The sequence below is a fragment of the Pseudomonas laurylsulfatiphila genome, from assembly GCF_002934665.1.
GTDB classification, from domain to species: domain Bacteria; phylum Pseudomonadota; class Gammaproteobacteria; order Pseudomonadales; family Pseudomonadaceae; genus Aquipseudomonas; species Aquipseudomonas laurylsulfatiphila.
Genome location: NZ_NIRS01000005.1, coordinates 566,543 through 774,916, shown reverse-complemented (window position 1 = coordinate 774,916; position 208,374 = coordinate 566,543). Strand labels below are relative to the sequence as shown.

Annotated in this window: 193 protein-coding genes and 2 pseudogenes (1 of these 195 running past the window's edge); 109 read left to right on the top strand and 86 right to left on the bottom strand. The window is 58.6% G+C overall.

Annotation, left to right across the window (positions count from 1 at the left end):
- Positions 1-357: 357 nt before the first annotated feature.
- Positions 358-1,578, bottom strand: coding sequence for a CaiB/BaiF CoA transferase family protein (locus CD175_RS22175; RefSeq protein ID WP_104450439.1), 1,221 nt, complete (start codon positions 1,576-1,578; stop codon positions 358-360).
- A gap of 13 nt (positions 1,579-1,591) precedes the next feature.
- Positions 1,592-2,773, bottom strand: a complete 1,182-nt coding sequence (locus CD175_RS22170) for an acyl-CoA dehydrogenase (protein ID WP_007969743.1) — start codon at positions 2,771-2,773, stop codon at positions 1,592-1,594.
- A gap of 157 nt (positions 2,774-2,930) precedes the next feature.
- On the opposite strand from CD175_RS22170, the gene CD175_RS22165 reads away from it, so the two are divergent.
- From CD175_RS22165 to CD175_RS22115, 11 genes are all read left to right on the top strand, one after another.
- Positions 2,931-3,830, top strand: coding sequence for a LysR family transcriptional regulator (locus tag CD175_RS22165; RefSeq protein WP_104450438.1), 900 nt, complete (start codon positions 2,931-2,933; stop codon positions 3,828-3,830).
- A 435-nt stretch (positions 3,831-4,265) separates the two neighbouring features.
- Positions 4,266-5,387 (top strand): Re/Si-specific NAD(P)(+) transhydrogenase subunit alpha, encoded by a 1,122-nt coding sequence (locus CD175_RS22160; RefSeq protein ID WP_007969746.1) that lies wholly within the window; start codon positions 4,266-4,268, stop codon positions 5,385-5,387.
- An 11-nt stretch (positions 5,388-5,398) separates the two neighbouring features.
- Positions 5,399-5,749 carry an NAD(P) transhydrogenase subunit alpha part 2 gene (locus CD175_RS22155; protein ID WP_053152987.1) on the top strand — a complete coding sequence of 117 codons (351 nt, stop codon included), beginning with the start codon at positions 5,399-5,401 and terminating at the stop codon, positions 5,747-5,749.
- Positions 5,746-7,179, top strand: a complete 1,434-nt coding sequence (locus CD175_RS22150) for an NAD(P)(+) transhydrogenase (Re/Si-specific) subunit beta (protein ID WP_007969748.1) — start codon at positions 5,746-5,748, stop codon at positions 7,177-7,179. The genes CD175_RS22155 and CD175_RS22150 overlap by 4 nt, the downstream gene beginning before the upstream one ends.
- A gap of 213 nt (positions 7,180-7,392) precedes the next feature.
- The gene (locus CD175_RS22145; protein ID WP_095967831.1) at positions 7,393-8,886 is read left to right on the top strand and encodes a succinyl-CoA:acetate CoA-transferase ScpC; all 1,494 of its coding nucleotides are present in this window, start codon (positions 7,393-7,395) and stop codon (positions 8,884-8,886) included.
- A 319-nt stretch (positions 8,887-9,205) separates the two neighbouring features.
- Positions 9,206-9,421: a DUF1127 domain-containing protein gene (locus tag CD175_RS22140; protein ID WP_007969750.1), complete on the top strand. Its 216-nt coding sequence runs from the start codon at positions 9,206-9,208 to the stop codon at positions 9,419-9,421.
- Between the two features lie 258 nt (positions 9,422-9,679).
- Positions 9,680-9,889 carry a DUF1127 domain-containing protein gene (locus tag CD175_RS22135; RefSeq protein ID WP_104450457.1) on the top strand — a complete coding sequence of 70 codons (210 nt, stop codon included), beginning with the start codon at positions 9,680-9,682 and terminating at the stop codon, positions 9,887-9,889.
- 145 nt (positions 9,890-10,034) lie between these two features.
- Positions 10,035-10,355: a DUF2388 domain-containing protein gene (locus CD175_RS22130; protein ID WP_015092936.1), complete on the top strand. Its 321-nt coding sequence runs from the start codon at positions 10,035-10,037 to the stop codon at positions 10,353-10,355.
- Between the two features lie 107 nt (positions 10,356-10,462).
- Positions 10,463-10,780: a DUF2388 domain-containing protein gene (locus CD175_RS22125; RefSeq protein ID WP_104450437.1), complete on the top strand. Its 318-nt coding sequence runs from the start codon at positions 10,463-10,465 to the stop codon at positions 10,778-10,780.
- Between the two features lie 28 nt (positions 10,781-10,808).
- Positions 10,809-11,129 (top strand): DUF2388 domain-containing protein, encoded by a 321-nt coding sequence (locus CD175_RS22120; RefSeq protein WP_008045884.1) that lies wholly within the window; start codon positions 10,809-10,811, stop codon positions 11,127-11,129.
- Positions 11,126-13,087: a DUF7844 domain-containing protein gene (locus CD175_RS22115; RefSeq protein WP_104450436.1), complete on the top strand. Its 1,962-nt coding sequence runs from the start codon at positions 11,126-11,128 to the stop codon at positions 13,085-13,087. The genes CD175_RS22120 and CD175_RS22115 overlap by 4 nt, the downstream gene beginning before the upstream one ends.
- 131 nt (positions 13,088-13,218) lie before the next feature.
- Here the strand turns inward: CD175_RS22115 and trpA are convergent, their stop codons facing one another.
- Complete coding sequence (trpA, locus tag CD175_RS22110) at positions 13,219-14,031, bottom strand: tryptophan synthase subunit alpha (protein WP_104450435.1); 813 nt, start codon at positions 14,029-14,031, stop codon at positions 13,219-13,221.
- Positions 14,031-15,251: a tryptophan synthase subunit beta gene (gene trpB / locus CD175_RS22105; protein ID WP_008002146.1), complete on the bottom strand. Its 1,221-nt coding sequence runs from the start codon at positions 15,249-15,251 to the stop codon at positions 14,031-14,033. The genes trpA and trpB overlap by 1 nt, the downstream gene beginning before the upstream one ends.
- Positions 15,252-15,375: 124 nt before the next feature.
- Here trpB and CD175_RS22100 point away from each other — a divergent pair, with 124 nt between their 5' ends.
- Positions 15,376-16,269, top strand: coding sequence for a LysR family transcriptional regulator (locus tag CD175_RS22100; protein WP_104450434.1), 894 nt, complete (start codon positions 15,376-15,378; stop codon positions 16,267-16,269).
- Here CD175_RS22100 and CD175_RS22095 read toward each other — a convergent pair.
- Positions 16,266-16,589, bottom strand: a complete 324-nt coding sequence (locus tag CD175_RS22095) for an ElaB/YgaM/YqjD family protein (RefSeq protein ID WP_104450433.1) — start codon at positions 16,587-16,589, stop codon at positions 16,266-16,268. The two genes, CD175_RS22100 and CD175_RS22095, sit on opposite strands and share 4 nt — an antisense overlap.
- Positions 16,590-16,746: 157 nt before the next feature.
- Between CD175_RS22095 and CD175_RS22090 the strand changes: the two genes are divergently transcribed.
- Positions 16,747-16,962 (top strand): dodecin, encoded by a 216-nt coding sequence (locus CD175_RS22090; RefSeq protein WP_015092929.1) that lies wholly within the window; start codon positions 16,747-16,749, stop codon positions 16,960-16,962.
- A 121-nt stretch (positions 16,963-17,083) separates the two neighbouring features.
- On the top strand, positions 17,084-17,308 hold the full coding sequence (locus tag CD175_RS22085; protein WP_104450432.1) for a DUF1161 domain-containing protein: 225 nt from the start codon (positions 17,084-17,086) through the stop codon (positions 17,306-17,308).
- A 67-nt stretch (positions 17,309-17,375) separates the two neighbouring features.
- Here the strand turns inward: CD175_RS22085 and CD175_RS22080 are convergent, their stop codons facing one another.
- A complete protein-coding gene (locus tag CD175_RS22080) occupies positions 17,376-18,377 on the bottom strand; it encodes an LLM class flavin-dependent oxidoreductase (protein ID WP_008002158.1) in 1,002 nt (333 codons plus the stop codon).
- A gap of 239 nt (positions 18,378-18,616) precedes the next feature.
- Between CD175_RS22080 and CD175_RS22075 the strand changes: the two genes are divergently transcribed.
- A complete protein-coding gene (locus tag CD175_RS22075; RefSeq protein ID WP_007969768.1) occupies positions 18,617-19,048 on the top strand; it encodes an OsmC family protein in 432 nt (143 codons plus the stop codon).
- Positions 19,049-19,228: 180 nt separating this feature from the next.
- On the top strand, positions 19,229-19,462 hold the full coding sequence (locus tag CD175_RS22070) for a DUF1161 domain-containing protein (protein ID WP_104450431.1): 234 nt from the start codon (positions 19,229-19,231) through the stop codon (positions 19,460-19,462).
- Between the two features lie 4 nt (positions 19,463-19,466).
- Here CD175_RS22070 and CD175_RS22065 read toward each other — a convergent pair whose 3' ends face one another.
- Both CD175_RS22065 and CD175_RS22060 read right to left on the bottom strand, forming a co-directional pair.
- Positions 19,467-19,886, bottom strand: a complete 420-nt coding sequence (locus CD175_RS22065) for a PA0061/PA0062 family lipoprotein (protein ID WP_104450430.1) — start codon at positions 19,884-19,886, stop codon at positions 19,467-19,469.
- A gap of 40 nt (positions 19,887-19,926) precedes the next feature.
- A complete protein-coding gene (locus tag CD175_RS22060; protein WP_007969774.1) occupies positions 19,927-20,349 on the bottom strand; it encodes a PA0061/PA0062 family lipoprotein in 423 nt (140 codons plus the stop codon).
- A 59-nt stretch (positions 20,350-20,408) separates the two neighbouring features.
- Here CD175_RS22060 and CD175_RS22055 point away from each other — a divergent pair, with 59 nt between their 5' ends.
- Positions 20,409-21,506 carry an aminopeptidase gene (locus CD175_RS22055; RefSeq protein ID WP_104450429.1) on the top strand — a complete coding sequence of 366 codons (1,098 nt, stop codon included), beginning with the start codon at positions 20,409-20,411 and terminating at the stop codon, positions 21,504-21,506.
- Here CD175_RS22055 and CD175_RS22050 read toward each other — a convergent pair.
- The 4 genes from CD175_RS22050 to CD175_RS22035 all read right to left on the bottom strand — a co-directional run bounded on the left by CD175_RS22050 (position 21,488) and on the right by CD175_RS22035 (position 25,595).
- Positions 21,488-22,717 (bottom strand): nucleoside recognition domain-containing protein, encoded by a 1,230-nt coding sequence (locus CD175_RS22050; RefSeq protein ID WP_104450428.1) that lies wholly within the window; start codon positions 22,715-22,717, stop codon positions 21,488-21,490. The genes CD175_RS22055 and CD175_RS22050 overlap by 19 nt on opposite strands.
- A 192-nt stretch (positions 22,718-22,909) precedes the next feature.
- Positions 22,910-24,241 carry a glutamate/aspartate:proton symporter GltP gene (gene gltP, locus CD175_RS22045; RefSeq protein ID WP_104450427.1) on the bottom strand — a complete coding sequence of 444 codons (1,332 nt, stop codon included), beginning with the start codon at positions 24,239-24,241 and terminating at the stop codon, positions 22,910-22,912.
- Positions 24,242-25,070: 829 nt separating this feature from the next.
- Positions 25,071-25,235, bottom strand: coding sequence for a DUF1328 domain-containing protein (locus tag CD175_RS22040; protein WP_003177151.1), 165 nt, complete (start codon positions 25,233-25,235; stop codon positions 25,071-25,073).
- Between the two features lie 72 nt (positions 25,236-25,307).
- Entirely contained in the window at positions 25,308-25,595 is a 288-nt protein-coding gene (locus tag CD175_RS22035) for a hypothetical protein (RefSeq protein WP_104450426.1), read from the bottom strand.
- Positions 25,596-26,033: 438 nt separating this feature from the next.
- On the opposite strand from CD175_RS22035, the gene algB reads away from it, so the two are divergent.
- Together algB and CD175_RS22025 are read left to right on the top strand one after the other, a co-directional pair.
- Positions 26,034-27,380: a sigma-54-dependent response regulator transcription factor AlgB gene (algB, locus tag CD175_RS22030; RefSeq protein ID WP_104450425.1), complete on the top strand. Its 1,347-nt coding sequence runs from the start codon at positions 26,034-26,036 to the stop codon at positions 27,378-27,380.
- Between the two features lie 10 nt (positions 27,381-27,390).
- Positions 27,391-29,181 carry an ATP-binding protein gene (locus CD175_RS22025; RefSeq protein ID WP_104450424.1) on the top strand — a complete coding sequence of 597 codons (1,791 nt, stop codon included), beginning with the start codon at positions 27,391-27,393 and terminating at the stop codon, positions 29,179-29,181.
- 7 nt (positions 29,182-29,188) lie between these two features.
- Here CD175_RS22025 and CD175_RS22020 read toward each other — a convergent pair whose 3' ends face one another.
- The 7 genes from CD175_RS22020 to CD175_RS21985 form a co-directional block, all read right to left on the bottom strand.
- Entirely contained in the window at positions 29,189-30,805 is a 1,617-nt protein-coding gene (locus CD175_RS22020; RefSeq protein WP_104450423.1) for an EAL domain-containing protein, read from the bottom strand.
- Between the two features lie 76 nt (positions 30,806-30,881).
- On the bottom strand, positions 30,882-31,661 hold the full coding sequence (locus tag CD175_RS22015; RefSeq protein ID WP_104450422.1) for an N-acetylmuramoyl-L-alanine amidase: 780 nt from the start codon (positions 31,659-31,661) through the stop codon (positions 30,882-30,884).
- 103 nt (positions 31,662-31,764) lie between these two features.
- Positions 31,765-33,771 carry a GGDEF domain-containing protein gene (locus tag CD175_RS22010; RefSeq protein ID WP_104450421.1) on the bottom strand — a complete coding sequence of 669 codons (2,007 nt, stop codon included), beginning with the start codon at positions 33,769-33,771 and terminating at the stop codon, positions 31,765-31,767.
- A complete protein-coding gene (locus CD175_RS22005) occupies positions 33,768-34,646 on the bottom strand; it encodes an endonuclease/exonuclease/phosphatase family protein (RefSeq protein ID WP_007969788.1) in 879 nt (292 codons plus the stop codon). Before CD175_RS22005 ends, CD175_RS22010 begins: the two co-directional genes overlap by 4 nt.
- Before the next feature lie 14 nt (positions 34,647-34,660).
- Entirely contained in the window at positions 34,661-35,302 is a 642-nt protein-coding gene (locus CD175_RS22000; protein ID WP_007969790.1) for a thiol:disulfide interchange protein DsbA/DsbL, read from the bottom strand.
- Positions 35,303-35,501: 199 nt separating this feature from the next.
- Positions 35,502-36,131: a c-type cytochrome gene (locus CD175_RS21990; RefSeq protein ID WP_104450420.1), complete on the bottom strand. Its 630-nt coding sequence runs from the start codon at positions 36,129-36,131 to the stop codon at positions 35,502-35,504.
- Positions 36,132-36,176: 45 nt separating this feature from the next.
- The gene (locus tag CD175_RS21985) at positions 36,177-36,467 is read right to left on the bottom strand and encodes a c-type cytochrome (protein ID WP_104450419.1); all 291 of its coding nucleotides are present in this window, start codon (positions 36,465-36,467) and stop codon (positions 36,177-36,179) included.
- A 191-nt stretch (positions 36,468-36,658) separates the two neighbouring features.
- Between CD175_RS21985 and yihA the strand changes: the two genes are divergently transcribed.
- Complete coding sequence (gene yihA, locus CD175_RS21980; RefSeq protein WP_102674491.1) at positions 36,659-37,303, top strand: ribosome biogenesis GTP-binding protein YihA/YsxC; 645 nt, start codon at positions 36,659-36,661, stop codon at positions 37,301-37,303.
- Positions 37,304-37,750: 447 nt separating this feature from the next.
- Here the strand turns inward: yihA and polA are convergent, their stop codons facing one another.
- Complete coding sequence (gene polA, locus CD175_RS21975; RefSeq protein ID WP_104450418.1) at positions 37,751-40,555, bottom strand: DNA polymerase I; 2,805 nt, start codon at positions 40,553-40,555, stop codon at positions 37,751-37,753.
- 74 nt (positions 40,556-40,629) lie between these two features.
- Between polA and CD175_RS21970 the strand changes: the two genes are divergently transcribed.
- Positions 40,630-40,917 (top strand): DUF2782 domain-containing protein, encoded by a 288-nt coding sequence (locus CD175_RS21970; RefSeq protein ID WP_104450417.1) that lies wholly within the window; start codon positions 40,630-40,632, stop codon positions 40,915-40,917.
- Positions 40,918-40,977: 60 nt separating this feature from the next.
- Complete coding sequence (locus CD175_RS21965; protein WP_015092907.1) at positions 40,978-41,928, top strand: homoserine kinase; 951 nt, start codon at positions 40,978-40,980, stop codon at positions 41,926-41,928.
- Positions 41,929-42,016: 88 nt separating this feature from the next.
- On the opposite strand, the gene CD175_RS21960 is transcribed toward CD175_RS21965, so the two are convergent.
- The gene (locus CD175_RS21960; RefSeq protein WP_205886348.1) at positions 42,017-42,937 is read right to left on the bottom strand and encodes a zinc ABC transporter substrate-binding protein; all 921 of its coding nucleotides are present in this window, start codon (positions 42,935-42,937) and stop codon (positions 42,017-42,019) included.
- A 66-nt stretch (positions 42,938-43,003) separates the two neighbouring features.
- Between CD175_RS21960 and zur the strand changes: the two genes are divergently transcribed.
- From zur to CD175_RS21940, 4 genes are read left to right on the top strand one after another with little or no spacing between them, the layout of a single operon-like run.
- Positions 43,004-43,486, top strand: coding sequence for a zinc uptake transcriptional repressor Zur (zur, locus tag CD175_RS21955; protein ID WP_104450415.1), 483 nt, complete (start codon positions 43,004-43,006; stop codon positions 43,484-43,486).
- Positions 43,486-44,271: a zinc ABC transporter ATP-binding protein ZnuC gene (gene znuC / locus CD175_RS21950; protein WP_095967855.1), complete on the top strand. Its 786-nt coding sequence runs from the start codon at positions 43,486-43,488 to the stop codon at positions 44,269-44,271. Before zur ends, znuC begins: the two co-directional genes overlap by 1 nt.
- Positions 44,264-45,052, top strand: coding sequence for a zinc ABC transporter permease subunit ZnuB (gene znuB, locus CD175_RS21945; RefSeq protein ID WP_104450414.1), 789 nt, complete (start codon positions 44,264-44,266; stop codon positions 45,050-45,052). Before znuC ends, znuB begins: the two co-directional genes overlap by 8 nt.
- A 37-nt stretch (positions 45,053-45,089) precedes the next feature.
- Complete coding sequence (locus CD175_RS21940; protein ID WP_104450413.1) at positions 45,090-45,806, top strand: PA5502 family lipoprotein; 717 nt, start codon at positions 45,090-45,092, stop codon at positions 45,804-45,806.
- Positions 45,807-45,910: 104 nt separating this feature from the next.
- Here CD175_RS21940 and katE read toward each other — a convergent pair whose 3' ends face one another.
- Entirely contained in the window at positions 45,911-48,049 is a 2,139-nt protein-coding gene (gene katE, locus CD175_RS21935; RefSeq protein WP_104450412.1) for a catalase HPII, read from the bottom strand.
- Between the two features lie 210 nt (positions 48,050-48,259).
- Here katE and CD175_RS21930 point away from each other — a divergent pair, with 210 nt between their 5' ends.
- Genes CD175_RS21930 through CD175_RS21920 form a run of 3 tightly spaced genes read left to right on the top strand, consistent with a single transcriptional unit; the run spans position 48,260 to position 50,775 of the window.
- Entirely contained in the window at positions 48,260-49,267 is a 1,008-nt protein-coding gene (locus CD175_RS21930) for a methionine ABC transporter ATP-binding protein (RefSeq protein WP_007969809.1), read from the top strand.
- Positions 49,267-49,941 carry a methionine ABC transporter permease gene (locus tag CD175_RS21925; protein ID WP_104450411.1) on the top strand — a complete coding sequence of 225 codons (675 nt, stop codon included), beginning with the start codon at positions 49,267-49,269 and terminating at the stop codon, positions 49,939-49,941. Before CD175_RS21930 ends, CD175_RS21925 begins: the two co-directional genes overlap by 1 nt.
- Before the next feature lie 60 nt (positions 49,942-50,001).
- Positions 50,002-50,775: a MetQ/NlpA family ABC transporter substrate-binding protein gene (locus CD175_RS21920; RefSeq protein WP_015092900.1), complete on the top strand. Its 774-nt coding sequence runs from the start codon at positions 50,002-50,004 to the stop codon at positions 50,773-50,775.
- Between the two features lie 174 nt (positions 50,776-50,949).
- Here the strand turns inward: CD175_RS21920 and CD175_RS21910 are convergent, their stop codons facing one another.
- Genes CD175_RS21910 through CD175_RS21890 form a run of 5 tightly spaced genes read right to left on the bottom strand, consistent with a single transcriptional unit; the run spans position 50,950 to position 54,852 of the window.
- A complete protein-coding gene (locus CD175_RS21910) occupies positions 50,950-51,585 on the bottom strand; it encodes an SCO family protein (RefSeq protein ID WP_104450410.1) in 636 nt (211 codons plus the stop codon).
- Positions 51,582-52,481: a heme o synthase gene (gene cyoE, locus CD175_RS21905; protein WP_104450409.1), complete on the bottom strand. Its 900-nt coding sequence runs from the start codon at positions 52,479-52,481 to the stop codon at positions 51,582-51,584. The genes CD175_RS21910 and cyoE overlap by 4 nt, the downstream gene beginning before the upstream one ends.
- Entirely contained in the window at positions 52,469-53,542 is a 1,074-nt protein-coding gene (locus tag CD175_RS21900) for a COX15/CtaA family protein (RefSeq protein WP_104450408.1), read from the bottom strand. The genes cyoE and CD175_RS21900 overlap by 13 nt, the downstream gene beginning before the upstream one ends.
- Positions 53,543-53,552: 10 nt before the next feature.
- Positions 53,553-54,146 (bottom strand): PA_0111/PP_0108 family redox-active disulfide protein, encoded by a 594-nt coding sequence (locus CD175_RS21895; RefSeq protein WP_007969815.1) that lies wholly within the window; start codon positions 54,144-54,146, stop codon positions 53,553-53,555.
- Positions 54,112-54,852, bottom strand: coding sequence for an SURF1 family protein (locus CD175_RS21890; protein WP_104450407.1), 741 nt, complete (start codon positions 54,850-54,852; stop codon positions 54,112-54,114). The genes CD175_RS21895 and CD175_RS21890 overlap by 35 nt, the downstream gene beginning before the upstream one ends.
- A gap of 70 nt (positions 54,853-54,922) precedes the next feature.
- On the opposite strand from CD175_RS21890, the gene CD175_RS21885 reads away from it, so the two are divergent.
- On the top strand, positions 54,923-55,126 hold the full coding sequence (locus CD175_RS21885; protein WP_007969817.1) for a twin transmembrane helix small protein: 204 nt from the start codon (positions 54,923-54,925) through the stop codon (positions 55,124-55,126).
- Between the two features lie 26 nt (positions 55,127-55,152).
- Here CD175_RS21885 and CD175_RS21880 read toward each other — a convergent pair whose 3' ends face one another.
- From CD175_RS21880 to coxB, 4 genes are all read right to left on the bottom strand, one after another.
- Complete coding sequence (locus CD175_RS21880) at positions 55,153-56,040, bottom strand: cytochrome c oxidase subunit 3 (RefSeq protein WP_104450406.1); 888 nt, start codon at positions 56,038-56,040, stop codon at positions 55,153-55,155.
- A gap of 25 nt (positions 56,041-56,065) precedes the next feature.
- Positions 56,066-56,617, bottom strand: coding sequence for a cytochrome c oxidase assembly protein (locus tag CD175_RS21875; RefSeq protein ID WP_104450405.1), 552 nt, complete (start codon positions 56,615-56,617; stop codon positions 56,066-56,068).
- A gap of 138 nt (positions 56,618-56,755) precedes the next feature.
- On the bottom strand, positions 56,756-58,348 hold the full coding sequence (gene ctaD / locus CD175_RS21870) for a cytochrome c oxidase subunit I (protein ID WP_104450404.1): 1,593 nt from the start codon (positions 58,346-58,348) through the stop codon (positions 56,756-56,758).
- Between the two features lie 82 nt (positions 58,349-58,430).
- The gene (gene coxB / locus CD175_RS21865) at positions 58,431-59,558 is read right to left on the bottom strand and encodes a cytochrome c oxidase subunit II (RefSeq protein ID WP_007969821.1); all 1,128 of its coding nucleotides are present in this window, start codon (positions 59,556-59,558) and stop codon (positions 58,431-58,433) included.
- A 369-nt stretch (positions 59,559-59,927) separates the two neighbouring features.
- Here coxB and CD175_RS21860 point away from each other — a divergent pair, with 369 nt between their 5' ends.
- On the top strand, positions 59,928-60,578 hold the full coding sequence (locus CD175_RS21860) for a hypothetical protein (RefSeq protein WP_007969822.1): 651 nt from the start codon (positions 59,928-59,930) through the stop codon (positions 60,576-60,578).
- A 109-nt stretch (positions 60,579-60,687) separates the two neighbouring features.
- On the opposite strand, the gene CD175_RS21855 is transcribed toward CD175_RS21860, so the two are convergent.
- The 3 genes from CD175_RS21855 to CD175_RS21845 form a co-directional block, all read right to left on the bottom strand.
- Positions 60,688-62,214: a SulP family inorganic anion transporter gene (locus CD175_RS21855; RefSeq protein ID WP_104450403.1), complete on the bottom strand. Its 1,527-nt coding sequence runs from the start codon at positions 62,212-62,214 to the stop codon at positions 60,688-60,690.
- 90 nt (positions 62,215-62,304) lie between these two features.
- Positions 62,305-63,036, bottom strand: a complete 732-nt coding sequence (locus CD175_RS21850; protein ID WP_007969824.1) for a carbonic anhydrase — start codon at positions 63,034-63,036, stop codon at positions 62,305-62,307.
- A gap of 244 nt (positions 63,037-63,280) precedes the next feature.
- Positions 63,281-64,339: a PA0069 family radical SAM protein gene (locus CD175_RS21845; protein WP_104450402.1), complete on the bottom strand. Its 1,059-nt coding sequence runs from the start codon at positions 64,337-64,339 to the stop codon at positions 63,281-63,283.
- A 208-nt stretch (positions 64,340-64,547) separates the two neighbouring features.
- Here CD175_RS21845 and CD175_RS21840 point away from each other — a divergent pair, with 208 nt between their 5' ends.
- Positions 64,548-64,853 (top strand): hypothetical protein, encoded by a 306-nt coding sequence (locus tag CD175_RS21840; protein ID WP_104450401.1) that lies wholly within the window; start codon positions 64,548-64,550, stop codon positions 64,851-64,853.
- A 240-nt stretch (positions 64,854-65,093) separates the two neighbouring features.
- Entirely contained in the window at positions 65,094-65,738 is a 645-nt protein-coding gene (locus CD175_RS21835; protein ID WP_104450400.1) for a dual specificity protein phosphatase family protein, read from the top strand.
- A 41-nt stretch (positions 65,739-65,779) separates the two neighbouring features.
- Here the strand turns inward: CD175_RS21835 and CD175_RS21830 are convergent, their stop codons facing one another.
- Both CD175_RS21830 and prlC read right to left on the bottom strand, forming a co-directional pair.
- Positions 65,780-66,067, bottom strand: coding sequence for a YheV family putative zinc ribbon protein (locus CD175_RS21830; protein WP_104450399.1), 288 nt, complete (start codon positions 66,065-66,067; stop codon positions 65,780-65,782).
- Positions 66,064-68,115 carry an oligopeptidase A gene (gene prlC / locus CD175_RS21825; RefSeq protein WP_104450398.1) on the bottom strand — a complete coding sequence of 684 codons (2,052 nt, stop codon included), beginning with the start codon at positions 68,113-68,115 and terminating at the stop codon, positions 66,064-66,066. The genes CD175_RS21830 and prlC overlap by 4 nt, the downstream gene beginning before the upstream one ends.
- An 88-nt stretch (positions 68,116-68,203) precedes the next feature.
- Between prlC and CD175_RS21820 the strand changes: the two genes are divergently transcribed.
- Together CD175_RS21820 and CD175_RS21815 are read left to right on the top strand one after the other, a co-directional pair.
- Complete coding sequence (locus tag CD175_RS21820) at positions 68,204-68,749, top strand: gamma carbonic anhydrase family protein (protein ID WP_104450397.1); 546 nt, start codon at positions 68,204-68,206, stop codon at positions 68,747-68,749.
- 26 nt (positions 68,750-68,775) lie between these two features.
- The gene (locus tag CD175_RS21815) at positions 68,776-69,426 is read left to right on the top strand and encodes an HAD family hydrolase (RefSeq protein WP_104450396.1); all 651 of its coding nucleotides are present in this window, start codon (positions 68,776-68,778) and stop codon (positions 69,424-69,426) included.
- Between the two features lie 121 nt (positions 69,427-69,547).
- Here the strand turns inward: CD175_RS21815 and CD175_RS21810 are convergent, their stop codons facing one another.
- The 9 genes from CD175_RS21810 to CD175_RS21765 all read right to left on the bottom strand — a co-directional run bounded on the left by CD175_RS21810 (position 69,548) and on the right by CD175_RS21765 (position 79,933).
- Complete coding sequence (locus CD175_RS21810; RefSeq protein ID WP_104450395.1) at positions 69,548-70,174, bottom strand: ABC-type transport auxiliary lipoprotein family protein; 627 nt, start codon at positions 70,172-70,174, stop codon at positions 69,548-69,550.
- Complete coding sequence (locus CD175_RS21805; protein ID WP_104450394.1) at positions 70,171-71,109, bottom strand: MlaD family protein; 939 nt, start codon at positions 71,107-71,109, stop codon at positions 70,171-70,173. Before CD175_RS21805 ends, CD175_RS21810 begins: the two co-directional genes overlap by 4 nt.
- Before the next feature lies 1 nt (position 71,110).
- Positions 71,111-71,914, bottom strand: coding sequence for an ABC transporter ATP-binding protein (locus CD175_RS21800; RefSeq protein ID WP_104450393.1), 804 nt, complete (start codon positions 71,912-71,914; stop codon positions 71,111-71,113).
- On the bottom strand, positions 71,911-73,059 hold the full coding sequence (locus CD175_RS21795) for an ABC transporter permease (protein WP_104450392.1): 1,149 nt from the start codon (positions 73,057-73,059) through the stop codon (positions 71,911-71,913). The genes CD175_RS21800 and CD175_RS21795 overlap by 4 nt, the downstream gene beginning before the upstream one ends.
- Before the next feature lie 54 nt (positions 73,060-73,113).
- Positions 73,114-74,142 carry a DUF5924 family protein gene (locus CD175_RS21790; RefSeq protein WP_104450391.1) on the bottom strand — a complete coding sequence of 343 codons (1,029 nt, stop codon included), beginning with the start codon at positions 74,140-74,142 and terminating at the stop codon, positions 73,114-73,116.
- A 231-nt stretch (positions 74,143-74,373) separates the two neighbouring features.
- A complete protein-coding gene (locus tag CD175_RS21780) occupies positions 74,374-75,750 on the bottom strand; it encodes a M16 family metallopeptidase (protein WP_104450389.1) in 1,377 nt (458 codons plus the stop codon).
- A gap of 56 nt (positions 75,751-75,806) precedes the next feature.
- Positions 75,807-77,465 carry a Na/Pi cotransporter family protein gene (locus CD175_RS21775; protein ID WP_104450388.1) on the bottom strand — a complete coding sequence of 553 codons (1,659 nt, stop codon included), beginning with the start codon at positions 77,463-77,465 and terminating at the stop codon, positions 75,807-75,809.
- Between the two features lie 307 nt (positions 77,466-77,772).
- Positions 77,773-78,540, bottom strand: a complete 768-nt coding sequence (locus CD175_RS21770) for a TerC family protein (RefSeq protein ID WP_007969844.1) — start codon at positions 78,538-78,540, stop codon at positions 77,773-77,775.
- Between the two features lie 85 nt (positions 78,541-78,625).
- A complete protein-coding gene (locus CD175_RS21765; protein ID WP_104450387.1) occupies positions 78,626-79,933 on the bottom strand; it encodes a CitMHS family transporter in 1,308 nt (435 codons plus the stop codon).
- A gap of 320 nt (positions 79,934-80,253) precedes the next feature.
- Between CD175_RS21765 and CD175_RS21760 the strand changes: the two genes are divergently transcribed.
- Positions 80,254-80,655, top strand: a complete 402-nt coding sequence (locus CD175_RS21760; RefSeq protein WP_104450386.1) for a GFA family protein — start codon at positions 80,254-80,256, stop codon at positions 80,653-80,655.
- On the opposite strand, the gene CD175_RS21755 is transcribed toward CD175_RS21760, so the two are convergent.
- The gene (locus tag CD175_RS21755) at positions 80,656-80,982 is read right to left on the bottom strand and encodes a DOPA 4,5-dioxygenase family protein (protein WP_102702135.1); all 327 of its coding nucleotides are present in this window, start codon (positions 80,980-80,982) and stop codon (positions 80,656-80,658) included.
- A gap of 83 nt (positions 80,983-81,065) precedes the next feature.
- Here CD175_RS21755 and CD175_RS21750 point away from each other — a divergent pair, with 83 nt between their 5' ends.
- On the top strand, positions 81,066-81,731 hold the full coding sequence (locus tag CD175_RS21750) for an NAD(P)-dependent oxidoreductase (RefSeq protein ID WP_104450385.1): 666 nt from the start codon (positions 81,066-81,068) through the stop codon (positions 81,729-81,731).
- Between the two features lie 48 nt (positions 81,732-81,779).
- Here CD175_RS21750 and CD175_RS21745 read toward each other — a convergent pair whose 3' ends face one another.
- Positions 81,780-82,730, bottom strand: coding sequence for a choline sulfate utilization transcriptional regulator (locus CD175_RS21745; RefSeq protein ID WP_104450384.1), 951 nt, complete (start codon positions 82,728-82,730; stop codon positions 81,780-81,782).
- Positions 82,731-82,844: 114 nt separating this feature from the next.
- Between CD175_RS21745 and betC the strand changes: the two genes are divergently transcribed.
- The 3 genes from betC to CD175_RS21730 all read left to right on the top strand — a co-directional run bounded on the left by betC (position 82,845) and on the right by CD175_RS21730 (position 87,019).
- Positions 82,845-84,359 carry a choline-sulfatase gene (gene betC, locus CD175_RS21740; protein ID WP_104450383.1) on the top strand — a complete coding sequence of 505 codons (1,515 nt, stop codon included), beginning with the start codon at positions 82,845-82,847 and terminating at the stop codon, positions 84,357-84,359.
- Positions 84,360-84,375: 16 nt separating this feature from the next.
- On the top strand, positions 84,376-85,296 hold the full coding sequence (choX, locus tag CD175_RS21735) for a choline ABC transporter substrate-binding protein (RefSeq protein WP_104450382.1): 921 nt from the start codon (positions 84,376-84,378) through the stop codon (positions 85,294-85,296).
- A gap of 154 nt (positions 85,297-85,450) precedes the next feature.
- Positions 85,451-87,019, top strand: a complete 1,569-nt coding sequence (locus CD175_RS21730) for a SulP family inorganic anion transporter (RefSeq protein ID WP_104450381.1) — start codon at positions 85,451-85,453, stop codon at positions 87,017-87,019.
- A gap of 90 nt (positions 87,020-87,109) precedes the next feature.
- Here CD175_RS21730 and aroE read toward each other — a convergent pair whose 3' ends face one another.
- Both aroE and hemF read right to left on the bottom strand, forming a co-directional pair.
- The gene (gene aroE / locus CD175_RS21725; protein ID WP_104450380.1) at positions 87,110-87,931 is read right to left on the bottom strand and encodes a shikimate dehydrogenase; all 822 of its coding nucleotides are present in this window, start codon (positions 87,929-87,931) and stop codon (positions 87,110-87,112) included.
- A 13-nt stretch (positions 87,932-87,944) separates the two neighbouring features.
- The gene (gene hemF, locus CD175_RS21720; RefSeq protein WP_104450455.1) at positions 87,945-88,859 is read right to left on the bottom strand and encodes an oxygen-dependent coproporphyrinogen oxidase; all 915 of its coding nucleotides are present in this window, start codon (positions 88,857-88,859) and stop codon (positions 87,945-87,947) included.
- A 163-nt stretch (positions 88,860-89,022) separates the two neighbouring features.
- Here hemF and CD175_RS21715 point away from each other — a divergent pair, with 163 nt between their 5' ends.
- Entirely contained in the window at positions 89,023-90,000 is a 978-nt protein-coding gene (locus tag CD175_RS21715; RefSeq protein ID WP_104450379.1) for an NADPH:quinone reductase, read from the top strand.
- A gap of 98 nt (positions 90,001-90,098) precedes the next feature.
- On the opposite strand, the gene tsaC is transcribed toward CD175_RS21715, so the two are convergent.
- From tsaC to CD175_RS21700, 3 genes are all read right to left on the bottom strand, one after another.
- Entirely contained in the window at positions 90,099-90,656 is a 558-nt protein-coding gene (gene tsaC / locus CD175_RS21710) for an L-threonylcarbamoyladenylate synthase type 1 TsaC (protein ID WP_104450378.1), read from the bottom strand.
- Positions 90,657-90,710: 54 nt separating this feature from the next.
- Complete coding sequence (gene dprA, locus CD175_RS21705) at positions 90,711-91,817, bottom strand: DNA-processing protein DprA (RefSeq protein ID WP_104450377.1); 1,107 nt, start codon at positions 91,815-91,817, stop codon at positions 90,711-90,713.
- A gap of 81 nt (positions 91,818-91,898) precedes the next feature.
- A complete protein-coding gene (locus tag CD175_RS21700) occupies positions 91,899-92,723 on the bottom strand; it encodes a peptidoglycan-binding protein (RefSeq protein ID WP_104450376.1) in 825 nt (274 codons plus the stop codon).
- Between the two features lie 187 nt (positions 92,724-92,910).
- On the opposite strand from CD175_RS21700, the gene def reads away from it, so the two are divergent.
- The 5 genes from def to CD175_RS21675 all read left to right on the top strand — a co-directional run bounded on the left by def (position 92,911) and on the right by CD175_RS21675 (position 97,636).
- The gene (gene def / locus CD175_RS21695) at positions 92,911-93,417 is read left to right on the top strand and encodes a peptide deformylase (protein WP_007969867.1); all 507 of its coding nucleotides are present in this window, start codon (positions 92,911-92,913) and stop codon (positions 93,415-93,417) included.
- 57 nt (positions 93,418-93,474) lie between these two features.
- A complete protein-coding gene (gene fmt / locus CD175_RS21690) occupies positions 93,475-94,434 on the top strand; it encodes a methionyl-tRNA formyltransferase (RefSeq protein WP_104450375.1) in 960 nt (319 codons plus the stop codon).
- On the top strand, positions 94,431-95,741 hold the full coding sequence (gene rsmB / locus CD175_RS21685) for a 16S rRNA (cytosine(967)-C(5))-methyltransferase RsmB (RefSeq protein WP_015092858.1): 1,311 nt from the start codon (positions 94,431-94,433) through the stop codon (positions 95,739-95,741). Before fmt ends, rsmB begins: the two co-directional genes overlap by 4 nt.
- Before the next feature lie 22 nt (positions 95,742-95,763).
- Positions 95,764-97,140 carry a Trk system potassium transporter TrkA gene (gene trkA / locus CD175_RS21680; protein ID WP_104450374.1) on the top strand — a complete coding sequence of 459 codons (1,377 nt, stop codon included), beginning with the start codon at positions 95,764-95,766 and terminating at the stop codon, positions 97,138-97,140.
- Between the two features lie 178 nt (positions 97,141-97,318).
- Complete coding sequence (locus CD175_RS21675) at positions 97,319-97,636, top strand: tetratricopeptide repeat protein (RefSeq protein WP_104450373.1); 318 nt, start codon at positions 97,319-97,321, stop codon at positions 97,634-97,636.
- Here CD175_RS21675 and CD175_RS21670 read toward each other — a convergent pair.
- The 3 genes from CD175_RS21670 to tag form a co-directional block, all read right to left on the bottom strand.
- Positions 97,627-97,866 (bottom strand): PilZ domain-containing protein, encoded by a 240-nt coding sequence (locus tag CD175_RS21670; RefSeq protein ID WP_015092855.1) that lies wholly within the window; start codon positions 97,864-97,866, stop codon positions 97,627-97,629. The two genes, CD175_RS21675 and CD175_RS21670, sit on opposite strands and share 10 nt — an antisense overlap.
- Before the next feature lie 72 nt (positions 97,867-97,938).
- Positions 97,939-98,826: a lysophospholipid acyltransferase gene (locus CD175_RS21665; RefSeq protein WP_008018389.1), complete on the bottom strand. Its 888-nt coding sequence runs from the start codon at positions 98,824-98,826 to the stop codon at positions 97,939-97,941.
- Between the two features lie 40 nt (positions 98,827-98,866).
- A complete protein-coding gene (tag, locus tag CD175_RS21660; RefSeq protein ID WP_104450372.1) occupies positions 98,867-99,424 on the bottom strand; it encodes a DNA-3-methyladenine glycosylase I in 558 nt (185 codons plus the stop codon).
- Between the two features lie 81 nt (positions 99,425-99,505).
- On the opposite strand from tag, the gene glyQ reads away from it, so the two are divergent.
- From glyQ to CD175_RS21640, 4 genes are all read left to right on the top strand, one after another.
- Entirely contained in the window at positions 99,506-100,459 is a 954-nt protein-coding gene (gene glyQ, locus CD175_RS21655) for a glycine--tRNA ligase subunit alpha (protein WP_003187265.1), read from the top strand.
- The gene (gene glyS / locus CD175_RS21650; RefSeq protein WP_104450371.1) at positions 100,456-102,510 is read left to right on the top strand and encodes a glycine--tRNA ligase subunit beta; all 2,055 of its coding nucleotides are present in this window, start codon (positions 100,456-100,458) and stop codon (positions 102,508-102,510) included. Before glyQ ends, glyS begins: the two co-directional genes overlap by 4 nt.
- Positions 102,511-102,516: 6 nt before the next feature.
- Positions 102,517-103,050 carry a D-glycero-beta-D-manno-heptose 1,7-bisphosphate 7-phosphatase gene (gene gmhB, locus CD175_RS21645; RefSeq protein ID WP_007985079.1) on the top strand — a complete coding sequence of 178 codons (534 nt, stop codon included), beginning with the start codon at positions 102,517-102,519 and terminating at the stop codon, positions 103,048-103,050.
- A gap of 82 nt (positions 103,051-103,132) precedes the next feature.
- On the top strand, positions 103,133-103,912 hold the full coding sequence (locus CD175_RS21640) for a lysophospholipid acyltransferase family protein (RefSeq protein WP_104450370.1): 780 nt from the start codon (positions 103,133-103,135) through the stop codon (positions 103,910-103,912).
- Between the two features lie 370 nt (positions 103,913-104,282).
- Here CD175_RS21640 and gyrB read toward each other — a convergent pair whose 3' ends face one another.
- Genes gyrB through dnaA form a run of 4 tightly spaced genes read right to left on the bottom strand, consistent with a single transcriptional unit; the run spans position 104,283 to position 110,496 of the window.
- The gene (gyrB, locus tag CD175_RS21635) at positions 104,283-106,700 is read right to left on the bottom strand and encodes a DNA topoisomerase (ATP-hydrolyzing) subunit B (protein ID WP_007969881.1); all 2,418 of its coding nucleotides are present in this window, start codon (positions 106,698-106,700) and stop codon (positions 104,283-104,285) included.
- Between the two features lie 5 nt (positions 106,701-106,705).
- Positions 106,706-107,809: a DNA replication/repair protein RecF gene (recF, locus tag CD175_RS21630; RefSeq protein ID WP_007969883.1), complete on the bottom strand. Its 1,104-nt coding sequence runs from the start codon at positions 107,807-107,809 to the stop codon at positions 106,706-106,708.
- A gap of 20 nt (positions 107,810-107,829) precedes the next feature.
- On the bottom strand, positions 107,830-108,933 hold the full coding sequence (gene dnaN, locus CD175_RS21625) for a DNA polymerase III subunit beta (RefSeq protein ID WP_007969885.1): 1,104 nt from the start codon (positions 108,931-108,933) through the stop codon (positions 107,830-107,832).
- A gap of 39 nt (positions 108,934-108,972) precedes the next feature.
- A complete protein-coding gene (gene dnaA / locus CD175_RS21620) occupies positions 108,973-110,496 on the bottom strand; it encodes a chromosomal replication initiator protein DnaA (protein WP_104450369.1) in 1,524 nt (507 codons plus the stop codon).
- A gap of 566 nt (positions 110,497-111,062) precedes the next feature.
- Between dnaA and rpmH the strand changes: the two genes are divergently transcribed.
- The 28 genes from rpmH to CD175_RS21475 all read left to right on the top strand — a co-directional run bounded on the left by rpmH (position 111,063) and on the right by CD175_RS21475 (position 139,538).
- Positions 111,063-111,197, top strand: coding sequence for a 50S ribosomal protein L34 (gene rpmH / locus CD175_RS21615; RefSeq protein ID WP_003213577.1), 135 nt, complete (start codon positions 111,063-111,065; stop codon positions 111,195-111,197).
- Positions 111,198-111,213: 16 nt separating this feature from the next.
- Complete coding sequence (gene rnpA, locus CD175_RS21610; RefSeq protein WP_015097448.1) at positions 111,214-111,615, top strand: ribonuclease P protein component; 402 nt, start codon at positions 111,214-111,216, stop codon at positions 111,613-111,615.
- The gene (gene yidD, locus CD175_RS21605) at positions 111,608-111,853 is read left to right on the top strand and encodes a membrane protein insertion efficiency factor YidD (protein WP_010207715.1); all 246 of its coding nucleotides are present in this window, start codon (positions 111,608-111,610) and stop codon (positions 111,851-111,853) included. Before rnpA ends, yidD begins: the two co-directional genes overlap by 8 nt.
- A gap of 2 nt (positions 111,854-111,855) precedes the next feature.
- A complete protein-coding gene (gene yidC / locus CD175_RS21600) occupies positions 111,856-113,535 on the top strand; it encodes a membrane protein insertase YidC (RefSeq protein ID WP_104450367.1) in 1,680 nt (559 codons plus the stop codon).
- Positions 113,536-113,614: 79 nt separating this feature from the next.
- Complete coding sequence (mnmE, locus tag CD175_RS21595) at positions 113,615-114,985, top strand: tRNA uridine-5-carboxymethylaminomethyl(34) synthesis GTPase MnmE (RefSeq protein WP_104450366.1); 1,371 nt, start codon at positions 113,615-113,617, stop codon at positions 114,983-114,985.
- Positions 114,986-115,535: 550 nt separating this feature from the next.
- Positions 115,536-117,434, top strand: coding sequence for a tRNA uridine-5-carboxymethylaminomethyl(34) synthesis enzyme MnmG (gene mnmG, locus CD175_RS21585; protein ID WP_104450364.1), 1,899 nt, complete (start codon positions 115,536-115,538; stop codon positions 117,432-117,434).
- Positions 117,431-118,075, top strand: coding sequence for a 16S rRNA (guanine(527)-N(7))-methyltransferase RsmG (gene rsmG / locus CD175_RS21580; protein ID WP_007969895.1), 645 nt, complete (start codon positions 117,431-117,433; stop codon positions 118,073-118,075). The genes mnmG and rsmG overlap by 4 nt, the downstream gene beginning before the upstream one ends.
- An 18-nt stretch (positions 118,076-118,093) precedes the next feature.
- Positions 118,094-118,891 (top strand): ParA family protein, encoded by a 798-nt coding sequence (locus CD175_RS21575; RefSeq protein WP_008002319.1) that lies wholly within the window; start codon positions 118,094-118,096, stop codon positions 118,889-118,891.
- A 9-nt stretch (positions 118,892-118,900) separates the two neighbouring features.
- Positions 118,901-119,773 carry a ParB/RepB/Spo0J family partition protein gene (locus CD175_RS21570; protein WP_007969899.1) on the top strand — a complete coding sequence of 291 codons (873 nt, stop codon included), beginning with the start codon at positions 118,901-118,903 and terminating at the stop codon, positions 119,771-119,773.
- 148 nt (positions 119,774-119,921) lie between these two features.
- The gene (locus tag CD175_RS21565; protein WP_007969901.1) at positions 119,922-120,329 is read left to right on the top strand and encodes a F0F1 ATP synthase subunit I; all 408 of its coding nucleotides are present in this window, start codon (positions 119,922-119,924) and stop codon (positions 120,327-120,329) included.
- 16 nt (positions 120,330-120,345) lie between these two features.
- Positions 120,346-121,215: a F0F1 ATP synthase subunit A gene (gene atpB, locus CD175_RS21560; protein WP_104450363.1), complete on the top strand. Its 870-nt coding sequence runs from the start codon at positions 120,346-120,348 to the stop codon at positions 121,213-121,215.
- A gap of 134 nt (positions 121,216-121,349) precedes the next feature.
- Positions 121,350-121,607 (top strand): F0F1 ATP synthase subunit C, encoded by a 258-nt coding sequence (gene atpE, locus CD175_RS21555; protein WP_003097235.1) that lies wholly within the window; start codon positions 121,350-121,352, stop codon positions 121,605-121,607.
- A 58-nt stretch (positions 121,608-121,665) separates the two neighbouring features.
- Entirely contained in the window at positions 121,666-122,136 is a 471-nt protein-coding gene (locus CD175_RS21550) for a F0F1 ATP synthase subunit B (RefSeq protein WP_008064601.1), read from the top strand.
- Positions 122,137-122,148: 12 nt separating this feature from the next.
- A complete protein-coding gene (locus CD175_RS21545; RefSeq protein ID WP_008045680.1) occupies positions 122,149-122,685 on the top strand; it encodes a F0F1 ATP synthase subunit delta in 537 nt (178 codons plus the stop codon).
- A 21-nt stretch (positions 122,686-122,706) separates the two neighbouring features.
- Complete coding sequence (gene atpA / locus CD175_RS21540; protein WP_008045678.1) at positions 122,707-124,251, top strand: F0F1 ATP synthase subunit alpha; 1,545 nt, start codon at positions 122,707-122,709, stop codon at positions 124,249-124,251.
- A gap of 50 nt (positions 124,252-124,301) precedes the next feature.
- Positions 124,302-125,162: a F0F1 ATP synthase subunit gamma gene (gene atpG, locus CD175_RS21535; RefSeq protein ID WP_008045673.1), complete on the top strand. Its 861-nt coding sequence runs from the start codon at positions 124,302-124,304 to the stop codon at positions 125,160-125,162.
- A 27-nt stretch (positions 125,163-125,189) separates the two neighbouring features.
- The gene (atpD, locus tag CD175_RS21530) at positions 125,190-126,569 is read left to right on the top strand and encodes a F0F1 ATP synthase subunit beta (protein WP_008045671.1); all 1,380 of its coding nucleotides are present in this window, start codon (positions 125,190-125,192) and stop codon (positions 126,567-126,569) included.
- Positions 126,570-126,614: 45 nt separating this feature from the next.
- A complete protein-coding gene (locus CD175_RS21525) occupies positions 126,615-127,040 on the top strand; it encodes a F0F1 ATP synthase subunit epsilon (RefSeq protein WP_007969909.1) in 426 nt (141 codons plus the stop codon).
- Between the two features lie 113 nt (positions 127,041-127,153).
- Positions 127,154-128,521, top strand: coding sequence for a bifunctional UDP-N-acetylglucosamine diphosphorylase/glucosamine-1-phosphate N-acetyltransferase GlmU (gene glmU, locus CD175_RS21520; RefSeq protein ID WP_104450362.1), 1,368 nt, complete (start codon positions 127,154-127,156; stop codon positions 128,519-128,521).
- Between the two features lie 217 nt (positions 128,522-128,738).
- Positions 128,739-129,515, top strand: coding sequence for a DeoR family transcriptional regulator (locus CD175_RS21515; protein ID WP_104450361.1), 777 nt, complete (start codon positions 128,739-128,741; stop codon positions 129,513-129,515).
- A 1-nt stretch (position 129,516) separates the two neighbouring features.
- Positions 129,517-131,349: a glutamine--fructose-6-phosphate transaminase (isomerizing) gene (gene glmS, locus CD175_RS21510; RefSeq protein ID WP_104450360.1), complete on the top strand. Its 1,833-nt coding sequence runs from the start codon at positions 129,517-129,519 to the stop codon at positions 131,347-131,349.
- A gap of 176 nt (positions 131,350-131,525) precedes the next feature.
- The gene (locus CD175_RS21505; protein ID WP_103396059.1) at positions 131,526-132,422 is read left to right on the top strand and encodes a TnsA endonuclease N-terminal domain-containing protein; all 897 of its coding nucleotides are present in this window, start codon (positions 131,526-131,528) and stop codon (positions 132,420-132,422) included.
- Entirely contained in the window at positions 132,415-134,592 is a 2,178-nt protein-coding gene (locus CD175_RS21500) for a TnsB C-terminal domain-containing protein (RefSeq protein WP_103396058.1), read from the top strand. Before CD175_RS21505 ends, CD175_RS21500 begins: the two co-directional genes overlap by 8 nt.
- A complete protein-coding gene (locus CD175_RS21495; protein ID WP_104450359.1) occupies positions 134,585-136,027 on the top strand; it encodes an ATP-binding protein in 1,443 nt (480 codons plus the stop codon). The genes CD175_RS21500 and CD175_RS21495 overlap by 8 nt, the downstream gene beginning before the upstream one ends.
- A 32-nt stretch (positions 136,028-136,059) precedes the next feature.
- Entirely contained in the window at positions 136,060-137,583 is a 1,524-nt protein-coding gene (locus tag CD175_RS21490; RefSeq protein WP_103396056.1) for a TniQ family protein, read from the top strand.
- Between the two features lie 325 nt (positions 137,584-137,908).
- Complete coding sequence (locus CD175_RS32155) at positions 137,909-138,166, top strand: BPSL0761 family protein (RefSeq protein ID WP_103396055.1); 258 nt, start codon at positions 137,909-137,911, stop codon at positions 138,164-138,166.
- Positions 138,167-138,456: 290 nt separating this feature from the next.
- Positions 138,457-138,897, top strand: coding sequence for a disulfide bond formation protein B (locus CD175_RS21480; protein WP_104450358.1), 441 nt, complete (start codon positions 138,457-138,459; stop codon positions 138,895-138,897).
- Positions 138,894-139,538 carry a DsbA family protein gene (locus tag CD175_RS21475; RefSeq protein WP_104450357.1) on the top strand — a complete coding sequence of 215 codons (645 nt, stop codon included), beginning with the start codon at positions 138,894-138,896 and terminating at the stop codon, positions 139,536-139,538. Before CD175_RS21480 ends, CD175_RS21475 begins: the two co-directional genes overlap by 4 nt.
- A gap of 127 nt (positions 139,539-139,665) precedes the next feature.
- Here the strand turns inward: CD175_RS21475 and CD175_RS21470 are convergent, their stop codons facing one another.
- The 3 genes from CD175_RS21470 to CD175_RS21460 form a co-directional block, all read right to left on the bottom strand.
- On the bottom strand, positions 139,666-140,712 hold the full coding sequence (locus CD175_RS21470) for an SCO family protein (RefSeq protein ID WP_104450356.1): 1,047 nt from the start codon (positions 140,710-140,712) through the stop codon (positions 139,666-139,668).
- Positions 140,713-140,785: 73 nt separating this feature from the next.
- Positions 140,786-144,163 carry an Ig-like domain-containing protein gene (locus CD175_RS21465; protein WP_104450355.1) on the bottom strand — a complete coding sequence of 1,126 codons (3,378 nt, stop codon included), beginning with the start codon at positions 144,161-144,163 and terminating at the stop codon, positions 140,786-140,788.
- Positions 144,164-144,668: 505 nt separating this feature from the next.
- Positions 144,669-145,580 (bottom strand): cation diffusion facilitator family transporter, encoded by a 912-nt coding sequence (locus tag CD175_RS21460; RefSeq protein ID WP_104450354.1) that lies wholly within the window; start codon positions 145,578-145,580, stop codon positions 144,669-144,671.
- Positions 145,581-145,621: 41 nt separating this feature from the next.
- On the opposite strand from CD175_RS21460, the gene CD175_RS31140 reads away from it, so the two are divergent.
- Genes CD175_RS31140 through CD175_RS21440 form a run of 4 tightly spaced genes read left to right on the top strand, consistent with a single transcriptional unit; the run spans position 145,622 to position 149,201 of the window.
- The gene (locus CD175_RS31140; protein WP_146094598.1) at positions 145,622-145,816 is read left to right on the top strand and encodes a hypothetical protein; all 195 of its coding nucleotides are present in this window, start codon (positions 145,622-145,624) and stop codon (positions 145,814-145,816) included.
- Positions 145,817-145,829: 13 nt separating this feature from the next.
- On the top strand, positions 145,830-148,271 hold the full coding sequence (locus tag CD175_RS21450) for a heavy metal translocating P-type ATPase (protein ID WP_476748386.1): 2,442 nt from the start codon (positions 145,830-145,832) through the stop codon (positions 148,269-148,271).
- Between the two features lie 49 nt (positions 148,272-148,320).
- Positions 148,321-148,719, top strand: a complete 399-nt coding sequence (locus CD175_RS31995; RefSeq protein ID WP_104450352.1) for a TFIIB-type zinc ribbon-containing protein — start codon at positions 148,321-148,323, stop codon at positions 148,717-148,719.
- Between the two features lie 11 nt (positions 148,720-148,730).
- On the top strand, positions 148,731-149,201 hold the full coding sequence (locus tag CD175_RS21440) for a DUF3703 domain-containing protein (RefSeq protein WP_338066226.1): 471 nt from the start codon (positions 148,731-148,733) through the stop codon (positions 149,199-149,201).
- 225 nt (positions 149,202-149,426) lie between these two features.
- On the opposite strand, the gene CD175_RS21435 is transcribed toward CD175_RS21440, so the two are convergent.
- Both CD175_RS21435 and CD175_RS21430 read right to left on the bottom strand, forming a co-directional pair.
- Positions 149,427-150,821 carry a heavy metal sensor histidine kinase gene (locus CD175_RS21435; RefSeq protein WP_104450351.1) on the bottom strand — a complete coding sequence of 465 codons (1,395 nt, stop codon included), beginning with the start codon at positions 150,819-150,821 and terminating at the stop codon, positions 149,427-149,429.
- Complete coding sequence (locus CD175_RS21430; RefSeq protein WP_103396046.1) at positions 150,818-151,492, bottom strand: heavy metal response regulator transcription factor; 675 nt, start codon at positions 151,490-151,492, stop codon at positions 150,818-150,820. The genes CD175_RS21435 and CD175_RS21430 overlap by 4 nt, the downstream gene beginning before the upstream one ends.
- 476 nt (positions 151,493-151,968) lie before the next feature.
- Here CD175_RS21430 and CD175_RS21425 point away from each other — a divergent pair, with 476 nt between their 5' ends.
- From CD175_RS21425 to CD175_RS21400, 5 genes are all read left to right on the top strand, one after another.
- Positions 151,969-153,243, top strand: coding sequence for a TolC family protein (locus tag CD175_RS21425; protein WP_104450350.1), 1,275 nt, complete (start codon positions 151,969-151,971; stop codon positions 153,241-153,243).
- A 49-nt stretch (positions 153,244-153,292) separates the two neighbouring features.
- The gene (locus tag CD175_RS21420) at positions 153,293-154,501 is read left to right on the top strand and encodes an efflux RND transporter periplasmic adaptor subunit (protein ID WP_103396044.1); all 1,209 of its coding nucleotides are present in this window, start codon (positions 153,293-153,295) and stop codon (positions 154,499-154,501) included.
- 52 nt (positions 154,502-154,553) lie between these two features.
- Positions 154,554-157,706: an efflux RND transporter permease subunit gene (locus CD175_RS21415; protein WP_103396043.1), complete on the top strand. Its 3,153-nt coding sequence runs from the start codon at positions 154,554-154,556 to the stop codon at positions 157,704-157,706.
- A 220-nt stretch (positions 157,707-157,926) separates the two neighbouring features.
- Positions 157,927-158,127 carry a co-regulatory protein PtrA N-terminal domain-containing protein gene (locus CD175_RS21405; RefSeq protein ID WP_103396042.1) on the top strand — a complete coding sequence of 67 codons (201 nt, stop codon included), beginning with the start codon at positions 157,927-157,929 and terminating at the stop codon, positions 158,125-158,127.
- A 79-nt stretch (positions 158,128-158,206) separates the two neighbouring features.
- Complete coding sequence (locus CD175_RS21400; protein ID WP_103396041.1) at positions 158,207-158,539, top strand: DUF2790 domain-containing protein; 333 nt, start codon at positions 158,207-158,209, stop codon at positions 158,537-158,539.
- Between the two features lie 205 nt (positions 158,540-158,744).
- Here CD175_RS21400 and CD175_RS21395 read toward each other — a convergent pair whose 3' ends face one another.
- Positions 158,745-160,070 (bottom strand): OprD family porin, encoded by a 1,326-nt coding sequence (locus CD175_RS21395; RefSeq protein ID WP_103396040.1) that lies wholly within the window; start codon positions 160,068-160,070, stop codon positions 158,745-158,747.
- Positions 160,071-160,250: 180 nt separating this feature from the next.
- On the opposite strand from CD175_RS21395, the pseudogene CD175_RS21390 reads away from it, so the two are divergent.
- A pseudogene (locus CD175_RS21390) lies at positions 160,251-160,676 on the top strand (SOS response-associated peptidase family protein); the annotation flags it as partial.
- A gap of 99 nt (positions 160,677-160,775) precedes the next feature.
- Here the strand turns inward: CD175_RS21390 and CD175_RS21385 are convergent.
- The 5 genes from CD175_RS21385 to CD175_RS21360 all read right to left on the bottom strand — a co-directional run bounded on the left by CD175_RS21385 (position 160,776) and on the right by CD175_RS21360 (position 163,704).
- A complete protein-coding gene (locus CD175_RS21385) occupies positions 160,776-161,180 on the bottom strand; it encodes a DUF6957 family protein (protein ID WP_103396039.1) in 405 nt (134 codons plus the stop codon).
- A 175-nt stretch (positions 161,181-161,355) separates the two neighbouring features.
- Positions 161,356-161,664, bottom strand: coding sequence for a hypothetical protein (locus CD175_RS21380; RefSeq protein ID WP_103396038.1), 309 nt, complete (start codon positions 161,662-161,664; stop codon positions 161,356-161,358).
- Between the two features lie 535 nt (positions 161,665-162,199).
- On the bottom strand, positions 162,200-162,640 hold the full coding sequence (locus tag CD175_RS21370) for an MbcA/ParS/Xre antitoxin family protein (protein ID WP_240629016.1): 441 nt from the start codon (positions 162,638-162,640) through the stop codon (positions 162,200-162,202).
- A 288-nt stretch (positions 162,641-162,928) separates the two neighbouring features.
- Positions 162,929-163,378, bottom strand: coding sequence for an antitoxin Xre/MbcA/ParS toxin-binding domain-containing protein (locus CD175_RS21365; RefSeq protein ID WP_103396036.1), 450 nt, complete (start codon positions 163,376-163,378; stop codon positions 162,929-162,931).
- 146 nt (positions 163,379-163,524) lie between these two features.
- Positions 163,525-163,704 (bottom strand): type II toxin-antitoxin system prevent-host-death family antitoxin, encoded by a 180-nt coding sequence (locus CD175_RS21360; RefSeq protein WP_103396035.1) that lies wholly within the window; start codon positions 163,702-163,704, stop codon positions 163,525-163,527.
- A gap of 588 nt (positions 163,705-164,292) precedes the next feature.
- Between CD175_RS21360 and CD175_RS21355 the strand changes: the two genes are divergently transcribed.
- Positions 164,293-164,769 (top strand): Xre family toxin-antitoxin system antitoxin, encoded by a 477-nt coding sequence (locus CD175_RS21355; protein ID WP_103396034.1) that lies wholly within the window; start codon positions 164,293-164,295, stop codon positions 164,767-164,769.
- Between the two features lie 785 nt (positions 164,770-165,554).
- Here the strand turns inward: CD175_RS21355 and tnpC are convergent.
- From tnpC to tnpA, 3 genes are all read right to left on the bottom strand, one after another.
- Positions 165,555-167,081 carry an IS66 family transposase gene (tnpC, locus tag CD175_RS21350; protein ID WP_102599745.1) on the bottom strand — a complete coding sequence of 509 codons (1,527 nt, stop codon included), beginning with the start codon at positions 167,079-167,081 and terminating at the stop codon, positions 165,555-165,557.
- An 81-nt stretch (positions 167,082-167,162) separates the two neighbouring features.
- The gene (gene tnpB / locus CD175_RS31795) at positions 167,163-167,498 is read right to left on the bottom strand and encodes an IS66 family insertion sequence element accessory protein TnpB (RefSeq protein WP_034149241.1); all 336 of its coding nucleotides are present in this window, start codon (positions 167,496-167,498) and stop codon (positions 167,163-167,165) included.
- Complete coding sequence (gene tnpA, locus CD175_RS21340; RefSeq protein WP_240628883.1) at positions 167,498-167,854, bottom strand: IS66-like element accessory protein TnpA; 357 nt, start codon at positions 167,852-167,854, stop codon at positions 167,498-167,500. Before tnpA ends, tnpB begins: the two co-directional genes overlap by 1 nt.
- 231 nt (positions 167,855-168,085) lie before the next feature.
- Here tnpA and CD175_RS31135 point away from each other — a divergent pair, with 231 nt between their 5' ends.
- The 8 genes and pseudogenes from CD175_RS31135 to CD175_RS21300 all read left to right on the top strand — a co-directional run bounded on the left by CD175_RS31135 (position 168,086) and on the right by CD175_RS21300 (position 178,337).
- Entirely contained in the window at positions 168,086-169,207 is a 1,122-nt protein-coding gene (locus CD175_RS31135; RefSeq protein WP_108724266.1) for a TniQ family protein, read from the top strand.
- A 456-nt stretch (positions 169,208-169,663) separates the two neighbouring features.
- Positions 169,664-169,882: pseudogene (locus CD175_RS21330) on the top strand (organoarsenical effux MFS transporter ArsJ); the annotation flags it as partial.
- Between the two features lie 72 nt (positions 169,883-169,954).
- The gene (gapS1, locus tag CD175_RS21325; RefSeq protein ID WP_103396033.1) at positions 169,955-171,496 is read left to right on the top strand and encodes a GapS1 family protein; all 1,542 of its coding nucleotides are present in this window, start codon (positions 169,955-169,957) and stop codon (positions 171,494-171,496) included.
- Positions 171,497-171,650: 154 nt separating this feature from the next.
- Positions 171,651-171,992 carry a hypothetical protein gene (locus CD175_RS21320; protein ID WP_103396032.1) on the top strand — a complete coding sequence of 114 codons (342 nt, stop codon included), beginning with the start codon at positions 171,651-171,653 and terminating at the stop codon, positions 171,990-171,992.
- A 99-nt stretch (positions 171,993-172,091) separates the two neighbouring features.
- Positions 172,092-173,348, top strand: a complete 1,257-nt coding sequence (locus CD175_RS21315; protein ID WP_103396031.1) for a TolC family protein — start codon at positions 172,092-172,094, stop codon at positions 173,346-173,348.
- A complete protein-coding gene (locus CD175_RS21310) occupies positions 173,345-174,829 on the top strand; it encodes an efflux RND transporter periplasmic adaptor subunit (protein ID WP_103396030.1) in 1,485 nt (494 codons plus the stop codon). Before CD175_RS21315 ends, CD175_RS21310 begins: the two co-directional genes overlap by 4 nt.
- Positions 174,826-177,984: an efflux RND transporter permease subunit gene (locus CD175_RS21305; protein ID WP_104450349.1), complete on the top strand. Its 3,159-nt coding sequence runs from the start codon at positions 174,826-174,828 to the stop codon at positions 177,982-177,984. Before CD175_RS21310 ends, CD175_RS21305 begins: the two co-directional genes overlap by 4 nt.
- Positions 177,981-178,337, top strand: a complete 357-nt coding sequence (locus tag CD175_RS21300) for a copper-binding protein (RefSeq protein ID WP_103396028.1) — start codon at positions 177,981-177,983, stop codon at positions 178,335-178,337. The genes CD175_RS21305 and CD175_RS21300 overlap by 4 nt, the downstream gene beginning before the upstream one ends.
- 288 nt (positions 178,338-178,625) lie before the next feature.
- On the opposite strand, the gene CD175_RS21295 is transcribed toward CD175_RS21300, so the two are convergent.
- Genes CD175_RS21295 through CD175_RS21280 form a run of 4 tightly spaced genes read right to left on the bottom strand, consistent with a single transcriptional unit; the run spans position 178,626 to position 183,435 of the window.
- On the bottom strand, positions 178,626-179,651 hold the full coding sequence (locus tag CD175_RS21295; protein WP_104450348.1) for a DUF2955 domain-containing protein: 1,026 nt from the start codon (positions 179,649-179,651) through the stop codon (positions 178,626-178,628).
- A complete protein-coding gene (locus tag CD175_RS21290) occupies positions 179,641-180,759 on the bottom strand; it encodes an HlyD family secretion protein (protein ID WP_104450347.1) in 1,119 nt (372 codons plus the stop codon). Before CD175_RS21290 ends, CD175_RS21295 begins: the two co-directional genes overlap by 11 nt.
- On the bottom strand, positions 180,752-182,263 hold the full coding sequence (locus CD175_RS21285) for an efflux transporter outer membrane subunit (RefSeq protein WP_104450346.1): 1,512 nt from the start codon (positions 182,261-182,263) through the stop codon (positions 180,752-180,754). The genes CD175_RS21290 and CD175_RS21285 overlap by 8 nt, the downstream gene beginning before the upstream one ends.
- 14 nt (positions 182,264-182,277) lie before the next feature.
- Positions 182,278-183,435, bottom strand: coding sequence for an AI-2E family transporter (locus CD175_RS21280; protein WP_104450345.1), 1,158 nt, complete (start codon positions 183,433-183,435; stop codon positions 182,278-182,280).
- Between the two features lie 571 nt (positions 183,436-184,006).
- On the opposite strand from CD175_RS21280, the gene CD175_RS21275 reads away from it, so the two are divergent.
- The 5 genes from CD175_RS21275 (at position 184,007) to CD175_RS21255 (ending at position 191,164) form a co-directional block, all read left to right on the top strand.
- Positions 184,007-184,909 (top strand): LysR family transcriptional regulator, encoded by a 903-nt coding sequence (locus tag CD175_RS21275; RefSeq protein WP_104450344.1) that lies wholly within the window; start codon positions 184,007-184,009, stop codon positions 184,907-184,909.
- A 126-nt stretch (positions 184,910-185,035) separates the two neighbouring features.
- A complete protein-coding gene (locus CD175_RS21270; protein ID WP_104450343.1) occupies positions 185,036-185,662 on the top strand; it encodes a glutathione S-transferase family protein in 627 nt (208 codons plus the stop codon).
- Positions 185,663-185,725: 63 nt separating this feature from the next.
- Positions 185,726-187,756, top strand: a complete 2,031-nt coding sequence (locus CD175_RS21265; RefSeq protein WP_104450342.1) for a 2Fe-2S iron-sulfur cluster-binding protein — start codon at positions 185,726-185,728, stop codon at positions 187,754-187,756.
- 110 nt (positions 187,757-187,866) lie between these two features.
- The gene (locus tag CD175_RS21260; RefSeq protein WP_104450341.1) at positions 187,867-189,063 is read left to right on the top strand and encodes a DUF3142 domain-containing protein; all 1,197 of its coding nucleotides are present in this window, start codon (positions 187,867-187,869) and stop codon (positions 189,061-189,063) included.
- The gene (locus CD175_RS21255; RefSeq protein ID WP_104450340.1) at positions 189,050-191,164 is read left to right on the top strand and encodes a hypothetical protein; all 2,115 of its coding nucleotides are present in this window, start codon (positions 189,050-189,052) and stop codon (positions 191,162-191,164) included. The genes CD175_RS21260 and CD175_RS21255 overlap by 14 nt, the downstream gene beginning before the upstream one ends.
- Positions 191,165-191,167: 3 nt before the next feature.
- On the opposite strand, the gene CD175_RS21250 is transcribed toward CD175_RS21255, so the two are convergent.
- On the bottom strand, positions 191,168-191,797 hold the full coding sequence (locus tag CD175_RS21250; protein WP_104450452.1) for a LysE family translocator: 630 nt from the start codon (positions 191,795-191,797) through the stop codon (positions 191,168-191,170).
- A 145-nt stretch (positions 191,798-191,942) separates the two neighbouring features.
- Here CD175_RS21250 and CD175_RS21245 point away from each other — a divergent pair, with 145 nt between their 5' ends.
- Positions 191,943-192,416 carry an Lrp/AsnC family transcriptional regulator gene (locus CD175_RS21245; RefSeq protein WP_007969928.1) on the top strand — a complete coding sequence of 158 codons (474 nt, stop codon included), beginning with the start codon at positions 191,943-191,945 and terminating at the stop codon, positions 192,414-192,416.
- A gap of 112 nt (positions 192,417-192,528) precedes the next feature.
- On the opposite strand, the gene lpdA is transcribed toward CD175_RS21245, so the two are convergent.
- A complete protein-coding gene (gene lpdA / locus CD175_RS21240; RefSeq protein WP_104450339.1) occupies positions 192,529-193,929 on the bottom strand; it encodes a dihydrolipoyl dehydrogenase in 1,401 nt (466 codons plus the stop codon).
- A 214-nt stretch (positions 193,930-194,143) separates the two neighbouring features.
- Between lpdA and hflK (CD175_RS21235) the strand changes: the two genes are divergently transcribed.
- The 5 genes from hflK (CD175_RS21235) to cfaB all read left to right on the top strand — a co-directional run bounded on the left by hflK (CD175_RS21235) (position 194,144) and on the right by cfaB (position 201,507).
- On the top strand, positions 194,144-196,102 hold the full coding sequence (gene hflK / locus CD175_RS21235; protein ID WP_104450338.1) for a protease modulator HflK: 1,959 nt from the start codon (positions 194,144-194,146) through the stop codon (positions 196,100-196,102).
- Positions 196,099-197,142 carry a protease modulator HflC gene (gene hflC, locus CD175_RS21230; RefSeq protein WP_104450337.1) on the top strand — a complete coding sequence of 348 codons (1,044 nt, stop codon included), beginning with the start codon at positions 196,099-196,101 and terminating at the stop codon, positions 197,140-197,142. Before hflK (CD175_RS21235) ends, hflC begins: the two co-directional genes overlap by 4 nt.
- Positions 197,139-198,197 carry a protease modulator HflK gene (hflK, locus tag CD175_RS21225; protein WP_104450336.1) on the top strand — a complete coding sequence of 353 codons (1,059 nt, stop codon included), beginning with the start codon at positions 197,139-197,141 and terminating at the stop codon, positions 198,195-198,197. Before hflC ends, hflK (CD175_RS21225) begins: the two co-directional genes overlap by 4 nt.
- Positions 198,194-200,104, top strand: coding sequence for a cation-translocating P-type ATPase (locus tag CD175_RS21220; protein WP_104450335.1), 1,911 nt, complete (start codon positions 198,194-198,196; stop codon positions 200,102-200,104). Before hflK (CD175_RS21225) ends, CD175_RS21220 begins: the two co-directional genes overlap by 4 nt.
- A gap of 218 nt (positions 200,105-200,322) precedes the next feature.
- Positions 200,323-201,507: a C17 cyclopropane fatty acid synthase CfaB gene (cfaB, locus tag CD175_RS21215; protein WP_104450334.1), complete on the top strand. Its 1,185-nt coding sequence runs from the start codon at positions 200,323-200,325 to the stop codon at positions 201,505-201,507.
- Here cfaB and cls read toward each other — a convergent pair.
- Positions 201,504-202,943: a cardiolipin synthase gene (gene cls / locus CD175_RS21210; protein WP_104450333.1), complete on the bottom strand. Its 1,440-nt coding sequence runs from the start codon at positions 202,941-202,943 to the stop codon at positions 201,504-201,506. The genes cfaB and cls overlap by 4 nt on opposite strands.
- A 132-nt stretch (positions 202,944-203,075) precedes the next feature.
- Between cls and CD175_RS21205 the strand changes: the two genes are divergently transcribed.
- Complete coding sequence (locus tag CD175_RS21205) at positions 203,076-203,597, top strand: DUF3617 domain-containing protein (RefSeq protein WP_104450332.1); 522 nt, start codon at positions 203,076-203,078, stop codon at positions 203,595-203,597.
- 125 nt (positions 203,598-203,722) lie between these two features.
- Here the strand turns inward: CD175_RS21205 and CD175_RS21200 are convergent, their stop codons facing one another.
- The 6 genes from CD175_RS21200 to folE2 form a co-directional block, all read right to left on the bottom strand.
- Positions 203,723-204,601 carry a His/Gly/Thr/Pro-type tRNA ligase C-terminal domain-containing protein gene (locus CD175_RS21200; protein ID WP_104450331.1) on the bottom strand — a complete coding sequence of 293 codons (879 nt, stop codon included), beginning with the start codon at positions 204,599-204,601 and terminating at the stop codon, positions 203,723-203,725.
- 149 nt (positions 204,602-204,750) lie between these two features.
- Positions 204,751-205,311 (bottom strand): gamma carbonic anhydrase family protein, encoded by a 561-nt coding sequence (locus tag CD175_RS21195; RefSeq protein ID WP_104450330.1) that lies wholly within the window; start codon positions 205,309-205,311, stop codon positions 204,751-204,753.
- Positions 205,308-206,183 carry a metal ABC transporter substrate-binding protein gene (locus tag CD175_RS21190; protein ID WP_104450329.1) on the bottom strand — a complete coding sequence of 292 codons (876 nt, stop codon included), beginning with the start codon at positions 206,181-206,183 and terminating at the stop codon, positions 205,308-205,310. Before CD175_RS21190 ends, CD175_RS21195 begins: the two co-directional genes overlap by 4 nt.
- Positions 206,184-206,194: 11 nt before the next feature.
- Positions 206,195-207,061 (bottom strand): metal ABC transporter permease, encoded by an 867-nt coding sequence (locus CD175_RS21185; RefSeq protein ID WP_104450328.1) that lies wholly within the window; start codon positions 207,059-207,061, stop codon positions 206,195-206,197.
- Complete coding sequence (locus CD175_RS21180; protein WP_104450327.1) at positions 207,061-207,729, bottom strand: metal ABC transporter ATP-binding protein; 669 nt, start codon at positions 207,727-207,729, stop codon at positions 207,061-207,063. Before CD175_RS21180 ends, CD175_RS21185 begins: the two co-directional genes overlap by 1 nt.
- A protein-coding gene (gene folE2 / locus CD175_RS21175; RefSeq protein ID WP_104450326.1) for a GTP cyclohydrolase FolE2 crosses the window boundary here: on the bottom strand, positions 207,726-208,374 show its 3' portion. 248 nt of this gene lie beyond the right edge of the window; 649 of the gene's 897 nt are visible here — the last part of the coding sequence; its start codon lies off the right edge, out of view; the stop codon is at positions 207,726-207,728. The genes CD175_RS21180 and folE2 overlap by 4 nt, the downstream gene beginning before the upstream one ends.

Genomic DNA, 208,374 nt, shown 5'->3' with positions numbered 1-208,374 from the left:
ATTTTTTTAAGAAGTTTTCAAGGAATCCTTAACAACTTCAACCACTTGCGCTTTCGATCTCTCGTCAGCGGGAGGCGAATTCTACAGCGTTACTCGCTGCTGTCAACACCTCTTTTTCAACTTCCTTGGTGCTTCGATGACCTGAAGCAACCTGCTGCCGAAAACTGCGTAACTCTTTGTTTACCAAGGAGTTTTCCGTTTCGACTGCGCCGGAAGTGGGGCGAATTATAGACATCTGAAATCTGCCGTCAAGCACTGATTTTGCTTTTCTATCAATAACTTGCAGAAAGCGCTAAAACGCCTGATTTGAGGCCTATATAGAGAAGCAAAAACGCTTCCCTATATAGAAGAGAGACATCAGAGCACGCCAGACGCCTTGAGCGCAGACACCGAGCCTGCATCCAGCCCCAGGACCCGATGCAATACCTCCAGCGTATGCTCACCCAGCAAAGGTGGCGCAAACCGGTACTCCACCGGGGTTTCGGACAGACGAATAGGGCTCGCCACCTGAGGCACCATTCCCGCCAGCGCATGCGGCAGCTCGATGGCCAAGCCGCGTGCCTTGACCTGAGGATCGGCAAACATCTGCGCCAGGTCATTGATAGGCCCGCATGGCACGCCCGCCTGCTCCAGCTGCGCCACCCATTCAGCGGTGGTCTTGAACACCGTTGCCTGGCGGATGAGCGGAATCAGCACCGCGCGGTTCGCCACCCGCACTTTGTTGGTGGCAAAACGCGGATCGTCCGCCCACTGCGGCTGTCCGGCCACTTCCGCGAACTTGCGGAACTGCCCGTCGTTCCCGACGGTAAGGATGAAATCGCCATCCGCCGTAGGAAAGTCCTGATAGGGCACAATGTTCGGATGAGCATTACCCAAGCGTTTAGGCGCATTGCCTGTCGTCAGGTAGTTCATGGCCTGGTTGGCCAGACAGGCCACCTGCACGTCCAGCAGCGCCATGTCGACATGCTGACCACCGCCGTCGTGATCCCGATGCGCCAGCGCAGCCAGGATCGCGACAGTCGAATACAGCCCGGTCAGGATGTCCGTCAGCGCCACGCCAACCTTCACCGGCCCCGCACCTTCTTCGCCTTCAGGTCGCCCCGTGAGGCTCATGAGACCGCCCAGCCCCTGGATCATGAAGTCATAACCCGCACGCTTGGCGTAAGGGCCAGTCTGGCCAAATCCGGTGATCGAGCAATAGATCAGGTCCGGATTGATCGCCTTCAGCGATTCATAGTCCAGGCCATAGGCTGCCAGACCACCAACCTTGAAGTTTTCGATCAGGATGTCCGACTTCGCCGCCAGTTCACGCACCAGCTTCTGCCCTTCAGGGCGAGTGAAGTCGATCGTGACCGATTGCTTGTTGCGATTGGCCGACAGGTAATAGGCGGCCTCGCTGGTGTTTTCCCCATAGGCGTCTTTAAGGAACGGTGGCCCCCAGGCGCGCGTGTCATCACCGTTACCGGGGCGCTCGACCTTGATCACTTCAGCGCCGAGGTCGGCCAGGATCTGTCCGGACCAAGGCCCGGCCAGCACCCGCGATAAATCCAGTACCCGTAGATGCGATAGCGCGCCCATGGACGTCCTCCTGTTAATAGAACGCCTGGATGCCGGTTTGCGCACGACCGAGGATCAGCGCATGGACGTCGTGCGTACCTTCATAGGTATTCACCACTTCCAGGTTCACCAGGTGGCGAGCAACGCCGAACTCATCGGAGATGCCATTGCCACCCAACATATCGCGAGCCATGCGCGCGATGTCCAGGGACTTGCCACAGGAGTTGCGCTTCATCATCGAAGTGATTTCGACTGCAGCAGTGCCTTCATCCTTCATACGACCCAGACGCAGGCAACCTTGCAGCGCCATGGTGATTTCGGTCTGCATGTCGGCCAGTTTCTTCTGGATCAACTGAGTGGCTGCCAATGGACGGCCGAACTGTTGACGATCCAGGGTGTACTGGCGAGCGGTGTGCCAGCAGAACTCGGCTGCACCCAGTGCGCCCCAGGAGATGCCGTACCGTGCCGAGTTGAGGCAGGTGAAAGGACCTTTCAGGCCACGGACATCCGGGAAGATGTTCTCTTCCGGCACAAACACGTTGTCCATTACGATTTCACCGGTGATCGATGCCCGCAGGCCAACCTTGCCGTGAATCGCCGGAGCGCTCAGGCCTTTCCAGCCTTTCTCCAGAACGAAGCCGCGGATGTCGCCGGCATCGTCCTTGCCCCAGACCACGAACACGTCGGCAATCGGGCTGTTGGTGATCCACATCTTGCTGCCGGTGAGGCTGTAGCCACCTTCCACTTTGCGCGCACGAGTGATCATCGCGCCCGGGTCGGAACCGTGGTTAGGCTCGGTCAGGCCGAAGCAGCCGATCCACTCGCCCGAGGCCAGTTTCGGCAGGTACTTCTGCTTCTGCGCTTCGGTACCGAACTCATTGATCGGCACCATCACCAGCGAGGACTGAACGCTCATCATCGAGCGATAACCGGAGTCGATACGCTCGACTTCACGGGCGATCAGGCCGTAGCTGACGTAGTTCAGGCCGCTGCCACCGTATTGCTCGGGGATGGTTGCACCCAACAGACCCACTTCGCCCATTTCGCGGAAGATCGCTGGGTCGGTCTTCTCATGGCGGAAAGCTTCAAGAATGCGCGGCGCAAGGCTCTGCTGAGCGAACTGCGCAGCCGTGTCGCGAATCATGCGTTCTTCTTCAGTGAGCTGTTGATCCAGCAGCAGGGGATCGATCCAGTTGAAGCTAGCTTTACCGCCCATGAGTGTGTCCTCTCGAATCGGGTCAAATAACGTGGACTGATCCTAGGCCTGGATCGGCGCTACGGCAAACGAGGATTTCGCATACTGTTGTGCTAATTTCTCACTCCGAAACGTCGCAAAAGAGCCTTTATGCGATGCATTAGTGAGGTTGACGTACATGCGCAGGAAGATACCCAGCACCACCGCCCTGATCAGCTTCGAGGCCGCGGCACGCCATGAAAGCTTCACCAAGGCCGCCCAGGAACTTTCGCTGACCCAGGGGGCGATTTGCCGACAAATCGCCAGCCTTGAAGAGTTCCTTAGCGTAGAACTGTTCCGACGTTCGCGGCGTGGAGTGAAGCTGACGGAGGCCGGGCTTTCCTACAGCCGTCGGGTCGCCACTCAACTGGATGCGGTTGAGCGCGACACCTTGTCCGTGATGGGCCAGCAGGGCACCAACGTAATCGAATTGGCCGTGGTTCCGACCTTCGGCACCCAATGGCTGCTGCCACGACTCAAGGACTTCCAGCAGAAGCACCCGGAAGTCACCGTCAACCTGACCAACCGCACACGTCCATTCCTGTTCGCCGACACTGATTTCGATGCCGCGATCTACTTCGGCGACGCAGATTGGTCGGGTACAGAATCCCACAGGCTGATGGGTGAAAATCCGATGCCCGTTTGCAGCCCCAACCTGCTCGCAAACAAGACCAGCCTTACGCCCGGCGAAATTGCCGATTTGCCCCTGCTGCAACAAACCACCCGTCCTTATGCCTGGCGCCAGTGGTTCGATTCCCAACACCTGAATGTCCCGCGAGACATGACAGGCCCCCGCTACGAGCTATTCTCCATGCTCGCCCAGGCGGCCATGCATGACATGGGCATTGCCCTGATTCCGCCGTTTCTGATTCAAAGGGAGTTGAAAGAGAAACGCCTGGTAATCGCCAACCCGCAAGCACTGTCCAGCATCAAGGCTTATTACCTGATGATTCCTGAGCGAAAGGTCGAATCCGCGTCTTTAAGGGCATTTCGTGACTGGCTGGTAAACCAGGCGCACAGCTACAGCCTAGAGGAGTAAAGGCTTTCCGATGTTACCTGACCCCGTAGTCAGCAAAAACAAAGCCCTACAGATATACGTATTTGTCGCATGGCAGCAAACTGTATCGAGAAGTCGTACAAACGTCCCACAAGCGCCTGATCATGCGGCTTTGCGCCACTATTTCGAGGCGATGCCGCATCATTCATACGGCCGATGTGTAAATTCTTCAGTTTCAGCCAAAATCCTTGTAAAGCACGGTCTGCAAGGGATCGAGCCGGTTGGTTGCGACATTCGGTCACGGGGTGACTTGTAGTTAATTTTCCGTCACCCGTCATAATCCCTTGAAGGGCACAAAGTTCGCCTGCAAAATGCCGCGCCCCGCCCTGATTTGGCGGGACCGTGCTGATCGGCCGCCCCAGCCGCACCATCCGTAGTGCATGGGTTTACTCAATAAGATCACGCAGGAGATTTGACGTGCACATTGGTGTTCCTCTCGAAACCCAGACCGGTGAAACACGGGTTGCTGCAACCCCGGAAACCATCAAGAAGCTGATCAGCCAGGGTCATAAGGTCACTGTACAAAGCGGCGCCGGCGTTAATGCCAGCGTTGTCGACAGTGCCTATGAAGCGGCAGGCGCAACCATTGGCAGCGCCAATGATGCGTTTGGAGCAGAGCTGATTTTGAAGGTGGTCGCCCCCAGCGACAGCGAGCTGGCGCTGATTAAAAGCGGCACCGTTGTGGTGGGTATGCTCAATCCGTTCAACAACGAAACCATCGCCAAGATGGCCGAGTGCGGCATTACCGCCTTCGCCCTGGAGGCTGCGCCACGTACCTCCCGCGCCCAAAGCCTGGATGTGCTGTCGTCGCAGGCCAACATTGCCGGTTACAAGGCTGTCTTGCTGGCCGCTCACCATTACCCTCGTTTCATGCCGATGTTGATGACGGCTGCGGGCACCGTGAAAGCGGCGCGCGTGCTGATCCTTGGTGCCGGTGTGGCCGGGTTGCAGGCCATTGCTACGGCAAAACGCCTGGGTGCGGTGATCGAAGCCTCCGACGTGCGTCCTGCGGTGAAAGAGCAGATCGAATCCCTCGGCGCGAAGTTCGTCGACGTGCCTTACGAGACCGACGAAGAGCGTGAATGCGCCGTTGGTGTCGGTGGTTACGCCCGGCCGATGCCGGCCAGCTGGATGCAGCGCCAGGCCGCAGCCGTGCACGAGCGCGCCAAACAAGCTGACATCGTCATCACCACAGCACTGATTCCCGGCCGCAAGGCACCGACGCTGCTCAGCGCAGAAACCGTGGCACAGATGAAACCGGGCTCGGTGGTCATCGACCTCGCGGCCGCCCAGGGCGGTAACTGCCCGCTGACCGTGGCCGATCAGGTGGTCGTCGAAAACGGCGTGACCATCGTTGGCCCGACCAACCTGGCGGGCGCAGTGGCGGCCGATGCTTCGGCGCTGTACGCACGCAACCTGCTGGACTTCATGAAACTGTTGTTCGATAAAGAAGGACAACTGGTGATCAACCTTGAAGACGATATCGTCGCCGCGTGCCTGATGTGCCGCGACGGCCAGATCGTGCGCAAGAACGGCTGAGGATAAAAACAATGGAAGACATGCTGATCTCTCACGGTATCTACAACCTGATCATCTTCGTGCTGGCCATCTATGTCGGCTACCACGTGGTCTGGAACGTTACACCTGCACTGCACACGCCACTGATGGCTGTCACCAACGCCATCTCGGCCATCGTGATCGTCGGCGCCATGCTCGCCGCCGCCCTCACTGTGACCCCGCTGGGCAAGACCATGGGCACCCTGGCCGTGGCCCTGGCCGCGGTCAACGTGTTTGGTGGCTTTCTGGTGACCCGCCGCATGCTGGAAATGTTCAAGAAGAAAGCGGCCAAAGCTCCGGCTGCCAAGGCCGAAGCAGTCAAGGCTGAGGTGCAGCAAGCATGAGCATGAACCTGGTTACGTCCCTGTATTTGATCGCCTCGGTCTGCTTTATCCAGGCGCTCAAGGGCCTCTCGCACCCCACCACGTCGCGCCGCGGCAACCTGTTCGGCATGCTCGGCATGGGCCTGGCAATCCTCACCACGGTCGGCCTGATTTACAAATTAGGCGCCGAACTGGCCCATGACGGTATCGTCTACGTGATCGTCGGCCTGCTGATCGGCGGCACTGCCGGTTCGATCATGGCCAAACGCGTTGAAATGACCAAGATGCCCGAACTGGTCGCCTTCATGCACAGCATGATCGGCCTGGCCGCGGTGTTCATCGCCATTGCGGCGGTCGTCGAACCGCAGTCGCTGGGTATCGTTGCGCAGTTGGGTGACGCGATCCCGGCCGGTAACCGCCTGGAGCTGTTCCTCGGTGCCGCCATTGGTGCGATCACCTTCTCCGGTTCGGTAATCGCCTTTGGCAAGCTGTCGGGCAAGTACAAGTTCCGCCTGTTCCAGGGCGCACCAGTACAGTTCACCGGTCAACACAAACTGAACCTGCTGCTCGGCGTAGCCACCCTTGGCCTGGGCATCACCTTCATGTTGACCGGCGACCTCAGCGCCTTCGCCTTGATGCTGGCCCTGGCCTTCATCATGGGCGTGCTGATCATCATCCCGATCGGCGGCGCGGACATGCCAGTGGTCGTGTCGATGCTCAACAGTTACTCCGGCTGGGCAGCGGCAGGTATCGGCTTCTCGCTGAACAACTCGATGCTGATCATCGCGGGTTCGCTGGTAGGCTCGTCCGGTGCGATCCTCTCGTACATCATGTGCAAGGCGATGAACCGCTCCTTCTTTAATGTACTGCTCGGCGGTTTCGGCAATACAGCCGACGCAGGTCCGGCAGGCGCCAAGGAAGCCCGTCCGGTGAAATCCGGTTCGGCTGACGACGCGACTTTCCTGCTGACCAACGCCGACACCGTGATCATCGTTCCGGGCTATGGCCTAGCGGTAGCACGGGCGCAGCACGCGTTGAAGGAACTGACCGAGAAGCTGACCCATCGCGGCGTGACCGTGAAGTACGCGATCCACCCGGTTGCCGGTCGTATGCCGGGCCACATGAACGTGCTTCTGGCGGAGGCCGAAGTGCCTTACGACCAGGTGTTCGAGATGGAAGACATCAACTCCGAGTTCGGTCAGGCCGACGTGGTGCTGGTGTTGGGCGCCAACGACGTGGTCAACCCGGCCGCGAAGAACGATCCGAAATCGCCGATTGCCGGCATGCCGATCCTCGAAGCGTTCAAGGCCAAGACCATTATCGTCAACAAGCGTTCGATGGCCAGCGGCTATGCCGGCCTGGACAACGAACTGTTCTACCTGGACAAAACCATGATGGTGTTCGGTGACGCCAAAAAGGTTATCGAAGACATGGTAAAAGCCGTCGACTAATCCTCTGCGGTACACAGAACGCCCCGACTCGTCGGGGCGTTTTTGTTTGCGCAAATCGTCGGACAAACTATTCTTTTATTACCGATCCGGTAACGGTGTTTTGCTTGAAAGGCCCGGAATAGACGCCTCGATTGCGACCTTGGTAGCGGGACAGAAGTCGACGCAATTCACTAGACTGCACGTCCTGCTACCTGTTGCCCGAGATAACAATCCATGTATCGTGACCGTATTCGCCTGCCTTCGTTGTTGGACAAAGTGATGAGCGCTGCCGACGCTGCCGCTCTGATTGAGGACGGCATGACCGTCGGCATGAGTGGCTTCACTCGCGCCGGTGAGGCAAAGGCCGTCCCCCAGGCGCTGGCCGAGCGCGCCAAGGTCACGCCGCTGAAGATCAGCCTGATGACTGGCGCAAGCCTGGGCAACGACCTCGACAAACAGCTGACCGAAGCTGGCGTGCTGTCGCGACGCATGCCGTTTCAGGTCGACAGCACCCTGCGCAAGGCGATCAACGCCGGTGAAGTCATGTTCATCGACCAGCACTTGTCGGAAACCGTGGAGCAATTGCGCAACCAGCAATTGAAGCTGCCGGACATCGCGGTGATTGAAGCCGTTGCGATCACCGAGCAAGGGCATATCGTGCCAACCACTTCGGTAGGCAACTCGGCCAGCTTCGCGATTTTCGCCAAGCACGTGATCGTCGAGATCAACATGGCGCACAATCCGAACCTCGAAGGCCTGCACGACATCTATATCCCGACCTATCGCCCGACCCGCACTCCGATTCCATTGGTCAGAGTCGACGACCGCATTGGTAGCACCGCCATCCCGATTCCAGCGGAAAAAATCGTCGCCATCGTGGTCACCAATCAGGCTGACTCACCCTCAACGGTGCTGGCGCCAGACGCTGAGACCCAAGCCATTGCCGACCACCTGATCGACTTCTTCAAACAGGAAGTGGCCGCCGGACGCATGACCAACAAGCTCGGTCCGCTACAAGCCGGTATCGGCACCATCGCCAACTCGGTGATGTGTGGCCTGATCGACTCGCCGTTCGAAGACCTGACGATGTATTCCGAGGTGCTGCAAGACTCGACTTTCGACCTGATCGACGCCGGTAAGCTGAGCTTTGCTTCGGGCAGCTCTATCACCCTGTCGAGCCGGCGCAATGCCGATGTGTTCGGCAACCTGGAGCGTTATAAGGACAAGCTGGTCCTGCGCCCGCAGGAAATCTCCAACCACCCGGAAGTTGTACGCCGCCTCGGCATCATCGGCATCAACACGGCGCTGGAGTTCGACATCTACGGCAACGTCAACTCCACCCACGTCTGCGGCACCCGGATGATGAACGGCATCGGTGGCTCGGGCGACTTCGCGCGCAACGCACACCTGTCCGTGTTCGTGACCAAGTCGATCGCCAAAGGCGGCGCAATCTCCAGCGTGGTGCCGATGGTCAGCCACGTTGACCATACCGAACATGATGTCGACATCCTCGTGACCGAAGTGGGCCTGGCAGACTTGCGAGGCCTGGCGCCCCGGGAGCGTGCCCGGGTCATCATCGACAAGTGCGTACACCCGGATTACCGCCAGGCGCTGAATGATTACTTCACTGCGGCGTGCGCTATCGGTGGGCACACCCCGCACATCCTGCGTGACGCACTCAGTTGGCACATAAACCTGGAAGAAACCGGGCACATGCTGAAGAAGTAATTGCTACAGATAACAGCTGGCGCAAACACAGTTTCGCCAGCTTGCCCTTGCCACCCTCGCAATATGAAAAAACTGTACTGCTGTACTGGTCATTTCCTACGGAAAATTACTACCTCATCGGGGTAAAACAGCATTTTTGCACTCAAACAGTGCAGACAGGTACAGTTGCCTCAATTTCGACCAGTACACCCCCTATAAACAGTTAACTGAGCTCTCACAATACAGATGAACTGTATCTACAGAGACTAGGCAAACAAGAGGATCATGGGCACCAGTTAAACCACTACCTAATCCCGCCACAAGCGGAAGGATGACCACCATGGAACGTACACTCAGTTCCGATCTGTTCTTCGAAGACACTGCTGCAAAAACTCAGGCTTCCCTGCCTCTGCGCGTTATCGCCAACCTGATGTTGTGGCAGCGCCGCATTACCAGCCGCCATCAACTGGCTCGCCTGGATTCGCGTCTGCTGGCTGACGCCGGGATTAGCGAAGCACAACGCTACGAAGAGCTGAGCAAGCCGTTCTGGCGCTAAGTTAGCGTCGCTGGCTCTGACCTTAAGGTCCACCGCCAGCAACTCGAATTGAAAAAACAAAACCCGTCGTGGGCAACCACGACGGGTTTTGTCGTTTTGGCCTGGCAAACCTGGTCTTACAGAAGAGAAACCTGATAACCAGTACAGTTTGCAAAAAACTCAAACTGCATGAGTACAATATCGCCACTGTGTGTCTGTAGTAGATATTCGGCGGGTGTCAGCATGGAGCTCTCCACTTATCAGGACAGGGACCGTGCCATGACGAACGTAGAGGATTTTTCCATTCCCTCGGTTCAATCGAGACCTTGTCAGCAGAGGCTCCGAGGGCTGCTGAAGTGGCTCTGCGCTGGCCTGGAAAGAGCGAGAACGCGACGTTTGCTGGCTCAACTCGATGATCGCCAGCTAGCGGATCTGGGTATCAGTCACGCCGACCGCAGCAATGAATTGGATAAACCGTTTTGGCGCTGACTTCCTGCGTGCAGGGTCAGGACTGTTCGAACCGACACAGACAGGCCTAATATCACTTCAGAACGTGGCGAACGCCGAGTGCCTAGCGTCTGACTTTGCAGACACTGCGCCATATTTCAAATGGTCTACCAAAAGGAGTTACCCCATGTCCCGTCTTCGCCTGCTTAGCGCCGCGGCCCTGTTTGCCGTGGCTGCCGGTGCCCAAGCCTCCAGCTTCATCGTGACCACGGATGCAGTGGTCAACGCACTCAAGGCCACGTCCGATGCGACTACCAACATCGTTTCGTCGTCGTTCAAGGATGACAAGATCGTCCTCGCCGCTCGTGACGACGCCGCCAGCTTCGTCGCCAGCGAAGGCTCCATCCGCGGTGTGAAGCTGGAAAGCGCCCTCGATCACATTCGCCATAAGGCGCCGCAACTGAGTGCAACAGACGCACAACTGGCTCAGGCAATCCTGACCATCTAAACGGCGGTACTGACATGGGGCACGCCCGGCGTGCCCCAATGTTTCGACACTGGCTCTAGACCGGCCCTTGCGCTAGCCTTGGGACTCACTTTCAACTGTCGAGTCTCATGCGTTTTCCTTCCCGCTTCCTGATCACTCCGGTCTTTCTCACCCTGGGTTACTGCGCATCAGCCTACGCTTATGACGCCTTCAACCTGTCCACCCAGGGCACCGTCGCCAGTGGTTACGCCACAAGCCTCGTGACCTCCGCCCCCTTCGACCATAAACTACTGCTCGCCGCCCACGATGATGCCGCGGCATTCATTGCCAGTGACGGCCAACTGAGAGGCGCACGACTGGAGTCGGCCCTGCGGTATCTGCGCCAGACCCAGGCAAAACTTCATGCCAGCGACCTTGAACTGGCGCAAGCAATTCTCGTCCAATAGTTATCCCTGCTTTTCTGGAGTTCGTTCCATGCGTAACCCGCTGATTGCTGCCATTCTCGGCCTGCTGCTGTTGGCCGACGTGGCCCAGGCACATACTCTGGTTGCCACCAGTAACATCCTGATCCGAGCTACCCAGCGCACCCTCGATTTCACCTCCGACACCACCACATCCATTCGCGATTCGAAAATCGTGCGCGAAGCCCAGGACGACGCCGCCAGTTTCGTCGCCAGCAATGGCGACATTCGTGGCGCTCACCTGGAGTCCGCTTTCAACTTGCTGCGCACCCGCGTGCCCGAAGCGCGCGACGCCAGCGATCAGGATCTCGCCGAAGCCATCCTCGCACTGTGAGGTGTCCACGCGCCTGGCTGCTGACCGGGGCCCTGTTGCTGCTCGGCAACACGGCTCACGCAGGCCTTCAGTTAGAACTCAAGACCGAAGGTCTGACGTCCGCGCAACAACAAGCCAGCCAGGCGTTGCTTGATGAAGCCATGCAGGCGCTGCCGCCACGCTTCATCGAGCAGTTGGACCGGCGTATCGTCGTCGGCTGGACCGATGACATGCCGCGCAATGCCTACGGCCAGGCATCGCTGGTGTCCGAGCTCGATCTGAACCGCAACCTGCTCGCCGGCCTCACCGATGGCAGCGCCGCGAGCAAAAAAACCCATCGCCCCCATGGCACCGTGCGCCGGGAAATGCTGGCCACTGTGTTGCACGAGCTGACTCACATCTACGACCGTTCGCGCCTGTGGCCGGATGACGAGCGCAAGCTGATTCAGCGCTGCACCCGGCGCAACAACAGCTCAGGGCTGGTCGGCATACCCGACCAATGTCGGGGCCAGTCCGATCGGCGCTTTACCCTCAGCGACGATCCGCGCCTGCTCGACCTGGCCGGCTGGCAGCAATACGTAGGCCGTCGGGGTGAACGCGAACAGCACAATCGCCAGATTGCCCGCAGTCCGGATATCTACGAGACCAGCAGTCCCAAGGAGTTCGTCGCGGTCAACATGGAGTATTTCCTCCTCGACCCGAGCTACGCCTGCCGCCGTCCCGCACTGTATCGCTACTACAAAGAGCATTTCGGCTGGGCGCCCACCGCCAGTGACACCTGCAGCAAAACCGTCGCGTTCCTCAATGCCGGTAACGACTTCGCCAGGACACCGCTGGGGCAGGTCGATCCGGAGCGGGTCTATGCCGTTGACTATCTGTTGGCCGAGGCCAACCAGAACCTGTTCAGTCGCTGGGGCCACAGCATGCTGCGTTTGGTGATCTGCGCGCCGGGCCGCCCCCGAGGCCCGGATTGCCGACTGGACCTGGACCAGCACCTGGTGCTGTCGTATCGCGCCTTCGTCGGTGACGTGCAGTTGTCGAGCTGGGATGGCCTGGTCGGCAAATACCCGTCGCGGCTGTTTATCCTGCCGCTGTCCCAGGTCATCGACGAATATACCAAGACCGAACTGCGCAGCCTGGCCTCCGTGCCCCTGAACCTGTCGCGCACAGAGATTGAAGACGTGGTGGAACGTGCCGCCGAGATGCACTGGAGCTACGACGGTAACTATTTCTTCCTGTCGAACAACTGCGCGGTGGAAGAACTGAAATTGCTGCGTGGCGGCACCAACAACCCGAAATTGGTAGGGCTCGACAACATCATGCCCAACGGTTTGCTGGAAGTGCTCAAAGGTCGAGGGCTGGCGGACACCAGTGTGCTGGACGATCCGCGGGAAGCCTTGCGCCTGGGTTATCGTTTCGATTCCTTCCGCGAACGCTATCAGGCGATGTTCGAAATCCTGAAAAAGCACTTGCCGGTCAAACAGGAAACCGTCGAAGAGTGGCTGGACTTGAAAGCCGCGGAACGTCGGCAATGGTTCGAGCAGGCAGACCTGCGCACCAGCGCGGCGCTGCTCCTGCTGGAACAGGCCAGTTTCCGTCAGCAGTTGCTGCTGGCTCAGGATGAAGTGAAGCAGCGCTATCTAGGCGCCCGGGAATTGCAGAATGGCGGCATGGACAAGGCCAACGAGACGCTCAAGGACATTCTCGCCAACAGCGGCTTCCTCAGCCGTCCGGCGGAACTGCTGGGCACCAACGGTTATGGCTTGCCACAGCCGAGCGAGTGGGAGCATCTGGAATCGGAAAGCAGCCAGCGCCAGAAGCAGCTTCTGGCGCTGTCCGGAGACTTGGACAAGGAAGTGAGAGCGTTGCTCGAACCGGGGCGTGCCGCCGAAATGGCCGCCAACGAAGCCAACGTAAAGCAGATTGGCGAGCATTTGCGCAAACTGCACAAGGCAGCAGGCGGCATAGAGTTGCCTTGACCCGCAATCTTGTAGGGGCGAGCTTGCTCCCACAAGGTTTACAGCGTTTAGCCACACACAGCAAAAAGGGCTTCAGAACGCAGTCCTGAAGCCCTTTTTGCTGTTCAGTCTCTGAATCAGGAAGGTTGCCTTCAGCTGACGCGGGCCTTACGCACGCCGTCCGCCAGTGCCGAGCACAGACTCAATACGCCGTCGACGGCCTGCTCCGCAGTTGCCGCATTGGCGATCTGGTCGATCAACGCCGAGCCCACCACCACGCCATCAGCCAGGCGTGCAATGGACGCTGCCTGTTCCGGAGTCCGGATACCGAAACCGATACTGATCGGCAGGTCGGTATGGCGGCGCAGACGGGCGACCGCTTCCTCGACGTGTTCCAGCGTGGCGGCACCGGCGCCGGTCACACCGGCCACCGACACGTAGTAGACGAAACCGGAGCTGCCGTTGAGAACAGTCGGCAGGCGCACATCGTCGGTGGTCGGCGTGGTCAGGCGAATGAAGTCCAGGCCCGCAGCCTGCGCCGGGTCGCACAGCTCGCCATTATGCTCCGGCGGCAGGTCGACCACGATCAGGCCATCAACGCCGGCCTCTTTGGCCTCAGCAATGAAGCGCGGCACACCGTACATGTGGATCGGGTTGAAGTACCCCATCAGCACCAGCGGCGTTTCGTTGTTGTCCTGGCGGAACTCGCGAACCATTTGCAGGGTTTTCGCCAGATTCTGCTTGGCACCCAACGCACGGATGTTGGCGAGTTGGATGGCCGGCCCGTCAGCCATCGGGTCGGTGAAGGGCATGCCCAACTCGATCACGTCGGCACCAGCCGCCGGCAAGCCCTTGAGGATGGCCAGGGAGGTGTCATAGCCCGGGTCGCCAGCGGTCACGAAAGTCACCAGGGCGGCGCGGTTCTGTTCCTTGAGTTCGGCAAAACGCGTTTGCAGGCGGCTCATCAGTGTTTCTCCTGCTTAGATTGTTCCATGTGGTGCATCACGGTCTGCATGTCTTTGTCGCCACGGCCGGACAGGTTGACCACCATCAGGTGATCCTTTGGCAGGGTCGGTGCGCGCTTGAATACTTCAGCCAGGGCATGGGCGCTTTCCAGGGCCGGGATGATCCCTTCCAGGCGGCAGCACTGGTGGAACGCGGCGAGGGCTTCGTCGTCGGTCACCGAGGTGTACTGAACGCGGCCGATGTCGTGCAACCAGGCGTGTTCCGGACCGATACCTGGGTAGTCGAGGCCGGCGGAGATCGAGTGGGCATCGATGATCTGGCCATCGTCATCCTGCAGCAGGAAAGTGCGGTTGCCGTGCAGCACGCCTGGAACGCCGCCATTCAGGCTGGCCGCATGCTTGCCGGTCTCAATGCCGTAACCGGCCGCTTCAACGCCGATGATCTCGACACTCTTGTCGTCGAGGAACGGGTGGAACAGGCCCATGGCGTTGGAGCCACCGCCAATGCACGCCACCAGGCTGTCCGGCAGGCGACCTTCCTGGGCTTGCAGCTGCTCGCGGGTTTCCTTGCCGATCACGGCCTGGAAGTCGCGGACCATCGCCGGGTAAGGGTGCGGACCGGCCACGGTGCCGATCAGGTAGAAGGTGCTGTCGACATTGGTCACCCAGTCACGCAGGGCTTCGTTCATTGCATCCTTCAGCGTGCCGGTGCCGGCGACCACCGGGATAACCTCGGCGCCCAGCAGCTTCATGCGGAACACGTTGGCCTGCTGGCGTTCGATGTCAGTGGTGCCCATGTAGATCACGCAATCCAGGCCGAAACGCGCAGCCACGGTGGCCGTCGCCACGCCGTGCATGCCGGCGCCGGTCTCGGCGATGATGCGTTTCTTGCCCATGCGCCGCGCCAGCAGGATCTGGCCGATGCAGTTGTTGATCTTGTGCGCGCCGGTGTGGTTCAGCTCTTCGCGCTTGAGGTAAATCTTCGCGCCGCCACAGAACTCGGTCAGACGCTCGGCGAAGTACAACGGGCTTGGACGTCCGACGTAGTCGCGCTGGAAGTAGGCCAGTTCTTCCTTGAATGCAGGATCTTCCTTGGCCAACTCATATTCACGGGCCAGGTCGAGGATCAACGGCATCAGGGTTTCGGCAACGTAGCGGCCACCGAACGCGCCAAACAGGCCGTTGGCATCAGGGCCGTTGCGCAGATTAGTCTGGGTCATTTGGCGCTCCAGTTGAATGCGTGAAGTGATGCATAAAGAGATAGTGGGCTTCACTCTACCCCTGACGTCCCGGCCTGAAAACCGATAAGATCGCCACAACCTGTCAGGAAAACTCACAGATCCCATGAGCCATGACCTTCCTCCGCTGAATGCGCTTCGCGCCTTCGAAGCCACTGCCCGCTTGAACAGCGTCAGTCAGGCGGCCGAGCAACTGCATGTCACCCATGGGGCGGTCAGCCGGCAGCTCAAGGTGCTTGAAGAACACCTCGGCGTCAGCCTGTTCATCAAGGAAGGTCGCGGCCTGAAACTCACAGATGCCGGCTTACGCCTGCGTGACGCCAGCAGCGAAGCCTTCGAGCACCTGCGCAGCGTCTGCACGGAACTCACACAAAGCATGGCCGACGCCCCATTCGTGCTCGGTTGCTCGGGAAGCCTGCTGGCGCGCTGGTTTATCCCGCGACTGGGGAGACTCAATGCCGACCTGCCGGACCTGCGCCTGCACCTGTCGGCCGGAGAAGGCGATCTCGATCCGCGAAGACCGGGACTGGATGCCTTGCTGGTCTTTGCCGAGCCACCCTGGCCGGCGGACATGCAGGTTTTCGAGCTGGCCAGCGAACGTATCGGCCCGGTCATGAGTCCCCGGTTCGCTGGCTATGAGCGGCTCAAGCAAGCGCCGGAAAGCGCACTGCTGAACGAACCCTTGCTGCACACCACCTCACGCCCGCAAGCCTGGCCAAACTGGGCGCAACAATGCGGCCTCGACGTCAGGGCGTTGAAGTACGGCCAGGGATTTGAACATTTGTATTATTTGCTGGAAGCCGCCGTCGCGGGCCTGGGCGTGGCGATTGCCCCCGAACCCTTGGTGACGGAGGACTTGAAGGCCGGCCGCCTGGTTGCGCCATGGGGCTTCAGTGAAACCCCGGCACAACTGGCGTTGTGGTTACCCAAGCGCGCCGCGGACGGGCGCGCCCGGCAACTGGCGCAGTGGCTGAAAAACGAGCTGCACCGGGCGGATTAATCACGCTTGCACAACAGATAAGCGGCCAGCAGGCCCAATGCACCCACGGCGACACCGGCTGTAGTCCAAGGGTGCTCCTGGGCGTAGTCCCGGGTGGCAATCCCGGTTTCGCGGGTTTTGACCTTGACCTCTTCATAGGCGTCGGCCAGCAGGTGCCGCGAGTGCTTCAAGGCATTCTCGGCGTTGCTTTTCAGGGTCTTGAGGGTCTTACGCGACTCGTCCGAGGCGTCGTCCTTCAGGTTTTCCAAAGACTTGAGCAGACTCTCGATCTCGGCTTCCATGCTTTGCAATGAGGCTTTGCGTAACGAGGTGTTGGCCATGGTGGCTCTCCTGCATTGGTGATGAGTGGCGTGTGTTGGTTGGGACTTCAGGGGTTCGAGAAAGTGCAGAAAATCTGAACTTCACTCTCAGAACGGCCAACAGAAGAAATAGGAAAAATCACTGCTAGGCTGTAATTCACACGCCAAGGAGAACGCCATGTCTGACCATCACACCTACAAGAAAGTCGAGCTGGTCGGCTCGTCCACCAGCAGTATCGAAGATGCGATCAACAACGCACTGACCGAAGCCAGCAAAAGCATCAAGTACATGGAATGGTTTGAAGTCACCGAGACCCGTGGGCACATCAGGGACGGCAAGGCTGCGCACTTTCAGGTGACCCTGAAAGTCGGATTCCGGATTGCCAGCAGCTGACTTTGGGCTAGTCTTCTGAACTTGCACGCCGGCCGAATGCCATAGGGAATGGCAAAGCGCTGCATGAGTGCGTCCGGCTGACGGCTGGTTACCCCTATGATCCGACCAGGGAATGCAACCGATGAAGAAGTTTATGTTGGCGGTAGGTTTGTTGAGCCTTGCGGGGACCGCATTGGCGGATGGTGGCAAGCCATGCGAAGAGCTGAAAGCCGAAATCGCAGCGAAACTTGATGCCAAGGGCGTTTCCGGTTATTCGCTGGAGATTGTCGATAAAGGTAGCGCTGCCGGCGGAAAAGTTGTTGGTAAATGCGAAAAGGGCGCCAAAGTGATCGTCTACAAAAAGTAGGCCAATCCTCGCCTGAAAGAAAAAGCCGACGCCCTGGCGCCGGCTTTTTCATGCCTGTCGTTTGAGATCAGCCGCGCATGACCTGCGCCAGCAGCTCGTAGGAATGCACGCGATCCGAATGCTCATACAGGTCACAGGTGAAAATCAGCTCGTCAGCCTGGGTCTGTTCGATCAAGACCTCGAGTTTGGCGCGGATTTTCTGTGGGCTGCCAATCATGGCCAACCCAAGAAAATCGTGCACGGCCTCTTTCTCATGGGGCAGCCACAGGCCGTCCATGGTCTTCACCGGCGGACGCTGTACCAGGCTTTGGCCGCGCATCAGGGCGAGAATCCGCTGGAACACCGAAGTCGCCAGGTAATCGGCCTGCTCGTCCGTATCGGCCGCCACCAAGGGCACGCCGAGCATTACGTAAGGTTTGTCCAAAACGGCTGAGGGCTTGAAGTGATTGCGGTAGACCCGAATCGCTTCATGCATGTAGCGCGGCGCGAAATGCGAAGCGAAGGCATAAGGCAAACCGCGTTCACCGGCCAGTTGTGCACTGAACAGGCTCGATCCCAACAACCAGACCGGCACATTGGTCCCGGTTCCCGGCATGGCGATGATCCGTTGATCCGGGGTACGTGGCCCGAGGTAGCGCACCAGTTCCGCCACATCTTCCGGGAAGTCGTCGGCGCTGCCGGAGCGCTCGCGGCGCAACGCACGCGCGGTCATCTGGTCGGAACCGGGCGCGCGCCCCAGGCCCAGATCAATCCGGCCCGGATAAAGGCTTTCCAGAGTGCCGAACTGCTCGGCAATCACCAAGGGTGCGTGGTTGGGCAACATCACCCCGCCTGAGCCGACTCGAATGGTCGACGTGCCACCGGCCAGATAACCGAGCAGTACCGAGGTCGCGGAACTGGCGATGCCGTCCATGTTGTGGTGCTCTGCCACCCAGAAGCGGTTGTAACCGAACTTCTCGACATGCTGCGCCAGGTCCAGCGAGTTGCGCAGCGACTGGGCCGCGCTGCCGTTCTCGCGCACCGGCACCAGATCGAGGGTCGAGAACTTGATATCGGACAGTCGTTTCATAAACCTGCTTCTCCAATTGAGGGCGCAGGTTTGTTCTTGCGAACGCAAACCTGCCGAATCCAAAAGCGTGTTCATGCAATGTGGGCATATACCCGAGTTTCAATAGCCAGGTAAAAAATCCCGCGAAAAAAGCAGATTGATCGGACGAAGTGAACTTTGCCCCTTCGTCTATCCTCACAACCCTGGCAACCGAAAACCCCGCAGGCGCGACCTTTCGCGCCGACCTTTAGGAGACTGGCATGGCTATCGTCAAGAAAGCATCGGCCCATTGGGAAGGTGATCTGAAAACCGGCATTGGCTCGATTTCCACAGAAACCGGCGTGCTCCGGGAAGCCCCCTACGGCTTCAAGGCGCGCTTCGAAGGCGGCCGGGGAACCAACCCGGAAGAGTTGATCGGCGCTGCCCACGCCGGCTGTTTCTCCATGGCGTTCTCCATGATTCTCGGTGACGCCGGCCTGAAGGCCGATAGCATCGATACCCAGGCAGAAGTCACTCTGGATCAAGTGGACGGCGGCTTTGCGATCACCGCAGTGAAATTGATTCTGAAGGCGAAAATCCCGGGGGCAAGCCAAGCGCAGTTCGAAGAACTCAGCAACAAGGCCAAAGAGGGCTGCCCGGTGTCCAAAGTGCTGAATGCCAAGATCAGCCTGGAGGCAACATTGGTCAGCTAGATCTTCATTGAAACGAAAAGATCGCAGCCTTGCGCAACCTGCCGGGATCATTCGGCAAGAGGTGCCCAAGACTGCGATCTTTTTTGCGTCGTGACAGATTTGCCCGCTAATAATATGGTCGAATAAATGACAGCAGCGAAAACCTGTGAATAGGCGTGCTGCCTCAAAGGAGCTTCAACCATGAAACGTTTTGCCCTGGCGGTTATCTGTTGCGCACTGGCCACGTCGGCCCTCGCAGCACCGAAACCCTGCGAAGAGCTCAAGGCCGAGATCGAAGCCAAGATCCAGGCCAGTGGCGTCACTTCCTACACGCTTGAAATCGTCACCAACGACGAAGTGCACGACCAGAACATGGTCGTGGGCTCGTGCGAAAACGGCACCAAAAAAATCATCTACCAGAAGAACGACCGCTGACATCTCACATCAGGCAGTAGGCTTCGACGTCTTCAGCGACGATCTCGCGCTTGGCGTTGTACAGCCGGGCGCCGGGGGTAAGTGCAATGGAGCGGCCTTCGAGCACATAACGCTGACCGGCTTCGAAATGATCGTAACGGATGGTCAGATAGCACAGTCGTTCAGAGGGACCGCTCATCATGCCCAATCCGCCGCCGGGGACTTCAAAGTCGAAGCGCACGATCAGTTCGTGGCTGCCGGGCATCACTTCAAAATAACGCCCATCGCTCAATCGTTGTTTGTCCAGGCGTTCGGCCATCAATAACTTGTCGTTAGGGAAGGGCGTCGAAAAATCAACCCAGGCCATTTTTGGATCAGGTGTCGGCATCGGGCTTTGACAGCCCGCGACGACACCGACGGCGAGTAACAGCATCAACCTGCGCATGATGGATGTCCCAGGGGATATGCATCCAGCATAACGCCGATCAGGTTCGTTGACAGCCCGCAGGGGTGCCCTGGCCGATCACTTTTCGCTGCTGATCATAGAGCTTGGCCCACGGCCGAAAACCGATGTTCCCCGCTTGCAGTTGATAACGTTCGCCGGCGTTGAAATCCTTGAATTTCACGTTCAACTGACAATCGCGCCACAACGGCTCGGCGTCGGGGCCGATGTTGGTGGGCTGCACCGGAAACTGGTAGCGGACTGTCAATTCATGGCTACCGGGCTGAACCTCGAAGTACCGCTTGTCGTCGGTGGCCTTGTCATCGACCTCCAGTGCCTGCAACGCCGTATCTTCTTGTTTCGAGTCCAGGTCGATCCAGGCTTGCGCAGGATCATGGCGGGGTATTCCGAATCCGGCACAGCCGGCCAGCAACAGCAGACTTCCTGTCAGTATCATCGTGCGCATAGCGGAGCTCCAGTCAGGCGGGATAGTCTTGCGGGAAGACTCTCCAAGGAAGAATTATTGTGTTCAGGCCGCTTCCTAGCCTTGGGTTACTTGATCGCGTTTTTCGCGTTTTGTTTCCGGGCGTGTTGTTTTTGTTGCTCAACGGTTGCACCAGCATCAGCTATTACAGCCAACTGGCCAGCGGCCAACTGCAGTTGCTGCGGGCCAGGGAGCCGGTTTCCAGTGTGATTGCCGACCCGGCGCGCGACCAAAAACTGCGTATACACCTGGAGCAATCACAAAAGGCCCGAACGTTCGCCAGCCAGCAATTGCACTTGCCGGATAACCAAAGTTACCGCTTGTACGCGGACATTGGCCGTCCCTTCGTCGTCTGGAATGTCTTCGTCACGCCGGAATTTTCCCTCAAGCCTGTAAACCACTGCTTTCCCATCGCCGGCTGCGTGGCCTACCGCGGGTACTACAGTCAGAGCGCAGCGCGCGGCGAAGCAGCCTTGCAACGCTTGCAGGGCATGGATGTGTCGATTGGCGGCGTCGAGGCCTATTCGACACTCGGCTGGTTCAACGACCCGATCATCAGTTCGATGATGGGCTGGGGAGATGAGCGACTGGCCACGCTGATTTTTCACGAGCTGGCCCATCAGCGCGTCTATGTGAAGGACGACACTGAGTTCAACGAATCCTTTGCCACCTTCGTCGAGCAGGAAGGTACTCGCCAATGGCGTGCCTATCGCCACCTGCCACCGGACAACAATGCTCAGGCGCGTCAGCGCGACCAGTTCACGGAGTTGGTGCTGGAAACCCGCGCCCGGCTGGAAAAGCTCTACGCCTTGCCGTTGCCAACCGAACAGATGCGCCAGCGCAAGGCGGTCGAGTTCGAGCGCTTGCGCAGCGAATACCGGCAACTGCGCGACAGTCAGTGGGCGGGAGACAAACGCTACGACGCCTGGGTCCATGCCCCCATGAACAATGCCCGGCTATTGCCGTTTGGCCTGTACGACCAGTGGGTACCGGCATTTGATGCGCTGTTCCATCAGGTGGATGGCGATTGGCCCAGGTTCTATGCCGCCGTGGAAAAGCTCGGTGGCTTGCCGACGGAAGAGCGCAAGGCCGCGCTCAAGGCGCTGGCTGACGGCGCCGATCAACCAAAGAACCAGTAGCAAACGCCGATTGCACCCAGCACCCCGGCAAGCTCCGCCAGCAATGCGCAGCCAACCGCATGGCGTGCGCGCTGGATGCCCACGGCACCGAAGTACACCGCCAGCACATAGAACGTCGTTTCGGTACTGCCCTGGATTGTCGCCGCGACCAGCGCCGGGAAGCTGTCCACGCCCGAGGTCTTCATGGTTTCAATCAGCATCGCCCGGGCGGCGCTACCCGAGAAGGGTTTGACCATCGCCGTCGGCAGCGCATCGACGAAACGCGTGTCCCAACCGGCCCACGCCACCAGATGACGAATCCCGTCCAGGCCGAAGTCCAGCGCCCCGGAGGCCCGCAGGACACCTACCGCGCAGAGCATCGCCACCAGATAAGGCAGCAGGTTCTTGGCGACGTCGAAACCCTCCTTGGCACCTTCAACGAAGGCCTCGTACACCTTCACTTTGCGCAGCGCGCCGATCAGCAGGAACAGCATGATCAGGCCAAACAGCGTCAGGTTGCCGAGGATCGATGACAAGCCGGCCAGCGCGGTCGCCGAAAGGGTCGCCAGCAACGCCATGAAACCACCGAGGGCGAGGGCGCCGGGGATCAGGTAGGCCAGCACCACCGGGTCCCAGATGCGCAGGCGCTGCATGAACGCCACCGCCAGGAAGCCGACAATGGTCGAGCAACTGGTCGCCAGCAGGATCGGCAGGAACACCAGCGTCGGGTCAGGCGCGCCTTGCTGGGCGCGATACATGAAGATCGTCACCGGCAGCAGCGTCAGCGAAGAGGCGTTGAGCACCAGGAACAGGATCTGTGCGTTGCTGGCGACGGTAGCGCTGGGGTTGAGTTCTTGCAGCGCTTTCATGGCCTTGAGGCCGATAGGCGTGGCGGCGTTGTCCAGACCGAGGCCGTTGGCGGCGAAGTTCAGGGTGATCAGGCCGATGGCCGGATGACCCGGCGGGACTTCAGGCATCAGGCGCAAAAACAATGGTCCCAAGGCCCTGGCCAACCATTCGACGATGCCGGCCTTCTCGGCAATGCGCAGAAAACCCAGCCAGAGGGTGAGGGTGCCGAACAGCAGCACCATGACCTCGACCGACAGCTTGGCCATGGCAAAAATGCTCTCCACCATCGCCGCGAATATCCCGGCGTTGCCACCAATCAGCCACTGCGCCAGCGCCGAAACGGCTGCCACGATGAAGAAGCCAAGCCACAGGCCATTGAGCATCAGTCAAATCCCCCAAAAGATCCGCGAATGATAGCGGGGTGGCCAGAAACGACAAACCCCGGATTTATCCGGGGTTCATTGAAATTCCACACATCTGTAGGAGCCGGCTTGCTGGCGATTGCCACACCGCGGTGCACCTGTCGCTCCGCGTTATCGTTCATCGCCGGCGAGCCGGCTCCTACAGGGGGTGTATCAGTTTTTGGAAACTTCACCCGCCGGCAGCTTTTCCTTGCTACGCCAGTGCGGCAGAGAGTTCCAGTAACGCTGGCCCTTGGCGTCGTCGTACATGCCTTCCCAACGAGCGATTACAAGAACAGCCAGGGCGTTGCCGATCACGTTCAGTGCGGTACGGGCCATGTCCATGACGCGGTCGACACCGGCGATGAACGCCAGGCCTTCCAGAGGAATACCGACGCTGCCGAGGGTGGCCAGCAGGACCACAAAGGACACGCCCGGTACGCCGGCGATGCCTTTGGAGGTGACCATCAACGTCAGGACCAGCAGCAGTTGCTGGCTGATCGACAGGTCGATGCCGTACAGCTGGGCAATGAAGATCGCCGCAATGCTTTGGTACAGGGTCGAACCGTCGAGGTTGAACGAATAGCCGGTCGGTACCACAAAGCTGCAAATGGCTTTCGGCGCGCCGTAGGCTTCCATCTTCTCGATCACGCGGGGCAGCACGGTTTCGGAGCTGGCGGTGGAATAAGCCAGTACCAGCTCATCCTTGAAGATGCGCATCAGCTTGATCACCGAGAAGCCGAACAGGCGAGCGATCAGGCCCAGGATCACGAACGCGAAGAAGGCGATGGCGACGTAAACCAGGATCACCAGTTTGGCCAGCGGTATCAACGACGCGAAGCCGAAGTTGGCCACGGTCACTGCGATCAGCGCGAACACGCCGATCGGGGCGTAGTTCATGATCATGTGAGTGACCTTGAACATGCTTTCCGACACGCCCTGGAACATCTTCACCAGCGGCTCGCGCAGGTCCGCCTGCAGGCTCGACAGCCCGAGACCGAACAATACGGAGAAGAAGATGATCGGCAGCATTTCGCCGCGAACCATGGCCGCGAAGATGTTCGACGGAATCAGGTTGAGGATGGTTTCGATGAACGCGTGCTCATGCTGGACCTCGGCCGCCGTCGCCTGGTACTTGGAAATGTCCACAGTACCCAGGGTGCTCATGTCGATGCCGGCACCCGGATGGAACAGGTTGGCCAGCAGCAGACCGACCACGATGGCGATGGTCGTGACGATTTCGAAGTAGATGATGGTCTTGAAGCCGATGCGTCCCAGCTTCTTGGCGTCACCGACGCCGGCAATGCCGACGATCAAAGAGGAGATGACGATCGGGATCACGATCATCTTGATCAGACGGATAAAGATATCGCCTGCTGGTTGCAGGACGTTGCTGATCCACCAGGCTTTTTCGGCACTGAAATGGTTGAGCAGCGCACCGATTGCTATCCCCAATACCAGACCGATGAGGATCTGCCAGGCGAGGCTAAGCTTTGCCTTCTTCATATCTTTACCCTTACTTGCGTTTGACTCAGGGAGATGCGCGAACTGGAACGCTCGTGGCGAAAAAGTCTAGTGCATCTACCCCCCGTATAAGGTGCCCCGGAGCGCGTGTTTGCGGCTCTCTGGCAGGCGAAAAAAGGCGCAACTATTCCGATGCAAGGAAGCGCCGTCTAATGCCGTAAACGCCTACCCTATGCCGAATCGGCATGAGGTTTTTCCGCTGAACGCGACGTCGCAATCGGTTCGATTGCGACATTTCGGCAGGCATAAGCGCCGTGAGCCGGTCATCACAGAGCAGATTGAATGTTTTTTGAGCAGTGGCCGAGCGTTGTTTTTTCAGCAAAATCCCGCAGGACAAAGCGAAAAATCGCGGCCAAAAAAAAGGGATTTTTCTCGATATACGGTCGCCTGTGAAACACCGGGAAAAGTAATTTCCGACGTAACAGGGACAAGGACGCGATAACAGTGATGAAATCGAGACGAGCGCTCTATTTCAATGTGTTGCGTGATCCAGCCCTTCGCAAGCTCGTCGAGCCATGGTGGTCCGGCGAACTTGCGCAGCAGCTTTTCCTGACCCGGTCCTTACGCAAGTACTCCCTGTACCCGTAGGTCACTCCGCCCCTGAAACAGGCAGAACGTCCCGACCCCTTGGTCATGCGCCAGCCTTCCTCAGGTGACGCAGATAGAAAGAGGCGCTGTGACCTCCTTCGTGTACAAATTCCGGACCCAGCATCAGAGTCTCAGGCATGCCGGGGAAACCTCAGCCCGCATGCCATGGCACTACCGCCCTGATAGCAGGGCGGCTGCCAGCGTCTTGAACAAACCGTTCATGTCAGCCTCGACCGCGACGGCCAAAGAAGAAGGAAGCAATGAACATCACCAGGAACACGACAAACAGAATCTTGGCGATACCCGTGGCGGTGCCCGCGATACCACCGAAGCCCAGAACTGCGGCGATGATGGCAATGATCAGGAATGTGATTGCCCAGCTCAACATGGTGATTCTCCTTACGCTTCTATTTAGAGGTGTTGCGTTTCCCGGCACATCGCTGCGGCGGAAATTGTTTACCTAGAACACCCAGCGCTCCTGATGACGTATCTCACCCGCAGGCCCGGCCTGGTCGACGTCCATCATGCGCATCGGGGTGCTATCGGCCTGAAGGCTGCCAACAGCACTGAAGTGGGTTTGGGTCGGATGCTGAATCGACAGTTGTGGCGCTTGCGGCTGCTGACTCTGCTCCCAGCGCAGAAACTGTTGGCCGCCGATAAGGGTGAGCAACAGCGCCAGAACAGCAAACAGTCCTTGCTGAATATGCACAGGCGAGAGGTGCAGGTGGGCGGCACGTTGACGGTTCATCCTGGAGCTCCTACCACTCGGGTCGGTATTCGATAGCGGGCGTTTGTTTTTGAATGCCCTGGTCAACCAGACAATTGCAGCCCGCATGCCAGCATTGAATCGAATTAATTACCTTTAATATCAATATCTTACGATCATCAAGAAAATCACATCGTACGCATCCTGCACGATGCCACTTGTGCAGTCGTGCGTATTGCACGATTCGTTTGAAGGAAGGTGTAAATTTTTTGAATTGAGAGGAGGACGCAGATGTCAGAAATACACGCTGGCCGCTGTCGGAAACCGGGCATCTATTAAAAGACCCGCTACATCAGCCGGCGAACCGATACATCTGATGAAAGCTACCCTGCCATGACAGGAATGGCTCAGAATCAATCATGCAACTTGCCCGATTTCTCCGGGACTAAATCAAGATCATTCATTAAGGAGCGTAGGAAAATGGAATCAGCCACTGAGCACCAAGGCCGCATTCTGCTGGTGGATGATGAGTCCGCCATCCTGCGTACTTTCCGTTACTGCCTCGAAGACGAAGGCTACAGCGTTGCCACCGCCACCAGCGCCGCGCAGGCAGAAGCCCTGTTGCAGCGGCAGGTCTTCGACCTGTGCTTCCTCGATTTGCGTCTGGGCGAAGACAACGGCCTGGATGTGCTGGCTCAGATGCGTATCCAGGCGCCCTGGATGCGAGTGGTGATCGTCACTGCGCACTCAGCCGTCGACACGGCGGTGGATGCGATTCAGGCCGGTGCCGCCGACTATCTGGTCAAGCCGTGCAGCCCCGATCAATTGCGCTTGGCAACCGCCAAGCAACTGGAAGTGCGGCAGCTGTCGGCGCGGCTGGAAGCCCTGGAAGGTGAGGTGCGCAAGCCCAAGGATGGTCTGGACTCCCACAGCCCGGCCATGAAAGTGGTACTCGAGACCGCGCGCCAGGTGGCCACGACCGATGCCAATATCCTGATTCTCGGTGAATCCGGCACCGGCAAGGGCGAGCTGTCCCAAGCCATTCACGGCTGGAGCAAACGCGCGAAGAAATCCTGCGTCACGATCAACTGCCCGTCGCTGACCGCCGAGCTTATGGAAAGCGAACTCTTCGGCCACAGTCGCGGCGCCTTCACCGGTGCCAGCGAAAGCACCCTGGGCCGAGTCAATCAGGCGGACGGCGGGACGCTGTTTCTCGACGAAATCGGCGACTTTCCGCTGACATTGCAGCCGAAATTGCTGCGTTTCATTCAGGACAAAGAATATGAGCGCGTCGGTGACCCGGTGACCCGCCGTGCCGATGTGCGCATCCTTGCAGCCACCAACCTCAACCTCGAGGACATGGTCCGCGATGGTCGTTTCCGTGAAGACCTGCTCTATCGCCTGAATGTCATTACCCTGCACCTGCCGCCACTACGCGAACGCCGTGAAGATATTCTCAACCTGGCCGATCGTTTCCTGGCGCGTTTCGTCAAGGAGTATGCCCGTCCCGCGCGCACGTTGAGCGACGAGGCCCGGGAAGCGCTGCTGGGCTATCGCTGGCCGGGCAACATCCGTGAGCTGCGCAACGTGATCGAGCGCGCGAGCATCATCTGTCCGCAGGAGCGGGTCGAGATCAGTCATCTGGGCATGGCCGAAACCCCGGTCAACAACGCACCGCGCATCGGCGCAGCGCTGAGCCTGGATGAGCTGGAAAAGGCCCACATCGGCGCGGTCCTCGCCACCGCCGACACGCTGGACCAAGCGGCAAAAACCCTGGGCATCGATGCTTCGACGCTGTACCGCAAACGCAAGCAGTACAACTTGTGAGCAATAGGCGATGAAACTGGCGATGAAATTGCGGACCCGGCTTTTCCTGAGCATCTCCGCACTGATCACCGTCGCCTTGCTCGGGCTCCTGCTCGGGCTGGTCAGCGTGATGCAGATGGCCGGCAGCCAGGAAGCACTGACCCGCAGTAACTTCATCACCCTGGACCTGGGACTCAAGCTGCGCCAGACCCTGGGTGACCAACTGATCATTATGCTCAGCGAGAAGCCTGACTCCGCCGCTTTCGCCGCCTCGAAGCAGCGTTACTTCGAATTGCTGGAGGAAGGCATCGCCCAGGAACCCGAGCAGAACGCAAGCGAGTACGGCTTCAGAAAAGCCAAGGCTGACTACGAGCGCTTTATCGAAGCTTATGAGGCGTCCCCGGACCCTTCGACTGTGCTCAGCAGCCATGACAACCTGACGGAAAAATTCAACTCACTGCGCAATGGTCTGATCGCCGAGCACAAGCGCGCTCTGGATAACATCAACGATACCGAGCGCCAGGCCCGGGAGCGGGCACTGCTGATCGCCGGGCTGCTCGCCCTGGTGGGGCTGGCGGTGCTGATCATCGGCTTCGTGACCGCGCAGGCCATTGCCCGGCGTTTCGGGGCGCCTATCGAAGCCTTGGCCAAGGCAGCGGACAATATCGGCCAGGGCAATTTCGATGTCACCCTGCCGATCTCCTCGGCAGTGGAGCTCAACCAGTTGACCCGGCGTTTCGGGATCATGGCCCAGGCGCTGCGTGAACATCAGGCCACCAATGTCGATGAGTTGCTGGCCGGCCAGCAGCGTTTGCAGGCCGTGCTCGACAGCATCGACGACGGGCTGCTGATGATCGACCGTCAGGGCCATCTGGAACACCTTAACCCTGTGGCCCAGCGTCAGCTGGGCTGGGAGTCCGATCGCCTGGGACAGGGATTGGGCACGGCGCTGGAGCGCCCTGAACTCGATGAGCAGCTGCAACTGGTGCTGCGCGGCGGCACTCTGGAGCGGGCGCCGGAGGACTTGAGTGTCGAAGTCGACGGCGAGTCGCGACTGCTGACCTATAGCCTGACCCCGGTCAGCCACACCCAGGGCCATATTCTCGGGGCCGTGATGGTGTTGCATGACGTCACGGAGCAGCGAGCCTTCGAACGGGTACGCAGCGAATTTGTATTGCGCGCCTCCCATGAATTGCGCACACCGGTCACCGGCATGCACATGGCCTTCGGATTGTTCCGCGAGCGCGCGCACTTTGCCCCGGACTCCCGGGAAGCCGACCTGCTCGATACCGTGAATGAAGAGATGCAGCGGCTGATGCAGCTGATCAATGACCTGCTGAATTTCTCGCGTTACCAGAACGGTTTGCAGAAACTCACCTTGGCGCCGTGTTCCATCGAGGCGCTGCTGGAACAGGCTGAGTCACGCTTTGCCGCATCGGCCGCCGAGAAGGACATCAGTCTGCTGGTGGAAGTGCAGGGGCCTTTGCCGCGTTTGCAGGCCGATCAGCCACAACTGGAGCGGGTGCTCGATAATTTGCTCGACAACGCCTTGCGTCACACCGGTTCCGGCGGGCGGATACGCCTGCACGCCCGGCGCCACGGCGATCGGGTCATCGTCAGTGTCGAGGACAATGGCGAAGGCATCGCCTACGGTCAGCAAGGGCGGATCTTCGAGCCGTTCGTGCAGGTCGGACGCAAGAAAGGCGGCGCCGGTCTTGGCCTGGCATTGTGCAAGGAAATCGTGCAATTGCATGGCGGGCGGATGGGCGTCTATTCACGGCCGGGGCAGGGTACTCAGTTCTACATGGCGCTGACGGTTTAGATCGCAGTCACGCCTCGTCATCCAGGCGCCGGCCGCCCGCCCGACGTCGCCCCCGGGTTATCAATTCAATGAACTGAACCGCGCTCAGCGCGTGGGCGAACAGCCAGCCCTGGCCGAACTTCACGCCTTCACTGCTCAGGAACTCGGCCTGGGCCTCATGTTCGATGCCCTCGGCAATCACCTTCAAATGCAGCGATTGGGCCATGTGAATGATGTGCGGGGCCACACCGCTGCTGGCGGCATCATGGCCCAACGCATCAATGAACGCCTTGTCGATTTTCAGGCAGTCCACCGGCAGGGTTTGCAAATAGGCGAGGCTGCAGTAGCCGGTGCCAAAATCATCGATCAACACCTGGTGCCCGACATCCCGCAGCGATTGCAGGTTTTCCCGGGCCACCACCACATCGACCAGCCCACGCTCGGTAACCTCGAAGGCGATTTGCCGCGCAGCGACGCGGTGCAGGGTCAGCAGCCTCGCCATCACCTGGCCGATGCGCGGAACCATCACATCACACGCCGCGAGATTGACCGAGATGTACAGTTGCGGGTTGGCACGCAGCAACTGGCCGAGTTGCTCGAGCAAGCGTTGCAAGACGAAATCCGTCATCTGGCGAATCTGCCCGGTGTCCTCCGCCATCGGAATGAACAGGTCGGGACTGGTCAGGGTACCGTCCGGTCTGCGCCAGCGCAGCAGCGCTTCAGCCCCGACACAGTTGCGGCTATCGAGGTCGAAGATCGGTTGATACAGCACCTGCAACTCGCCCCGTCGGATCGCTCCGGCCAGTTCGGCATCCAGCGACTGCCGCTGTTGCACCAGCAGGAACACCAGGAACCCGACGCATATGCCCAGTGCAATACTGGCCGGCAGCAGCCACCACCAGACCGACGGGATATGCATGCCCGTACGCAGGCTGATCAACACCAGTTGATACTCCGGGTTGTCGGTGGGCATGCGGTATATCAGGCGTGTCTGGGTGATCTGCAGCGCATCACGGTTTTTCGGGGGCCAGGCCTCAACCGGCGGCCAGATCTGGGAAGACCCCAATACCGGAATCGCGCGCGTACCATGGTCCAGGACGACCAGCAGGCTGCTGCCCGGCGACAGGTCGACCATATCGGTCAAATGCCCCCGAGAGGTCGCGACCCGGAAATTCCCGCGCCCCAGCATCAGGGCGGCGCGGTTTTCATCGGGTTCGGTGGTGGTGTTGAGCCAATAGCTGTAGGTCGGGCCTTTGATGTCTGGCGATCGAATCAGCGACAGCCCTTCCTGGCGAGGGCGATTGGAGCAGATTCGCGAGGAGTCCATGTAGGCGGCTTCGTAGACGAAGCGATAATTGAACGTAACCTGTTGCAAGGTCGCGATCATTTCAGCATCGCAACCGCGCAACGGTTGCGCTTCAAGGTCGTCCAGGCTTTCACGCAGTTGCCCGAAGAGCTGTTCCAGGCGGGCGAGAAAGCGCTCACCCTGAGCATTCATTTCTTCGCTTTCGTTTTGCTCGACCTGATGAATGGCGACGAACAGGCTGCCGGCCATCAATAACGTTGCGCTCAAGACAGCCGACATCAGCCCCAGGAACCAGGGGCGATGGAACCAACTACGGAAGGTCTCTCGAGCAGCAGTCATTGCGTAATATCCGATGGATTACCAATGAGTTATAGCTGCTGATTGGGAAAAAGCCCTGACCGCCGGGCGGGCGCCATTATTTTGTCTGGTTCAACACCAAAAGCAGCGCGGCGGTTTGCGCATCCGGAGTGCCATCGAAGCGTGCCGGGCGGAAGTGCATCTGGAAGGCCGCTATCACATGTCGTGTCGCAACATCTAGCTCGCCGGTTTGTGGCGAGGCATAACCCAGGCGGGCCAATTGCGCCTGAAACCAGCCGATGCTCGGCAACTGATCGGCGAACAGCATTTGCTGGCGCGCGACCGCCTGTTCGTTCGGCCAGATACCCAGGCCTTCGGCAGCCAGACGCTTCCAGGGGAACAGCGGCCCCGGGTCCAGTTTGCGCAACGGCGCAATATCGCTATGGCCGATGATGTCGCGAGGCTTGATGCCCTGACGCTTGCTGATGTCCTTGAGCAATACGATCAAGGACTGAACCTGATCTTCGCTGTAGGGGTACCACACGCGTCCGGCTGGAGTGTCCTTGAACCCCGGGTTGACGATTTCGATACCGATGGAACTGGAATTCAGCCAGGTCCGGCCATCCCATTCGCTCTCCCCGGCGTGCCAGGCGCGAACGTTTTCATCCATCAGCTTGTAGATTGTGGCGCCCTTGTCGTCACCGATCAGGTAATGACTGCTGACTTCGCCGTGGGTCAGCAGTTGCAGCGAACGCTCCAGCGAGGCGTTGGTGTAATGCACCACCACGAACTGCACACGGCTGTCGTAATTGGCTGAAGGGTGACTGGTGTCAAAACGGGGACCGCTGGCGCAGCCGGCCAGCACAACAAGTGACACGATCAGAGCAAGATATTTCATGGCGAAAGGCAGTACACACAAGACAATAATGCAACAGTGTAACGTAATGCCTTGGGGGCTGACGGCAATCGCCACGAATTAAACAAAATGGAACAAATAATGCTCAGCCCGGCTCCACGCGGTTGCGTCCGGCATTCTTTGCACGGTACAACGCCTGATCGGCTCTTTTAAGCACTTGATCGCTGTGCTCACCCGGCCTGAACGCCGACATTCCGACAGACACGGTAATGGTCACCGGCTCTCCCTTGAAGTGGAACGGACAGGCCTCGATGGAGGCACGCAGACTTTCCAGCAACTTCAGACCCGCCGCCGGCACCGTGGATGGCATTAACAGCACAAACTCTTCTCCGCCGAACCGGGCAATGAAGTCCGTTCCGCGAAGACGCTTGCGCAACACGTTGGCAATGATCTTCAGCACCTTGTCACCGGCCAGGTGCCCGTAGTTATCGTTGATGCGCTTGAAATGATCGAGGTCGAGCATGGCCAGCAACAGCGTATTGCCATGTTGCTGCCATTGTTTGACTTCATGATCCAGGCGCTCGCTCCAGGCCGCGCGGTTGGGCAGGCCGGTCAACGGGTCGACCAACGCCTTCTGCCGTTGCTCCTCAAGATGCTCACGGTAACCCTGGGCCTCCCGCTCCATATGGGCAACGCGCTCGGCCAGGCTGTGCAGGCGCGCAGCGACCTCTTGCTCGCGCTCATCGCGTTGTTTCTGGTGCTGGTCCATGGTGCCCAGCAAGCCTTCGAGATGGTTTTCCAGAACGTGCTTGAGATCTTCGAGGTCCGCGGCTTCCTGCATGCTGCTTTGCAAGCCATCAACCTGTTCGCGGATCTGCGTGTCCATCTGCCGCGCAGCCGAACGGTTGTCGGCGTGTCCTGCGGTGGCGGCCTGCAGGTTGCTCTGGAACGATTCGAGGCGCTCGTTCAGTCGTTGCAGGTAGGCTTCGAACTCATGCTGGCCGCTGTCGGTAATGGCCAGCATCAACGTGGCGAAGTCGTCGAGAATCGGTAGTAATTCGTACCAATTCAGACCGTTTTTCAGACGATCGCGCATGGATTCGGCTTGCGGGCGATGACGCTCGGGCAATGTCAGGTCTTCGAGCAGCCCCAGCAGCGTGTCTTCGATGTGGCTCGCCACCGAGCTGTAGGAGGGCTCAGGGGAATCCGGGAGTGCGTAGAAAGTGTCGTGCCCGGATAGAGGCTGATCTGCGGCGACCACCTCCGCTGTCGGATTCGCAAGCAAGGCCAGGCTATCCGGCGATGCTGGCGCGGTCAGCTCGTCGGGGTTCACTTGCGACTCAAGAGGTGTTTCCGGGGTCGGCTTCTCGGCTGACTCGGTTTCTGCCGCGCCTGCCATGGCGGGTTGAGGCTGCGCGACGGCAGGTTCCAGGGCCACTACTGCCGGAGCAGGGGAAGCCTCGACAGGCTCGGTCGGCGCGGATTCCTCTGCAACTCGCTCAGCCGTGGCTACTTCGCAGATTGCCGTCTCAATCGCGACCGGGGCCGACTCGATAATCGCCGCAGGGCTCTCGGCTGCGGGGGCCGCCGGCGCAGGAGAAGCAGTCGATCCCACCGCCTCTTCCGCTTCACGACCGCCGAACAACCGCTGGAGCAAGCCCGGCCGACCAGGCTCCGTCGGGGTCTCCAGCTGGCTCAGGGCCTTGCCTTGCAAGCCACTCAGCTCGCTGAGCAACAAGGGTATCTCGCGCGCCTGACTGACCCGCGCATCCAGTTGCTTGGCGAAACTCTTGAGTGGCCGGCTCACTTCTCGTGGCAGCGGCAATGTTTGCAGTTGAGTGACCAGTGCGGTCAGGGCGGCACTGGTCTGGTTGATCCGGGTTTCCCGACGCTGTTCGGAGTCGAGCACGGCTTTTTCCAGGCGTGGAATCAGCGCGGCCAGGCCGGCGTCCATGTCGTCGGTACGCACGACCTCGCGCATTTCCTTCATGCATTGGTCAACCGCGCGGTCAGTACCTTCCGCCGCCAGGGTGCTGCGCACCAGCCCGCGCCGCAGCAAATCGAGCCGCGCGTCCCAACGACGTTCGAGCTTTTCCTGTTGTTCGATGCTTTTGAGGTATTTCTCTTTCCAGCGCTGTGTTTCGTCGCTCATTCATGGGTTCCGCGAGGGGCAGGACTCAACGCGGGCAATGCATCGGCCGTGAGCGAACCCGGCAGACGAATCTCTACCGCGACCGGCAGGTGATCGGAAATGGGCTGTGCCAGCACCTCGACCTTTTCCAGGGTCAGGCTCGGGCTCAGCAGGATATGGTCCAGACAGCGCTGTGGACGCCAGCTGGGGAACGTTGCTTCCATTTGCGGCGCGAGCAGGCCGAGATCGCGCAACGCGGAATTTTGCAGCAGGTCACTGGCATGGGTGTTCATGTCGCCCATCAGTACCTGGTGTTTGTAGTCGCCAATCAGATCGCGGATGTAGGCCAGTTGCAGGCTGCGCGCCCGGGCGCCCAGCGCCAGGTGCATCATGACGACCACCAGTGCTTCCGGGCCTTCGCCGAAGCGTACCAGGATGGCTCCGCGCCCCTTCGGGCCCGGCAGCGGATGATCTTCGATGGCCCACGGGCGCAATCGGCTGAGCACGCCATTGCTGTGCTGGGCCAGGCGTCCGAGATTGCGATTGAGTTGTTGATACCAGTAGGGGAAGGCGCCGAGCTGGGCCAGATGCTCAACCTGATTGACGTAGCCTGAACGCAGGCTGCCACCATCGGCCTCCTGCAAGGCGACCAGATCGAAGTCGCCCAGCAGATTGCCGATCTTCTGCAGATTGTCGGCACGCCCGGTGTGCGGCAGCAGATGCTGCCAGCCCCGGGTCAGGTAATGCCGATAGCGCTCGGTGCTGATGCCGACCTGGATATTGAAACTGAGCAAGCGCAGACGACTGTCTGCGGGCAGGCCCGTGGACTCCAGATGATGCTCGTTGACCCGCGGATCATGCAGGCCAACGATGCGTTCAGTACCCCATCGGCGCATGGCAGTGACTGCCCTTAGTTGGCGGCAGCCTTGTTAGCCGCTCGCTCTTTGTCGATCAGTTTGTCGGCCAGTTGCAGGGCCTGTTCGGCACCGCCGGCGGAGCCTACGTCAAAGCGGTACTTGCCGTTGACGATCATGGTTGGAACGCCGGAGATTTCATACTTCTTGGCCAGTTCACGAGCCTTGACGATCTGGCCCTTGATAGCGAAAGAGTCGAAAGTCGCGAGGAACTTGTCCTTGTCCACGCCTTGGGTAGCGAGGAAGTCGGCCATGTCATTCTTGTCGGTCAGTTTCTTGTGCTCTTTCTGAATCGCGTTGAACACCGCAGCGTGAACGTTGTGCTCGACACCCATGGCTTCAAGGGTCAGGAACATCTGGCCGTGAGCATCCCACGGGCCACCGAACATGGCTGGAATGCGCACGAAGTTCACGTCCGAAGGCAGCTTCTCGGCCCAGGGATTGATCACGGGTTCGAAGGCATAGCAATGCGGGCAGCCGTACCAGAACAGCTCTACCACTTCGATCTTGCCAGGCACGGCGACCGGAACCGGATTGCTCAGTTCGACATAAGGTGCGGCGGGGGCTTCAGCGGCCTGGGCAGTCATGCCGAACAGGCTGGCAGCGGCAAAAACGGCGCTGATGATCAGATTACGCATGCTTCACTCCTGGACAAATTTTTCGCCTCGCGCGACGTGTTTTCAGACAGGTCCTGGCGGGCTTGAGTTCTGTAGTGTAACGGCAGCGGCCACAAAAAAGGGCGGCCAAGGCCACCCTTTTTATACTCGTTGCAACGGATTAATCGAGCGTTAACGTTGAAGGCGATATGTACCGCGCTCAACGCCCGATCCGCCGGCCTTAGTGCAGGCCCTGGATGTAGCTGGACACCGCGGCGATGTCTTCGTCGCTCAGCTTCTTGGCAATGGTCTGCATGGTCTTGGCATCGCCATCGTTGGTGCGGCCGCCGTCTTCCTTGCGGAAATCGGTCAGTTGCTTGGCGATGTATTGAGCGTGCTGGCCGCCCAGGTGCGGGAAGCCGGCGGCTGCGTTGCCGGCGCCGTTCGGAGAGTGACAACCGGTGCAGGCTGGCATGCCCTTGGCCAGGTCACCGCCACGGAACAGGGCTTCACCGCGAGCGACGACTTTAGGATCGGCGGCACCGACGCTGCCTTTCTGGCTGGCGAAGTAGGCGGCGATGTCCGCCAGGTCCTGATCGCTCAGGTTGGTCAGCAGGCCGGTCATTTCCAGAACGGTGCGCTTGCCCGACTTGATGTCGTGCAATTGCTTGGTCAGGTAGCGTTCACCCTGACCCGCCAGTTTTGGAAAGTTTGGCGCCATGCTGTTGCCATCCGGGCCGTGGCAGGCGCCACAGACGGCGGCTTTGGCCTGGCCAGCTTTAGCATCACCCGGTTGTACTGCCTCACCTGCAGCATGGGCTATGCCGGAGATGCCCACGGTCAACAGCAGACTCACGATCAATTTCTTCATCAGCTAATCCAACTACGGCTAAGGGTTAAGAGTTATGGACCGGGCTTACTCGCTCATCCAATGGATGATGGCTTGGTAATCCTCGGCACTGCAGTCCATGCACAAACCACGCGGCGGCATCGCCTTGAAACCCTGGGTCACGTGTTGCACCAGCGTCTCCATACCTTTCGCCAACCTCGGCGTCCAAGCATCCTGATCGCCTTTTTTCGGCGCCATGGGTAATTGGCCGGAATGACAGGCACCACAAACACGGTTGTACACAGCTTCCGGATCCTGTGTAGCCTGAGCGCTGTAAAGCGGCATCAAGACACCGGCAGCTAGCAGCCATTTCGTCATAAAACGACCTTTTCAGGGTTGAGAGCGTGCTGCGTTCTAGTGCGCAATCAAGGTCTGTCGCTCTCGTGAACTTCATCCTACGCTGGGACAAAGCGCACACAAAATCTGCGGCATTATATACTGGCGTCACTGAAACGGAAGCGACACTGCTTGCCGCACCCATTCCTGGCGCCGCCCACATCGGAAATCCCATGCAACTCAAGAATCCCATCCTCGGTCTGTGCCAACAGTCCACCTTCATGCTCAGCGCCGCCAAAGTCGACCAATGTCCGGATGACGAGGGCTTCGAAGTCGCCTTCGCCGGGCGTTCCAACGCCGGCAAATCGAGTGCCTTGAACACCCTGACCCACGCCAGCCTGGCGCGCACCTCGAAAACTCCGGGGCGCACGCAACTGTTGAATTTCTTCAAGCTAGACGATGAACGCCGTCTGGTCGACCTGCCGGGCTACGGTTATGCAAAAGTACCGATCCCGCTCAAGCAACACTGGCAGCGTCACCTGGAAGCGTACCTGGGTGGCCGCGAGAGTTTGAAAGGCCTGATCCTGATGATGGACATCCGCCATCCGATGACCGATTTCGACCTGCTGATGCTCGATTGGGCCGTGGCTGCCGGCATGCCGATGCACATTCTGCTGACCAAAGCGGACAAGCTGACCTATGGCGCGGCCAAGAACACGCTGCTCAAGGTTCAGGCGGAAATCCGCAAGGGCTGGGGCGATCTGGTGACGATTCAGCTGTTCTCGGCCCCGAAACGCATGGGCCTGGAAGAAGCCTATACCGTACTGGCAGGCTGGATGGAGCTGGCGGACAAGGGTGTCGAGGTAGAAGCCCAATAAAAATCGAAAACTGTTTGTGGTGCGCTTAGGCAAGGTAAAAGCGCGGCTCGAAACGGTCGGGGTCGCGCTCGACTTTAGGAGCCTAAATGAGCATTTCGAGCCGCGCTTTTAACGCAGCATGAGCGTGCCACAGGCAGTTTTCAGGCAAAAAAAACCCCGGACTTCATATGGGGAGGGAGAAGTTCCGGGGTTCAAGCTCTAGACCGCTAGGGCGGGGTCCAGATATCTGCCAACACTTAACACAACATAGGAGCATCGAAGGGCTTCACCAGCCATTCAGTACCTCTGAGTGGTGCTCCGCAAGATTAGTTCAGATTTTTTTCAAATAGCTTTGAAATAACGCCGATAACCTTCCGGACTAAGCTGTTTGCGCTCTTCTGCCGCGGCACTATGCCGCGGCAGAACACGACATTTTTTGTAGGAGCGAGCGAGCTCCTACAGGAAGGCTCAGTGAGCCTCATCCCAGTTATTTCCAACACCCACTTCGACCAGCAACGGCACATCCAGTTTCGCGGCTTCGCTCATGTGTACGCGAATTTCATCGCGAACCTGGTCGACCAGGTCTTCACGCACCTCCAGCACCAGTTCATCGTGCACCTGCAAAATGACTTTGGCGTCGAGGCCGGACGCGGTCAGCCAGTTATCCACAGCGACCATGGCTTTCTTGATGATGTCCGCAGCGGTGCCTTGCATCGGGGCGTTGATTGCCGTGCGCTCAGCGGCGGCGCGTTCTTGCGGTTTGTTGGAGTTGATGTCCGGCAGGTACAGGCGACGACCGAAGAACGTCTCGACATAACCTTGCTCGGCGGCCTGGGCCCGCGTGCGGTCCATGTACTGGCGTACGCCGGGGTATCGGGCGAAGTAGGTATCGATGTAGGCCTTGGCGGTCTTGGTGTCGACGCCAATGTCCTTGCCGAGCTTCTGCGCCCCCATGCCGTAGATCAGTCCGAAGTTGATCGCCTTGGCGCTGCGGCGCTGGTCGGAGGTCACGTCGGCCAGTTCGACCTTGAACACTTCGGCGGCAGTCGCGGTGTGCACGTCCAGATTGTGGCGGAAGGCGTTCATCAGCCCTTCATCCCGTGACAGGTGCGCCATGATTCGCAACTCGATCTGCGAATAGTCCGCCGCCAGCAGCTTGTAGCCGGCCGGAGCCACGAAGGCCTGGCGGATACGACGCCCTTCGGCGGTGCGCACCGGAATGTTCTGCAGATTCGGATCGCTCGAGGACAGGCGCCCGGTGGAGGCGACAGCCTGGTGGTACGACGTATGGATCCGCCCGGTGCGCGGGTTGATCTGTTCCGGCAAACGATCGGTGTAGGTGCTTTTCAGCTTGCTCATGGAGCGATATTCCATGAGCACTTTCGGCAATCGGTAGTCGTCTTCCGCCAGCTTGGCCAGCACCTCTTCGGCCGTGGACGGCTGGCCCTTGGCAGTCTTTTTCAGCACCGGCAGGCCGAGTTTTTCGTAGAGGATCACGCCGAGTTGCTTGGGCGAACCGAGGTTGAATTCCTCGCCGGCAATCTCGAAGGCTTCGCGCTCAAGTGCGACCATCTTGTCGCCCAGTTCGATGCTTTGCACGCCCAGCAAGGCGGCGTCGACGAATGCGCCCTGGCGCTCGATGCGCGCCAATACCGGCACCAACGGAATTTCGATGTCGGTCAGCACACTGGCCAGGCTTGGAATGGCCGAGAGCTTTTCGAACAGGGTCTGGTGCAGACGCAAGGTGATGTCCGCATCTTCGGCGGCATAAGGCCCGGCCTGCTCAAGGGCGATCTGATCGAACGTCAGCTGCTTCACGCCTTTGCCGGCGATGTCCTGGAAACTCACCGTGGTGTGGTCCAGATACTTCTGCGCCAGGCTGTCCATGTCATGGCGCGTGGCTGTGGAGTTGAGCACGTAGGACTCGAGCATGGTGTCGAAGGCGATGCCACGCACGGTGATGCCGTTGTCCTGTACGCCGCCGATGGCGCAGTTGGCCAGGATGTTCATGTCGAACTTGGCGTGCTGGCCGACCTTGAGCTTGTTCGGGTCTTCCAGAATCGGCTTGAGCGCGCGCAGGACAGTGTCGCGGTCCAGCTGCTGCGGCACACCGATGTAGGAATGGGTCAACGGGATGTAGGCCGCTTCGTTAGCCTGAACCGCGAACGACAGCCCCACCAGTTGCGCCTGCTGCGCGTCGATGCCGGTGGTTTCGGTGTCGAAGGCAAACAGCTTGGCGTTGTTCAGCTTTTCCAGCCAGACATCGAAACGCGCCTGATCAAGGATGGTTTCATAGGCGGCTTCAGCAGCGGCGGCCGTTGCTTCGGCCTCTGGTTCGCTGAACAGATCGGCGGCCGGTGCAGGCTCGGCGGCAGCGCTCAGTTCCAGGCGTTTGGCGTCGCGATCAAGGTCGTTCAGCCAGCTCTTGAACTCCAGCAGGCTGTACAACTCGTAGAGTTTCGCCGGATCTTCCGCACCCATTTGCAAGTCGTCGAGGCCAATGTCCAGCGGCACATCGACCTTGATGGTCGCCAACTGATAGGACAGGAAGGCCATTTCCTTGTGCTCTTCGAGCTTGGCCGGCAGGGTCTTGGCACCGCGAATCGGCAGGGTCGGCACGATGTCGAGCTGCGCATAGAGCTCGGTCAGGCCGCCGTTCACACCGACCAGCAGGCCGGAAGCGGTCTTCGGACCGATGCCCGGAACGCCCGGAATGTTGTCGGAAGAATCGCCCATGAGCGCCAGATAATCGATGATCTGCTCGGGAGCGACGCCGAATTTCTCCTTCACGCCCTCCACGTCCATGCTGCTACCGGTCATGGTGTTGACCAAGGTAATGTGACCATCGACCAGTTGCGCCATATCCTTGTCGCCCGTGGAGATGATCACCGGACGATCCGCCGCCGCGCTGCTGCGGGCCAGGGTGCCGATCACGTCATCGGCCTCCACGCCTTCGACGCACAGTAGCGGGAAGCCCAGGGCGATCACGCTCTGGTGCAGCGGCTCGATCTGCACGCGCATGTCGTCAGGCATACTCGGACGGTTGGCCTTGTATTCGGCGTACATGTCATCGCGAAAAGTCCCACCCTTGGCGTCGAACACCACGGCGAACGGACTGTTCGGATATTGCTTGCGCAGGCTCTTGAGCATGTTCAACACGCCCTTGACCGCGCCGGTCGGCAGGCCTTTGGACGTGGTCAGCGGCGGCAGCGCGTGAAAGGCGCGGTACAAGTAAGAAGAACCGTCCACCAGGACGAGGGGGGCTTGGCTCATGAGCAGGATCAACCTTTTCGGCGGGTCCGGCGCTAGAATAGCGGGACCGTTGACGACAAAGGGACAAGGTTATCATGCGCACACTAAATCGCCTGTTGCTGGCTGGCTTGTTTGCAATCGCCCCATTGGCCGTCATGGCGGCGGACGATGCGCCGACACCGGAGCCAGATGTCACGATCCGCACGGAAGGGGACAAGCTCATCCAGGAATACCGCCAAAACGGTTTTCTGTATGCGATCAAAGTCACGCCCAAAGGCGGCAAGCCGTATTTCCTGGTACGCGCCGACGGATCAGAAGGTAACTTCATCCGCTCTGATTACCCGGATATGCTGATTCCGGCGTGGGAAATTTTTAAGTGGTAAGTCGTCCTTAACTTTAATCGGCGCTGGCTCAACAGCGGCGCCCGTACTGGCAGTTTAAACATGTCTGTGTTCACCCCCCTGGCTCGGCCCGAGCTGGAAGCTTTTCTCGCCCCTTATGGCCTCGGCCGCCTGCTTGATTTCCAGGGGATTGCCGCCGGTAGCGAAAACACCAATTTCTTTATCAGCCTGGAGCAGGGCGAATTTGTCCTGACCCTGGTCGAGCGCGGTCCGGTTCAGGAAATGCCGTTCTTCATCGAGCTGCTCGACGTGCTGCACGGCGCCGACCTGCCAGTGCCTTATGCCCTGCGCACCACCGACGGCGTGGCCTTGCGCGAACTGGCGGGCAAACCTGCTTTGCTGCAACCACGCCTGGCCGGCAAGCACATCAAGCAAGCCAATGCGCAACATTGCGCACAGGTCGGTGAGTTGCTCGGCCATCTGCACCTGGCGACCCAGGCCAACATGATCAAGCGCAAAACCGATCGCGGCCTGGACTGGATGCTGGAAGAGGGCACGCAGTTCCTGTCGCACCTCGGTGCCGAACAGAAAGACCTGCTGCAACGGGCGCTGGAAGAAATCACCCGACAGAAAGAAAAAATCCTCGCTCTGCCGCGGGCGAACATTCACGCCGACCTGTTCCGCGACAACGCGATGTTCGAAGGCACGCACCTGACCGGACTGATCGACTTCTACAACGCCTGCTCCGGGCCGATGCTCTACGACGTGGCGATTGCCTTGAACGACTGGTGCTCGGACGACGAGGGCGTGATCGATGGACCGCGGGCACGGGCCTTGCTGGGCGCTTATGCGGCCTTGCGACCTTTCACCGCTGCCGAAGCCGAGTTGTGGCCGACCATGCTGCGGGTGGCTTGTGTACGGTTCTGGTTGTCACGCTTGATCGCGGCAGAGTCGTTCGCCGGGCAGGACGTGTTGATTCACGATCCGATGGAGTTCCAGCTACGCCTGGCGCAGCGGCAGACGGTCAATACGCCGTTGCCTTTCGCCCTTTAATGTGAATCACATTTGTAGGAGCCGGCTTGCCGGCGATGGCGCACTTCAGGACGCTATCGCCGGCAAGCCGGCTCCTACGGGTACGGGGCTACAACGACTCCAGACACCCCGCCAGATCATTCCCCAACTTCTCCAGCACCTGCTCATAGCCCTGGGCCGTCGCCGGCGTGTACCCGCCCAACGCATCCAGTTCCGCCAGCTTCACCGGCAAACCCGCCACCAGGGTTTCCGCCAGGCGCGGACGCAGCGGTGGTTCGCTGAACACGCAGGTCTTCCCGACTTCCTGCAAGCGCGCGCGCATCGCCGCGACATGCTGGGCACCGGGTTGCACTTCCGCCGCGACGCTGAACACACCCACGTGCTTGAGGCCGTAGGCGTCTTCGAAGTAATCGAACGCTTCGTGGAACACGAAGTAAGGCTTGCCCTGAACATCGGCCAGGCGTTTCTTCAGGCGCGCATCCAACGCATCGAGACGCTCGTCGAAGGCTTTCAGGTTGCTCTGATAGCGCACGGCATTGTCAGGATCGGCGGCACTCAGGTCAGCCGCCATTTTCGTGGCGATGACCCGGGCGTTGACTGGCGACAGCCACAAATGTGCATCCAGGCTGCCTGGGCGATGATCGTGGTCGTGATCGTCGGCTTCTTCGGCGTGGGAGTGGCTATCTTCGGCAAAACGGCGAAGCTCCATGCCTGGCAAATCCTGCACGGCGACGCTGGGCAGCGTACGACCATTGAGCACGCGAGGCAGGAAACCTTCCATGTCCGGGCCGATCCAGTACAGCAGATCCACCGATTGCACCTTGCGAACGTCGGAAGGGCGCAGCGCATAGTTGTGCGGCGAGGCACCCGGTGGCAGCAAGACCTCAGGAATCGCCACGCCGTCCTGCACCGCTGCGGCGATCAACTGCAGGGGCTTGATGCTGGTAAGGACCTTGACCTCGGCCTGCGCCGGACCGATCAGCAGAAAACTTGCGAAAAATGCGACAAAGATAGAAAAAAGACGGGACACGATGACCACTCGAAGAGGCGAGAACGGGTAACATAATAACGTCTCTCACAAAACTCGTCGCCGCTCATGCTAAAAACACCGATTGCCAGCCGCCCCCACGACCACTCGCATTGCGTTCACAGCGCTTTGTCCGAGGCCGATGCCCTGTGCACTCGTCAAGGCCTGCGCCTGACCGCATTGCGCCGACGGGTGCTGGAACTGGTGTGGCAAAGCCACAAGCCGCTGGGTGCCTACGACATTCTCGCGGTCCTCAGCGAGCAGGACGGTCGCCGCGCCGCGCCGCCGACGGTGTACCGCGCGCTGGATTTCCTGCTGGAAAACGGCCTGGTCCATCGGATTTCCTCGCTCAACGCCTTCATCGGCTGCAATCATCCGGAACATGCACACCAGGGTCAGTTCCTGATCTGCCGGGTGTGCCATGCCGCCATCGAGCTCGAGCAAAAGTCCATCAGCGACGCGATCATCGCCAGCGCCAGGGATGTCGGGTTTATCGTCGAAGGCCAGACCGTCGAAGTGGTCGGTCTGTGCTCGGGTTGCCAGGGGGCTTGATGAGCAACGCGCTGATCCGTCTAGAGCAGGTTGCCGTCACGTTCGCCGGGCAACCGGTGCTGGACAACATTGAGCTGAGTGTCGAGCCGGGGCAGATCGTGACCCTGATCGGCCCCAACGGCGCCGGCAAGACCACACTGGTACGTGCCGTGCTCGGTCTGTTGAAACCGGACAGCGGCAACGTCTGGCGCAAGCCGAAACTGCGGGTCGGCTACATGCCGCAGAAACTCCATGTTGACCCGACCCTGCCGCTGTCGGTATTGCGCTTCCTGCGCCTGGTGCCGGGCGTAGACCGTGCAATGGCCTTGGCGGCACTCAAGGAAGTCGGCGCCGAACAGGTCATCGACAGCCCGGTGCAAAGCGTTTCCGGTGGCGAAATGCAACGCGTGCTGCTGGCCCGGGCCTTGTTGCGCGAACCGGAACTGCTGGTACTCGACGAACCGGTACAGGGTGTCGACGTGGCCGGCCAGGCTGAGCTGTACAGCCTGATCACCCGCCTGCGCGACCGTCACGGTTGCGGTGTGCTGATGGTCTCCCACGATTTGCATCTGGTGATGAGCACCACGGATCAGGTGGTTTGCCTCAATCGTCACGTCTGCTGTTCAGGCCATCCCGAGCAGGTCAGCGGCGATCCGGCGTTCGTAGAGCTGTTCGGAAAAAACGCACAAAGCCTGGCGATTTATCACCACCATCACGACCACGCCCACGACTTGCATGGTTCGGTGGTCAAGGCGCCCGCATCGGGCCAACCCCATGTTCACGGAGATGGCTGCAAGCATGGCTGATTTTCTGCTCTACGCCCTGCTTGCAGGCCTGGCCCTGGCCGTTGTCGCAGGCCCGTTGGGGTCTTTCGTGGTCTGGCGGCGCATGGCTTATTTTGGCGACACCCTGTCCCACGCGGCATTGCTCGGCGTGGCCCTGGGCTTCCTGCTGGATGTCAGCCCGACGGTTGCCGTGACCGTTGGCTGCCTGCTGCTGGCGGTGTTACTGGTGACCTTGCAACAACGCCAGCCCTTGGCATCCGATACGCTTTTGGGAATTCTCGCACCCAGCACGCTCTCTCTGGGCCTGGTGGTACTAAGCTTCATGCACGAAGTGCGGATCGACCTGATGGCCTATCTGTTCGGTGACCTGCTGGCAATCAGTCCAACCGATCTGGCCTGGATTCTTGGCGGCAGTGCGGCCGTGCTGGCCTTGTTGCTTGCATTGTGGCGGCCATTGCTGGCGATCACGGTGCATGAAGAACTGGCCAGGGTCGAAGGCCTTCCGGTGGCCGGATTGCGCCTGGCGCTGATGCTGCTGATCGCCGTGGTGATTGCCGTGGCGATGAAAATCGTCGGCGTGTTACTGATCACTTCGTTGCTGATCATCCCGGCGGCGGCGGCACAACGTCACGCCCGCTCGCCGGAGCAGATGGCACTGGGTGCGAGCCTGCTGGGCATACTCGCCGTGTGTGGCGGGCTGGCGTTGTCCTGGTTCAAGGACACCCCGGCCGGCCCGTCGATTGTGGTGGCAGCCGCAGCGCTGTTTCTGCTGAGTTTTGTTCTGCCCCGTCGAGGGGTGTAGACTTGCTCGTTTTTTGCGCAAATAGAGAGTCGCAGGAATGAAGTCGTTCGCCTCCCGTTATCTGCTCCTTGTCGCATTTTCTTTGCTGCTGGGCGCTTGCCAAAGCACGCCACCGGCGGCCACCGAGGCCGCCAATGCGCGGGCCACGGCCATCGTACAGCTGGAACAAAACATCGCCAGCGATGAACTGGCCACCGCCGAAGACCAATTGGCGGCCTTGCAGACCGAATCACCCAACGATGCTTCCCTTGAGCAGTACCAGCGGCAACTGGCCGAAGCCTACCTGCGCCGCAGCCAGATCGTGCTGCAAAAGGGTGATGTGGATGCCGCTGCGACCGCCCTGAGCCGTGCCCGCGCGTTGATGCCCAAGGCTCCGGCACTGACCGGCGGAGTCAACGGCTCGATTGCCCAGGCGCGCAAGGCCGAGCTGGAAAAAGCCGAAGCGGCCCTGAAAGCTGCCGAAGCCAAGCCAAAAGCCAAGGTCATCGATCTGACGGCTGAAAGCACCACGGTCTCGCTGAATATCAACGATATGGGCAAACTGCGTCGCCAACTGGATGCCATCGCCGCCGATGTGGTGAATTTTCAGTGCGACGTTAGCATTCAGGCTCCACGCACCAACGATTACCCTTGGCTGGCGACATTGCTGACAAAACGGGTGAAAAAGCTCGATCCCGAGTTTGACCTGAAGCTGGAGCGGCAGATTTTGCACAGTGTTCCGGCGCAGATGGTTCTGAGTCCGCGTAAACCTTAAAAAGCTTCGCGAGCAGGCTCGCTCCCACAATGGTTCTGCGTCTTTATACAGATCCAATGTGGGAGCGAGCCTGCTCGCGATGATCTATCTAGCTCCGAAGATCATCAGGCCGGAATCGCCTTGGCCTTCACCTCCCTCTCCCAAACCCGATGCTGCCCGATCGCGGTCAGAAACGGCTTGATCAGATTGCCATCCGCCCCCACGATCAATCCCGCATCAGCCTCCAGCTTCAATACATCCAGCAATTGCTTCGCTTCACCTTGCAAGGCGATAGCCTTGAGATGTTTGTATGCCTCCAGCAGGTAATGCAACGCCACGCCGTCCGTACTCAGCGCCTTGATCGACGCGGCTCCGCCCGGCACGAACACCGCGTCGAATGCCACCGACGGCGAGCCCTCCATCGAAGCATCGACCGCCAGGGTTTTGCCATCGGCGGTTTTCACGGGTGCAGAGGTCGGCCCCAGTAACTTCGCGTGAGCCCCCTCCGCTGCAAGCGCTTTCTTCATCGCATCAATCGCAGCGCTATCAACGCCATTGGCCGCCAGAATCGCGACTTTTCGCGTCTTGATGTTCTCCGGCAACAGATTGGCCTGGCTCAATGCCGGAGAGTGATCCGGTGCGGTTTTGCGCACCTCGACGGTTCCTCGAGCCGGCGCAGGCAATCCAAGGTTCTGCGCCACGCGCTTGGCCAGCTCCAGATCGATGTTGGCGAGAATTTCGTTCACTTCCCGGGCGCGGATCGCCTCACGCTCAACCTTGCCCAACTCAAAGCTGTAGGCCGAGATGATGTGCTCCCGCTCATGCTCACTCATGCTGTGGAAAAACAAGCGAGCCTGGGAGAAGTGGTCAGCGAACGACTCGCTGCGCTGGCGAATCTTGTTGGCGTCGATGCGCTCCGGATAACTCTCGAATCCTCCATCCTGCGCCGAAACAGGTGTTTCCTTTGGCCAGCCGCCATCGATGGAGTTCGGCTCATAAGACGCACGCCCCTTGTCGATGATGGTGCGGTGCTGGGCATCCCGCTGGCCGTTGTGGAAAGGCGACACCGGGCGGTTGACCGGGATCTCGTGAAAGTTCGGCCCGCCGAGTCGGCTGATTTGCGTGTCGGTGTAGGAAAACAATCGACCTTGCAGCAGGGGGTCGTTGGAGAAATCGATCCCGGGGACGATATGCCCAGGGCAGAAGGCAACCTGCTCGGTTTCGGCGAAGAAGTTGTCCGGGTTGCGGTTCAGCACCATCTTTCCCAACGGCGTGATGGGTACGAGTTCTTCGGGGATCAGCTTGGTCGGGTCGAGAATGTCGAAATCAAAGGCGTGTTCATTTTCCTCTTCGATGACCTGCACCCCCAACTCCCATTCCGGATAGTCGCCGATCTCAATCGACTCCCACAGATCACGCCGATGGTAGTCGGCGTCCTTTCCCGCAAGCTTTTGCGCTTCATCCCACACCAGGGAGCAAGTGCCGGCCGTAGGGCGCCAGTGGAATTTGACGAAGCGCGACTTGCCCTCGGCATTGATCAGGCGAAAGGTGTGCACGCCGAAGCCCTGCATGCTGCGCAGGCTTTTCGGGATCGCCCGGTCGGACATTGCCCACATCACCATGTGCGCCGACTCCGGCACCAGCGAAACAAAGTCCCAGAAAGTGTCGTGGGCCGAGCCGCCGGTAGGGATCTCGTTATGCGGCTCGGGTTTGACCGCGTGCACGAAGTCGGGAAACTTGATCGCATCCTGTATGAAGAACACCGGCATGTTATTGCCCACCAGGTCGAAGTTGCCTTCGTCGGTGAAGAACTTCACGGCGAAACCCCGCACATCACGCACGGTGTCGCCTGACCCTCGTGGCCCCTGTACCGTGGAAAAGCGCACGAACACCGGAGTTTTCTTCGCGGGGTCCTGCAGGAAACCGGCCTTGGTCAGCACCGAGTGGTTTTCATAGCTCTGGAAATGACCATGGGCGCCGGTGCCGCGAGCGTGGACGATGCGTTCGGGAATGCGCTCGTGATCAAAATGCGTGATCTTTTCACGCATGATGAAGTCTTCCAGCAGCGACGGTCCGCGGGCCCCGGCCTTCAGGGTGTTCTGGTTGTCCGCCACCTTCACGCCCTGGTTGGTGCGCAAGGCCTGCTCAGTGGCATCGGAGCGAAATGTTTCCAGGCTGTCGAGCTTGGCGTTGGTGTTGTGGCGGTCCGGGGTATCGGTCCCGGCCAGGACGCTCTTGGTGGCGGCAGGCTTCTTGGTACTCATCAGGCGTGAACTCCTCAGGCATATTCCAGTGGCCTAAGTAGTGACTGACGAGCTTATTCAGCCGTTCCTTTTTTCTGACCTTTGATCGCGTTATTGCTAAATGACAGGACAAATGCGAAATAAATGCTAAGAACCTCTATACGGACAGGCTAAAATGCGCGCCCGGCTAACCGCTGACCCTTTTCCAACGCGCCCCACAAGGTTCGCTACGTGATCGAGTTTCAAAACGTCCATAAAACCTACCGCGTCGCCGGTAAGGAAATCCCCGCGCTGCATCCGACCAGTCTGACGATTGAGAACGGGCAGGTTTTCGGCTTGATCGGTCATTCCGGTGCAGGAAAAAGTACCCTGCTGCGTCTGATCAATCGCCTGGAAAACGCCAGTGGCGGCAAGATCACCGTCGACGGTGAAGAAGTCACCGCGCTCGACGCCAACGGCCTGCGCCGCTTCCGTCAGCAGGTCGGGATGATTTTCCAGCACTTCAACCTGCTGGCCTCCAAAACCGTCGCCGACAACGTCGCACTACCACTGACCCTGGCCGGAGAACTGTCGCGCAGCGAGATCGATTCGCGCGTGGCCGAGTTGCTGGCGCGGGTCGGTTTGTCCGACCACGCGAAAAAGTACCCGGCGCAATTGTCCGGCGGGCAAAAGCAGCGTGTCGGCATTGCCCGCGCCCTGGCGACCAAGCCAAAAATCCTGCTGTGCGATGAAGCCACCAGCGCCCTCGACCCGCAAACCACCGCATCGGTCCTGCAATTGCTGGCCGAGATCAATCGCGAGCTGAAACTGACCATCGTGTTGATCACCCACGAAATGGACGTGATCCGCCGGGTCTGCGACCAGGTGGCAGTGATGGACGCCGGCGTGATCGTCGAGCAAGGCTCGGTGGCCGAGGTGTTCCTGCATCCGAAGCACCCGACCACCAAACGTTTTGTGCAGGAAGACGAGCAGATCGACGAAAGCGAACAGCGTGACGACTTCGCTCACGTACCGGGTCGCATCGTGCGCCTGACCTTCCAGGGCGAAGCGACCTACGCGCCGTTGCTGGGCACCGTCGCCCGGGAAACCGGTGTGGACTACAGCATCCTGGCCGGTCGTATCGACCGCATCAAAGACATCCCTTACGGGCAACTGACCCTGGCCGTGACCGGCGGCGACATGGAAGCGGCGTTCGCTCGTTTCACCGCAGCCGACGTCCACATGGAGGTGCTGCGCTAATGGAAGCCCTGACAAGTTTCTTCGCCAATATCGACTGGCTCGAAATCTGGCTGGCCACTGGCGACACCCTGCTGATGCTCGGCGGTTCGCTGTTGTTCACCGTGCTGCTCGGCCTGCCGCTGGGCGTGCTGCTGTTTCTCTGCAGCCCGCGCCAGTTGCTGGAAGCCAAAGGTGTCTACGCGATGTTGTCGCTGGTGGTGAACGTTCTGCGTTCGCTGCCGTTCATCATCCTGTTGATCGTGATGATTCCGTTCACCGTGTTGATCACCGGCACATCCCTCGGTGTTGCCGGTGCGATCCCGCCGCTGGTGGTGGGTGCCACGCCGTTTTTCGCGCGCCTGGTGGAAACCGCCCTGCGTGAAGTGGACCGCGGCATCATCGAAGCCACCCAGGCCATGGGTGCGACCACGCGACAGATCATCACCAATGCGTTGCTGCCTGAGGCTCGTCCGGGCATCTTCGCGGCGATTACGGTAACCGCAATTACACTGGTGTCCTACACGGCGATGGCGGGTGTCGTCGGCGCCGGTGGTCTGGGTGACCTGGCGATCCGCTTCGGTTACCAGCGCTTCCAGACCGATGTGATGGTCGTGACGGTGGTGTTGCTGCTGGTACTGGTCCAGGTACTACAAACCGTTGGCGACAAGTTGGTCGTCCACTTTTCCCGTAAGTAAGACATGAGCCGGCCATTCGCTGGCAGGCGCCAAACGGGCGCCTCACAAGGAGTTAGCTGAATGAAAAAACTACTCGTCGCCTTCGCTGCCGTTGCTGCATTCTCGGCCCACGCGGCTGACACCCTGACCGTCGCGGCCACCCCGGTGCCACACGCCGAGATCCTCGAATTCGTGAAGCCGACCCTGGCCAAAGAAGGCGTGGACCTGAAGGTCAAGGTCTTCACCGACTACATCCAGCCTAACGTGCAGGTGGCGGAAAAGCGCCTGGACGCCAACTTCTTCCAGCACCAGCCGTACCTGGATGAGTTCAACAAGGCCAAGGGCACAAACCTGGTATCCGTCGCCGGCGTGCACCTGGAACCCCTGGGCGCTTACTCGAGCAAGTACAAGACCCTCGCTGAACTGCCTGGCGGCGCCAACGTGGTGATCCCGAACGACGCCACCAACGGCGGCCGTGCACTGTTGCTGATGGCCAAGGCCGGGCTGATCAAGTTGAAGGATTCGAACAACATCCTGTCGACCGTGAAGGACATCACCGAGAACACCAAGGACCTGAAAATCCGCGAACTGGAAGCCGCGACCATCCCGCGCGTGCTGACCCAGGTCGACCTGGCGCTGATCAACACCAACTACGCGCTGGAAGCCAAGCTCGATCCGGCCAAGGACGCGCTGGTCATCGAAGGCAACGACTCGCCGTACGTGAACATCCTGGTGGCTCGCCCGGATGACAAGGACAGCGAAGCGATGAAGAAGCTGGTTGCCGCTTTGCACAGTCCGGAAGTGAAAGCCTTCATCCTCGAGAAGTACAAAGGCGCGGTAGTGCCGGCGTTCTGACCGACTGAAAGCAACAAAAAAGGGCGCATCGAATGCGCCCTTTTTTTGTGCCAGAAACACCGCCCCCCCTGTGGGAGCGAGCTTGCTCGCGATGGCGGTGTATCAGTCAATGTAGATGTTGAATATTACGGCCTCATCGCGAGCAAGCTCGCTCCCAAAGGTTTAGCGGTGTCTTTAGTTTCGCTTGAGCATCACCGGCAACTGCGCCACCAGCTTCGCGTTGTTCAACGGCGCCCGGATGAAGCCGCGCTGCGTGCCGTCCGGCCCGATCACCGCGAGGTTGCCACTGTGGTCGACCGTGTAGTTTGGCTTGTTGGTGTCCGCCGGAATGAACGGGATGCTCACCGCGTTGGCGACCTTTTGCAGCTCATCGATCGACTTTGGCGTCAGGCCGACAAACTGCGGGTCAAAGTAGCTCAGGTACTGCTTGAGCTGCTGGGGGGTGTCGCGATTGGGGTCGATACTGACCAGCACGATCTGCAGCTTATCCACCGCCTCGGGCGGCAACTCGCTCTTGATCTGTCGCAGCTGGGCGAGGGTGGTCGGGCAGACGTCCGGGCAGAAGGTGTAGCCGAAGAACAGCAGGCTCCACTTACCCTTCAATTCATTGATCGTGACCGGCTGGCCGTCCTGATTGGTCATCGTCACGTCCGGCAGATTGCGGCTCTGCGGCAGCAAAATGATACCGGCGTCGATCAGCGCCGTCGGGTCGCCCTGGTTTTTCCCGGACAATACCTTGTTGACGGTCAGGCCCAGGATCAGTGCGACCAGGGCGACGAGGATGAAGACGGTTTTCTGGGTTCGAGTCATAGGTTCAACAGTAAGTAGTGGTCTACGAGCAGGGCGATAAACAGCAGGAACAAGTAGTAAATAGAGTACTTGAACGTGTTGATCGCCGCGTGCGGCCGAGTGCCACGGTACAACACCACGGCCCATTGCAGAAACCGCGCCCCCAGCCCGAGCGCACAGACCAAGTAGAGCATACCGCTCATGTGGATCACGTAGGGCATCAGGCTGACGGCGAGCAGTGCAAAGGTATACAGCAGGATATGAATCTTGGTGTAGTGCTCGCCATGGGTGACCGGCAGCATCGGGATGTCGGCCTTGGCGTATTCCTCCTTGCGATGGATCGCCAGCGCCCAGAAGTGCGGCGGGGTCCAGGCGAAGATGATCAGCACCAGCAGCAGCGGTTCGGCGCTGACGTGCCCGGTGGCGGCGGTCCAGCCGAGCAAGGGCGGCGCGGCACCAGCCAGACCGCCAATGACGATGTTCTGCGGGGTCGCACGCTTGAGGAATCCGGTGTAGATCACCGCATAGCCAAGCAGCGAGGCGAGGGTCAGCCACGCGGTCAGCGGGTTGGTAAACGCCAGCAGCATGGCTTGCCCGAGGGCCGCCAATACCAGCGCGAACGTCAGCGCGGCGGTCGGAGATATCCGGCCTTCGGCGAGCGGCCGTTTGTGGGTGCGCGCCATCACCGCGTCGATGCGCCGGTCCACCACATGATTGACCGCCGCGGCGCCACCGGCACACAGGGCGATGCCCAGGTTGCCGAATACCAGCACCGTCCACGGCACCCCGGCACGGGTCGCGAGGAACATCCCCACCAGCGAAGTGATGAGCATCAGCACCACGACCTTGGGTTTGGTCAGCTCCAGGTAGTCACGCCAGATCGCCTGACGGGGACGTTCGCCGATCAGAATCGCCATGGCATCTCTCCTTTTATTGTTATGGGCCCGGCTGAGTGTTTACGCAGGCTGAAGCGCCAGCGCGTTGGCTGCTTGACCCGGACCAGGCTGGTGCGGGCGTGGTAGTTGACCAGCACCATGGTCAGCAACAGCGCGGCGCCGCCCGCGTTATGCGCGACGGCCAGCGGCAGCGGCAGATGGAACAGCACGTTGCTGATGCCCAGGGTGATTTGTGCGCCAAGGGCGATCAGCACCAGGCCTGCCAGGCGTGTCATGCCGACTGCCTTCAATTGCCAGGCCAGGCCGAGCAACACCAAGGTGACCAGTAAGGCGCCGATGCGATGGGTCAGGTGGATGGCCGTACGGGCGTCGCTGTCCAGTTGCCCGCCGAGGTAATTCGGGCCGATGTGTTGGGTCAGATGAAAGCCATTGGCAAAATCGGCAGGCGGCAGCCATTGGCCGTGACAGGTTGGAAAGTCGATGCAGGCCACGGCGGCGTAGTTGGAACTGACCCAGCCACCGAGGGCGATTTGCCCGATCACCAGCAACAGCCCCGCCGTCGCCCAGTGCTGCAAACGTCGTGGCACGGTCAGCGCCGGCAGTACACCGGACAGGCGCAAGGTCAGCAGAAACAACAGACTCAAGGTCGCGAAGCCGCCAAGCAAATGCCCGGTGACCACCTGCGGCCAAAGCTTGAGCGTTACCGTCCACATGCCGAACGCGGCCTGGCCAAAGACCACCGCCAACAGAAACAATGGCAACTTCACCGGTTGCCCCGGATGACGGCGATGCAACCACGCACGACCGGCCAACACCGCGATCAACACGCCCAGCGTGCCAGCGAAGTAGCGGTGGATCATCTCGTTCCAACCCTTGTGCGCCTCGACCGGAGCGTCCGGAAAATGCAATTCGGCATGGGCCAGTTGGGCTTCGCTTTTCGGCACGCTGATGAAACCGTAGCAGCCAGGCCAGTCCGGACAGCCGAGGCCGGCGTGGGTCAGGCGGGTGTAGGCACCGAGCAACACCACAATCAGTGCCAGCAAGGTGGCAAACAACGCGAGGCGAAATCCAGGTTTGGCCATGACGATGCCCTTATCCGATGTTCGACAGTTTCAGCAGGTGGCGCAGATCGTTCAGCAGGTCCTTGCCCTTCACCGACGGGTCGTAGCGCAGCACCAGATTGCCGTGGGGGTCGATGATCCACAGGTGTGGCGCGTCATTGCTCTGAGCGCCTTTTGTGTAGGCAGGCAAGTCCAGTGGATAGCGTTGCAACTGCGGGTACTCGCGTTGAAGTTTAGTCTCGTAATCGCTATTCAGCGTCTGTGCGGCGGCCAATGCATGGCTGGCGCGGGACGCATCGCGGCCGAGGCCGATCTGGATCTGCCGCGCCAGGTACACCAGTTGCTGGCAGTCCACCGCGCAATCCTTGGGCGCGGTCACCAGGATCTGCCAACGCTCCTCCTGGGCCTGCACGCCGATGTCCGCGCGGGTCTGACCGTTGCCGATCAGTTCGCCGTGATAACTGCGGCCCTCGGGCACCCAGAAATTCAGCTTGTACATGCCGGTGGCAAGGATCATCGGACCGATCACCCCGAGCAAAATCAGCAGCAGTTGCATACGGCCCTTGCGCCGGTTCACCGAAGGTTTCGCCTCAGACATGCTGGGTGGATTCATGGCCGCTCCCATGGTGTTTCTCCTTTGCGTTGTGCCAGCCGAGATAGAGATAAAGACCGAACAGGGCGATTGCCATGGCGAACCACTGCACGGCATAAGCGATATGTTTTTCCGGGCCCGTGGCGACCACCGGCCAGTCGGCCTGATAGGTGGCCGGACCGGTTTCGGCGCGTAGCTCAAAGGCAAAGCCTTCGCGGTTCAGCGTCTTCCAGAGACTGGCCGGTTCAACGGCCGTAATCAGCTTCGGCCACGTCGCTGTCGCCGGGTCTGCGTGCAACTGAAACGGCGCACCGGGGGAGACGTAGACCCACGCGTCGAGGCTGACTGCCTCGGCAGGTGTCTTGAATTGCACGGCTGTGCGGCGTTCCGGCCAGGGCAGCCAGCCGCGATTGACCAGCAGCCAGAGCCCGCTGGCCTGATCATGAAAGGGTTGCAACAACTCGACGCCGACCCTGCCGTTACGTTGACTGTTGTCGAGCAGCAGGCTGTGTTCGGCATCGAAGCGGCCGTGCAGGCGAACCCGGCGGAAAGCCGGGTCAGCGGTGTATTGCAGTTCGGTGCTGGCCATCGGCTCGGCGGCCCGGCGCTCGGCGTAAGTTTGCAGCAGCGCGCTTTTCTCCGCGCCCCGGCTCAATTGCCAGAACCCCAGGGACACCAGTAGCGGCAGCAACAGCGCGACCACCAGCGTTGGCACGATACCCGGCCGAAAGCGCTTCATGGCATCGCCAGAAAGTCGGTCATCGCGATAGCTATACTCAAGTGCATCGCCTGTCCCCCGGAGTCCCACCATGCTCAAAGCAGCCATCGTCCTGATGCTGATTGCCACGGTTGTCAGCCTGTTCAGCGGCCTGTTTTTTCTGGTCAAGGACGACAGCCGCTCAAACCGCCTCGTCATTGCCTTGAGTGTGCGTGTCACGCTGGCCGCCATTACCCTCGGTCTGATCACCTGGGGGTTTTTCAGCGGCCAGCTGGTTTCTCATGCCCCCTGGTAGCCGTGTAGGAGCCAGCTTGCTGGCTCCTACAGTACGTAGACGAAAACGAACAACCCGATCCACACCACATCCACGAAGTGCCAGTACCAGCTCGCCGCTTCGAAGCCGAACTGGTGCTCGCTGTCGAAGTGCCCGCGCATGACCCGCATCAGCATCACGAACAGGATGATGGTGCCGATGGTCACGTGGGCGCCGTGGAACCCGGTGAGCATGAAGAACGTCGCGCCGTAGATGCCCGAACCCAGGGTCAGGCCCAGTTCGTGGTAGGCGTGCATGTACTCTTCGGCCTGGAAGGTGAGGAACGCACAGCCCAACACTACGGTGAGCGCCAGCCACAGCTTGAGTGCGCCGCGATGGCCCTTTTTCAACGCGTGGTGGGCGATGGTCACAGTCACGCTGGAGCTCACCAGCAACACGGTGTTGAGCAGCGGCAGGCCCCAGGGGCTGATGACCTCCTTGGGTGGCGGAAACAGTTTCGAGTCGGGGTTGTCCAGCAGCGGCCAGGTGAACTGGAAGCTCGGCCACAGCATGTGCGCGATGCCTTTGGCGCCTTCTCCGCCAAGCGCCGGCCCGGAGATGTGACGCACATAAAACAGTGCACCGAAAAAGGCGATGAAGAACATCACCTCCGAGAAAATGAACCAGCTCATGCCCCAGCGAAACGAGCGATCCATTTGCGCGCTGTACAAGCCGCCGCGACTTTCCTTGATCACCGTGCCGAACCAACCGAACAGCATGTAGGCCAGCAGTAACCCGCCGACGAAAAAGATCAGTGGCCCGTGGGATTCCGGGCGCGCCGCTTTCAGATCGTTGAACCAGGTGGCCAGGCCGTACACAGTGGTAACCATGCCGAAGGTGGCGATGATCGGCCATTTGCTTTGGGCGGGAACGTAATAATGCTCATGAGTTGCCATTTATTGTTCTCCTTATCGGGCACGCTCAACCGCCAGTGTTTACAGCTACCGGTGGATGTCGGGCGGTGATATCGAACAGCGTGTAAGACAGCGTCAGATGCTTCACATCCTTGGGCATGTCACGGTCAACGATGAAACGTACCGGCATCTCGATCCGTTGACCGGGCTGCAGCACTTGCTGGGTAAAGCAGAAACATTCGGTCTTGTGGAAGTACGCCGCCGCGGAGCTTGGCGCGATGCTCGGCACGGCCTGGGCACTCATCGGCTTATCGGTGGGGTTGTGGGCGATAAAGATCATCTCGTTCACCGCCCCCGGGTTAGCGGTCAGTTCGTCATGCTTGGGATAAAAATCCCACGGCATATCGGCGGTATTGGTCGACAGGAACTGCACACGCACCTGCCGCGAGGTGTCGACCGTCTGCTCCCCCTCGTACTGCCCGGCGGTCTTGCCATTGATGCCGAAGGCCTTGCACATCACGTCGTAGATCGGCACCAGCGCAAACCCGAACACAAACATTGCCCCCACGACCAGCAATAGACGGGTGACCAGTTTCTTCAGCGAAATCGAGTCAGCCATGATTGCAAACCTCTACACCAACCCCTGTAGGAGCGAGCCCGCTCGCGAAAAACCGGAGAACGCCGCGGGGTATCAGGCTTCCAGCGTTATCGTTGACGACCATCGCGAGCAAGCTCGCTCCTACAAAGGGCCAGGTGTTCATTTCACTTCCGGCGGCGTGGTGAAGGTGTGATACGGCGCCGGCGACGGGATGCTCCACTCCAGGCCTTCAGCCCCGTCCCACGGTTTAGCCGGTGCCGGCGGGCCGCCGCGAATGGTCTTGATCACGATGAACAGGAAGAAGAGCTGCGTCGCACCGAACATGAATGCGCCGATCGACGACACCATGTTGAAATCGGCGAACTGCAGGTTGTAGTCCGGAATCCGTCGCGGCATGCCCGCCAGCCCTACAAAGTGCATAGGGAAGAAGGCCAGGTTCATGCCGATGAACGACAGCCAGAAATGCAGCTTGCCGAGGGTTTCGTCGTACATGTGGCCGGTCCATTTCGGCAACCAGTAGTAGGCCGAGGCGAAGATCCCGAAGATCGCTCCCGGCACCAGCACGTAATGGAAGTGCGCGACCACGAAGTAGGTGTCCTGGTACTGGAAGTCCGCCGGGGCGATGGCCAGCATCAGTCCGGAGAAACCGCCGATGGAGAACAGGATCACGAACGCCACGGCAAACAGCATCGGTGTCTCGAAGGTCAGCGAGCCCTGCCACATGGTACTGGCCCAGTTGAACACCTTCACGCCCGTTGGCACCGCAATCAGCAGGGTGGCGTACATGAAGAACAGCTCGCCCACCAGCGGAATGCCGACCACGAACATGTGGTGCGCCCAGACGATGAACGACAGGAACGCGATACTCGCCGTGGCGTAGACCATCGAGGTGTAGCCGAACAGCGGCTTGCGCGAGAAGGCCGGAATAATCGAGCTGACGGCACCGAAGGCCGGCAGGATCATGATGTACACCTCGGGGTGGCCGAAGAACCAGAACACGTGCTGGAACAGCACCGGGTCTCCGCCACCGGCGGCGCTGAAGAAGCTGGTGCCGAAGTGGATGTCCATCAGCATCATGGTCACGCAGCCCGCCAGTACCGGCATCACCGCGATCAGCAGGAACGCCGTGATCAGCCAGGTCCAGACGAACAGCGGCATTTTCATCAGCGTCATGCCGGGGGCGCGCAGGTTGAGGATGGTGGCGATCACGTTGATCGCCCCCATGATCGAGCTGATCCCCATCAAGTGAATGGCGAAGATGAAGAAGGTCACGCTTTCCGGTGCGTAGGTCGTCGACAGCGGCGCGTAGAACGTCCAGCCAAAGTTCGGTCCGCCACCGGGAGTGAACAGGGTCGAAACCAGTAGCAGGAACGCCGCCGGCAACAGCCAGAAGCTGAAGTTGTTCATTCGCGGCAGGGCCATGTCCGGCGCGCCGATCATCAGCGGGATCATCCAGTTGGCGAGGCCGACGAAGGCCGGCATCACCGCGCCGAAGACCATCACCAGACCGTGCATGGTGGTCATCTGGTTGAAGAATTCCGGCTGGACGATCTGCAGCCCCGGCTGGAACAACTCGGCGCGAATCACCATCGCGAACGAGCCGCCGAGCAGGAACATGGAAAACGCAAACCACAGGTACAGGGTGCCGATGTCCTTGTGGTTGGTGGTCAGCACCCATCGCATCAGGCCTTTGGCGGGGCCGTGGGCGTGGTCGGTGGCGGTATGAACATGTTCATCGATTACAGCAGTCATGTCCTGTCTCCTGCAAACAGATGGGCTGGGCAGGTCGGGGTGCGTAGCCCCGACCGGTTCCTTACGTGCGCAATAGACCGGGTCATTTGCTTTCCGCCTGTTTCAGCTCCAGCACTTCTTTTGGCGTGACCATGTCGCCCTTGTTGTTGCCCCAGGCGTTACGTTCATAGGTCACGACCGCTGCGATATCGACTTCAGAGAGCTGCTTGCCGAACGCGGCCATGGCGGTGCCAGGCTTGCCGTGGAAGACAATGCTCAGATGACCTTCTTTCGGTCCGGTGGCGATTTTCGAGCCCTTGAGTGCCGGGAACATCGGCGGCAGGCCCTGGCCTTCGGCCTGGTGACAGGCCACGCAAGTGGTGTGATAGACCTTGTCGCCGCGCTCCTTGAGCTCGTCGAGGGTCCATTCCTTGCTGGTCAGCTCTTTGAGCTGCGCGGCCTCGACCTTGCGATCGGCCAGCCATTTTTCGTAGTCGGCCTTTTCCTTGACCTCGACCACGGTCGGCATGAAGCCGTGATCCTTGCCGCACAACTCGGCGCACTGGCCACGGTAGATGCCGGGCTTGTCGATGCGGGTCCAGGCTTCATTGACGAACCCGGGTATCGCATCGCGCTTGACCGCAAAAGCCGGCACCCACCAGGAGTGGATCACGTCAGCGGAGGTCACCAGGAAGCGCACTTTGGTGCCGACCGGCAGCACCAATGGCTTGTCGACCTCGAGCAGGTAGTGCTCGCCCTTGGCTTCCTTGTTGTGGATTTGATCCTGGGGAGTGGTCAGGTTGCTGAAGAACTCGACGTCCTGGCCCAAGTATTTGTAATGCCACTTCCACTGGTAGCCGGTGACCTGGATATCGATCTCCGGCTCGCTGGCGTCGTACATCTTGATCAGGGTCGCGGTAGCGGGAACCGCCATGGCCACCAGGATCAGGAAGGGCACGATGGTCCAGAGGATTTCGACGGTAGTGCTTTCATGAAATTTGGCGGCCACCTGCCCGGTCGAGCGGCGGTGGAGAATCATCGACCAGAACATGGCACCAAAAACGATGATGCCGATCACCACACAGATCCAGAAAATGGTCATGTGCAGGTCGAATACTGCGTGACTGATTTCAGTCGCTCCAGGCGCCATATTCACAGTCCAGGCCGCTTGCGCCTGACTGAAAATCGACCACAACAGGAGGCCCATCCAGACATGTGGATGTCGCATCATTGCGGGTTCCCCTTATCGTTCTTGTTATCCCGCCGGCTTTCACCTGCGGCAAGGGAGCGGCTGCATCAGACTACGAACTTGAGCACCGGGCCTTGCTGCATATGCAGTCGGGCGTCATCAGCTAACTCCATTCCACCCCGAGTATAGACAGCACGTCTGACCTCGCAATGCGAAGGCGTAAATCATCTGAAACAGCATTAACTTGCATTGCAGGGCACGAATGGAGAAGGATGCAGACGAATGGTGGCAAACCGATATAACGGGGCCGTCTCAAGGATGAAATAATTATGACAAATGCGTCTTAGCATTTTTCGTAAGCCAGCTAAGTTATGTCTTCCCTATTTCATTGCCTTGTTTCCTGGAGTTTTCATGAACACCGCCGCATTGCGCGAGCAGATCCAAAAAGCCCAACAACACGAAGCCGAGACCGGCCTGCTGACGCGTCAGCTGGAAAGTAAATTGCCTCATCTGCACCCGGCGATCCAATTGCCGGAGGCCGATACCAACGGCGTACTGACGCGATTTGTCGCCGCCTACATCGAAGAAGTGCCCGATCTACTGGATGCAGCCAATGAAGTCGCCAGGGAAGCGGGCATCGAGTCACAGATCAAACCGGTGCTGAAAATCGCCGAGCAGTACTTCCTCCAGCCGCCAGCCATCATGGCCGGCCATGTCGGGCTCGACAGCCTGCTGGATGAAGCCTATCTGGCGCACCGGTTTGTCGAAGAGGTCAACGACCTGTACATCAAGCATTTCGGCCAGCCACTGATCCCCTTGGACATGACTGTCGCCAACCTGATTGCTCACCAATTGATCGGTGAGTCGTTCGCCAACCAACTGGACGAAGTGGTGCATCACGCCATCGACGAGATGCTCAACGACGAAAGCTTCGCACTGGAGTCGGTGGAAGCCTACCGCGAGAAGCTCAACAGCCCGGACACCGGCGCCGCATGGAAACGCTGGCCGTGCATGTCCCGCCGCCTGGGCGTAGGCCTGGAACTGGATCAGCCGGCGGCTTGATCCCTGAAACCTGTGGGAGCGGGCTTGCTCGCGAATGCGGTCAATCATTCAACGTTGATCTCGACTGACACGCCGCTTTCGCGAGCAAGCCCGCTCCCACACAGGTACCTCAGCCAGCCGCGCCGACGCCGGTATTCGTCCGCACCCGCCCCTCAAGCCGACGCTTCAACCCCCGCGATTCAATCAACAGCTTCGAACCCTTGCCCGCATTGGCTCGTCCCCATTCCTCCAGCAACTCCAGACACGAGTGATCGATGTAGCTCAGGTTATTGAGCGGCACATGCACCGTCGTACCCACCGGAATGCTGCTCAGCACCCGGGTCAGCGCCGGCACTTTGAGGAAGGTCGCCGCGCCCGTCAGGCGCAACTCCATTTCCCCTTCCCGGGGCAGGTCGATCAGGCTGATCTTCAAGCGCGAAGCTTTCAGCGCCAGTTTCACCAGGGTCAGGCCAAAGCCAATCAACACGCCCGTCAGCAGGTCGGTAAAAACGATGGCCAACGCGGTTGCCGCGTAAGTGAACATCGGCGCCCGACCATACCGGCCCAACCCCCGAAAGACCTTGAGATCCACCAGTTTGAAACCGGTGTACACCAGCACACCCGCCAGGCTTGCCACCGGAATGCTTTGCAGGACGCTGGACAACAACAGCACGAACGCCAGCAGCCACAGGCCGTGGAATATGGTCGAAAATCGGGTGGTTGCTCCGGCCTGAACATTCGCCGAACTGCGCACGATAACGCCGGTCATCGGCAATGCTCCAAGCAGGCCACACAGCATGTTGCCGATACCTTGCGCCGACAATTCCCGGTCAAAGTCCGAGCGCTGGCCACTGTGCATGCGATCAACCGCCGCGGCTGAGAGCAAGGTTTCGGCGCTGGCGATAAAGGCCACGGCAAACGCTGCGATCAGCAATGTCGGATCGGCCAGGTTGAGCAGGTCTACCGGCTTCAGCCAGTCAATGGCCTCCGTCAGGTTGGCCGGTACCTCAACCCGTTTGACCTGCAACGCCAGCACCAGGCTGGCAAGCGTGGCCAGACCGACACCCAGTAGCGCCCCGGGAATGAAGCGCAGGGATTGCGGGCGGAATTTTTCCCACAGCCACATGACAGCAATCGTCGACAGACCGAGCAAACCGGCTTGCCAGCCAAACGTGGGCAATGCCTGAGCCAGCGCCGCCGGGAAGGCTGTCAGGTTATCGAGGCCCGAGGGTTTGGGCACGGCATCCAGCATTACATGCACTTGGGACAGGACGATCAGCACACCAATCCCGGCCAGCATGCCGTACACCACCGCGGGCGCTGTCACCCGAAACCAGCATCCCAGCTTCAATCGACCCGCCACCAGTTGCAGCAAACCCGCCAGTAACAGGATGGGCCCAAGCATGGCGATACCGTGTTGGCGGACCAATTCGAAGACCAGAACGGCCAGACCCGCCGCCGGGCCACTGACTTGCAGCGGCGAGCCGGCCAACCAGCCGACCACCAGACCGCCGATGATGCCGGTGATCAGACCTTTGGCCGGTGGCAACCCCGAGGCAATGGCAATGCCCATGCACAGGGGCAGGGCGACCAGAAACACGACCACCGAAGCCAACAGCTCCCGTGGCAGAACAGCTTTGAGTCGAGCAGCACGCATGGTGAGTCTCCCGAAGTTTTCTTCAGGCATGGCAAAGCCAGGCTGCCTGAACGGCAGCCTCGGCTAAACCACACAATGATTTAGGAGGATTTAGAAGCGCGCTTTGGGCGTCGCCACGGGAATTGGCAGGCTGCCATTGAGTGGCAGGAAACAGCCCTGATCGGCGTCGTAGGCTTTGATTTCGCTGGTTTCGATGTTGTAGACCCAGCCGTGGATAAACAGCTGACCGTTGGCCATGCGCGAGGCAACCGACGGATGGGTACGCAGATGTTGCAATTGGGCGATCACATTCTCCTCGGTGAGGATGTGCATGCTTTCGCTTTCGTTAGAGCAGTTGCAGTTCTCCTGCACCATGGTCTTGGCCACTTCGGCATGACGCAGCCAGGCTTTGACCGTGGGCATTTTCTCCAGACTGTCCGGGTTGAGTACCGCGCGCATGGCGCCACAGTCGGAATGCCCGCAGATGATGATGTGATGCACCCCCAGAGCCAGTACGGCGTACTCGATGGCCGTGGAAACACCACCGTTCATTTGCCCGTAAGGCGGCACAACGTTGCCGACGTTACGGGTCACGAACAGATCGCCCGGGGAGCTTTGTGTGATTAATTCAGGAACGATGCGCGAATCGGCGCAGGCGATAAACATCGCTCGTGGCCGCTGGGCCGTGGCGAGTTTCTTGAAGAGCTCTTCCTGCTGAGGAAAGATCTCGTGATGAAAATGCAAAAAGCCGTCAACGATATGCTGCAACGCTGCATCGGCGGTTTCGGCCTCGGGTTGGGCTGAAGCCGACGCAGCCAACGGCTGTTTATCCTTGTCACTCATCAATTCATCCTCATTGGCGGGCTCAGGGAGTCATCCCGTGCGATCCGGTGTGAAGCCAGTGGCTGGTTAAAAAACATCCAGGCCAAACATCTCGACCCATCAGTCACTCGATGAACAAGGTAGCGGCCGAATCTTAATTGAAACTGAATAAAACGCTCTAGAATGCGTGTTCCAGGTCACAAAAAACGTGACCAGCCTAAGGCACGAGCGCGATCTTCAGTACTCAACCATAGGCCAATTGTCCTCAAATCAACGACATTTGGCGACCGGGCGGACAAAAGGCATTGCAGTCCAGGTCGAAGCCTTCCCGGTGATTGAGCCCCAGGCGCTTGATGGTTTTGGCAAAGCGCTGTGCCAGCAGGTCGGCGAAGGGACCTTCGCCGCGCATTCGGGCGCCAAAGCGGCTGTCGTAGAGTTCACCGCCACGACTCTGGCGAATCAGGCTCAGCACATGCGCCGCCCGTTGCGGATAGTGGACGCCCAGCCATTCTTCGAACAGTGGCGCCACTTCCAGCGGCAAGCGCAGCATCATGTAGGCGGCACTCTGCGCCCCGGCCGCATGGGCCTCAGTGAGCAGACTTTCGAGTTCACTGTCATTGATCATCGGGATCATCGGTGAACACAGAACGCCGACCGGGATACCCGCCTCGCGCATCACCCGGATGGCCCGCAACCGCGCTTTGGGCGCTGCGGCGCGGGGTTCGAGGATGCGCTTGAGCTCGTCGTCCAGGGTAGTCAGGCTGATCATGACCGCGACCAGTCTTTGGCTGGCGAGCTCGGTCAGCAGGTCCAGGTCACGAAGAATCAGCGAGCCCTTGGTCACGATGGTCACCGGGTGCCGGTAGCGCAGCAGCACCTCAAGGGTCTTGCGGGTGATCTGGTATTCGCGCTCGATCGGCTGGTAAGGGTCGGTGTTGGAGCCGAGGTTGATCGGTGCACATTGATAGCCACGTTTGGACAGCTGCTCCTCAAGCACGTCCGTAGCGTTGGTTTTTGCGATCAGCCTGGTTTCAAAATCCAGCCCCGGCGACATATCCCAATAGGCGTGGCTTGGCCTTGCATAGCAATAAATGCAACCGTGCTCGCAGCCGCGATAGGGGTTGATCGAACGATCGAAGGGCAAGTCCGGCGACGTGTTGCGGGTGATGATGGTTTTCGCCGTTTCAATGCGCACCTCGGTGCCTTGGGTGAGCGGTACTTCCTGGTACCAGCCGTCGTCTTCGGCCACCGAATGACTGGGGGCGAAACGGTTGTGCGGGTTGGTCGCAGTGCCGCGGCCACGGGGAGGAAATGGCGTGTGCATGAATAACACCCAATGACTGTATGCACATACAGTACATCGATCAAAACCACTCGACCAGCGCCGTTCGGCACATTTTGATTATTTGTCATGCACGCTTGCGTGACGCAACCGGGAGAAATATATAAAGCCTGGTTGTTGCGACAAAACTGCATGTACCATTTTTTCGCTGCAAAACATAAACACCGATATTCTATAAAAGGATTTATTTATGTCGTTTTTTAATCGCCGCGGTATCTTTTTGCAAAAACTTGGACCGACTGTAGTCGATCCCGATGAAGTACTGGTATCGATGCAGTTCGCACTCAAGGAAGAAGGCTGGGATGAAGAAAACTCGGTCGCGACCACCTCTTTGCTGGACTCCACCACGCTGATTGCGTCCTCATACGACGGCGGCCAGTCTTTTAGTATTGGCAGTGTCGACAAAGATATTGATGGTAACGGGACCATCAATTCCGATGATAAGGAAAAACTGCTGGCTCTGGCCAAAGCGTACGCCGGCATTGCGAAACCTTGAACCAAAGCTCCAGGCAAATATATTGTTATTAATCAGATCCGGTCGAAGTTAATAATCGATCGGGTTTGATTTTTTATCGCCTATAACATTGTTCTTTCAATGAACGAGGCTCGATCCTTGATGAAACATCATCATCTCGTCAGCTTCACGATTCTTTGACGGTCCGCTCACAGGCCTTTGACCGTGCATGCCTGATCCTTGCCAGCATCTTCCCGTCCCTTTCAGAACGGTCGCTCAAGCATGCCTCTATCACGTTTTTTATCTGCAATATGCCTGTCGCTGGTCACACTCGTTAACCTGACACCGGCATTTGCTGACGACAGCGCGATGCACCGTCCAGCAGACTGGGCTCAACCGATCGAGAAGCAATACAACCTCTTTCAAATGTCCCCGACGCTCTATCGCAGCGCCTTGCCGGACAAGGGCGCTGTGCCGTTGCTGGAGAAACTCAAGGTCGGCACGGTGATCAACTTCCTGCCTGAAACGGACTCCAGTTGGCTTTCCACGCCAGGCATCACGCAAGTACAACTGCCCTATCGCACCAACCATGTGGATGACGCCGATGTGCTCAAGGCCCTGCGCGCCATCAAGTCCGCCGAAGCCAAAGGCCCGGTGCTGATGCACTGCAAACACGGCTCTGACCGTACCGGCCTGATGGCAGCCATGTATCGGGTGGTCATCCAGGGCTGGAGCAAGGAAGAGGCCCTGAACGAAATGACCCAGGGCGGCTTTGGCGACAGCACCCACTTCAAGGACGGCATCCGCTACATGATGCAGGCCGACGTCGACAAACTGCGCACAGCCCTGGCCAATGGCGATTGCAGCACCAGCCCGTTCGCCGCGTGCTCGATGAAGAGCTGGTTCAAGTCCGCTCATATCGAATAAAAAAGCCCCCGTTGCATGGAGCAACGGGGGCTTTTTTTCACTCAGTGCTGTTCGTCGGGTTTTTTCTTCAGTTTCGGGTTCGGGAAGAACTGAACCGCCTGAACCTTGGTGTCCGGGGCTTTGGGTACGGTGGTGTTGACCCGCGTACCTAACTCCTTGGGCACCGACAGCCCTTGCTCATTGAGTGTGTCGGAATAACCGCAGGCCACGCACTCCCGGTGCGGGACCTGGTCTTCGTTCCACATCATCAATTTGTCCGGCTCGCTGCATGCCGGGCAGACAGCCCCGGCGATAAAGCGTTTTTTCGTAATCACAGGTCCCTCACTCATGCTGCCGCGTCCTCACTCAGGCCGCTGTGGCGCAAGAGTGCGTCAATCGATGGCTCACGGCCACGGAAGTCGACGAACAGCACCATCGGCTCCTGGGAACCGCCACGGGCCAGGATCGCTTCGCGGAAGGCACGACCGGTGTCGGCGTTGAGCACGCCTTCTTCTTCGAACTTCGAGAACGCATCGGCCGAGAGCACTTCAGCCCATTTGTAGCTGTAGTAACCCGCGGCATAACCGCCGGCGAAGATGTGCGCAAAGCTGTTGGGGAAGCGGTTGTAGGCCGGCGGACGCATCACCGAAACCTCGTCGCGCACGCCTTCGAGCACTTGCAGTACGCTGCGGCCGTCACCATGGGTCGCGTGCAGTTCGAAGTCGAACAGCGAGAACTCCAGTTGGCGGACCATCATCAGGCCGGACTGGAAGTTTTTCGCCGCGAGCATTTTCCCGAGCAAGTCCTGAGGTAGTGGCTCGCCGGTTTCGTAATGACCGGAAATCAGCGCCAGGCCTTCCGGCTCCCAGCACCAGTTTTCCATGAACTGACTTGGCAGTTCGACGGCATCCCATGCCACACCGTTGATGCCGGACACGCCAGCATGCTCGACGCGGGTCAGCAGGTGATGCAGGCCGTGACCGAATTCATGGAACAGGGTAGTGACTTCATCGTGGGTCAGCAGCGCAGGTTTACCGCTGTCAGCCGGGGTGAAGTTGCACACCAGGTTCGCCACCGGGCTTTGCAGCACGCCGCCAGCCGTGCGGCGACGGTCGCGGGCGCCATCCATCCAGGCACCACCGCGCTTGTTGGCGCGAGCGTAGAGGTCGAAGAAGAAGCGGCCGACGTGCTGGCCGTTTTCCTTGATTTCGAACAGGCGCACATCCGGGTGCCAGGTGTCGAAGCCTTTGAGTTCGGCAATCTCGATGCCGTACAGGCGCTGGACGATGGCGAACAGGCCGCTGAGCACCTTGTCGATCGGGAAGTAGGCACGCAGGGCTTCCTGAGCCACGCTGTAACGTTGTTCACGGAGTTTTTCGCCGTAGAAACCGCTGTCCCAGCTTTGCAGGTCCGGGCAACCTTGCTCGGCCGCATAGGCCTTGAGCTGTTCCAGATCCTGGGCGGCGAACGGCTTGCTGCGCTTGGCCAGGTCGCGCAGGAAGCTAAGCACCTGATCGCTGGATTCAGCCATTTTGGTCGCCAGGCTCAGCTCTGAGAAACTGCTGAAACCCAACAGCTTTGCCAACTCCTGGCGCAGGTCGAGGATTTCCTCCATGACCGGGCCGTTGTCGTTCTGGCCGGCATTCGGTCCCTGGTCCGACGCACGGGTGCAGTAAGCCGCGTAGACTTCTTCGCGCAGTGCGCGGTCCTGGGCGTAGGTCATCACCGCGTAATAGCTCGGGAATTCCAGGGTGATCAGCCAGCCGTCCAGGTCCTTGGCCTGTGCCGCGGCAGCCATTTGCGCCTTGGCCGAATCGGTCAGGCCGGCGAGAGCGGCTTCATCGGTGACATGCTTGGTCCACGCCTGAGTGGCATCGAGCAACTGGTTGGAGAAACGGCTGCCCAGTTCCGACAGCTTGCTCTGCACTTCGGCGTAACGTTTCTGTTCGGCTTCCGGGAGGTCGATACCCGACAGACGGAAGTCACGCAGGGAGTGTTCCAGGATAGTTTTCTGCGCCACGTCGAAACCGCCGGCTTCAGGACTGCTGGCCAGGGCTTCGAAGGCCTGGAACAGCTCGCGGTTCTGGCCCATTTCGGTGGAGTAGGCGCTCAAGGCAGGCAAGCAGGACTCGTAGGCTTCACGCAGTTCGGCGCTGTTGCACACGGCATTGAGGTGGCTGACCGGGCTCCAGGCGGCACCCAGGCGGTCGTTGAGTTCGTCCATCGCCAGCACCAGGCCGGCCCACGTTGGCTGTTTGGCCTGGGTCTTGAGGATCTCGACGATGGCGGCGCGGTTGTCAGCCAGGATCTGTTCAATGGCCGGTTGTACGTGTTCGGCGCGGATGGCGGAGAACGGCGGCAGGTCATAGGACTGCAAAAGAGGGTTGTTCACGCTCACGGTTGATACCTTGGCTGGAGAAACATGTAGCCATCTTAATTACAATCGACGTTCACCGCAGCTATCAGCAACAGAGAGAAACCCTATCGTGAACCTTCGCAAGTATCAGAACCACACGCCGCTGCTGGGTAAAGGCGCTTTTGTCGATGGCTCGGCAGTGGTGATTGGCGACGTCGAAATCGGCGAGGACAGCTCGGTCTGGCCACTGACGGTGATCCGTGGCGACATGCACCGCATCCGCATCGGCGCGCGCACCAGCGTGCAGGATGGTTGTGTGTTGCACATCACCCACGCCGGTCCGTTTAACCCTGATGGCTTTCCGTTGCTGATCGGCGATGACGTGACCATCGCCCACAAGGTCATGCTGCATGGCTGTTCGGTGGGCAGTCGGGTGTTGATCGGCATGGGCAGCATCGTCATGGACGGTGCCGTGGTCGACGATGACGTGATCATCGGTGCCGGCAGCCTGGTGCCACCGGGCAAGCATCTGCAAAGCGGTTTCCTGTATGTGGGCAGCCCGGTGAAGCCGATCCGCCCGCTGACGGACAAGGAACGCGCCTTTTTCACCTACAGCGCGGCGAACTACGTGAAGCTCAAGGACCTGCATCTGGCCGAAGGCTACGACCAGCTTTGACCCGGCCCCCTTATTCAGGACTCTACATGCATTACCAAACCGTTTTGTTCGACCTCGATGGCACCCTCACCGACCCGCGCGAGGGCATCACCCGTTCGATCCAGTTCGCCCTGGGCAAACTGGGTATCGATGAGCCGGATCTGGGCAAACTCGAACACTTCATCGGCCCGCCACTGTTGCAGGCCTTCATGCAGTTCTACGACTTCGATGAAGCCAAGGCATGGGAGGCGGTGAATTTCTACCGCGAGCGCTTCAAGGTCACCGGACTCTACGAGAACCGTGTGTTCGACGGCGTCACGCCGCTACTGGAAACCCTGAGCGGACAAGGCCGGCAGCTGTACATCGCGACCTCGAAACCCTGGGTGTTCGCCCGTGAAATCGCCCGGCATTTTGACTTTGCCAAACACTTCAAGGTGATTTACGGCAGCGAACTGGACGGCACCCGGACCAACAAGGTCGAGCTGATTGCTCACCTGATGGCCGAAGAAAACCTGGACCCGGCCAACACCCTGATGATCGGCGACCGCAAGCACGACCTCATCGGCGCGCGCAGTAACGGCCTGGATGCGGCAGCGGTGGGTTACGGGTTCGGCAGCCACGAAGAACTGAGCGCCGAAGCGCCGGCGTATCACTTTGAAACGCTGGCTGAGTTGCATCAGGCGTTTTTGCAGCGCTGATAAAGCTTTACCCCTGTGGGAGCGAGCCTGCTCGCGAAGGCGGCTGCACATTCTAAATCAATGTGTCTGACATACCGCTATCGCGAGCAGGCTCGCTCCCACAGGGGGACTGCGTTCTTCCTCAAGGTCTTGGTGGTGGCGCCAATTTCTGTCCTTGCTCCACTGCCCAGTTCACCACCTGCGCGGTCAACTGATCATTCGCCTGACCGAACCCGGCCACCACCGCCGGGACCTGCACATTGCTCAATGGCTGGCGCACTTCGAAGCGGCGACTGGCGAGGATGCGCTGGTCGTAGCTGCGCACCAGCAATGCATCCAGACGCACGACCACGCTGGCATTCGGACCCTGGTACTCAGTCTGGAACGCCTGCAGGCTGCCGCCCAATTCAAGATCGGTCTGGAAAATGCTGTCATCGGTGCTCAATAACGGCACACGCCCGTCATGCTGGAAACCTTGCAGCAGGCGATTGCGCACCAGCACCGGTGCCGGGTCGCTCCAGCGCGAACCCTTGTAGTGGCTGATCACGTCGCCCTGAGGAATGACTGCAATGTTCGGACTGTTCAACGCTTCACTGGACTGGAACTTGGTCAGGCGCAGCGACCAGTGCTGCGGCGTGCCATGGCTGGCCGCCGTGCTGCTCTGGGCTGAGGGCAATCGATAGACCTCGAAAAGCTCTGGCTTGGGCAGGATCGAGCACGAGCCGATCAGCGTGAAGCCTGCGAGGAGGGCAATCCGAATCAGCTTCATGGCGTGAATTCCTTGGTCTTGTCACTGCCCAGCAGGTAACCGCTGGGGTCGGCCTCCAGACGTTTGGTAATGACGCGCAACGAAGACAGGGTTTCGCGCATCTCGCGCACGGCCGGGCCCAGGCCATTGAGGCCTTGCATGCCGCTGTTGAGCGAATCCTGATTGGCGCTGATCAGTGTGTTGAGGGTCGCGCTGCTCTCCTGCAGCGACTTCATCGCTTGCTCGGCGCTGCCCAGCGCCTCCTTGCCATGCTCGTTGAGCAGCCCGTTGGCGTTACGCATCAGCGACGTGGTCTGCTCCAGCATGTTGTTGGCCTGTTTGCCCACCGAAGCCAATTGCTGCATGGCCTGGCGGATATCGCCGCGCTGATCGGCGATGGTTCCGGTGGTTTGCTCCAGATGCTCCAGGGTGTTGCTGATGCGCTCGATGTTTTCCGTGGAGAACATCAGGTTGGCGTTATGCATCAGCGTGCTCACACCGGCCATCAAGTCTTCGCTGTCATTGAGCAGGCGGGCGATGGGCGAGGGCGAGGCGACTATGGTCGGCAGGTTGCCGTCCTTGCCCTTGAGCGTCGGGCTCTGTGGCGTGCCGCCGCTGAGCTGGATGATCGAGGTCCCGGTGACGCCGGTCAGGGCCAGTTTGGCCTGGGTGTCTTCCTTGACCGGGGTATCGCCGGCCAGGCGGATTCGCGCCAACACCCGGCGCGGGTCTTTCGGGTCCAGGCGCAGCGAGATCACATCGCCGACCTTGATCCCGCTGTACTGCACCGAACTGCCCTTGGACAAACCGCTGACCGCCTCGTTGAATACGACCTCGTAGTCCTTGAACTCGGTGTCGACACTGGACTTGGCCAGCCACAGGCCGAACAACAGCGCGGCCGTCACCACAATCACGGTGAACAGGCCGATCAATACATGATGGGCTCGGGTTTCCATGTCAGACCTCGTTGAGCTGTTGGGCGGCCGTCAACGCCGCGCGGCCGCGAGGGCCATGGAAGTATTCGTGAATCCACGGATCGTTGGTTTCCGAGACCTTGTCGATGGCGTCCGCCACCAGCACCTTTTTCTGCGCCAGCACCGCCACCCGGTCGGTGATGGTGTAGAGCGTGTCGAGGTCGTGGGTCACCAGAAAGACACTCAGGCCCAAGGCATCGCGCAGGGTCAGGATCAATTGGTCGAACGCGGCAGCGCCGATCGGGTCGAGACCGGCGGTGGGCTCGTCGAGAAACAGGATATCCGGGTCCAGCGCCAATGCCCGGGCCAGCGCGGCACGCTTGATCATGCCGCCGGACAGCGACGCGGGGTACTTCTCCGCCGCCGACAGCGGCAACCCGGCCAGGGCCATTTTCACCGCCGCCAGATGCTCGGCGTCGCTGCGGCTCAAGCCGGCGTGCTCGATCAGCGGCAGGGCAACATTCTCGGTCACGGTCAGCGAAGAGAACAGCGCGCCTTTCTGAAACAGCACGCCGAATCGCCGTTCCACCAGCGAGCGCTCGTGCTCGGACAGGGTTGGCAGGTTCTTGCCGAAGACTTTCACCACCCCTTCGCTGGGCTCGCGCAGCCCGACAATGCTGCGCAGCAACACCGATTTGCCGCTGCCGGAACCGCCGACCACGGCGAGAATCTCGCCCTTGTACAAGTCCAGGTCGAGGTTCTCGTGCACGCTCTGGCTTCCAAAGCGGTTGCACAGTCCACGGACTTCAATCACCGCCTCGGAGGGCGCTCTGGGGATACGACTCACCAACCCATCTCCATGAAAAACATCGCGGCGATCGCATCCATCACGATCACCACGAAAATCGACTGCACCACACTCGACGTGGTGTGCGCGCCCACAGACTCGGCGCTACCACTGACCTTGAAGCCTTCGAGGCAACCGATGGCGGCGATGAGGAAGGCGAAGATCGGGGCTTTGACGATCCCCACCAGAAAGTGCTGAACGCCGATGTCGGTTTGCAGCAGCGACAGGAACATCGCCGGCGAGATATCCAGCGCCACCGCGCAGACCACGGCACCGCCGATAATCCCCGACAGCATCGCCAGAAAGGTCAGCATCGGCAGGGCGATCAGCAACGCCAGGACCCGCGGCACCACCAGCAACTCCACGGGGTCGAGGCCCAAGGTGCGGATGGCGTCGATTTCCTCGTTGGCCTTCATCGAACCGATTTGCGCCGTGAACGCACTGGCGGTGCGCCCGGCCATCAGGATCGCGGTCAGCAACACACCGAATTCGCGCAGGAAGGCAAATCCCACCAGGTCCACGGTGAAGACGGTGGCGCCGAAGGTGGCCAGCACTGTCGACCCGAGGAATGCCACGACGGCGCCTACCAGAAAAGTCAGCAACGCAACGATGGGCGCGGCGTCGAGACCGGTCTGTTCGATGTGGGCGATCATCGGCGTGACGCGCCAGCGCTTGGGACGGAACAGGCCGCGGACGATGGTTTCGATGATCAGGCCAACGAAACCCAGCAGTTGCAGGGTGTCCTGCCAGACGGCGTCCACCGCCCGACCAATGCGGGTCAGCAACTGAATGGAAACGCTGACTTCCGGTTCCTTGATCGGTACGCAGAAATCGGTCAACGAGCAGTAGACGGTTTGCAGCAACGCCCGATCGGCGGCGGAGAGTGTGCAATCAGGATGTTCGGCGGAGCGACCGAGGCGCTCGGAGCCGAGCAGTTCGACCAACAGCGAGGCGCCAGCGGTGTCGAGGGCGCCGAGACCATTGAGGTCGATGGGGGTGTTGGCGTCGTACTGGCCGTGGAGTTTTTCGCTCAACAGCTTGAGGTCAGCGTAATGGGCAAGCGTCCAGTCGCCCGTCACCCGCAACCGTGCAGGGGTGAGCGACGTGTCCAACTGGGCATTGCCGGCCATCGTGCTGCTGATCATAAGCTCCGTGCTTGTTCAGTGATTAGGCAGCTCTACGTAATAGCACGAACCGTACTACTTTTCTTTGATCGCTGTGCTGTCCGTGACCTTGAAACGCAGCACGCCGATGACCTGGCCATCTTCGGTCAGCACCCGAACCTGCCATTTACCGGCCGGGTTGCCCGGGAAATTCTCCTTGTGGGTCCAGGCCCGGTAACCTTCCTTGCGCCCGCCGTGAATATCCAGCGGGATGCGGTCGACCTCTTTACCATTGAACTGCCAGACGTGATAAATCCGCTCGTCCAGGCCACGCGGGGCATTGATCGCGGTGTAGGCGTAAAGCCCGCCATTGCGGATCTGCTCGGCGCTGACTTCGTCGAGGCTGGCGCCGGGCGTGCGGTCCTGCATTTGCGTACTGATGGCCACGTCGGTCATCCACAGCGTCGCCGGTGGGACCCACGAGCGCAGCTCCCACCCGACGGCGCCAATGCCCAGAGTGATACTCAAAATCGCCAGTGCGCTGCGCAGGGTACGAATCGGGAAGATCGACGCCAGGCTCGGGAACGACAACAGCACCGAGATACCCAGTGCCCATTTGAAACTTTGCGCTGTGGTCAGGTGCATGATCACCGGCAACGCGGTGAGCAGCGCGGCGAACAGGGTCAGGGTGTGCAGGGCCAGAAACGCCCAGCGCCGTGGCGCCAGCCACCTGTAGTACAGCGGGTCGATGATCGAAATCAGTGCTGCGACGCCCAGCAGCCCGGTGAAAAACAACTGGCCGCTGTTCCACGTCGTGGTGATGAAGAAGAACGGCAGGACAAAAAACAGGCTTTCCTGATGGATCATCTGCGTTGCGTAACGCAGCAAGGGTTCCGGGATTTCGCGCTTGAAGATGCGCGCGAACAGCTTGGTCAGGCTGTTCTCCAGCATCAGCCAGATCCAGCTGATCAGCATGATGGTGGTGATCCAGCTCGCCAGGCCTTGTTGGCGATCGACCAGGATGAAACTGCCAACCCCGGAGATGAAACCAGCGAGCGCAATGACCCCGGGGTAGCGCTTCATCAATTCGAGGATGCGCTGTACGAAACGGGTCAGGTTTTGCATTCGGCGGGTTCACAGTGGTTGTAGGAAAAAACCTCGACAGGGTACCGCTGGTGCGGCGCTGTGGCGAGAGTTTGCGGTCAGTTGCACCACGCAACCTGTGGGAGCGAGCCTGCTCGCGATGGCGGCGGATCAGTCAACTTTGATGTTAAATGACATGGCCTCATCGCGAGCAAGCTCGCTCCCACAGGTGATTGTGTTTCCCACAAGGAGTTTTCTTGCCAAACAGAATAGTTACTTCCTGCGATGCAAACGCCAGCCCACCAGCATCAACACGATCAAGCCCACCCCACCAACCACCAACCACATCAACTGGTCATAACTGAACAACGGCTTCTCGATCCGCAAATACCCTGGCTGCAACAGCAGTTCACGCACGGCCTTGTTCGCCTCCTCCAGCGTCACCCCCTGCAGCTCCCTGGCCGGATTGGTGAAGCGACCGTCCTCGTAGTCGCCGATGGCACTCCAGTAGTAGTCGGCCAACGCACTGTTGCCTTGTACGGCCCAGGCCTGGCGGGCGATCGCGGCCTGCTTCAGGCGGTTGAAGGTGTCGGCATTGAGGCCGTCCCTGAGCAGTCCGGCCTTCAAGTCATCGAGCACTTGTTCGGCCTCGGGCACGTCGTCGCGTTCAAGGTCGGCATTGAGGCTCATGAAACCCACGCCGCCGAACACTTCGCGTTCCGCCCACGGGCCATAGGACAAACCATGAGCCAGGCGCAGCTGGCGATAAAGCGCCCAATCCAGATAGTCCTTGAGTAAATCGAAGGTTTGGTCATGCCCATCTTCCAGCACCGGCTCCGGCACCAACCAGTGCAACTTGGCGCCGTTGCCGACCAGACCGTGGGTCAAGGTGCGCTCATGGGCGGCGCTGGCCTGGATTTGCGGCAGCGGCGGATGCTCGCCGGGGGTGATCGCTTCCAGCGCACCGTACGCCCGCTCCAGATAGGCTGGCAGCAACTTGTCGAGGTCGCCGACCACGATCAGGGTCATGTTGTTCGGCGCATACCAGTCCTTGCGCACCTGCTCCAGTTGTTCACGGGTCAAGTCATCGACTTGCGCACGTTCCTGGCATTTGAGCCCCAGCTCCACGGCCAACTGGTTGCTGGCTGTGTGGCCGAGGTCCTGGCGATCGAGCCAGCGTTGCAGATGCGAGTAGTGACCACCGTCTTCACGCTCGACCACTTGCTTGGCCGCGTTGATGGCGCTGTCGTCGAAGCGGGTCTGGGTCAACAGCGCCAGCAACAGGTCGAGTACCTTGCGCTGGTTTTTCGCCGGGGCTTCGATAACGAAAGTCGTATCGGCATTGCTGGTGAAGGCATTCCACTCTCCGCCCAAGGCCTGCATGCGCTCCTCCAGGCCACCTTCGCCACTGGCGTCGATGCCGCTGAACAGCAGGTGTTCCAGCAGATGTGGCAGTTCCTTTTCTTCGCAGCCGAAATCGTCCAGGCCAACGCCGACCACCAGCCGGATTGCCACATGCCCGCGATCAGTGCCGGGTTTGAGCAGCAACTGCAAGCCGTTGCGCAGCGTGTAGCCCTCGACCTGAAAGCGATCCAGGGCGAATGACGGGAGTGAACCAAGCAGCAGACAGGCGAACAACAGACAACGCATAACAAGCTTCCATACGACCAGCGTAAGTTCAACAGACTTCAGGCGACTGTGGACGTTCAGGGTGAATGAGTGATGTCGCTCAAATCGTCGACCACCAGCGCACCGGTGTCCGATGTTTCCAGCACCACGTAGGCACTGCTGCAAAACAGCGAATTCAGACGCTTCATGTCGGCGATCAGCTCCAGGTGCAACGAGCTGGTTTCGATACTTTGCACGATTTTACGTTGCAAACGGCTGACATGAGCGTGGGCCAGGCGCCGTTCCTGTGCGCGGAAACGACGTTTTTCACGCACCAGTTGGCGCGCACTTTCCGGATCACCGCTGAGAAACACCGACATCCCGAGCCGCAGGCTGGAAATCAACTGAGTATGCAGTCCAGTCAGTTCGTCCAGCCCGACTTCGGAAAACGACCGGCGCTGCGAGGTTTTCTGCTGCTGAATCTTGCGCAACATGCGTTCGATCAAGTCGCTGGAGAGCTTCAGGTTGATCGCCAGCTCAATGATTTCCGCCCAGCGCCGGCTGTCCTGATCGCTGAGGTCTTCCCGGGGCATTTGCGCCAGGTACAACTTGATCGCGCTGTAGAGCGCTTCGACATCGTCGCACAGGCGGCGGACTTCCTGGGTGACGGCGGTCTGCTTGCCACGCAACACGTCGAGCATGGCTTCGAGCATGTTGTCGATCAGGTCGCCCATGCGCAAGGTTTCCCGGGCCGCGTTGGCCAGCGCCAGACCCGGTGTGACCAAGGCCGTGGGGTCAAGATGCCGGGGCTTGGCCGTGCCGTTGGCCTGTGGATGCTCCGGCAGCACCCAGGCACAAAACCTGGCCATCGGTTCGAGGCTGGGCAACAGGATCAGGCAGCGCACGGTGTTGTAGAGCAGGTGAAAACCAATGACCATTTCCTGAGGGCTGAAATCCAGGCCATCGAGCCAGTGCACCAGCGGGTCGAGCACCGGAATGATCAATAAAAGACCAACCAGCTTGTACAGCAGGCTGCCCAGCGCCACTTGGCGTCCGGCGGCGTTCTGCATGCTGGTGCTGAGGAAGGCGAGTATGCCGCTGCCGATATTGGCGCCGATCACCAGCCCGATGGCCACCGGCAGGCTGATCACATTGGCACCCGCCAGGGTCGCGGTCAGCAGCACGGCGGCCAGGCTGGAATAGGAAATCATCGCGAACAGTGCCCCGACCAGGGCATCGAGCAGGATGTCGCCGGTGAGCGAGGCGAAAATCACCTTCACTCCTTTGGCGTGGGTAATCGGGTGCGCCGCCTCGACAATCAGTTGCAACGCCAGAATGATCAACCCCAAGCCAATGGCAACACGGCCCAACTGCCCGAGCCGGGTCTGTTTGCGCGACAGAAAGAAAATCACCCCGACAAAAATCAGCAATGGCGACAGCCACGACAGATCGAACGTCAGCACCCGCGCCATCAGCGCCGTACCGACGTCCGCGCCAAGCATGGTGGCCAGCGCCGGGGTCAGCGCCATCAGGCCCTGGCCGACAAAGGAGGTGACGAGCATGGCAGTGGCGTTGCTGCTCTGGACCATCGCCGTCACGGCGATCCCGGAGGCGAAAGCCAGCCAGCGGTTGGCCATGTTATGGCTGATGACATGGCGCAAATTGGTGCCGTAGACCCGCAGGATGCCGGTTCGGACGATGTGCGTGCCCCAGATCAGCAGGGCCACGGCGGAAAGCAAATTGAGCAGGGTGAGCATAATGACCCCCTGTGGTGTAGCGCCCCAAAGGAGCAAATTGACGGTACCGCGCGACGTTCTACGTTCTGTACTTAAGCTGTAGTTGGCTAACGGTCTGCGCGCCAGCATCGCACAGCCAAAGAAGGGTTTGAAACAAAACTGTCATGAAAACGGCGATCTTCCAGCCGCACAAAGCACTGTGGGAGCGAGCTTGCTCCGGGCGGCGTTCCGACGATGAGGCCATCAGATCCAACATCGATGTTGACTGACGGACCGCCATCGCGAGCAAGCTCGCTCCCACAGGTTTTGCGTATTTAGCGCTACCGGGTTACTGGCCCGGAATGTCCTTGCGCAGCTTTACCGGATCCTGCTGTTTCTTCTTTTTCGCGATGGCAGTGCGCATCTTGATGTTGATCGCTTCCACCGCCAGCGAGAACGCCATGGCGAAGTAGACGTAGCCTTTTGGCACGTGCACGTCCAGGGATTCGGCAATCAGCACGGTACCGACGATCAACAGGAACGACAGCGCCAGCATCTTCAGCGACGGGTGCTTGTCGATGAACTCGCTGATAGTGCCGGAAGCCCACATCATCACCAACACCGCCACGATGATCGCCGCGACCATGACCGGTACGTGGGAGACCATGCCGACCGCGGTGATGACCGAGTCCAGCGAGAACACGATGTCGATGATCGCGATCTGGATGATGGTGTAGAGGAAGTTGCCGCCCTTGCCCGAAGGCTCTTCGTTGGTTTCGTCTTCACCTTCCAGGGCGTGGTACATCTCTTGCGAGCTCTTCCACAGCAGGAACAGACCACCGAAGAACAGGATCAGGTCGCGTCCGGAGATGCCCTGGCCGAACACGACGAACAGGTCGGCGGTGAGGCGCATGACCCAGGTGATCGACAGCAGGAGCAGGATTCGCGTGATCATGGCCAGCGCCAGACCGAAAATCCGGGTGCGCGCCTGCATATGTTTGGGCATGCGGCTGACCAGGATCGAAATCATGATGATGTTATCGATACCCAGAACGATTTCCAGGGCGGTCAGGGTAAAGAAGGCAACCCAGATTTCAGGGTTGGTCAGCCATTCCATGTGTATTCCTTTGAGCGATTGTTAAACCACAAAGGGCCCGGGCTTCAAACAGCGAAGCCTGGACCCGAAGTGGTGAGTCTTGGGCTTATAGAGTGCTGAACATCGGGAAAGTCCCCAACAGCAATGCAGCAATCAGTATGCAGATACAAACCAGCACTGCCCACTTCAGGGTGAAGCGCTGGTGGTCACCGAAGTCGATACCGGCCAGGGCCACCAACAGATAAGTCGATGGAACCAGCGGGCTCAACAGGTGGACGGGCTGACCGACGATCGAGGCACGTGCCATTTCCACCGCGGTTATACCGTAGTGACTGGCGGCTTCGGCAAGTACCGGTAACACGCCGTAATAAAATGCATCGTTCGACATGAAGAAGGTGAACGGCATGCTTACCAGCGCCGTGATCACCGCCAGGTACGGGCCGAGGAAATCCGGAATCACCGACAACAGGCTTTTCGACATGGCATCGACCATGCCGGTGCCCGACAGGATACCGGTGAAGATGCCGGCCGCAAAGATCAGCCCGACCACGGCCAGTACGCTACCGGCGTGCGCCGCGACGCGATCCTTCTGCTGTTGCAGGCAAGGATAGTTGACGATCATGGCGATACTGAACGCCACCATGAACAACACCGGCAACGGAAGCAGGCCGGCGATCAAGGTGCACATCAGGCCAAACGTCAGGGCGCCGTTGAACCAGATCAGCTTCGGACGACGGGCATCCGGGAACTGCGAAACACTGATTTCGCTGTGGTCGACTTCATCGCCCACCAGGTGCAGTTCACCCAGGCGCGCACGTTCACGTTTGCCGTAGAAGTAAGCGATGGCCAGGATCGCCACCACACCGGCCAGCATTGCCGGGATCATCGGGACGAAAATAGCCGACGGGTCCACGTGCAGTGCGCTGGCGGCACGGGCGGTCGGGCCGCCCCATGGGGTCATGTTCATCACGCCACCGGCGAGGATGATCAGGCCGGCCATGATCCGCGGGCTCATGCCGATGCGGCTGTAGAGCGGCAGCATGGCGGCCACGCAGATCATGTAGGTGGTCGCGCCGTCACCATCGAGAGAAACGACCAGCGCCAGTACAGCGGTGCCGACCGAAACCTTCAGCGGGTCGCCCTTGACCATTTTGAGGATCTTGCGCACGGCCGGGTCGAACAGGCCGGAGTCGATCATCAGGGCGAAATACAAAATAGCGAACATCAGCATCACGCCGGTCGGCGCGAGCTTGGTGATGCCTTCGAGCATCATCGGGCCGATTTTGGGGCCGAAGCCGCCGAACAGGGCGAAGATGATTGGAATGAGGATCAAGGCGATCAGCGCAGACAAGCGCTTGGTCATGATCAGGAACATGAACGTGATGACCATGGCGAAGCCAAGGAAAGTCAGCATGGGAGTACTCCAGGCGTAGCGCGGCTAGGGAATGGGCGGATCGGGCGGGATCAGCGCAGAACGGGAAGCACGAGAGGTACGGACGGAGTGACAGCGAAGTGGCGGGTAGAAGAGAGCATCAGAATCACCATTGTTGTTGTTAAAAGGGCCTGGCGAGCAATCGAACACTCGCATTGGCCACCGGTCTTTTGCCGGTAGTGGCGGCGATCCTAATCGGGGAAGCTTTCAGCTAGCTTTCGCCAATGAAAGCAAAGACCGGATGTGCAACCGGTCGTCGGATTGGATTTCTGGTCCCTGAACACAGGGCGGGAGGTCGAAACATGAGCAACGTTCACACCGGCGGCTGCCACTGCGGGCAACTGCGCTATCAATTCAGCGGGCCGCTGCACGACATCGTCCACTGTCATTGTTCGATTTGCCGACGGGTCAGCGGCGGCATCGTGACCACCTGGATCACCGTGCCGGCATCCGCCTTTCAATGGCTGGCCGGGACGCCGTCGCGGTACGACTCATCATCCACCTGCGCACGTTATTTCTGCGGTCACTGCGGGGCGCAGCTGGCGGTGGTAACGCACCTGAGCCCGGACAGCCTCGACCTGACCATCGCCACCCTCGACCACCCCGAGCAGGCACCGGCGCAGCGGCACATCTGGACCGACAGCCGCTTGCCGTGGCTGCATCTGGACGAACACTTGCCCGGCGAGGCCGAAGAAACACTCTGATCAAAAAATAGACAGGTCCAGCGGTCGAATCGCGCCCATCCAGATCGCATGCTCGGTGTGGTCGCGCAGATCGTCGCCGGTGTCCGGGTGTAAAAACACCACCAGCCCCTTGCGGTTGAGCGCCAGCCACGGCAGCACGTCGCCCAGCACCTGCGGCGCGAACGCTAACTGGCAGCTCCAGTCCGGGTGCGGACCGACCGGGCGCTCGTGTACACGGCCCATTTTCACTGGAAACAATTGCGCCGCCTGCTCACACAGGGCCCGCGCCTGCCCGATCGAGTCGGCATCGAAGTAAACATGGGCGTGATAGCCCGTGATCTGCTGCATTGCAATCCCTCTGAAAGCTGTTCGAACCCTCACCCTTTCCTGCGGGTCACACGTCATATAGACGCTGGGAAAAGGGTTCAGCCATGAAAAATGCCGAAACCCCCGTTGTGAAAGTGGTGCTTTATGGTGCCATGAGTAGCCTGGGCAGTGCGCTGATGGCTGAAATGCTAAGGCGCCAGCATGAAGTGATCGCGATTCTCGATGACCTCAATGCGCTGGCACCCCGTCCGGGGCTGCGCACCAAGACTGGCGACCTGTTCGACGCGCAACGGGTCAAGCAGAGTGTGGCCGGCAGCTCCGTGGTCATCTGTTTACTGGACGCTCCAGGCTTACCGTTCAACAGCGAACACGTGGAAAAAACCATCGTACCGGGTCCGGTCGAGCAAGTGCTGGCAGTTGACGCCTTGATTGAAGGCCTCCAGGGGGCAGGCGTTGCCCGGCTGTTTCTGGTGGGAGATTTCGCGGTGCTGGACGAGCCGGAGCTCGAGGACAGCCTGCAACGTCACGCCGCAGAGGAAATCCGCGAGGCACTGCAAAGCAGTCCTTTGCAGTGGACGCTGGTCAACGAACCGCGCGGGGTACCGGGGCTGACCATCGAACATTTCGCCAAACCCGGCGGCAATCTCGAGCCGGGGCTGGCCGAACCGCTCGGGCGACTGACCCGAACTGCCGTGGGCATTGCCGATGAATTGCACCTGAAACTGCACATCGGCGAGCACGTCAGTTTCATCGCGACCTCGGAACCTTGAATCGGGCTGCTCCTGTAGGAGCTGCCGAAGGCTGCGATCTTTTGACGCTCAAACAGCAATCGAAGGAAACGCCAACCCCGTCAACGACTCCGCGCTGCCCGCCTGTTCAGCCATCAACCAATCCACAAACTGCTGGATCAACACCCCGCGCCGTTTACGCTGGGGTAAAACCACGTAGTAACCCAGCCGGGACATCACCGTTTCGCCGATAGGTCGACACAACAACCCTTGCGCCAGCAAGTTATCCACAAGGTGGCGCCAGCCAATGGCCACGCCCTGACCACCGATCGCCGCCTGGATCAGCAAGGTGTAGTTGTCGAAACGCAGTTGACCGGGCGCCGGGGGCGAGGTGATGCCCAATTCGCGGAATACACCACTCCAGTCGAACCAGTTACTGCTGTTTTCCCCACGCAGATGCAGCAACGGAAACTCGAGCAAGGCCTGGGGGGATAAGGGCAGGGAGCGCTCACCCAGCAACTGCGGGCTGCACACCGGAAAGACTTCCTCACTGAACAGCCAATGGCTTTCACCCTGCTTGAAGCGGCCATCGCCGAACAGTACCGCCACGTCGATATCGGTACGTAGCATGTTATGGCTGCGTTCACTGGTGACCAGGCTGACATCCACCTGCGGATTGGCCGCGTGAAAGCGGTGCAGACGCGGCATCAACCAATAGGCGGCGAAGGCAAAATCCGTGGCAACCTGCAGCACCTCATGCTGTTGCTGTGCGCTGATTGCGCTCAATCCTGCGTCGATATTCTGCAATCCGAGCTGAACCTGCTGAAAAAGTATCAGCCCGGCCTCAGTCAGCTCGATGCCGCGATAAATGCGGTCGAATAATCGGGTCGCCAGTTGTTCTTCAAGGCGCTTGATCTGCTGGCTGATGGCCGGCTGCGTGGTGCCCAGCTCAACCGCCGCTGCGGTAAAGCTACGCTGGCGGGCTGCCGCTTCGAAGGCACGAAGCAGATCCAGTGACAGGTCACCCAGGGCGTCATACATAAGCTGTGCTTATCCTAGTCATTGCCGTGCATGGGCTTTACCGAGAAGAGCGAGGGTTTCATTCTCGAAACCAGCACTCTCGCATAAACATCCACTATGGAATGCCGCGATCACATGAAGCGCAAGAACATTCTTTTCATCATGGCCGATCAAATGGCCGCGCCAATGTTGCCGTTCTACGGTCCATCGCCCATCAAGCTGCCCCATCTCAGCCGCCTCGCCGCACAAGGCGTGGTGTTCGACTCGGCTTATTGCAACAGCCCGCTGTGTGCGCCGTCGCGTTTCACCCTGGTCAGCGGTCAATTGCCGAGCAAGATCGGCGCCTACGACAACGCTGCCGACTTCCCCGCCGACGTACCGACTTATGCCCATTATTTACGCCGTCTCGGCTACCGCACCGCCCTGTCGGGCAAGATGCATTTCTGCGGGCCGGACCAGTTGCACGGCTACGAAGAGCGCCTGACCAGTGACATCTACCCGGCCGACTACGGCTGGGCAGTGAACTGGGATGAACCGGACGTGCGTCCGACCTGGTACCACAACATGTCCTCGGTTCTGCAAGCCGGCCCGTGCGTGCGCACCAATCAGCTGGATTTCGACGAAGAGGTGGTATTCAAGGCCCAGCAGTACCTGTTCGACCATATCCGCGAGGACGGCGACCAGCCGTTCTGCCTGACCGTTTCCATGACTCACCCACACGATCCGTACACCATTCCCAAGGCTTTCTGGGATTTGTACGACGAGGCCGATATCCCGCTGCCTGCAACCCCGGACCCGCATGACCTCGATCCGCACTCGCAGCGTTTGCTCAAGGTCTATGACCTGTGGGACAAGCCACTGCCTGTGGATAAGATCCGCGATGCCCGCCGTGCCTATTTCGGCGCGTGCAGCTATATCGACAGCAACGTCGGCAAACTCCTGCAAACCCTCGAGGACACAGGGCTGATCGATGACACCATCATCGTGTTTTCCGGTGACCACGGCGACATGCTCGGCGAGCGCGGCCTCTGGTACAAAATGCACTGGTATGAAATGGCCGCACGGGTGCCGCTGCTGATCAGCGCACCGGGGCAGTTTGGCGCTGGCCGGGTCAGCGCCAGTGTTTCCACGGCGGACCTGTTGCCGACATTCGTCGAACTGGCCGGCGGCTCGCTGGAACCGGGCTTGCCGCTGGATGGCCGTTCGTTGGTGCCGCACCTGCAAGGGCAGGGTGGTCACGATGAAGTGTTCGGCGAATACATGGCCGAAGGCACTATCAGCCCGCTGATGATGATCCGCCGCGGAGCCTATAAATTCATCTACAGCGAAGACGACCCTTGTCTGCTCTTCGACGTGCACAATGACCCTCGCGAACTGGAGGAACTCAGCCATTCGCCGCAACATCGCCAGCTGTTCGACGATTTTCTCGCTGAGGCGCGGGCGAAATGGAATATTCCGGCCATCCACCAGCAGGTGCTCGCCAGCCAGCGACGCCGGCGTTTCGTGGCTCAGGCGCTGACCCTCGGCAAGCTGAAGAGCTGGGATCACCAGCCGCTGGTGGACGCCAGTCAGCAATACATGCGCAACCACATCGACCTCGACGATCTGGAACGTAAAGCACGTTATCCACAACCCTGCCAAAACCAATAATGTTAAGGGGAAGTCCATGCAAAGGTTATCCACAGTACTGACGGTCGGGCTCCTGGCTCTGAGCAGTGCATCGGCGTTTGCCGATCAGAGTTGCGAGACGGTGAAGATGGCCGACCCGGGTTGGAGCGACATCGCCGCGACCAACGCCATCACCGGGTTTCTGCTGGACGGCATGGGCTACAAGGCCAAGGTCGACACCCTCGCGGTGCCAATCACTTTTGGCGGGCTCAAGGATGGCCAGGTCGATGTGTTCCTGGGTAACTGGATGCCGGCACAACAGGGTTTCTATGACAAATTCGTCGCCAACGGCGATGTCACGCAACTGGCGAAGAACCTCGACGGCACCGAGTTCACCCTCGCTGTTCCGGATTACGTATGGGACGCGGGTGTGCATAACTTTGCCGACCTGAACAAATACGCCGACAAGTTCGACCGCAAGATCTACGGCATCGGCTCCGGTGCACCGGCGAACATCTCGCTGCAAGAGATCATCAAGAAAAACGATTTCGACATGGGCCAGTGGAAACTGGTCGAGTCCAGCGAGCAGGCCATGCTGGCGGAAGTGTCCCGCGCGGTGAAAAAGCAGAAATTCGTGACCTTCCTCGGCTGGACCCCGCACCCGATGAACGTGCAACTGAAGATGCATTACCTCAAGGGCGGCGAGAAGTACTTCGGTGACACCGGCAGCGTGCACACACTGACCCGCAAAGGTTATGCACAGGCCTGCCCGAACGTCGGCAAACTGCTGACCAACCTGAGCTTCACCCAGGACATGGAGAACAGCATCATGGCCGAGGTGGTGAACAACAAGGTCAGCAACGCCGACGCAGCCAAGGCATGGATCAAGGCCAACCCGGCGGTGTTGGACAAGTGGCTTGATGGCGTGAAGACCGTGGATGGCAAGGACGCGCTGCCGGCGGTCAAAGCCAAGTTGTAACATTCAAGGAATCCATCGCGGGCAAGCCCGCTCCCACAGGTTTTCGGAGATCCTTGTGGGAGCGGGCTTGCCCGCGATTCAATGGTCGCCCTTGCACAACTGTTTCTGACCCACCACCCTGACATATTGCGCCATTTATTCACCGAGAGGCCCCATGGCCCTGCCAAGCCGCCATTCACTCTTTCCATTCCTCAGTTGGTTGCCCAAGCAAACCCGCGCCAGTATCGGACGCGACTTGGTCGTCGGCCTCAGCGGCGCGATTCTGGCGTTGCCGCAATCCATTGCCTACGCGCTCATCGCTGGTCTCCCACCGGAATACGGCCTGTACGCCGCAATCATCCCCGTGCTGATCGCCTGCCTATGGGGTTCGTCGTGGCATTTGATCTGCGGTCCTACGGCGGCCATCTCGATTGTCCTGTACGCCAGCGTAAGTCCTCTGGCCGTTCCGGCGACGCAGGACTACGTCACCGTGATCCTGTTGCTCACCTTACTGGCCGGCATCTTTCAATGGTTGCTGGGTTTGCTGCGGTTTGGCGCGCTGGTGAATTTCGTCTCACACTCGGTGGTACTCGGCTTCACCCTGGGTGCTGCCGTGGTGATTGCCATCGGTCAATTGCCTAACCTGCTGGGACTGGACTTGCCCAGCCAAGCCACCGCGCTGGACAGTTTCATCACGTTGTTGCGCCATATCGGCGAAATGGACAAACCTTCGCTGGCGCTGGGCTTGGCGACTGTGGTGGTCGGCGTGATTCTCAAACTGCTGCTGCCCCGCTGGCCGACGCTGCTGATCACCCTGATCCTAGGCGGATTGCTGGTCTGGCTCTGGCCATCGATGTTCGGGCACGTGCAACTGGTCAGCGCCTTCACCGGCAAGCTGCCGCCTTTAAGTCCGTTGCCACTGGATCTCGATCTGATCCTGCGCCTGCTGCCCAGCGCCGTGGCGGTTGGCATGCTCGGACTGGTGACCAGTCTGTCGATTGCCCGCTCGATCTCTGCACGTTCGCAGCAACTACTCGACGCCAACCAGGAAGTTCGCGCCCAGGGCTTATCGAACATGGTCGGCGCGTTTTTTTCCGGCTCGCTATCGGCCGGCTCCTTCACTCGCTCAGGCCTGAGCTATGAAGCGGGCGCCTGTTCGCCACTGGCCGGGATTTTTTCGGCATTGTGGGTTGCGCTGTTCGCGATCTTCGGCGCGAACCTGATCGCGCACATCCCGATTCCGGCCATGGCCGGCAGCATTCTGCTGATCGCCTGGGGACTGGTGGACCATCGCGGCATTCGCGCTTTGTTGCGGGTCAGCCGCGCCGAGTTCGTGGTCATGGCGCTGACCTGCGTCGCCACGCTGCTGCTGGAATTGCAGACGGCGATCTACGCCGGCGTATTGGCCTCGCTTTTTTTCTATCTCAAACGCACATCGCAACCACGGGTGCAGCATGTACGTGATGGTGAGGAGGACATTCTGCGGGTCGGCGGTTCGATCTTTTTCGGTGCCAGCCACTACCTGCAAGTACGCCTGCAACGCATGCACGGCGCGCGCGTGGTGATCGAGGCGCAGCAGATCAACTTCATCGATTACTCAGGGGTGGAAATGCTGCACCAGGAGGCGCGACGATTGCTGCGCCAGGACCGCAGCCTGACCTTGCGCCGGGCCCGGCCGCAGGTGGTGGAAGAACTTAGGAAGCTTGAGGGCGCGGAAAAGTGCCCGATTCAGTTTGAGGACTGAGCCGAAATCGGTGTCGAGGCATTCGAGAGCAGGCTCGCTCCCACAGGTTCTTGGTGACCCCCTGTGGGAGCGAGCCTGCTCGCGAAGCTTTTAAAGGGCCAACTGCCGACGCAACTCTGCCAGCACCGGCGCTGTATCCGGACGCACGCCGCGCCAAAGGAAAAACGCCTCCGCGGCCTGCTCGGCCAGCATCCCCAAGCCATCCATCGCCACCGCAGCCCCGTGTTCGCTGGCCCAACGGCAGAACGAGGTCGGCTCCTTGCCGTACATCATGTCGTAGCACACCGTTTTGCCCGGTTCGATCAGGCTCGGCGCAATCGGCGGCACATCGCCCGTGAGGCTCGCGGAAGTCGCGTTGATGATCAGGTCCACCGACTCCTGCAACCAGTCATAGCCACTGGCGGAGACCGGCCCCAGATCGCAGAACAACTCCGCCAGCAGCTCGGCCTTGTCCACCGTGCGGTTGGCGATGATCACCGAGGCGGGTTCTTCGGCCAGCAATGGCTCCAAAGCACCGCGCACCGCGCCGCCAGCGCCGAGCAGCAGGATGCGTTTGCCCTTGAGGCTGAATCCGGCGTTGACCGTCAGGTCCCGCACCAGCCCGGCACCGTCGGTGTTGTCGCCCAGCAGGCTGCCATCGGCCAGTTTACTCAAGGTATTGACCGCACCGGCGCGCTGCGCCCGCGCCGTCAGGCTGTTCGCCAGTCGGTAGGCCTCTTCCTTGAACGGCACCGTCACATTGGCGCCGCGTCCTTCAAGGAAAAACGTCCGGGCACAGGTGGAAAAGTCGTCGAGTGGCGCCAGCATTGTGCTGTAGTCCAGCTTTTGCGCGGTCTGCTCGGCGAACAGGCGGTGGATCAACGGTGATTTGCTGTGGCCAATCGGGTTACCGAATACGACATAACGGTCCATCAGGATTCCTCGTTCAAGCTTCGGCCAACCAATCGCGGTCCTGCAGGAAGTACTCGGTCAGGCGCGCTTCTTCGCTGCCAGGCTCGGCCTTCCAGTCGTAGCCCCAGCGCACTTGCGGTGGCAGCGACATCAAGATCGACTCGGTACGCCCGCCCGATTGCAGGCCGAACAACGTGCCGCGGTCGTAGACCAGGTTGAATTCAACGTAGCGGCCACGGCGGAACTCCTGGAACTCGCGCTGCTTGGCCGTGAACGCGTCATTCTTGCGGCGCTGCACAATCGGCAGGTAAGCATCGATGTACGCGTCTCCGATGGCACGCATGAAGGCGAAGCTGGTGTCGAAATCCCACTCGTTCAGGTCGTCGAAAAACAACCCGCCGATGCCACGCGGCTCGTGACGATGCTTGATGTGGAAGTAGCTGTCGCACCAGGCCTTGTAACGCGAGTAGACGTCCGGGCCGAACGGTGCACAGGCCTGCTCGGCGATGCGATGCCAGTGGATGCAGTCTTCTTCATTGCCGTAATACGGGGTCAGGTCAAAGCCGCCGCCAAACCACCAGACCGGTTCTTCACCTTCTTTTTCAGCGATGAAAAAGCGCACGTTGGCGTGGGAAGTCGGCACATGGGGGTTATGCGGGTGAATCACCAGCGACACGCCCAAGGCTTCAAAGCCACGGCCCGCCAGTTCCGGCCGGTGGGCGCTGGCTGAGGGTGGGAGACCGCTGCCGAAGACGTGGGAAAAGTTCACGCCACCCTTTTCAATCACCGTGCCGTTTTCAATTACGCGGGTGCGACCGCCACCGCCGGCCGGCCTGGTCCAGGCGTCTTCGACGAATGGCGTGCCACCGTCTTCGGCTTCCAGGGCGGCGCAGATACGGTCTTGCAGGTCGAGCAGGTAGGCTTTTACGGCCTCGGTGCGGGTCGTCATGTCATCACCTTGAATCGGGCAAAACAACGCGGCGCTCCATTGGAGCTCAGCCTGCGCAAATGGGCGCGTAGCATAACATCGCAAGTTACCCCTTCGCAGTTGACGAAAATCAAGCTTAGGAGTCCGATAGGGCGCTTGGTAAAACGACCTATGGAGAGTTCCGATGGCAAAGCGTATCCAGTTCCGCGCCCATGGCGGCCCCGAAGTGCTCGAGTATGTGGATTACCAACCTGCCGAGCCAGGTCCGAAGGAAGTGCGCGTGACCAACAAGGCCATCGGCCTGAACTTCATTGACACCTATTACCGTAGCGGCCTGTACCCGCCGCCATCCCTGCCATCGGGCCTCGGCGCGGAGGGTGCGGGCGTGGTCGAGGCGGTCGGCAGCGACGTGACCCGCTTCAAGATCGGCGATCGCGTGGCCTATGGCAGCGGCCCTCTGGGCGCCTATAGCGAAGTTCATGTGTTGCCCGAGGCCAATCTGGTGAAACTGCCGGACGCCATCAGCTTCGAACAAGCCGCAGGCGTGATGCTCAAGGGTCTGACCGTGCAGTACCTGCTGCGCCAGACTTATGAACTCAAGGGTGGCGAAACCATCCTGTTCCACGCCGCGGCCGGTGGTGTCGGTTCCCTGGCTTGCCAATGGGCCAGAGCTTTGGGCGTGAAGCTGATCGGTACGGTCAGTTCGGCCGAGAAAGCCGCACTGGCCAAGGCCAACGGTGCTTGGGCGACCATCGACTACAGCCATGAAAACGTCGCCCAGCGCGTGCTGGAATTGACCGACGGCAAAAAAGTCCCGGTGGTGTACGACGGCGTTGGCAAGGACACCTGGCTGACGTCACTCGACAGCGCCGCACCGCGTGGCCTGGTGGTGAGTTTCGGCAATGCGTCCGGCGCGGTCGATGGCGTGAACCTGGGGATCCTGGCGGGGAAAGGCTCGCTGTACGTGACCCGGCCGACCCTGGGCACTTATGCGAACAACGCCGAGAACCTGCAACGCATGGCCGACGAGTTGTTCGAGATGATCATCAGCGGCAAGCTGACCGTGGACATCAGTCAGCGTTTTCCACTGGCTGACGCGGCGAAGGCGCAGACTGAGCTGTCGGCACGGCGTACGACGGGTTCGGTGGTTCTGTTGCCCTGACTGACGCCATCGCGAGCAGGCTCGCTCCCACACGGGATTTGTGTTCGACACAGAACCAATGTGGGAGCGAGCCTGCTCGCGAAGGGCGCGCCTCGGTCTTAATCCGGGCGCAAAACCTTGCCGGTCGCCAGATCGCGAATCACGCTTGGGTTCTTGCGCCCGCCCAGATTGCCACCCAGTACCAGATCCAACTGCCCACGGAAGTACTGCTCGACGCGAAGCCGCGTGCGTGCCGCCGGGCGTCCCTGCGGGTTGGCCGACGTCGACACCAGCGGCCCGACCAGCGCGCACAAGTCCCGCACCAATGGGTGATCACTGACCCGCAGCGCCACGGTTTCATGCACGCCGGTAATCCACTGCGGCAGCAGGTTCTGGTGCGGCACCAGCCAGGTGTTCGGACCCGGCCAGGTACTGGCCATGCGGTCCATCCACAATTCGGGGAAGTCATCGAAGAGGAAATCGAACTGACGGATGTTGTCGGCGACCAGGATCAGCCCTTTATCCTCGGACCGACCCTTGATCAGCAGCAGACGCTCCACCGCTTCCTCGTCCCACGGGTCGCAACCCAGGCCCCAGACTGCTTCGGTTGGGTAGGCAATCACCGCCCCGGCGCGAATTGCTTGCGCGGCTTGTTGCACACGCCAACTGTTGACCATGAAAAACTCTCCAGAATAAGGCTCTGCGCAGTTTACCGATCTTGTTTATAAAACCTAGCTCACCCGTGCAAACCAGCGCCCGCTTTCGCAAATAGCGCGACCATCCATTTCCAGTTCCGTCAACGCCGCCAGCACTTTCGGCAAGGTCCAGCCGCTTGCGTCAGCCAGCGCTTCACTGGTCAGAGGTGCGGCATGCAGCAACTTCAACAGGGGGTGAGTCGTTTCAGGGGTAAAGGATTCTGTGGATAACGGCAGTCGTTGCCAGCCGCGCAAGGCTTCGAGGATATGTTCGATGGTTTCCACCAGCACCGCACCGTCGCGAATCAACTGATGGCAGCCGCGGGCACCGGGATGATGGATCGACCCGGGCATCGCAAACACCTCGCGCCCCTGTTCCGCCGCCAGCCTCGCGGTGATCAGTGAACCGCTGGCGACACTGGCTTCGACCACCAGCACCCCGAGGGACAAACCGCTGATGATCCGGTTGCGCCGGGGGAAGTTGCCGGCGCTGGGGCCGGCATCCAGCGGAAACTCCGAAAGTACCGCGCTGCCCGAGGCGATCATGGCGTCCGCCAGGCGTCTATTTCGCTGTGGATAAAACTTCTCGAGCCCCGTGCCGAGCACACCGACCGTTTGCCCGCCAACGTCCAATGCGGCCTGATGTGCGGCGGCGTCAATGCCCAGGGCCAGGCCGCTGGTAATGACAAAACCGGCACCCGCCAGGCTGCGGGAAAACGCGGCAGCGGTGTCCATCCCTGGTCGGGACGCACGACGGCTGCCGACCATCGCCAGTTGTGGTTTTTCCAGAATGCCGGGATCGCCGGCGACAAATAACAGCGGTGGTGCATCACTGATTTGTGCCAGCAGCGCCGGGTAGTCCGGTTGGTCCCACATCAGTAAATGCTGGCCCGGATGCTCCAGCCAGGCCAATGCATGACTGGCGCCGTCACGGATCTCTGCGCTACGCCTGGCCTCGGAACAGGCCAGTGGCAAACCCAGCGCGCGCCAGGCACCGGCAGGTGCACTGAGGGCTTTGGATGCTGAGCCGAAGGCTTCGAGCAATTTCTTGAAACGCGCCGGGCCGAGTTCCGGCAAACGGTGCAGACGTAAACGAGCTTCCAGTTCCGCGGGGGAAACCGGTGTAACGGCAGGCAGCGACATGGATCATCCTTGATCGTTATGAGCACCCGTACAAACGGGAATAAGCTGTGGATAACTCTGTTGGTAACTTGTGAAGCACTCTTACGGATTTCGTACCTTGTCCATCACCGACAGCGAGCGCGAAGCGCTGAGCACCAGCCCATAACTGAGTTTGTCGTAGGTACGGAAAACCATCAGCAGACCGGCGCGCTCATCGGGAATTTTCAACGGCTGACCCGTGATCCGGTCCCGGACTGTTTCTCCGGTTTTCATCACTGCCAGCAGATTGCCTTCGACCAGACCGTCGCGCTGCCCCTTGTTCAGGGTAACCACGTCCAACTCGCCGATCTGCGTGACCCCGCGCGGAACATCGATGATCAAACCGCTGATTTCGTGGCTCGGTGCCCTGGGCGTGAAGGTCGAGTTGATCGCCTGCTCTTCACCGCTGAACAAGCGATCTCCGAGGCGGACCTCCTGAGTCGTGCGTTGCAACTCCAGGGTGGCGACGTCACCTTCGATGGCCACGACATCGCCGCCGCCGATGTCGTCGGCGTTGATCCCCAGGATTTCCTTGCTCTGCGGATCGGTGTAGACCTTGCCTTGGCGGAAGATGCCGTACGCCGGTTGCGCCGGATCGAAATGGCCGCGGGCAAAGATGCGGTCGCCCGCGCCGCTGAGCACCCGTTCGGAATCACCAGCGACAATGTAAGGCGCCTTGGTAAAATCCTCGGCCTTGTCGACGATGCGGTTGCTCAACAGAAAGCTGTTGATCGATTTCAGCGCAATGCCGGGGATAACCTCGGTTACCGGGCTGCTGCGAACCTGAGGCGACAGCTTTATGGTGGGAATATCTTCCCGAAGTTGCACCTGCCCGTAAGCCCAACCTGCCGAAGCCAGGAGCAGCAGGGCGAGTAGTGATTTCCTCATGCGGTGAATCCCTTTATTATGTGCATTCGCGTGAAACGCCAGAGCCGTCAGTGGCTCGCTCCCGGCTTGCTTGTCAAAACTTGCTTGTCAACAGAAGGGAGCTACGTTTTACAACGGTAGCCTGCATTTCTTCGGACCCGCCAGGCCATCGACCCGACCTTACTTCACACGTGCACTGATCAAGCTTATGGCCATTTTAAACATCCTCGAATTCCCTGATCCGCGTCTGCGCACTATCGCCAAGCCAGTGGCCGTAGTGGACGACGAAGTGCGTCAGTTGGTCGACGACATGTTTGAAACAATGTATGAAGCGCCTGGCATCGGCCTCGCCGCTACCCAGGTCAACGTGCACAAACGTATCGTCGTGATGGACCTCTCCGAAGACCGCACCGAGCCGCGAGTGTTCATCAACCCCGAGCTCGAACCGCTGACCGACGACATGGGCCAGTACCAGGAAGGCTGCCTGTCGGTGCCGGGCTTCTACGAAAACGTCGATCGCCCGCAACGGGTCAAGGTCAAGGCGCTGGACCGCGACGGCAAGCCATACGAACTGATCGCCGAAGATTTGCTCGCGGTGTGCATCCAGCACGAATGCGACCACCTCAATGGCAAATTGTTCGTCGATTACCTGTCCACGCTCAAACGCGACCGCATCAAGAAGAAACTGGAAAAGCTTCATCGCCAGAACGCCTGATGCCCATCTTCAAAGGCTTGCTGCGGCAAGCCTTTTTCTTTTCAAGAGACGTCACCCATGACTGAGCCACTGCGCATTGTCTTTGCCGGCACCCCGGAATTCGCCGCCGAACATCTCAAGGCCCTGCTGAGCAGCCCTTACGAGATCGTCGCGGTCTACACCCAACCGGATCGTCCGGCCGGTCGCGGGCAAAAACTGATGCCGAGCCCGGTCAAGCAGCTTGCGCTGGAGAACAACATCCCGGTGTTGCAGCCGCCAACCCTGCGCAACGAAGACGCGCAAGCCGAACTCGCCGCGCTGAAACCGGACTTGATGGTGGTGGTCGCCTACGGCCTGATCCTGCCGCAAGTGGTGCTGGATATTCCGCGCCTGGGTTGCATCAACAGCCACGCTTCGTTGTTGCCGCGCTGGCGCGGTGCGGCGCCGATCCAGCGTGCCGTGCAAGCAGGTGATGCCGAAAGCGGAGTGACCGTGATGCGCATGGAAGCCGGCCTCGACACCGGGCCGATGCTGCTTAAAGTCACTACGCCTATCAGCGCCGAAGACACTGGCGGCAGCCTTCACGACCGTCTGGCCGAAATGGGTCCACCGGCCGTGGTTCAGGCGATTGCCGGCCTCGCCGCGGGTACGCTGGAAGGCGAAGTGCAGGACGACAGCCTGGCCACCTACGCGCACAAACTGAACAAGGACGAAGCTCGCATCGACTGGAGTCGCCCGGCGGTTGAACTGGAGCGCCTGGTCCGTGCCTTCAACCCATGGCCGATCACCCACAGCACCTTGAATGACGAAGCCCTGAAAGTGCTGGCCGCGAACCTGGCCGAAGGCAAAGGTGCACCCGGTGAAATCCTCAGCGCCAGTAAGGACGGCCTGATCGTCGCGTGCGGCGAGCAAGCCTTGTGCCTGACCCGTCTGCAATTGCCCGGCGGCAAGGCGCTGAACTTCAGCGACCTGTTCAACAGCCGCCGTGAGAAATTCGCCACCGGCACTGTCCTCGGTCAAGCGGCGGACGCTCAATGAATCCGCGTCTGGCCGCCGCCAAGGCACTTGCCGCTGTCCTGAACGGAAAAGCCTCGCTCAACAGTTCGCTGCCAACGCAGTTGGACAAGGTCGAGGACCGTGATCGCGGCTTCACCCAGGACCTGGCGTTCGGCACCGCACGCTGGCAGCCACGGTTGTCGGCGCTGGCGGCCAAGTTGCTGCAAAAGCCGTTCAAGGCTGCCGATGCCGATGTCGAGGCGCTGCTGTTGGTCGGCCTCTATCAGTTGCTCTACACCCGCGTCCCGGCCCATGCCGCGATTGGCGAGACGGTCGGTTGCGCCGACAAGTTGAAAAAGCCATGGGCCAAGGCCTTGCTCAATGCGGTTCTGCGTAACGCTCAGCGCGAAAGCGAAACGATTTTCGCCGAACTGGAACGCGATCCGGTGGTGCGCACCGCCCACCCGCGTTGGCTGCAGAAATCCCTGAAGGCGTTCTGGCCAGAGCAATGGGAAGCCATCTGCGCCGCCAACAACGCGCATCCGCCAATGATCCTGCGGGTCAACCGTCGCCATCACAGCCGGGATGCCTACCTCGGTTTGCTGACCGATGCCGGTATTGCCGCCACACCCTGTGTCTACAGCCGTGACGGTATTGTGCTAGAAGCCGCCGCCGACGTGCGCAGCCTGCCGGGTTTCGCCGAGGGCTGGATCAGCGTGCAGGACGAAGCCGCGCAACTGGCCGCTGATCTGCTGGATCTGGCACCGGGCCAACGGGTACTGGACGCCTGCTGCGCACCCGGCGGCAAGACCTGCCATATTCTCGAAGCCGAGCCAAAACTGGCCGGGGTGGTGGCGGTAGACCTGGAAGCCAAGCGTCTGGTGCGGGTGCGGGAAAACCTCGAACGCCTGAAACTGAGCGCCGAACTGATTGCCGCCGACGGCCGCGACACTCAGGCGTGGTGGGACGGCAAGCCGTTCCAGCGCATCCTGCTGGACGCGCCATGCTCGGCGACGGGCGTGATCCGTCGTCATCCGGACATCAAGCTGACCCGCCAGCCCGATGACATCGCCGCGCTGGCGCTGCTGCAAGGCGAGCTGCTCGACGCCATGTGGAACACCCTGGAAGTCGGCGGCATTCTGCTATACGCCACCTGCTCGACGCTGCCGACCGAGAACACCGAAGTCATCGAAGCGTTCCTCGCCCGCACGCCGGGCGCCCGTGAACTGGACCTCGCCACGGCGGCCGGCATCAAGCAGCCCCATGGTCGCCAGTTGCTCGCCCAGGAAGGCGGCCACGACGGGTTCTACTACGCCAAGCTGATCAAGATCGCCGCCGCGCGCGGTTAAACGGATTCAATGGAGTGACTGGATGAAAATCATCATCCTCGGCGCAGGGCAGGTCGGCGGTTCGCTGGCGGAACACCTGGCCAGCGAAGCCAACGACATCACCGTGGTCGACACCGATGGCGAACGCCTGCGCGACCTTGGCGACCGCCTGGACATCCGCACGGTGCAGGGCCGCGGTTCGTTTCCGACCGTGCTGCGCCAGGCTGGCGCCGACGACGCCGACATGCTGGTCGCCGTGACCAACAGCGACGAAACCAACATGGTCGCCTGCCAGGTCGCCCATACCCTGTTCCACACCCCGACCAAGATCGCCCGGGTTCGTGAGGCCGCGTACCTGACACGCGAAGAGCAGTTGTTCCAGAATGAAGCGATTCCGGTGGACGTGCTGATCAGCCCGGAACAAGTGGTCACCAACTACATCAAGCGTCTGATCCAGCATCCGGGCGCCTTGCAAGTGATCGACTTCGCCGAAGGCAAGGCGCAACTGGTCGCGGTTCGCGCCTATTACGGCGGGCCGCTGGTGGGCCAGCAACTGCGACAGTTGCGTGAACACATGCCGAACGTCGAAACCCGCGTGGCCGCCATTTTCCGCCGCGACCGGCCGATCCTGCCCCAGGGCGATACCGTGATCGAGGCCGACGACGAGGTGTTTTTCATCGCCGCCAAAGCGAACATTCGTGCGGTCATGAGCGAAATGCGCCGTCTCGACGAAACCTACAAGCGCATTGTCATCGCCGGTGGCGGGCAGATCGGCGAGCGTCTGGCCGAGGCCATCGAAAGCCGTTATCAGGTAAAGATCATCGAGATGAACCCGGCACGCTGCCGTCACCTCTCGGACCACCTCGACAGCACCGTGGTGTTGCAGGGCAGCGCCTCGGACCGCGACCTGCTGCTGGAGGAGAACATCGCCGACGCCGACCTGTTCCTCGCCCTGACCAACGACGACGAAGCCAATATCATGTCGTCGCTGCTGGCCAAGCGTCTCGGTGCGAAGAAGGTGATGACCATCATCAACAACCCGGCCTATGTCGATCTGATCCAGGGCGGCGACATCGACATCGCCATCAGCCCGCAACTGGCGACCATCGGCACCTTGCTGGCCCACGTACGCCGTGGCGACATCGTCAGCGTGCACTCGCTGCGCCGTGGCGCGGCGGAAGCCATCGAGGCGATTGCCCATGGCGATGCGAAATCAAGCAAGGTGATCGGCAAGGCCATCGAGAATATCGGCCTGCCGCCGGGCACTACCATCGGTGCGATTATCCGCGACGAAGAAGTGATCATCGCCCACGACGACACTGTGATCGAAACGGGCGACCATGTGATTTTGTTCCTTGTGGATAAAAAGCATATTCGCGATGTGGAGAAGTTGTTCCATGTCGGGTTGAGCTTCTTCTGATCCTGATTTTTTCAGTGCCTGCATTGGCCCTATCGCTGGCAAGCCAGCTCCCACAGTTTTTTGGTTGTTTACAAATATGATGTACACCAGAGAACCCTGTGGGAGCTGGCTTGCCAGCGATGGCGGTGTCAAAGGCGAAAAAAACATCCCCTGATACCCGCAGAAAAGGAATCCACCGATGATCGAATCCCTGGAAAAAATGCTTGCCAAGGGTGTGGATAACTCCTTGCTGCGCTTCGGCCTGGGCAAGGGCTATCTGGATCTGGGGGAGAACGCCAAGGCTGTAGAGCATTTCCAGCGCTGCGTCGAATTCGATCCGAAGTATTCGGCGGCGTGGAAACTGCTGGGCAAGGCCCACTTGGCGCTGGCGGACTTTGCGGCCGCGCGCCAAGCCTGGGAACACGGCCTGGAAGCCGCTCGCAACCATGGCGACAAGCAGGCAGAAAAGGAAATGACGGTGTTTCTGAAAAAGCTGGATCGCACCGTTCAGAGATAGCGCAAGCCAATCCCTTCGGCATCCACCAACACCACTTCCATGCGCACCCGCGGCGCGCCTGTGGGTAAGTCTTGCACCTGCCCGTAGACCACCGCACCCCGGGGCAACGCCGACAGTTTCGGATGCTTGACGTAAACGCCGGTAGTCGACAGGTTGCGCGTCTGGCCCAGGCATTCGCCGATGTTTTCGTGACTGATCTTGATGCGGAATGACTTGCGGTGTTCGGACATCTTCTGCGCCCTTTGATGAACGGTTGTGGATAACCCCGAATCCAGGGTTATCCACAGATCATGCCAATTGGATCAATACCAGCGCTCTTCACCCGGTGGCCGCTTCTTGAAGCGCTTCATGCTCCACATGTACTGGCTCGGGTAGGCCCCGACATAACGCTCGACCACTTTACTCATGGCCGCACAGGACTCCGCCGTATCGGTGCTGTACATGGCCTCTGGCGCGGCTTCGAGGATCACTTTGTAGCCTGAACCGTCGGGCAGGCGCAGGGCGTGCAGGAACACGCCGACCGCTTTGCCGCCGGCGAGCATGTTGGGTACGAATTTGCTGGTCAGTGCCTGGGTGGCGAAGAACGGCACGAAGATCCCGGCGGATTCGGCCGGTTCCGGGTCAGCAGGAATGCCCACTGCACCACCTTTGCGCACTTCTTTGATGACGCTGAGGATGCCTTCCTTGGTGGAAGCAGCGACCTTGTTACCCAGTTGCACCCGTTGCTTTTGCAGCAACTCGTCCACCGCCTTCAATTTTGGCGGGCGGTAGAAAATGATCGGTTTGCACTGGCTGCAATAGAAGTGATTGAGCACTTCCCAATTGCCCAGATGGCTGGTGATGCCAACCACGCCTTTGCCGGAGGCGAGGGCGTCCTTCAAAATGTCGAGGCCTTCGACCTCCCGTACCAGGTCGATGGAGCGCTGGGCCGGCCAGATCCAGGCGCAGGCGCTTTCGGTCAGGGACTTGCCGATGTCCTTAAGGCTCTGTCCGACTAAACGTTCGCGCTCGGCGGGGTCCATGTCCGGGAAACACTTGGACAGGTTGATCCGTACCACGTCGCGGGAACGGTTCGGGGTTTTCCACATGACCCAGCCAATCGCCGAGCCCACGGCCTGCACGGCCCGCCACGGAAGCAGGGCAAACAGCCGCAGAGCGCCTACCAGCAAGGCGCCTTTCAACTTATCCACAGGTCACTCCTGATCTTGTGCTGTGCGCGAGGCGGCCATTCTAACCGCCGTTCGCCAACTGCGCGTAGCGGTCGCAGTCCTGGGTGTGATCCATGACCATGCCCGAGGCCTGCATCAGCGCGTAGCAAATGGTCGGCCCGACGAACGTGAAACCGGCTTTTTTCAGGCCTTTGCTCATTTCCACGGCGGTCGGCGTCACGGCCGGGACTTCGCTGCGGTCCTTGAAATGATTGATCACCGGAGTACCACCGACGAACGACCAGAGAAGCGCCACCGGGTCCTCCAGCGCCAGCCAGGCCTGGGCATTGCGCCGGGCCGCGTTGAGCTTGAGGCGGTTGCGGATGATCCCCGGATCAAGCATCAATTCGTCGATTTCGGCATCGCTCATCTGCGCCACGCGCTGGACATCAAAACCAAACATCACCTGACGATAATGCTCGCGTTTGCGCAGCACGGTGATCCAGGAAAGCCCGGCCTGGAACCCTTCGAGCAAAAGCAACTCGAACAATCCCTGCGCATCGCGTAGCGGCGTGCCCCACTCCTGATCGTGATAAGCCATGTACAGCGGATCTTCGGAACACCAAAAGCAGCGTGGCATAAGGCTCCAGGGGGCGTGCGCAGCAATGAATCGGGTATACTCCCGCTCTTTAAATCGCAGCCCAAGAAACAGGTGAATTTCGTGAGCCAGCCTACGCCAGCCGTGCGTACCTTCCAAGACTTGATCCTCGCCCTCCAGCAATACTGGGCCGAGCAAGGTTGTGTGGTACTTCAGCCCTACGATATGGAAGTAGGCGCCGGCACTTTCCACACTGCTACATTCCTGCGCGCCATTGGCCCGGAAACCTGGAACGCCGCCTACGTGCAGCCAAGCCGCCGTCCGACTGACGGCCGCTACGGCGAAAACCCGAACCGTCTGCAGCACTACTACCAGTTCCAGGTGGTCCTGAAGCCGAACCCGGACAACTTCCAGGAACTGTACCTGGGCTCCCTCAAGCACGTCGGTCTGGACCCGCTGGTCCACGACATCCGCTTCGTCGAAGACAACTGGGAATCGCCGACCCTCGGCGCCTGGGGTCTGGGCTGGGAAGTCTGGCTCAACGGCATGGAAGTGACCCAGTTCACTTACTTCCAGCAAGCGGGCGGCATCGAGTGCTACCCGGTGACCGGCGAGATCACCTACGGCCTCGAGCGTCTGGCCATGTACCTGCAAGGCGTGGACTCGGTCTACGACCTGGTCTGGGCTGACGGTCCGTTCGGCAAAGTGACCTACGGCGATGTGTTCCACCAGAACGAAGTGGAGCAATCGACCTACAACTTCGAACACGCCAACGTCGACAAGCTGTTCGAACTGTTCGATTTCTACGAAAGCGAAGCCAAGCGCCTGATCGAGCTCGACCAGCCGCTGCCGTTGCCGAGCTACGAAATGGTGTTGAAGGCTTCCCATACCTTCAACCTGCTGGACGCACGCCGGGCAATCTCGGTGACCGCGCGTCAGCAATACATCCTGCGTGTACGCACCCTGGCGCGTTCCGTTGCGCAAGCCTACCTGCTGGCTCGCGCCAAGCTGGGCTTCCCGATGGCGACCCCTGACCTGCGTGACGAAGTACTGGCCAAGCTGGAGGCTGCACAATGAGTGCTCTGGATTTTCTGGTTGAACTGGGCACTGAAGAACTGCCACCCAAAGCCCTGAACACCCTGGCCGAGGCGTTCCTTGCCGGTATCGACAAGGGCCTGCAAGCTGCCGGCCTGAACTACGAGACCAAAACCGTTTATGCCGCGCCACGCCGCCTGGCTGTGCTGATCACCTCGCTGGCCACCCAGCAACCGGATCGCAGCATCAACCTCGATGGCCCGCCACGTCAGGCTGCATTCGATGCCGAAGGCAACCCGACCCAGGCAGCCCTGGGTTTCGCCAAGAAGTGCGGCGTCGAACTGAGCGAAATCGATCAGAGCGGCCCAAAACTGCGCTACAGCCAAAGCATCGCCGGCAAGCCGACTGCAAGCTTGCTGCCGACCATCGTCGAAGACTCCCTGAACGACCTGCCGATCCCGAAACGCATGCGTTGGGGTGCGCGCAAGGAAGAGTTCGTGCGTCCGACCCAATGGCTGGTGATGCTGCTCGGTGACCAGGTCATCGACTGCACCATCCTCGCCCAGAAAGCCGGTCGCGATTCCCGTGGTCACCGCTTCCATCACCCGGAAAGCGTGCGTATCGGTTCGCCGTCGAGCTACCTGGCCGACCTGCGTGCCGCCTACGTGCTGGCCGATGCCAACGAGCGTCGCGAGATCATCAGCAAGCGCACCGAAGAACTGGCCACCCGCCAGGAAGGCACAGCAATCGTTCCGCCGGCTCTGCTCGACGAAGTGACTGCGCTGGTCGAATGGCCGGTGCCGCTGGTGTGCTCGTTCGAGGAACGCTTCCTCGACGTGCCGCAAGAAGCCCTGATCACCACCATGCAGGACAACCAGAAGTACTTCTGCCTGCTGGATGCCGACGGCAAGTTGCTGCCACGTTTCATCACCGTGGCCAACATCGAAAGCAAAGACCCGCAGCAGATCATCGCCGGTAACGAGAAAGTGGTTCGCCCACGCCTGACCGACGCCGAATTCTTCTTCAAGCAAGACAAGAAGCAGAAGCTCGAAGACTTCAACCTGCGCCTGCAGAACGTGGTGTTCCAGGAAAAACTCGGCAGCGTCTACGACAAGGCCGAACGTGTTTCCAAGCTGGCCGCGTTCATCGCTCAACGCATCGGCGGCAACGCCGCGTGGGCCGCTCGTGCCGGCCTGCTGTCGAAGTGCGACCTGTCGACCGAAATGGTCGGTGAGTTCCCGGAGATGCAAGGTGTCGCCGGTTACTACTACGCCCTCAACGATGGCGAGCCGGAAGATGTCGCACTGGCCCTGAACGAGCAGTACATGCCACGCGGTGCCGGCGCTGAACTGCCGTCCACCCTGACCGGTGCGGCCGTGGCCATCGCCGACAAGCTCGATACGCTGGTCGGTATTTTCGGCATCGGCATGCTGCCGACCGGTAGCAAAGACCCGTATGCCCTGCGCCGTGCGGCACTGGGTGTGTTGCGCATCCTGATCGAGAAACAACTGGATCTGGACCTGACCGAGGCCGTGGCTTTCGCCGTGGATGCGTTCGGTACCAAGGTCAAGGCTGCCGGCCTCAACGACTCGGTGCTGGAATTCATCTTCGATCGTCTGCGTGCCCGTTACGAAGACGAAGGCGTCGATGTCGCCACCTACCTGTCGGTGCGTGCCCTGAAGCCGGGCTCGGCCCTGGACTTCGACCAGCGCGTGCAAGCGGTAGAGGCCTTCCGCAAACTGCCGGAAGCCGCTGCCCTGGCCGCGGTGAACAAGCGTGTGTCGAACCTGCTGAGCAAGGTCGAAGGTTCGGTACCTACAGTCGTAGAAGCCAAGTACTTCGACAATGCCAACGAGTTCTCCCTGTACTCGGCCATCCAGCAGGCTGACCAGGCTGTACAGCCAATGGCCGCCTCGCGTCAGTACAGCGAATCCCTGGCACGCCTGGCCGCCCTGCGCGAGCCGGTGGATGCGTTCTTCGAAGCCGTGATGGTCAACGCGGAGGACGCAAAAGTCCGCGCCAACCGTTATGCGTTGCTGGCGCGTCTGCGTGGCCTGTTCCTCGGCGTCGCCGATATTTCGTTGCTGGGGTAAGACTGTTTGAAACTGCTGATTCTCGATCGGGACGGAGTGATCAATTACGACTCCGACGCTTACATCAAGTCGGTGGAGGAGTGGATTCCACTCCCCGGTTCGATCGAAGCCATCGCGCAGTTGAGCAAGGCCGGCTGGACGGTAGCCGTCGCTACCAACCAGTCGGGCATCGCTCGCGGCTACTACGACCTCGCCACCCTCGATGCCATGCACGAGCGCTTGCGCGCGCTGGTGGCGGAGCAGGGTGGTGAAGTCGGCCTGATCGTCTACTGCCCGCACGGGCCGGACGAAGGCTGCGATTGCCGCAAGCCGAAACCCGGGATGTTGAAAAACATCGCCGCACATTACAACGTGTCGCTGACTAATCTATGGTTCGTCGGCGATAGCCTTGGTGACCTGGAAGCCGCTAAAGCCGTCGATTCACAGCCAGTTTTGGTAAAGACCGGAAAAGGCGAAAAAACCTTGGGCAAGACCTTACCGGCAGGCACCTTGATTTTTGACGATCTGGCGGCGATTGCCGCAGAACTTATCCACAATTAGAGCGTTTTCGAGACTCCTGACCAAGGAGTGATCGGAAGTGCGCTTTATATAGACGGGCAAAGCCCGCACGGTAACCGTCACCATGTCGATACTGCAGGCCATCAGAACCTTCCTCTTTTACCTGCTGCTGGGCACCAGCTCCTTGCTGTGGTGCAGCCTGAGTTTTTTTATCGCGCCGTTTCTGCCGTTCAAGGCACGCTATCGCTTCATCAACGTTTACTGGTGCCGCTGCGCGTTGTGGCTGAGCAAGGTGTTTCTGGGTATCCGCTACGAAGTGAAGGGTGCCGAGAACGTCCCTGAACGGCCTTGCGTCATTCAGTCGAACCACCAGAGCACATGGGAGACATTCTTTCTCTCTGCCTACTTCTCGCCGCTGAGCCAGGTGCTCAAACGCGAATTGCTCTATGTGCCGTTCTTCGGTTGGGCCATGGCCATGCTGCGACCGATCGCCATCGATCGCGACAACCCGAAAGCCGCACTCAAGCATGTGGCGCAGAAAGGCGATGAGTTGCTAAAGGACAATGTCTGGGTGCTGATCTTCCCCGAAGGCACGCGCGTTCCTTACGGCACCATCGGAAAGTTCTCACGCGGTGGCAGTGCATTGGCGGTCAACGCCGAATTGCCCGTGCTGCCGATTGCGCACAACGCTGGCAAGTTCTGGCCGAAAACCGGTTGGGCGAAGAAGCAGGGCGTCATCACCGTGATCATTGGCACACCGATGTATGCCGAAGGCACCGGACCGCGAGCCATTGCTGAATTGAACGACCGGGTCCAGGCCTGGAACGAGCAGATGCAACGGGAAATGGGCTCACTGCCACCGGCTCCGCAAGCGCCGGTTTCAAACGATCAAGTGACTGTCTGAGATTCTGTGGATAACCTGTGTACTGTTTCATTGAAAACCGTCGTTATTTGCACGTAAGCTTATGATTCTTTTACATATTTCTTAGAATGATAAATCCCATAAAAACGTGCATAAGTTTTTTTCGGACGTAAAAAAACCGGCTGATATAGCCGGTTTTTTTATGCCTGTAATGTGGATGCTTCAGGCGGTGTACAAAGCGAGTCGAGAGTGAAGCAGGTGGGGAAAATCAATAGATCGCAGCCTTTGGCAGCTCCTACAGGGATATCGATTTCTGCCTGTAGGAGCTGCCAAAGGCTGCGATCTTTTGACCTCAACAAATAAAAAGGCCAACGCATGAGCGTTGGCCTTTTGTATGGCGGGGCGACCGGAATCAGAAGTCCAGGTTGGACACCGCCAGGGCGTTGCTCTCGATGAAGTCACGACGAGGCTCGACCGCATCACCCATCAGGGTGTTGAAGATCTGGTCCGCGCCAATGGCGTCTTCGATAGTCACTTTGAGCATGCGGCGCGAGCCCGGGTCCATGGTGGTTTCCCACAGCTGATCCGGGTTCATCTCGCCCAGTCCTTTGTATCGCTGGATGGTGTGGCGCTTGGTACTTTCGGCCATCAACCACTCTAGGGCTTCCTTGAACTCGGTGACCTGCTTCTTGCGCTCGCCACGCTGGATGTACGCGCCGTCGTCCAGCAAGGTGCTCAGTTGAGCGCCCAGGGAAACCACGGTCTTGTAGTCGTTGCTGCCGAAGAAGTCGCGGTTGAAGGTGACGTAGTTGGACAGGCCGTGGGAGATCAGTTCGACCTCTGGCAGCCAGACGTTACGCTCACGGTCTTCACGCAGGCTGGCCTTGTAGACCAGACCCGATTTCTCGACGGTGCGCAGACGCACTTCGTACTGGGCCAGCCAATCCTGCATCGCTGCGTGATCGGACAGTTGATCCATGCTGACCGCCGGCAGGTAGATGAAGTGCTCGGTCAGTTCCTGTGGGTACAGGCGCGACAGACGCTTGAGGGTCTTCATTACCAGACGGAAGTCGTTCACCAGACGCTCAAGGGCTTCGCCGGAAATACCCGGTGCTTCCTCGTTCAGGTGCAGGCTCGCATCTTCCAGGGCCGACTGCGTCATGTACTCTTCCATGGCGTCGTCGTCTTTGATGTATTGCTCTTGCTTGCCTTTCTTCACTTTGTACAGCGGCGGCTGGGCGATGTAGATGTAGCCACGCTCGATCAGCTCCGGCAACTGACGGAAGAAGAAGGTCAGCAGCAAGGTACGGATGTGCGAACCGTCGACGTCAGCATCGGTCATGATGATGATGTTGTGATAGCGCAGCTTGTCGATGTTGTACTCTTCGCGACCGATGCCGCAGCCGAGCGCAGTGATCAAGGTGCCTACTTCCTGGGAAGAGATCATCTTGTCGAAGCGTGCCTTCTCGACGTTCAGGATCTTACCCTTGAGGGGCAGAATCGCCTGGGTCCTGCGGTTACGTCCCTGCTTGGCAGAGCCGCCCGCGGAGTCACCTTCCACGAGGTACAGTTCGGACAGGGCAGGGTCCTTTTCCTGGCAGTCCGCCAGTTTGCCCGGCAGGCCGGCGATGTCCAGTGCGCCTTTGCGGCGGGTCATCTCACGGGCCTTGCGCGCCGCTTCACGGGCACGAGCGGCGTCGATCATCTTGCCGACAACCAGCTTGGCTTCGTTCGGGTTTTCCAGCAGGAAGTCGGAGAAGTACTTGCCCATTTCCTGTTCGACCGCAGTCTTCACTTCGGAAGACACCAGCTTGTCTTTGGTCTGGGAGCTGAACTTCGGATCCGGTACCTTCACCGAAATGATCGCGGTCAGGCCTTCACGGGCATCGTCACCGGTAGTGGCGACCTTGTGCTTCTTCGCCAGGCCTTCTGCTTCGATGTAGGTGTTCAGGTTACGCGTCAGTGCGGAACGGAAACCCACCAGGTGAGTACCGCCGTCGCGCTGTGGAATGTTGTTGGTGAAGCACAACAGGTTCTCGTTGAAGCTGTCGTTCCACTGCAGGGCGATTTCCACGCCGATGCCGTCTTCACGCTGGATGTTGAAGTGGAACACCTGGTTGACCGGAGTCTTGTTGGTGTTCAGGTATTCAACGAACGCACGCAGGCCGCCTTCGTACTTGAACAGCTCTTCCTTGCCGCTGCGCTCGTCCTTGAGGACGATGCCGACACCGGAGTTGAGGAAGGACAGTTCACGAATCCGCTTGGCCAGGATGTCCCAGCTGAAGTGAATGTTCTTGAAGGTTTCGCTGGAAGCCTTGAAGTGGATCTGCGTACCGGTGGTTTCGGAGTCGCCAACGATTTTCATCGGCTCTTGCGGAACACCGTGGACGTAAGTCTGCTCCCAGATCTTGCCACTACGGCGAACGGTCAGGACCAGCTCTTCCGAGAGGGCGTTAACGACCGACACACCCACACCGTGCAGACCGCCGGAAACCTTGTAGGAGTTGTCGTCGAATTTACCGCCGGCGTGCAGCACGGTCATGATGACCTCGGCTGCCGAAACGCCTTCTTCTTTGTGTACGTCTACCGGGATGCCACGGCCGTTGTCGCGAACGGTGATGGACTCATCCGGGTGGATGATGATGCTGATGTCGTCGCAGTAGCCGGCGAGCGCTTCGTCGATCGAGTTATCGACCACCTCGAACACCATGTGGTGCAGACCGCTGCCATCGTCGGTATCACCAATGTACATACCGGGACGTTTGCGTACGGCATCCAGGCCTTTCAGCACTTTAATGCTCGTTGAGTCGTACGTATTTTCTTCGCTCAATGCCTTCACTCCCGATGGTCGTGGGTCTGGGTGATACGGCCCTGTTCCACGTGGAACAGAGCGACTGGCGTTTCCGTCTGCCAGCCTTCCCTCAATAATTCGTGATCTACACAGGTGATAAATACCTGGCAGCGTAAGTCTTCCAACAAGCGGCAAAGCGCGCGACGGTGGTGCTCGTCCAGCTCGGACGGCAAGTCATCCACCAGATAAATACACTGACCGCGTCGAGCCTGACTGACCAGGTGCCCTTGGGCAATCCGCAATGCGCAAACCACCAACTTCTGCTGGCCACGGGACAAGATGTCCGCGGCGTTGTGTGCGCCCAGTCTGAGACGCAAATCAGCACGTTGTGGTCCGGCCTGGGTATGCCCCATTTGCTGGTCCCGCTGCAGAGACCCGGCGAGCACAGCGCTCAGTTCACGGTCCTTGTCCCAGCCGCGGTAATAGCTGAGCGTCAAACCTTCAAGCTCAACCAGTTCGCTCAAGGTTTGTTCAAAGACTGGTTTCAAGGCTTTGATATAAGCGCGGCGGTATTCATCAATTTCAGCGCTGGCCTGGCACAGTTCCCTGTCCCAAACCGCTTGCGAAACGGCGTCAAGTGTACCATGCCGCAGCCAAGAGTTTCTCTGGCGCAGGGCCTTCTGCAAGCGCTGCCAGGTTGACATGAAGCGCGGTTCCACGTGGAACACGCCCCAGTCGAGAAACTGCCGGCGAATCTTCGGCGCCCCTTCCAGCAATCGAAAACTGTCCGGGTTGATTAGTTGCAGCGGCAATATCTCCGCCAGTTGCGCGGCGCTGCGGGCGTTCTGCCCATCGATACGGATCTGGAATTCGCCTTGGCGATCCCGCGAAATGCCGAGGGCGCTGTGCCCACCCTCGGCCAGTTCAACCTGGCCAAAGACCGTGCACGCCAGTTGCTCGTATTGAATGACCGGCAACAGTCGGGTGCTGCGAAACGAACGGGCAAGCCCCAGCAGATGGATGGCTTCCAGAACACTGGTTTTGCCGCTGCCGTTGGCGCCGTAAAGGATATTGATGCGGGGGGAGGGGGAGAAGGTCACCGGGTGCAGATTGCGCACCGCGGTGACCGAGACGCGACTTAAGGACATCTAGCTTCTGCTGGGCATGACTACAGACGCATCGGCATGACAACGTAGGCCGAGTCGTCGTTATCCGATTCCTGCACCAGCGCACTGCTGTTGGAGTCGGACAGGATCAGACGAACCTGCTCGGTGGTCATCACGCCCAGCACGTCGAGCAGGTAGCTCACGTTGAAGCCGATTTCCAGAGAGCCACCGTTGTATTCAACGCCCACTTCTTCTTCCGCTTCTTCCTGCTCCGGGTTGTTCGCCTGGATCTTCAGCTGACCGCTGGCCAGTTGCAGACGGATACCACGGTACTTCTCGTTGGACAGGATCGCGGTACGGCTGAAGGCTTCGCGCAGCGCCTGGCGATCGCCCAGTACCAGCTTGTCGCCGCCTTTTGGCAGAACGCGTTCGTAGTCTGGGAATTTGCCGTCGACCAGTTTCGAGGTGAAGGTGAATTCACCGGTGGTGGCGCGGATGTGGTGCTGACCCAGCACGATGCTGACATTGCCATCCGGCTCGGTGAGCAGGCGTGCCAGTTCGAGGATACCTTTGCGCGGTACGATGACCTGGTGACGATCCGGTTGGCCGATATCGGCCTGCATCGAGCACATGGCCAGGCGGTGACCGTCGGTGGCCACGGCGCGGATCACACCAGCGGAAACTTCCAGCAGCATGCCGTTGAGGTAGTAACGCACGTCCTGCTGAGCCATGGCGAAGCTGGTGCGCTCGATTAGACGACGCAGCTTGCTTTGCTCCAGGCTGCAGGTCAGCGAGCCCGGGCCTTCTTCCACGGTAGGGAAGTCGTTGGCCGGCAGCGTCGACAAGGTGAAGCGGCTGCGGCCGGCCTTGACCACAAGCTTCTGCTCATCGACCTTTATGTCGATCAGCGCATCGTTTGGCAGGCTCTTGCAGATGTCCATCAGCTTGCGCGCAGGCACGGTGATGGAACCCGGATCCGCCGGCTCTTCGAGTTGAACACGACCGACCAGCTCGACTTCCAGGTCGGTACCGGTCAGCGACAATTGCTGGCCTTCGACAACCAGCAGCACGTTGGAGAGCACCGGCAAGGTCTGGCGGCGTTCGACGACGCCTGCGACCAGTTGCAGGGGTTTCAACAGGGCTTCGCGTTGAATGGTGAAATGCATGGTCTAGTCCCTTGCCTTAATTAGCTGCGCTGGTGTTCATCAAGTGGTCAGTGTACGCAGCAGGTTCTTGTAGTCCTCGCGGATGTCCGCGTCGGATTCCTTAAGTTCGTTGATCTTGCGGCAGGCGTGCAAAACAGTCGTATGGTCGCGGCCGCCAAACACGTCGCCGATTTCCGGCAGACTGTGGTTAGTCAACTCTTTGGACAAGGCCATTGCAACCTGACGCGGACGTGCGACCGAGCGAGAACGACGCTTGGACAGCAAGTCGGAGATCTTGATCTTGTAGTACTCGGCGACGGTGCGCTGAATGTTATCCACAGAGACCAGTTTATCCTGCAACGCCAACAAGTCCTTCAGGGATTCGCGAATCAGCTCGATGGTGATATCGCGCCCCATGAAGTGCGAGTGGGCGATCACGCGTTTGAGCGCGCCTTCCAGCTCACGGACGTTGGAGCGAATACGCTGGGCAATGAAGAACGCGGCGTCATGCGGCAGCTCGACTTTGGCCTGATCGGCCTTCTTCATCAGGATCGCCACGCGGGTTTCCAGCTCCGGAGGCTCGACCGCTACGGTCAGGCCCCAGCCAAAGCGGGATTTGAGGCGTTCTTCAAGGCCTTCGATTTCTTTCGGGTAGCGGTCACTGGTGAGAATGACCTGCTGGCCACCTTCGAGCAGGGCGTTGAAGGTGTGGAAAAACTCTTCCTGTGAACGCTCTTTACGGGCGAAGAACTGAATGTCATCGATCAGCAACGCATCCACCGAACGGTAGAAGCGTTTGAACTCGTTGATCGCGTTCAGTTGCAGGGCCTTGACCATGTCCGCCACGAAACGCTCGGAATGCAGGTACACCACCTTGGCATTCGGGTTCTTCTTTAATAGATGGTTACCCACAGCATGCATCAAGTGGGTTTTACCCAGGCCGACGCCACCATAAAGGAAGAGCGGGTTGTAACCGTGCTTGGGGTTGTCGGCCACCTGCCAGGCGGCAGCGCGCGCCAACTGGTTGGATTTACCTTCAACGAAGTTCTCGAAGGTAAAAGTGCGGTTCAGGTAACTGGTGTGCTTGAGCGCACCTTCGACCTGCACGGTACGTTGCTCGGCGCGAACCGGGGCCTGTTGCGAACTGGCGCCGGCCATCGGGTCGAAGCTGTCACGGGAAGGTTCTTCCTCAGTGACCTCGGCCACTTTTTGCGTGGCGCGCTTGGTCGAAGCCGCAGCAGGTGCTGGCGACGGCGGGGTGGCTAGTGTTTGAGCAGCCTGGGCCTGGGAAGCCGCGGCTGCCAGGGGAGCATTTGGCGCGGCACGCGGTGCCGAACTGCGTTTGCTGCCTATTAATAAGGAAAGCGCAGGCGCCATGCCATTGCCGTGCTCATCGAGCAATTCGAGAACACGCCCCAGGTACTTTTCGTTGACCCAGTCCAGAACAAAACGATTGGGTGCATAGACACGCAACTCGTCGCCTTCGGCTTCGACCTGTAGTGGACGGATCCAAGTGTTGAATTGTTGGGCAGGCAGCTCATCGCGCAGAAGCTCCACGCACTGCTGCCAAAGTTCCACTGACACGGATATCCCCTAAGTTGAAAGCCGGTGAGGCAAAAACAAGCGGCCATTGTAGCGACCAGACGCCGACTTATCCACACGAAGGTGGTTCATCAACCAAGAAGAATCGCCGTTTCATATGCAAAAAAGACGACCAGTGGTCTGTGCATAAGCTCTGTGGATAACCGGGGTTAAGGTCATTGCACAAGTGGGGGCGAAACTCGGTGGATAACCGACCTGTGGATAAACCGGCATTCCACACACAGGTTATCCGACAGCGCAGCACAGGCTGAACACGGTTTTCCACTGTAGTTGTCATTCTCTGTACAGCAGGTAAAACAAGGCATGAAGCCACTTATCCACAGAAGGGTGCAGGCCTAGCTTTTATAAGCTTTACAGAAAAGCTTTAAATACTTTCCTTTCTTATTTTTATATTTACCGGCGGTTCGTCCAGCGCAAAACGCCTGGAGATCTATTTATAAGGAAACGCTGGTTGGAAATTGACCTGAAGGCTTGCTTTCTCTAGAATCCCCGGTCTCTTAAAACGGGGGCCATTCCGGCCCGTTGTGGACGAACCAGGTAACACGACAATGAAACGTACTTTCCAACCAAGCACTATCAAACGCGCTCGTACCCACGGTTTCCGTGCTCGCATGGCTACCAAGAACGGTCGTGCCGTTCTGTCGCGTCGTCGCGCCAAAGGTCGTGCGCGTCTGGCAGTTTGATAAGCCGGCACTGGAGGTGAGTCAGGACTTCAGTCGGGAAAAGCGTCTGCTTACTCCCCGGCATTTCAAGGCAGTCTTTGACTCCCCTACCGGCAAGGTTCCGGGGAAAAATCTCCTGCTCCTTGCGCGCAACAACGATCTTGATCACCCCCGTCTCGGGTTGGTTATCGGGAAAAAGAGCGTAAAGCTCTCCGTCGAGCGCAATCGCCTCAAACGTCTGATGCGCGAATCGTTTCGCCTGAACCAGGATTCACTGGTCGGTTGGGACATTGTTATCGTCGCGCGCAAAGGTTTGGGTGACGTAGAAAACCCCGAATTGATTCAGCATTTCGGCAAACTCTGGAAACGCCTGGCTCGCAGTTCGCCGGTACCAGCAGTCAAAACCGAAACTGTAGGGGTAGACAGTCCAGATGCGTAAACTGGCACTCGTTCCGATCCAGTTTTATCGCTATGCCATTAGTCCCCTGATGGCCAGTCACTGTCGTTTCTACCCCAGTTGTTCCTGCTACGCGTTAGAAGCCATCGAAAATCATGGCCTTCTTCGCGGTGGCTGGCTGACCTTTCGTCGTTTAGGTCGCTGTCATCCGTGGAATCCCGGTGGTTATGACCCGGTTCCACCTATCCCTACCTCCCGTTCTTCTTCGATGGCCGAGTAATCATGGATATCAAACGCACGATCCTGATCGTCGCCCTGGCAATCGTGTCCTACGTTATGGTTCTTAAATGGAACCAGGACTATGGCCAGGCTGCCCTGCCGACTCAGAATGTTGCCACCAATACGACTGCATCGGGCCTGCCGGATACGGCATCTGGCTCCAACGCTTCCGCCAGTGACGACATTCCACGTGCTGCTAGCGACACCAGCGCACCTGCCGAAACACCGGTGGGTGTGAGCAAGGACCTCATCCAGATCAAAACGGATGTACTGGACCTGGCTATCGACCCACAAGGTGGTGATGTTGCCCAGCTGACCCTGCCGCTGTATCCGCGTCGTCAGGATCACCCGGAAATTCCGTTCCAGTTGTTCGATAACGGCGGCGAACGTACTTATCTGGCACAAAGCGGTCTGATCGGCACCAACGGTCCGGATGCAAATCCGGCCGGTCGTCCGGTTTATTCCTCGGAGAAGAAGGTTTATCAACTGGCTGACGGTCAGGACCAATTGGTCGTGGACCTGAAGTTCAGCAAGGACGGCGTCAACTACATCAAGCGTTTCACCCTGAAACGTGGCCTGTATGACGTAACCGTTTCCTACCTGATCGACAACCAGAGCGCCCAGCCCTGGACCGGTGCGATGTTCGCCCAGTTGAAGCGTGACGCCAGCGCCGATCCTTCTTCGACCACGGCTACCGGCACCGCGACCTACCTGGGCGCCGCCCTGTGGACAAGTTCGGAACCGTACAAGAAAGTGTCCATGAAGGACATGGACAAGGCGCCGCTGAAAGAAACCGTCACTGGCGGTTGGGTTGCCTGGTTGCAGCACTACTTCGTGACCGCATGGATTCCGGCCAAGGGCGAAAACAACGTCGTCCAGACCCGTAAAGACAGCAAAGGCAACTACATCATCGGCTACACTGGCCCATCGATGAGTGTTGCCCCGGGCGCCAAGGCCGAAACCAGCGCTGTTCTGTACGCCGGCCCGAAAAGCCAGGCCGTGCTGAAAGAGTTGTCCCCAGGCCTGGAACTGACTGTCGACTACGGCATTCTGTGGTTCATCGCCCAACCGATCTTCTGGTTGCTGCAACACATCCACGCCATTGTGGGTAACTGGGGCTGGTCGATCATCTTCCTGACCATGCTGATCAAAGGGATCTTCTTCCCGTTGTCGGCTGCCAGCTACAAATCCATGGCGCGCATGCGTGCAGTGGCACCGAAACTGGCCGCGCTGAAAGAGCAACATGGTGATGACCGGCAGAAAATGTCGCAAGCCATGATGGAGCTGTACAAGAAAGAGAAGATCAATCCGCTGGGTGGTTGCTTGCCAATCCTCGTGCAGATGCCGGTTTTCCTCTCGCTGTACTGGGTTCTGCTGGAAAGCGTTGAAATGCGCCAGGCGCCGTTCATGCTGTGGATTACTGACCTGTCGATCAAAGATCCGTTCTTCATTCTGCCGATCATCATGGGTGCAACCATGTTCATCCAGCAGCAGTTGAACCCGACGCCTCCGGATCCGATGCAGGCCAAGGTGATGAAGCTGATGCCAATCATCTTCACCTTCTTCTTCCTGTGGTTCCCGGCGGGTCTGGTGCTGTACTGGGTAGTGAACAACTGCCTGTCGATCGCCCAACAGTGGTACATCACTCGTAAGATCGAAGCGGCTACCAAAGCAGCTGCCTGACTTACACTGTGGATAACCACTCAAGACGCCCCCTAGTGGGGCGTTTTGCTATCTGTCACTTTTGTCTGGATACCGGTTTATGAGCGTTCCTCGTGAAACCATCGCCGCCGTCGCCACCGCTCAAGGTCGTGGCGGTGTAGGCATCGTGCGTATTTCCGGGCCGTTGGCCAGCGTTGCGGCCAAGGCTTTCAGCGGTCGCGAGCTCAAGCCGCGATTTGCCCACTACGGTCCGTTTTTCAGTGAACACGATGAGGTACTGGACCAGGGCATCGCGCTGTATTTTCCGGGGCCAAACTCGTTTACCGGCGAGGATGTGTTGGAACTCCAGGGGCATGGTGGCCCGATCGTTCTGGATATGTTGCTCAAGCGCTGCCTGGAACTGGGTTGCCGGCTCGCCCGGCCGGGGGAGTTCAGCGAGCGCGCGTTCCTCAACGACAAGCTTGACCTGGCCCAGGCCGAGGCAATTGCCGACCTGATTGAAGCCAGTTCTGCCCAGGCTGCGCGAAACGCGTTGCGCTCCCTGCAGGGTGCTTTCTCGTCACGTGTGCATAACCTCACCGAGCAACTCATCGGCCTACGCATCTATGTCGAGGCGGCCATCGATTTCCCGGAAGAGGAAATCGACTTCCTCGCCGATGGCCATGTACTGAGCATGCTCGACAAGGTGCGCGACGAGTTATCCACTGTGATGCGCGAAGCCGGGCAGGGTGCCTTGCTGCGAGACGGCATGACCGTGGTCATTGCCGGTCGTCCGAATGCCGGTAAATCCAGCCTGCTCAATGCACTGGCAGGACGTGAAGCGGCGATCGTGACCGAAATTGCCGGCACTACCCGGGACGTACTGCGTGAACATATCCACATCGATGGCATGCCGCTGCATGTGGTGGATACCGCCGGTCTGCGCGATACCGATGACCATGTGGAAAAAATCGGCGTCGAACGTGCCTTGAAAGCCATCGGTGAAGCGGATCGGGTACTGCTCGTGGTCGATGCTACCGCACCGGAAGCGCTCGATCCGTTCGCACTGTGGCCGGAATTTCTCGAAACCCGTCCCGATCCCGCGAAAGTTACCCTGATCCGCAACAAGGCCGACCTTACGGGCGAAGCCATTGCCATGGAGATCAGCGACGACGGCCACGTCACCATCAGCCTGAGCGCCAAGTCCGGAGGTGTCGGTCTGGAGCTGCTGCGTGATCACCTCAAGGCCTGCATGGGCTACGAGCAAACGTCCGAAAGCAGCTTCAGTGCTCGCCGGCGCCACTTGGAGGCGCTACGTCATGCCAGTGCTGCCCTCGAGCATGGTCGTGCCCAATTGACCCTGGCTGGCGCTGGCGAATTGTTGGCCGAAGATCTGCGCCAGGCTCAGCAATCACTGGGAGAAATCACCGGCGCCTTCAGCTCTGACGATCTGTTGGGGCGAATTTTCTCCAGCTTCTGTATCGGTAAGTAACCCTCCTGTTGTTCACAGACAGGCCGTTCGTGCCTGTCTGCTCTCTCTTTTTCTGAATAAACCCTCCAGTGCCGAGCCGACTTTGTCTGCTTGAGCGGAATTCTCGTGCCTGAATTTCGGGCAAACGACACCTTTCTGTGGATTAAGCCCTGTGAATAACCGCCGCTAAGGTCAGTTGATAACAGGGCCTGAAAACTGAACATAACCACCTCTGTGGATAACCACCCCTTTCATCCACAGGCTTACACCGGTTATCCAAGGGCCTCATTGGCACATGAACACAGGGTTTTGAATCGCTGTACATATTGAAAATAAAGGCCTGTAGAGATCTATCCACAGAAAGGTATGTGCATAGAAATAAACATAAAAACAAAGATTTAATAAATTTCTCTCTTTTTAATTTCTATAACTCCGACTTTTCCACAGCTGGTTAAATTTTGTGCAAAGGGTTCTTTAGGAAGGGCGAAGTCCCTATACTTGTCGACCAGGTCCGAAAACCTGAGCTCAAACTATTCCTGAATTACCTACTTAAGCAGGCACGAGGTGCGTGGTGGATTTCCCTTCCCGTTTTGAAGTGATCGTCATCGGCGGCGGTCATGCCGGTACCGAGGCAGCACTGGCCTCAGCACGTATGGGGGTGAAAACCCTGTTGCTGACGCATAACGTGGAAACCCTCGGTGCCATGAGTTGCAACCCGGCCATTGGCGGGATCGGCAAAAGCCACCTGGTCAAGGAAATCGACGCCCTCGGCGGCGCGATGGCCATGGCCACCGATAAAGGCGGCATCCAGTTTCGTGTGTTGAATAGCCGCAAAGGCCCGGCCGTGCGTGCTACCCGTGCACAGGCCGACCGGATTCTGTACAAGGCCGCTGTCCGCGAAATCCTGGAAAACCAGCCGAACCTGTGGATATTTCAACAGGCCGCCGATGACCTGATCGTCGAGCAGGAACAAGTGCGTGGCGTAGTGACCCAGATGGGCCTGCGTTTCCTCGCCGACTCGGTGGTTTTGACCACCGGCACCTTCCTCGGTGGACTTATCCACATTGGTTTGCAGAATTTCTCCGGCGGCCGTGCCGGTGATCCACCGTCGATTGCCCTGGCTCACCGTCTGCGTGAATTGCCTCTGCGGGTCGGTCGCCTGAAAACCGGTACGCCGCCGCGTATCGACGCCCGTTCCGTGGATTTCTCGGTGATGACCGAGCAGGCCGGCGATACGCCGATCCCGGTGATGTCGTTCATGGGTTCCAAAGAGCAGCATCCACGGCAGATCAGTTGCTGGATTACCCACACCAACGCCCGAACCCACGAAATCATCGCGGCGAACCTCGACCGTTCGCCGATGTATTCCGATGCAGGCGAGATCGAGGGCATCGGTCCGCGTTACTGCCCGTCGATCGAAGACAAGATTCATCGCTTTGCCGACAAGGAAAGCCACCAGGTCTTCATCGAACCGGAAGGTTTGACCACGAATGAGCTGTACCCGAACGGGATATCCACATCCTTGCCGTTCGATGTGCAATTGCAGATCGTGCAATCGATCCGCGGCATGGAAAACGCACACATCGTGCGCCCGGGCTACGCCATCGAGTACGACTACTTCGATCCGCGCGACCTGAAGTACAGCCTGGAAACCAAAGTGATCGGCGGTCTGTTCTTCGCCGGGCAAATCAACGGCACCACCGGTTACGAAGAAGCCGGCGCCCAGGGTTTGCTCGCCGGAACCAACGCGGCACTGCGCGCGCAGGGCAAAGAGGCCTGGTGCCCGCGTCGCGACGAGGCCTATATCGGCGTGTTGGTCGATGACCTGATTACCCTCGGCACCCAAGAGCCTTACCGGATGTTCACATCCCGTGCCGAATACCGTTTGATCCTGCGCGAAGACAACGCCGACCTGCGCCTGACCGAAAAAGGTCGCGAACTGGGCTTGGTGGATGACGTGCGTTGGGCGGCTTTCTGCAAAAAACGCGAAAGCATCGAACTGGAAGAGCAGCGGCTGAAAAGCACCTGGGTTCGCCCGGGCACCGAACAGGGCGATGCGATTGCCGAAAAATTCGGCACGCCGCTGACCCATGAATACAACCTGCTGAATCTCTTGAGCCGTCCGGAAATCGACTACGCTGGTCTGATCTCAGTGACCGGTGGCGGTGCAGAAGATCCACAAGTCGCCGAACAGGTCGAAATCAAGACCAAGTACGCCGGCTACATCGATCGTCAACAGGATGAAATCGCCCGCCTGCGCGCCAGCGAAGACACCAAATTGCCTGTGGATATCGATTACACGAATATTTCCGGTCTCTCCAAAGAGATCCAGAGCAAGCTCGGTGCGACCCGCCCTGAAACCTTGGGCCAGGCTTCGCGTATCCCGGGCGTAACGCCGGCAGCCATTTCGCTGTTGATGATTCATTTGAAAAAACGCGGCGCGGGCCGTCAGTTGGAGCAAAGCGCTTGAGTTCGTTGGTCACTTCGCAACATGCAGAAGAGTTATCCACAGGTGCCCGCCAGCTTGGCGTCACGCTGACAGAAACCCAGCACGCGCAACTGCTGGGTTATCTGGCCCTGTTGATCAAATGGAACAAGGCTTACAACCTCACCGCCGTGCGTGATCCGGACGAAATGGTCTCCCGTCACCTGCTCGACAGTCTGAGCGTGATGTCATTCATCGAAAACGGACGCTGGCTCGACGTTGGCAGTGGCGGCGGCATGCCCGGCATTCCGCTGGCTATCCTGTTTCCCGAGTCCCAGGTGACGTGCCTGGACAGCAACGGCAAGAAAACCCGCTTCCTGACCCAGGTCAAACTCGAACTCAAACTGGATAACCTGCAAGTTATCCACAGTCGCGTCGAAGCGTTCCAGCCTGCCCAACCCTTCAACGGGATCATTTCCCGGGCGTTCAGCAGCATGGAAAACTTCAGCAACTGGACTCGCCACCTCGGCGATAGCGAAACACGCTGGCTGGCAATGAAGGGCGTTCATCCGGCCGATGAGCTGGTAGCATTGCCGGCAGACTTCCACCTCGATAGCGAACACGCCCTGGCCGTACCTGGTTGCCAAGGCCAACGCCATCTGCTGATACTGCGCCGCACGGCATGATTGGGAACACAAGCAAGAATGGCTAAGGTATTCGCGATAGCGAACCAAAAAGGTGGCGTGGGCAAAACCACCACCTGCATCAACCTCGCAGCATCCCTGGTCGCGACCAAGCGCCGGGTGCTGTTGATCGACCTCGATCCACAGGGCAACGCCACCATGGGTAGCGGTGTGGATAAACATGGCCTGGAAAACTCGGTCTACGACCTGTTGATCGGAGAGTGCGACCTGGCCCAGGCCATGCACTTCTCCGAACACGGTGGTTACCAGCTGTTGCCGGCCAACCGCGACCTGACCGCGGCCGAAGTGGTGCTGCTGGAAATGCAGATGAAGGAAAGCCGTCTGCGCAGTGCGCTGGCGCCGATCCGGGAAAACTACGATTACATCCTGATCGACTGCCCGCCGTCGCTGTCGATGCTGACCTTGAACGCACTGGTTGCCGCCGATGGGGTCATTATCCCCATGCAGTGCGAGTACTTCGCACTCGAAGGCTTGAGCGACCTTGTGGATAACATCAAGCGTATCGCTGAACTGCTCAATCCGAACCTCAAGGTCGAAGGCCTGCTGCGGACGATGTACGACCCGCGCCTGAGCCTGATGAACGATGTCTCGGCGCAGCTCAAGGAACACTTCGGCGAACAGCTCTACGACACCGTTATTCCGCGCAACATCCGTCTGGCCGAAGCGCCAAGCTACGGCATGCCGGCGCTGGCTTACGACAAATCATCGCGAGGTGCCGTTGCCTATCTGGCACTGGCGGGCGAAATGGTTCGTCGTCAACGCAAAAACTCACGCATCGCCGCCGCTCAGGCAACTTAAGGAATCCCCATGGCCGTCAAGAAACGAGGTCTCGGACGTGGACTGGATGCTCTGTTGAGTGGTCCGACTGTCAGCTCGCTGGAAGAACAAGCGGCGCAAGCCGATCAGCGTGAGCTGCAACACCTTCCCCTGGATCTGCTCCAGCGCGGCAAATACCAGCCGCGTCGTGATATGGACCCGCAGGCGCTGGAAGAATTGGCGCAGTCGATCAGGGCCCAGGGCGTCATGCAGCCCATCGTGGTTCGCCCGATCGGCAGCGGTCGCTTTGAAATCATTGCTGGCGAACGTCGCTGGCGTGCCAGCCAGCAGGCGGGGCAGGAAACCATCCCGGCGATGGTTCGCGATGTACCCGATGAAACCGCGATCGCCATCGCCCTGATCGAGAACATCCAGCGCGAAGACCTGAACCCGATTGAAGAGGCGGTGGCCCTGCAGCGTTTGCAGCAGGAGTTCCAGCTGACCCAGCAACAGGTGGCCGAAGCCGTGGGCAAGTCCCGGGTGACCGTGGCTAACCTGTTGCGCCTGATTTCCTTGCCGGAAGTCATCAAGACCATGCTGTCCCACGGCGACCTGGAAATGGGTCATGCCCGTGCTTTGCTCGGTTTGCCGGAAAATCAACAGGTTGAAGGGGCGCGACATGTTGTCGCACGCGGACTGACCGTGCGCCAGACTGAGGCACTGGTTCGCCAGTGGTTGAGTGGCAAACCGGAGCCTGTGGAACCCCAAAAACCGGACCCGGATATCGCCCGCCTCGAACAGCGTCTGGCCGAGCGCCTAGGCTCTGCGGTGCAGATTCGCCACGGTAAGAAGGGTAAAGGGCAGTTGGTGATCGGCTACAACTCCCTGGATGAACTCCAAGGTGTGCTCGCACATATTCGCTGAAACATTTCCTCATGTAGCGCGCAGTCGGAAATCACTACCTGACAGTTGAATAGGGGCAGAACCGCCCCTATACTCTGCGCGCATTTTGTCGGCACAAATTATGCCAAGTTATTGAATTCTGGCAGCCGACCATTGGAGAGCAAAAGTGATGGAAACCCGCACGCCAAACCGCTTGCCCTTCCATCGCCTGGCAGTTTTTCCGGTGTTAATGGCTCAATTTGTCGTTTTGCTCATTGCTGCTTTGGCGCTCTGGCAATGGCGGGGAGTCGTTGCCGGGTACTCGGGACTTTGCGGAGGCCTGATAGCCTTGCTGCCCAATGTTTATTTCGCTCACAGGGCATTTCGGTTTTCCGGCGCCCGAGCAGCCCAGTCCATCGTCCGGTCTTTTTATGCCGGCGAGGCAGGCAAACTGATTTTGACGGCAGTGCTGTTTGCACTGGTGTTTGCAGGTGTGAAGCCATTGGCGCCGATTGCAGTATTCGGTGTCTTCGTGCTGACTCAGTCAGTCAGCTGGTTCGCTCCCCTGCTGATGAGAACAAGACTTTCGAGACCTTAGGGCGTTTGAGGCAACCATGGCAGAAACAACCGCTTCGGGCTATATCCAGCACCACTTGCAGAACCTGACCTTCGGTCAGCTCCCTACCGGCGGCTGGGGCTTTGCCCACACCGCAGCAGAAGCCAAGGAAATGGGCTTCTGGGCTTTCCACGTCGATACGCTCGGCTGGTCGGTCGCATTGGGTCTGATCTTCGTTCTTCTTTTCCGCATGGCGGCAAAGAAGGCGACTTCCGGTCAGCCTGGTGCTTTGCAGAACTTCGTTGAAGTACTGGTCGAATTCGTCGATGGCAGCGTGAAAGACAGCTTCCATGGCCGTAGCCCGGTGATTGCACCGCTGGCACTGACCATCTTCGTCTGGGTGTTCCTGATGAACGCCGTCGACCTGGTACCGGTCGACTGGATTCCTCAACTGGCCATCCTGATCTCCGGCGACCACCACATCCCGTTCCGTGCCGTGTCGACCACCGACCCGAACGCGACCCTGGGCATGGCGTTCTCGGTTTTCGCACTGATCATTTTCTACAGCATCAAGGTCAAGGGCCTCGGCGGCTTCATCGGCGAGCTGACCCTGCACCCGTTCGGCAGCAAGAACATCTTCGTTCAGGCCCTGCTGATTCCGGTGAACTTCCTGCTGGAATTCGTGACCCTGATCGCCAAGCCGATCTCCCTGGCTCTGCGTCTGTTCGGCAACATGTATGCCGGCGAACTGGTCTTCATTCTGATTGCTGTGATGTTCGGCAGCGGTCTGCTCTGGCTCAGCGGCCTGGGCGTCGTTCTGCAGTGGGCGTGGGCTGTGTTCCACATCCTGATCATCACCCTGCAGGCGTTCATCTTCATGATGTTGACCATCGTCTACCTGTCGATGGCGCACGAAGAAAACCATTAAGACCAGTCTCGACTAGTCTGATGTCCTTCCCGGTCAAACGGGAAGGGGCTCTTCACGGGGCCTCTGAAACGATTTGTTTTACCGCTTTAAATTAAAAAAACCTAAACCATACGACGTAAAAGTCGGGAGGAAAGATGGAAACTGTAGTTGGTCTAACCGCTATCGCTGTTGCACTGTTGATCGGCCTGGGCGCACTGGGTACCGCAATTGGTTTCGGCCTGCTGGGCGGCAAGTTCCTGGAAGGCGCAGCGCGTCAGCCAGAAATGGTTCCAATGCTGCAAGTTAAAATGTTCATCGTTGCCGGTCTGCTCGACGCCGTAACCATGATCGGTGTTGGTATCGCTCTGTTCTTCACCTTTGCGAACCCGTTCGTTGGTCAAATCGCTGGCTAATTACTCGGATCTTCCGGGTAATTTGGTGTGATGGACAACGTAACTGCGAGGTGTTGGCGTGAACATTAATGCGACCCTGATTGGCCAGTCCGTTGCGTTCCTGATTTTTGTACTGTTCTGCATGAAGTTCGTATGGCCTCCGGTCATTGCGGCTCTGCACGAACGTCAAAAGAAGATCGCTGATGGTCTGGACGCTGCCAGCCGTGCAGCTCGCGACCTGGAGTTGGCCCAAGAAAAAGCGGGTCAGCAACTGCGCGAAGCGAAAGCTCAGGCAGCTGAAATCATCGAGCAAGCCAAGAAACGCGGTAACCAGATTGTCGAAGAGGCTGTTGAAAAAGCCCGTATCGACGCTGACCGTGTGAAGGTTCAGGCTCAGGCCGAGATCGAACAGGAACTGAACAGTGTCAAAGACGCGCTGCGTGCCCAAGTGGGCTTGCTGGCAGTCGGCGGCGCCGAGAAGATCCTGGGTGCCACAATCGATCAAAACGCGCACGCAGAGCTGGTTAACCAACTGGCTGCTGAAATCTAAGCGAGGGCGATCATGGCAGAACTGACCACGTTGGCCCGACCTTACGCTAAGGCGGCCTTCGAGCACGCTCAGGCCCACCAGCAACTGGCCAATTGGTCAGCCATGCTCGGCCTGGCTGCAGCGGTGTCGGAAGACGACACCATGCAGCGCGTGCTCAAGGCCCCGCGACTGACGAGCGCAGAAAAGGCCGCCACGTTCATTGACGTGTGCGGCGACAAGTTTGATGCCAAGGCACAGAACTTCATCCACGTCGTTGCCGAAAACGACCGTCTCCCGCTGTTGCCGGAGATCGCCGCTCTGTTCGACCTGTACAAGGCCGAACAAGAGAAGTCGGTAGACGTTGAAGTGACCAGTGCTTTCGCATTGAACCAAGAACAGCAAGACAAACTCGCCAAGGTTCTCAGTGCACGACTCAACCGGGAAGTGCGCCTGCAAGTTGCGGAGGACGCTGCCCTTATTGGTGGTGTCGTCATCCGCGCCGGCGACCTGGTTATCGATGGCTCGATTCGCGGCAAAATCGCGAAACTTGCCGAAGCATTGAAATCTTGAGTTTGAAGGGGCAGCAGAGCAATGCAGCAACTCAATCCTTCCGAAATAAGTGAAATTATCAAGGGCCGCATCGACAAGCTCGATGTGACCTCCCAAGCCCGTAACGAAGGCACTGTCGTCAGCGTATCTGACGGTATCGTGCGGATTCACGGTCTGGCCGACGTAATGTACGGCGAGATGATCGAGTTTCCGGGCGGCGTCTTCGGTATGGCACTCAACCTGGAGCAAGACTCCGTAGGTGCCGTTGTATTGGGCGCATACCAGTCTCTGGCTGAAGGCATGAGCGCCAAGTGCACCGGCCGCATCCTGGAAGTTCCGGTTGGTAAGGAACTGCTGGGTCGCGTAGTCGACGCACTGGGTAACCCTGTTGACGGCAAAGGTCCACTGGGCAACACCGAGACCGACGCGGTCGAGAAAGTTGCTCCAGGCGTGATCTGGCGTAAGTCGGTAGACCAGCCTGTACAGACTGGCTACAAGGCTGTCGATGCCATGATTCCTGTCGGCCGTGGCCAGCGTGAGCTGATCATCGGTGACCGTCAGATCGGTAAAACCGCTCTGGCGATCGACGCGATCATCAACCAGAAGAACAGCGGCATCTACTGCGTCTACGTAGCGATCGGTCAGAAGCAATCGACCATCGCCAACGTGGTTCGCAAGCTGGAAGAAAACGGCGCCCTGGCCAACACGATCATCGTGGCTGCCAGTGCTTCGGAATCTCCTGCGCTGCAATTCCTGGCACCGTACTCCGGTTGCACCATGGGTGAATTCTTCCGCGACCGCGGTGAAGACGCGCTGATCGTTTATGACGATCTGTCCAAGCAAGCAGTGGCTTACCGCCAGATTTCCCTGCTGCTGCGCCGTCCACCAGGCCGTGAAGCTTACCCAGGCGACGTGTTCTATCTCCACTCCCGTCTGCTGGAGCGCGCATCCCGCGTTTCGGAAGAATACGTAGAGAAGTTCACCAACGGCGCAGTGACCGGCAAAACCGGTTCCCTGACCGCACTGCCGATCATCGAAACCCAGGCTGGCGACGTTTCCGCGTTCGTTCCGACCAACGTGATTTCCATCACCGACGGTCAGATCTTCCTGGAATCGGCCATGTTCAACTCGGGCATCCGCCCTGCAGTGAACGCCGGTGTTTCGGTATCCCGTGTGGGTGGTGCCGCTCAGACCAAGATCATCAAGAAGCTGTCCGGTGGTATCCGTACCGCTCTGGCTCAGTACCGTGAACTGGCGGCATTCGCCCAGTTCGCTTCTGACCTGGACGAAGCGACCCGTAAGCAACTTGAGCATGGTCAGCGCGTTACCGAGCTGATGAAGCAGAAGCAATACGCACCAATGTCGATCGCTGACATGGCGCTGTCGCTGTATGCCGCTGAGCGTGGGTTCCTGACTGACGTTGAAATCGCCAAGATCGGCAGCTTCGAGCAAGCGCTGATTGCTTTCTTCAACCGCGATCACGCCGATTTGATGGCGAAGATCAACGTGAAAGGTGACTTCAATGACGAAATCGACGCTGGCATGAAAGCCGGTATCGAGAAGTTCAAGGCCACCCAAACCTGGTAAGCCGCAGCGGGAGCCGCAAGGCTCCCGCTTGCTAACCTGATAGGTGTTACATGGCAGGCGCAAAAGAGATTCGCAGTAAGATTGCGAGCATCAAAAGCACGCAAAAGATTACCAGCGCCATGGAAAAAGTGGCGGTCAGCAAAATGCGCAAGGCACAAATGCGCATGGCTGCTAGCCGTCCTTATGCGGAGCGTATCCGCCAGGTAATTGGGCATCTGGCCAACGCCAACCCGGAATACCGCCACCCGTTCATGATCGACCGCGAAATCAAGCGTGTCGGTTATGTCGTAGTGAGCAGTGACCGTGGTCTGTGCGGCGGCTTGAACACCAACCTGTTCAAGGCCCTGGTCAAGGACATGGCGGTAAACCGCGAAAACGGCGTCGAGATCGATCTGTGTGTCGTTGGTAGCAAGGGTGCGGCCTTTTTCCGCAACTTCGGCGGTAACGTCGTTGCAGCTATCAGCCACCTGGGTGAAGAGCCGTCGATCAATGATCTGATCGGCAGCGTCAAGGTGATGCTGGATGCCTACCTGGACGGCCGTATTGACCGCCTGTCCGTGGTGTCCAACAAGTTCATCAACACCATGACGCAACAGCCTACCGTGGAGCAGTTGATTCCACTGGTGGCAACCCCGGATCAAGACCTCAAGCACCACTGGGACTATCTCTACGAACCGGATGCCAAGGAGCTGCTGGACGGCTTGATGGTCCGTTACGTGGAGTCGCAGGTCTACCAGGCGGTGGTCGAGAACAACGCGGCTGAACAAGCTGCGCGGATGATCGCGATGAAGAACGCTACCGACAACGCCGGTGATTTGATCAGCGATTTGCAGCTGGTCTACAACAAGGCGCGTCAGGCTGCGATCACCCAAGAGATCTCGGAAATCGTCGGCGGCGCTGCCGCGGTTTAACGGTTCAAATATTCAGAGGATCCAGCTATGAGTAGCGGACGTATCGTTCAAATCATCGGCGCCGTTATCGACGTGGAATTTCCACGCGACAGCGTACCGAGCATCTACAACGCGCTGACTGTACAAAGCGCGGCCGGGACCACCCTGGAAGTTCAGCAGCAGCTGGGCGACGGCGTGGTTCGTACCATTGCGATGGGTTCCACCGAAGGCTTGAAGCGCGGTCTGGACGTTGTCGACTCTGGCGCAGCCATCTCCGTACCGGTCGGTAAAGCGACTCTGGGCCGGATCATGGACGTTCTGGGCAACCCGATCGACGAAGCTGGTCCTATCGCCACTGAAGAGCGTTGGGGCATTCACCGTCCAGCGCCTTCGTTCGCTGAACAGGCAGGCGGCAACGACCTGCTGGAAACCGGCATCAAGGTTATCGACCTGGTTTGCCCGTTCGCCAAAGGCGGTAAAGTCGGTCTGTTCGGTGGTGCCGGTGTAGGCAAGACCGTAAACATGATGGAACTGATCCGTAACATCGCCATCGAGCACAGCGGTTATTCCGTGTTCGCCGGTGTGGGTGAGCGTACTCGTGAGGGTAACGACTTCTACCACGAGATGAAGGACTCCAACGTTCTGGACAAAGTGGCACTGGTTTACGGTCAGATGAACGAGCCGCCGGGAAACCGTCTGCGCGTAGCTCTGACCGGCCTGACCATGGCCGAGAAGTTCCGTGACGAAGGTAACGACGTTCTGCTGTTCGTCGACAACATCTATCGTTACACCCTGGCCGGTACTGAAGTATCCGCACTGCTGGGCCGTATGCCTTCTGCAGTAGGTTACCAGCCGACTCTGGCTGAAGAGATGGGCGTTCTGCAAGAACGTATCACTTCGACCAAGGAAGGTTCGATCACTTCGATCCAAGCGGTATACGTACCTGCGGATGACTTGACCGACCCGTCGCCAGCGACCACCTTCGCCCACTTGGACGCTACCGTCGTTCTGTCCCGTGACATCGCTTCCCTGGGTATCTACCCAGCGGTCGATCCACTCGACTCGACTTCGCGCCAGCTGGACCCGAACGTAATCGGCCAGGACCACTACGACACCGCTCGCGGCGTTCAGTACGTTCTGCAGCGTTACAAAGAACTGAAGGACATCATTGCGATCCTGGGTATGGACGAGCTGTCGGAAGCCGACAAGCAGTTGGTAAACCGTGCTCGTAAGATCCAGCGCTTCTTGTCGCAGCCGTTCTTCGTGGCTGAAGTCTTCACCGGTGCATCGGGTAAATACGTTTCCCTGAAAGACACCATTGCTGGCTTCAAAGGCATCCTCAACGGTGACTACGACCACCTGCCAGAACAAGCGTTCTACATGGTTGGCGGCATCGAAGAAGCGATCGAGAAAGCCAAGAAACTGTAATCCCGGCGCCCGGCAACGGGCGCTAATTTAGGTTGAGGCAATCAGATGGCTATGACAGTCCATTGCGATATCGTCAGCGCGGAAGGGGAAATCTTTTCCGGTCTGGTCGAGATGGTGATTGCGCACGGTGCACTGGGTGATCTTGGTATCGCTCTGGGTCACGCGCCGCTGATCACTAATCTGAAGCCAGGTCCGATCCGCCTGGTCAAGCAGGGCGGGGAAGAGGAGGTGTATTACATCTCCGGTGGTTTCCTCGAGGTTCAGCCGAACATGGTCAAGGTACTTGCCGACACCGTGCAACGTGCTGCCGATCTGGATGAAGCCTCCGCTCAGGAAGCCGTTAAGGCTGCCGAGAAGGCCTTGCATGAACGTGGCGCTGAATTCGATTACGGTTCTGCTGCCGCACGTCTGGCCGAGGCTGCAGCTCAGCTGCGCACCGTCCAGCAGATCCGCAAGAAGTTCGGCCACTAAGGCTGCATTTGTTGTGTGATTGATTAAAAAGGGTAGCCTCGGCTACCCTTTTTTCTTTTCCGTTTTTTACAACCCGGTCGCAGCCGCTGACCACCCAGGATTGGTAGCCAGTTATGTCTCTTGAAATCGTTATTCTCGCTGCTGGCCAAGGCACGCGCATGCGTTCCGCTTTGCCGAAAGTTTTGCACCCGATTGCCGGCAACTCCATGCTCGGCCATGTTATCCACAGCGCCCGGCAACTTGATCCACAGCGCATCCACGTGGTGATCGGTCATGGCGCCGATGCCGTGCGCGACCGCCTGGCGGCGGATGATCTGAATTTCGTCCTGCAGGATAAACAGTTGGGTACCGGTCACGCCGTTGCTCAAGCTGTGCCGTTCATTCAGTCCGACACCGTGCTGGTGCTCTACGGTGATGTGCCGTTGATCGAGGTGGAAACCCTGCAGCGCCTGCTCAAGCAGGTGGGTCCACAGCAGTTGGGTTTGCTGACTGTCGAACTGGATGACCCGACCGGTTACGGTCGCATTGTTCGTGATGTGCAGGGCAAGGTCACGGCCATTGTCGAGCAGAAAGATACCAATGAAGCCGAGCGCAAAATCACCGAAGGCAATACCGGCATTCTGGCGTTGCCTTTTGCCCGTCTTGGCGACTGGATGAGCCGTCTCTCCAATAACAACGCCCAGGGCGAGTATTACCTGACCGACATCATTGCCATGGCCGTGAGCGATGGTCTGGTGGTGGCCACCGAGCAACCGCACGACGCCATGGAAGTGCAGGGCGCCAACGACCGCAAGCAGCTTTCCGAACTGGAACGGCATTATCAATTGCGCGCCGGTCGTCGTTTGATGGCTCAAGGTGTGACGCTGCGTGACCCGGCTCGTTTCGACATTCGCGGTGAAGTCACGGTTGGCCGCGACGTGCTGATCGACATCAACGTGATCCTCGAAGGCAAGGTCGTCATTGAAGATGACGTGGTGATCGGCCCGAACTGCGTGATCAAGGACAGCACCCTGCGCAAAGGCGTGGTCATCAAGGCCAACAGCCATATCGAAGGTGCCATCCTGGGTGAAGGCAGCGATGCCGGCCCGTTCGCTCGTCTGCGTCCAGGTACCGTGCTGGAAGCCCGCGCGCATGTGGGTAACTTCGTCGAGTTGAAAAACGCGCACCTGGGCGAAGGCGCCAAGGCCGGTCACCTGACTTATCTGGGCGATGCCGAGGTGGGCGCGCGCACCAATATTGGTGCCGGCACCATCACCTGCAACTACGACGGCGTCAACAAGTGGAAAACCGTGTTGGGCGAAGACGTGTTCATTGGCTCCAACAACTCGTTGGTGGCGCCTGTGGATATCCTGGACGGCGCGACTACAGCGGCTGGTTCGACCATTACTTCGACTGTGGATAAATCCCAGCTGGCCATCGGGCGTGCGCGCCAGAAGAACATCGATGGCTGGAAGCGGCCGGAGAAGGTCAAGAAGGGCTGAGTTATCCACAACCCCCCCTTGTAGGAGCGAGCTTGCTCGCGATGATTTCGAGAGCGGCGCATTTTTCCAGAAAGAATGCATTATCGTTCACGCCCATCGCGAGCAAGCTCGCTCCTACAAGTTACCCACAGGTCTTTTCATCACTCCGCGCTTGACGAAGTTTCGCCGATAGGTTTTTATTGCTTCCGTTATCTTTCGAATCGAAACTTACCAAGTCATGTCGAAGCGCAACACACCTCAACGTCGTCACAACATCCTCGCCTTGCTCAATGAGCAGGGCGAAGTCAGTGTGGATGAGTTGGCCAAGCGTTTCGAAACGTCGGAAGTTACGATTCGCAAGGATCTGGCGGCACTTGAAAGCAATGGTCTGTTGCTGCGTCGTTATGGCGGGGCGATCACCATGCCTCAGGAACTGGTGGCCGACCTTGGCCAGCCGGTTTCCAAGTACAAACAAGCCATCGCTCGCGCCGCCGTCGCGCGGATTCGCGAGCATGCGCGCATCATTATCGACAGTGGCAGTACCACCGCCTCCATGATCCCGGAACTCGGTCAGCAACCCGGCCTGGTGGTGATGACCAACTCGCTGCATGTCGCCAATGCCTTGAGCGAACTTGAGCATGAACCGGTGCTGTTGATGACCGGGGGCACCTGGGACCCGCACTCCGAGTCTTTCCAGGGGCAGGTTGCCGAGCAAGTACTACGCTCCTACGATTTCGACCAGCTGTTTATCGGTGCCGATGGCATTGATCTGGTTCGCGGTACAACCACCTTCAACGAACTGCTCGGACTGAGCCGGGTCATGGCCGAAGTCGCCCGTGAAGTCGTCGTGATGGTGGAGGCCGACAAGATCGGCCGCAAGATTCCCAACCTGGAGCTGCCCTGGAGCAGTGTCCATACCCTTATTACCGATGAACGCCTGCCGCTTGAGGCTCGCGATCAGATTCAGGCTCGCGGCATCAATTTGGTATGCGCGGCTGTCAGTCAGGAGAAATAGCATGTGTGGAATTGTCGGCGCAGTCGCAGAACGTAACATCACCGCCATCCTCGTCGAAGGCCTGAAACGCCTCGAATACCGTGGGTATGACAGCGCTGGCGTGGCGGTCTACACCAACGATGAAAAACTCGAGCGCCTGCGTCGTCCGGGCAAGGTCAGTGAGCTGGAGCAGGCGTTGACCACCGAGCCGCTGGTCGGTCGCCTGGGCATCGCCCATACCCGCTGGGCTACCCACGGTGCACCGTGCGAGCGCAATGCCCACCCGCATTTCTCCGGTGACCTGGCGGTGGTGCACAACGGCATCATCGAAAACCACGAAGCCCTGCGTGAACAACTCAAGGCCCTGGGTTATGTGTTCACCTCGGACACTGACACCGAAGTTATCGCCCACCTGCTGAACCACAAACTCAAGGATCTGCATGACCTGACCGTGGCCCTCAAGGCGACCGTCAAAGAGTTGCACGGTGCTTACGGCCTGGCAGTGATCAGCTCCAAGCAACCTGATCGTCTGGTCGCAGCCCGCAGCGGCAGCCCGCTGGTGATCGGCCTGGGCCTTGGGGAAAATTTCCTGGCCTCCGACCAGTTGGCCCTGCGTCAGGTCACTGACCGCTTCATGTACCTGGAAGAAGGCGATATCGCCGAAATCCGCCGCGACAGCGTGCAGATCTGGGACGTTGACGGCCAGGCTGTCGAGCGCGAATCCGTGCAGTATCGCGACGGTGCCGAAGCCGCTGAAAAGGGCGAGTTCCGCCACTTCATGCTCAAGGAAATCCACGAGCAACCGTCCGTGGTGCAGCGCACCCTGGAAGGTCGCCTGAGCCAGAACCAGGTGCTGGTACAGGCATTCGGCCCACAGGCGGCCGAGCTGTTCGCCAAAGTGCGCAACGTACAGATCGTCGCGTGTGGCACCAGTTACCACGCCGGCATGGTCGCGCGTTACTGGCTCGAAGAGCTGGCCGGCATTCCTTGCCAGGTCGAAGTGGCCAGCGAATTCCGCTACCGCAAGGTGGTGGTGCAGCCCGACACCTTGTTCGTGACCATTTCCCAGTCCGGCGAAACCGCCGACACTCTGGCCGCGTTGCGCAACGCCAAGGAACTGGGCTTCCTCGCCAGCCTGGCGATCTGCAACGTCGGCATCAGCTCGCTGGTGCGTGAGTCCGACCTGACCCTGTTGACCCAGGCCGGCCGCGAAATCGGTGTAGCCTCGACCAAAGCCTTCACCACGCAATTGGTCGGCCTGTTGTTGCTGACGCTTTCCCTGGGCCAGGTTCGTGGCACCTTGGCCAAAGACGTAGAAGCGACCCTGGTCGAAGAACTGCGTCGTTTGCCAGCCCGCCTGGGCGAGGCGCTGGCCATGGACAGCACCGTGGAAAAAATCTCCGAGTTGTTCGCCGAGAAAAACCACACGCTGTTCCTCGGTCGCGGCGCGCAGTTCCCGGTAGCGATGGAAGGCGCACTCAAGCTCAAGGAAATCTCCTACATCCACGCCGAAGCCTACCCGGCCGGCGAGCTGAAACACGGCCCGTTGGCGCTTGTGGATAACGACATGCCCGTGGTGACCGTGGCGCCGAACAACGAACTGCTGGAGAAGTTGAAGTCCAACCTCCAGGAAGTCCGCGCCCGTGGTGGCCAGTTGATCGTCTTCGCTGACGAGAAGGCCGGCATGACCAACGGTGAAGGCACCCACGTGGTGCACATGCCGCACATCCACGACATCCTGTCGCCGATCCTCTACACCATCCCGCTGCAGCTGCTGTCGTACTACGTCGCTGTGCTCAAAGGCACCGACGTTGACCAGCCGCGCAACCTGGCGAAGTCGGTTACTGTGGAATAAGTTATCCACAACGAAAAACCCCCTCTGTTTCGAAACAATTAGGTTTGTCACAAGATAAATAGCTTTGTCACAGAATAAATAGGTTTGTCACAAACCCACTTGAGCGTAAAATATTTACCGCGTCGCACCAGGTTCCAGCTTGGGCGACGCGTTCCATCAACCCTTGGTCAGCAGTGATGGTCAAGCAAACCAGCGTTCCAGCCCGTCGTATCCCCTCGCGCCTTGTCACACAGGAATGGATCGAAAAGCGAATTGCCTCCGGCGTTGGTCAGGGTGTAAGGGAGCTGTACCGTCCTTGGATCAAAGTCCGATCTGTCGCATCGCTAGGCTCCTCCCATATTGTTCCTGGGGTGAAGATTCAGCGAGCCCACCATCTTCTGTCGAAGGCGGAATTCCACTTCCATCTGATCCTGGAACACGATCCCGCAGTAATTGATATTCGCGAGCAATTCCCCCTTTTGCCGCAGGCAGAGACCTTCTCCATCGCATGCAGCCTTGGATATCGGCCAGTTTTCTATCCTCGGACCAAGGTCCCACTTGTGTTCACCACCGATTTTGTCATCACCAAGGTTGCCGAGGGTGGGGGCGAAAAAATCGTTGCTAGAACGGTCAAGTATCGCTCAGAAATTGAAGAGCTCTCTCCGAAGGAGCGTACCCGCTTGCTAGAAAAGCTTGCGATTGAGAAGTTGTATTGGAGTCGTAGGGGCGTTGATTGGAAGCTGGTGCTGTATGAGCACCTTTCTCCATTGCACATTCAAAATCTGGTCAAGCTTAGGAGCCACGCATTAGTGTCGGCGCTCTTAGCCACTGAAAAATATTTTCAAAGAGTTACCGAATTCATCGATCAGTCAAAGACAGATGAAATTTCGTTGCGGCTACTTTTAACTAAGCTCTCGAAAGCATTGTTCATAGATTACAAAGTAGTTAAATCACTTTTTTTTCATATGCTTTGGCAAAGACGGCTATTGATGGACTTCGAAAATCAAGAAATTGACCTCGCGCGACCTTTGAAAGTTTTCACACCACGTTCTATCGAACTAAACATTTGTGATGAGAGGCGAGACCATGCGTAACCTCATTGCTAACTGCATTATTACCCCCTGTGTAGAGTCGGCAATTTTCGGCTGTCCAGTGCGACTCCTTGAACTTGATTCGGCACGCCGAAAAGTTATTGTAATTGAGTATGCATTTTCTTCCAAAAAACCTTGGGTCGAGGATCTTGACCCAATACTTAGTGAGCTTGATTCAGCAGTACTTTGTATATCTCCAGAACAGGTACCAGATTTTCTAGTTCGAGATGATGATGAGATATCAGAAAAAGAGTTAGATCTTCGGGAGAAACGATGGAACCTAGTTCGAGAGCTCGTTGAGGGCCGCACCGTTGGGGAGTTGTTAGCGGGCGGCTGCTTTGGTTCCAGGATTAATGCTCATGCGTCTGCCGTAGGCGTCGATCGAAAGCAAATTTACCGATTATTGTTCAGGTTCTGGAGTATGGGGCAAGTAAAAAATGCCTTCTTGAACAACTCTACAAATTGGGGTAAAGCCAAAAATCGGAGTATCACTCCTGGTAAGCAGCTGGGCCGCCCGCCTAAATACTTAGGTGTTGTCTATGAAGACCGGGCCATCATGCTCGGAGAAAAAGAACGGTCAGCCATTAGAATTGCCTATGATCGATTTGCCAGCGGAAAGTGCGGTACAGTTCGTGACGCATGGGACTGGATGTTAAGAAAATTCTACACAAAAATTTTACCGGGAGGTGAGCTTGGAGAGATTGCCAGAGGAACTTATCCTACAATTTCTCAGTTCAAATATCATGGGAAAAAACTTTTCGACGATATTTATGTATTAAAAGGTCGTCGGGGTTCTATACGGTGGAATAAAGATTATCGAGCATTAACTGGGTCAGCAAGTGACGGAGTTTTCGGTCCATGCCACCGATTTGAGATAGATTCGACCATCGCTGATGTTTATTTGGTTCACCGGATTAACCGTAACTGGTTGATCGGGCGTCCAGTAATTTATGTGGTTGTCGATAATTATTCTCGCATGATTGTAGGAATACATATCGGTCTTGAAGGCCCTAGCTGGAATGGCGCTCGCCATGCTTTATTTAATGCATATACTTCTAAGCAAGAATTTTGTAAGCGTTATAACGTAGAAATTTCGGAAGATGAATGGCCTTGCCATCATTTGCCTTTCGAGCTCTCGGCAGATAGGGCTGAGCTGCTCAGTGAGGCGGGTGAAACCATGAGCAATACTCTCGGGACAATACTGAAAATCGCTCCTCCTTTTCGACCCGACTGGAAATCGATTGTCGAGAGCCGATTTCGTCTGATCAACGAAGGACTTGATCTAAAATTTTACCCTGGAGGAGTCGATGCCCGGCGTTTGGAGCGAGGCGATCGCGATTACGAGTTGGACGCAATCTTAGACATAGACCAGTTTACTGAGATGGTCATTCTCGCGGTGTTGAACCACAACAAAAACCTGCGTCTGCCGCATCTCTTGACTGAGCAGATGATTGCGGACGAGGTGAGTCCGACACCCCTCGGGATATGGCGATGGGCAATGGAACACAGTCCTATCAACGCACGAACAAAAGGGGCCGAAGAACTTAAAATCGCTTTGCTGCCGTCTCGCGAAGTCCCCATCAAACGTGGCGGGATTTACTTCCAGGGCCTGTATTTTACGTGTGAAATTTTGCAGCGAGAGCAATGGGCGGAAAACTCGCACAACGGTTCCACTCGCTATGTCCGGGTTTGGTATGACCCTAACTGTGTAGATAGTGCATGGGTAAAGGTGGGCGCCGAATTTCATCCGCTCACACTGGTGCCACACATGGCACACAAATTCAGCGGTTATCGTCTGGAGGAAATCCTGGACGTGCTGAACATTACGAAGCAGGTGTCACCTGATGAGTCGTTTCATGCAACCCAAGACCGGGTGAAACTGCAGCAGCGAGGAGAGGAGATTATTGCCGAAGCGACCAAGATGAAGAAGCAAGCCGGGAAGCCACCATCCAAAGCAAAATTCAAAGCAGATAAGCGTATAAATCGACAGGCTGAACTCGCAGTGGATCGTGCTCGCGATAGTGTTGAGCTTAAGGTAATCCATTCCGGCTCTACGGGCAGTTCTGAATCACTTCGTGAACCGGTCGCCCTTGAAAAAGGCGAACTATCTTCCCGAGGTCGGAGCTTTCTTAAACTGGTAACCGGAGAATCTAAGGGCAGCGGTCATGAGTGAAAAAAAACACCAACCCGCGGTCTATAGACCGACGGGTCTGCCTCATTATGATGGCAATCCGCTTATCGAGGCACTCCCTCCTATCCTCAGTGATGACGATGTCGCTCGGATGATTCTCCATTCACCTCTTAAACCTACGGAAGCTGAGCGCAGCCTCCCCGCCAAGCTCAGAGTCCATGGAGTGAACAGACTCACTGACGCTGTTATTCCGCTGGAAATCCATCTGCATTTGGAGGACATCTTCAGCCAGTTGCTTAGGCATGGATATACAGGCCGTCATCCTTTCCATCGAGATACAGTCGCAATGCTTCACGCCTCCTCGACCGAAGATATCAGGCATTCAGGGTTCAAGTCGTCGGCATCGACAATGACGCTCGTTGGTCTCAGCGGTATGGGTAAAACTACCGCTTTGAATGCTATTGCCCGCCTTTATCCACAGACCATAAGGCACGCTGAGTATGCTGGTCGTCCGTTCATCCAGACCCAAGTTGTATGGTTGAAAATTGAGTGCCCACACGATGGTTCTCTACGTGGATTTTGTGCCGCATTTTTCGCCGCATTGGATGAAGCGTTGAGTGTGAATCAGTACAGCAAGCTCATGACCACGCGCTTGAACATCAGCATCCTTCTTCAACGGATCGCGCAGCTGTGTCGAAGTTTCTTTATCGGTGCATTGATCATTGATGAGTTGCAGCACCTCAATTCTGCGCGTGTCGGTAACGGTAAGGAGACGCTGCTCAATTTCTTCGTCACCCTTTCAAACGAGGCAGGCATTCCCTTGGTATATGTGGGTACTAATGCCATGGTTCCGCTGTTCTCAGGTGTGTTGCGGAACGCACGACGTGCTGTGGGCATGGGAGTGGTGTCGTTTGATCGATTCAGCGCGGACGATGATTACTGGCGATACCTCGTACAAAGACTCTGGGAATATGATTGGACAGGATCCCCTGAGCCGCTAACTACGGCTTTGGAGGATAAGGTCTATGACCTGACCCAGGGCAACACAGACTTTTTGGTAAAGCTGCTCACACTGGCGCAGCGATATGTGATCTATGAAGGGCTGCCGAAGGTATCGGAGGCAATTTTGCAGCGCGTTTATAACGAGCAGATGCGTTTGTTGCATAAGCCTATCGAAGCGCTTCGCAGTGGTGACCCTCTTCAGATCGCAGATTTTGAAGACATGATGCCTGCGAAAGATCAGATCGCGCAGATGATGAATTTCGACACAGCGCGTCGGGCAAGACGGGCTGATCTAGCGTTGATTTCGAATATCAATGCGACAAGCAAGAGAGAGAAGGCCAATGAGCCAAGCGCGAATCCAATGGTCCCAGTGAGCAAATCAATAGATTCGAATATTGCTAAAGAAATCGCTGAGTCATCCGACCTAGATGCAGCTTTATCGGCAGAAGGATGGATAGACGATAAGCCTTGGTAGTCACCCTTTATGGGCTTTAGCAGGAGACAGCTATGGAGTTTTTTCCGCAAGCTTTCCCTGATGAAACAATCTACAGCCTGGCGGCTAGGTACCATCGGCTCGCAGCCAATGCCAGCTATCGCCAGACGAGTTACGACTTGTTTGGTCGGTATTCTAGGACCTGTGGCTCGGCCTTTCCTTGCTGTCTCGATGCACTCTCACAGCAATTGGCTAATAAGTTGTCAGTGAGTTACCTCATCCAGGCACATACGCTGTTACCGATTTTCGCACCGTTCCTCAGCAGTAGTCAGCTGGACACTGCAATTAAAGCAATGTCTGGACCTTCGGGAATTGGGTTGAAGATGTCTGTGGGGCTCACTGCTTCGGGCTTTGAGCGCTTCGGAGCACTGAAGTTTTGTGAGCGCTGCGTTGCTCGTGATATTCGACATGGAGGTCAAGCGTACTGGCATCGAATCCATCAAGTAACTGGTGTGCTGGTGTGCCCGTACCATCAGATTGTGCTGAAGGTCGCGAGTCCGCCATTCGATGACTGGAGGTACTTGTTTCTTCCCGATGGTCTCAAGGACCGCGGGTTTGAAGACGCAGTTCAAAATCAAAATGAGATACCAGCGTTAACTGAGGTAGCACAGCTCACGGCATGGGGGTTCCGTAATTCAGCAGAAGTATCAAAGCTACTCACCGGAGGTTTGCTTCGCTATCGGCTGGCGGAGCTGGGAATTCTTCACAGGGATCGCATTCGTTTATCACTGCTTCATGATTACCTAAATGGCGCTATGGCAGGCGCACCTCAATCACGTGAGTACCAGCTATTGAACGCCGGCGAACCCAAAGGGCATGAGTGGGTTCTCCGGCTGCTCCGTACTCCGCGAAGGTCCCATCATCCATTTCGCTTCTACTTCCTCTGTCACCTGCTTGGGCTTGATTCCGAAAGGCTTTCCAATTTGGCGTTCGCCTTTGAAGATCAAGGCTTATCAACGTTTGTTCGTGAAAATAAAATTCCTTACCAGAAGCGAAACGTCCCGGGCGAATTAAAGGTGAACGCTCATCGAGAGCGGTTCGTCGCATATCCCGAATCAACGCGGGTTCATGATCGGACTGACTATATGTGGCTATATCGGAATGATCGGATCTGGCTCACCGACTATGTCAGATCCCATCATATGGCCGCTATCAGGTACCCGTATGTAGATTGGGCTGCCAGAGATGCCGAACTAGTAGTTGAACTACAAAAAGCAAGCGATTGCCTTCTCCAATCCCATTCTTGGCCGATTAGGATCTCTTATGCAGCACTTGCCCGAGCTGTTCCACGCCATTACGATTTTCTGCGACTAGCCACGAAATTCCCTTGTGCGATTGAAACTGTGAGGGACCTTGTCGAAACGGAGCATGACTTTCAGCTTCGGAAGATCGCCTGGGTGTTTGCGACCTATCCACAAGCTAAGGAAATGTCGACTTCGAATCTGCTGCGACTAGCAGCGATCCGCATTCGGCGGGTATCGGATACAGAATTATCTATGTTGCTTCAAGGATCGCTGGAGGACTCTCGCCAGGCGTAGCGCAAGCCTTGAGTTCGGGCAGCGTACCAATCCTCAATCCTCAATCCTCAATCCTCAGAATGCTTCACTGTCCGTTGCGAAAGTGCTGCAATCCAAGGCTGCTTTCCTTTAGAGCAGCTATCGACTGAAGCAGCCAGTCAGATGCGTCTGGGAAATCAGGAGCATTCACCTCGAACCAGGCTCTATCGCGAGTGGCCTATTCACCACTGAGGAGCCGAGCAGCGTGCTTGCTATAATTCAAACGAATGGTTAAAACCCTCAGCGCCCTTGGCGTTGGCGGTGGGTTTTCTAAGGTTAAGCGCAAATTCTAGCGGAGTGGCGACACATGACCATGCCCTGCGAGCGTACCCGAAGTATCGTCCAAACAGGTGAGTTCTTGCGTGAGCTGTCCAGAGATCAGACACTTCCGGAATCTGTTCGTCAGCAGGCAAAACGCCTCCTGCGACATTTCCCAGAACCATGGGTAATATTTGGGATCGGTTCCTTTGAAGAGTTGCTTCAAACGAAGGATCCGAGTGACCCAACACGAGAATTCGCGATAGTGGTCCACACCCCTCAGTTGAGCTCCAGCATTGACCGATAGGAATGGCCATGCCTCTGGACGCTGGACTGGTTATTGATAACTGCCGAGGATGACACTCCGCCGTTCTGATCGTCGATTCTGCTGGAGCATCACGGATTGAGCCCGGAACGTCGGCACCCTTATTCAGGTGTCTAGAATATTCTCACGATGCCTCCTGTATTTTTTGGAAAGCGTTCATTGCCCAATTTCAGCTAGCAGGGGACAGTCATTGAACGCTTTACCAAAGTATCCGTGTGCCTGTCCCATCCGCATCTACAAGCACACGACCACAACAAAAAGGCTTTAACTCGATGGAAACCACCAACCCACAACGTCAACCCGATGGATGGACGCTTCTTCTCTGTGCATGGTTGCTCTCCCTGATTTCAACTATCGCCGTATTGTTTGTCGGGGAAATCATGGGGCAAGCACCCTGCGTGCTTTGTTGGTTTCAGCGGGCATTCATGTTTCCTCTCGTCCTGGTGCTCGGGGTTGCTTGCTGCATTTCGGACACGGGTGTCTGGCGTTATGCATTGCCTTTAGCGGTGATGGGCTGGTTGATCGCGCTTTATCACAATCTTCTTTATTTCGGGGTTATTCCGGAAAGCCTCAAACCCTGTGGTGCTGGACCATCATGTTCCGGTGCCGACATGACCATTTTCAGCAGTGTTCCATTGCCATTGCTGTCGCTGGGCGTATTCAGCTTCCTTATCCTTCTTCTAGCCATCATTCGCCGGAGATTTTCCGCATGAGCAAACGTAGTGTCGTTCTTGTTGTCAGTCTGTTTGCCATCATCGGCTTCGTAGTTGCAGCTTTTTTTTATGATCGAGCATCCACTGATCCCCAAGCTGAAGTTCCCGTGCCGAAAGCAAGTTCACTTGTGCGCTTTCACTCGCCAAGCTTTGGTCCTGCCGATGCACCCGTGACGATTGTTGAGTTCTTCGATCCCTCCTGTGAAAGCTGCCGTGCTTTTTATCCCATCGTTAAACAGATGATGGCCAAGCATCCGTCCGATGTTCGACTGGTTCTACGTTATGTACGACTTCACAAGGGCTCAGAAGAAGCCATCCGGATCCTGGAAACAGCCCGCAAGCAAGGTGTATTCGTACCGGTACTCGAGGCCGTTCTAGAGTCGCAGGGGCAATGGCATGATGACGCGACTGCATCGGCTGCATGGACCGCTGCAGGTCAGGCCGGGTTGGACGTTGATAAGGCCCGGGGACAAATGATGTCGGCGGATATCACGGCTACGATCGAAAAAGATGCGGCTGATGCCACGGCCGTTGGCGTGAGCAAAACACCAACATTCTTCGTCAACGGCAAACCGCTGACCAACTTCGGGGCTCAGCCGCTTTACGACTTGATCCGCGGGGAAATCGATCAGTCGCGATAGTTCGCTGTTGTGCCTGCTGGGAGTAATTGACAGTTTTGAGGACAACCTCTACCCGAGAAACGCAATTGGGGAGCAATCTTCGCGGCTTCTTGCGCAGAGTGCTCCTGTAAGCGAGCCATAACTCGGATTAGCCGCCTTGTTGCTGAATCTTGGGGCCAGCGTGCTGGTGGGCTCCGTCATGCGTGTCCTGCGCCATCGGCGCCTCAGGTTGCAACCGTTCGGTCTCTTCTGCCAGATAGGTGAGTACGGCACTGGTCTCTATTTCGCCTAGGCGCAGATTGGGCATCGCGATGTTGTTGTATTGCTCATACAACTGCATCGCCAGCGCGTCTTTCTCTGCCAGCATCTGATCCGGTTCCTTGATCCAGCGCTTCAGCCATTGCGGGTCGCGCTGGCGAGTGACTCCGATCAGGTCCGGGCCAATGCTGCGGATGCCAGCGTTCTGAGTGTCTCCAAGGGTATGGCAGGACGAGCAGCGTGTGCGGTAGATCTGTTCGCCGGCACTCGGCGGGCGCAGGGTTGGGGCGCTGGCATAATCCTGGTCGTTGGTGCTGGCGTCTTTCCAGTTCTGTAGTGTTTTGCTCAAGCGATCGGCCAGAATGTAGGGGTTTTCCATGGGCGAGGATTTCATCCAGCGACCCGTACTTTGGTTGCCGATGATCAGGCTCAGGTTGTGGTCCTTGTTGCGGCCGTTGTCGATGCCGTCGATGAACAGCCCCAGGCTTTTACGCAGTGCAGTGATGTCGTCCTTGTTACCGGTGAGGAATTGCCAGCCGGGGCCGATCCTAAATTTCTCGGTGTACTTCTTCAGCACTTCCGGTGTATCGGTTTCCGGGTCAATGCTAATTGAGTAGAGGAATACTTCCTTACCAACCCGGTCACCGAGCACTTTTTGGACCTGGAGCAGGCGTGCAGTTTCCAGTGGGCAGGAGTCGGTGCAAGAGGTGAAGATGAAGTTAATCGCCACCACCTTATCCTTGATCATGTCATCGAAAAAACGCATTTTCTGGCCGTCTTGATTGACCAGCTCAGTATTGGGGAAGTAGTCCCGTCCCCAAGGTGTGCTTGAACCGCTGTCTTCGGCAACGGCGGCCGAGCCGCCTGTGATGCCCAAGGTAAGCAACAGCAGCAGGCGGAGAAATTTGATCGTCGGGGTCCAATGTGAAGTGATCATGATTTGTGTCCTGTCCTGAATACTGATGAAAGCCTTGCACTCCACCTGTACCTGGAGTGCAAGGTGGCGCAGGTCAACGTACTGAGATAGGCGCCGTGACCGACTTACCGGAGGACGACTTGATCGTCACGGTCGCAGTCGCCGCCGGTCCGTTGCCAGTGGTGCTCGTCGATATCCGCCAGCGGGCTCCGGTGGCTATTGGCGTCATGGTTGCCGTGCCCAAGACCAGCGGCCCGCCGGTAGTGGCTGCGGTAACGGTCAGGGCCGTCCCGGTCTGCGACGTGGTCCCCGCCAGATCCCAGGTGTAACGGTTGTTGCTGCGTACCGAGACGCTGGCGCTGGTCACTTGCAGGTCCTCGTTGCTGGTCGCTGCCGGTGTCACCGCAATGGTCACGGTGCCTGGCGTTGCCGAGACTCCACCCTTGGCATCGCGCACCTCATAGGTGAAGGATGCGGTGCCCGGCTCGGTGAGCGCGGCCGGCGGCGTGTAGATCACCCTGGTGCCATCGGTGGTGGCGGTACCCAAGCCTGAATCCGGCTGGCTCAGGCCGACCACAGTGAGCGGTACGTTTTTGTCAGGGTCACTGTCATTGGCCAGGACGCTGAGGGTGACGGGCACACCGGCTGTTGTGCTGGCAATGTCGGGACCAGCAATCGGCAGCTTGTTAGTGCTGTTGTCGTCGCCACCGTCGTCCTCATCGTCATCACTGCCGCTACCCTTGCCGCCGGTACGGAAGGTCGGTAATGCGGCGGTTGCGACGTATTCCACGCCATCCCAGCTTGGCAGCGGCGTGGGCATCAGCTCGAATTGGCCCGGGTGCTCGATGTCCCAGCGCAGCAACATCGACGAGTCCTCGTGCTGTGTGTTGTGGCAGTGCTCCATGTAGGTTCCGGCAAATTCGCGGAAGCGGATCGCCATGGTCACTTCGGTGGAGCTATCGACTTCCGGGCCGATGCGGAACACGTCCTTGCGCGCCCATTTTTCCCAGTCCGGCGGTGCTTTGCCATCGCGGTTGAGTATCACCCCTTCCTCGAAGTGCACGTGCACGGGGTGGCTCCAGCCGTTGCCGCCGTTCTTGATGTTCCACACTTCAAGAGTGCCGTCGCCACTGAAGCCTGCATCGGTCGGGCCGGTGGACAAGGCCGGTGCTGCAGTGAGCTGGCGTGGGTCCATGCTGTAGCCAAAGCCGCCGTCGGTCTTGATGGTCCAGGGCGCGAGGTCGGTACCGTCGGAGCGGCCGAAAGTGAAGCTGCGATGCCGGGCCAGATCTAGTTTGGCTTTGTCGGCCGGATCATCACGGTTGATGGTCAGCGGGATCATCTTTTTACCGGCCGCTTTGCCAGGCTTGGCCGGTTCATAAGCGGTCGGGTCCATGCTCAGGTCCTGGCCAGAGTAGGAGTTGACGATCAGTTGCAGGAACTTACCCACCACCGGGTCGCCCTTGTCCCATTGCGGCCCCTTGCTGCTTTGCTTGAGGACGGCCTTGTACTTCTCTGACAGCACATCGGCCAGTGACAGCTCTGCTTTCTCGGGACCCTTGCCGGTCTTGTGTTCCATCAGGTTGACGAAGTAGATCTTGTCTCCGGTCTTGATCCCGTTTTTAGCGAAGTTGATGATGATGTCGTAGCGCTCTGCGATGGCCTGGGTTGGCAGGATGCCGTTGTTGTCCTTGAAGTCGCCGTCGCCATCGAGGTCCATGCTGCCGTCGAACGGAATGGCGTGTTCCATGATGTTGCCGTCGTTGCCAATCATGTGGAACGGCACGCGGTTGTAGGACACTCCCGAGCCGGACGGCCCAGGGAATTCACCGCCGGTGCCCTTGATTTCACGCACCACGGCGAGCTTGAAATAGCGTGACACCGAGCCATTGAGAATACGGAAGCGATAGCTGCGCGCGCGCACGTTCAGGAACGGCTGGTACTGCCAGTTGACCAGCATCTGGTCACCAAGGAAGCCGTCGGTGTTGAACGGGTTGAACCATAGCTGGCCGGTGGAATCCCAGGCCTTGTCGCCAATCACCAGGTTGACGTCGTAGTCGCGGTTGCCCCAAGGCATGGCTGAACCGCTGGGCAGACGCAGATTGACGCCATCCTCCAATGCCTCGTTGCCGCGATCGATGGCGCTGTAGTAATTCATCATCACCGCGTTGCCCTTGTAGACGTTCTGCGCGGTGAAATCGAGCATGTGGTCGTGGAACCAGTGGGTACTCATAGTTTCCCGCCAGTCGCCACGGATCTTGATGCTGCCGTTCTGGCAAGTTTTGAGGCCTGGGGTCATGTCATTGACCCAGAGGGTTTCTCCCGGCGAACAAGGAAAGGCTGCGCGCGGATCCTCGGCCTTGGTGTTGATGGTGTCGTAGCCGGCCAATTGCACCGGCCAGCGGTAGTCGTAGTACTGACCGGGGAAGAAGAAGGCGTTGGCATAACCATCGCTTTCGGCCGGGTTGTGACCGTTGTGCTCGTGGGTGCTGATAGTGTGCAAGCCGAAGCCGTTGTTGGCGGCCGGGTCGATGGGCAGGGCGTTGTAGTGACGCATTAACAGCGGTTGCCCATAACGAACCATCAACAGTTTCGGCGGCAGGGTACCGTCGAAAGTCCATACGGAGTTGTGGTTCTGGATCGGCATCTTTGGATGGATGCGGATGTCGATGCCCTTGGTAGTGCCATTGGTGGCCGTAGTACCTGCAGTGTTGTGGTAGAGCCCGTTAGCACCAAATTCACCTTTGGTGTAGCCGTGCATCTGTTTGTTATCGCGCAGGCCAAGGTTTTGCCGCGCACCCGCTTGCACGGTCTTGAATGCGGCTTGTGGGTAAAACTCGTTCCAGCGCTGGTGCGACCAGCCTTTTCCGCCAGGCCGTCCCTCGGCCGGGGAGCCTACTGGGGCGCGGTTGAGAAAGGCTTCGATCTGCGCCTTCCAGGGGTTTCGGTCCAGTACGTTGGAATACTGAGTTGGGAACGGCGTCAGCCCCGGTTGACGCAGGAAGGCTTCCAGCGCGGTTCCCGAGGGGCCGCTGCGGGCCACGCTGTTAGGATCCTGGCCGGGCATCGGGCCCACCGTCGGCACGGGGAAGGTCATTTGCGCTGGTGGAGTTTGCGGGTCGAGCTTCTCAGGGCCAAACTCTTCGAACAGGAGCATTTGCTGGGTGTAGGGTTCCGCGCCAAACAGCGGACTGGGTTTGCCGTTGGTGGGGAAGTTGAACGAGGTCTGCAAAGCCGGAGGCAGGACGTTTTCAGTCCGAGGCGTATCGCGATTACCCTGGCCACCATTGGGCAGTGAAAGTGAGCCATGGTTGGCCTCAGGTAGCGTCCTGATTTCCAGCAGTGCGGCCGCGGGGTCGGCAGGCTGTGGTCGATAGTAGGAGGGGTCGGTGGGAGATGGCTGGCTCTCATCGTCAATCGGCGATGCGCCGGCATCCGCCCCGCAGAGCGCCAACAACAATGCCGAGGCCATGTCCGGCCGGATAAAGAGCGAGATAGGATGGGGGGGTAGATTTGTTTTCATCCTCATTGCCTCCCAGCATGATTAGGTGGTGAGCCATACATGCTGCGTGTCGATAGCACTTTGCCCTTGGTTTAGGCTGCAAGCAGAGTCCATGCCAGACACGGCGAACAATTTTGAAGTATGAAGAAAGCTTCATTTAACCGACGTTCTGTAGGTGATGGAGGTCAATCCACTGGCGTCGGATGGAAGGATGAACATTGGGGATACTCCCCTGTATTGGGGGGGAATTGGGTAAACATACCAAGACCGCGTTTTGAGATTCGAGCAAGCAGAGGTAGGGGTTATTGGGCGGCGATTGACACTGTCATCGTTTGGCCTGGGGCGTGCTGAAGGTCAGGAATGAGTTTCCTGAGCCGTGGCTGTCTCGGCTTCGGATCTCCCCTACGGCAACTGAAAAAATTCCAGTGGCATAGCGGCGGTCCATACCCATCCCGGAACAAGCTTGAAGTGATGCTTAGTGCTGCATACCTTCGTTTTCTGCAAGGCCAGCATGAAACTCTGAGTTTTCTATCTGAAGAGTCGTATGGTCAATATGGAATTCTTCACTCATCAATCGTGTTACTTCAGTCAATATCTCTTGCTCACCGCCTGAGGAGTACTGGACGACGAGGTGTGCACTCATCACGTTCTTACCGCTGGTTAAAGCCCAGATGTGCAGGTCATGGATATCCTCAATGCCTTTAACCGCCCTGATTCTGAACTCCACTTCAGCGATATCAATTCCTTCCGGTACCCCCTGCAAAAGGATGTTCATGCTCTCTTTGAGCAAAACCCAAGTTCTGGGGAGCACCCAAAATCCGATCGCCGCAGCAACAATAGAGTCAATCCAGGTCCACGCGGTAAAACGAATGATCAGTGCCGCCCCAATCACGCCGAGGGAACCTAACATATCGCTCCAGACCTCAAGGTACGCGCCTTTGACATTGAGGCTTTCACTACTGCCAGACATGAGCAACCGCATTGAGACAAGGTTCACAGCCAACCCTATCAACGCTACGATCAACATGGCTGTCGACTGGATTTCTGTTGGAGTCTTAATCCGCTGATATGCTTCATACAAGATGTACACCGCCACCATGAACAGCAGCATCGCATTGAATGCAGCCGCGAGAATTTCAAATCGCGCATAACCAAATGTCCGTTTCCTATCCGCGGGTCGTTTGGCGATCTGAATAGCGACCAATGAAATTGCAAGGGCGGTGGAATCGGTAAGCATATGAGCGGCATCAGATAACAATGCCAAGCTGCCAGTGATGAAAGCCCCTATGACTTCCGCGACCATGAAGCTCGTCGTCAGCGCCAAAGCTATCCACAATTTTTTTTCGTGCCCTGCACGTACTTCACCGTGACTATGACCAGCGCTCATAGGGTTCTCCATGTTTGTGAGGGGTTAGGCAGGTGCTTTGGATGCCGTTCCAACTCAATTTCGTTCATTTACAGCCTTCTGCTATCGAGAGAGAGGCGCTGCAAGGCCTGCAACTCAAAAAGGTCTCTAGAAAAATAGCACTGCTGCAAAGACGCAGCTCAATGTCCGATACCGATAACCAAAAAACCACCCTACTGGAATGTGAAATAGCTTCAATTCATTGCTTGACCCTGTAGTTGGTTCAGGCTGTTGAATGGTGCCATTGTTCTTACCGGTAGAAGCACCATGAGTCAGGAAAGCAAGCCAAAACCGATCGTCCGCCTTCAGGCTGTGAAAAAAGACGATTGTTGTGGGTCCGATCATCCGCATGCGGTTGAACCTTCTCATCACAAAACGCACCAGCATGATCCTGGCTCGCATAATCACGACCATGGCGCGCATGCCCATGCCCACGATCACGACGACCCGCACGATCACGATCATGGCACGCACATTCACGATCATGCCGATGCCTGTTGTGCTCATGGCGCTCACGCAACTGACGCATTTGCACCCAGCAAGACCAATTCGGCTCCCGAGGGGACCAATAATGTTCGATATCGCATCGACAAAATGGATTGCCCCACCGAGGAACGCCTCATCCGTAACCGGCTAGAGCCGATGTCCGGAATTGTCCGCCTCGACTTCAACCTACTGAATCGTGAGTTGACCGTGCATCACCGTCTGGATGATCCGCAGTCAATCGTCACCGCATTAGTTGCACTGGACATGGGGCCGACCTTGATCGAAGCCGGCGCCGCACCTTCGGCTCTTCCGCCAGTGCTGAGCGCAAAGTTGAAAGGGTTGTTGGCCGTCAGCGGCGTCGCGGCTATCGCCGCTGAAGTCACTGCATGGACAACCGGGCAGGAAAGCTCTTGGCCAGTGATGGTGTTGGCTGCTCTGTCTATCCTGGCTGCTGGTCTCCCAACACTTAAAAAGGGTTGGATCGCGGTTAAAAACTTCACATTGAACATCTATTTCCTGATGTCGCTGGCTGTCGTAGGCGCCCTCGTCATCGGTAAATGGCCTGAAGCCTCAATGGTGGTTTTCCTGTTCGCCATTGCAGAAGCCATCGAAGCACTTTCTCTGGAGCGGGCGCGCAATGCTATCAAGTCGCTGACTGCATTGGCGCCGGAAATCGCTGAGGTCATGACCGAAAGTGGCTGGAAAGAACTGCCAGTAGCGAGTGTATTGCTCGGTAGTCGCATCCGGGTTCGCACAGGTTCGCGCGTGCCGCTGGATGCTCGGGTAGATTCTGGACGTGCGGCACTGGATCAGGCTCCGATTACTGGCGAAAGCCTACCGGTTGATAAGGAGATTGGAGATCCGCTTTACGCTGGCACCATCGTTACGGACGGTGTGGTTGAAGCTACCGTCACGGCAGTAGCTGGTGAAAGTACCCTTGCGCGCATTGCTGCAGCGATTCAAGACGCACAGTCTCAACGGGCACCGACACAGCGGTTTGTAGATCAATTCGCGCATTACTACACCCCCGCAGTAGTAGTTCTCGCTGTTCTGGTTGCTGTCCTGGGCCCTGTCCTCATCGGTGGAGCTTGGGGTGAGTGGCTCTATCAGGCGCTGGTTCTGTTAGTCATTGCTTGCCCGTGCGCTCTGGTGGTTTCAACTCCGATTACCGTCGTCAGTGGGCTAACAGCAGCAGCCAGGCACGGCATCTTGATCAAGGGTGGTGCGTATCTTGAAAGCGGCCGGTTTCTGAAGGTTGTTGCACTCGACAAGACCGGTACTTTGACTCAGGGCAAGCCGGTACTGACCGATGTTGAGCCGTTTACAGATATGCCCATTGAGCAGGCTTTGCTGATCGCCGCAAGCCTGGACGAGCAGAGTACGCATCCCGTAGCCAAGGCCTTGGTCAGCGGCTGGAAATTGCAGCAGCCGGAGGGGGCGATTATGCCGGTTGAGGACTTCAGTGTACTCAACGGGCGTGGTGTCAAAGGCAATATCAATGGCCAATCCTGGCACCTGGGTAACCATCGCCTGGTTGAAGAGTTGGGCGTATGTTCCCCAGCGCTTGAGGCTCGATTGTCGCTGCTGGAAAACGCGGGAAAAACTGTAATCGTACTTTGCGCAGCCAACGGTCCAGTAGCGATCTTCGCGGTAGCTGACACCGTACGGGCTGAAAGCTTTGCCGCCGTAGCCGCTTTGAATGCCATGAATGTTGTACCGGTAATGCTGACGGGTGATAACCCGGCAACCGCCAACTCTATTGCCGGGAAATTGGGCATAAAGGATGCGCGCGGAAATCTCATGCCAGAAGACAAACAAACCGCCGTCGCTGAACTCAAACGTCGTTATGGCCCTGTTGGCATGGTTGGGGATGGCGTGAACGACGCCCCTGCATTGGCACAATCCGATATCGGTTTTGCAATGGGAGCCGCAGGCACCGCTACCGCACTTGAAACCGCTGATGTTGCCATCATGGATGATGACCCGCGCAAGATCGCTGATTTCATAAGCTTAAGTCGTCGATGCGCATCGGTTCTAAAACAGAACATCGGATTGGCATTGGGCATCAAATTCGTTTTTCTAGCGCTGGCATTATCTGGCCACGCAACCTTGTGGATGGCCGTTTTTGCGGATGTTGGGGCGAGCTTGCTCGTCGTATTCAACGGGTTGCGGCTGCTGCGCAGGTGATATGACTGCCGCGCCCTCGATTACTGATTAGCACGAAGGAATCAAGATTATGCAATGTCCAATTTGCAAAGATATCGCGTTGGTAATGACTGAACGTCAAAGTATCGAAATCGATTACTGTCCTCAATGCCGTGGTGTTTGGCTTGATCGAGGTGAGCTCGACAAGATTATTGAGCGCAGTCAGCAACAGGACGCTGGTCGTTTTCTCCCACAGAATTCACCAATTGCGACGCCAGATAGGGCGCCAGCGGGTCAGACAGGGTATGTCCAACCGGCGTACAACCAGCATGGTGGCGACCAAAGCTACACAGAGCAGCGTGGACATAATAGTGGCGGTTGGAGGGATGAACATCATGGCGGCCATCAGAGTGGCCATCAGAATCAAGGCGGACATCATGGTCAGAAGCCCCACCATAAAAAATCGTTTCTACGGGACATCTTCGATTAATTGGTCAGGCGTTGTCTTTAAATCGTAGCGATGGATTTTTCACTTCGGCATTGCGCGTGCCTGCGTATGCCGAAGTCGAAGATTGGCTCCTTGCTGATTCTGCCGGCTACGATTACAGCGGATCCAAGTCCGAGGTTGGGATGAAAGTGATTCTGCGTACTGCAATAAATGAAGCCTTCCTTGAGGCTTCTGCCGCGCTTAAGAACAACGACGTTCAGGCTGCTTACCTCTGGTTGGAGCGTGCTCATATCATCACGCAACGCATGCCTCTGGCTCATGCGAGATCGCATTGGCTCATGTTGAAACTGGGATTACAGACAAGGGATTGGCGTGAGGTTGTGGGCCAGGTTCCTCGTATTTTTGCTGCGTTATTGTTTTCCAGGATATGGGTGCCAGTCGGCAACACAGGCAGAGCACGTGTCAATGCATTTAGTGTCATGCCGCTTTCTGCCGATCTACAGGAACTGATGCGCGACGACTGACGGAGCACCTTCCTTTTTGAATGTTGATGCGCTCAATCGAGCACGTCTTATCCGTCTGAAAAGGAAATTGGTCGCTCGAAAATAATAGGAAGCTTCAGCTCTCCTATTTCCGGTGTACGTAAAAATGTACGCGTGCCCAAACAACTCAACGAATAGGCTAATGGCCTGTGCGAAAAGTCGACCCATGAAGTAGCCCAATCGCAACAATTGGGCTGCTCGTGGTGCTTAGCTCTTGGGGAAAACCAGCCTGAACACAGTTAACTCGCCAGGTTGACTTTCAACCTGCGCATCACCCTGGTGCAAGCTCATGATCGAGCGCACGATGGCGAGACCCAGCCCGGTACTGCCTTGGGAACGGGTGCGGCTGCTGTCGACCCGGTAGAAACGGTCGAACAGATGTGGCAAGTGTTGTGCATCGATACCCGCGCCAGGATTGCTGACGAACAGTGAAACCTGATTCGCACCGCTCTCAATGACCAACGAAATGGTGTTCCGAGGTGGACAGTGGCGCAGGGCATTGGATAGCAGGTTCGAGATCGCCCGTTGAATCATCAAACGGTCGCCCGACACCCGTGCGTTGCCGACCACACTCAGCTTGATCTCCTTGTCCTGCGCCGGTAGGGAAAACAGTTCGACCACTTTCTGCGCCTCGGCTTCAAGATTGACCCATTCGAAAGGCGCGTGCGCCGTCGATTGGCTGGACTGCGCGAGGAATAGCATGTCGGAAACTATCCGCGCGACGCGTTCCAATTCTTCGGTGCACGACACCAGAATGTTTTTGTACTCCTCGCTCGAACGCTCCCGGGAAAGTGTCACTTGGGCCTTGCCCATCAGGTTATTGATCGGCGTGCGGAGTTCATGTGCCAGGTCGTCGGAGAATTGCGACAGTTGCTGTACGCCGTCGTCGAGGCGATGCAGCATGAAATTGATGCCTTGGGCCAATTCGCTGAGTTCCTGGGGCATGTTGACCACCGATAGCCGATGCTCGAGATCCTGCGTGGTCACTCTTGCCGCCACTTTTCGAAACTCGCGCAACGGTATCAGGCCCCGCTGTACCGCAAACCAAGCAGTGAGGCCGATAAAGATCAACAGCAGCGGCAAGGCAGTCAGTGTCGAGCGCAGATAGGCGCTGAGCAAAGCTTGATCGTGGGTGTTGTCGATCGATATCAGCACCGGCACGGGGGTACCGTCCTTGACGCGGATCAGCTTCGAGGCGGTGAGAAAATTGGTGCCCTCGACGTCGGTGCTGCTGGAGTAGACCAGTTGCTCGGTGATGCCCCGCACGGCTTTCAGTTCCGGGCGCGGATCGACCATGCCTGAGCCGGACTTAAGCAGCGGTGTACGAAGATTGTTCTGGTCATAAATGCTGAGCGTCAGGTTGTCATGCCCCATGACCTGATCGAGCAGGATATGCGGCTTTCCGCCGATTTCAGCGACATTGGCGTACAACGCCAGGCTATGTTCCACCTGCTCCATTTTCTTTTCCAGGTTGTCCCTAGATAGCGCGTTGAGTTGATGAGTCAGGGCGAAATAGGCCAATACAGCCAGGAACACCACAAGCAATGCCCCGAGAAGACTGACTGTCAAACCAAGGCGCAGCGAAAGACTGGCTGGCCTCATGTCCGTGACTCCAGTACGTAGCCGACACCGCGAAGGGTGTGGATCAGCTTGCTGTCGAACGGGTCGTCGATCTTCGCCCGCAGGCGGCGGATGGAGACCTCGACCACATTGGTGTCGCAGTCGAAGTTCATATCCCACACCAGCGAAATGATCTGGGTCCGGGTCAATACCTCGCCGGAGTGGCGCATTAGCAGATGCAGTAGGGCAAATTCCTTGGTGGTCAGGTCGATGCGCTGTTCGCCACGGAAGGCCCGGTGACGGCCCGGGTCGAGCTCCAGGTCGGCAACCTTGAGTACTTGCGGCACGGGAATGTTTTCACTGCGACGCATTAGAGTGCGCACCCGGGCTAACAATTCCGGGAACTCGAACGGCTTGACCAGATAGTCGTCGGCACCCATGTCCAGTCCGCGGACTTTGTCCGCCAAGCGCCCGCGTGCGGTGAGCATCATGACCCGGGTGGAATGAGCGCGACGCAGCTGTTCCAGCACGCCCCAGCCGTCCAGTTCCGGCAGGTTAACGTCGAGAATGATCAGGTCGTAAACCTGATGCTGGGCCAGATGCAGCCCATCGGCGCCGGTTGTCGCACGGTCAACAATATAACCACTCTCGGTCAATCCCTGATGCAAATACTCGGCAGTTTTAAGCTCGTCCTCGATGACAAGGATTCGCATGGTCAATCACCACTTTTATTTAATGGGTAAGTAATTAAGGAAGTCGTAAAAATTGTTATTTTTATAAGTTCTTCCGAATGTTATTCAATAACAGTTAAATGAATTTACTGCTGTTCATTACGTAGGGCCAACGATTGATCTCACGCAAAATAAAGGCTGTAGCGGCTACAGAGTCAACTGAAAACGGTTAAGTGGAGGCTCTAAATCAGTCTTCTGCGACAGCCTGTCGCAGAGGTTGGGACTTGCACGTCTTCATTTCATGAGAACGGAAACACAGCAAGTGCTGTTCGGCGGATAAGCATGAAGTATTTGTTTCTTGGTGTTGCTGTATAGGTTTGAGCGTTTCGAATACTAGAACAAAAAAACTTGCTGTAACAGTGGATAACGTATTTGTAATGTTCCAGTCACCTTGTCGATAAGTTCAAAAACATAACGTGGCAGTATCGAAATTTCTCTATTTTAAAGGAAGTGTTCAATTGCCCGGTCCAAGAGAACTGACGGCGCGATTACGCCTGAAAAAAGCATTGCGAATCGCAGGTACTACAGGCTTTTTTTTAGTGGCCAATCCTGGTTTTGCGGTTGCTTCGTCAACGACACTGACCCTTGATCAGGCCCTGCAAACGGCGCTCGCCGCAAACCCCGATCTCGCAGCAGCGCAGTGGGACATCGGCATTGCCGAAGGTGACCGAAAACAGGCTGGTTTGATCCCCAACCCCACAGTGTCGTTGGAGGCCGAAGACACCCGACGTGACTCGCGCACTACTACGGTGCTGCTCAGCCAGCCGATTGAACTGGGTGGCAAGCGCGGCGCGCGTATCGAAGTCGCCAGCCGCGCGCAGGACGCTGCCGGGATCGAACTGGAGCGCAAGCGCAATGCGTTGCGTGCCGATGTGGTCCAAGCGTTTTCCAGCGCTCAAACAGCGCAGCAACGGTTGCAGTTGTCTCGTCAGTCTCTGCAACTCGCCGAGCAAGGTGTGCGCGTAGCCCAAGGGCGTATACAAGCCGGCAAGTCCTCGCCGGTCGAAGGTACGCGGGCGCAGGTGCAATTGTCTGAGGTACGACTTGAACAGAGTCGTGCCGAGCGCGACCAGGCCAATGCGTATCAGCAACTGGCTCAAGTCATGGGTGCCCCTTTGCCGGTCTCGGTCGATGTGCAGGCTGCCCGACAATCAACGCTCGCCGTGCCGTCGACAAAGTTACTTGAACGCCTGAGTGAGACCGCCGAGATGCGCCTGGCCAAATTGCAGATCAATCAGCGTGAGGCTTCTTTGGGGCTGGAGAAGGCACAGCGAATTCCCGACCTGACCGTAAGCATCGGCAGCCAGTACGACGCGACGGAGCGCGAGCGGGTGAACGTAGTCGGGCTATCGATGCCGATTCCATTATTCAACCGTAATCAGGGCAACGTACTGGCAGCCGCTCGACGCGCAGATCAGGCGCGGGACTTGAGCAATGCCACCGAGCTGCGTTTGCGCACGGAAACCCAGACTGCCCTGGAGCAATGGCGGACCGCGAATGGTGAAGTGAAGGCGTTCCACCAGACCATCCTGCCCTCCGCGCAGAGCGCTGTCGACAGCGCTACACGAGGATTCGAGATGGGTAAGTTTGGCTTCCTCGATGTACTCGATGCCCAACGCACCCTGATCAGCGCCCGCACCCAATACATCCAGGCGGTTGCAGAGGCGACAGACGCGCGGGTGCGGATTGAGCGCATTTTCGGCGATCTCGACGCGCTCGCTGTCAGCCCTTGATTTTCAACTTTCACAGAAATGCGTGATGGCTTGGCGCAGAGGAGTTTCCATGAACAAAAAACTGATCGTTGTCGCCGTAGCAACTTTGGCGCTGGGTATTGGCATCGGTTCGATTCGCACGGGTAACTCGTCCATCGAGGCGCATGCCAATGAAGCGGCGGAACATGCCGAGCATGCTGAACACGCCGAAAATGGCGCCGCAGCTGAGGGTGAACATGCTGCAGGTGAAGAGGGACATCTGACCCTCAGCAACGAGCAGATCACTGCGGCAGGTATTCAATTGATCGAAGCCGGTGCGCAGAGTATCAATCTCGGTTTGCCATTCCCCGGTGAAGTGCGTTTTGACGAAGACCGAACGGCCCATGTTGTGCCTCGAGTCCCCGGCGTGGTCGAGTCAGTGTCGGTCAATCTCGGGCAATCGGTGAAAAAGGGTCAGCTGTTGGCAGTGATTTCCAGTCAGCAGATTTCTGATCAGCGCAGTGAACAGGCCGCGGCGCAGCGGCGTCTGACACTGGCACGGACCACTTACGAGCGTGAGAAGCAGTTGTGGGAAAGCAAGATTTCCGCTGAACAGGATTTCCTCCAGGCTCGACAGGCGCTGCAAGAAGCTGAAATCGCCCTGAACAACGCTCAACAGAAAATCAGCGTACTCAGCGGCAGCGTGGTCGCCACCGGCGGCAATCGCTATGAGCTGCGCGCTCCGTTCGACGGCGTTGTGGTGGAAAAACACCTGACGCCGGGAGAAGTGGTCGACGTGACCAGCAATGCGTTCATCCTTTCGGATCTTTCCCGGGTTTGGGTGACATTCGGCGTTTCACCCAAGGATTTGACCAAGGTGCAGGTGGGCAAACCCGTGACGATCAGTGCCCCGGAGCTGAACGCCGAGGTCGTTGGCAACGTGGCTTATGTGGGCAGCTTGCTCGGTGAGCAGACGCGTACCGCCACCGTGCGCGTGACTCTGGAGAACCCCCAAGGCGCGTGGCGTCCGGGCCTGTTCGTCAACGCACTAGTAGCCACCGACAGCCGTGAGGCCAGAGTCGCCGTGCCGGAAACCGCGATTCAGACGGTCGAGGACAAACCTACAGTATTCGTGCGCACCGACGACGGCTTCAAGGCGCAGGCGGTGGAGCTGGGTAGTCGAGCGGACGGGCAAGTGGAAATCACCAAGGGGCTGGAGTCCGGGGTTCAGGTCGCAGCTGCCGGCAGCTACGTTCTCAAATCGGAACTGGGTAAAGCCTCGGCTGAGCACTCTCATTGAAACAGCGCTTTAACAACACCCACCGATCTGCCCCCTCGACGAGAAGGTTCTCATGTTCGAACGCTTGATCCAGTTTGCCATCGAGCAGCGCATCATTGTGCTGCTCGCCGTTTTACTCATGGCCGGCCTAGGTATCGCCAGTTACCAGAAACTGCCGATCGACGCCGTGCCCGATATCACCAACGTCCAAGTACAAATCAATACCGGCGCCGCCGGGTTCTCGCCGCTGGAAACCGAGCAGCGCATCACCTTCCCGATTGAAACTGCCATGGCCGGTCTACCGGCATTGGAACAGACCCGTTCGCTGTCGCGGTCGGGGCTGTCGCAAGTCACTGTGATATTCAAGGACGGCACTGATCTGTTCTTCGCCCGGCAGTTGGTCAATGAGCGCCTGCAAACAGCTAAAGAACAATTACCCGAAGGCGCCAAAGCGGTGATGGGGCCGATTTCGACGGGGCTTGGGGAGATTTTCCTGTGGACCGTCGAAGCGCGGGAAGGCGCGCTCAAGGAGGACGGCACCCCCTATACGCCGACGGACCTACGGGTAATCCAGGACTGGATCATCAAGCCGCAGCTGCGCAACGTTCCTGGCGTGGCGGAGATCAACACCATCGGTGGATTCGCCAAGGAGTATCAGATTGCACCTGATCCGAAACGGCTGGCAGCGTACAAACTGACTCTCACCGATCTGATCACTGCGCTTGAGCGCAACAATGCCAACGTCGGCGCGGGCTACATCGAGCACATTGGCGAGCAACTGCTGATCCGCGCGCCTGGACAAGTGGCGAGCACCGAGGACATTGCCAACATTGTCATGGCTAACGTCGACGGCACACCGATTCGGGTGAAGAACGTTGCCACGGTGGATATCGGCCGTGAACTGCGCAGCGGGGCCGCGACTGAAAACGGTCGCGAAGTGGTGCTCGGCACCGTATTCATGCTGATCGGCGAAAACAGCCGCACCGTCTCCCAGGCAGTTGCCAGCAAGCTTGAGCAGATCAACCGTTCGCTGCCGACCGGCGTCGTCGCGGTGCCGGTTTATGACCGTACGCACTTGGTCGACAAAGCCATCGCCACGGTGAAAAAGAATCTGGTCGAAGGTGCGATTCTGGTGATCGCGATTCTCTTCCTGTTCCTGGGCAACATCCGTGCGGCTTTGATCACGGCCATGGTGATTCCGCTGTCGATGCTGTTCACCTTCACCGGCATGTTCAGCAACAAGGTCAGCGCCAATCTGATGAGCCTCGGCGCACTCGACTTCGGCATTATTGTCGACGGCGCGGTGGTAATCGTTGAAAACACCCTGCGACGGCTGGCCCACGCACAGCAGCATCACGGACGATTGCTGACCCGATCCGAGCGCTTCCATGAAGTATTCGCAGCGGCCAAAGAAGCGCGGCGACCGCTGATTTTCGGCCAGTTGATCATCATGGTCGTGTACCTGCCGATCTTCGCCCTCACCGGTGTCGAAGGAAAAATGTTCCATCCAATGGCATTCACTGTGGTGATCGCGCTGCTTGGCGCCATGTTGTTGTCGGTGACCTTCGTACCAGCGGCCATCGCCCTGTTTGTCACCGGTAAGGTCAAGGAAGAAGAAGGCGTGGTCATGCGCGGCGCACGCCGGTTTTATGCGCCGGCGCTGGCTTGGGTGATGTCCCATCGCGCCGTGGCAGTGGGCATGGCCTTGATCGTGGTCGCGCTCAGCGGCGTGATGACCAGTCGCATGGGCAGCGAGTTTGTACCGAGTCTCAGTGAGGGCGATTTTGCCCTGCAGGCGTTGCGCGTACCCGGCACCAGTCTCACGCAGTCGGTGGACATGCAGCAGCGTCTGGAAACCTTGATTCTCAACAAAGTGCCGGAAGTACAGCGCGTATTCGGCCGCACCGGCACCGCCGAAATTGCTTCTGACCCGATGCCGCCGAACATTTCCGACAGCTACGTGATGCTCAAGCCCAAGGAGCAGTGGCCGGATCCTGGCAAATCCCGCGAAGCCCTGATGGCCGAACTGCAACAAGCCGCCGCGACGCTACCGGGCAGCAACTATGAACTGTCGCAGCCAATCCAACTGCGCTTCAACGAACTGATCTCCGGTGTGCGCAGCGATGTGGCGGTCAAGGTTTTCGGTGATGACATGGACGTGCTCAACGCCACGGCGGCGAAGATTGCCACTGCTATGCAAAAGGTTAACGGTGCGTCCGAGGTCAAGGTTGAGCAAACTACAGGTTTGCCGGTGCTGACCATCAACATCGATCGTGACAAGGCTGCACGTTACGGACTCAACGTTGGCGATGTACAGGACACCATTGCGGTAGCGGTGGGAGGACGCCAGGCAGGGACGATGTATGAGGGCGATCGGCGTTTCGACATGGTGGTGCGTTTGTCCGATGCCATGCGCAAGGACATCGAAGGTTTGTCGACCCTGCTGATCCCGGTGCCGGCACCGCAGAATGGCGCGTCCAATCAGATCGCTTTCATTGCTCTTGAGGAAGTTGCCAGCCTTGATCTGGTGCTGGGGCCGAATCAGGTCAGTCGCGAAAACGGCAAGCGCTTGGTGATCGTCAGCGCCAACGTGCGTGGGCGCGATATCGGTTCGTTCGTCGCAGAAGCGGGTGAGGTAATCGAGCGCGATGTCGAGGTTCCGGCGGGTTACTGGACCAGTTGGGGCGGGCAGTTCGAGCAATTGCAGTCGGCGGCCAAGCGCTTGCAGATTGTGGTGCCGGTGGCCTTGCTGTTGGTGTTTGGCTTGCTGTTCATGATGTTCAACAACCTCAAGGACGGGCTGCTGGTGTTCACCGGGATTCCGTTTGCCTTGACCGGTGGCGTAATGGCGTTGTGGCTACGGGACATCCCGTTGTCGATCTCGGCGGGCGTCGGGTTCATTGCGCTGTCGGGAGTCGCGGTGCTCAATGGCTTGGTGATGATCGCGTTCATCCGCAACCTGCGGGAGGAAGGACGTTCCCTCTCCGATGCCATCAGCGAGGGCGCCCTGACAAGGCTGCGTCCGGTGCTGATGACTGCACTGGTGGCGTCCCTTGGCTTCATTCCGATGGCCCTGGCGACCGGTACCGGTGCGGAGGTGCAGCGGCCGTTGGCGACGGTGGTAATTGGCGGGATTCTGTCCTCGACCATTCTCACGTTGCTGATATTGCCTGCGCTGTATCAGCTGGCGCATCGACGTGATGAAGAGGCCATCCCAGTTAAATAGACGTACCCCTTGTGGAAGCGAACCTGCTAGCGATGACGGTGAGTCAGTCAGCATTGATGCCAACTGACTATTTGCTATCGCAAGCAGGCTCGCTCCCACAGTTCATTGGTGCTGATTCAATTCAACTCCCACGACATAACGGATATGTAATTTTCGCGCCACCGTGGCGATAGGTTCGGATTGTTACCCTGACCTCGTCAATCAAATGAGGCCTGAAAACATGAAACTTGCACAATTGAGCATCTTTGCAACAGCGTTGGTGATGTCGTCCATGGTGTTAGCTGAAGGCGGCGGCGACAGGGCTTTCGAGAAAATGATGGCGGCTAAAGAACGCTCGATGGAACTGTTTGTAGCCAAAGAGAAGACGCATGATCCCGTTGTTGTAAATGAAAAGAAAGACGACAAAGCCCAAGACATGTAAGCGCGTCGCACTTGGATAAGCCTGCCATCGCCCCCCGATGCCGGGCTTTTTTTTGCTGGTTCTTCTTAAGGAAATGGATATGAAATTTATCAAGTCGATGACGTTCATCGCGGTCATGGCCCTGTCCCTGAATGCGCTCGCTGAGGGCGGTGGTGACAAAACGTTTGAGAGGGCCGTCAGCGCAAATACAAAAGCAATGGAGCAGTATGCTGCCAACCAGGGCAAACCTGCACCAGTGATGAAAGACTATGAATACGGGATGAAGTTGGACGTGGTCAAAGTAGTGAGCACCGTGCGACCGCAAGTTTCATGCGCCGCAGTCCCTACCGTGATGACCTATGAGGACTCCCAAGGACAGCTCAACACCATTAGATACACCGTAGGAGGCGAATGCCGCAGAAACGGTCGGTGAACCGGTATCGCCCCGTAAGGACTGTCGAGTGCTTCGATTTTTCGATTTTCAAGACAAGTTCGCAAGATTGCAGCACGTTGCACTTTTCAACTTCAGTGAATGCGACCCGCGAAAATAAAAAGGGCGCCCCGAAGGACGCCAAAAGATTCACCTCTTACCAAAGGAGCAAGGAGCTTCTAAAGGTGAATTTGTATCAACCGCGATGTCAGAGAATCGCCAACGGGTATTCGATGATCACCCGGACCTCATCCAGATCCGATTCAAATGCCGTAGCGCGGGTAGTGGCTTGACGCAACCGCAGCGACATATCTTTCAGCGAACCTGTCTGCACGACATATTTGACTTCAATGTCACGCTCCCATCGCTTCTGATCGGTCAGCGGGTTGCCGTCGGCATCACGGCGCATGTACGTGGCGTTGGCGTTGGAGTAGTCGGCATCGGTGCCGCGGGCGTAACGAGTCATGAACGACAGACCCGGAACTCCGTAGCTCTCCATGTCTAGGTCATAGCGCACCATCCACGAACGTTCCTTGGGTGAGTTGAAGTCGCTGTACTGGATGGAGTTGTCGAGGAAGATCGAGTCGGACTGGCGCAGATAATCGAAGTCGTCGTTGCCGTTGTTGCGCTGGTGGGACAAGGCCACGGAGTGCGCACCGAGTTTCACCCCGACCCGGCCGCTCCAGATGTTGTTGTCGAACTTTCCAAGCAGTTGTTTGCCTTCGTCGACCGCCTTGTAATAGTTCAGGTCACCGAACAGTGAAATGTCATCCGATAGCGGATAAGTCCAAGCGTTCCCGGCGTAGTACTGGTTCCAGGCATCTTTTAGGCGACTGGAATACAGGCTGAAACTAAGGTTCTTGTTCAGCGAATAGTCTCCGCCGAAATATGCGATCCACGGCGAGTTGACCGGGCCGGCATAGAAGGTCGCGAAGTTCTCGCGCATGTCGCTGGACGTCGGCTGGCTCATCGCGTGCAGTCGACCGCCCTGGACCGACAGGCCTTCGATGCTGGTGTTGGTAGCCGTCACACCGCGGAAGCTTTCCGGCAGCAATCGAGAATCACCCGCGGCCACTACGGGGTTGGCGGGGAACACGTCACCGACTTTTACCACCGTATCGAAGGCCCGGACTTTGGCGGCACCACCCACCTTGGTGTATTCGTCCCGCGCCTCTCCGTCACTGTTGACTGGCAGCACATCAAACGAACTCTGGCCGCCGTTGCGGCCATCCCCGGTATCGAGCTTTAAACCGATCATCGCAAACGCATCGACACCGACCCCGACGGTGCCTTGAGTAAAGCCGGATTCGAACTTGCCAATAATGCCCTGAGCCCAGGCTTCCGAATAACCATTGCCGGTGGGGCTGGACTGACCTTTACGGTAATCACGATTAAAGTAGAAATTGCGGTTGAGCACCGTCAGGCTGCTGTCCTCGATAAAGCCCTCTGCCTTATCTTCCGCAAACACCATGGACGGCCCTGAGCCGACAACTACAGCTAAAGCGGCTATCGACATTTTTGAATTGTTAAGCATCAATCACTCCTTGGTTTCGGCAGAACTGGAAGCTGCGTCGGCGTGGGTTTTATTGTTCGGCGGAAAAAGGCCCGCCGGCATGGTCGCCGGGTGACATCGTTGCAAGCTGCAGATAACGCCAAGGTGATTGGAGGATTACAATTTCGTCAGGTGGGTGTAGTCCAGGACTTCTGAGTTTTGGCAATAACCGCTAAAGACAACTGGTTTGAAAGGGTCGACGAAGGCGGGCTAAAGATGCAGCCCTACCTCATCCGCTATCGCGAACGAACTCCGGTTCTCTGCGCTGCCATCTGCCAGTATCCAATTGCCGAACATGAAGCAGGTGAGCACGACGGATTCGTCATCATCACTGGCAGCGTCGGCGGAGTGATGGATATCCACGACCGCCGATCAGTGAGTCTGCCAGGAAAACTTGCCCAAGAATGGTTGTCTCCGGCGACACCCAAAGAGAGTGCAAAGCAGATGGTGCTGCTACTGGATGAATCTCCGGAGGCTTTCGAATGGTTCAAAATTGACCGAGCGATCGGCAACGTACGTAATCAAGGGCGAGCGCTCATCAAACTCACCGGACAGATCCAATGCGGTGACTATAAGGGTAACGGTTAAAGCAGCCGGTATTGCCTTCAATGCGACATCGAATGTGCCACTAACGAGGCGACAATCTAGCAATACCAACCTACCAGCACGGCTGGTAGCTAGGTCCTATCAATGGAATGAAAAGATTGTTATCAATGATGCCTTTTGCTCAGCGCCGTCTCCCACAAGCACGTATACCGTGTTTCGCGTCTCAAAAAGAAACCCGTCTAGGAACTGAACACACATGCTGGAACGGACCCAATCGCCGGGTTGAAAGCGGCCCTTACTGTCGTAGACAACTTCAAAGGCATACACAAAGAGCGGGAGGTGGCCGGCCCTTTCGACGGTTTCAAGCTCTTCGGGTGTGAGGTCCGCAAGGAAGAGCGTCCAATCTCTGACTAGGCAGTAAGGCTTAGCTGGGTAACGTGAGATAACCATTGTTGTCAGCTTTTCTAAGTCCAAAGACGTTCCATGCCTTGCGTCTCGGGGACCACCCAAAAACTCGTGGCGTTCATGTCCATCGTCTGTATTCATGAAATCACCTTCTCAAGTGATCGCAGACTGGATCTCTACATTTGCGCGAGTAAGCTCAAGGCTCACAATGCTGGAGTTATCCACAAACCTGCATATGGGCTGCTTGGTCTGCGTCATACCTTGCTTAGTGGAGTCCGCTCACAAGAAACGATCCTGCGAGCAATTTTCAACCGCGCTATTTTGAGTCGCCGAAGAAATCATCCTTAGCGATCATGCCGAAGTCGTCGCCGGCAAAAGCCCCTTCCTCATCGTTAAAGAGATTTTGGGTTCGCCGTTCCCGCTTGAGGTAGCCACGCGTCTGAAAGAAGCAGGTTTCGCAGAGGTGCAGTTCATACCGCTCACCGTCATGCTTTGCTCCATATCCCCAGTGCGCCTGAACGATGGCAAACTGAAGTCCGCCACCGTCCACACGGGTGGAGCACAGACAAATGTCGCAAACGATATCCGTAACTGCGTCGACCTCAATTCTCTCGATAATCTTCATCAGCTATCTCCAACCATGGGGTCGAGATCAAGCATTAGCATACTGCTGCTCACCGAAGATCACTGCTCAATCCAGAGGGCAGTCGTGTCCGTTGATCGGGTAAACCTTTTGTGATGGCGGGGAGCCGTAGTATCCATTGGATAACGCCGTTCAGAGGGACAGCAGTGAAAAAGAATGACCGAATGGAAGTGCTGATATTTTTGCGCTACCGAACTGAGGCTCAAGTCGTGTTGGCGAAGCGCACTGACAAGCGCAACCGATTCTTGGACTCTGCCTTATCGAATGGGCCTGAGTTTGAGCCCATTGGCTGTCTAGCAGGCTGCCGCCAAACCGCGGCGGAGGATCACCTCGTCAATAGGTGAGGCTACGAATAGTTAATCTCTGTCTCGGTCTATTTGGAGCCATATCTGGTTTAACGTCGTTGAATGGCCGATTATTGCTTCACGCTAAGGGGCCAACAGCGGTCGGAAGATAGATAAACCTGTTTCCGGCACGAATCCCCAAAGCTGAGGCATCCATTCAAGCAGCGGCGCATCTAGCCGTGAATAATCCCGTCCACCTCGTCTTGCGCGGCTAATATCACATGAACCGCATCCGTGGAAACCAAGTCTCGTGGACGTTTGCCACCGAGCATTCCATTCGGCGAAAAAAACCAGAACGCCATCGACCAACTGCCTTTGGTAGGAGAGAGAATAGAGATTATTTCTTTTAATTCTGGATAAGGGCTGAGCCCAGCTTGAGTGGAGAACGCATAACAGGGAAATAGACTACAGCCTTGATGTTCGATCGAGAAAATTCGATTGCCTACCCCCCACTCAACCAAGGCCGGAGTAAGTATTTCCGCGGGAACACTGAGATGCTGTGCAAGCCTATTAACAGGCAAGAAGTCGCCGCATCCTAAAATTTCGTTCTTGGCTTGAGCGAGCATTTCCTGCTCTCTAGCGAGAATTCTGCACCGGATCTCGTCTTTTTCCACAACGCCACCTCGATTCGGATTTTTTCCCAATCGTACTCCGCTGGCAAGTCGACGTAACGGTGTAATCTCGCCACTCATCTGGCACGTAGACCACCGAACATTCCAACGTCTAGCCATTACCCGGCTGAATTGCGGCTCGGCGGCACCGTAGATCGGACCGCTAGACTTGGCGAATTTAGTGCTCTGAGGCCCCTATAGGAATCTTAGACACATGGCTGTTGAGGACGTCGTAAGGAGTAAGGCAACGAGCCAAGGCGGCTGTCTTATGTTTAAGGAACTGCCGAGCATCTATAAGGCATAGCCCTCTGCGATTTGCAGCAGCATCAACTCGACCTGATTTAAGCCGCTAAGTGTCGTCAGCATCCTAGCTGGCGTTTGGCCGCTAAAACGAGCTTTAGGCTTATCGAGCCAACGCATTGCATTTTCCGGACGTCCAAAGACAGCCTGGGCCATTGAAAAAATATGCGCATATCTGAACAGACGGTCGCTTTCAGCGACGTTCAATGACTGTCCGCTTTGGACTCGAGATTTCAATGCTCGCAACGAGATTATCTGGCTTCGTTGGGAGATTGAGACTAACCCGGCGGCGGCAAGATCCATCAACTTTGTGGCCGGGAAGCCGTGCGTTATCAACGTGTGAATCTCTAGGTCACTTGCTGACAGCGGAATGCCCAGAAACAGTTGGAGATTCGCGCGGTAAGCGGCGTACCCTTGCTCAGGTAGAGATTCAGCAATCATGACGCACCTCCTGCACATCGACGGCCCTGGAGCTAAAAATCTTTCTACGAGGTACGTGGAGAGGCTGGTTTCACCTCTGCTGGTGGCGTGAGCATTCTACCGCGACTCTCAGTCTTACTGAGTCGCCCTGTGTTTTATATACGCCTCTAGGCCTTACAATGAGACCTTGTAGAAGATGCCTGGCCGACTTGAATCGCTTCGGTACCCTCCAGCCAGCAAATTTCTCGCCCGTTCTTTGTTATGACGAAACTGTGACCTTGGGCGACTAGAGCCAAAAGGCGGCGGAGTCGCCGGCGAGCTTGGCTACAGCTGACGTGTGTACGCATAACTGAGGCACTCGTAAATAGGTTGTTCTAGAGCATAGCGTCCTACTGGCCTCACGTTTGGTGCCCGAGGCCCCCCGGAGCGACTGATCGCTCTTGATCCCATCTTCCTGGTGCGCGTCAATTCGTTAGTGGACGGCATCTATGTTGATATCAACGCTTCGCTGCCGGCGGATGATGAATGTCACACTCTGCGAGATACTACGCCATTTACCCAACTCGATTCCTTTCCTGACCGCTCGCTCCCGCTCGTCTCTTGTGCTTGCATTGCACACCGGATGCAAACGGTGGTCACCACCAACGCAAACGCTTGGTCAGTAAAATTGCAATTTGGTGGTCATGTGCGATGCAATTACGCAGTCTTGAGAACCCGACCGGGCAACCACGAGCTGATTCACTAGCGCGCGGAGCGATTGTTAGCAGATAGATACGGACCCAACCGCTCAATTCGCCGAATCATGTCCGGAGTCGATTTAGCGGTTCAGGGGTCGATAATCACAGGCAACGGAAAATGCCTAGGGAAGTGAAGTCTCCCTGCCGTAGGCCGAATGCTTCATTTGACGTAAAAACACATTGCAGGGTGGAGTAATAATGCCCACATCAACAACGCCTCGGCGACGTGCAGAAACGACAAACAAACCGTGTGAAGCAATAGTCGCCGCTTTCTGGGAATTCTGTTCAAAACAGAATTCGCTTATGGAAGCTGAACGGTTGTTACAAATCAAGGAAGGTTTATCTGCTCACCTTGTCCATGCTGTTCGCGACACCTTTGATCTTCAGAAGGGCACATTGGAAACGCTCTTTAATGCGTCCTACTCAACGCTGGAACGGTTTCGGCGCAGACAAAAGCCCCTCGATCCTGTCGCATCAGAACGCCTCGATCGAATTGCTGTGGTCTGTCTCCTTGCTGAGGATATCTTCGAGAGCAGAGCGGCTACCGTTCGGTGGATGTCCACACCGAATAAGGCTCTCGGCGGAAGTACACCTGTTTCGCTTTGCGTTACCGAGATTGGCGCCAAACAGGCTTGTCGTGTACTTCACGCTCTGGAGTCGGGCGGTGGTGGCTGATTCTGTACAAGCGAAGAGCGCAGGCCAAACACGCAATTTGCTTTGGAGTGGCGTCTCTCGATACGTTTAGACATTCTATCAGTGACTATGCCTGCCACCTTACGTTGCTATAATTGCTTTCGATTTATAACACTGTGTTAGTTAGATAGTAAGCGTCCGGCAAAGGCATCTGGCCCGAAGTCGGAAATGGCGCAACAACTGATAGCTTCCTTTAACCATCGCCACTTCTAGGGGGATGTTACGCGCGCAAGATGATGGGGCCGTAGTGACAGGACCACCCTCAAAAACAATGGTGATCCGTATAATTACATTAGACGGGGATTTAAGAGGTTTCAGGTACAGCAGGGACTATCGCTTGCGGCCGGCTTCCGTCGCAATTTTTCATAAGTTCGGATCAGTTTTGCGAGTTTTGCTACCAAATGCGGAGCGACAACTCCCGAGTGAATTTGGAAGGGGCAGAATGGGGTGCGCTACGGGGATATATAGGGATAATTAGGGTGTGATGGGGTGTTACGGGGATTATTAGGGAAAATAGGGGGTTATCAGGGGGCGCTATCTCCAGGGTAACTACCGTTCCCGCGGATTAAATGGGGGGAAATGGGGTGTTTGAGAGGGGGATACAGGGAGGCTAGGGGATTTATAGGGTGTTTAGGGGCGCTAAAGGGCGGTACGTGGCGTAGATCTACCCCATTGCAACCAATGCTACGAAAAACCATGTTTTGTGGATGATTTTGGGACTATGCGCCGGAATATTCATAAACGCTCCACGACGCGACCTGATGTAATTACACCGGTTGCCACCGATGTGGTAACAACGCCTCAATCTCACTCGCTCGCTGCGCGGGCAGCCGCGTCAGAACATCCTTCAGATAGGCGTACGGATCATGTCCATTTAGCCGTGCTGACTGGATCAAGCTCATGATTGCAGCCGCACGTTTGCCGCTGCGTAGTGACCCGGCGAACAGCCAGTTCGAGCGCCCAAGTGCCCATGGCCGGATTTGATTTTCACACCAATTATTGTCTATGGGCACGGCGCCATCCTCGAGATATCGGATCAACGCGACCCAGCGTTTGAGGCTGTAATCCAGGGCTTTGGCGATGGCCGACCCTTCGGGTACGAGTTCGCGCTGGGCAATCATCCAGGCGTGTAGCGCCTCGATTATCGGAGCCGCTTTTTCCTGCCGTATTCGGTGCCGCATGTCCGGTTCTAGGTCTTTTACTTCACGCTCTATTTCGTAAAGTGCGGCGATGTAATGCAGCGCTTTTTCGGCGACTTGGCTCTTGTTGGTCGCGTGAAGGTCGAAGAACTTGCGGCGAGCATGGGCCATGCAGCCGATCTCCGTGACGCCCAGATCAAAGCTCGCCTTGTAACCGGCGAAGTCGTCGCAGACCAGCTTGCCGTGCCAGTTGTTCAGGAAGGTTCGGGCGTGTTCGCCGGCGCGGCTCGGGCTGAAGTCGTAAACGACTGCCGCCAAGTCGGCGAACTGGCTGGTTGCGTAGGCCCAAACGTAGGCTCGGTGGGTCTTCTTGGCGCCCGGCGTCAGCATCTGTACCGGCGTTTCATCGGCGTGGATCACGCCATGCTCGAGCACTGCTACGCGCAGCGCATCCACCAGTGGCTGTAGCTGCACGCCGCAGGCGCCAACCCATTGCGCCAAGGTCGAACGGGCGATCGCCAGACCAGCTCGGCCGAAAATTTTCTCTTGTCGATACAGCGGCAGATGGTCAGCAAACTTGGCCACCATAACGTGGGCCAGCAGGCCTGCCGTAGGGATGCCTTTGTCGATGACATGCGCCGGTACCGGTGCCTGGATCAACGTCTCGCACTGCTCACAGGCCCATTTCCCACGGATATGGCGTTCGACGGTAAACACGCCGGGGGTGTAGTCGAGCTTTTCGCTGGCATCTTCACCGATGCGCTTGAGGGCGCAGCCGCATTGGCAATGGCTGTTGTCCGGTTCGTGGTGGATCAGCGTACGAGGAAACTGCGCTGGCAGCGGCGCACGCTTGGGTTGCTGACGCACTTTGGCCGCAGTCGGCGTTGATTGCAGTGCCTCAAGTTCAGCTTCGATAGCCGCGATGTCGGTGTCGATCAGGTCATCGAGCAAGCTAGCTTGAGCAGGACTTAGTTGTTCGCTGCGCTTGGCAAACTTGAAGCGCTTGAGCAGCGCGATCTCATGGGTCAGTTTCTCGTTGACTGTTTTGTGATGGTGGATTTGTTTGTCCATCGTCTCGACGCGCTGCATCAACTGCGCGGCCAGAGCACGCAGTTGTTCAGGGTTCAGTTGGTCGAGATTCGGGGCGGAAGTCATGCCGCTGATTTTGCCAGAGCAGGCATTAGGCGACGATAGGTTGATCGGACAATTGTGCTGGCGAGCTGGCCATGACAGAACTTAAAGCACAGTGATGACGCCGCCGGCACCGACTCTTTGCCACGGTAATCCGAGTATCAGGGCCTGAAGTTGCTCGGCGTCTAATTCAAGCTCTGAACCGTGTCGGACACCCGGCCAGAAAAAGCGCCCCTGGTGCAATCGACGTGCTGCCAGCCAGATGCCGACGCCGTCATGCACCAGCACTTTCATCCGATTGGCGCGGCGGTTGGCGAAGAGATAAGCACAGTGCGGCTTCGCCGCACCGAACACGGCCACTACCCGTGCAAGCGCGGTGTCGGTGCCCGCGCGCATGTCCATCGGCTCGGTGGCGAGCCAGATGGAATCGATGCGGATCATCAGATTAATCCCCGGACGAATCGGGCACATCCCTCGGGATCGTTGACGGGCCAGTTCACCACGAGGCTCCCATGCTCGCTTGGCACGTCGATTCTGATCGATGGCTCGGGACGATCATGAACGCAGGGTTCTAGTTTCAAAGGGATAAAAGCGGGCAGGTTTTTACTGTCCGCGTCGCGATAAAGCGGAATCCATTTACGCACGAGATTGGCATTGATCCCGTGGCTCAGCGCGACGCTTGCGATGGACGCACCAGCGTGCAGACATTCCTGAACGACTTGGGCTTTGAAAGGTTTGGGGTAAGAGTGTCGTTGGCGCATGGCGATCCGCTTAATAAGGCTAAAAATGGTGTCCACTTAAATAGGTGTCCACCATCGCCCTAAGCGTTGGGATCAGAAAGGTGTGTTGGCCGGACGCTTACGTTAGATAGCCATGATACATGGCATAACAGGCCAGGATGCCTAGCTCAAATGTTAAAGATTCTCCTGGGCGGGATAGTTGATATTTTTGATGGTTAGGATTCTAGAAGGTGCCATGGGTATTTATTTTTTTCGTGCTCGCTAGAGTACAAAAATGACAGAAAACAAATGAATCAATTAGACTGTATTGAATTATTTCCATGTCCGTTCCCTGATGAAAGTTTAGAGTCTGTAATTTATAGATATCACTTGCTCATTGGGTCAAACAGTGAGACGGCCACATCCATTGCTATGTTTAATGCGTACCGGTATCCTGGAAGTTATAATCTAGAGCATGTTCGCGTGCTAGTAGATAAGTTGTATGGAGTTGCTAGCGGAAAGTTTGATTTATTTTTGGTAAATCATACTTACTATAGGTTGACTAAAAACTTTCATTTGGGAGATGTCTCGGGTTCGATTCGAGATGGCGTTTGGCTAATTAAAAGCTTCGGACTCTCAAAGTTTTGCCCAATGTGCGTAAGAAATGATATCGAAGTTTTTGGTGTTCCGTATATCCATAGATCTCATCAGCCAAGTTTAGTTGATTTTTGCTGGGAACATCATGCGAAGTTGATTGAAATTAAAGATAGGCCGGTGCGTGGTATATATTTGTGTGCGAAAGATTTCTACCAGTGCCTAAAAGAAATTGCCAATCAAGAAGTAGAGACGACAAGCTCTAAATTTCAAATTAGAGTCGCGAATTTTGTGCATAAAATTTTGAATAATCATCTTCCTGAAATAAAGCGCTCCGATCTAGTTAGAGCTGTGGAATATAAGTTGTGGCGCTCTGGGAAGATAAAGAAAAAAGTTGGTTTCAGTGGCCGAGTGCCAAAAAAACACAGGAATCGGTGGGTGGTGGATTCGCTTACTAAAGCGTCAGTATATCGCGATTTAACAGAGCTACTTCCTGGCAGTCTTTCAGTTTCAGCACTGCTGCTAGCTTTTTTTAATAGTTTTGAGGAGTTTCAGTTAGCTATATTAGAGGCTGTTAAGTATCGCGATATTTCTCAAGTCCCAGGAGATGTGAAAAATAAAAGCCTCGTATGGTTCTATCGCAGGCATGCTTTGGCCCTAGAGGGACGTCGTTTCAATGATGAAACTATAAGCCAGTGGCTAACAGTAAATGATAAGGAGTGGCATGATGAGTATTTATCAGTTGTTAGTAGGATTCCACCCGATAAAGATTATTTTAAAGGGTGTTTAGACGAGCTAAAGAGTTTTGCTTATGAATCAACATACATAAGCCGCTGATAAAAATTCCAGCCAACAGAAGTGTCAACTCGATGGATACAATCAGTCATCGTACAGTGTTGAACAATTCCGCCATCGATTGGGTAGCAGATACAGCCCCGGAGTATTGAAGTTGGGGGAATGCACAGAGCTCTCCCAGTTGTATTAGATCTTTCCAGCGATTCGAGTCGATGTGACAACCATGTTTCAGGTGCATTGACTGCCAGGTCCTTCGAACCAAAGCGTATCGCTCCTATCATTGATCCCAATGAGCACAGCAGCGCTGCGGTCCAGCCCCATGGTGCAGTGGACTGGCTCATCTCGAGGATCGTTTACTCATTGTAGAAATGAAGAGCTATGGCCGGGCGCCTACATTTTTGTTGATGACGGGGCATGAGCAGATGCGGTCAGTTGTCGCGGCGTTGGCAGGTGATTGGGATGCAGCCAAAAAGGTTGAGCTGGACCTCCCGGAGACTGGCGTACCTGATCGTGTCCTACGCCAAGGAAGATGGCGTGTCGCTAGATGTGGGGTTTTACTACATGTCGAACGCAATGGGGCGACCGATCGGCACTGTGCTCTCCGGCTGGGTTTATCAGGTGTATGGGCTGGAGGCTTGCTCGTGGATATCGAGCGCATTCGTGTTGCTCACAGCACTGATCTCTATTGCGTTACCGAGGTATGCCGAAGCGTTTTAATCAACCTAAAGGCGGCTTGGAATCGAACGCTGTGTGAGAATGTCATTGATCTCAAACAAGGATGCCACTCTCATGGCGAAGCTGCCGATCAGAGCAAAGAGTTTCGACGAAGGCTTGACGGAAATTCAACGCATTATTCGACACTACGACCCGCTCAGCTTATTGGAAGCGGCGTTGAGGTATCTATACAGTCCCACCAAAGATCGCTTTGAGCAGGCATCCAAGCAGCCATGGTTGATCATGTTGTTTATTAAATGGATTTTTCTAGATCCATTAGTAAATAGCCCATTGAGGCGCCCCTCAATCTCTCAGAATGAAATGCTTGAGTTGCTACAAAAGGTCCTTGATCTGACGGAAACCGGTAGCCTGCCCGATGAGTACGAAGACGTACGGCTTTTTTTCCGGGCGGTGGCCTACCAGCAGTTTTTTCATCAGACAGAGAGCGGCTTGGTTGATATTGCTCGTCAGGAGCTTTTGTTCGCAAAAGTCCCGGAAAATCATTATTTCAAAACTCGTTTCCTGAATGGCACCGGGGTTTCCATACGGGACTTTCTGCGTCTTTCTTTTGCGGTCCTTGCTAGCACGAAGAAAAGTGGTCCTGTACTTCAGCGAGCCACTCTTTTTGGTCTCTGTCCAGCCTTTACACCGATGGCTGTAGACGCCTATCTACGTACAGTTTCTGTCGAAGTTGGAGATTTGCATCGCACCTTAGAAGAGGTAGATAAGGACGGACGCCACCCGAACGAGTATTTGCAGCAAACGCCCTTCCTAAAATTCCCATTCATCAAGGTTCGCTCCGAATATTTGTGTGTGTCCCATCATGTTCTTGAGCGATCCTTGGGACATTTCATCTACGACTACCTCAAGCGAGCTGACGTAGACGGGTTCAATAACGCTTTTGGAAAGTCGTTTGAAAAATATGTAGGCGACTGGTTGAGCAAGTCAGGGTTGCCGACAGCCAATGAGAGCGAATTGAATCTGGTCCTGCCTGGTCAAGGGAAAGTCGTCGATTTCATTGTTGCCGATGGTGATTCGAATGTGCTGATCGACGCCAAAGGTGTGGAAATGGCGCAGCGGGGTATGGTTGCGTTTCAACGGGGGGATGTTCGTCGAGCGACCCAAACGTCCTTGATTAAAGCTTTCGAACAAGGGCATGAGGTTGCTGCTCGAATCGCTTCGATGGGCGGTGATCATCCCGTGATTAGTCAGCGCTCCTCTACCTACCTGCTGGCTGTTACATACAAAGAGCTGTACATCGGGAACGGAGTTACTTTCGCAGCCGTTGTAGGAGATGCAGTGCTCGAAAAAATTCGATCCAAATATGCTGAGCAACATTTGATCCCCGTCGAAAATATTTACTTCCTCACGATTCATGAATTTGAAGAGCTGATGAGTCTGGTAGCAAGCGAAAAAATTGGTTTAGTAGAAGCCTTGGAGAAGGCTAAACAAGCTGATTCTGAGCGGATGACCCAAAAATTCAATTTCGAGCTGCATCTCCATGAGTGGTCGAAGCAACTGGGCAGAGAGCAACCATTACGAGAAATCCTCAAATCGATGGTGGATGAAATGCGCGTTGCGTTTCCTGCTCAGTCCGAGACAGCGGCGCAGAAATAAATCGGGACGCAGTTCGTCAATCACTTCAATTTCGCACTGATAATGCTGGCTTAATTTAGATCCAGTGATATCGCCTGGATCAGGGCCTTTCGATAGACCGCTGAGAACATTCATCCAATTGTAAGAGCCATTTTCAGCGACTACACTCCAGCCCATGAAACGCTACCTGCGGTTTTGCATCATCTTCATGATCAGCTTGGCGCTTCCCCTCAGCGGGATGGCGGGTGTTCAGGCACCAACAGAACCATGCCCAATGAAGGCAATGGGCATGGCGATGATGGACGACATGGGCATGGACTGCTGTAACGACATGAAAAGCCCTACCGAGCACGGCAAACCTTGTAAGCCGGGCCAGGAATGCAAGACAGGCGGCATGCTGCAAGTCTCGATCTTCAAGCCTCCTGTAACCGAACTCAGCCCCGTCGTGATTTCCTTCTTCAGCGATTCCCTACCCGTACAGACCCCGTCCGGGGTATGGCGACCGCCTCGCGTTTGATTCCTGTCCCACGTTGAGCCTCTTTCCGCATTAGCGGGATGGACTAGCTGCGCGCGTGTCTTTTTCCGCGCGCAGTGGATGATCACAGGAATCGTAACCATGAACTCCAAGTGCTATTGCACAGGTTGGTCCCTCGTGGCCGGTCTGGCGGCAAGCGTATTAGTATTGCCGAGCTTCGCTGCCGCCTTGACACTCGATGAAGCGTTGCGGCTGGCCGAAAACAATGCACCGTCGCTGACTGCACAAGACGCCAAAATTCAGGCTGCCAGCAGCGCGGCTATTCCAGCCGGTGAGCTACCTGACCCCAAACTGCTGCTGGGCGTGCAGAACTACCCCATTGGCGGTCCGGATCGCTGGAGCATCGACCAGGATTTCATGACCATGCAAATGGTTGGGGTCAGGCAAGAGATGCCCAATAGTGACAAGCGCAAAGCGCGCGTCGAGGTCGCCGATGCGGCCATTGATCGCGCCGCTGCGGAGCGTCGAGTCGAACGCCTGAAGGTTCGCCAGTCCACGGCGTTGGCCTGGATCAGCAGCTACTCGGTTGAGCGCAAAGACGCGCTGTTCCAGGACTTCTACAAAGAAAACCGCCTGTTGACCGATACCGTCCGGGCCCAGATTGCCGGAGGCCGCGCTCAACCCGCCGATGCGGTGACGCCCAAGCAAGAAGCGGCTCAACTGGCGGAGCAACAGGACGATCTGATGCTCCAGAGAACGCAGGCCAGAGCAGCCCTCAAACGCTGGATTGGTTCCGCCGCCAACGACAAGCCTGTGGGCAGCCTGCCTGAATGGCCTGTCGAAACCTCAAGCTACTCCCATAAACTGCAACACCATCCAGAGTTGGCCGCATTCGCGCCGATGACCCGTGAAGCGCAAGCCAAAGTTAATGAAGCGGTGTCGGAGAAGCAGTCGGACTGGAGCTGGGAACTGGATTACCAGCACCGTGGCCGTGAGTTTGGCGACATGGTCAGCGTGCAGTTTTCATGGGATCTGCCGCTGTTTCCTGACTCTCGCCAAAACCCCAAAATCGCAGCCAAACAGGCTGAACTCAGCCAGCTTGAGGCCGAGCGTGAAGCCTTGTCACGCGAGCACACTCAGCAACTGGAAAACGAACTGGCTGACTATGAGCGCCTGAATCGTGCCGTGCGCCGAAACCAGGAAAGCCTGGTACCACTGGCCAAGGAAAAGGTCGAACTCAGCATGGCCAGTTACCGGTCGGGCAAAGGCGATTTAAACGCCGTTGTTGCCGCCCGACGTGAACTCATCGAAGCCCGTCTCAAACAGGTCGAAGTGGAAGAGCAGCGAGCGCTGACCAGTGCGCGTCTGTATTTTGCTTATGGGGAGTCCAGCCAATGATCCTTAAAAAAGGGAATGGGGCATTGCTGGTAGGTATCTCGCTGGCATTGGGTGTTGTTGGTGGCTACTGGTTCGCTCACCAGCGCATGAGCGGAGTACCAGGTACCGCGCCGGAAAAGAGCCTCAGTTCACCGGATGAACGCAAGGCTCTGTACTGGAACGACCCCATGTACCCGCAGCAAAAGTTCGATAAGCCGGGCAAGTCGCCCTTCATGGACATGCAACTGGTCCCCCAGTACGCCAGCGGCACAGGGGACCGTGCGAGCGTCAGTATCGATCCGAGCCTGACCCAGAATCTCGGTCTGCGTTTTGCGACTGTCACTCGTGGGATCTTTGACTCCAGCCTCGAAGTAACCGGTGCCTTGACGTTCAACGAACGTGATGTCGCTGTGATTCAGGCACGCACCACTGGCTTTGTGGAGCGGGTCTATGACCATGCTCCCGGCGATGTACTCAAAGCCAACGCGGTGTTGGCAGATATCCTGGTGCCTGAGTGGGCCGCTGCCCAGACAGAGTTTGTAGCACTGAAGCGCAACGGGGATGCTGACCTGTTGGCTGCGGCTCGCCAGCGACTACGACTTACCGGGATGCCGGCAACACTGATTACTCAGGTAGAGCGTGACGGTAAGGTTCAGCCCTACCTGACGCTCACCAGCCCCATTGCCGGTGTGCTGCAAGAATTGAACGTACGTGCGGGCATGACCGTGGCGGCTGGCGATACGTTGGCACGCGTCAATGGCTTGAGCAGTGTCTGGCTAGCCGTGGCCGTTCCAGAATCGGATGCCGGATCGATCACCGTGGGGCAGGCGGTCGAAGCGCGTCTGCCAGCCTTCCCAGGGACAACGCTCAATGGCAAGGTCAGCGCGATTTTGCCCGAGACCAATCCGGACAGCCGCACCCTTCGTGTGCGGGTAGAACTAGCCAATCCGGACGGACGCCTCAGACCGGGTTTGACCGCGCAGGTACGCCTGAATCGTTCGACCGGGCAAAGTGTGTTGTGGGTGCCGAGCGAAGCCGTCATTCGCACTGGCCAACGTGCTCTGGTGATGCTGGCCGAAGAAGCGGGTCGCTATCGCCCCGTGGAAGTGCAGCTTGGCCAGGAAAGCGATGGCAGGACAGCCATAATCAGAGGTCTGGAAGAGGGCCAGAAAGTGGTCACGTCGGGTCAGTTCCTGCTCGACTCGGAGGCCAGTCTCAAGGGGGTCGTGGCCGGTTCAGTGCAAGAGTCGCCTCCCAACGTAGCTACCTCTGGTTTGCATGAGGCAGACGGGCAGATCGTCGAGATCAACGACAAAGAAGTCACGCTCGCCCACGGTCCCTTCAAGACACTGGGCATGCCTGGCATGACGATGACGTTCCCACTCGCCAATCCGACTCTGATGCAAGGTCTCAAAGCGGGCGATAAGGTTCGGGTTGCGGTGAGTCAGACCGATGATGGTTTGCGTGTTGAACGTCTGGATAAATCGGGGAGCCATCTATGATCGCTGCCCTGATTCGTTGGTCCGTGGCCAACCGATTCCTGGTGCTACTGGCGACACTGTTTGTCACGGCTTGGGGCATTTGGTCGGTGCAGAGCACGCCCATCGATGCGTTGCCAGATCTCTCGGATGTTCAGGTGATCATCCGCACCCCTTTTCCGGGACAGGCGCCGCAGATTGTCGAGAACCAGGTGACCTATCCGTTGGCCACCACCATGCTCTCGGTGCCGGGAGCCAAGACGGTGCGTGGCTATTCCTTCTTCGGTGACAGCTTCGTTTACGTGCTGTTCGAAGACGGCACTGACTTGTACTGGGCTCGCTCGCGGGTGTTGGAGTATCTGAGCCAAATACAAAGTCGGTTGCCGGCCAGCGCCAAGCCGGCGTTGGGACCGGATGCGACGGGGGTGGGCTGGATCTATCAGTACGCGCTGGTGGATCGCAGTGGAGGACACGACCTGGCGCAGCTACGCGCACTTCAGGATTGGTTCCTCAAGTTCGAACTCAAGACCCTGCCCAACGTGGCGGAAGTGGCCACCGTGGGAGGCATGGTCAAGCAGTACCAGGTGCAGCTCGATCCGCTCAAACTGGCCAGCCTCGGCATCACTCAGGCTGAGGTGACCGAAGCTATCGGCAAGGCCAACCAGGAAACCGGTGGTGCGGTGCTGGAGATGGCAGAGACCGAGTTCATCGTGCGCGCTTCCGGATACTTGAAGACGCTCAATGACTTTCGGGCGATCCCGCTCAAACTGGGTGCGGGTGGCATACCGGTGACCCTTGGCGATGTCGCCACAATCCAGTTGGGGCCGGAAATGCGGCGTGGCATTACTGAACTCGACGGCGAAGGCGAGACCGTCGGCGGCGTGGTGATTTTGCGCAGCGGCAAGAATGCTCGCGAGACCATTACGGCAGTCAAGACCAAACTTGACGAACTGAAAAGCAGCCTGCCGGCCGGGGTGGAAATCGTCACCACCTACGACCGCAGCAAGCTGATCGACCGCGCTGTGGAAAATCTCAGCCACAAGCTAATCGAAGAGTTCATCGTCGTCGCGTTGGTATGTGGGATCTTCCTCTGGCACCTGCGCTCATCCCTGGTGGCGATCATCTCCTTGCCTGTTGGTGTGTTGATTGCCTTCATCGTCATGCGCTACCAGGGCATCAACGCCAACATCATGTCCTTGGGTGGGATAGCCATCGCCATCGGCGCCATGGTCGATGCCGCCGTGGTAATGATCGAGAACGCCCACAAGAAGATTGAGGCTTGGCACTTGGCCAATCCAGGGGAGGAACTGAAGGGTGAGCGTCATTGGCATGTAATGACCGAAGCGGCAGCAGAGGTAGGCCCGGCGCTGTTCTTCTGTTTGTTGATCATCACTCTGTCGTTCATTCCGGTGTTCACACTGGAAGCCCAGGAAGGTCGGCTGTTTGGCCCTTTGGCTTTCACCAAGACCTACGCCATGGCCGCAGCGGCTGGATTGTCAGTGACCTTAGTGCCAGTGCTGATGGGTTACTGGATCAGAGGACGAATCCCCAATGAGCAACAGAACCCGCTAAATCGTTGGCTGATCCGGATCTATCAGCCAGCCCTGGACGCAGTCTTGCGTCGACCAAAGATAACGCTGTTCGTGGCGCTATTGGTTTTTGTCAGTGCGCTGTGGCCAATGTCTCGATTGGGTGGTGAGTTTCTTCCACCGCTGGACGAAGGCGATCTGCTCTACATGCCTTCAGCTTTGCCGGGGCTGTCGGCGCAGAAGGCCGCGCAACTGCTGCAACAGACCGACCGTTTGATCAAGACCGTTCCAGAGGTCGAACACGTCTTCGGTAAAGCCGGCCGCGCTGAAACCGCCACCGACCCGGCACCGCTGGAGATGTTTGAAACCACTATCCAGTTCAAGCCGCACGAGCAATGGCGTCCAGGCATGACGCAGGAAAAGTTGGTGGAAGAACTGGATCGAGTGGTACGAGTCCCTGGGCTGACGAATATCTGGATACCACCGATTCGCAACCGTATCGACATGCTAGCCACTGGGATCAAGAGTCCCATCGGAGTGAAAGTTGCCGGCACCAACCTGACGGAGATCGATGCTGCGACTCAGGCCGTCGAGCGAGTGGCAAAGGGCGTGCCCGGTGTCAGTTCGGCTCTGGCCGAACGACTGACCGGTGGCCGCTATATCGATGTGGATATCGACCGCAAAGCCGCCGCTCGCTACGGACTGAATATCGCCGATGTGCAGTCAATCGTGGCCGGCGCTATCGGTGGTGAAAACGTCGGCGAAACCATTGAAGGGCTTGCACGCTTCCCGATAAACGTCCGTTACCCACGGGAGTGGCGGGATTCGCTCGGCGCTCTGGAGCAGTTGCCAATCTACACCCTGCTAGGCAGCCAGATCACCCTTGGCACAGTGGCGAAGATCAAGGTCAGCGACGGGCCGCCGATGCTCAAAAGCGAGAACGCACGGCCTTCAGGCTGGGTGTACATCGATGTGCGTGGTCGGGACATTGCCTCGGTGGTTGCCGATCTGCGCCGGGTCGTCAATGAGCAGGTCAAGTTGCAGCCCGGCATGAGTCTGAGTTACTCAGGGCAGTTCGAGTTTCTCGAAAGGGCCAACGCACGACTCAAGCTGGTAGTACCCGCGACGCTGTTGATCATCTTCGTGTTGCTTTACCTGACGTTCGCCCGCTTCGATGAGGCCTTGCTGATCATGGCCACGCTGCCTTTTGCACTGACTGGAGGTGCATGGTTCCTCTACCTTCTGGGGTTCAACCTGTCGGTGGCCACCGGGGTCGGCTTTATCGCACTGGCCGGGGTTTCTGCTGAGTTTGGCGTGATCATGTTGCTCTATCTGAAGAATGCCTGGGCCGAACGTGAAGACCTTGGTGACAACTCCGAGCGCGGGCTGGTGGCGGCGATACGTGAAGGTGCTGTGCAGCGAGTTCGTCCCAAGGCCATGACCGTGGCCGTCATCATTGCGGGTCTGTTACCCATCCTGTTGGGCAGCGGCGCGGGTAGCGAAGTGATGAGCCGCATCGCCGCGCCGATGGTCGGCGGTATGGTCACGGCGCCCTTGCTTTCCCTGTTTGTCATTCCGGCGGCTTATCGTTTGATGCGCCGCCGAAACCTCCCCGTTGAACCCGTCATCCGTGAAGGAAAAATCGTATGAAACTGACCCTGATTGCAGTTGCAAGCACCATAGTCACACTGTCTCTTTCTGCCCTGGCGGAGGACATGCCCGGCATGAAAATGGACGGTATGGAGGGCATGCAAATGACGCAGGACGTAAAGCAGACTCCAGTAGCCAAAGCGGAGGGCACGATCAAGGCTATTAACTCCGAGAAGCACACTGTGACTATCGCTCATGGCGCCGTACCGGCGGTGCAGTGGCCTGCTATGACAATGGCATTTTCTGCCACGGCGGACCAATTGGCGGGTCTAAACCCTGGAGATCAGGTGATTTTCGAATTCAGGTCTGAGGGCGCGAAAGCGACAGTAGTGTCCATTAAAAAGATGAAATAACCACTAGACGCTTAGCCCCTCTCTCACACAATGAAGGAGGAAAGGGGCTAGCGTCTGTTTGAGATTTTGTTGTTATCCAACCGCGATCACATTCAACCGCCGCGACTTGAAGCCTGTGACAAACCTAATTGTTTCAAAAGCGATCTGAATAATCCTAAGCGAGTATCTTGTGACAAGGCTATTTTCTGTTTTCGACGTCGCACCGACTTCTCAAAGCCTTGAATTTCCCCGTTAGCTGTGACAAACCTAATTGTTTGGGCACACCCTCTTCAGGGGGTTTTTCTGTTTCTAGGAGAGCGTAATTCGCCGTTGCCGCCGCGTGTCCAGCAAATACACCATCAAACAGGCATACAAAGTCACCAGAATGAACAGCCCCATGCGGATGGCGAAGGCGGTGTAGACGTCCTTGCCCGCTGCGCTGTCCTGTACCGATTGGCCGAGCAGAATGATCAGGGTCGCCATACTGTTTAGCCAGAAACTCGGTGGTTGTCGGGTTCTGGCCAGGCCGTAGAGTTTTCTGGCGGCCAGTAAACCGAATAGCAGCATCCACAGAAAAAACATCCACAGATTCACGAACAGGCTCAGCGCGCACCAGAAAAGAATCGCCATCAGGCCGCCGAGCAGGGTCGAACCGAGCAATTCCTGGCCGGCGTTGCGGGCGCTGGTTGCGCAGCTCTGTTGGCCGAGGCTGACGGCTTTCATGATGATCGGCAGATAGCTGGCCGGGTCGATCATGGCCAGCAGGAACGTCGGCAGCACCACCAGCGTGGCCCGTAGCGCCAGCCAGCTGCTTTCGCTGGGCGTAAGGTTCGGGCCGGGCTTGGCGGGTGGGGCGCTGGCGGGGTCGGGAAATAGCCAATGGCTGATGGTCAGCGTCGTGACGGCCAGGAACAGTCCCTTGACCAGGGCTACTATCACCTCGAGCGCCAGGGCGAATTCAGCGGTTCCGGCGGCACTGATCAAGGTCAGGCCTACCACCAGGAACGTCGCCACCAGCGGGTTGCCACCCCGCAGGCCGTAACCGAACGCCATGAACAGGCACAGTCCGATCAGCAGCACGCCACTGAACGGGTAGTAACGCAGCAGCGGGATCAGCAGCAGGCCGGTCCCGGTGGTCAACATCAGGATCAGGATCAGACCCAGGCTGGCCTTGAACGGCAACGGCCGGTTCATCGCTGCCAGCATCATCAGCGCCAGCATCGGCGCGAGGAACGGGATGGGCAGGGCCAGGCCGAAGCTCGCCGCCAGGCACAGCGCCGTACCGAAGCCCAGGCGCAGTGCGCGCTGAACCCGGGCCGGGCGCTCAATACGCATAGGACATCCAGCTCATCAGACGCAGAAACACGCGCCCAAGAACATTCAGCGGGTTGCCCTCGCTCGGGAAGGCCATGACTTCGGCCTGTCCGCCGGAGCGGATGCCTTGTGGACCGGTCAACTCGCCGGGTTCGAACTCGATGATGACCGGAAAGCGCTGGGCCGGGCGCAGCCAGTCGCGGCTGTTTTCCACCTTCGGCAGGCTACCCGGTTGGGTGGTCTGGCCGATATCGACGCCATAGCCGACGCTGCGCACATGGCCTTTGTAAATTTTCCCTGGCAGGGCGTCGAGGACGATGGACACCGGCGTCCCGGGCTGGACACTGCCGAGGTTGTTTTCGGTCATGTCGGCGCTGATCCACACGTCGTGGATGGCGATCAGGGTCATCACCGGCGCACCGGCGGCGGCGAACTGGCCGACATCGGTGCGCAAATCGGTGATCAGGCCGGCCGAGCGCGCGTGGACTTTGGTATTGCTCAAGTCCAGCTCGGCTTTTTCGAGGTTGCTGGCGGCGCTGAGCAATTGGGCGTTTTCTGATTCGTTACCGCCCTGTTGTTCCCGCGCCCGTTGCACTTCGGCCTTGGCCGCGGCGACCTGACTGATGGACTCCTCCAGGGTGGCGCGGGAGATCTCGAGGCGGCGCAGCGAGATGGTGCCCGGGTCTTCGCGATACAGGCGTTCAAGCCGCTGGCTATCCTGGCGAGCCTTGAGTTCATTGGCCTGGGACGCGCGCAGGGACGCTAGCTTGGAGTCGACGCCAGCCGTGTTGGCGCCCACCTGGCGACGGGTCGACTCAAGGTCGGCGCGGGCGCGATCGACGGCAATCTGGTACTGCTCCGGATTGACTTCAAACAGCAATTCGCCAGCCTTGACGTCCTGGTTGTTGCGTACGTGCACCTTGGTCACCCGGCCGGATACCTCGGCCGCCACCGGCACAATGAAGGCCTGCACCCGTGCCTGTTGCGTGTAGGGCGTGTAACGGTCGGCCATCAGGTACCAGACCAGGCTCAGGATGATCAGCAGTACTACCCAGTTGATGGCTTTTCTGGCCGGGTCGGGGGCGGCTGCCGAGGTATTCTCGGCGGCCGGTTGTGGGCTGTCAGTCATGGGCACTTTCCTTCGGTTCGTCGAGCAGGTCGCCCCAATCGGTCCGTTGTTGCATCTGTTGGCGCGTGGCCGGGTCGATCATCGGCTGGTCGCTGTACCAGCCACCGCCCAGTGCCTTGTACAGGGCAATCAGGCTGTTGACGGCGGTGCCACGGTTGACCAGGTAGATATCCTGCTGGGCAAACAGGGCGCGCTGGGCATCCAGTACGCGCTGGAAATCCGAATAGCCTTCGCGGTACTGGGCATTGGCCAGGGTCACCGAACGTTCGGCGGCCACCGATGCATCGCTGAGGATCCGGTCGCGCTCCAGCGCTTTGATCAAACCGGTCGCGGCATCGTCAGCCTCGCGTGCTGCCTGGCGTACGCTGTCCTGGTAGATAACGATCAACTGTTGCAAGCGCGCATCCTGCACGCGGACGTTGTTGGTGATCCGGCCATGGTCGAAGATGTCCCAGCGCAGGCTAGGACCGGCCACCATGTCGAGGGTATTGGATGCACCGTTGAGCGAGCTGGCAGACCAGACGATGCTGCCCAGCAGGCTGATGGAGGGATACAAGTCAGTCTCGGCCACACCGATCAACGCCGACTGCGCCGCCACTTGCAGCTCGGCCGCACGAACATCGGGACGCCGCACCAGCAGATTCGCCGGTACATCCTGCAGTACAGCCGTATCGAGCAATGGCACCACCCCGGTGTTGCGATCCAGGTCAGGGATGGAGCCGGGTGGCTGGCCGATCAGGGTGGACAACGCATTTCGCAAGCTCGCCACCTGGCTCTCGAAATCCGGGATGGTACTCAGGGTGCCCAGGTACTGGGTCTTGGCCTGTTGCAGGTCGAGTTCGGCCTCGGCCCCGCTTTTGAACAGGCGCTCGGTGATCTCGTAGCTGCGCTTTTGTAATTTGGCGTTACTGCGGGCGATGGCCAGGCGTGCCTCGGCGGTGCGCAAGGCGTAGTAGTTTTGCGCCAGTTGCGCGTGCAACAGCACCAGGGCATTTTCATAGTTGGCCTGGGCGGCAAACCAGGACGCGTCGGCCGACTCAATGGCACGGCTGAAACGACCCCAGAAATCCAGCTCCCAACCAATATCGAAGCCGACGCTGTGTTGCCAGAAATGCGTGTCCTGGGGGTTGGCGCCGCCCGATTGTCGACGGTTCAGGTACAGGCTGTCGGCGCTGGCCTGCTGCAATTGCGGGTAGCGTCCACTCAGGGCGATGCCCAATTGTGCGCGGGCCTCCATGACCCGCAGGCCAGCGACCTCCAGGTCGGGGTTATGGGCGTCGGCTTCGGCCATCAGGTGATCCAGCACCGGGTCTTCGAACACACGCCACCATTGGCGGCTATCCGGTTGCGCGCGTTTTTGCCCGGCCATTTCCAGGGCCGGGCTGTTCCAGTGTTCGACCCAAGGCTGGGCTGGCGACTGGAAATCCGGGCCCAGTTGCACGCAGCCACCCAGAAAGGCAGTCCCGCAGAGCAGCAGCCGGCTGATGCGAGCAGGACGTGGCATCAAGCGCAACCTCTTCAGAGGGGACGCTGATCGTTCATGGCCTCGATGTGCGGTGTCTCGTTCAACGCCTCGATCTCTGGTGTTTCGTTCAGTAGCTCGGCAGACGGTTGGTCCTGGACCCATTGCCAGAACAGTTGGTAGCCCACCGCCAGCGCCACCGGGCCGATGAACAAACCAATGAAACCGCCACTGACCATGCCGCCCAGGGCGCCAATCAGAATCACCGGCATGGGGACATCGACGCCGCGGCCAAGCATCAACGGTTTGAGGACGTTGTCGGCCATCCCGGCGATAAGGCTATAGATGCCAAACACAACAGTGGCCAGGCTCGTCCCTTCGGTGGCGAAGACATAAGCGATCACCGGAAGGGTCACCAGCAGTACCGGCAATTGCATGATCCCCATCAGCAGCGCAACCATCGCCAGCAAGCCGGCACCGGGGACACCCATGAGCACGAAACCCACACCAACCAGCAACATCTGAATGAACGCGATGCCGACCACGCCCTGGGCCACCGCGCGGATGGTTGCGGTGCAGAGCTCGGTGATACGTGGGCCACGCTCCGGGCCGGAAAGGCGCGAGGCGATGGCCAGGGCGCTTCTTTCGCCGTTTTCGCCATAGGCCATGAACACGCCGGCAATGATCAGGGCGCCGATGAACAACAGAAAACCCACACCAACGTCGGCCATTTTGCCCAGCAAGGTCAGGCCGATGGACTTGATATAGGGCATCAGCTTCATGAGCACGCTGCTCATGTTGGTGGCGGCCTGCATCCAGTAGTCGTAGAGCGGCTGGCCAACAAGCGGCAGGGACGCAATTTTTTCGTTGGGTAGCGGAATCTGCAGCGTATCGGACTTGAGCACCGCCAGGGTACCCTGGATCGATTCACTGATCGAGGTGCCCAGCAGGTAGATCGGTACCATCAGCAAAGCCAGGGCGACCAGCACGATCAGGGTGGCGGCGCGACCGTCCTTGTTGACCAGCTTGCGCTTGATGAGCGCATGCAGTGGATACAGGGTGATCGCCAGAATCATTGCCCAGAGCATCAGGTTGAGGAAGGGGTGGAAGATCTGGAAGCAGAACAGTACCAGCACCGTAATCAGCCCGGCGCGTATCAGTACATCGAGCAAACCACCGGACAGTGCTCTAGCGGAAATGTTAGTGCGCAACATTTTCGAACTCCTTGCGGTGTCACCAGGTTAGCCAGCCAGTTGAAGTTCACTCTTCCCTACCCGTAAATCTTGAAAGCAGGGCCGATGGACTGTCGTCCAGGTGCTAACAACTAACGCCTTACTTCATGTAGGGAAAATTCAACGAGGTACCTACTAAAACTCAATAGGTAACAGGGTGGCTTGTAGTATAGGAGCAGTCGAATATTCCGCCTGATTACGCAGGCTGGAATTCTGCCGCTGTGGATATAGTCCGCTGATGAACCCATGCCGGAAGCGAGTGGGGAGTGGAGCCAAAGGCGTTCCCGGTCAGGCATTAGCCGCTTCAGCGGGCGGGGCCGGATCATTGCGAACAGTCGCATCCGTCGCAAGAAAATAACCCTCATTAATTATCAATAATCCCCGGTCCGCTCTTTGAGGTGTGTGTCACGCTTCGTTTTTACGGGGGAGGCGCTAGAGTGCAGTAGCCCGTTGATTTAGTTGATGGTCGGGGACCCAACTATGTTGTTGAGCGCCTGCGCTTAACATCCCGGCGTTCGGTTGCGATTTATCTATTTGAAATGAGGACAAGCCCATGGACCGCTTCCAGGAAATGCAGGTCTTCGCTGCCGTCGCCCAGGAACTGGGTTTTTCGGCGGCGGCGCGGCGTTTGGGTCTGTCGGCGGCCAGTGTCACCCGAGCGGTGGCGGCACTGGAGCAGCGTATTGGCACGCAATTGCTCACGCGTACGACGCGCAGCGTGTATTTGAGTGAGGCCGGTCAGCGATATCTGGAGGACTGTCGGAGAATTCTCGCCGAGGTGCAGGAAGCCGAAGACTCGGCAGCGGGCAGCCATATCCATCCTCGTGGGCAACTGACCATCACCGCACCGGTCTTGTTCGGGGAGCTGTTTGTCACACCGCTGATGGTGAGTTACCTGACGCAGTTTCCCGAGGTCTGTATCAACGCGCTGCTGGTGGACCGGGTGGTGAGCGTGGTCGAGGAGGGCGTCGATGTGGCCATCCGTATCGGTGAACTCCCAGACAGCAATCAGCATGCGATTCGCGTGGGCGAGGTGCGGCGGGTGATCTGCGCCTCGCCACAGTTTCTGGCAAGCCATGGTCGGCCCAGGCATCCACAGGAACTGGCTCAGGCGCCGATCATTGCGACATCGGCCATTGGCCAACTCAGGAGTTGGCCATTCATTGAAGACGGTGAAACCCTGAGTGTCCGGGCTGAAGCGCGACTGGTGGTGACGGCGAATCAGGCGGCCATCACGGCAGCCAGTCTGGGGTTGGGATTCACGCGGGTGCTGTCTTATCAAGTGGCGAGCAAGGTGGCCGCCGGTGAGCTGGAGATTGTTCTGGCTGACTTCGAACTGCCGCCGTTGCCCATCCACGTGCTCTATCAGGGCGGGCGCAAAGCCCCAGCCCGGGTGCGCAGTTTTGTGGATTTCGCGGTGAAGACCCTGCGCGAGCATCCGGAGCTCGAGGGTTGAGTTATTTCACCCAGTGAAATAATGGATTGCATTTGCTGGTGATTCTGTTGTTTTGCTTGGGAGTGGAAGATACGACCCACCGGCGCTGGCCTTCCTGAACAGCACCACTGACCCGAGGTGTCGACCATGCAAGCGATCAAACTCTACAACTTCCCACGTTCCGGCCACGCGCATCGTGTCGAGTTGATGCTGTCCCTGCTGAAATTGCCGACCGAATTGATCTTCGTTGACCTCGCCAAGGGCGAACACAAACAACCGGCGTTCCTGGCGCTCAATGCATTCGGTCAGGTGCCGGTGATTGATGACGAGGGTGTGGTATTGGCCGACTCCAACGCGATTCTGGTGTATCTGGCGCAAAAGTACGGCAACGGCCGTTGGCTGCCGGCTGATCCGGTGGGTGCGGCCAACGTCCAGCGCTGGTTGTCGGTGGCTGCCGGCCCGATTGCCTTCGGTCCGGCCCGGGCCAGATTGATCACTGTATTTGGTGCACCTTACAACGCTGAAGAAGTGATTGCCTACGCGCATACCGTGCTCAAAGTGATCGATCACGAACTGGCCGATACAGCGTATCTGGTCGGCACTGAACCGACGATTGCCGACGTCGCCGCCTACAGCTACATCGCCCATGCGCCGGAGGGCAATGTGTCGCTGGACGAGTACCCCAATATTCGCGCGTGGCTGGCCCGTGTCGAAGCCTTGCCAGGTTTTGTCGGCATGCCGCGTACCGTCGCCGGCCTGCAAAAAACTGCCTGATGCTCGCGGCCCGGTGTTGCCGGGCCGCCCCGATCTGCGCCAGTGGCGCAAGGGAGAAGCCGTATGGACCGTTCACCCTGGCATGCCGGCGAGAAACAATTGCAGGCGCATGTGGGCGTTGCCGAACGAATGGAGACTTTCGGTCGTAAGGTGATTCGCAGCGAGATGCCGGACCAGCACCGCACCTTCTATCAGCAATTGCCGTTCATGCTGTACGGAGCGGTGGATGCCGACGGTCATCCCTGGGCCAGCATCCTTGAAGGTCAGCCCGGATTCGCACACTCGCCAGCACCTGGCTTGTTGCAGTTCAGCAGCCTGCCTGCCTTTGATGATCCCGCGCAGCTGAGTGACGGCGCGGCCATCGGCCTGTTGGGTATCGAGTTGCATACCCGCCGGCGCAACCGCATCAATGGACATGTCCGTGCCATGACGACCGGCGGTTTCGCGGTGACGGTGGATCAGTCCTTCGGCAATTGCCCGCAGTACATTCAGTTGCGCCAGTTTCGTTCGGTGCCGCTGGCCGACCCTTCGACGCGAGTCGCGCAACATTTCAACGAACTGGATGGCGCGGCCAAGGTCATGATCGCCGAGGCGGACACGTTCTTCGTTGCCAGTTATGTGGAGGTCGACGGCGAGCGCTCGGTGGATGTATCGCACCGTGGCGGTCAGACCGGTTTCGTACACGTGGAAGGCAATCGCCTGACCATTCCGGACTTCGCCGGCAACCTGCATTTCAACACCTTGGGCAACCTGTTGCTCAATCCCCGGGCCGGGTTGTTGTTCATCGATTTCAATACCGGTGATGTGCTGCAGCTCAGCGGGCGCACCGAAATCATCCTCGAGGGCCCGCAGGTCGAGGCGTTTCAGGGAGCCGAGCGCCTGTGGACAATCGAGGTCGAGCAAGTTGTACGTCGCCCCGCCGCCCTGACGTTACGCTGGCGCTTCGACGGCGTATCACCCACCAGTTTGCTCACCGGCACCTGGGAACAGGCCGCGGCGCGTTTGCAGGCCAAGGCCCTGGGCGATCAATGGCGGCCGTTGCGGGTGACGCGCATTGAAGAACAAAGCCACAGCATTCGCTCGATTTACCTGGAGCCCGCCGACGGAGCCGGATTACCGCTTTTCCAGGCCGGGCAGCATTTGCCCTTGCGCTTCAACATTGACGGTGAAGTGCACATCCGCACGTACAGTTTATCGAGCGCTCCGTCCGATGATTTTTTCCGCATCAGCGTGAAGCGCGACGGGCGGGTCTCTACCCATTTGCATGAGCGGATTCGGGTCGGCGACCTGGTGGAGGCGCGGGCGCCGCAAGGGCATTTCACCGTGGCGCCCCATGAGCGTCGGCCATTGGTGTTGCTGGCGGCCGGGGTGGGCATCACGCCGCTGTTGTCGATGCTGCGCGAGGTGGTTTACCAGGGATTGCGCACCCGCCGTATCCGCCCGACGTGGTTTATCCAGAGTTCGCGCACGCTGGCCGACCAGCCGTTCCGCCGTGAACTGGATCGCTTGCTCGAAGACGCCGGTGACGCGGTGCGGGTGGTACGTGTGCTCAGCCAACCGGAAGCCGAGGCGGTGCAAGGCGCGGACTTCGACCTCAGTGGACGGATCGACGTCGCGCTGCTCAAGGAGCTGCTGACAGTCGAGGACTACGATCAGCCGGACTTTGTCGTCTGTGGCCCCGGAAGTTTTACCCAGGCGCTGTACGACGGCCTGCGCGAGCTGGACATTCGCGACTCGCGGATTCACGCCGAAACCTTCGGCCCGTCCACCTTGCGCCGGCGCCCGGACCCCGATGCGGTGGTCATCGAGCAACCACCTGCCGCTACCACGTCGGTGCCCGTGGTGTTCCAGCGTTCGGCCAAGGAAGCGCGCTGGCAGCCGGAGGGCGGCAGTTTGCTGGAGTTGGCGGAAAGCCGTGGCCTGCGCCCGGAATTCAGCTGTCGCGGCGGCTCCTGCGGAACCTGCAAGACGCGCCTGGTCAGCGGTCAGGTGCATTACCCACTGCCGCCAGCGGAGGTGCCGGATGACGGACAGGTGCTGATTTGCTGTGCGATCCCGGCGCAGGGAGCGCAACCGCTGGTGCTCGATATCTAAAGGAAGATTACCCGTGAACATTGCCCGCTGGTCGATGGCTGGGTAGGGTAGTGGGCAGAACGAAAAAGGGCCGCAGAGGCCCTTTCTGCATTTCAGGAACAGGCGTTTCAATGGTTTTTTTCACTCGCTCGATCGCCTTGCTGCTGGCGCTGGTGCTGACCGCCGGATGCGAAAGGCACGACGCACCGCCACTGGATCAGCAACTCTACGTCTGGCAGCGGCAGTGGACGCCGGCCCACGACGCCGCGCTCAGGGACAGCCGTGCCGACTTTTCAACGTTGCGGGTGCTGGCCTTGCAGGCCTTCCCCAATGCTGGCTGGAGCCGTGCCCGAATTGACCCGGTATTGCTCAGGCGCGATGGCCGGCCGGTGATTGCGGTGGTGCGCCTGGACGGGCAGCTCAAGGCACTCGATCAGGAGGAAGTCACCGCACAGATCCGCCAGGAGATCAGCGATTGGCAGGGGCAAGGGTTAAACCTCGCCGGCGTAGAAATCGACCACGATGCCGGTAATGCCCGGCTACCGGCGTACCGCGAATTTCTCGCGCATCTGCGTGAAGCATTGCCGATTTCGCTGCCGCTGAGCATCACGGCGCTGCCGTCCTGGCTCGACAGTCGCGAACTGCCGGCGTTGTTATCCACAGTCGACAGCAGCGTGTTGCAGGTGCACGCGGTGAGCGATCCGCGTCGTGGCTTGTTTGATGCCGATCAGGCCCGGCAATGGGCGAAGGCCTGGAGCCGCGTCACGAAAAAACCTTTCTATCTGGCGCTGCCGGCTTATGGCGTGGCGTTGCTGCCGTCGACGGACGGCGCACCGGTTGTGGAAAGCGAAGTGACGCTGGAACGCGAAGGCCTGCGTCAGGAATTACTCGCCGATCCGCACTCACTGCGCACCCTCGGCACCGAACTGCGTGCCGATCCACCCGAGCATCTGGCGGGCCTGATCTGGTTTCGCCTGCCATTGGCCAACGACCGCCGGGCCTGGAGCTTGACCACCTTGCGCGCCGTGGCGCGTGCTGATGTCCTCGACAGTCAGTTGACGCTGCAACTCTCGGCCGACAATGGTCTCTATGACATCGGTATCAGCAACCAGGGCAACCTCGACAGCCCTTGGCCCGAACGCCTGACACTCGCCGTCAGCGGCTGTGAAGGGGCCGATGCCTTGGCCGGTTACGCGTTGCAACAGCGACCGGATCTGCTTACCTTCACCCGCCTGCGCGATGGCCGAATTCCGGCCGGCGGACAGCGTGCCATCGGTTGGGCTCGCTGCGCACACATTGATCAAGGAGGTTCGAATGTTCACCCGTAACTGGCCGCGTCATTTGCTTTGCCTGAGCCTCAGCCTGCCGCTGGGTTCGGCGCTGGCCTGCGGCCCGGACTTCCCCATGCGCCTGCTGGATAACCGTGGCCAGTCGCTGACGGAACTGCCCGAAGGCAACTTCAGCTTTGAAATCAGCCGCCTCGGCCACGCCATCAGCGGCTTGAAGAACGTTACTGCTGGTGCCGACTACAGCGATCAAGCTGACGCGGTAGCGCTACGGGATCAGGCCGAGCAGGCGGGACTTTCCGCTGAGCAACAAGTGCTGGTGAAACACCTGCGCAGCCTGACGGATGCTCATCAGGTTGAAACCGAAGGCGCGCAGCTGCCGCCCGAGCTCAGGTGGTACCTGGCCGGCGCTGTGGCATTTGGCGCGGGTGATAATGCATCGGCTGCCGGGTATTTCAAGAAAGTGCTGGCCTTGCCCGCCGAGCAACGGGCTTCGCGCAGCACCTGGGCGGCTTACTCGCTGGGGCGCGCGTTGTTCGCCATGAGTGCCGAAGCCGGTGCGGCACCGGATCTGCTCGAACAATCGGCAAAGGCCTTTGAGCAAACCCGGCAACTGAGCATCGACGGCTTCAGCGATCCGCTGGAACTGGGCGTCGCCAGCCTCGGCGAAGAAGCCCGGGTCGTGCGCACGGCTGGCGACTGGAACCGTGCCATCGAGCTGTACGCCACGCAAAATCTGCACGGCTCGGCGGTGGGCTACACCTCGCTGAAGGTGTTGATGGCGGACCTGCTGGCGCTGCCGGATGATCAACTGGCCGAGCTGCTCAAGGGCCAGCCCGTGCAGCAGTTGGTGACCGCATCACTGATCAGCCGGTTGGGTTTGTCGTTTGGCGATCAACCCGCCAACGAACAAAAAATGATCAAGTTGTTGCAAAGCAGCACGCGCGGCAGCCTCGAAAACGCCGACCGCCTGGCGGCGATGAATTATCAACAGGGCGATTACGCCAGCGCCAAGGCGTTCCTCGAGCATGCCGGCGATGGCGGGTTGGCCTGGTGGCTGCGGGCAAAACTGGCGGTGCGCGACGGCGATAAAAACGCAGCCGCCGCAGCCTATGCCAAAGCGGCCCAGGCCTTCCCGAATAATGAATCCTGGGGTGAGCGACGGACTCCGGACTACGATTACGAAACGCTTCAGCCCAAATGCCGGGTCGAGGGTGAAAGTGCAATCCTCGCCCTGCAGCGCGGGGATTATCTGCAAGCCTTCGATCAGCTGTATCGCAGCAAAAACATTTACTGGTTCGACGCCGCCACCGTTGCCGAACGCGTGTTGACCCTCGAAGAACTCAAGCACTACGTCGACACACAAGTGCCGGCCCCGCCGCCGCTCAGCCAGCAGGAACGCGACAACTACGTGCCCTTGCCAGTAGCGGCGAGCCTGCGCAATCTGCTGGGGCGGCGTTTGTTGCGCGAAGGCCATTACGAGCAAGCGCTGGCGTACTTCGATAATGACGGCTTGCGGCACAAGGCCAGGTTGTACGGCGAGCAACGCCAGGCGGCAGATTTAGCCTGGTGGCCGACCCGTCGCGCCGCTGCACTGTTCAATGCCGCATGGACGGCGCGGGAGTGGGGCATGGATATCCTGGGCTACGAAATGGCGCCGGATTACGCCACGTTCGGCGGCAATTACAGCCTTGAAAACGCCGAACTCAAGGTCGGTCCATTGATGGCCGAGGACGAAGTGAAGCGTCAGCAGGCCAGCGCCGCCCAGCCCGATCAGCGTTATCACTATCGCTTCGTGGCCACGGCGCTGGCGAGCAGGGCGGCGGATAACTTGCCTCACACCAGTCAGGCGTTTGCGGCGGTGCTGTGCGAGGCCTCGGGGTGGAACAGCAGCCTCGAGGAGCAAAGTGCGATTTATCAGCGTTATGTCAAAGAAGGGCCTTACGTGGAATGGGCCGCCGACTTCGGCCACCAGTGCCCGTACCCCGACTTCGAGAACGCCGACAAGCGCTACGTGACTCAAGTCACCGACGCGGCGCGTTCGACCTTGCGCCCGTACAAGACGCCGTTGCAGGTCGGTAGCGTACTGGCGTTCGCGGCAGCCGCGCTGGTGCTGTTCAAGCGTCGCCGCAAGGCGCCGTGAGGTTCAAGCCTGTTGCACAAAGGTCAGCCGCACGGCGAAACCGATCAACAGGCTGCCGAACAACCATTGTTGCAGGCGCTGGGCTGAAGGGCTGCGTTGCAGCCAACGGCCGAGTGCCGCGCCGATCAGGGCGTAAGCGCTGTCGAACAGCAGACCGACACCAACCAGCACCACGCCCAGGGTCGCAAATTGTCCGAGCACCGGCCCGGCCTGTGGGTTGATGAATTGCGGTAGCAGCACCGAGCAGAACAACAGTGCCTTGGGGTTGAGCAGGTTGGTCAGCAATCCGCGCCGGATGGCTATGCTCCAGCGCGGTTTTTCGCCGGATGTGTCGGCGCTTTCGAGGCTCGGCAGCATCGTCGTCCGCAGGCACTGAATGCCGATCCACAGCAGGTACGCGGCGCCTGCCAGGCGCACCACATCGAAGGTCCAGGGCGCCGCCTTGAACAGCGCCGCCAGCCCCAGCGCCGCCAATCCCACATGACAACCCCGGGCGATGCCCAACCCCACGGCCGTGGCCAGCGCGGCGCCTTTGCCCTGGCGGGCACCTGTCTGCAACAGCAGGATCATGTCAGGCCCTGGCAACAGATAGACCACCGCCAGCGCCATGAAAAACATCCAGAGTCCGTCCACGTTGCACCCCATTCGTTGTCGATTCGGTAGTGCCAGTCTAGGGCCGGAGGGCAGGGCAGGTGCTTGCGTTGTCAGCTTCTATCGGGGGCTGTATTGGCATAATCTGCCACTTTCTTTCGCATGAACCATCAGGATCTGCCAAGCCATGAAACTCGACGCCTACGACCGCAAGATTCTCGCCGCACTGCAACGGGACGGCCGCCTGAGCAATGTGCAACTGGCAGACGAGATCGGCCTGTCGGCATCGCCTTGTTTGCGCCGGGTGCGGATGCTTGAAGAGGCGGGGGTGATTCGCGGCTATCAGGCCAATCTGGATCGCGACGAAGTGGGGTTGGGGCTGACGGTGTTTGTCGGGGTCAAGGTCGAGCGCCATAACGACGAACAGGCCGAAGCCTTTCGCCTGGCGGTGACGGCATTGCCCGAGGTGATTTCGGCGTTCCTGGTGTCAGGGGAGTCGGACTTTCTGCTGCAGGTGGTGGTGCCGGATTTGCGTGCCTATGACCGGTTTCTCACCGGGCGTTTGTTGAAGCTGCCGGGTGTGAGCGACATCCGCAGCAACTTTGCGATTCACACGGTGAAGGCGCCGGGGGCATTGCCGCTGGAGCATTTGCCGCTCTAAACCGCATGTACCGCCATCGCGAGCAGGCTCGCTCCCACAAGGATTGCGCTGTACCTGTGGGAGCGAGCCTGCCCGCGAATGCAATAGATCAGTCACTGCAACGCTTCAAGTCTTACATCTGCGTCGCCATTCCCTCCACATTCATCGCCGCCTGGCGCAACGCCTCGGAACGGGTCGGGTGTGGGTGGCAGGTCAAGGCGATGTCTTCGGCCGAGGCGCTGAATTCCATGGCCACGCAGTACTCGCCAATCATTTCACTGACACTCGGGCCGACCAGATGCACGCCGAGGATTTCGTCCGTGCGTTCATCGGCCAGCACCTTGGCGAAGCCTTCGGTCTCGTGGTTGATCTTCGCCCGGCTGTTGGCGGTGAAGGGAAACTTGCCCACCTTATACCCACGGCCTTCGGCCTTGAGCTGCTCCTCGGTCTTGCCGACGCTGGCCAGTTCCGGCCGGGTGTAGACCACGCTGGGAATCAGGTTGTAGTTGACCTCGCCAGCCTTGCCGACGATCTGTTCGACGCAGGCCATGGCTTCGTCCTCGGCCTTGTGCGCGAGCATGGGGCCGGAGGTCACGTCACCAATCACCCAGACCCCGGCGGCTTCGGTGCGATGCCCTTTGTTGGCAAGCATGCCGCGCTTGTCCGTGGCGAGGCCGACGTTCTCCAGGCCCAGGCCCTGTGTATAAGGTCGGCGCCCGATGGCCACCAACACATAATCCGCTTCCAGCAGCTCGGCAGTGCCGCCTGCGGCAGGCTCGATGCTGAGCTGTACGCCGGTGGCGGAGGTGGTGGCGCTGGTCACTTTCGAACTCAGCTTGAAACTCAAGCCTTGCTTGCTCAGGGAGCGTTGCAGGGTTTTGCCGGCTTCGATGTCCACACCGGGGCAGATCCGGTCAAGGAACTCGACTACCGTTACCTGTGCCCCCAGGCGTCGCCATACCGAGCCCAGCTCCAGGCCGATCACGCCGGCGCCGATCACCACCAGATGCTTGGGCACCTCGGTCAGCGCCAGGGCGCCGGTGGAGTCGAGGATGCGCTTGTTATCGATGTCCACGCCGGGCAGGGGAGTGGGTTCGGAACCGGTGGCGATGATGATGTCCCTGGCGCTCAGTTCGGTCTTGCCGCCGGCGCTGTCGGTCACCGTGACTTTGCCCGGTCCGTCGATGTGGCCCCAGCCCTTGATCCAGTCGACTTTGTTCTTGCGGAAAAGAAACTCGATGCCCTTGGTCAGCCCGGTAACGCTTTCATCCTTTTGCTTCATCATCTGGGCGAGGTTGAGGCTGGGCTTGACGTCGATCCCCAGGTTGGCGAATTCCGCGCCCATGGCCGCGTCGTACAGTTCGGAGGCATGCAGCAATGCCTTGGATGGCATGCAGCCGACATTCAGGCAGGTTCCGCCGAGTGTGGCGCGCCCTTCCACGCAGGCCGCCTTCAGACCCAGTTGTCCGGCGCGGATCGCCGCGTTGTAACCGCCGGGGCCACCGCCGAGTATCACGACGTCATAAGTGCTCATGGATGTACTCCTGGATCGAAAAGGGAAGGGATGGGTAAAAGTAGTTCCTGGATAAAATTACGAACGTAATATGTGCGCGCCGCAGCATTTCGGTCAAGGCTTCAGGTTAGCGACAGGTTGGGCATCTTTAGATAGCGCGCTTGAATACGGAAATTTCACTATTTTCGTTATATCGTAACGAATTGTCCTGTTAGCGAAGACGCTCTGGGGTGGTATGCAAGTCGATCTCGATGTTGATGAAACGCCGCTGGCCGGGTTGCCCCGTTTTCAGCAGGCGTTCATTCAAGGGCGGCGTTTGCGCCAGTTCGCCATCGGCGCGGGCGTACTCGCCACCCTGGGTGTGTTGCTGGCTTTTTTTGCCGGGCTGTTCGCCTCGAAAACGTTGTGGCCAGCGTTGTTGCTGAATCTGAGTACAGCGTTTGTGGTGCTAATGGCGGGCTTGCAATCGGCCGGGTGGGTCGCCCAATGGCGTGCCCGCGCCATGAATCCCGTGGCGCCGGTGGTCGTTGTCGACGAGTCTGCCGAGCCTTTGGGCTGGTATGAACGTTTGCTGGACCGGATCAGTTGGAAATCGCAAAACCTGCTCGGGCAAATTGGCGCGCCGACGCTGTGGCTTGGCGGTTGGGCATTGTTGGCAGTATTGGGCGTCGAACAGGCCTGGGACCTTACGTTGCCCCCGGCAGGGCTGGGGCTGGCGGCCACTGTCGGGGCGGCGTGCTCATTGCTGTTGGCCTTCGGCCTGTTGGTGATGGAGCGTCATCTGGCGCAGGAAAACACCGCCCAATGGCCTGAAGCCGCGGCGTTGGCGCAATTGACGCGTGTGCCCATCATCAGCCTGTTACTCGCTGCGTTTTGTCTGTTGTTTGCCGATGAAACCTCGGTATGGCCCGTACGCCTGGCGGTGTTGTCCGGACTGTTGCCGGGGCTGGTGGCGGCAGAGCTGTTGCTGCGTGCGGTGTTGTCATTGTTCAGTCCGCACCGCGAACGCCTTGAGCCTGAGTTACTGGCGCGCAGCTTTGTCGCCGACATGCTGCGCTGGCCACCACAGCCATTGCTGGCGTTGCAGCACGAATTACACAACCGCTTCGGTATAGATCTGCGGCAGATCTGGGCCTTCACGTACATGCGTCGGGCGTTACTGCCGGTTTTGGGCGTGGTTATGCTGGTTGGTTGGTCGCTGACGGGCATTCACGAAATTGCGCTGCAAGGGCGTGGCATTTATGAACGATTCGGCAAGCCGGTGGAGGTGTTTGGCCCGGGTTTGCATCTAGGCCTGCCTTGGCCATTGGGCCGGGTGTTGAGCGTCGAGAATGGTGTGGTTCACGAGTTGGCCACCAGTGTTGGCGAAACCACGACCCCTGCCCAGGTCGACCCTGCCGAAGGCCCGGCCCCGGCAATTGCCAATCGCCTGTGGGACGCCAGCCATGTGAACGACAAATCCCAGGTGATCGCCAGCAGCCGAGCCGACAGGCAGAGCTTTCAGATCGTCAACATGGATGTGCGCTTCGTCTATCGCATCGGTCTGAGCGATGAGGCGGCATTGGCCGCGACCTATAACAGTGCCGATGTGCCGATGTTGATTCGCAGCACGGCCAGCCGAATCCTGGTCCACGATTTTGCCTCACGCACCCTCGACGGTTTACTGGGTCAGGACAGGGTAGGGCTGGCGGAAGAAATCGGCCGCGCCGTCCAGGCGGACCTGAAAAAACTCGACAGCGGCGTGGAAATTCTCGCCACGGTGGTCGAGGCGATTCACCCGCCGGCCGGTGCCGCCAATGCTTATCACGGCGTGCAAGCGGCGCAGATTGGGGCGCAAGCCTTGATTGCCCGTGAACGCGGTGCCGCCGCCGAAGCCACTAACCAGGCGCAGTTGCAGGCCAGCATCGCCCGCGATCAGGCGACGGCCAGCGCCCGTGAAATCAATGCTGGCGCCCAGGCCGCGGACCTGAAATTCAACGCCGAGCAGAAAGCCTATGCCAGCGCTGGCAAAGCCTTCGTGCTGGAGCAGTATTTCAGTCAGTTGTCCCAGGGTTTGGCCAACGCCAGATTGCTGGTGCTCGATCATCGTCTGGGTGGCAGCAGCAATGCGCCGACCATCGACCTCCGTACTTTCACGCTGCCGGTTGATCCCGCGCCGTCGCGTAAAACCGCTCAGCCAGGAGCCGCCAATTGAGCCAGTCCCAGACGCACGATCACGATGACCACAGCGGCCACGATCACGGCCATGGCGGGCATCATCACCACGGCCATCACCATCATCACCACGGCGATCCGCAGGAGGCCGGTCCATTCCCGTGGCGCCGCATGGGCTGGGCCGCATTGCTGGTGGCGTTTGCAGTCGCCGCCGCGAGCCTGGTGCAGGTGCGTTCGGGGGAGGCCACGGTGATCACGCGCTTCGGCAACCCTTCACGGGTCTTGCTGGAGCCGGGGCTGGGCTGGCGCTGGCCGGCACCGTTCGAGGCGGCGATCCCGGTGGATCTGCGGCTGCGCACCACGTCCAGCGGTTTGCAGGATGTCGGCACCCGGGACGGTTTGCGCATCATCGTCCAGGCCTATGTGGCGTGGCAGGTGCAGGGCGATCCGGACAATGTGCAACGCTTCATGCGTGCGGTGCAGAACCAGCCTGATGAGGCTGCGCGGCAGATTCGTACCTTTGTCGGCTCCGCACTGGAGACCACCGCCAGCAGTTTTGATCTGGCGAACCTGGTCAATACCGATGCCAGCCAGGTCCGCATCGCCGATTTCGAAGCGCAACTGCGCAAGCAAATCGATCAGCAGTTACTCACCACTTATGGCGTGCGCGTGTTGCAGGTCGGTATTGAACGATTGACGCTGCCTTCGGTAACGCTCACCGCGACCGTGGACCGGATGCGCGCCGAGCGTGAAACCATCGCCACTGAACGCACGGCTATCGGCAAGCGTGAAGCCGCACAAATTCGTTCTGCCGCCGAACGTGATGCGCGAATTGTGCAGGCTGATGCCACAGTGAAAGCGGCAGATATCGAAGCGCAATCGCGCGTCGAAGCGGCGCAGATTTATGGTCGCGCCTATGCGGAGTCGCCGCAGCTTTACAACTTACTGCGTTCGCTCGACACCTTGGGCACTGTGGTGACCCCGGGCACCAAGCTGATTCTGCGCACCGATGCCGCACCGTTTCGGGTGTTGGTCGACGGTCCGCCGAGCCTCGACAACAAGTCCGGATCGCAGCCATGAGTTTGGTTCCACGTGGAACAAATGAGTTGAGCAGCCCCTGGATTCAGGCCGGGCGACTGGCGTTTATTGCGCTGTATGCAGTGACGGTATTGGCGGCATTGGCGTGGGCGTTTTCCAATGTGCGGCAGATCGATCCACAAAATCGCGCCGTGGTTTTGCATTTCGGCGCGCTGGATCGTATTCAGAATGCAGGGCTGCTTCTGGCTTGGCCGCAACCCTTCGAGCAGGTGATTTTGTTGCCGGCGGCGGATCGGGTGATCGAGCGTCGAGTGGAAAGCCTGTTGCGCAGTGATGCCGCGACTCAGGCTGATCGCGTGGCCAGTTTTGCCACGCCCATCAGCGATGCTCTCGCAGGCTCCGGCTATCTGTTAACGGGTGACGCCGGCGTGGTGCAACTCGATGTGCGGGTTTTCTACAAGGTCACCGAGCCCTATGCGTTTGTGCTTCAGGGCGAACATGTGTTGCCGGCTCTGGATCGGCTGGTGACCCGCAGCGCGCTAGCGCTCACGGCCGCACGGGATCTGGACACCATTCTGGTCGCTCGTCCGGAGCTGATCGGTGCCGATAGCCAGGCGGCGGAGCGACGCGAGCGCTTGCGCGGTGATCTGGTGCAGGGCATCAATCAACGGCTGGCCGAACTCACTGCAACAGGGCAAGGCTTGGGCATCGAAGTGGCACGGGTCGATGTGCAATCGAGTTTGCCAAGCCCTGCGGTGAACGCTTTCAACGCGGTACTGACCGCCAGCCAGCAAGCCGACAAGGCCGTCGCCAATGCACGCACCGAAGCCGAGAAGTTGACGCAAACCGCCAACGAACAAGCCGACCGTACGCTGCAAGTGGCCCATGCCCAGGCGAGTGAACGGCTGGCCAAAGCGTCTGCCGATACTGCGACTGTGTTGAGTCTGGCCAAGGCCCGGCAGCAAGGTGTCGACCCGCAGATGTTGCTGCGCATTTATCGCGAGCGCATGCCGAAAATTCTCGGCCAGGCCGGTTCGGTCACCACGGTCGATCCCAAAGACGATTCCCGCCTGATCATTCAGGGAGCTGCACAATGACCGCTCAAACCGCCGCTGTACCGAGCCTGTTGTCTTCGGCTGAACAGCGCCGCGCCGCGCGCCAGTTGACCCTGGCCATGCTCGCATTGGGCCTGCTGGCGCTGGGCCTGATCTGGCGTTGGCTGGCGCCGGAGCAGACCGGTGTCAGTCAGTTGCTGCTGGGGTTTGCTTCGTTGCTGGTTGCTGTACCGGTCATGCGTTCGGCCTGGTACAGCCTGCGTTATCCAAGCCTGCACGGCATCACTGATCAATTGATTGCCTTGGCCATGCTGGGTGCCTGGGCCACCGGGGATCTGCTGACGGCGGCCCTGTTGCCGATCATCATGATCTTCGGTCACGTGCTGGAGGAGCGCAGCGTGATCGGTTCCCAGGAGGCGATTCACGCCCTCGGCAAACTGACCCGCAGCCACGCGCGAAAGATTCAGGCGGACGGCTCTATCATCGAAGTCGACAACGGCACGCTCAAGGCCGGCGATCGGGTCGAGGTGCGCGCCGGGGACCGGGTACCGGCGGATGGCCGGGTGTTGTCCGGCCAGGCCAGTCTGGACACCGCCTCCATTACCGGCGAATCGGTACCGATGGAGGCCGGTGTCGGAATGTCGGTGTTCGGTGGCGCGATCAACCTCGATGGTCTCTTGCGAATCGAAGTGACCCGCACCGGCCATGAGTCGACCCTCGGCAAAGTGATTGCCCTGATGCAAAACGCCGAGCGTTCGAAGCCGCCCATTACCCGCTTGCTGGAGCGTTACGCCGGCAGCTACATGGTGCTGGTGTTGCTGCTGGCGGCCGTGACCTGGTTCATCACCAACAACGCCCAGGCGATGCTCGCGGTGTTGGTGGCGGCCTGTCCTTGTGCACTGGTGTTGTCGGCACCGGCCACGGCGATTGCCGGAGTGGCGGTGGCGGCACGTCACGGGATCCTGATCCGCAGTTCCGCATTCCTTGAAGAGTTGGCGGACCTGACCTCGCTGGTGGTCGACAAGACCGGGACGCTGACCTTCGGCACATTGCGCCTGCAATCCATCGACAGCCCGCTGGAGGATCGCAGCCATGTCCTGACGCTGGCGGCGAGCCTCGGCTCGGCCAGCAGCCATCCGGTCAGCCGCGCCCTGGTGGGGTTGGTGGCCCAGGAACATTTTCTGCTGCTGACCGACATTCATGAACGCCAGGGCCTTGGCGTGGTGGCGATGACCGGGCAGGGCGAAGCGGCGCTGGGCCGGCCGGAGTTGTTTGCGCAACTGGGCATCAGTACAACGGCGGTTCCCGATCACGATGGTCCGATTGCCGGGCTGGCGCTCAACGGGGAGTTTCTTGCCTGGCTGTTGCTGGCCGACAGCGTCAAACCCGAGGCGCAGTTTGCCCTGGGTGAGTTGCGTGAACTGGGTCTGGGTCGCCAGTTGTTGCTCACCGGCGATCGACACAGCGTCGCACAGACGCTCGCCCGGGATGTCGGGATCAGTGACGTCGAAGCGCAAGCCCTGCCCGAAGACAAACTCAACCGCGTGCTCAAGGAAATCGACAGCGGCTTCCGGCCGATGGTGGTCGGCGATGGCATCAATGATTCACTGGCCCTCAAGGCGGGTGTGGTCGGGGTAGCCATGGGCGCCGGCGGTGCAGACATCGCCCTGGCATCGGCCGACATCGTGCTGATCGGTAGTGACCTGCGTCGCCTCGGCACCTGTGTTCGCCTGAGTCGCCAGTGCCGCCAGACATTGCAGGTCAATGTGATCATCGGGCTGGGCTGGACCCTGGCCATTGTGGCCTTCGCCGCGTTCGGCTGGCTCGGCGCTGCCGGGGCGATGATTGCGGCGTTGTTGCATAACCTGAGCACCTTGCTGGTCCTGGGTAATGCCGGTCGATTGCTGCGGTTTCAGGAGCCATTGCTCAAACTCAAGGATGAAGTCTGAAGGCGAATGCTCTAAACCGGGTGATTACCAGTTTTCAAATTTTTAGAACTGTGGGCGTGGTGTGTAGTCATTGAAAGTGAGGGCACATCATTTTGTGCGTTCGCGGCGGCAGGTGTAGGCGTCGTGAATCATTGAAAATGGCTATTAATTCGATAGCCAGCTATTTTTCAAAGATGGTCTACCCTCTGATCAGGCGTCTGAAACAAGGGGGATTATCCATGCTCGCGCAACTTCCACCGGCCTTACAGAATCTGCAGTTACCGCTTCGCCTGAGACTCTGGGACGGCCATGAATTCAATCTGGGGCCGACGCCCAGCGTCACGATTGTGGTCAAGGACCCGCAAATGGTCTCCCAGTTTACCCATCCAAGCCTGGATGCCCTCGGTGCTGCCTTTGTCGAAGGCAAACTTGAGCTCGAAGGCTCCATCAGCGACGTGATCCGCGTCTGCGATGAGTGGAGCCAGGCGTTGCTCAATGAAGACGACGACAATCAGCCTGTTCGTAGCGTTCACGACAAAGATACAGACGCCAAGGCAATTTCCTACCACTACGACCTTTCCAACGCGTTCTATCAACTGTGGCTCGACAGCGACATGGCGTATTCCTGCGCTTACTTCGAGACCGGCAGCGAAAGCCTTGAGCAGGCCCAGCAAGCCAAGTTCCGTCATTTGTGCCGCAAGTTGCGCCTGCAGCCCGGCGAGTACCTGCTGGATGTGGGGTGCGGGTGGGGTGGATTGGCGCGTTTTGCGGCGCGGGAATTTGGCGCGAAAGTGTTCGGTATCACCCTCAGCAAGGAGCAGTTGGCCTTGGCCCGGGAGCGCGTAAAAGCGGAGGGCCTGGAGGACCTGGTCGAACTGCAACTGCTCGACTATCGCGATCTTCCGCAAGATGGCCGTTTCGACAAGGTGGTCAGCGTCGGCATGTTCGAACATGTTGGCCACGAAAATCTGGCGGAGTACTGCAAGATTCTGTTCGGTGCGGTGAAAGAGGGCGGCCTGGTGATGAACCACGGGATCACCGCCAAATACACCGATGGCCGTCCGGTGGGGCGCGGTGCCGGTGACTTCATCGGGAAATATGTGTTCCCCAACGGCGAACTGCCGCACCTGTCGATGATTTCTGCGGAGATCAGTGAGGCCGGGCTGGAAATCGTCGACGTCGAAAGCTTGCGCCTGCACTACGCCCGCACGCTCGATCACTGGAGCGAACGCCTCGAAGACAATCTCGAAGCGGCTTCCAAACTGGTACCGGAACAAGCCCTGCGCATCTGGCGGCTGTACCTGGCCGGTTGTGCCTACGCGTTCGCCCGCGGCTGGATCAACCTGCACCAGATTCTCGCCGTGAAGGCCCACGCCGATGGCAGTCATGAACTGCCATGGACCCGGGACGATATCTACCTTTAAAGAATCGGTGAAATCAGCCGGGCGACCCGCATGCCGAGCTGTTGAACGCGGCGGGTCTCCCGGCCTTCTTCTTTGGCGATTTCGTGGGCGTTGGCAAAGTCATCGTTGAGCATCTGTTCCACCTCAGCGGCAAATGCGCGGTCGACTGTCAGCAACATCACTTCGAAATTCAGCCGGAACGAACGGTTGTCCATGTTGGCACTGCCGATGGCGCTGATTTCGCTGTCGATCAACACCACTTTCTGATGCAGGAACCCGGGTTCGTAACGGAATACCCGCACACCCGCGCGCACCGATTCGAAGGCGTAGAGGCTGGAGGCGGCGTAGACGATTCGATGGTCCGGCCGCGACGGCAACAGCAGACGCACATCCACACCGCGCAGCACTGCCAGACGCAATGCCGCGAATACGGCTTCGTCGGGGATGAAATACGGGCTGGTAATCCAGACCCGCTCGGTCGCCGCGTGGATGGCCTCGACAAAAAACAATGAACAGGTTTCGTAGGCATCGGCCGGCCCGCTGGCGAGCAACTGGCAGAGCACGCCGTCTTCCGGATAAACCTCGGGCAGGATCAGCGGCGGCAGTGCACGAGCCACCCAGAACCAGTCTTCGGCGAAAGACTCCTGCATGCACGCCACCACCGGCCCGCGCACTTGCACGTGGGTATCGCGCCATGGGGCCAGGGGCGGTTTCTCGCCCATGTACTCGTCACCGACGTTATGCCCGCCGACAAAACCAAGAATGCCGTCCACCACTACGATCTTGCGGTGGTTGCGAAAATTCACCTGAAAGCGATTGAGCCAGCCACTGCGGGTGGCGAAGGCTTTGACCTCGACTCCGCCATCACGCAAGGCCTGCACGTAGCTATGGGGCAGCGAGTGGCTGCCGATCCGGTCATACAACAGGTAAATCGCCACGCCCTCGGCGGCTTTCTTCAATAGCAGGGTTTGCAGGCGCTGGCCGAGGCGGTCGTCGTGAACGATGAAAAACTGGATCAAAACGGCTGCTTTCGCCTGGCTGATGGCCTCGAAAATGGCCTCGAACGTCGGCTGACCGTTGATCAACAGCCGCGTCTCGTTATTGGCCAGGCACGGCATGTTTCCCAGCTTCGGCATCGCTCTGAGTGAGGCGTACGCCGAGGAAGCGCGGGCGGTGAGTGCTTCTTCCACCCAGGGCCGCCAATTGAGTTCGGAGATGGCCTTGCGCATTTGCTCGTTGGCCTGCCGCCGGGCCTTGATATAGCCGTCGAAGGTGCTGCGGCCAAACACCAGGTACGGGATCAGCGTTAGGTAAGGGATGAAAAACAGCGACAGGGCCCAGGCGATCGACCCCTGGGCTGTGCGGACGGTCAACACGGCGTGGATGGCCGCGATCATGCCCAGTGAGTGCAACAGGGCGATGGTGTAACCGAAAATATGCGGTCCGAAGTAATCCATGGGGGCTGCCTTGCTCCTGAAGATTCAGTGCTTAACAGACCATGTTCCGTGCAGAATGTCGCTAATTAATTGGCCCATGAACCGAAGCCTGCGGCTGACGTCTAACGGCCACTACTGATCAGGAGTTACTCGATGAACGTTCGTCTGCTGGGTTTGGCCATGGCACTTGGGCTGGCGCTTCCTGTGGCGGCTCACGCGCAAATGCTGCAACCAGGATTGTGGGAGCTGACCACGAGCAACATGAAGGTCGATGAGCAGAATATGCCGGACCTGCAGTTGATCCTCGGTCAGATCCAGAGCCAGATGACCCCTGAGCAGCGTGCACAGCTGGAAAAACAGGGGATCACCATGGGGGGCAAAGGGGTCCGGGCGTGCCTGACGCCGGAGCAGGTCAAGACCGATAACATTCCGCTGACCGATCCGCAGTCGGGCTGCAAGCAGGAAATCACCGACCGCTCAGGCAACCAGTGGAAATTCCGCTTCAGCTGCCCGAGAGCCCAGGGCGCCGGAGTAGCGACATTCCTCAGCGACCGTGAATTCACCACCAAGGTTAACGGGACGTTCAACGCTACCGGCATTCAGCAGAAAGGCAGCCTCGAATCCCGCGCCGTCTGGTTGGGGCAGGATTGCGGCACGGTGAAGCCGAGAGCTTAAAAGCTTCGTCGGAACGCCGCCCGGAGCAGGCTCGCTCCCACATTTGATCTGTGGTGTTCACGAAATCAATGTGGGAGCGAGCCTGCTCCGGGCGGCGTTCCGACGAAGGCGTCCATCCAGCCTCCCTAAATCCCAGGCCGGCTCAACCACTCACACGCCACCTCGACAGCCATCCGGCCAAAATCCTCCCCCGTGCGGCTGCGCACACTGACAAACCCCCCGGCCTGTTCTTTTTCGCCGACCACCACCAGGTACGGCACGGTCCGGCTGTGCTGGCGAATCTTGAAGCGGACTTTTTCATTGCGCAGGTCGGCCCTTGCACGCACACCCCTTTGGCGCAAGGATTCGGTCACCGCCTGTGCATAAGTCGCCTGGCGGTCATCCATGCTGACGACGACCACATGGGGTGGAAGGCTCCAGTGCTGCAGTTCCTGATGGCTGGACCAGCATGTGCCGTAGATCCTTTGTTGCAACGTGCCGCTGATGTGATCGAGGGCGAACGCCTGCAAGACTTTGGTGGTGGGGACGTGCGGGCCATGGCTCTGGTATTCGGTGTCCCCCAGACGGTACATCGACACCTCCTCGCGCGGTGGCCGACGGCGGATCGAGTGATTGGTCGCTGCCAGTGACTGCATGCGCGCTTCGATGAGGGGTAGGTCTGCCGGAGTCAGCGGTCGCTCGACGACAAACTCGTAAAAGAAGCCATCGCCCAACTCCCTGCCCGCGCGCATTTGCGCATGCGGGTGGAGTTGCTTGACCGCCATGGCCAGCATCAAGGCACAGGAGCGGCGCAGGATCTCCAATCCGTCCGGCTCGCGGGGGGTGACAATGCTGACCCGGGCATCCGCCTCGATCATGTATTCGCAGTCCACCAGTACACCATCGACCCGGCCCGCTACGGCCGCGCTGGCCAGTTCGGGGCCGATGCTGGCGGCCAACTCGTGCACGGACAGCGGTTGGTCGTACTCACGCAATGAACCATCGGACAGAGTGATCTGGATCATGGTCGGCGTACTCAGGTGCTTCTAACGAGCGTTATCGCATAAAGCTAGTGCTAATTCCTGGCCGCTGTCATTAAGACCTTTGTCGTGCCAGGCAATTTGTATCGACGCGTTCACCAGTCGGGGATTGCGAATCAGCATGCTGCTCATGGTCAGAACTCGTTTTGCAGGGCTTTGTAGCCGCGCACCAGGTCGACGTTGGTGCGCGCCACGTCTTCGGAAAACTCCGAAGCACTGACGCTCACCGGCGGGAAGTGCGAGAGGTCGGTGTTGGGGCCGATCCGCGTGGTGGAAGGCACGTAGAAGGCGTCAGGCAGGTCACGCCCGTCGACCACCGAGTTGTGCCGTACCACGCAACCGTCACCGACCACGCAGTTGAACAGCACGCTGTTGAAGCCGATGAACACCCGATTGCCCACGGTGCAGGGGCCATGCACGATCGAGCGGTGGGCGATGGAACTGAACTCGCCAATGGTTACCGCCGCGCCGGATTTGGAGTGGATCACTACGCCGTCCTGGATGTTCGAGTTGGCGCCGATGGTGATCGGCTGCATGTCGCCCGACTCGTCGACCTCGTCAGCGCGGATCACGGCGTAGGGCCCGACGAACACGTTCTCGCCGATCACCACTTTGCCGCAAATGATTGCCGTCTTGTCGACGTAAGCCGACTCGGCAATCAGCGGTAAATCTCCGGAAGGATTCTTGCGGATCATGGCTTGCTCAACGCGTTGTGCAGGGTGTTCAGGTTGTACTCGAACAACCCGGTGAAGGTGCTGGCCGGACCGCTCGCCGCCAAGGCATCGGAGTACAAGGTGCCGCCGATCTGCGCGCCGCTTTCATCGGCGATCTGCTTGAGCAGGCGGGCGTCCTTGATGTTCTCCATAAACACTGCCTTGATCTTGGCCTGTCGAATCTGGGTGATCAGGGCGGCCACTTCCGCGGCTGAAGGTTCGCGTTCGGTGGACAGGCCTTGAGGCGCCATGAACTCGATGCCATAGGCTTGGCCGAGGTAACCGAAGGCGTCATGGGACGTCACGATCTTGCGGTTGCCCGGTGGCAGCGAGCCGAGTTTGGCCTTGGCTTCGGCGAGCAGGGCGTAGACCTGTTTCAGGTACGCCTGGCTGTTGCGCTCATAGTCGGCGGTGTTGGCCGGGTCAGCTGCGATAAGCGCCTTGGTGATGTTAGCGATGTACAGCTCGGTGTTCGCCAGGTTATGCCAGGCATGCGGGTCGGGAACGGTTTCGCCGTCTTCATCCAGGCTGCGCGGTATGACACCGTGGCTTGCGCTGATGACCGGTGCCCGGGTCTCGGTACTCGTCACCAGGCGATCCAGCCAGGGTTCGAAACCCAGGCCGTTCTTGATGATGAGCCTGGCTTTTAGCAGCGCCTTGGCGTCGTCCGGGGTCGGCTCATACGTGTGGGCATCCGCGTCCGGACCGACCATGTTGGTGAGCTGGATATGCTCCTTGCCAACCTGCCGGGTCATGTCGGCAAGGATGCTGAAGCTGGTCACCACCTGAAGTTTTTCGGCGGCAGACAACGACATCGACACCAGCAAACTGATCAGCACGAGTACAGCGCGCATCGGGTAACTCCTCATCGGGATGTGAGCAAAGGCGGGCGGCGCAGCAAGCCGTGCACCGGCCCGAACACCACGGACAACAGATAGCCAGCGCCGGCCACCAGCACGATTGCCGGGCCACTGGGCAGCGAGAAATAGAACGAGATCAATAAACCGAGCCACACGGAGAGGCTGCCAAGCACGGCTGCAATGACGATCAGCACCGGCAAGCGGCGACTCCAGAATCGCGCCGCGGCGGCAGGCAACATCATCAGGCCGACAACCATCAACGCGCCGATCGCCTGGAAACCGATGACCAGATTCAACACCACTAACGTCAGGAATACGCCGTGGGCCAGTGGGCCGAGACGGCTGACGGTTTGCAAAAAGAGCGGGTCGAGGGTGTCGAGCAGCAGTGGTCTGTAGATCAGGGCCATGGCCATCAGGCTCAGGCCCGAGACCCAAAGCATACCGGTCAAGGTGGGGCCGTCCACCGCCAGCGCCGAGCCAAACAGCAGGTGCAGCAGGTCCAGGCGTTTGCCGGCGATGCCGAGAATCAGTACGCCACTGGCCAGGGAGATCGGGTAAATCGCCGCGAGACTGGTGTCCTCCCGCAGGCCGGTGCGTCGCGTAATCCAGGCGGCGAAGCCCGCCATACTCAGACCGGCGCCGAGGCCGCCGAGGGTCAACGCCGGGAGGCTCAACCCGGCAAACCAGAAGCCCAGCGCCGCCCCGGGAAGGATGCCGTGGGCGACGGCATCGCCGATCAGGCTCATGCGCCGCAGGATCAGAAACACGCCCAATGGCGCCGTGCTGCACGCCAGGAACAGTCCACCGAGCAGTGCGCGACGCATGAAGGCGAATTCGTGGAAGGGTTGCCAGAGATGCGCAGACGCGATCATCAGGCCACCTGCGATTGAGGTGGTTGGTGGATTAGTTCGGCACTTGGTCCGAATACACAACCGCTGTGTTTGATCAGCAATGTGTGCGGGATGTGCTCGCGGACAGCGGCGAGGTCATGGCACACGACCACCAGCGTCCGGCCTTCGAACTGCCACTCGTGTATGTGTTTCCAGAGCAATGCCTGGCCGAGCTCATCGAGGGCCGCATGGGGTTCATCGAGCAACAGCAAGGGCGCGTCGGTCAGGCTCAAGCGAGCGAGCAGGGCACGTTGCAATTCGCCACCGGAGAGGGCTTGCAAGGGGCGATCTTCCAGACCACTCAGGCACCAGTTTTCGAAGATAGTTGCCAATCGTTGTCTGCGGATTTCGGCTGATTGTTTGTTGCCCCAGAAACCGGCGGCGACCAATGACTGAAGGCTGATCGGAAATTGCCTGTCCAGGTGTTGTTGCTGAGGCAGGAACGACACACCGCCCTTGAGTGGAACACTCAGTCGCACCTTTCCGGCCAACGGCTTTTGCAAGCCGGCGATGACCTTCAGCAGGCTGCTTTTCCCAGAGCCATTCGCACCGATGATCGCGGTCAGGCTGCCCCTCGGCAGTTCTAGGTCGAGTGCCGGGGTGAGTGGCTGTCCCGGTGCGCCCCAGCGCAAAGCGTGGCAAGCAATCATGCGATCTCCCAGTTGAAACGGCTTTCGGCTACGGCGTCATGGGCGTGCAGGCTTTCGGCGTGGATCACACGAATGTGGAAGGCATTGATGCCTGTGGAGCGTTTCAGGGCCAGATTCAAACGGCGTGCGGCGTCTTCGCAGAACATCAGGTTCTGACCATTGGCCAGGGCGAAGGCCTGTTCATCGGCGCGTTTTACCGCTGTTTGAACGGCTGTGCCGAGTGCGGCTTCGGCGTCGTTGATGATGGCGATCAGAGGCAACTCATCCAGGAAATCAGCCAGCCGTACGCGCAGCTTTGCGCTGCTACGTTGGCTGTGAGGTGTGGCGACGATGCCGTTCGTGGAGCCCAGCCACGCTAAAACGTCAGCGTGTTGCAGTGACTTGTTGGCGAAATCATCGACGAATTGCTGCTGTATCAACTGTCGAGAAAGGGCCGCAGAGCACGGACAGGTTGAGGAATAAGGCACGTCGATTTTTAGTTCCACGTGGAACATCGCATTTTTCAACCGCGCTTCGATGCTCACCGGATAGCTTTTCCAACCAGACAGTGGACTGATCAGCGCCGGTCTTTTCAGCAGCACTTCGGCGTGAATGGTTAAGTGCGCACTCCTGGACAGGCCTTCATGACTCTCGAGAAAACGTTGC

Coding starts and splice junctions, on each gene's coding strand:
- CD175_RS21840 (WP_104450401.1), top strand. CDS start 64,548: ATGTCGTTTTTTAATCGCCGCGGTATCTTTTTGCAAAAACTTGGACCG.
- tag (WP_104450372.1), bottom strand. CDS start 99,424: ATGCCACGCTGCTTTTGGTGTTCCGAAGATCCGCTGTACATGGCTTAT.
- CD175_RS21970 (WP_104450417.1), top strand. CDS start 40,630: ATGCGCACACTAAATCGCCTGTTGCTGGCTGGCTTGTTTGCAATCGCC.
- znuB (WP_104450414.1), top strand. CDS start 44,264: ATGGCTGATTTTCTGCTCTACGCCCTGCTTGCAGGCCTGGCCCTGGCC.
- CD175_RS22040 (WP_003177151.1), bottom strand. CDS start 25,235: ATGTTGAGCTGGGCAATCACATTCCTGATCATTGCCATCATCGCCGCA.
- CD175_RS21360 (WP_103396035.1), bottom strand. CDS start 163,704: ATGCGTACACACGTCAGCTGTAGCCAAGCTCGCCGGCGACTCCGCCGC.
- trpA (WP_104450435.1), bottom strand. CDS start 14,031: ATGAGCCGCCTGCAAACGCGTTTTGCCGAACTCAAGGAACAGAACCGC.
- atpE (WP_003097235.1), top strand. CDS start 121,350: ATGGAAACTGTAGTTGGTCTAACCGCTATCGCTGTTGCACTGTTGATC.
- CD175_RS21380 (WP_103396038.1), bottom strand. CDS start 161,664: ATGAAGATTATCGAGAGAATTGAGGTCGACGCAGTTACGGATATCGTT.
- CD175_RS21315 (WP_103396031.1), top strand. CDS start 172,092: ATGAACTCCAAGTGCTATTGCACAGGTTGGTCCCTCGTGGCCGGTCTG.
- znuC (WP_095967855.1), top strand. CDS start 43,486: ATGAGCAACGCGCTGATCCGTCTAGAGCAGGTTGCCGTCACGTTCGCC.
- CD175_RS21195 (WP_104450330.1), bottom strand. CDS start 205,311: ATGATCCGCAAGAATCCTTCCGGAGATTTACCGCTGATTGCCGAGTCG.
- CD175_RS21845 (WP_104450402.1), bottom strand. CDS start 64,339: ATGCACACGCCATTTCCTCCCCGTGGCCGCGGCACTGCGACCAACCCG.
- CD175_RS22050 (WP_104450428.1), bottom strand. CDS start 22,717: ATGCTCAATGGCCTGTGGCTTGGCTTCTTCATCGTGGCAGCCGTTTCG.
- CD175_RS21365 (WP_103396036.1), bottom strand. CDS start 163,378: ATGATTGCTGAATCTCTACCTGAGCAAGGGTACGCCGCTTACCGCGCG.
- CD175_RS21715 (WP_104450379.1), top strand. CDS start 89,023: ATGGCAAAGCGTATCCAGTTCCGCGCCCATGGCGGCCCCGAAGTGCTC.
- CD175_RS31135 (WP_108724266.1), top strand. CDS start 168,086: ATGAATCAATTAGACTGTATTGAATTATTTCCATGTCCGTTCCCTGAT.
- CD175_RS22135 (WP_104450457.1), top strand. CDS start 9,680: ATGACGAACGTAGAGGATTTTTCCATTCCCTCGGTTCAATCGAGACCT.
- CD175_RS21815 (WP_104450396.1), top strand. CDS start 68,776: ATGCATTACCAAACCGTTTTGTTCGACCTCGATGGCACCCTCACCGAC.
- yidD (WP_010207715.1), top strand. CDS start 111,608: ATGCGTAAACTGGCACTCGTTCCGATCCAGTTTTATCGCTATGCCATT.
- glmU (WP_104450362.1), top strand. CDS start 127,154: ATGTCTCTTGAAATCGTTATTCTCGCTGCTGGCCAAGGCACGCGCATG.
- CD175_RS21545 (WP_008045680.1), top strand. CDS start 122,149: ATGGCAGAACTGACCACGTTGGCCCGACCTTACGCTAAGGCGGCCTTC.
- CD175_RS21770 (WP_007969844.1), bottom strand. CDS start 78,540: ATGGAATGGCTGACCAACCCTGAAATCTGGGTTGCCTTCTTTACCCTG.
- CD175_RS21745 (WP_104450384.1), bottom strand. CDS start 82,730: ATGTATGACGCCCTGGGTGACCTGTCACTGGATCTGCTTCGTGCCTTC.
- CD175_RS21395 (WP_103396040.1), bottom strand. CDS start 160,070: ATGCTTAACAATTCAAAAATGTCGATAGCCGCTTTAGCTGTAGTTGTC.
- CD175_RS21205 (WP_104450332.1), top strand. CDS start 203,076: ATGAACGTTCGTCTGCTGGGTTTGGCCATGGCACTTGGGCTGGCGCTT.
- hflK (WP_104450338.1), top strand. CDS start 194,144: ATGCAAGTCGATCTCGATGTTGATGAAACGCCGCTGGCCGGGTTGCCC.
- CD175_RS21505 (WP_103396059.1), top strand. CDS start 131,526: ATGGTCAAGCAAACCAGCGTTCCAGCCCGTCGTATCCCCTCGCGCCTT.
- CD175_RS22075 (WP_007969768.1), top strand. CDS start 18,617: ATGGCTATCGTCAAGAAAGCATCGGCCCATTGGGAAGGTGATCTGAAA.
- glyS (WP_104450371.1), top strand. CDS start 100,456: ATGAGTGCTCTGGATTTTCTGGTTGAACTGGGCACTGAAGAACTGCCA.
- CD175_RS21275 (WP_104450344.1), top strand. CDS start 184,007: ATGGACCGCTTCCAGGAAATGCAGGTCTTCGCTGCCGTCGCCCAGGAA.
- aroE (WP_104450380.1), bottom strand. CDS start 87,931: ATGGACCGTTATGTCGTATTCGGTAACCCGATTGGCCACAGCAAATCA.
- CD175_RS21985 (WP_104450419.1), bottom strand. CDS start 36,467: ATGACGAAATGGCTGCTAGCTGCCGGTGTCTTGATGCCGCTTTACAGC.
- CD175_RS21430 (WP_103396046.1), bottom strand. CDS start 151,492: ATGCGAATCCTTGTCATCGAGGACGAGCTTAAAACTGCCGAGTATTTG.
- CD175_RS22095 (WP_104450433.1), bottom strand. CDS start 16,589: ATGGCCAACACCTCGTTACGCAAAGCCTCATTGCAAAGCATGGAAGCC.
- CD175_RS21220 (WP_104450335.1), top strand. CDS start 198,194: ATGACCGCTCAAACCGCCGCTGTACCGAGCCTGTTGTCTTCGGCTGAA.
- CD175_RS21470 (WP_104450356.1), bottom strand. CDS start 140,712: ATGATCACTTCACATTGGACCCCGACGATCAAATTTCTCCGCCTGCTG.
- CD175_RS21465 (WP_104450355.1), bottom strand. CDS start 144,163: ATGGCCTCGGCATTGTTGTTGGCGCTCTGCGGGGCGGATGCCGGCGCA.
- ctaD (WP_104450404.1), bottom strand. CDS start 58,348: ATGACTGCTGTAATCGATGAACATGTTCATACCGCCACCGACCACGCC.
- CD175_RS21475 (WP_104450357.1), top strand. CDS start 138,894: ATGAGCAAACGTAGTGTCGTTCTTGTTGTCAGTCTGTTTGCCATCATC.
- CD175_RS21765 (WP_104450387.1), bottom strand. CDS start 79,933: ATGCTGACTTTCCTTGGCTTCGCCATGGTCATCACGTTCATGTTCCTG.
- yihA (WP_102674491.1), top strand. CDS start 36,659: ATGCAACTCAAGAATCCCATCCTCGGTCTGTGCCAACAGTCCACCTTC.
- CD175_RS21855 (WP_104450403.1), bottom strand. CDS start 62,214: ATGCGTGCTGCTCGACTCAAAGCTGTTCTGCCACGGGAGCTGTTGGCT.
- CD175_RS21835 (WP_104450400.1), top strand. CDS start 65,094: ATGCCTCTATCACGTTTTTTATCTGCAATATGCCTGTCGCTGGTCACA.
- CD175_RS21790 (WP_104450391.1), bottom strand. CDS start 74,142: ATGCAAAACCTGACCCGTTTCGTACAGCGCATCCTCGAATTGATGAAG.
- CD175_RS21755 (WP_102702135.1), bottom strand. CDS start 80,982: ATGCAGCAGATCACGGGCTATCACGCCCATGTTTACTTCGATGCCGAC.
- CD175_RS22070 (WP_104450431.1), top strand. CDS start 19,229: ATGAAACGTTTTGCCCTGGCGGTTATCTGTTGCGCACTGGCCACGTCG.
- atpG (WP_008045673.1), top strand. CDS start 124,302: ATGGCAGGCGCAAAAGAGATTCGCAGTAAGATTGCGAGCATCAAAAGC.
- gapS1 (WP_103396033.1), top strand. CDS start 169,955: ATGGCGAAGCTGCCGATCAGAGCAAAGAGTTTCGACGAAGGCTTGACG.
- recF (WP_007969883.1), bottom strand. CDS start 107,809: ATGTCCTTAAGTCGCGTCTCGGTCACCGCGGTGCGCAATCTGCACCCG.
- CD175_RS22005 (WP_007969788.1), bottom strand. CDS start 34,646: ATGCGCCGATGGGGTACTGAACGCATCGTTGGCCTGCATGATCCGCGG.
- yidC (WP_104450367.1), top strand. CDS start 111,856: ATGGATATCAAACGCACGATCCTGATCGTCGCCCTGGCAATCGTGTCC.
- CD175_RS21775 (WP_104450388.1), bottom strand. CDS start 77,465: ATGCTCACCCTGCTCAATTTGCTTTCCGCCGTGGCCCTGCTGATCTGG.
- cfaB (WP_104450334.1), top strand. CDS start 200,323: ATGCTCGCGCAACTTCCACCGGCCTTACAGAATCTGCAGTTACCGCTT.
- CD175_RS22140 (WP_007969750.1), top strand. CDS start 9,206: ATGGAACGTACACTCAGTTCCGATCTGTTCTTCGAAGACACTGCTGCA.
- CD175_RS22010 (WP_104450421.1), bottom strand. CDS start 33,771: ATGAGCGACGAAACACAGCGCTGGAAAGAGAAATACCTCAAAAGCATC.
- dprA (WP_104450377.1), bottom strand. CDS start 91,817: ATGTCGCTGCCTGCCGTTACACCGGTTTCCCCCGCGGAACTGGAAGCT.
- polA (WP_104450418.1), bottom strand. CDS start 40,555: ATGAGCCAAGCCCCCCTCGTCCTGGTGGACGGTTCTTCTTACTTGTAC.
- CD175_RS21255 (WP_104450340.1), top strand. CDS start 189,050: ATGTTCACCCGTAACTGGCCGCGTCATTTGCTTTGCCTGAGCCTCAGC.
- CD175_RS21185 (WP_104450328.1), bottom strand. CDS start 207,061: ATGATCGCGTCTGCGCATCTCTGGCAACCCTTCCACGAATTCGCCTTC.
- CD175_RS21570 (WP_007969899.1), top strand. CDS start 118,901: ATGGCCGTCAAGAAACGAGGTCTCGGACGTGGACTGGATGCTCTGTTG.
- rpmH (WP_003213577.1), top strand. CDS start 111,063: ATGAAACGTACTTTCCAACCAAGCACTATCAAACGCGCTCGTACCCAC.
- zur (WP_104450415.1), top strand. CDS start 43,004: ATGCTAAAAACACCGATTGCCAGCCGCCCCCACGACCACTCGCATTGC.
- mnmE (WP_104450366.1), top strand. CDS start 113,615: ATGAGCGTTCCTCGTGAAACCATCGCCGCCGTCGCCACCGCTCAAGGT.
- CD175_RS21940 (WP_104450413.1), top strand. CDS start 45,090: ATGAAGTCGTTCGCCTCCCGTTATCTGCTCCTTGTCGCATTTTCTTTG.
- CD175_RS22170 (WP_007969743.1), bottom strand. CDS start 2,773: ATGGGCGGTAAAGCTAGCTTCAACTGGATCGATCCCCTGCTGCTGGAT.
- choX (WP_104450382.1), top strand. CDS start 84,376: ATGCAAAGGTTATCCACAGTACTGACGGTCGGGCTCCTGGCTCTGAGC.
- atpB (WP_104450363.1), top strand. CDS start 120,346: ATGGCAGAAACAACCGCTTCGGGCTATATCCAGCACCACTTGCAGAAC.
- CD175_RS22125 (WP_104450437.1), top strand. CDS start 10,463: ATGCGTTTTCCTTCCCGCTTCCTGATCACTCCGGTCTTTCTCACCCTG.
- betC (WP_104450383.1), top strand. CDS start 82,845: ATGAAGCGCAAGAACATTCTTTTCATCATGGCCGATCAAATGGCCGCG.
- katE (WP_104450412.1), bottom strand. CDS start 48,049: ATGAGTACCAAGAAGCCTGCCGCCACCAAGAGCGTCCTGGCCGGGACC.
- CD175_RS21515 (WP_104450361.1), top strand. CDS start 128,739: ATGTCGAAGCGCAACACACCTCAACGTCGTCACAACATCCTCGCCTTG.
- CD175_RS21355 (WP_103396034.1), top strand. CDS start 164,293: ATGCCCACATCAACAACGCCTCGGCGACGTGCAGAAACGACAAACAAA.
- CD175_RS21730 (WP_104450381.1), top strand. CDS start 85,451: ATGGCCCTGCCAAGCCGCCATTCACTCTTTCCATTCCTCAGTTGGTTG.
- CD175_RS21305 (WP_104450349.1), top strand. CDS start 174,826: ATGATCGCTGCCCTGATTCGTTGGTCCGTGGCCAACCGATTCCTGGTG.
- CD175_RS31995 (WP_104450352.1), top strand. CDS start 148,321: ATGCAATGTCCAATTTGCAAAGATATCGCGTTGGTAATGACTGAACGT.
- CD175_RS21830 (WP_104450399.1), bottom strand. CDS start 66,067: ATGAGTGAGGGACCTGTGATTACGAAAAAACGCTTTATCGCCGGGGCT.
- CD175_RS21320 (WP_103396032.1), top strand. CDS start 171,651: ATGAAACGCTACCTGCGGTTTTGCATCATCTTCATGATCAGCTTGGCG.
- CD175_RS21310 (WP_103396030.1), top strand. CDS start 173,345: ATGATCCTTAAAAAAGGGAATGGGGCATTGCTGGTAGGTATCTCGCTG.
- CD175_RS22025 (WP_104450424.1), top strand. CDS start 27,391: ATGAAACTGGCGATGAAATTGCGGACCCGGCTTTTCCTGAGCATCTCC.
- CD175_RS21405 (WP_103396042.1), top strand. CDS start 157,927: ATGAAACTTGCACAATTGAGCATCTTTGCAACAGCGTTGGTGATGTCG.
- CD175_RS21850 (WP_007969824.1), bottom strand. CDS start 63,036: ATGAGTGACAAGGATAAACAGCCGTTGGCTGCGTCGGCTTCAGCCCAA.
- CD175_RS32155 (WP_103396055.1), top strand. CDS start 137,909: ATGACCATGCCCTGCGAGCGTACCCGAAGTATCGTCCAAACAGGTGAG.
- CD175_RS22020 (WP_104450423.1), bottom strand. CDS start 30,805: ATGACTGCTGCTCGAGAGACCTTCCGTAGTTGGTTCCATCGCCCCTGG.
- CD175_RS21190 (WP_104450329.1), bottom strand. CDS start 206,183: ATGCGCGCTGTACTCGTGCTGATCAGTTTGCTGGTGTCGATGTCGTTG.
- CD175_RS21525 (WP_007969909.1), top strand. CDS start 126,615: ATGGCTATGACAGTCCATTGCGATATCGTCAGCGCGGAAGGGGAAATC.
- trpB (WP_008002146.1), bottom strand. CDS start 15,251: ATGACCCAGACTAATCTGCGCAACGGCCCTGATGCCAACGGCCTGTTT.
- CD175_RS21415 (WP_103396043.1), top strand. CDS start 154,554: ATGTTCGAACGCTTGATCCAGTTTGCCATCGAGCAGCGCATCATTGTG.
- CD175_RS21895 (WP_007969815.1), bottom strand. CDS start 54,146: ATGGGAGCGGCCATGAATCCACCCAGCATGTCTGAGGCGAAACCTTCG.
- CD175_RS21795 (WP_104450392.1), bottom strand. CDS start 73,059: ATGATCAGCAGCACGATGGCCGGCAATGCCCAGTTGGACACGTCGCTC.
- CD175_RS21760 (WP_104450386.1), top strand. CDS start 80,254: ATGAGCAACGTTCACACCGGCGGCTGCCACTGCGGGCAACTGCGCTAT.
- CD175_RS21420 (WP_103396044.1), top strand. CDS start 153,293: ATGAACAAAAAACTGATCGTTGTCGCCGTAGCAACTTTGGCGCTGGGT.
- CD175_RS21575 (WP_008002319.1), top strand. CDS start 118,094: ATGGCTAAGGTATTCGCGATAGCGAACCAAAAAGGTGGCGTGGGCAAA.
- atpD (WP_008045671.1), top strand. CDS start 125,190: ATGAGTAGCGGACGTATCGTTCAAATCATCGGCGCCGTTATCGACGTG.
- tnpC (WP_102599745.1), bottom strand. CDS start 167,081: ATGACTTCCGCCCCGAATCTCGACCAACTGAACCCTGAACAACTGCGT.
- CD175_RS22090 (WP_015092929.1), top strand. CDS start 16,747: ATGTCTGACCATCACACCTACAAGAAAGTCGAGCTGGTCGGCTCGTCC.
- CD175_RS21565 (WP_007969901.1), top strand. CDS start 119,922: ATGGAAACCCGCACGCCAAACCGCTTGCCCTTCCATCGCCTGGCAGTT.
- CD175_RS21890 (WP_104450407.1), bottom strand. CDS start 54,852: ATGAAGCGCTTTCGGCCGGGTATCGTGCCAACGCTGGTGGTCGCGCTG.
- CD175_RS22085 (WP_104450432.1), top strand. CDS start 17,084: ATGAAGAAGTTTATGTTGGCGGTAGGTTTGTTGAGCCTTGCGGGGACC.
- CD175_RS21670 (WP_015092855.1), bottom strand. CDS start 97,866: ATGTCCGAACACCGCAAGTCATTCCGCATCAAGATCAGTCACGAAAAC.
- atpA (WP_008045678.1), top strand. CDS start 122,707: ATGCAGCAACTCAATCCTTCCGAAATAAGTGAAATTATCAAGGGCCGC.
- CD175_RS21925 (WP_104450411.1), top strand. CDS start 49,267: ATGGAAGCCCTGACAAGTTTCTTCGCCAATATCGACTGGCTCGAAATC.
- CD175_RS21780 (WP_104450389.1), bottom strand. CDS start 75,750: ATGCGTTGTCTGTTGTTCGCCTGTCTGCTGCTTGGTTCACTCCCGTCA.
- gltP (WP_104450427.1), bottom strand. CDS start 24,241: ATGAAGAAGGCAAAGCTTAGCCTCGCCTGGCAGATCCTCATCGGTCTG.
- CD175_RS21260 (WP_104450341.1), top strand. CDS start 187,867: ATGGTTTTTTTCACTCGCTCGATCGCCTTGCTGCTGGCGCTGGTGCTG.
- dnaN (WP_007969885.1), bottom strand. CDS start 108,933: ATGCATTTCACCATTCAACGCGAAGCCCTGTTGAAACCCCTGCAACTG.
- cls (WP_104450333.1), bottom strand. CDS start 202,943: ATGGATTACTTCGGACCGCATATTTTCGGTTACACCATCGCCCTGTTG.
- CD175_RS21280 (WP_104450345.1), bottom strand. CDS start 183,435: ATGTTGCGCACTAACATTTCCGCTAGAGCACTGTCCGGTGGTTTGCTC.
- hemF (WP_104450455.1), bottom strand. CDS start 88,859: ATGACGACCCGCACCGAGGCCGTAAAAGCCTACCTGCTCGACCTGCAA.
- CD175_RS21300 (WP_103396028.1), top strand. CDS start 177,981: ATGAAACTGACCCTGATTGCAGTTGCAAGCACCATAGTCACACTGTCT.
- CD175_RS21885 (WP_007969817.1), top strand. CDS start 54,923: ATGCTCAAAGCAGCCATCGTCCTGATGCTGATTGCCACGGTTGTCAGC.
- algB (WP_104450425.1), top strand. CDS start 26,034: ATGGAATCAGCCACTGAGCACCAAGGCCGCATTCTGCTGGTGGATGAT.
- tnpB (WP_034149241.1), bottom strand. CDS start 167,498: ATGATCCGCATCGATTCCATCTGGCTCGCCACCGAGCCGATGGACATG.
- CD175_RS21200 (WP_104450331.1), bottom strand. CDS start 204,601: ATGATCCAGATCACTCTGTCCGATGGTTCATTGCGTGAGTACGACCAA.
- rsmB (WP_015092858.1), top strand. CDS start 94,431: ATGAATCCGCGTCTGGCCGCCGCCAAGGCACTTGCCGCTGTCCTGAAC.
- CD175_RS21265 (WP_104450342.1), top strand. CDS start 185,726: ATGGACCGTTCACCCTGGCATGCCGGCGAGAAACAATTGCAGGCGCAT.
- CD175_RS21290 (WP_104450347.1), bottom strand. CDS start 180,759: ATGACTGACAGCCCACAACCGGCCGCCGAGAATACCTCGGCAGCCGCC.
- CD175_RS21880 (WP_104450406.1), bottom strand. CDS start 56,040: ATGGCAACTCATGAGCATTATTACGTTCCCGCCCAAAGCAAATGGCCG.
- CD175_RS22035 (WP_104450426.1), bottom strand. CDS start 25,595: ATGAACCGTCAACGTGCCGCCCACCTGCACCTCTCGCCTGTGCATATT.
- CD175_RS22145 (WP_095967831.1), top strand. CDS start 7,393: ATGTATCGTGACCGTATTCGCCTGCCTTCGTTGTTGGACAAAGTGATG.
- CD175_RS21860 (WP_007969822.1), top strand. CDS start 59,928: ATGAACACCGCCGCATTGCGCGAGCAGATCCAAAAAGCCCAACAACAC.
- glmS (WP_104450360.1), top strand. CDS start 129,517: ATGTGTGGAATTGTCGGCGCAGTCGCAGAACGTAACATCACCGCCATC.
- CD175_RS21400 (WP_103396041.1), top strand. CDS start 158,207: ATGAAATTTATCAAGTCGATGACGTTCATCGCGGTCATGGCCCTGTCC.
- CD175_RS21875 (WP_104450405.1), bottom strand. CDS start 56,617: ATGGCTGACTCGATTTCGCTGAAGAAACTGGTCACCCGTCTATTGCTG.
- CD175_RS21750 (WP_104450385.1), top strand. CDS start 81,066: ATGAAAAATGCCGAAACCCCCGTTGTGAAAGTGGTGCTTTATGGTGCC.
- CD175_RS21270 (WP_104450343.1), top strand. CDS start 185,036: ATGCAAGCGATCAAACTCTACAACTTCCCACGTTCCGGCCACGCGCAT.
- fmt (WP_104450375.1), top strand. CDS start 93,475: ATGACTGAGCCACTGCGCATTGTCTTTGCCGGCACCCCGGAATTCGCC.
- CD175_RS21495 (WP_104450359.1), top strand. CDS start 134,585: ATGAGTGAAAAAAAACACCAACCCGCGGTCTATAGACCGACGGGTCTG.
- CD175_RS22060 (WP_007969774.1), bottom strand. CDS start 20,349: ATGCGCACGATGATACTGACAGGAAGTCTGCTGTTGCTGGCCGGCTGT.
- CD175_RS22150 (WP_007969748.1), top strand. CDS start 5,746: ATGAGCATGAACCTGGTTACGTCCCTGTATTTGATCGCCTCGGTCTGC.
- CD175_RS21480 (WP_104450358.1), top strand. CDS start 138,457: ATGGAAACCACCAACCCACAACGTCAACCCGATGGATGGACGCTTCTT.
- CD175_RS22130 (WP_015092936.1), top strand. CDS start 10,035: ATGTCCCGTCTTCGCCTGCTTAGCGCCGCGGCCCTGTTTGCCGTGGCT.
- CD175_RS21675 (WP_104450373.1), top strand. CDS start 97,319: ATGATCGAATCCCTGGAAAAAATGCTTGCCAAGGGTGTGGATAACTCC.
- CD175_RS21920 (WP_015092900.1), top strand. CDS start 50,002: ATGAAAAAACTACTCGTCGCCTTCGCTGCCGTTGCTGCATTCTCGGCC.
- hflK (WP_104450336.1), top strand. CDS start 197,139: ATGAGTTTGGTTCCACGTGGAACAAATGAGTTGAGCAGCCCCTGGATT.
- CD175_RS22165 (WP_104450438.1), top strand. CDS start 2,931: ATGCGCAGGAAGATACCCAGCACCACCGCCCTGATCAGCTTCGAGGCC.
- CD175_RS21490 (WP_103396056.1), top strand. CDS start 136,060: ATGGAGTTTTTTCCGCAAGCTTTCCCTGATGAAACAATCTACAGCCTG.
- CD175_RS21385 (WP_103396039.1), bottom strand. CDS start 161,180: ATGAATACAGACGATGGACATGAACGCCACGAGTTTTTGGGTGGTCCC.
- coxB (WP_007969821.1), bottom strand. CDS start 59,558: ATGATGCGACATCCACATGTCTGGATGGGCCTCCTGTTGTGGTCGATT.
- cyoE (WP_104450409.1), bottom strand. CDS start 52,481: ATGGCGATTCTGATCGGCGAACGTCCCCGTCAGGCGATCTGGCGTGAC.
- CD175_RS21700 (WP_104450376.1), bottom strand. CDS start 92,723: ATGAGGAAATCACTACTCGCCCTGCTGCTCCTGGCTTCGGCAGGTTGG.
- CD175_RS22080 (WP_008002158.1), bottom strand. CDS start 18,377: ATGAAACGACTGTCCGATATCAAGTTCTCGACCCTCGATCTGGTGCCG.
- CD175_RS22100 (WP_104450434.1), top strand. CDS start 15,376: ATGAGCCATGACCTTCCTCCGCTGAATGCGCTTCGCGCCTTCGAAGCC.
- CD175_RS22015 (WP_104450422.1), bottom strand. CDS start 31,661: ATGAAATATCTTGCTCTGATCGTGTCACTTGTTGTGCTGGCCGGCTGC.
- trkA (WP_104450374.1), top strand. CDS start 95,764: ATGAAAATCATCATCCTCGGCGCAGGGCAGGTCGGCGGTTCGCTGGCG.
- CD175_RS22175 (WP_104450439.1), bottom strand. CDS start 1,578: ATGGGCGCGCTATCGCATCTACGGGTACTGGATTTATCGCGGGTGCTG.
- CD175_RS21245 (WP_007969928.1), top strand. CDS start 191,943: ATGAAACTCGACGCCTACGACCGCAAGATTCTCGCCGCACTGCAACGG.
- lpdA (WP_104450339.1), bottom strand. CDS start 193,929: ATGAGCACTTATGACGTCGTGATACTCGGCGGTGGCCCCGGCGGTTAC.
- CD175_RS22155 (WP_053152987.1), top strand. CDS start 5,399: ATGGAAGACATGCTGATCTCTCACGGTATCTACAACCTGATCATCTTC.
- CD175_RS21900 (WP_104450408.1), bottom strand. CDS start 53,542: ATGGCCAAACCTGGATTTCGCCTCGCGTTGTTTGCCACCTTGCTGGCA.
- CD175_RS22065 (WP_104450430.1), bottom strand. CDS start 19,886: ATGCGCAGGTTGATGCTGTTACTCGCCGTCGGTGTCGTCGCGGGCTGT.
- CD175_RS22000 (WP_007969790.1), bottom strand. CDS start 35,302: ATGCGTAATCTGATCATCAGCGCCGTTTTTGCCGCTGCCAGCCTGTTC.
- tsaC (WP_104450378.1), bottom strand. CDS start 90,656: ATGGTCAACAGTTGGCGTGTGCAACAAGCCGCGCAAGCAATTCGCGCC.
- CD175_RS21640 (WP_104450370.1), top strand. CDS start 103,133: ATGTCGATACTGCAGGCCATCAGAACCTTCCTCTTTTACCTGCTGCTG.
- CD175_RS21180 (WP_104450327.1), bottom strand. CDS start 207,729: ATGATTGCTTGCCACGCTTTGCGCTGGGGCGCACCGGGACAGCCACTC.
- CD175_RS31140 (WP_146094598.1), top strand. CDS start 145,622: ATGCCGTTCCAACTCAATTTCGTTCATTTACAGCCTTCTGCTATCGAG.
- CD175_RS22120 (WP_008045884.1), top strand. CDS start 10,809: ATGCGTAACCCGCTGATTGCTGCCATTCTCGGCCTGCTGCTGTTGGCC.
- CD175_RS21990 (WP_104450420.1), bottom strand. CDS start 36,131: ATGAAGAAATTGATCGTGAGTCTGCTGTTGACCGTGGGCATCTCCGGC.
- CD175_RS21435 (WP_104450351.1), bottom strand. CDS start 150,821: ATGAGGCCAGCCAGTCTTTCGCTGCGCCTTGGTTTGACAGTCAGTCTT.
- CD175_RS21965 (WP_015092907.1), top strand. CDS start 40,978: ATGTCTGTGTTCACCCCCCTGGCTCGGCCCGAGCTGGAAGCTTTTCTC.
- CD175_RS21910 (WP_104450410.1), bottom strand. CDS start 51,585: ATGACTCGAACCCAGAAAACCGTCTTCATCCTCGTCGCCCTGGTCGCA.
- CD175_RS21500 (WP_103396058.1), top strand. CDS start 132,415: ATGCGTAACCTCATTGCTAACTGCATTATTACCCCCTGTGTAGAGTCG.
- CD175_RS21285 (WP_104450346.1), bottom strand. CDS start 182,263: ATGCCACGTCCTGCTCGCATCAGCCGGCTGCTGCTCTGCGGGACTGCC.
- def (WP_007969867.1), top strand. CDS start 92,911: ATGGCCATTTTAAACATCCTCGAATTCCCTGATCCGCGTCTGCGCACT.
- CD175_RS21295 (WP_104450348.1), bottom strand. CDS start 179,651: ATGCGTATTGAGCGCCCGGCCCGGGTTCAGCGCGCACTGCGCCTGGGC.
- CD175_RS21460 (WP_104450354.1), bottom strand. CDS start 145,580: ATGAGCGCTGGTCATAGTCACGGTGAAGTACGTGCAGGGCACGAAAAA.
- CD175_RS21805 (WP_104450394.1), bottom strand. CDS start 71,109: ATGGAAACCCGAGCCCATCATGTATTGATCGGCCTGTTCACCGTGATT.
- CD175_RS21810 (WP_104450395.1), bottom strand. CDS start 70,174: ATGAAGCTGATTCGGATTGCCCTCCTCGCAGGCTTCACGCTGATCGGC.